212 protein-coding genes, 4 tRNA genes, 1 other RNA gene, 5 pseudogenes and 1 riboswitch (2 of these 223 only partly in view) are annotated in these 230686 nt (G+C 58.6%); of the genes and pseudogenes, 119 read left to right on the forward strand and 103 right to left on the reverse strand.

Annotation, left to right across the window (positions count from 1 at the left end; all coding sequences use genetic code 11):
* On the forward strand, positions 1-118 hold the end of the coding sequence (locus tag ROLI_RS03955) for a histidine phosphatase family protein (protein WP_316247451.1). It extends 461 nt beyond the left edge of the window; only the last 118 of its 579 coding nucleotides appear in the window; the start codon falls outside the window, past its left edge; the stop codon is at positions 116-118.
* 46 nt (positions 119-164) lie between these two features.
* Complete coding sequence (locus ROLI_RS03960) at positions 165-428, forward strand: hypothetical protein (RefSeq protein ID WP_187430259.1); 264 nt, start codon at positions 165-167, stop codon at positions 426-428.
* A gap of 362 nt (positions 429-790) precedes the next feature.
* Here ROLI_RS03960 and ROLI_RS03965 read toward each other — a convergent pair whose 3' ends face one another.
* Entirely contained in the window at positions 791-1792 is a 1002-nt protein-coding gene (locus tag ROLI_RS03965; RefSeq protein WP_187430258.1) for a GlxA family transcriptional regulator, read from the reverse strand.
* Between the two features lie 103 nt (positions 1793-1895).
* Between ROLI_RS03965 and ROLI_RS03970 the strand changes: the two genes are divergently transcribed.
* From ROLI_RS03970 to ROLI_RS03985, 4 genes are read left to right on the forward strand one after another with little or no spacing between them, the layout of a single operon-like run.
* Positions 1896-3149 (forward strand): sarcosine oxidase subunit beta family protein, encoded by a 1254-nt coding sequence (locus ROLI_RS03970; RefSeq protein ID WP_187430257.1) that lies wholly within the window; start codon positions 1896-1898, stop codon positions 3147-3149.
* Positions 3150-3160: 11 nt separating this feature from the next.
* Entirely contained in the window at positions 3161-3460 is a 300-nt protein-coding gene (locus tag ROLI_RS03975) for a sarcosine oxidase subunit delta (protein ID WP_187430256.1), read from the forward strand.
* Complete coding sequence (locus tag ROLI_RS03980) at positions 3457-6459, forward strand: sarcosine oxidase subunit alpha (protein WP_187430255.1); 3003 nt, start codon at positions 3457-3459, stop codon at positions 6457-6459. The genes ROLI_RS03975 and ROLI_RS03980 overlap by 4 nt, the downstream gene beginning before the upstream one ends.
* 10 nt (positions 6460-6469) lie before the next feature.
* On the forward strand, positions 6470-7000 hold the full coding sequence (locus tag ROLI_RS03985; protein WP_187430254.1) for a sarcosine oxidase subunit gamma: 531 nt from the start codon (positions 6470-6472) through the stop codon (positions 6998-7000).
* Positions 7001-7210: 210 nt separating this feature from the next.
* On the opposite strand, the gene ROLI_RS03990 is transcribed toward ROLI_RS03985, so the two are convergent.
* The 15 genes from ROLI_RS03990 to secG all read right to left on the reverse strand — a co-directional run bounded on the left by ROLI_RS03990 (position 7211) and on the right by secG (position 22520).
* Positions 7211-8434 carry a hypothetical protein gene (locus tag ROLI_RS03990; RefSeq protein WP_187430253.1) on the reverse strand — a complete coding sequence of 408 codons (1224 nt, stop codon included), beginning with the start codon at positions 8432-8434 and terminating at the stop codon, positions 7211-7213.
* Positions 8435-8643: 209 nt separating this feature from the next.
* A complete protein-coding gene (locus ROLI_RS03995) occupies positions 8644-9948 on the reverse strand; it encodes an FAD-binding oxidoreductase (protein WP_187430252.1) in 1305 nt (434 codons plus the stop codon).
* Positions 9949-10007: 59 nt separating this feature from the next.
* Positions 10008-11366 carry a glutamine synthetase family protein gene (locus tag ROLI_RS04000; RefSeq protein WP_187430251.1) on the reverse strand — a complete coding sequence of 453 codons (1359 nt, stop codon included), beginning with the start codon at positions 11364-11366 and terminating at the stop codon, positions 10008-10010.
* Positions 11366-12043, reverse strand: a complete 678-nt coding sequence (locus tag ROLI_RS04005) for a type 1 glutamine amidotransferase (RefSeq protein ID WP_187430250.1) — start codon at positions 12041-12043, stop codon at positions 11366-11368. The genes ROLI_RS04000 and ROLI_RS04005 overlap by 1 nt, the downstream gene beginning before the upstream one ends.
* A gap of 7 nt (positions 12044-12050) precedes the next feature.
* Positions 12051-13385, reverse strand: a complete 1335-nt coding sequence (locus ROLI_RS04010) for a glutamine synthetase family protein (RefSeq protein WP_187430249.1) — start codon at positions 13383-13385, stop codon at positions 12051-12053.
* 85 nt (positions 13386-13470) lie between these two features.
* Positions 13471-14277 (reverse strand): ABC transporter permease, encoded by an 807-nt coding sequence (locus ROLI_RS04015; protein WP_187430248.1) that lies wholly within the window; start codon positions 14275-14277, stop codon positions 13471-13473.
* Positions 14274-15158 carry an ABC transporter permease subunit gene (locus tag ROLI_RS04020; RefSeq protein WP_187430292.1) on the reverse strand — a complete coding sequence of 295 codons (885 nt, stop codon included), beginning with the start codon at positions 15156-15158 and terminating at the stop codon, positions 14274-14276. Before ROLI_RS04020 ends, ROLI_RS04015 begins: the two co-directional genes overlap by 4 nt.
* A 53-nt stretch (positions 15159-15211) precedes the next feature.
* Complete coding sequence (locus ROLI_RS04025) at positions 15212-15940, reverse strand: transporter substrate-binding domain-containing protein (RefSeq protein ID WP_187430247.1); 729 nt, start codon at positions 15938-15940, stop codon at positions 15212-15214.
* Positions 15941-15967: 27 nt separating this feature from the next.
* Positions 15968-16744 carry an ATP-binding cassette domain-containing protein gene (locus tag ROLI_RS04030; protein WP_316247450.1) on the reverse strand — a complete coding sequence of 259 codons (777 nt, stop codon included), beginning with the start codon at positions 16742-16744 and terminating at the stop codon, positions 15968-15970.
* A gap of 401 nt (positions 16745-17145) precedes the next feature.
* A complete protein-coding gene (locus tag ROLI_RS04035; RefSeq protein WP_187430245.1) occupies positions 17146-17586 on the reverse strand; it encodes a TerB family tellurite resistance protein in 441 nt (146 codons plus the stop codon).
* 38 nt (positions 17587-17624) lie between these two features.
* Positions 17625-18056, reverse strand: coding sequence for a TerB family tellurite resistance protein (locus tag ROLI_RS04040; RefSeq protein WP_187430244.1), 432 nt, complete (start codon positions 18054-18056; stop codon positions 17625-17627).
* A 202-nt stretch (positions 18057-18258) separates the two neighbouring features.
* Entirely contained in the window at positions 18259-19041 is a 783-nt protein-coding gene (gene rlmJ / locus ROLI_RS04045) for a 23S rRNA (adenine(2030)-N(6))-methyltransferase RlmJ (RefSeq protein ID WP_187430243.1), read from the reverse strand.
* Between the two features lie 485 nt (positions 19042-19526).
* The gene (locus ROLI_RS04050) at positions 19527-20204 is read right to left on the reverse strand and encodes a VPLPA-CTERM sorting domain-containing protein (RefSeq protein ID WP_187430242.1); all 678 of its coding nucleotides are present in this window, start codon (positions 20202-20204) and stop codon (positions 19527-19529) included.
* Positions 20205-20334: 130 nt separating this feature from the next.
* Positions 20335-21981, reverse strand: a complete 1647-nt coding sequence (locus ROLI_RS04055) for a CTP synthase (protein ID WP_187430241.1) — start codon at positions 21979-21981, stop codon at positions 20335-20337.
* A 173-nt stretch (positions 21982-22154) separates the two neighbouring features.
* Entirely contained in the window at positions 22155-22520 is a 366-nt protein-coding gene (gene secG, locus ROLI_RS04060; protein ID WP_187430240.1) for a preprotein translocase subunit SecG, read from the reverse strand.
* A 311-nt stretch (positions 22521-22831) separates the two neighbouring features.
* Here secG and nthA point away from each other — a divergent pair, with 311 nt between their 5' ends.
* Genes nthA through ROLI_RS04075 form a run of 3 tightly spaced genes read left to right on the forward strand, consistent with a single transcriptional unit; the run spans position 22832 to position 24437 of the window.
* On the forward strand, positions 22832-23455 hold the full coding sequence (gene nthA, locus ROLI_RS04065; RefSeq protein WP_187430239.1) for a nitrile hydratase subunit alpha: 624 nt from the start codon (positions 22832-22834) through the stop codon (positions 23453-23455).
* On the forward strand, positions 23452-24123 hold the full coding sequence (gene nthB / locus ROLI_RS04070) for a nitrile hydratase subunit beta (protein WP_187430238.1): 672 nt from the start codon (positions 23452-23454) through the stop codon (positions 24121-24123). Before nthA ends, nthB begins: the two co-directional genes overlap by 4 nt.
* Positions 24120-24437, forward strand: coding sequence for a nitrile hydratase accessory protein (locus ROLI_RS04075; RefSeq protein WP_187430237.1), 318 nt, complete (start codon positions 24120-24122; stop codon positions 24435-24437). Before nthB ends, ROLI_RS04075 begins: the two co-directional genes overlap by 4 nt.
* Positions 24438-24456: 19 nt before the next feature.
* On the opposite strand, the gene ROLI_RS04080 is transcribed toward ROLI_RS04075, so the two are convergent.
* Positions 24457-24852, reverse strand: coding sequence for a DUF6524 family protein (locus ROLI_RS04080; RefSeq protein WP_187430291.1), 396 nt, complete (start codon positions 24850-24852; stop codon positions 24457-24459).
* Between the two features lie 179 nt (positions 24853-25031).
* Here ROLI_RS04080 and ROLI_RS04085 point away from each other — a divergent pair, with 179 nt between their 5' ends.
* Positions 25032-26327 (forward strand): adenylosuccinate synthase, encoded by a 1296-nt coding sequence (locus ROLI_RS04085; protein ID WP_187430236.1) that lies wholly within the window; start codon positions 25032-25034, stop codon positions 26325-26327.
* A gap of 9 nt (positions 26328-26336) precedes the next feature.
* Positions 26337-26561: a DUF2842 domain-containing protein gene (locus tag ROLI_RS04090; protein ID WP_187430235.1), complete on the forward strand. Its 225-nt coding sequence runs from the start codon at positions 26337-26339 to the stop codon at positions 26559-26561.
* Between the two features lie 34 nt (positions 26562-26595).
* Here ROLI_RS04090 and ROLI_RS04095 read toward each other — a convergent pair whose 3' ends face one another.
* Entirely contained in the window at positions 26596-27852 is a 1257-nt protein-coding gene (locus ROLI_RS04095) for a hypothetical protein (RefSeq protein ID WP_187430234.1), read from the reverse strand.
* Positions 27853-28024: 172 nt separating this feature from the next.
* Here ROLI_RS04095 and ROLI_RS04100 point away from each other — a divergent pair, with 172 nt between their 5' ends.
* Entirely contained in the window at positions 28025-28711 is a 687-nt protein-coding gene (locus ROLI_RS04100; RefSeq protein ID WP_316247449.1) for a thiamine diphosphokinase, read from the forward strand.
* Here the strand turns inward: ROLI_RS04100 and ROLI_RS04105 are convergent.
* From ROLI_RS04105 to ROLI_RS04115, 3 genes are all read right to left on the reverse strand, one after another.
* Positions 28629-29546 (reverse strand): DMT family transporter, encoded by a 918-nt coding sequence (locus tag ROLI_RS04105; protein WP_187430232.1) that lies wholly within the window; start codon positions 29544-29546, stop codon positions 28629-28631. The genes ROLI_RS04100 and ROLI_RS04105 overlap by 83 nt on opposite strands.
* Before the next feature lie 61 nt (positions 29547-29607).
* Entirely contained in the window at positions 29608-30981 is a 1374-nt protein-coding gene (locus ROLI_RS04110; RefSeq protein ID WP_187430231.1) for an L-serine ammonia-lyase, read from the reverse strand.
* Positions 30981-31673: a glutathione S-transferase family protein gene (locus ROLI_RS04115; RefSeq protein ID WP_187430230.1), complete on the reverse strand. Its 693-nt coding sequence runs from the start codon at positions 31671-31673 to the stop codon at positions 30981-30983. The genes ROLI_RS04110 and ROLI_RS04115 overlap by 1 nt, the downstream gene beginning before the upstream one ends.
* Positions 31674-31863: 190 nt before the next feature.
* Between ROLI_RS04115 and rpiA the strand changes: the two genes are divergently transcribed.
* From rpiA to ROLI_RS04145, 6 genes are all read left to right on the forward strand, one after another.
* Positions 31864-32652 carry a ribose-5-phosphate isomerase RpiA gene (gene rpiA / locus ROLI_RS04120; RefSeq protein ID WP_187430229.1) on the forward strand — a complete coding sequence of 263 codons (789 nt, stop codon included), beginning with the start codon at positions 31864-31866 and terminating at the stop codon, positions 32650-32652.
* Positions 32653-32756: 104 nt separating this feature from the next.
* Positions 32757-34220, forward strand: a complete 1464-nt coding sequence (locus tag ROLI_RS04125; protein ID WP_187430228.1) for an FAD-dependent oxidoreductase — start codon at positions 32757-32759, stop codon at positions 34218-34220.
* Between the two features lie 75 nt (positions 34221-34295).
* A complete protein-coding gene (gene hflK, locus ROLI_RS04130; RefSeq protein ID WP_187430227.1) occupies positions 34296-35453 on the forward strand; it encodes an FtsH protease activity modulator HflK in 1158 nt (385 codons plus the stop codon).
* A complete protein-coding gene (gene hflC / locus ROLI_RS04135; RefSeq protein ID WP_187430226.1) occupies positions 35453-36352 on the forward strand; it encodes a protease modulator HflC in 900 nt (299 codons plus the stop codon). Before hflK ends, hflC begins: the two co-directional genes overlap by 1 nt.
* A complete protein-coding gene (locus ROLI_RS04140; protein ID WP_187430225.1) occupies positions 36349-36552 on the forward strand; it encodes a DUF2065 domain-containing protein in 204 nt (67 codons plus the stop codon). The genes hflC and ROLI_RS04140 overlap by 4 nt, the downstream gene beginning before the upstream one ends.
* Positions 36553-36739: 187 nt before the next feature.
* A complete protein-coding gene (locus tag ROLI_RS04145; RefSeq protein WP_187430224.1) occupies positions 36740-38215 on the forward strand; it encodes a Do family serine endopeptidase in 1476 nt (491 codons plus the stop codon).
* A 48-nt stretch (positions 38216-38263) separates the two neighbouring features.
* Here ROLI_RS04145 and ROLI_RS04150 read toward each other — a convergent pair whose 3' ends face one another.
* Positions 38264-38782: a peptidoglycan-binding domain-containing protein gene (locus ROLI_RS04150; RefSeq protein WP_187430223.1), complete on the reverse strand. Its 519-nt coding sequence runs from the start codon at positions 38780-38782 to the stop codon at positions 38264-38266.
* 523 nt (positions 38783-39305) lie between these two features.
* Here ROLI_RS04150 and ROLI_RS04155 point away from each other — a divergent pair.
* On the forward strand, positions 39306-39629 hold the full coding sequence (locus ROLI_RS04155) for a 2Fe-2S iron-sulfur cluster-binding protein (protein ID WP_187430222.1): 324 nt from the start codon (positions 39306-39308) through the stop codon (positions 39627-39629).
* Positions 39629-40372 (forward strand): VCBS repeat-containing protein, encoded by a 744-nt coding sequence (locus tag ROLI_RS04160; RefSeq protein WP_187430221.1) that lies wholly within the window; start codon positions 39629-39631, stop codon positions 40370-40372. Before ROLI_RS04155 ends, ROLI_RS04160 begins: the two co-directional genes overlap by 1 nt.
* Here the strand turns inward: ROLI_RS04160 and purD are convergent.
* Positions 40369-41640: a phosphoribosylamine--glycine ligase gene (gene purD / locus ROLI_RS04165; protein ID WP_187430220.1), complete on the reverse strand. Its 1272-nt coding sequence runs from the start codon at positions 41638-41640 to the stop codon at positions 40369-40371. The two genes, ROLI_RS04160 and purD, sit on opposite strands and share 4 nt — an antisense overlap.
* Before the next feature lie 80 nt (positions 41641-41720).
* Between purD and xseA the strand changes: the two genes are divergently transcribed.
* Positions 41721-43262, forward strand: a complete 1542-nt coding sequence (gene xseA / locus ROLI_RS04170; protein WP_187430219.1) for an exodeoxyribonuclease VII large subunit — start codon at positions 41721-41723, stop codon at positions 43260-43262.
* A gap of 6 nt (positions 43263-43268) precedes the next feature.
* On the opposite strand, the gene ROLI_RS04175 is transcribed toward xseA, so the two are convergent.
* Positions 43269-43676 (reverse strand): hypothetical protein, encoded by a 408-nt coding sequence (locus tag ROLI_RS04175; RefSeq protein WP_405049019.1) that lies wholly within the window; start codon positions 43674-43676, stop codon positions 43269-43271.
* Between the two features lie 446 nt (positions 43677-44122).
* Between ROLI_RS04175 and ROLI_RS04180 the strand changes: the two genes are divergently transcribed.
* The 4 genes from ROLI_RS04180 to ROLI_RS04195 all read left to right on the forward strand — a co-directional run bounded on the left by ROLI_RS04180 (position 44123) and on the right by ROLI_RS04195 (position 48941).
* Positions 44123-45823, forward strand: coding sequence for an NAD(P)H-dependent oxidoreductase subunit E (locus ROLI_RS04180; protein WP_187430218.1), 1701 nt, complete (start codon positions 44123-44125; stop codon positions 45821-45823).
* A 78-nt stretch (positions 45824-45901) separates the two neighbouring features.
* The gene (gene ftsY, locus ROLI_RS04185) at positions 45902-47359 is read left to right on the forward strand and encodes a signal recognition particle-docking protein FtsY (RefSeq protein ID WP_338469229.1); all 1458 of its coding nucleotides are present in this window, start codon (positions 45902-45904) and stop codon (positions 47357-47359) included.
* 55 nt (positions 47360-47414) lie between these two features.
* The gene (locus ROLI_RS04190; RefSeq protein WP_187431148.1) at positions 47415-48317 is read left to right on the forward strand and encodes an EamA family transporter; all 903 of its coding nucleotides are present in this window, start codon (positions 47415-47417) and stop codon (positions 48315-48317) included.
* 9 nt (positions 48318-48326) lie between these two features.
* Positions 48327-48941 carry an inner membrane-spanning protein YciB gene (locus ROLI_RS04195; RefSeq protein WP_187431149.1) on the forward strand — a complete coding sequence of 205 codons (615 nt, stop codon included), beginning with the start codon at positions 48327-48329 and terminating at the stop codon, positions 48939-48941.
* On the opposite strand, the gene ROLI_RS04200 is transcribed toward ROLI_RS04195, so the two are convergent.
* From ROLI_RS04200 to ROLI_RS04210, 3 genes are all read right to left on the reverse strand, one after another.
* Positions 48938-49663 (reverse strand): Crp/Fnr family transcriptional regulator, encoded by a 726-nt coding sequence (locus tag ROLI_RS04200; RefSeq protein WP_187431150.1) that lies wholly within the window; start codon positions 49661-49663, stop codon positions 48938-48940. The genes ROLI_RS04195 and ROLI_RS04200 overlap by 4 nt on opposite strands.
* A 113-nt stretch (positions 49664-49776) precedes the next feature.
* The gene (locus ROLI_RS04205; protein ID WP_187431151.1) at positions 49777-50481 is read right to left on the reverse strand and encodes a glutathione S-transferase N-terminal domain-containing protein; all 705 of its coding nucleotides are present in this window, start codon (positions 50479-50481) and stop codon (positions 49777-49779) included.
* Positions 50465-51451 carry an alpha/beta hydrolase gene (locus ROLI_RS04210; RefSeq protein WP_187431152.1) on the reverse strand — a complete coding sequence of 329 codons (987 nt, stop codon included), beginning with the start codon at positions 51449-51451 and terminating at the stop codon, positions 50465-50467. Before ROLI_RS04210 ends, ROLI_RS04205 begins: the two co-directional genes overlap by 17 nt.
* A gap of 116 nt (positions 51452-51567) precedes the next feature.
* Positions 51568-51644, forward strand: a riboswitch (SAM riboswitch).
* A gap of 60 nt (positions 51645-51704) precedes the next feature.
* Here ROLI_RS04210 and metZ point away from each other — a divergent pair.
* From metZ to ROLI_RS04235, 5 genes are all read left to right on the forward strand, one after another.
* Complete coding sequence (gene metZ, locus ROLI_RS04215; RefSeq protein WP_187431153.1) at positions 51705-52886, forward strand: O-succinylhomoserine sulfhydrylase; 1182 nt, start codon at positions 51705-51707, stop codon at positions 52884-52886.
* A 152-nt stretch (positions 52887-53038) separates the two neighbouring features.
* Positions 53039-54142, forward strand: coding sequence for a GTP cyclohydrolase FolE2 (gene folE2 / locus ROLI_RS04220; protein ID WP_187431154.1), 1104 nt, complete (start codon positions 53039-53041; stop codon positions 54140-54142).
* 160 nt (positions 54143-54302) lie between these two features.
* Entirely contained in the window at positions 54303-54542 is a 240-nt protein-coding gene (locus tag ROLI_RS04225; protein ID WP_187431155.1) for a hypothetical protein, read from the forward strand.
* Between the two features lie 17 nt (positions 54543-54559).
* Entirely contained in the window at positions 54560-56050 is a 1491-nt protein-coding gene (locus tag ROLI_RS04230) for a TrkH family potassium uptake protein (RefSeq protein ID WP_262386584.1), read from the forward strand.
* A gap of 1 nt (position 56051) precedes the next feature.
* On the forward strand, positions 56052-57635 hold the full coding sequence (locus ROLI_RS04235; RefSeq protein ID WP_187431156.1) for a thiamine pyrophosphate-binding protein: 1584 nt from the start codon (positions 56052-56054) through the stop codon (positions 57633-57635).
* Positions 57636-57871: 236 nt separating this feature from the next.
* On the opposite strand, the gene ROLI_RS04240 is transcribed toward ROLI_RS04235, so the two are convergent.
* Positions 57872-59662, reverse strand: coding sequence for a serine protease (locus ROLI_RS04240; protein WP_187431157.1), 1791 nt, complete (start codon positions 59660-59662; stop codon positions 57872-57874).
* A 159-nt stretch (positions 59663-59821) separates the two neighbouring features.
* Between ROLI_RS04240 and ROLI_RS04245 the strand changes: the two genes are divergently transcribed.
* From ROLI_RS04245 to glmM, 8 genes are all read left to right on the forward strand, one after another.
* The gene (locus ROLI_RS04245) at positions 59822-60763 is read left to right on the forward strand and encodes a glycine--tRNA ligase subunit alpha (RefSeq protein ID WP_187431158.1); all 942 of its coding nucleotides are present in this window, start codon (positions 59822-59824) and stop codon (positions 60761-60763) included.
* Positions 60760-61281: a DUF6446 family protein gene (locus ROLI_RS04250; protein ID WP_187431159.1), complete on the forward strand. Its 522-nt coding sequence runs from the start codon at positions 60760-60762 to the stop codon at positions 61279-61281. The genes ROLI_RS04245 and ROLI_RS04250 overlap by 4 nt, the downstream gene beginning before the upstream one ends.
* Complete coding sequence (gene glyS / locus ROLI_RS04255) at positions 61281-63572, forward strand: glycine--tRNA ligase subunit beta (RefSeq protein ID WP_187431160.1); 2292 nt, start codon at positions 61281-61283, stop codon at positions 63570-63572. Before ROLI_RS04250 ends, glyS begins: the two co-directional genes overlap by 1 nt.
* A 55-nt stretch (positions 63573-63627) precedes the next feature.
* Positions 63628-66192, forward strand: a complete 2565-nt coding sequence (locus ROLI_RS04260; RefSeq protein ID WP_187431161.1) for a putative PEP-binding protein — start codon at positions 63628-63630, stop codon at positions 66190-66192.
* A 68-nt stretch (positions 66193-66260) separates the two neighbouring features.
* Positions 66261-66971: a cell wall hydrolase gene (locus tag ROLI_RS04265; RefSeq protein WP_262386585.1), complete on the forward strand. Its 711-nt coding sequence runs from the start codon at positions 66261-66263 to the stop codon at positions 66969-66971.
* A 90-nt stretch (positions 66972-67061) separates the two neighbouring features.
* Entirely contained in the window at positions 67062-67985 is a 924-nt protein-coding gene (locus ROLI_RS04270; RefSeq protein WP_187431162.1) for a dihydroneopterin aldolase, read from the forward strand.
* Between the two features lie 3 nt (positions 67986-67988).
* A complete protein-coding gene (gene folP / locus ROLI_RS04275) occupies positions 67989-69002 on the forward strand; it encodes a dihydropteroate synthase (protein WP_187431163.1) in 1014 nt (337 codons plus the stop codon).
* A complete protein-coding gene (gene glmM, locus ROLI_RS04280) occupies positions 68995-70341 on the forward strand; it encodes a phosphoglucosamine mutase (protein WP_187431164.1) in 1347 nt (448 codons plus the stop codon). The genes folP and glmM overlap by 8 nt, the downstream gene beginning before the upstream one ends.
* On the opposite strand, the gene ROLI_RS04285 is transcribed toward glmM, so the two are convergent.
* Positions 70338-71258 (reverse strand): DMT family transporter, encoded by a 921-nt coding sequence (locus tag ROLI_RS04285; RefSeq protein WP_187431187.1) that lies wholly within the window; start codon positions 71256-71258, stop codon positions 70338-70340. The genes glmM and ROLI_RS04285 overlap by 4 nt on opposite strands.
* 79 nt (positions 71259-71337) lie before the next feature.
* Between ROLI_RS04285 and ROLI_RS04290 the strand changes: the two genes are divergently transcribed.
* Positions 71338-71508: a hypothetical protein gene (locus tag ROLI_RS04290; protein WP_187431165.1), complete on the forward strand. Its 171-nt coding sequence runs from the start codon at positions 71338-71340 to the stop codon at positions 71506-71508.
* Positions 71509-71640: 132 nt separating this feature from the next.
* Here ROLI_RS04290 and ilvC read toward each other — a convergent pair whose 3' ends face one another.
* Positions 71641-72663 (reverse strand): ketol-acid reductoisomerase, encoded by a 1023-nt coding sequence (gene ilvC, locus ROLI_RS04295; protein WP_187431166.1) that lies wholly within the window; start codon positions 72661-72663, stop codon positions 71641-71643.
* A gap of 134 nt (positions 72664-72797) precedes the next feature.
* On the opposite strand from ilvC, the gene ROLI_RS04300 reads away from it, so the two are divergent.
* The 3 genes from ROLI_RS04300 to ROLI_RS04310 all read left to right on the forward strand — a co-directional run bounded on the left by ROLI_RS04300 (position 72798) and on the right by ROLI_RS04310 (position 74962).
* Complete coding sequence (locus tag ROLI_RS04300; protein ID WP_187431167.1) at positions 72798-73253, forward strand: Lrp/AsnC family transcriptional regulator; 456 nt, start codon at positions 72798-72800, stop codon at positions 73251-73253.
* The gene (locus ROLI_RS04305; RefSeq protein ID WP_187431168.1) at positions 73250-73708 is read left to right on the forward strand and encodes an Lrp/AsnC family transcriptional regulator; all 459 of its coding nucleotides are present in this window, start codon (positions 73250-73252) and stop codon (positions 73706-73708) included. Before ROLI_RS04300 ends, ROLI_RS04305 begins: the two co-directional genes overlap by 4 nt.
* A gap of 126 nt (positions 73709-73834) precedes the next feature.
* Positions 73835-74962: an aminotransferase class V-fold PLP-dependent enzyme gene (locus ROLI_RS04310; RefSeq protein WP_187431169.1), complete on the forward strand. Its 1128-nt coding sequence runs from the start codon at positions 73835-73837 to the stop codon at positions 74960-74962.
* Positions 74963-74970: 8 nt separating this feature from the next.
* Here the strand turns inward: ROLI_RS04310 and ROLI_RS04315 are convergent, their stop codons facing one another.
* From ROLI_RS04315 to ROLI_RS04325, 3 genes are all read right to left on the reverse strand, one after another.
* Positions 74971-76170, reverse strand: coding sequence for a UbiH/UbiF family hydroxylase (locus ROLI_RS04315; protein WP_187431170.1), 1200 nt, complete (start codon positions 76168-76170; stop codon positions 74971-74973).
* Between the two features lie 61 nt (positions 76171-76231).
* Positions 76232-76480: a hypothetical protein gene (locus tag ROLI_RS04320; protein WP_187431171.1), complete on the reverse strand. Its 249-nt coding sequence runs from the start codon at positions 76478-76480 to the stop codon at positions 76232-76234.
* An 81-nt stretch (positions 76481-76561) separates the two neighbouring features.
* A complete protein-coding gene (locus ROLI_RS04325) occupies positions 76562-77206 on the reverse strand; it encodes a pyrimidine 5'-nucleotidase (protein WP_187431172.1) in 645 nt (214 codons plus the stop codon).
* A 96-nt stretch (positions 77207-77302) separates the two neighbouring features.
* Between ROLI_RS04325 and ROLI_RS04330 the strand changes: the two genes are divergently transcribed.
* Complete coding sequence (locus ROLI_RS04330) at positions 77303-77956, forward strand: GntR family transcriptional regulator (protein WP_187431173.1); 654 nt, start codon at positions 77303-77305, stop codon at positions 77954-77956.
* Here the strand turns inward: ROLI_RS04330 and ROLI_RS04335 are convergent.
* Positions 77953-79848 (reverse strand): glycosyltransferase, encoded by a 1896-nt coding sequence (locus ROLI_RS04335; protein WP_262386586.1) that lies wholly within the window; start codon positions 79846-79848, stop codon positions 77953-77955. The two genes, ROLI_RS04330 and ROLI_RS04335, sit on opposite strands and share 4 nt — an antisense overlap.
* Positions 79849-79946: 98 nt before the next feature.
* On the reverse strand, positions 79947-81107 hold the full coding sequence (gene carA / locus ROLI_RS04340) for a glutamine-hydrolyzing carbamoyl-phosphate synthase small subunit (protein ID WP_187431174.1): 1161 nt from the start codon (positions 81105-81107) through the stop codon (positions 79947-79949).
* A 215-nt stretch (positions 81108-81322) separates the two neighbouring features.
* Here carA and ROLI_RS04345 point away from each other — a divergent pair, with 215 nt between their 5' ends.
* Entirely contained in the window at positions 81323-81781 is a 459-nt protein-coding gene (locus ROLI_RS04345) for a GatB/YqeY domain-containing protein (protein WP_187431175.1), read from the forward strand.
* Positions 81782-82000: 219 nt separating this feature from the next.
* On the opposite strand, the gene ROLI_RS04350 is transcribed toward ROLI_RS04345, so the two are convergent.
* The 3 genes from ROLI_RS04350 to ctaD all read right to left on the reverse strand — a co-directional run bounded on the left by ROLI_RS04350 (position 82001) and on the right by ctaD (position 85370).
* Entirely contained in the window at positions 82001-82483 is a 483-nt protein-coding gene (locus tag ROLI_RS04350) for a DUF2244 domain-containing protein (RefSeq protein ID WP_187431176.1), read from the reverse strand.
* A 357-nt stretch (positions 82484-82840) separates the two neighbouring features.
* Entirely contained in the window at positions 82841-83548 is a 708-nt protein-coding gene (locus tag ROLI_RS04355; RefSeq protein ID WP_187431177.1) for a VPLPA-CTERM sorting domain-containing protein, read from the reverse strand.
* A 151-nt stretch (positions 83549-83699) separates the two neighbouring features.
* Positions 83700-85370: a cytochrome c oxidase subunit I gene (gene ctaD, locus ROLI_RS04360; protein WP_187431178.1), complete on the reverse strand. Its 1671-nt coding sequence runs from the start codon at positions 85368-85370 to the stop codon at positions 83700-83702.
* A 297-nt stretch (positions 85371-85667) separates the two neighbouring features.
* Here ctaD and ROLI_RS04365 point away from each other — a divergent pair, with 297 nt between their 5' ends.
* Both ROLI_RS04365 and ROLI_RS04370 read left to right on the forward strand, forming a co-directional pair.
* Positions 85668-86918 (forward strand): PAS domain-containing sensor histidine kinase, encoded by a 1251-nt coding sequence (locus tag ROLI_RS04365; RefSeq protein ID WP_262386587.1) that lies wholly within the window; start codon positions 85668-85670, stop codon positions 86916-86918.
* The gene (locus ROLI_RS04370; protein WP_338469230.1) at positions 86918-87340 is read left to right on the forward strand and encodes a response regulator; all 423 of its coding nucleotides are present in this window, start codon (positions 86918-86920) and stop codon (positions 87338-87340) included. Before ROLI_RS04365 ends, ROLI_RS04370 begins: the two co-directional genes overlap by 1 nt.
* Here ROLI_RS04370 and lipB read toward each other — a convergent pair.
* Positions 87309-88022, reverse strand: coding sequence for a lipoyl(octanoyl) transferase LipB (gene lipB / locus ROLI_RS04375; protein WP_187431181.1), 714 nt, complete (start codon positions 88020-88022; stop codon positions 87309-87311). The genes ROLI_RS04370 and lipB overlap by 32 nt on opposite strands.
* Before the next feature lie 169 nt (positions 88023-88191).
* Between lipB and ROLI_RS04380 the strand changes: the two genes are divergently transcribed.
* The 4 genes from ROLI_RS04380 (at position 88192) to ROLI_RS04395 (ending at position 92699) form a co-directional block, all read left to right on the forward strand.
* Positions 88192-89511, forward strand: a complete 1320-nt coding sequence (locus tag ROLI_RS04380; RefSeq protein WP_187431182.1) for a peptidoglycan-binding domain-containing protein — start codon at positions 88192-88194, stop codon at positions 89509-89511.
* A gap of 135 nt (positions 89512-89646) precedes the next feature.
* A tRNA-Leu gene (locus ROLI_RS04385) sits at positions 89647-89732 on the forward strand.
* Positions 89733-90159: 427 nt separating this feature from the next.
* Positions 90160-91605 carry a hemopexin repeat-containing protein gene (locus ROLI_RS04390; RefSeq protein ID WP_222869605.1) on the forward strand — a complete coding sequence of 482 codons (1446 nt, stop codon included), beginning with the start codon at positions 90160-90162 and terminating at the stop codon, positions 91603-91605.
* A gap of 272 nt (positions 91606-91877) precedes the next feature.
* Positions 91878-92699: a DUF3800 domain-containing protein gene (locus tag ROLI_RS04395; RefSeq protein WP_338469231.1), complete on the forward strand. Its 822-nt coding sequence runs from the start codon at positions 91878-91880 to the stop codon at positions 92697-92699.
* Between the two features lie 413 nt (positions 92700-93112).
* On the opposite strand, the gene ROLI_RS04400 is transcribed toward ROLI_RS04395, so the two are convergent.
* From ROLI_RS04400 to ROLI_RS04415, 4 genes are all read right to left on the reverse strand, one after another.
* Positions 93113-93526, reverse strand: coding sequence for a DUF2177 family protein (locus ROLI_RS04400; RefSeq protein WP_187432377.1), 414 nt, complete (start codon positions 93524-93526; stop codon positions 93113-93115).
* Between the two features lie 73 nt (positions 93527-93599).
* Complete coding sequence (locus tag ROLI_RS04405) at positions 93600-94103, reverse strand: hypothetical protein (RefSeq protein WP_187432378.1); 504 nt, start codon at positions 94101-94103, stop codon at positions 93600-93602.
* A 46-nt stretch (positions 94104-94149) separates the two neighbouring features.
* Positions 94150-94398 (reverse strand): hypothetical protein, encoded by a 249-nt coding sequence (locus tag ROLI_RS04410; RefSeq protein ID WP_187432379.1) that lies wholly within the window; start codon positions 94396-94398, stop codon positions 94150-94152.
* Between the two features lie 212 nt (positions 94399-94610).
* On the reverse strand, positions 94611-95960 hold the full coding sequence (locus tag ROLI_RS04415) for a type IV secretory system conjugative DNA transfer family protein (protein WP_187432380.1): 1350 nt from the start codon (positions 95958-95960) through the stop codon (positions 94611-94613).
* A gap of 121 nt (positions 95961-96081) precedes the next feature.
* Between ROLI_RS04415 and ROLI_RS04420 the strand changes: the two are divergent.
* A pseudogene (locus tag ROLI_RS04420) lies at positions 96082-96787 on the forward strand (transposase); the annotation flags it as partial.
* 360 nt (positions 96788-97147) lie between these two features.
* Here ROLI_RS04420 and ROLI_RS04425 read toward each other — a convergent pair.
* The 5 genes from ROLI_RS04425 to ROLI_RS04445 all read right to left on the reverse strand — a co-directional run bounded on the left by ROLI_RS04425 (position 97148) and on the right by ROLI_RS04445 (position 102437).
* Positions 97148-97573 carry a hypothetical protein gene (locus ROLI_RS04425; RefSeq protein WP_222869652.1) on the reverse strand — a complete coding sequence of 142 codons (426 nt, stop codon included), beginning with the start codon at positions 97571-97573 and terminating at the stop codon, positions 97148-97150.
* A gap of 36 nt (positions 97574-97609) precedes the next feature.
* Positions 97610-99502 carry an acyl-CoA synthetase gene (locus tag ROLI_RS04430; RefSeq protein ID WP_187431547.1) on the reverse strand — a complete coding sequence of 631 codons (1893 nt, stop codon included), beginning with the start codon at positions 99500-99502 and terminating at the stop codon, positions 97610-97612.
* A 154-nt stretch (positions 99503-99656) separates the two neighbouring features.
* Positions 99657-101468 carry an ABC transporter transmembrane domain-containing protein gene (locus ROLI_RS04435; protein ID WP_187431520.1) on the reverse strand — a complete coding sequence of 604 codons (1812 nt, stop codon included), beginning with the start codon at positions 101466-101468 and terminating at the stop codon, positions 99657-99659.
* A 320-nt stretch (positions 101469-101788) separates the two neighbouring features.
* Positions 101789-101862, reverse strand: a tRNA-Gly gene (locus tag ROLI_RS04440).
* Between the two features lie 293 nt (positions 101863-102155).
* Positions 102156-102437 (reverse strand): LysR family transcriptional regulator, encoded by a 282-nt coding sequence (locus tag ROLI_RS04445; RefSeq protein ID WP_262386633.1) that lies wholly within the window; start codon positions 102435-102437, stop codon positions 102156-102158.
* Positions 102438-102566: 129 nt separating this feature from the next.
* Here ROLI_RS04445 and ROLI_RS04450 point away from each other — a divergent pair, with 129 nt between their 5' ends.
* The 3 genes from ROLI_RS04450 to ROLI_RS04460 all read left to right on the forward strand — a co-directional run bounded on the left by ROLI_RS04450 (position 102567) and on the right by ROLI_RS04460 (position 106852).
* A complete protein-coding gene (locus tag ROLI_RS04450) occupies positions 102567-103577 on the forward strand; it encodes a TAXI family TRAP transporter solute-binding subunit (RefSeq protein ID WP_187431522.1) in 1011 nt (336 codons plus the stop codon).
* A gap of 77 nt (positions 103578-103654) precedes the next feature.
* Positions 103655-105871, forward strand: coding sequence for a TRAP transporter fused permease subunit (locus tag ROLI_RS04455; protein ID WP_187431523.1), 2217 nt, complete (start codon positions 103655-103657; stop codon positions 105869-105871).
* A gap of 495 nt (positions 105872-106366) precedes the next feature.
* Positions 106367-106852, forward strand: coding sequence for a thioredoxin family protein (locus ROLI_RS04460; RefSeq protein WP_187431524.1), 486 nt, complete (start codon positions 106367-106369; stop codon positions 106850-106852).
* A gap of 182 nt (positions 106853-107034) precedes the next feature.
* On the opposite strand, the gene ROLI_RS04465 is transcribed toward ROLI_RS04460, so the two are convergent.
* The 15 genes from ROLI_RS04465 to ROLI_RS04535 all read right to left on the reverse strand — a co-directional run bounded on the left by ROLI_RS04465 (position 107035) and on the right by ROLI_RS04535 (position 123550).
* Positions 107035-108672, reverse strand: coding sequence for an ABC transporter ATP-binding protein (locus tag ROLI_RS04465; protein WP_187431525.1), 1638 nt, complete (start codon positions 108670-108672; stop codon positions 107035-107037).
* 103 nt (positions 108673-108775) lie between these two features.
* Complete coding sequence (locus ROLI_RS04470) at positions 108776-109588, reverse strand: ABC transporter permease (RefSeq protein ID WP_187431526.1); 813 nt, start codon at positions 109586-109588, stop codon at positions 108776-108778.
* Positions 109585-110541, reverse strand: coding sequence for an ABC transporter permease (locus ROLI_RS04475; protein ID WP_187431527.1), 957 nt, complete (start codon positions 110539-110541; stop codon positions 109585-109587). Before ROLI_RS04475 ends, ROLI_RS04470 begins: the two co-directional genes overlap by 4 nt.
* A 15-nt stretch (positions 110542-110556) precedes the next feature.
* Complete coding sequence (locus ROLI_RS04480) at positions 110557-112146, reverse strand: ABC transporter substrate-binding protein (protein ID WP_187431528.1); 1590 nt, start codon at positions 112144-112146, stop codon at positions 110557-110559.
* A gap of 117 nt (positions 112147-112263) precedes the next feature.
* Positions 112264-114255 carry a CocE/NonD family hydrolase gene (locus ROLI_RS04485; RefSeq protein ID WP_187431529.1) on the reverse strand — a complete coding sequence of 664 codons (1992 nt, stop codon included), beginning with the start codon at positions 114253-114255 and terminating at the stop codon, positions 112264-112266.
* A 43-nt stretch (positions 114256-114298) separates the two neighbouring features.
* On the reverse strand, positions 114299-115408 hold the full coding sequence (locus ROLI_RS04490; protein ID WP_187431530.1) for a glycerate kinase: 1110 nt from the start codon (positions 115406-115408) through the stop codon (positions 114299-114301).
* An 11-nt stretch (positions 115409-115419) separates the two neighbouring features.
* Positions 115420-115866, reverse strand: coding sequence for a D-aminoacyl-tRNA deacylase (gene dtd, locus ROLI_RS04495; protein ID WP_187431531.1), 447 nt, complete (start codon positions 115864-115866; stop codon positions 115420-115422).
* A complete protein-coding gene (locus ROLI_RS04500; RefSeq protein WP_187431532.1) occupies positions 115863-116534 on the reverse strand; it encodes a nitroreductase in 672 nt (223 codons plus the stop codon). Before ROLI_RS04500 ends, dtd begins: the two co-directional genes overlap by 4 nt.
* Positions 116531-117637, reverse strand: coding sequence for a primosomal protein N' (replication factor Y) - superfamily II helicase (locus ROLI_RS04505; RefSeq protein ID WP_187431533.1), 1107 nt, complete (start codon positions 117635-117637; stop codon positions 116531-116533). The genes ROLI_RS04500 and ROLI_RS04505 overlap by 4 nt, the downstream gene beginning before the upstream one ends.
* Complete coding sequence (locus tag ROLI_RS04510; protein ID WP_187431534.1) at positions 117634-118059, reverse strand: hypothetical protein; 426 nt, start codon at positions 118057-118059, stop codon at positions 117634-117636. The genes ROLI_RS04505 and ROLI_RS04510 overlap by 4 nt, the downstream gene beginning before the upstream one ends.
* A gap of 156 nt (positions 118060-118215) precedes the next feature.
* Positions 118216-119316, reverse strand: coding sequence for an SPFH domain-containing protein (locus tag ROLI_RS04515; RefSeq protein WP_187431535.1), 1101 nt, complete (start codon positions 119314-119316; stop codon positions 118216-118218).
* A 25-nt stretch (positions 119317-119341) separates the two neighbouring features.
* Positions 119342-120253 carry a DUF2927 domain-containing protein gene (locus ROLI_RS04520; RefSeq protein WP_187431536.1) on the reverse strand — a complete coding sequence of 304 codons (912 nt, stop codon included), beginning with the start codon at positions 120251-120253 and terminating at the stop codon, positions 119342-119344.
* A gap of 42 nt (positions 120254-120295) precedes the next feature.
* The gene (locus ROLI_RS04525; protein ID WP_187431537.1) at positions 120296-121492 is read right to left on the reverse strand and encodes a toxic anion resistance protein; all 1197 of its coding nucleotides are present in this window, start codon (positions 121490-121492) and stop codon (positions 120296-120298) included.
* Between the two features lie 30 nt (positions 121493-121522).
* Positions 121523-122410, reverse strand: a complete 888-nt coding sequence (locus tag ROLI_RS04530) for a 5-bromo-4-chloroindolyl phosphate hydrolysis family protein (protein WP_187431538.1) — start codon at positions 122408-122410, stop codon at positions 121523-121525.
* Between the two features lie 279 nt (positions 122411-122689).
* Positions 122690-123550, reverse strand: coding sequence for a pseudouridine synthase (locus ROLI_RS04535; RefSeq protein WP_187431539.1), 861 nt, complete (start codon positions 123548-123550; stop codon positions 122690-122692).
* A 62-nt stretch (positions 123551-123612) separates the two neighbouring features.
* Between ROLI_RS04535 and ROLI_RS04540 the strand changes: the two genes are divergently transcribed.
* Positions 123613-124062: a nucleoside deaminase gene (locus ROLI_RS04540; protein WP_187431540.1), complete on the forward strand. Its 450-nt coding sequence runs from the start codon at positions 123613-123615 to the stop codon at positions 124060-124062.
* Between the two features lie 95 nt (positions 124063-124157).
* On the opposite strand, the gene ROLI_RS04545 is transcribed toward ROLI_RS04540, so the two are convergent.
* Positions 124158-124847, reverse strand: coding sequence for a metal-dependent hydrolase (locus ROLI_RS04545; protein ID WP_187431541.1), 690 nt, complete (start codon positions 124845-124847; stop codon positions 124158-124160).
* Positions 124848-125161: 314 nt separating this feature from the next.
* On the opposite strand from ROLI_RS04545, the gene gatC reads away from it, so the two are divergent.
* The 5 genes from gatC to rnpB all read left to right on the forward strand — a co-directional run bounded on the left by gatC (position 125162) and on the right by rnpB (position 128874).
* Positions 125162-125449, forward strand: coding sequence for an Asp-tRNA(Asn)/Glu-tRNA(Gln) amidotransferase subunit GatC (gene gatC, locus ROLI_RS04550; RefSeq protein ID WP_187431542.1), 288 nt, complete (start codon positions 125162-125164; stop codon positions 125447-125449).
* A complete protein-coding gene (gene gatA / locus ROLI_RS04555) occupies positions 125449-126936 on the forward strand; it encodes an Asp-tRNA(Asn)/Glu-tRNA(Gln) amidotransferase subunit GatA (RefSeq protein WP_187431543.1) in 1488 nt (495 codons plus the stop codon). The genes gatC and gatA overlap by 1 nt, the downstream gene beginning before the upstream one ends.
* A gap of 39 nt (positions 126937-126975) precedes the next feature.
* Positions 126976-127692, forward strand: a complete 717-nt coding sequence (locus ROLI_RS04560; protein WP_187431544.1) for a hypothetical protein — start codon at positions 126976-126978, stop codon at positions 127690-127692.
* Positions 127693-127698: 6 nt separating this feature from the next.
* Positions 127699-128358, forward strand: a complete 660-nt coding sequence (locus ROLI_RS04565; RefSeq protein WP_187431545.1) for an N-acetylmuramoyl-L-alanine amidase — start codon at positions 127699-127701, stop codon at positions 128356-128358.
* A 93-nt stretch (positions 128359-128451) separates the two neighbouring features.
* Positions 128452-128874, forward strand: an RNA gene (rnpB, locus tag ROLI_RS04570) — RNase P RNA component class A.
* Between the two features lie 84 nt (positions 128875-128958).
* Here the strand turns inward: rnpB and ROLI_RS04575 are convergent.
* A pseudogene (locus ROLI_RS04575) lies at positions 128959-129360 on the reverse strand (transposase); the annotation flags it as partial.
* A 171-nt stretch (positions 129361-129531) separates the two neighbouring features.
* On the opposite strand from ROLI_RS04575, the pseudogene ROLI_RS04580 reads away from it, so the two are divergent.
* A pseudogene (locus ROLI_RS04580) lies at positions 129532-130889 on the forward strand (integrase core domain-containing protein).
* Positions 130890-131788: 899 nt separating this feature from the next.
* Positions 131789-131956, forward strand: coding sequence for a 50S ribosomal protein L33 (rpmG, locus tag ROLI_RS04585; RefSeq protein ID WP_011454349.1), 168 nt, complete (start codon positions 131789-131791; stop codon positions 131954-131956).
* A gap of 70 nt (positions 131957-132026) precedes the next feature.
* Here the strand turns inward: rpmG and ROLI_RS04590 are convergent, their stop codons facing one another.
* The 3 genes from ROLI_RS04590 to ROLI_RS04600 all read right to left on the reverse strand — a co-directional run bounded on the left by ROLI_RS04590 (position 132027) and on the right by ROLI_RS04600 (position 133724).
* On the reverse strand, positions 132027-132251 hold the full coding sequence (locus ROLI_RS04590; protein ID WP_187430876.1) for a hypothetical protein: 225 nt from the start codon (positions 132249-132251) through the stop codon (positions 132027-132029).
* Positions 132252-132550: 299 nt separating this feature from the next.
* Positions 132551-133330: a Bax inhibitor-1/YccA family protein gene (locus ROLI_RS04595; protein ID WP_187430877.1), complete on the reverse strand. Its 780-nt coding sequence runs from the start codon at positions 133328-133330 to the stop codon at positions 132551-132553.
* Positions 133331-133508: 178 nt separating this feature from the next.
* Positions 133509-133724 carry a hypothetical protein gene (locus ROLI_RS04600; RefSeq protein WP_187430878.1) on the reverse strand — a complete coding sequence of 72 codons (216 nt, stop codon included), beginning with the start codon at positions 133722-133724 and terminating at the stop codon, positions 133509-133511.
* A gap of 117 nt (positions 133725-133841) precedes the next feature.
* On the opposite strand from ROLI_RS04600, the gene ROLI_RS04605 reads away from it, so the two are divergent.
* From ROLI_RS04605 to ROLI_RS04620, 4 genes are all read left to right on the forward strand, one after another.
* Positions 133842-134717, forward strand: coding sequence for a LysR family transcriptional regulator (locus ROLI_RS04605; RefSeq protein ID WP_187430879.1), 876 nt, complete (start codon positions 133842-133844; stop codon positions 134715-134717).
* Positions 134718-135202: 485 nt separating this feature from the next.
* Positions 135203-135574: a helix-turn-helix domain-containing protein gene (locus tag ROLI_RS04610; protein ID WP_187430880.1), complete on the forward strand. Its 372-nt coding sequence runs from the start codon at positions 135203-135205 to the stop codon at positions 135572-135574.
* A gap of 98 nt (positions 135575-135672) precedes the next feature.
* Positions 135673-136491 carry a histidinol-phosphatase gene (gene hisN, locus ROLI_RS04615; RefSeq protein WP_187430881.1) on the forward strand — a complete coding sequence of 273 codons (819 nt, stop codon included), beginning with the start codon at positions 135673-135675 and terminating at the stop codon, positions 136489-136491.
* Entirely contained in the window at positions 136488-137828 is a 1341-nt protein-coding gene (locus ROLI_RS04620; protein ID WP_187430882.1) for an 8-oxoguanine deaminase, read from the forward strand. The genes hisN and ROLI_RS04620 overlap by 4 nt, the downstream gene beginning before the upstream one ends.
* 43 nt (positions 137829-137871) lie before the next feature.
* Here ROLI_RS04620 and guaD read toward each other — a convergent pair whose 3' ends face one another.
* Positions 137872-139167 (reverse strand): guanine deaminase, encoded by a 1296-nt coding sequence (gene guaD / locus ROLI_RS04625; protein ID WP_187430883.1) that lies wholly within the window; start codon positions 139165-139167, stop codon positions 137872-137874.
* A gap of 118 nt (positions 139168-139285) precedes the next feature.
* On the opposite strand from guaD, the gene mgtE reads away from it, so the two are divergent.
* From mgtE to ROLI_RS04685, 12 genes are all read left to right on the forward strand, one after another.
* Positions 139286-140677 (forward strand): magnesium transporter, encoded by a 1392-nt coding sequence (mgtE, locus tag ROLI_RS04630; RefSeq protein WP_187430884.1) that lies wholly within the window; start codon positions 139286-139288, stop codon positions 140675-140677.
* Positions 140674-141246, forward strand: coding sequence for a 5-formyltetrahydrofolate cyclo-ligase (locus ROLI_RS04635; RefSeq protein WP_338469232.1), 573 nt, complete (start codon positions 140674-140676; stop codon positions 141244-141246). The genes mgtE and ROLI_RS04635 overlap by 4 nt, the downstream gene beginning before the upstream one ends.
* A 169-nt stretch (positions 141247-141415) precedes the next feature.
* The gene (locus ROLI_RS04640) at positions 141416-142228 is read left to right on the forward strand and encodes a TIGR00282 family metallophosphoesterase (protein ID WP_187430886.1); all 813 of its coding nucleotides are present in this window, start codon (positions 141416-141418) and stop codon (positions 142226-142228) included.
* On the forward strand, positions 142225-143190 hold the full coding sequence (locus ROLI_RS04645) for a DMT family transporter (RefSeq protein ID WP_262386565.1): 966 nt from the start codon (positions 142225-142227) through the stop codon (positions 143188-143190). The genes ROLI_RS04640 and ROLI_RS04645 overlap by 4 nt, the downstream gene beginning before the upstream one ends.
* Before the next feature lie 55 nt (positions 143191-143245).
* Positions 143246-145024 carry an SLC13 family permease gene (locus ROLI_RS04650; RefSeq protein WP_187430919.1) on the forward strand — a complete coding sequence of 593 codons (1779 nt, stop codon included), beginning with the start codon at positions 143246-143248 and terminating at the stop codon, positions 145022-145024.
* Between the two features lie 188 nt (positions 145025-145212).
* Complete coding sequence (locus ROLI_RS04655) at positions 145213-146376, forward strand: acyl-CoA dehydrogenase family protein (RefSeq protein ID WP_187430887.1); 1164 nt, start codon at positions 145213-145215, stop codon at positions 146374-146376.
* A complete protein-coding gene (locus ROLI_RS04660; protein ID WP_187430888.1) occupies positions 146376-147983 on the forward strand; it encodes a carboxyl transferase domain-containing protein in 1608 nt (535 codons plus the stop codon). The genes ROLI_RS04655 and ROLI_RS04660 overlap by 1 nt, the downstream gene beginning before the upstream one ends.
* A gap of 11 nt (positions 147984-147994) precedes the next feature.
* Complete coding sequence (locus tag ROLI_RS04665; protein ID WP_338469233.1) at positions 147995-149998, forward strand: acetyl/propionyl/methylcrotonyl-CoA carboxylase subunit alpha; 2004 nt, start codon at positions 147995-147997, stop codon at positions 149996-149998.
* Positions 149999-150259: 261 nt separating this feature from the next.
* Positions 150260-151042: a crotonase/enoyl-CoA hydratase family protein gene (locus ROLI_RS04670; protein ID WP_187430890.1), complete on the forward strand. Its 783-nt coding sequence runs from the start codon at positions 150260-150262 to the stop codon at positions 151040-151042.
* A 757-nt stretch (positions 151043-151799) separates the two neighbouring features.
* Complete coding sequence (locus ROLI_RS04675; RefSeq protein ID WP_187430891.1) at positions 151800-152750, forward strand: MBL fold metallo-hydrolase; 951 nt, start codon at positions 151800-151802, stop codon at positions 152748-152750.
* 22 nt (positions 152751-152772) lie between these two features.
* Complete coding sequence (locus ROLI_RS04680) at positions 152773-154398, forward strand: FAD-dependent oxidoreductase (protein ID WP_187430892.1); 1626 nt, start codon at positions 152773-152775, stop codon at positions 154396-154398.
* A 3-nt stretch (positions 154399-154401) separates the two neighbouring features.
* The gene (locus ROLI_RS04685; protein ID WP_187430893.1) at positions 154402-154590 is read left to right on the forward strand and encodes a DUF2783 domain-containing protein; all 189 of its coding nucleotides are present in this window, start codon (positions 154402-154404) and stop codon (positions 154588-154590) included.
* A gap of 28 nt (positions 154591-154618) precedes the next feature.
* Here the strand turns inward: ROLI_RS04685 and ROLI_RS04690 are convergent, their stop codons facing one another.
* Positions 154619-156391 carry an SLC13 family permease gene (locus ROLI_RS04690; RefSeq protein WP_187430894.1) on the reverse strand — a complete coding sequence of 591 codons (1773 nt, stop codon included), beginning with the start codon at positions 156389-156391 and terminating at the stop codon, positions 154619-154621.
* A 54-nt stretch (positions 156392-156445) separates the two neighbouring features.
* Here ROLI_RS04690 and ROLI_RS04695 point away from each other — a divergent pair, with 54 nt between their 5' ends.
* The 6 genes from ROLI_RS04695 (at position 156446) to ROLI_RS04720 (ending at position 162730) form a co-directional block, all read left to right on the forward strand.
* The gene (locus tag ROLI_RS04695; RefSeq protein WP_187430895.1) at positions 156446-156937 is read left to right on the forward strand and encodes a hypothetical protein; all 492 of its coding nucleotides are present in this window, start codon (positions 156446-156448) and stop codon (positions 156935-156937) included.
* A gap of 96 nt (positions 156938-157033) precedes the next feature.
* The gene (locus tag ROLI_RS04700; protein ID WP_187430896.1) at positions 157034-157438 is read left to right on the forward strand and encodes a helix-turn-helix transcriptional regulator; all 405 of its coding nucleotides are present in this window, start codon (positions 157034-157036) and stop codon (positions 157436-157438) included.
* Complete coding sequence (locus ROLI_RS04705) at positions 157435-157704, forward strand: hypothetical protein (protein WP_187430897.1); 270 nt, start codon at positions 157435-157437, stop codon at positions 157702-157704. The genes ROLI_RS04700 and ROLI_RS04705 overlap by 4 nt, the downstream gene beginning before the upstream one ends.
* A 67-nt stretch (positions 157705-157771) precedes the next feature.
* The gene (locus ROLI_RS04710) at positions 157772-158512 is read left to right on the forward strand and encodes a YebC/PmpR family DNA-binding transcriptional regulator (RefSeq protein ID WP_187430898.1); all 741 of its coding nucleotides are present in this window, start codon (positions 157772-157774) and stop codon (positions 158510-158512) included.
* A gap of 446 nt (positions 158513-158958) precedes the next feature.
* On the forward strand, positions 158959-160782 hold the full coding sequence (locus tag ROLI_RS04715) for a sigma-54-dependent Fis family transcriptional regulator (protein ID WP_187430899.1): 1824 nt from the start codon (positions 158959-158961) through the stop codon (positions 160780-160782).
* 145 nt (positions 160783-160927) lie between these two features.
* Positions 160928-162730, forward strand: a complete 1803-nt coding sequence (locus tag ROLI_RS04720) for an NAD(P)/FAD-dependent oxidoreductase (RefSeq protein WP_187430900.1) — start codon at positions 160928-160930, stop codon at positions 162728-162730.
* A 52-nt stretch (positions 162731-162782) separates the two neighbouring features.
* Here the strand turns inward: ROLI_RS04720 and ROLI_RS04725 are convergent, their stop codons facing one another.
* Positions 162783-163664, reverse strand: a complete 882-nt coding sequence (locus tag ROLI_RS04725; RefSeq protein WP_187430901.1) for an AEC family transporter — start codon at positions 163662-163664, stop codon at positions 162783-162785.
* Between the two features lie 259 nt (positions 163665-163923).
* Here ROLI_RS04725 and ROLI_RS04730 point away from each other — a divergent pair, with 259 nt between their 5' ends.
* Positions 163924-164658: a lysophospholipid acyltransferase family protein gene (locus ROLI_RS04730; protein ID WP_222869590.1), complete on the forward strand. Its 735-nt coding sequence runs from the start codon at positions 163924-163926 to the stop codon at positions 164656-164658.
* A 295-nt stretch (positions 164659-164953) separates the two neighbouring features.
* Here ROLI_RS04730 and ROLI_RS04735 read toward each other — a convergent pair whose 3' ends face one another.
* Positions 164954-165976 carry a LacI family DNA-binding transcriptional regulator gene (locus ROLI_RS04735; RefSeq protein WP_187430903.1) on the reverse strand — a complete coding sequence of 341 codons (1023 nt, stop codon included), beginning with the start codon at positions 165974-165976 and terminating at the stop codon, positions 164954-164956.
* A 119-nt stretch (positions 165977-166095) separates the two neighbouring features.
* Between ROLI_RS04735 and ROLI_RS04740 the strand changes: the two genes are divergently transcribed.
* From ROLI_RS04740 to ROLI_RS04765, 6 genes are read left to right on the forward strand one after another with little or no spacing between them, the layout of a single operon-like run.
* Positions 166096-167607 carry a tripartite tricarboxylate transporter permease gene (locus tag ROLI_RS04740; protein WP_187430904.1) on the forward strand — a complete coding sequence of 504 codons (1512 nt, stop codon included), beginning with the start codon at positions 166096-166098 and terminating at the stop codon, positions 167605-167607.
* Positions 167604-168074, forward strand: coding sequence for a tripartite tricarboxylate transporter TctB family protein (locus ROLI_RS04745; RefSeq protein WP_187430905.1), 471 nt, complete (start codon positions 167604-167606; stop codon positions 168072-168074). The genes ROLI_RS04740 and ROLI_RS04745 overlap by 4 nt, the downstream gene beginning before the upstream one ends.
* A gap of 42 nt (positions 168075-168116) precedes the next feature.
* Positions 168117-169085 (forward strand): tripartite tricarboxylate transporter substrate binding protein, encoded by a 969-nt coding sequence (locus ROLI_RS04750; protein ID WP_187430906.1) that lies wholly within the window; start codon positions 168117-168119, stop codon positions 169083-169085.
* 59 nt (positions 169086-169144) lie between these two features.
* A complete protein-coding gene (gene sauS / locus ROLI_RS04755; RefSeq protein ID WP_187430907.1) occupies positions 169145-170548 on the forward strand; it encodes an acylating sulfoacetaldehyde dehydrogenase in 1404 nt (467 codons plus the stop codon).
* Positions 170545-172032, forward strand: a complete 1488-nt coding sequence (locus tag ROLI_RS04760; protein ID WP_187430908.1) for an AMP-binding protein — start codon at positions 170545-170547, stop codon at positions 172030-172032. The genes sauS and ROLI_RS04760 overlap by 4 nt, the downstream gene beginning before the upstream one ends.
* A gap of 48 nt (positions 172033-172080) precedes the next feature.
* On the forward strand, positions 172081-172698 hold the full coding sequence (locus tag ROLI_RS04765) for a glutathione S-transferase (RefSeq protein WP_187430909.1): 618 nt from the start codon (positions 172081-172083) through the stop codon (positions 172696-172698).
* A 6-nt stretch (positions 172699-172704) separates the two neighbouring features.
* On the opposite strand, the gene ROLI_RS04770 is transcribed toward ROLI_RS04765, so the two are convergent.
* The 5 genes from ROLI_RS04770 to ROLI_RS04790 form a co-directional block, all read right to left on the reverse strand.
* Entirely contained in the window at positions 172705-173430 is a 726-nt protein-coding gene (locus ROLI_RS04770; protein WP_187430910.1) for an alpha/beta fold hydrolase, read from the reverse strand.
* The gene (locus tag ROLI_RS04775; protein WP_187430911.1) at positions 173427-174968 is read right to left on the reverse strand and encodes a proline/glycine betaine ABC transporter permease; all 1542 of its coding nucleotides are present in this window, start codon (positions 174966-174968) and stop codon (positions 173427-173429) included. Before ROLI_RS04775 ends, ROLI_RS04770 begins: the two co-directional genes overlap by 4 nt.
* Positions 174965-176020 (reverse strand): glycine betaine/L-proline ABC transporter ATP-binding protein, encoded by a 1056-nt coding sequence (locus ROLI_RS04780; protein WP_187430912.1) that lies wholly within the window; start codon positions 176018-176020, stop codon positions 174965-174967. Before ROLI_RS04780 ends, ROLI_RS04775 begins: the two co-directional genes overlap by 4 nt.
* A 75-nt stretch (positions 176021-176095) precedes the next feature.
* Entirely contained in the window at positions 176096-177061 is a 966-nt protein-coding gene (locus tag ROLI_RS04785) for a glycine betaine ABC transporter substrate-binding protein (protein WP_187430913.1), read from the reverse strand.
* A gap of 31 nt (positions 177062-177092) precedes the next feature.
* The gene (locus tag ROLI_RS04790; RefSeq protein WP_187430914.1) at positions 177093-177404 is read right to left on the reverse strand and encodes a hypothetical protein; all 312 of its coding nucleotides are present in this window, start codon (positions 177402-177404) and stop codon (positions 177093-177095) included.
* Positions 177405-177517: 113 nt separating this feature from the next.
* Between ROLI_RS04790 and ROLI_RS04795 the strand changes: the two genes are divergently transcribed.
* The gene (locus tag ROLI_RS04795; protein WP_187430915.1) at positions 177518-178411 is read left to right on the forward strand and encodes a LysR family transcriptional regulator; all 894 of its coding nucleotides are present in this window, start codon (positions 177518-177520) and stop codon (positions 178409-178411) included.
* A gap of 107 nt (positions 178412-178518) precedes the next feature.
* Here ROLI_RS04795 and ROLI_RS04800 read toward each other — a convergent pair whose 3' ends face one another.
* The 3 genes and pseudogenes from ROLI_RS04800 to ROLI_RS04810 form a co-directional block, all read right to left on the reverse strand.
* Entirely contained in the window at positions 178519-179187 is a 669-nt protein-coding gene (locus ROLI_RS04800; RefSeq protein ID WP_187430916.1) for a hypothetical protein, read from the reverse strand.
* A complete protein-coding gene (locus ROLI_RS04805) occupies positions 179188-180588 on the reverse strand; it encodes a selenium-binding protein SBP56-related protein (protein ID WP_187430917.1) in 1401 nt (466 codons plus the stop codon).
* Positions 180589-181192: 604 nt separating this feature from the next.
* A pseudogene (locus ROLI_RS04810) lies at positions 181193-181973 on the reverse strand (IS3 family transposase); the annotation flags it as partial.
* Positions 181974-182161: 188 nt separating this feature from the next.
* Here ROLI_RS04810 and ROLI_RS04815 point away from each other — a divergent pair.
* The 4 genes from ROLI_RS04815 to ROLI_RS04830 all read left to right on the forward strand — a co-directional run bounded on the left by ROLI_RS04815 (position 182162) and on the right by ROLI_RS04830 (position 184707).
* Positions 182162-182608 carry a hypothetical protein gene (locus ROLI_RS04815; RefSeq protein WP_187432024.1) on the forward strand — a complete coding sequence of 149 codons (447 nt, stop codon included), beginning with the start codon at positions 182162-182164 and terminating at the stop codon, positions 182606-182608.
* A 421-nt stretch (positions 182609-183029) separates the two neighbouring features.
* Positions 183030-183989: a hypothetical protein gene (locus ROLI_RS04820; protein WP_187432023.1), complete on the forward strand. Its 960-nt coding sequence runs from the start codon at positions 183030-183032 to the stop codon at positions 183987-183989.
* Positions 183990-184000: 11 nt separating this feature from the next.
* Positions 184001-184414: a HEPN domain-containing protein gene (locus ROLI_RS04825; RefSeq protein WP_187432022.1), complete on the forward strand. Its 414-nt coding sequence runs from the start codon at positions 184001-184003 to the stop codon at positions 184412-184414.
* Complete coding sequence (locus tag ROLI_RS04830; protein WP_187432021.1) at positions 184411-184707, forward strand: hypothetical protein; 297 nt, start codon at positions 184411-184413, stop codon at positions 184705-184707. Before ROLI_RS04825 ends, ROLI_RS04830 begins: the two co-directional genes overlap by 4 nt.
* Positions 184708-184907: 200 nt before the next feature.
* Here ROLI_RS04830 and cueR read toward each other — a convergent pair whose 3' ends face one another.
* The gene (gene cueR / locus ROLI_RS04835; protein ID WP_187432020.1) at positions 184908-185291 is read right to left on the reverse strand and encodes a Cu(I)-responsive transcriptional regulator; all 384 of its coding nucleotides are present in this window, start codon (positions 185289-185291) and stop codon (positions 184908-184910) included.
* A 108-nt stretch (positions 185292-185399) separates the two neighbouring features.
* Between cueR and ROLI_RS04840 the strand changes: the two genes are divergently transcribed.
* The gene (locus ROLI_RS04840; protein ID WP_187432019.1) at positions 185400-186149 is read left to right on the forward strand and encodes a glutaredoxin; all 750 of its coding nucleotides are present in this window, start codon (positions 185400-185402) and stop codon (positions 186147-186149) included.
* 353 nt (positions 186150-186502) lie between these two features.
* Here the strand turns inward: ROLI_RS04840 and ROLI_RS04845 are convergent.
* Positions 186503-186586: transfer RNA gene (locus tag ROLI_RS04845), tRNA-Tyr, on the reverse strand.
* A gap of 110 nt (positions 186587-186696) precedes the next feature.
* Between ROLI_RS04845 and rlmB the strand changes: the two genes are divergently transcribed.
* The 3 genes from rlmB (at position 186697) to ROLI_RS04860 (ending at position 188503) form a co-directional block, all read left to right on the forward strand.
* A complete protein-coding gene (gene rlmB / locus ROLI_RS04850; protein ID WP_187432017.1) occupies positions 186697-187488 on the forward strand; it encodes a 23S rRNA (guanosine(2251)-2'-O)-methyltransferase RlmB in 792 nt (263 codons plus the stop codon).
* 10 nt (positions 187489-187498) lie between these two features.
* Positions 187499-187813: a hypothetical protein gene (locus ROLI_RS04855; RefSeq protein ID WP_187432016.1), complete on the forward strand. Its 315-nt coding sequence runs from the start codon at positions 187499-187501 to the stop codon at positions 187811-187813.
* Between the two features lie 222 nt (positions 187814-188035).
* Entirely contained in the window at positions 188036-188503 is a 468-nt protein-coding gene (locus ROLI_RS04860; protein ID WP_187432015.1) for a CoA-binding protein, read from the forward strand.
* On the opposite strand, the gene ROLI_RS04865 is transcribed toward ROLI_RS04860, so the two are convergent.
* Genes ROLI_RS04865 through hisA form a run of 4 tightly spaced genes read right to left on the reverse strand, consistent with a single transcriptional unit; the run spans position 188500 to position 190790 of the window.
* Positions 188500-188808, reverse strand: coding sequence for a phosphoribosyl-ATP diphosphatase (locus ROLI_RS04865; RefSeq protein ID WP_187432014.1), 309 nt, complete (start codon positions 188806-188808; stop codon positions 188500-188502). The genes ROLI_RS04860 and ROLI_RS04865 overlap by 4 nt on opposite strands.
* On the reverse strand, positions 188805-189566 hold the full coding sequence (gene hisF / locus ROLI_RS04870) for an imidazole glycerol phosphate synthase subunit HisF (protein WP_187432013.1): 762 nt from the start codon (positions 189564-189566) through the stop codon (positions 188805-188807). The genes ROLI_RS04865 and hisF overlap by 4 nt, the downstream gene beginning before the upstream one ends.
* Before the next feature lie 7 nt (positions 189567-189573).
* Positions 189574-190062 carry a DUF2867 domain-containing protein gene (locus ROLI_RS04875; RefSeq protein WP_187432027.1) on the reverse strand — a complete coding sequence of 163 codons (489 nt, stop codon included), beginning with the start codon at positions 190060-190062 and terminating at the stop codon, positions 189574-189576.
* A gap of 5 nt (positions 190063-190067) precedes the next feature.
* A complete protein-coding gene (hisA, locus tag ROLI_RS04880) occupies positions 190068-190790 on the reverse strand; it encodes a 1-(5-phosphoribosyl)-5-[(5-phosphoribosylamino)methylideneamino]imidazole-4-carboxamide isomerase (protein WP_187432026.1) in 723 nt (240 codons plus the stop codon).
* A gap of 418 nt (positions 190791-191208) precedes the next feature.
* Here hisA and ROLI_RS04885 point away from each other — a divergent pair, with 418 nt between their 5' ends.
* Positions 191209-191712, forward strand: coding sequence for a hypothetical protein (locus ROLI_RS04885; RefSeq protein ID WP_187432012.1), 504 nt, complete (start codon positions 191209-191211; stop codon positions 191710-191712).
* Positions 191713-191773: 61 nt separating this feature from the next.
* On the opposite strand, the gene hisH is transcribed toward ROLI_RS04885, so the two are convergent.
* Both hisH and hisB read right to left on the reverse strand, forming a co-directional pair.
* On the reverse strand, positions 191774-192412 hold the full coding sequence (hisH, locus tag ROLI_RS04890) for an imidazole glycerol phosphate synthase subunit HisH (RefSeq protein WP_187432011.1): 639 nt from the start codon (positions 192410-192412) through the stop codon (positions 191774-191776).
* A 1-nt stretch (position 192413) separates the two neighbouring features.
* Positions 192414-193001 carry an imidazoleglycerol-phosphate dehydratase HisB gene (gene hisB, locus ROLI_RS04895; protein WP_187432010.1) on the reverse strand — a complete coding sequence of 196 codons (588 nt, stop codon included), beginning with the start codon at positions 192999-193001 and terminating at the stop codon, positions 192414-192416.
* Between the two features lie 139 nt (positions 193002-193140).
* Between hisB and ROLI_RS04900 the strand changes: the two genes are divergently transcribed.
* Positions 193141-193380, forward strand: coding sequence for an Lrp/AsnC ligand binding domain-containing protein (locus ROLI_RS04900; protein ID WP_187432009.1), 240 nt, complete (start codon positions 193141-193143; stop codon positions 193378-193380).
* Between the two features lie 53 nt (positions 193381-193433).
* Positions 193434-193721, forward strand: a complete 288-nt coding sequence (locus ROLI_RS04905) for a hypothetical protein (RefSeq protein WP_262386685.1) — start codon at positions 193434-193436, stop codon at positions 193719-193721.
* Here ROLI_RS04905 and gph read toward each other — a convergent pair.
* The 7 genes and pseudogenes from gph to ROLI_RS04940 form a co-directional block, all read right to left on the reverse strand.
* Complete coding sequence (gene gph, locus ROLI_RS04910) at positions 193714-194415, reverse strand: phosphoglycolate phosphatase (protein ID WP_187432007.1); 702 nt, start codon at positions 194413-194415, stop codon at positions 193714-193716. The genes ROLI_RS04905 and gph overlap by 8 nt on opposite strands.
* A 95-nt stretch (positions 194416-194510) precedes the next feature.
* On the reverse strand, positions 194511-194927 hold the full coding sequence (locus ROLI_RS04915; RefSeq protein WP_316247501.1) for a LysR family substrate-binding domain-containing protein: 417 nt from the start codon (positions 194925-194927) through the stop codon (positions 194511-194513).
* A 551-nt stretch (positions 194928-195478) separates the two neighbouring features.
* Positions 195479-195553: transfer RNA gene (locus ROLI_RS04920), tRNA-Gly, on the reverse strand.
* Positions 195554-195914: 361 nt separating this feature from the next.
* Positions 195915-196513 (reverse strand): annotated as a pseudogene (locus ROLI_RS04925) (IS3 family transposase); the annotation flags it as partial.
* 489 nt (positions 196514-197002) lie between these two features.
* On the reverse strand, positions 197003-200443 hold the full coding sequence (locus ROLI_RS04930; RefSeq protein ID WP_187432005.1) for a pyruvate carboxylase: 3441 nt from the start codon (positions 200441-200443) through the stop codon (positions 197003-197005).
* A gap of 133 nt (positions 200444-200576) precedes the next feature.
* Positions 200577-201746: an alpha-hydroxy acid oxidase gene (locus tag ROLI_RS04935; RefSeq protein WP_187432004.1), complete on the reverse strand. Its 1170-nt coding sequence runs from the start codon at positions 201744-201746 to the stop codon at positions 200577-200579.
* A 1088-nt stretch (positions 201747-202834) separates the two neighbouring features.
* Entirely contained in the window at positions 202835-204739 is a 1905-nt protein-coding gene (locus tag ROLI_RS04940) for a SulP family inorganic anion transporter (RefSeq protein WP_187429755.1), read from the reverse strand.
* A gap of 264 nt (positions 204740-205003) precedes the next feature.
* Between ROLI_RS04940 and ROLI_RS04945 the strand changes: the two genes are divergently transcribed.
* On the forward strand, positions 205004-205234 hold the full coding sequence (locus ROLI_RS04945; protein ID WP_187429754.1) for a hypothetical protein: 231 nt from the start codon (positions 205004-205006) through the stop codon (positions 205232-205234).
* 40 nt (positions 205235-205274) lie between these two features.
* On the forward strand, positions 205275-205607 hold the full coding sequence (locus ROLI_RS04950) for a hypothetical protein (protein ID WP_222869480.1): 333 nt from the start codon (positions 205275-205277) through the stop codon (positions 205605-205607).
* A gap of 608 nt (positions 205608-206215) precedes the next feature.
* Here ROLI_RS04950 and ROLI_RS04955 read toward each other — a convergent pair.
* The 3 genes from ROLI_RS04955 to ROLI_RS04965 all read right to left on the reverse strand — a co-directional run bounded on the left by ROLI_RS04955 (position 206216) and on the right by ROLI_RS04965 (position 209474).
* Positions 206216-208333, reverse strand: a complete 2118-nt coding sequence (locus ROLI_RS04955) for a bifunctional diguanylate cyclase/phosphodiesterase (RefSeq protein ID WP_187429752.1) — start codon at positions 208331-208333, stop codon at positions 206216-206218.
* Positions 208334-208359: 26 nt separating this feature from the next.
* A complete protein-coding gene (locus ROLI_RS04960; protein ID WP_187429751.1) occupies positions 208360-208992 on the reverse strand; it encodes a glutathione S-transferase family protein in 633 nt (210 codons plus the stop codon).
* Between the two features lie 164 nt (positions 208993-209156).
* On the reverse strand, positions 209157-209474 hold the full coding sequence (locus ROLI_RS04965; protein WP_187429750.1) for a polymer-forming cytoskeletal protein: 318 nt from the start codon (positions 209472-209474) through the stop codon (positions 209157-209159).
* A 475-nt stretch (positions 209475-209949) separates the two neighbouring features.
* On the opposite strand from ROLI_RS04965, the gene ROLI_RS04970 reads away from it, so the two are divergent.
* The 4 genes from ROLI_RS04970 (at position 209950) to ROLI_RS04985 (ending at position 213983) form a co-directional block, all read left to right on the forward strand.
* Positions 209950-210804: a universal stress protein gene (locus ROLI_RS04970; protein WP_187429749.1), complete on the forward strand. Its 855-nt coding sequence runs from the start codon at positions 209950-209952 to the stop codon at positions 210802-210804.
* 130 nt (positions 210805-210934) lie between these two features.
* Complete coding sequence (locus ROLI_RS04975; protein WP_187429748.1) at positions 210935-211906, forward strand: tripartite tricarboxylate transporter substrate binding protein; 972 nt, start codon at positions 210935-210937, stop codon at positions 211904-211906.
* 31 nt (positions 211907-211937) lie between these two features.
* Complete coding sequence (locus ROLI_RS04980) at positions 211938-212441, forward strand: tripartite tricarboxylate transporter TctB family protein (protein WP_187429747.1); 504 nt, start codon at positions 211938-211940, stop codon at positions 212439-212441.
* Between the two features lie 36 nt (positions 212442-212477).
* Complete coding sequence (locus tag ROLI_RS04985) at positions 212478-213983, forward strand: tripartite tricarboxylate transporter permease (RefSeq protein WP_187429746.1); 1506 nt, start codon at positions 212478-212480, stop codon at positions 213981-213983.
* A gap of 13 nt (positions 213984-213996) precedes the next feature.
* On the opposite strand, the gene nagA is transcribed toward ROLI_RS04985, so the two are convergent.
* The 4 genes from nagA to ROLI_RS05005 are packed head-to-tail and all read right to left on the reverse strand — an operon-like array spanning position 213997 to position 217832.
* A complete protein-coding gene (gene nagA, locus ROLI_RS04990) occupies positions 213997-215142 on the reverse strand; it encodes an N-acetylglucosamine-6-phosphate deacetylase (protein WP_187429745.1) in 1146 nt (381 codons plus the stop codon).
* Positions 215139-216170 (reverse strand): SIS domain-containing protein, encoded by a 1032-nt coding sequence (locus ROLI_RS04995; RefSeq protein ID WP_187429744.1) that lies wholly within the window; start codon positions 216168-216170, stop codon positions 215139-215141. Before ROLI_RS04995 ends, nagA begins: the two co-directional genes overlap by 4 nt.
* Before the next feature lie 10 nt (positions 216171-216180).
* Positions 216181-216939 carry a GntR family transcriptional regulator gene (locus tag ROLI_RS05000; protein WP_187429743.1) on the reverse strand — a complete coding sequence of 253 codons (759 nt, stop codon included), beginning with the start codon at positions 216937-216939 and terminating at the stop codon, positions 216181-216183.
* Positions 216936-217832 carry a BadF/BadG/BcrA/BcrD ATPase family protein gene (locus tag ROLI_RS05005; protein WP_187429742.1) on the reverse strand — a complete coding sequence of 299 codons (897 nt, stop codon included), beginning with the start codon at positions 217830-217832 and terminating at the stop codon, positions 216936-216938. The genes ROLI_RS05000 and ROLI_RS05005 overlap by 4 nt, the downstream gene beginning before the upstream one ends.
* Before the next feature lie 153 nt (positions 217833-217985).
* Here ROLI_RS05005 and ROLI_RS05010 point away from each other — a divergent pair, with 153 nt between their 5' ends.
* The 7 genes from ROLI_RS05010 (at position 217986) to ROLI_RS05040 (ending at position 224317) form a co-directional block, all read left to right on the forward strand.
* Positions 217986-218879 carry an N-acetylmuramic acid 6-phosphate etherase gene (locus ROLI_RS05010; protein WP_187429741.1) on the forward strand — a complete coding sequence of 298 codons (894 nt, stop codon included), beginning with the start codon at positions 217986-217988 and terminating at the stop codon, positions 218877-218879.
* A gap of 23 nt (positions 218880-218902) precedes the next feature.
* The gene (locus tag ROLI_RS05015; RefSeq protein WP_187429740.1) at positions 218903-220159 is read left to right on the forward strand and encodes an ABC transporter substrate-binding protein; all 1257 of its coding nucleotides are present in this window, start codon (positions 218903-218905) and stop codon (positions 220157-220159) included.
* A 101-nt stretch (positions 220160-220260) separates the two neighbouring features.
* Positions 220261-221187 carry a carbohydrate ABC transporter permease gene (locus tag ROLI_RS05020; protein WP_187429739.1) on the forward strand — a complete coding sequence of 309 codons (927 nt, stop codon included), beginning with the start codon at positions 220261-220263 and terminating at the stop codon, positions 221185-221187.
* A gap of 10 nt (positions 221188-221197) precedes the next feature.
* Positions 221198-222037: a carbohydrate ABC transporter permease gene (locus tag ROLI_RS05025; protein WP_187429738.1), complete on the forward strand. Its 840-nt coding sequence runs from the start codon at positions 221198-221200 to the stop codon at positions 222035-222037.
* Positions 222034-222306, forward strand: a complete 273-nt coding sequence (locus ROLI_RS05030; RefSeq protein ID WP_187429737.1) for a hypothetical protein — start codon at positions 222034-222036, stop codon at positions 222304-222306. The genes ROLI_RS05025 and ROLI_RS05030 overlap by 4 nt, the downstream gene beginning before the upstream one ends.
* Complete coding sequence (locus ROLI_RS05035) at positions 222285-223319, forward strand: Gfo/Idh/MocA family protein (protein WP_187429736.1); 1035 nt, start codon at positions 222285-222287, stop codon at positions 223317-223319. Before ROLI_RS05030 ends, ROLI_RS05035 begins: the two co-directional genes overlap by 22 nt.
* Entirely contained in the window at positions 223316-224317 is a 1002-nt protein-coding gene (locus ROLI_RS05040) for an ABC transporter ATP-binding protein (protein WP_187429735.1), read from the forward strand. Before ROLI_RS05035 ends, ROLI_RS05040 begins: the two co-directional genes overlap by 4 nt.
* A 167-nt stretch (positions 224318-224484) precedes the next feature.
* On the opposite strand, the gene ROLI_RS05045 is transcribed toward ROLI_RS05040, so the two are convergent.
* Complete coding sequence (locus ROLI_RS05045) at positions 224485-225222, reverse strand: SDR family NAD(P)-dependent oxidoreductase (RefSeq protein WP_187429734.1); 738 nt, start codon at positions 225220-225222, stop codon at positions 224485-224487.
* Positions 225223-225712: 490 nt separating this feature from the next.
* Here ROLI_RS05045 and ROLI_RS05050 point away from each other — a divergent pair, with 490 nt between their 5' ends.
* The 3 genes from ROLI_RS05050 to ROLI_RS05060 all read left to right on the forward strand — a co-directional run.
* Positions 225713-227425: a BCCT family transporter gene (locus ROLI_RS05050; RefSeq protein ID WP_187429733.1), complete on the forward strand. Its 1713-nt coding sequence runs from the start codon at positions 225713-225715 to the stop codon at positions 227423-227425.
* 201 nt (positions 227426-227626) lie between these two features.
* Entirely contained in the window at positions 227627-228424 is a 798-nt protein-coding gene (locus ROLI_RS05055; protein ID WP_187429761.1) for a phytanoyl-CoA dioxygenase family protein, read from the forward strand.
* A 212-nt stretch (positions 228425-228636) separates the two neighbouring features.
* Positions 228637-230686, forward strand: partial view of a reductive dehalogenase gene (locus ROLI_RS05060; RefSeq protein ID WP_187429732.1) — the 5' portion only. It continues 1172 nt past the right edge of the window; only the first 2050 of its 3222 coding nucleotides appear in the window; its start codon is at positions 228637-228639; its stop codon lies beyond the right edge, outside the window.

Below are 230686 nucleotides of genomic sequence, written 5' to 3' on the forward strand. Positions count from 1 at the left end.
GGCGGGGCATCCGATTTCGCGACGTTGGGACCAGACCGGCGGCGGGCATTGGTTCCGGTTTGCGGCGGATATGTCCTCGGTTGAGCAGGGCTGGGCCGCGATGGAAACCTTGAGCTGATAGGGGTCGGCAAGCTGCGTGGTTGCCGTTACGATCATGCCATGAAGTGTTTTTTCATGATCCTTGCGGCATCTATGGCCGGCGCTTCTACGGCATTGGCCTGCTGCGCCATGGGTTCGGGATGACGGTTGCGCGATACCTAAAGGAACGGTTTGCCGGGGCCGCCCGCTTGATCAGCGTCTATGGCCGGAAAGAGAACTCCGGCACGTCGCAGGAGGGGCCATGCGCCAAAGACGCGCGCGCAGAGAAAAGCGCATTGGGCTCAAGCCGGATTGGGGGTCTGCGGATACTCTGGCATGACGCGCGCTGAGGCGGCCATTACGCTTCTTTATCCCCATTTTTCACCGCTCGGCAGGCGATTGCCAAGCATTTTGGCGAGAGGAACAAGGACAGGACGTTCTCACGATCCGACGTCACATGCGATGCTCAGAACGACCGCGAGATCTGTCCGGGTGGCCCAGAAATGCGACATAGTTGGCGGATTTCTTGCGATCCCTCGCCGAAACCCGTGAAGACCAAGCCTCCCTTGCAGCGCTAATGGCCTCGCCGGTGCCGCCATAGATCGCCCGACAAAATATGGGCCGTCCCTAACTTCAAAGCGCAAAACCGAATGGCTTTTTCAGCGGAAACAGCATTCCCCGATCAGTCCTGAGTCCAAACAACCTGTTGCGACTAGAACGTTGGTGCACGGCTGATGCGCCAGTTTTCCGGCGTGGTGTTATAGGCGGCTTTGAAAATTCGAATGAAGTGCGACACATCGGAGAATCCGGTATCTTGCGCAATTTGGGTCACGGAGCGTTTCGTGCGGTGTAAAAGGCGTTCCGCATGAGCCAAACGTATTCTCTTGCCCGCCTCAAACGGGGTCACTTTGAGCGCGCTATCAAAGCGCCGTTCCAGCGTCCTGGGGCTTACTTTCAATCGCGCGGCCAGGGCCGAAACTGTGGGTGGTGCGTCCAATCCTTGTTGCAACAAGAGTAAGGCACGGCGGACAATGGGATCGTTTGTTGTCAGATCCAGGGGGAGCCCCGGTTGCGGGCGGTCTGCCTCCATGGCTTCGTCAATCATCATGATCGACAGGCTCTTGCGTGCTGCGGCTTTACTGATATGGCGGTCCACCAAAAACGCCGCCAAATGGGCAGAACTGGTCCCCCCCGAACAGGTCAGCCGATCCCGGTCGACGACAAAAATCTGATCGGACACCGGCTCCAACCCGTCAAATTGTTCCAGAAAGTCGTTGTGATGGAACCAGCTTACACAACACCGATACCCCTCTAGAAGCCCCGCCCTATGAAGTACAAATGATCCGGTGCAAACCCCAATCAAAGGGACGCGTGCTTGTGATGCGCGGTGCAGAAAGGCCGTGTATTCGGGTTCGAGCTGCTCCAACTCGCTCATCAGACCGCCGATCACCACGATGTAATCAAAGCGTTTGGGATCGCCAAGACGCTCGTCGGGGTGCACTGCGATGCCGCTTGATGAGGTCACGGGGTTCAAGTCTGATGACAGGACGCGCCAGTTGCACAGGATCGCACGCGACCGGTCGCCTTCATCAGAGGCCAGACGCAACACGTCCACAAAATTGGCGAAAGCACAGATCGTGAAGCGCTGCGTCAGGATAAACCCTATTCTCAGGCGCGCGCGACCAGGGTAAGGGTCTGCTTTTGATTGCTTCATGGCGTTATTATAACGCGGATATGACGTGATTATACAGCCCTTGCTGCTGGAAAAATGCAACAGTAGCTCCGCGTCAATGTTATCTGCTCAGGAAGGCTGCTCCATGACCCATTTTTCCGGGATCTCGCTCCTCAGGAATGCTCTGTCCGGGCATAAGCAATGGCCCGAGCAATGGCCCGCTTCGCAGCCTAAAAAAGAATACGATGTGATCATTGTCGGCGCGGGGGGGCATGGTCTGGGTGCTGCTTATTACCTTGCCAAAGAGCATGGCATCACCAATGTTGCGGTGATCGAAAAAGGATGGCTGGGCGGCGGGAATACCGGGCGCAACACCACGATTATCCGATCGAATTATCTCTATGACGAAAGTGCGCGACTGTTCGATCATGCCCTTGATTTATGGGATAATTTGAGCACTGAATTGAATTACAACGTCATGTATTCCAAACGCGGCGTCATGATGCTGGCTCATAATGTCCATGACGTTCAGAGCTTTCAGCGTCATATTCATGCCAACCGTCTGAACGGCGTGGACAATCGGTGGCTTTCGGCAAAAGAAGCCAAGGCGTTTTGCCCGCCTCTCAACATTTCGCCAGATGCGCGGTATCCGGTGATGGGAGCGGCGCTGCAACAACGTGCGGGCACCGCGCGCCACGATGCGGTCGCCTGGGGTTATGCCCGCGCGGCGGCCAAGCGCGGCGTTGATATCATCCAGAACTGCCCGGTCATTTCGATCCGGCGCGGTGCGGACGGCGCGGTCGAAGGGGTCGAAACCGCGCGCGGGTTCATCAAAGCCAAAAAGATCGCCGTGTCCGCCGCCGGTCACACCTCTGTCGTGATGGATAGCGCTGGCGTGCGCATGCCGCTGGAAAGCTATCCGTTGCAAGCGCTTGTGTCCGAACCGATCAAGCCCGTGTTCCCCTGCGTCGTGATGTCCAATACCGTGCACGCCTATATCAGCCAGTCCGACAAGGGCGAATTGGTCATCGGCTCGGGCACCGATCAATATACCAGCTATTCACAGCGCGGGGGGCTGCCGTTGATCGAGCACACGGTTGCGGCGATTTGCGAGGTCTTCCCGATCTTCAACCGCATGCGCATGCTGCGCAAATGGGGCGGGATCGTTGATGTGACACCTGACCGTTCGGCCATCCTCGGCAAGACGCCTGTCAAGGGGCTCTATGTCAATTGCGGCTGGGGCACGGGCGGTTTCAAGGCAACACCGGGGGCCGCGCATACGCTGGCCTGGACGGTTGCCAAGGATGAACCGCACCCCATTAACGCGCCTTTTACGCTGGAGCGTTTCACCACCGGCCGTCTGATTGACGAAGCCGCCGCCGCCGCCGTTGCGCATTGAGGAGATACAAAATGCTATTGATACATTGCCCCTATTGCGACGAAGCCCTGCCCGAACTGGAATTCGCCTATGCCGGTGAGGCCCATATCGCGCGCCCGCAAGACCCCTCCAAACTGAGCGACGAGGCATGGCGCGATTTTCTGTTCATCCGCACCAACGTCAAGGGGGTGCACGCGGAACGCTGGCGTCACATCAACGGGTGCGGGCGGTTTTTCAACGCGCTGCGCGACACAGTCAGTGACCGTTTCGTGACCACCTATAAGGCCGGAGAGGCCCGCCCTGACGCGTCCGCCCTGGAGGCCATGAAATGAGTGATTTTCGCGTAAAAGACCGGGGTCGCCTCAACAGAGACAAGCCGGTAAACTTCACATTTGACGGCGAGAGTTTCAAAGGGTTTGAGGGCGATACCGTCGCATCTGCTTTGCTGGCCAATGGCGTTCACCTGATGGGGCGCAGCTTCAAATATCATCGTCCCCGCGGCGTGGTCACCGCAGGCTCCGAAGAGCCCAATGCGCTGATCGGCACAACGCGCGGCAAGGGTCGGTTCGAGCCGAACACCCGCGCCACGATTCAGGAAATCTACCAAGGTCTGGAGACCGAAAGCCAAAACAAATGGCCAACGCTCAAATTCGACCTTGGCGCGATTAATGACCGCCTTTATATGCTGTTTTCGGCTGGGTTCTATTACAAGACCTTCATGTGGCCGCGCAGCTTCTGGGACTCCGTCTATGAGCCGCTGATCCGCAGGGCTGCAGGTTTGGGAAAAGCCCCGACAGAGCCAGACCCCGACAATTATGCCAGCCGTTACCTGCATTGTGACGTCTTGATTGTTGGTGCCGGGCCTTCCGGGATTGCTGCCGCGCTGACCGCTGGGCGTGCAGGGTCCAAGGTGGTTTTGGTCGATGAAAACCCTGAAATGGGCGGCACGCTGCTGTCGGAACCTTCTGTATCTATCGACGATCAAGCCGCCTGGGATTGGCTTGCTGGCGCGGTGGCAGAGCTTGACCGGATGCCCAACGTAGCGCGCATGACGCGCACCACGGCGATTGGGTATTACCACCAGAATATGATCGGTCTGGTCCAGAAATTGACAGACCACATGGCCGATGTGCCCGAAGGTGCCCCGCGCGAACGGATGTGGCGCTTGCGCGCAAAAGAGGTAGTGCTGGCCCAGGGTGCGATCGAACGACCCATGGTGTTTGACGGCAATGATTGCCCCGGTGTGATGATGGCCGGGGCGGCGCAGACGTTCCTGAACCGTTTTGGCGTTTTGGTCGGCAAGCGGCCCGCGGTGATCACAAGCCATGATAGCGCTTGGTACAGCGCCTTTGACATGGCCGATGCCGGTGCAACAGTCGTGGCAATTGTCGATACACGCTCCGAGATTGCACCGACGCTTTTGCAACAGGCGATGAAACGCGGGATCGAAACACTGGTGGGCTATACCGCCACTGCCACAAAGGGTCGCCTGCGGGTCAAAGGGTTGCGCGTCAATCCGGTCAAAAGTGGCCGTGTTGGTTTTGCGCGGATGCTGTCCTGTGATGCCGTTCTGGTCTGCGGGGGCTGGACACCGTCGCTGCATCTTTTCTCCCACACCAAAGGCTCGCTGGATTGGGACGCTGAGGCGAAGGCCTATTTGCCAGGCCATAAAACCGAAGACGTGCATATTGCAGGTGCGGGTCGTGGCCTTTGGGGGATCGCCCGCGCGCTTGAGGATGGCGCCAAGGCGGGCACCGACGCGGTTCGGGCTCTGGGTCAAACTACGGCTGCGATATCCTATAACGTGGCGGACGACCGGACCGGGACCGGCATCACTCAAAAAGAACTGCCAAGTGATCGCAGTGCGGGCAAAGCCAAAGCATTTGTCGATTTCCAGAATGACGTGACCGCCAAGGACATCCGCCTTGCCGTGCGCGAGGGCATGAAATCCATCGAACATGTCAAACGCTACACCACCAACGGCATGGCGACGGATCAGGGCAAATTATCAAACATGAACGGGCTGACGATTGCCGCCGACGCCTTGGGCAAGGAGGCCCCGCAAGTGGGTCTGACGACCTTCCGCCCGCCCTATACGCCAACGACATTCGGCGCATTCGCGGGCTATCACAAGGGTGCGCATTTCGAGGTGACCCGCAAGACGCCCATCGACGGTTGGGCCGAAGAAAACGGCGCAGAATTCGAGCCGGTCGCGTTGTGGCGGCGCGCGTGGTATTTCCCGCAAGCGGGCGAGGATATGCACAAAGCGGTGGCGCGCGAATGCAAGCAGACGCGTGAAAGCCTGGGCATGTTTGACGCTTCCACATTGGGCAAGATCGAGGTCTCCGGCCCGGATGTCGTGGAATTCATGAACCGCATGTACACAAATCCCTGGACCAAGCTCGGGGTCGGGCGCTGCCGCTATGGGCTGCTTTTGGGCGAGGACGGCTTTATCCGCGATGACGGTGTCATCGGGCGGATGCGCGATGATCTGTTTCATGTGACCACCACCACGGGTGGCGCCGCGCGGGTGCTGAACATGATGGAGGATTACCTTCAGACCGAATGGCCCGAGCTCAAGGTCTGGTTGACCTCCACCACTGAGGAATGGGCCACGATTGCCCTGAACGGGCCGAACGCGCGCAAACTGCTACAGCCGTTTGTCGAGGGAGCGGATATTTCTGCGGATGCGATGCCCCATATGGCGCTGGTGGAATGCACCGTCGCCGGCTTCCCGTCGCGACTGTTCCGTGTGAGCTTTACCGGCGAGTTGGGTTTTGAGATCAACGTCCCCGCCCGCCATGGTCGCGCGCTTTGGGAAACGCTGTATGAAGCGGGTCAGCAGTACGATATTTGCACCTATGGTACGGAAACCATGCATGTTCTTCGCGCCGAAAAGGGCTTCATCATCGTCGGACAGGACACTGACGGCACGGTCACCCCGCAGGATGCGGGCATCGGTTGGGCCATTGGTAAGATGAAGCCGGATTTCGTCGGTAAACGTTCGCTGGATCGGCCTGATATTATCGCCCCAGGGCGCAAACAGCTGGTGGGCCTTTTGACCGATGATCCCAAAACCGTTCTGGTTGAGGGTGCGCAGATCGTGGCGGACCCCAAACAGGCCAAACCGATGAAGATGATTGGCCATGTGACGTCATCCTACTGGTCGCAAACGCTGGGCCGTTCCATTGCAATGGCCTTGGTAGAGGGTGGTTTTGATCGCATGGATGACACGCTTCATATCCCGACAGAAAACGGCGAAGCGGTTGCTGCCAAAGTGTCCGGAACCATGTTTTATGATCCCGCAGGCGATCGCCTGAAGATCGAATGAGGAGGATGAGATGAACGCTCCCGTAAAGTCTGTTGACGCTGTGTCAGTTACTGTTTTGCCACCCGTTGCACGTTTCAATCTGCGTATTGCACCAGCCGATTTGGACGCGGCTTCCAAAGCCTTCGGGCTTAAATTGCCTGGCAAAATTGGGCAGGGCGCGCGCAAAGAGGGGCGAGCGGCCTATTGCGTCGGGCCAGATGAATGGCTCCTTCACGCAGCCGAGACCGATCAGGCGGCCCTTGTCGCGGTTTTTGATACTGTGCGCGCAAAAACGCCACACAGTCTGACGGTGATATCAGATCGTGAGGTCACAATTGCGATCACCGGACCCGCAGCGATGGAGCTGCTGTCGCTGGCTTGCCCGCTCGATTTATCCGGTATGGCTGTGGGTGGCGTCAAGCGCACCGTCTTTGATTACGCGCAGGTGGTGCTGATCCGGGACGCAGATGACGCATTCCGTTTAGAGGTTTGGCGGTCCTTTTTCCCGCATGTCTCCGGGCTGCTTGATGTCGGCGTCAAAGAGCTTTCCATCGGTCTGTAAGAGCCTCTCGATCCGAAATGGTTGGCGCGTCTCAAACCGTGGCGCGCCCAATCTTTCTGGCTGAAAAGGTGCTCTAAAGGTGAGGGTTTCAACGATATTTGTTACGGGCCGTTACCCAGCCCGACGTCCCGACGTTTTTTCCATTCCAATCTAAGCTATACGGCCAAATTTTGACGATTAACCTGGCTCTGCACATGTCTGCTGCTAAACTCACGAAGCCTTCAAGAGGCCTCCAGAGTAAGCATCCAGTGATTTGTTGTTCTTGGCATTGACCTCAAGAGCACATTTGATCTCGTGTTGAACAAGGCTTGCACCGTCGACCATAAGGGTCAGGCGGTCTCCTTCAGTTTGCAAGAATTTTTCCAGTTCTTCGACAATCGCCGACAAACTGGCCGTTTGGAGGTTTTGAATCTGACTGATTTCGATATCGGCTGTGACCCGCATCACGGATATGCCCGAATGCAGTGTTTTGATGGATGCGAAAATGCTGTTGAAACCGTCAAGTTGGCTGGCGCTGACCTTCAGGCCTTCTGTAGATTTGGCGTTATAGCGCTGGTTTTGTGCCTGCATGATCGACACTTCCGTGTCTTTGTCGACGCCATCCATCTGGTGGACTTCGTGCCGAAACACATCGACGACTTCGGTTTGAAGTTGTGTGACACAAGTCAGAAAAAGACCTTCAAGCAGTGCAGATTCTAACGCTGTTCCGCTTTTTAACAAGCTGGATATCAAACCTTTGATCTGGCCAGTCAATGTGGTGAAATTTCCAGCGATGACGCCAAAGGCGTTTCCTGCATCCGACAGGTGGGTCGCCTGAATGCGCATATTTACAGGCAATCTTTCAAATTTCGCGAATGCTTCGATTGTCTTGTGTATCTCGACTGAAACCTTTTCCCATGCTTCCATCGCCTTAGCCATATGGGCGATCATGACATTTGTTGGATTGCCCAATTCTTGATCACGCATCCCTATTTGTTCTGTGACCGCTTTGGTCATAAAGGCTTTGTAATCACGAAACCCCAAATCCTTGATATGCTCGACGAGCATAGCTGCACTCTCCTCGGGCGTGACTTCTTTGGACTGCTCCGCGGCCAAGAGCTTTTCGTAGGATTTTACGATCGTCTCAAAGAGTGGACCCTGCGGCTTCAGTCGAACCGACATATAGCCATCATCAAGAGGCGTCGCGATTGCAAAAACCCAGTAATGCTCGCCATTTTCAGACTTGTTCTTAACAAATGCGCCAATGGGGTCGCCCTGCTGCAACATCGTCCAAAACAACCAGAAAACCCCTTTAGGCATATCTTGGTGCCGGATGACCTTATGTGGCGCATGGCGCAGTTTCTCCCAGGGGTGACCGCTCACGCTCTGAAATAATGCGTTTGCGGTCTGTATGACCCCGCGCTTATCTGTTCGGGAAACCAGAATATCTGCCATCTCAAACTTCGTAGACGCAGATACGCATTTATCAGTGTTTGACATTCTTTTTCCCCAGCACGTAAACCCTCTTTGCTTTAAACACAAAGACATAACCGGAACGTTAAATTCCGAAAAAACCAGCATCCGTTAACAGATAAACTTGCAAGTGCTTGGGCCGCATCGCGCGATCTATAAGAATGCCAATGCCCGTGTTGGTGCGTTTCGGATTACAGACCCAGCCGATCCCGAAGGGCATACCATGTCATCGCAAGAATAAGCAGAGGCGTCCGCATCGCGCTGCCACCGGGGAAGGAGGGTGTGGCAATGGCTCCCATCGTATCGAACCCATCGCTTTGCCCCTGAATGGCCTGCGCCATGATTCTACCCGCATGGGTTGCAGTGCCGACGCCGTGGCCCGAGTATCCCGAAGCGGACAGGACGTTGGGCGCAACCCGCGTAAGGTAGGGAAACCGCTTCATCGTGATCCCGAGGGTGCCGCCCCAAGCATAGTCGATTTTCACGTCTTTTAGGTGCGGAAAGACGATCTGCAACGGCTTTCGCACGGTAGCCGCGATATCCTTTGGGAAGCGATAGCCGTAACTTTCCCCTCCGCCAAAAAGCAACCGCCCGTCATGGCTCAGTCGGAAATAATTCACCACAAAGCGGCTGTCAGCCACCGCAATGTCCCGGTTTAAAACCGCGCTCACGCGCTCCCCCAAAGGTTCGGTTGCGACGATAAAATTGTTGATTGGCATCACACGGGCGGACACGGATGGGGCCAGGCCGGATAAATATCCGTTGCAGGCCAGAATGACATGATCCGCAATGACCTGCCCTGTTTGCGTGCGCACCGTTGCGGGCGTTGCATACTCCAGACTCTGTACATGGGATCGCTCGAAAATCTGCACCCCGGCCTCTTTTGCGGCACGCGCCAGACCCAGCGCAAAAGCCAGCGGATGCAGATGCGCCGCCCCCATATCGAGAACCCCGCCCTTGTAGTCCGGCGAGGGGCAGATCGCATGGCATTGCGCCGCGTCAAGCGTTTCGATATCGCCATAACCATAGCGCGTGTTGAGCCCTTCGGCATAGTCATGCAGATGGGCCACATCGGATCGCGAGGAGGCCGTCCAGGCGACGCCCGGTTTCAGGTGACAGTCGATTTTATGGTCGTGAATCAAGGATTTCACGAGGTTTTTCGCATCCTCCCCCATGTCCCAGAGCGCTTTCGCGCTGACCTTGCCGACCATCTTTTCCAAAGCGTCCTGATCCACACGCTGGCCGCTGCCCAATTGTCCGCCATTGCGTCCAGAGGCCCCAAACCCGACACGATGCGCCTCCAGAACCACGACGCGCCGTCCGGCTTTGGCCAGATGCAGCGCCGCTGACAGCCCCGTATAACCGGCACCAATCACGCAGACATCCGCTTTGACCTCGCCCTTGAGGCTGTCAAAGGGCGCGAGGGCTGGGGTGCTGTCGGCGTACCAACTGGGCGGGTATTGGCCGGGCGCATCATTTGCGTATAGCAGGTTCACGGATGGGCTCCTATTGCCACCGACCGGTTGATCCGGGTTCTTTCCGCATCAATGGAAAATCAGACGTTCAATAGAAGATGTTCGCGTTCCCAGGGCGAGATCACCTGTAGGAACTCGTCATATTCCGCGCGTTTCACGATGGAATAGACGCGCGCGAACTCGGGGCCAAGCACGCCGTGCAGGGCCGTCGCCTGTTCAAAGAGGTCCAGCGCAGACCCGAGCACCTGCGGTATATCGCCCTCGCCCTCATAGGCATCGCCCTTGAACTCATCCTTGGGCAAGCGCGCCTCAGTCAGCCCGAGATAACCGCAAGCAAGGCTCGCGGCGATCGCCAGGTAAGGGTTGCAATCCATCCCCGCCAGCCGGTTTTCGATGCGCCGCCCGCTCGGGTTTGCCAGAGGCACGCGGATACCGGTGGTCCGGTTGTCACGCCCCCACTCAAGGTTGATTGGCGCCGCCGTGTCCTTCACATAGCGCCGATAGCTGTTCACATAGGGGGCCATCACCGCCAGCGCATCCGCCATGTGGTGTTGCAGCCCCGCGATAAAATGAAAAAACGCATCCGTTTCGGAGGTGTCACCCGCCGAGAAGATGTTTTGCCCTGTCTTCACATCCAACAAGGAGTGGTGGATGTGCATGGAGGAGCCCGGTTCATCGGCAATCGGCTTGGCCATGAAGGTCGCGTAGCAATCATGGCGCAGCGCGGCTTCGCGGATCAGGCGCTTGAAATAAAACACCTCATCGGCAAGCTTCACCGGATCGCCATGACGCAGGTTGATCTCCAACTGGCCCGCGCCGCCTTCCTGCGTAATCCCGTCGATCTCGAACCCCTGCGCTTCGGCGAAGTCATAAATATCATCGATCACCGGGCCGAACTCATCCACGGCCGTCATCGAATACGCCTGGCGCGCTGCGGCAGGGCGCCCCGAGCGGCCCATCATCGGTTTGATATCATGCGCCGGATCGAGGTTGCGCGCGACCAAAAAGAACTCCATCTCCGGAGCAACCACTGGTTTCCAGCCCTTGTCGTGATAAAGCTGGCACACCCGTTTGAGGACGTTGCGCGGGCTGAAGGGGACAATGGTGCCGTTGCGGTCATAGGCATCATGGATCACCTGAAGCGTCCAGTCGCCGGTCCAGGGTGCCGCCGTCGCCGTGCTCATATCGGGCTTAAGGATCATGTCCCTTTCGATGAAACCATCCTCACCCGCAGCTTCGCCCCAATCGCCTGTAATGGTTTGATAAAAGATACTGTCGGGCAGGTGAAAATACTCCTGACGGGCGAATTTGGACGCAGGCACGGCCTTGCCGCGTGCAATGCCGGGCAGGTCGGAAATGATGCATTCCACCTCATCCAGGCGGCGCCCATCAAGATAGGCCTTGGCGGCGGGTGGCAGGTTCTGTGTCCAGTCGGCCATCAGGCCCTCTCTTTCTTGAAAAACGCGGCCATGGCCTTGGCCACGGCAAGTCGATCCGTCGGGCGCTCCAACTGAGCACGGGCCTGTTCGAGCAGCGCGTCAGGGACCACGCCTTTGCCGCGCGTATCGATCAGCCCCTGAATGAAATCCGACCCGTATTCGGGATGCGGTTGCAGCGTCCACATCACATCGCCGTACAGCAGTCCTGCATGCGCGCAAAAAGCGTTGCTTGCACTCACCACGGCCATGTCCGGTTTTTCAACCACCTGATCCTGATGCCAGGCGTTTATGGCGCAGGTGGTCCCATCCATGTCATATTCGGTGCGTCCGATCGCCCAACCATCGCCGAATTTCTCGACCCGCCCGCCCATGGCCTGGGCGATGATCTGATGTCCAAAGCATATGCCGATCATCGGGCGTTTGGCGTCAAAGGCCGCGCGGATGAAATCCTCCAGCGGCGGTATCCACGCGTGATCTTCATATGCACCGTGTTTGGAGCCGGTGATCAGCCATCCATCCGCCTCCTGCACGCTGTCGGGAAAAACACCGTCCACGACGGCCCAGCCCTTAAAGGTGAACCCATAGCCCTCGAGCAACCGCGCAAAATACTGGTCATAAAGCCCGCCGTCCATCATTGTATCGGGCGGGTGGCCGGTCATCAGAATACCGATCTTCATGGGTGCCTCACACTGTATCGAGATAGATTGTAACCTGTTCGGACGGGGTCAGTTCCTGCATATAATGGAACTCCTGTCGCTTGGTTAACACAAGGTTGCGGATCAGTTCCGGCGCAAAGATGCGGGCGACGTCCGGGTCTTTTTCAAAGGCGTTGATCGCAGACATCCAATCGCTCGGGATTTGCGGCAGATCAGCGGCATAGGCATTGCCGGTAATCGGTTCGGGCGGCTCAGCACCGTCCTCGATCCCGTTGATGGCCGCGCCCAGCACGGCCGCGATCAACAGATAGGGGTTCACATCACCCCCTGCGACGCGATGCTCAATGCGCCGCGCACCCGGATTGCCCGAAGGAATGCGGATGGCGGAGGTGCGGTTCTCATAGGCCCAACTGACCCCGGTGGGGGCGTGTGAGCCCGGCACCATCCGATCAAAACTATTGGCGTGGGGAGCAAAGATTAACGCCGATCCGGGCATCGCATTCAGGCACCCGGCAACCGCATGGCGCAGGATATCCGTGCCCTCTTCACCGCCGTTGTCAAAGACATTATTGCCCTCGCTGTCCAGCACCGAAAAATGCATATGCAGCCCTGATCCCGCATAATCCTCATAGGGTTTGGCCATGAAGCTGGCGGCAAACCCGTGGCGGCGGGCCAGACCCTTCACCAGCATCTTGAACAACCACGCGTCATCCGCGGCGCGCAGCGCATCATCACAATGCATCAGGTTAATCTCGAACTGCCCCAGGCCCGCCTCGGAAATCGCCGTATCCGCAGGAATGTCCATCTCTTCGCAGGCATCATAGAGGTCGGTGAAAAACGTATCAAACTGGTCCAGCGCGCGCAGGGACAGGATCTCCCCCGCGACGCGGCGTTTGCCGGTGCGCGGGGAGGGCGGGACCTGGAGATTGCGGCCGGAATCGTCGATCAAAAAGAACTCCAGCTCGACCGCGCAAACCGGCGTCAGCCCGCGCGCCTTGTAGCGATCCAGAACCGCGCGTAACGCGTGACGCGGATCGCCACCATAAGGGCGCCCGTCCTCGTGAAACATCCAGATGGGCAAAAGGGCCGTGGGCGCATCAAGCCAGGGCATCGGCATGAAGCCACGCTCGGTCGGTTTCAACACGCCGTCCTTGTCGCCGCTCTCAAAGACCAGCGGGCTGTTGTCGATATCCTCGCCCCAGATGTCGAGGCTGAGAACGGACATGGGAAACCGCGTGCCATCCTCCACGGCCTTGTCGGCGTATCGCGATGGAATCCGCTTGCCGCGTGCCTGACCATTCAGATCGGAGGCGGCGACGCGGATGGTGCGGACTTGGGGATTTTTTCGGAGCCAGTTCTTCATATTTCACCATAGCGGTGGGCTGGCAAAAGGGGTCAAAACCCGATCCAAAGCCAGCGCCACGGATAATTTGATCAAATTATGGATACTACCGGATGAGGTTCGGGCGCAACCTGATTTTACGGCGTTTGTCTTGGGGCAGGTGACGGTTCAATCGCGCGTTGACCAACCCGAAAACACCGACCACGGCGAGGGTCAGCAAAATGAAATAGAGCGCCAGGATCGGGTAGGGCACGAAGGGATTGAAGGTCTTATCCGCGAAATAGTTGGCATAATAGAGCGCATCCCCGCGTTGCTGCCAGGCCGGGAAGCCGGAGAAAAACACCAGCGCCGTGGCGTGAAACAGGAAGATCGCCTCATTGGTGTAAGCGGGCCAGGCCAGGCGCAGCATGGTGGGCCAGATCACCCGCTTGAACCGCCCCCATCCGGACATGCCGTAGGCGTCTGCGGCCTCGATGTCGCCTTTTGGAATAGACAGAAGCGCTCCGTAGAAAATTTCGGCGGAATAGGCGGCGGTGTTGCAGAACAACACGACCAAGGCACCCAGCCAGGCTGCGGTGAAAGGGTCGAAAAACGGCGATACGGATTTGAGGTTCAGGAATAGAAAATACCCAAAAAAGAACTGGATAAAAAGCGGCGAGCCGCGAAACAGGAAGATAAACCATTCCGCCGGTATGCGCAAAAGCGCGCGGGGCGAGGCCTTGCCAAGCGCCAGTGCGGTCGCAAGGAAAAAGCCCATGCACAGCGCAAAGAGGCCGAAATAAATGTTCCAGATCATCCCGGATCCGATCAGGGTGAACTGCTCGCAGAGGGTGAAATTGTCGCGCGGCAACAGACGCTCGCCAATGCCCACAGCGCGCAACCCATAGTCCTGAATTGTTTGCAGGCAGCTCATGCGGTGGCCTTGCGTTGGGCTTCACCGCCAGCGGTTGCCTGTCCCCGCGTGAGCCGGGCCATGACGCGCGCCAAAACCACCTCAGACACCCGCGTGAAAGCCAGGTAGAAGACCAGAAGCGCCAGAAAATACCACATGCGCCAATCCCCATGCGGGTAATCGGTAAAACGCGGCGTTTTGGTGCCGCCCAATTCGCGGGCCCAATAGACGATATCTTCGACACCCAGCAGGAACAAAAGCGGCGTGGATTTGATCAGGACCATCCACAGGTTGCTAAGGCCGGGCAGCGCATAAACCCACATCTGCGGCACCAATACCCGCCAGAAGGTCTGGCGGCGGGACATGCCGTAAGCCTCGGCGGTCTCCAGTTGCGCACGCGGTACGGCGCGCATGGCACCGAACAGGACATTTCCGGCAAAAGCGCCGAAAACGATGGAGAACGTCAGCACCGCAACGGCAAAACCATAGCTTTCATGCACCCATTGCGGGGCATTTCCAAGGGGCATTTTGGCGGCCTGACAGACCACGAAATCATTGCCTTGCCGGATCGGTTCAGACCAGTCTGGACAGAGCAGTTTGTGGCGCAGATATTCGATCCCCTGATCCAGCGCGATCACGAAGAAGAGGAAAATCGCGATGTCGGGCACGCCGCGCACAAGCGCGATATAGGATTTGCCAAACCAGCGCAGCGGCGCGATGTCCGAGCGTGCCGCGGACGCGCCGCCAAATCCAAACGCCAGCGCCGTGGGGGCGGTAATGGCGAGCAGCAACAGCACGGTAAACACGGAATAATAGATCGACATATGCTTGCCCGTTGTCAGGTAGCATGCCATCCACTGCCAATCGGGCAGGGTGCTCGGATCCGTGCAAAAACTAAAGATAATCGCCTCTCAAAAATATCGGGGGCCGCAGAATGCAGCCCCCGGTGATCAGATCAGAACTGCTCCAGATCGGGCAACCATTTCCCGATCAGCACGTTCAAGGAGCCATCGTCCTTCATGGAGCGGATGGCCACGTTGAACTTCTCTTTCAACTCGGTATCGCTCTCGCGGATGCCCAGACCGATGCCACCACCGATCAAAACATCCTGCTCCAGCATCTGCAAATCGGCATCTGCATTGGCGAGTTCGGACAGGAAGGCCTTGTCGGCCAGCACCGCATCCGCTTCGCCGTTTTTCACCGCCGCGACGGTTTCCTCAGGCGTTGCAAACTCCACCAGCGTGGCCTCTGTGGAGGCGATGTAGCTCGCCTGGATCGTGTTGGCCTGGGCTGCGATCACACCGCCCTCAATGTCGGCATCCGCCGAGGCCGCGAGATAGCCCGAAGGGTCCGGCAGCGTATAGGCTTCGGAAAAATCGATGACCTCGTCGCGCTCATCCGTGACGGACATGCCCGCGATGATGACGTCATAATTGCCTGATACGAGGTTGGGGATGATGCTGTCCCACTCGTTTGTGACCCACTCGCAGGTCAGTTTCGCGCGCGCGCATAGCTCATCACCCAATTCGCGCTCAAAGCCGTCCACTTCGCCTGCGTCATTGATGAAATTATAGGGGGGGTAGGCCCCCTCAGTGCCCATACGCACGGTTTTTCCGTGGCCATCGGCCAATGCCATGCCCGCTGTCATCGCCAGCGCCGCAGAGGCAAGGATAAGTGTTTTCATGGTAGTACTCCCGTTTTTTATTTTAGGTTACGCCGCGTGGGTCGCGGAAAGAAACCCACGCAATCGTTCGGATTTGGGCGCGCCGAAAAGCGTGTCTGGCGCCCCCTGTTCTTCGATCAGCCCCTGATGAAGAAAGACCACATGCTCGGAGACATCCGCGGCCAGTTTCATGTCATGGGTCACGATCATCATTGTGCGCCCCTCAGAGGCGAGGTCCTTGATCACCCGGACCACTTCTTGTTCCAATTCAGGGTCAAGGGCGGAGGTCGGTTCATCAAACAAAAGAGCTTCGGGCTCCATGCAAAGCCCGCGGGCGATGGCCGCGCGTTGCTGCTGGCCGCCCGAAAGCTGTGCCGGATAGACATCGCATTTATCGCCGATACCGACCTTGTCGAGATAGCTGCGCGCGGCCTGTTCGACCTCGTCGCGTTCGCGTTTCAGCACGGTCAGCGGGGCCTCCATGACGTTTTGCAGGATCGTCATATGCGCCCAGAGGTTGAACTGCTGAAACACCATCGACAGATTGGTGCGGATGCGCAGGACCTGCTCTGGATCGGCAGGGCGACGGTTGTGGCCTGTGCCTTTCCAACGCAACGGCTCGCCCTTGAATTTGATCTCGCCCTGTTGACTGTGTTCGAGCAGGTTACAACAGCGCAACAAGGTCGATTTGCCGGATCCAGACGAGCCGATCAGGGAAATCACATGGCCTCGCGGTGCGGAAATACTGACACCTTTCAAGACCTCAAGCGCCCCATAGGCCTTGTGCAAATTGCTGATTTCGATAACCGGTGGTTGAATTGGCAAGGGCTGCGGTCTCTTCATGGTTTCAGGGCTTTATAAAGTGTTAAAATACGGGCTTTTGCAACGCTGAATGCACTTCATTGCTGTTTCCACAGGGGAACATGGCTGTTTTTGCGGTGTTCTGCGCAGCTTTCGCGCAGGTGGCAGCGGTTCCGCGTGATAGCCGGCTGGCAGAATCGCAACAAGGCCCTTGAGGGGTACGCGGTCTTATCCTGCGCACTCAAGCGCTGGAGGGGATGGCTTAAGGCTTCAAACAGACGGTGCGGATCTGCGCCTTGCGATGCGATCAAGGCAATCCCCGGCGTGGGCCGTGTCGAGATCAAGGCACTCAGACCATTGTCGTTGGTGTGTTTCGCTTCAACGGGGTTCAGAGCCGATCAAATATGCCCCGCGTCGTTGCGGTATCATGCGCTGGTGTCAACGGCCTGTCGTGCAAGGGCGGAGTCGCGATCACTGATGCCAAGGAAGTTCGTCACCATGCGTACAAGCGCGTCCTCTTCATCCGCGCGTGCGCCATCCGCCAGCACCACCTGCCAAAGCGCCTGGACGACGGCGCGGCGTTCCTCATAAGGGATCGCATCCTTGATGGCCCGCGTGAAACGCACGGTGTCGGGGGCCTCAGCCTCAAGGTTTTCGGCCTCTTGACGCAGCGCAGAGGTAGCACCAGGCCCAAGCCCGTAGCGTCGCGCCGTGATCTGGTCGATGCGATCTTTTTCTTGTGGGCTATAGTCGTTATCCGAGCGCGCGATGCGGACCAGCAAGGCAGTGAGAGCAAGACGCGCATCGCCGTCGGGCAGCATCTCTGGATCCGGTTGGGTCAACCGCTTTATGAAATCAGCAAACATGAACAGGGATATAATCGGGTTTCAGCCGGGTGCCAATATTATTTACCGCCAAGCGCGTTTTCGCGGGCTACGGCAATATCCTCATCGGTCAAACCAAGTGCGGTTTCGATGGCAAGTAATTGTATTTCCTCATCCTCATCCTGATGCCCATCTGCCAAAGCCACGGACCACATGGCGCCCGCAAGGGCTTTTCGATCAGCATAGTCCACCTCCTGCCTGAGGATCTGCGCGAATTCCGGCGTGCCGGGGGCCTGTCGTTCAAGGGCCTCGCAGGTGGCGCGCAATTTGGCAGCTTCTACCGGTTTGAGGTTGAACGTGGCCGCAAGAATCCTGTCGATCTGTCCGATTTCAGAGGCCAGATAGCTGCGATCGGCAAAAGCGATCCGGACCAGTAAGGCTCCGAGGGCCAGCTGCGCATCAGGTTGCGGCAGCGGTTTTGGCGATCTGCGGGGGAAAAGTTTTTCAAACATGGTATGTTGGCTAAAACCCTTGCGTTGGTTGGTCTCAAGATGTGCTTTGCCGGGGCGTCTCGCGGTGCAGATGGTGCCGCGAGACGCCCCGCCCGGTCGTCGTGTTTCAAAGACAATATGTTAATCTTACGCGCAGATACAGCACTTGCAGCGTCCTATCCGCCAATGTGGCCTTCAAGGGCGCGGCCCAATGCCCTGCACCTCAAACTGCCAGCGTTTTGAAACGGGTCGCCAGGCTCTGCGCCTGCGCGGCCAGCCCATAAGGCGGATTGATCACGAAAAATCCCGATCCGATCATGCCATGCCCCGCGCGCGCAGGCGGAAAGGAAACCTCATGGGCGAGCGCCGCAGGGTGCTGGGCGCGCAGAGTGCGGATCATGCCATCATGCGCGCGCGAGGTTAAGATCGGATACCACAAACAGATCACACCGACGTTCCAGGCACGTGAAATACGCGCAATATGCCGGGGGATATCATTGTAATCGCTTTTGATTTCATAGCTCGGATCGATCAGCATCACACCCCTGCGCGGGGTCGGGGGGCAGAGCGAATGGGCCAGTTCAAACCCGTCGCGCTGGTAGCATTTCGCGCCATATGCCGACATCGCGAAATCAAGTGCTGCGTGTTCCTGCGGGTGCAATTCGGCGAGATGAAGGTTGTCGGCAGGGCGCAGCAATTGCGCGGCAATGCTGGGCGAGCCGGGGTAGCTGCACGCGCCATGTGCCGCGCATGTCGCTGCCAGAACCCGCGCGTAGGGATGATCGGCGGTGAACCACTGCGCCACCCGCTCGATGCCCTGTGCGGCCTCGCCAGTCTTGAGCGCGCTGGGGTCCGCGAGATCATAAAGCGCGCGCCCCGCATGGGTCTCGATATAACTCAGCGGCTTGTCCTTGCGCGTCAGGTATTCCAGCACCCAGGCCAGAAGCCCATGCTTGTGTACATCCGCGAGGTTCCCGGCGTGATAGATATGTTGATAGCTGAGCATCGCCTTTCCTAATCCCGAATGGGGCGCGCGCGCAACGGTTAACAGCGGCGTTTTCCACGATGGTGCGAAAGCCGGGGTTAACGCCCTTCTTTTGTGGCAAAACGAGGGAGCACAGCCCGTACACATCCTCCTGTGCACAGGCGGTGCACCTAGTGTACGTGGCTTTGCTGGTTAACAGTGCGGTCGGTGGGGTTTGTTAAGAATGTGTTAAAAGGAGGATGTCGCATGGCCCACCCCATTATGCGACTTGGCGCGCGGCTCGGAGCCAAACGAACCGGTACATCTCAAGGGCGCTGGTCCTTTGAATGTGCCGATCCAATGCAAATAAATTCGGAAATCTACGCTAAAAAGCGGATGGTTTTCACCTCGAAATGATGGCTTTCAAAGCGGGGCGTGTGGCAACGTTCCTTCGCGCAGGAAAAAGGTGTAAACCTGCCAGCCTATCGGGATTTTACGACAACTGGCAGGCAAATGCGTGGAAGGGGTCAGCTTTGCGCAGATTTACGGCGTGCAAGACCAAGCCCCGCCAACGCACCGATCAGCAGCAGGGATGAGGCTGGCAATGGCACAGCAGAAACCGATGTATCAACGACATCAAAAGTGACGTTCCAATCTCCGCTGATGCTTCCCGCGGATGCTAATATCGAGTTCGGCGCAATCCCCAACCCAAAAACCCAGGTTTGCTCGTCTCCTAAGCTATTAATTGCGTTCGAGAAATCCGTGGTTGAATTGCCTGTACCTGCGTTTATGGAAAACCCAAACTGCGGCGGGGCTGTCGGGGTTGCGCCTGGAAAATACACCGTCAGCGCCGTACTGGTCGACACATCCGTGGGCGCAAGAGCCGTACCACTAAATTGACCCCCTAGGTTTGAAAAGCTGATGATGATGTTTTCAAGGATCCGATCCGGCCCCAGTACGGCGGAAAATGTATCGGTTTGATCAAGCTGCGCGAGGCTGCCAGAGATCGAGTATGACGCTGGTGTTGAAAAATCATCATTCGACGTGATGAAAAGCGGCCCTGCGTATAGGTCTTGGTTCGTGAAGTCGGTGGTTTCGGAAATGATGGTCGCGGCCTGCGCGGTACCTGCGAATGCGGCAAACGCTATTGCTGTAAAAAGTGTTTTCATTGAGTATCCCTTCCCTTTTTCAATGGCGAAAAACATGCCGTATTCATTAACGCAAGGCAAGCAGAATGACTGATCCCTAGGGCATGCACGTGCGAGGTTTTATAGGGCGTTATCCAAGGCGTTTTGTACCGCCCATTTCCTATGCATCACGTGCCTTGAACAGCGCTTAGACAAGTCGCGAGATTTCCTTGGCGGCGCGCACGAAATCCTTGAACAGGGGGTGCGGATCGAAGGGTTTGGATTTGAGTTCGGGGTGGAATTGTACGCCGATGAACCACGGGTGATCCGACCATTCCACGATTTCGGGGAGTTTGCCGTCAGGCGACATGCCTGAGAAACAAAGCCCTGCCTTTTCAAGCTGCTCGCGGTATTTGATGTCGACCTCATAGCGGTGGCGGTGGCGTTCATCAATCGCGGTGGTGCCATAAACATCGGCCACACGCGAACCCGGCGTAAGCACCGCGTCATAGGAACCCAGACGCATAGTGCCGCCTTTGTCATCGCCAACCTTGCGCGAGACTTTGGCGTTGCCCTGCACCCATTCCTTGAGATGGTAAACGACGGGTTCAAAACGCTTTTTACCGGCCTCATGGTCAAATTCTTCAGACCCTGCCGATGTGATATTGGCCACATTGCGCGCGGCCTCGATGACCGCCATCTGCATGCCCAGACAGATGCCGAGATAAGGCACCTTGCGGGTGCGCGCGAACTCGGCGGCCTTGATCTTGCCTTCGGTGCCACGCTCCCCAAAACCGCCGGGCACCAGAATGGCGTGGTACCCCTCCAGATGCGGTGCCACATCTTCGGCTTGATCGAAGACCTCTGCATCGACCCATTCCACGCGCACCTTCACCCGGTTGGCCATGCCGCCATGGGTCAGCGCCTCGGCGATGGACTTATAGGCGTCTTCAAGCTGGGTATATTTGCCGACGATGGCGATCTTGACCTCACCCTCGGGGTTGTGCACCCGGTCAGACACATCGCGCCAGACGGTCAGGTCGGGGCGCGGGGCTGGGGAAATGTCAAAGGCATCCAGAACCGCCTGATCCAGCCCCTGTTCGTGATAAGCCAGCGGCGCGTCATAGATGGTTTTGAGGTCATAGGCGGCAACCACCGCCTCCTTGCGCACATTGCAAAACAGCGCGATTTTCTCGCGTTCCTTTTCGGGGATATGGTGCTCAGAACGGCAGACCAGGATGTCGGGCGCGATGCCGATGGATTGCAGTTCCTTGACCGAGTGTTGCGTCGGTTTGGTTTTCAATTCACCCGACGCGGCCAGATAAGGCAGCAAGGTCAGATGCATGAAAATACATTGCCCGCGCGGTTTATCATGGCTGAATTGGCGGATGGCCTCAAAGAACGGCAAGCCTTCGATATCGCCCACGGTGCCGCCGATCTCGCAGAGCATGAAATCCACCTCATCGCTGCCCACATCGAGGAAGGCTTTGATTTCATTGGTCACATGCGGGATCACCTGGATCGTTTTACCCAGATAATCGCCGCGCCGCTCTTTTTCGAGCACGGTGGAATAGACCCGGCCCGAGGAGACGGAATCAGTATTGCGCGCGGCCACGCCGGTGAAACGTTCGTAATGCCCGAGATCCAGATCGGTTTCCGCACCATCATCGGTCACGAAAACCTCCCCGTGCTCGAAGGGCGACATCGTGCCGGGATCGACGTTGAGATAGGGATCAAGCTTGCGCAGCCGCACCGAAAAACCGCGCGCTTGCAGCAATGCGCCGAGGGCGGCGGAGGCCAGACCCTTGCCCAGAGAGGAGACCACGCCGCCGGTGATGAAGATGTAACGTGCCATGGTTTGATATGCTCCCGTGCAGATTGGCGGTATGTGAAAGGCCGCTCAAATGGGGTGCGAATTTCGCAACTCCACGGGACTTAAGCCTAACAGGATTCGGGTGTAAGGCGCAAGGAGCGGCGCAATATGCTGTTGCATTTCATCGCGACCCCGCAAGGTGTTGTTGTCAGGGCTTATTCCGCTAGCGGCACCAGAGGTGCGTCACCGTCCAGACCGGGCGGCAGCAATACACCACCATCCGTCGCATCAGAGCTCGCAGGCTGATTCAGCGCGGGCGGGGTGACGCCCAGGCGGTCCACCACGGAAGAGCCGGACGCGTTTTCCGCCGCAAAGATCGTCAGCGTGATCGAGGTGCAGATGAAGCAGATCGCCAGCAGCCAGGTCAGTTTCCCCAGAGCCGTTGCCGCCGAACGACCCGACATGGCACCGCCGCCACCACCACCCATGCCAAGGCCGCCACCCTCCGAGCGCTGTAGCAGGACGACAGCGATCAGGCTCAGCGCCAGAATAAGGTGGACGATCAGGACGACGTTTTCCATTAAGGACCTGCGGGTTTTGTATGCGTTGGGGGTATCTAGGCAAGTTTGCCCCGGCTCGCAAGGGAGGAAAGCGGCTAATTGAGCGGGGTGCGTTCACAGCGAGACCGCCACCAGCGGTTTGATCCGGGCGGCGGTCTGTCAAAGCTGATCTGTCAGGCGCGCAGGTTAAGAGGAATATCCTGGAATTGAGGCGCTGCGGACTCGGCTTGTGCGATTACCCTACCACAATTTACGCGGGAAATCCTCTGTAAAATGCAGGCTGTGGATAAGTCTGGCTGGACAATGGCACCTAGCGTCGCAAAGATGTGCCCATGCCCCATGATGACCCCGATCACCCGCATAGCCTGTTGCCACCTGATCCAGCACTGCGCGTCAAGGCGCTGGAGACGATCTTGACCCGCAAGGGATTGATTGATCCGGCTGCGCTGGACGCGATCATCGACACCTATGAAAACAAGATTGGTCCGCGCAACGGCGCGCATGTGGTGGCGCGCGCCTGGAGCGATCCGGCCTTCAAGGTGCGGCTTTTGGAAGACGCCACCGCCGTGGTGTCCGAACTGGGGTATTACGGGCGCCAAGGCGAGCATATGGTGGCCGTGGAGAACACCGATGTGACACATAATATGGTCGTTTGCACCCTGTGCAGCTGTTATCCGTGGCCACTTCTGGGCATCCCGCCGACCTGGTATAAATCCGATGCCTACCGCGCGCGCACGGTGCGTGAAGCGCGCGCGGTTCTGGCTGATTTTGGGGTGAATTTGCCGCAGGAGACGGCGGTGCGGGTCTGGGATTCGACGGCTGAGGTGCGCTATCTGGTGATCCCGCAGCGCCCGGCTGGCAGCGAGGGACTGGAGGAGGCGGCATTGATGAACCTTGTGACCCGCGACAGCATGATTGGGACCGGATTGGCTTTGGCCCCGAAGGATGCGTCGTGAGCCGACCGCATGATATGGGCGGGCGATACGGCGACGGTCCGGTGATCCCGGAAGCCGAAGGCAAGGTGTTTCACGCGGATTGGCATGCGCGCGCGCTGGCCGTGACGCTCGCGGCAGGCGCGCATGGCAAATGGAACATTGATGTGTCGCGCCACGCGCGTGAATGCCTGGCCCCGATGGATTACGCGCGGTTTTCCTATTACGAAAAATGGATTGCCGCGCTTGCGGATTTGCTGGTGGCCATCGATTTGGTAAGCGCGCGGGAGCTGTCGCGCGGGGACGCCGATGCCACTCCCCGCGCGCGCGCAACGTTGCAGGCGCGTGACGTTTCGGCGGTCCTGGCCAAAGGCGGACCGGCGGATCGGCCAAGTGACATTGCCGCAACGTTCAAAACGGGCGATGCGGTGCGCACGCGCCGGATTGCGGCCAATACGCTGGTGGATGGCGGGCATACGCGCTTGCCGCGATATGCCGCGGGCGCGGTGGGGCGCGTGGTGCGGTTTCATGGCACGCATGTTCTGCCGGACAGGTCTGCGCATGGTCTGGGGGAGGGCGCAGAGCCGCTTTACGGCGTGGCTTTTGCGGCGTCCGAGCTTTGGGCGCATCCGGAACACCCGCGCGATGAGGTGGTGCTAGACCTGTGGCAGAGCTATCTGGCACCGGCATGAGCGACGCACCGGAGCCTGTTTTTTCGCAACCTTGGCACGCGGAGGTCTTTGCCTTGACGGTCGTGCTGAATGAGGCGGGTCATTTTGATTGGCCCGATTGGACCACGCGCTTTGGCGCGACGCTGAAACGCCACGGGCTGGAGCGAGAATTAGATGGGGGCGATGATTATTTCGCCGCCTGGCTAGAAACGCTGGAGCATTTTCTGGCCAGTATGGGGCTGGCACAGGCCGAGGATGTTTTGAGGCTCAAAGAGGCTTGGGAAGAGGCTTATCTGAGCACGCCGCATGGTGCGCCGGTGGCGTTGCAAGAGTAGTATGCCGGGCGCGAACGGCTTATTCGTCCACGTCATCCATGTCCGACTGGCCCGAAAGGGCGCGCCGCACATGGCTCCAGCTGAGCCCGATGCCCAGAACGAAGGACAGCGCCCCGAGCCCCAACCAAATCTTGAAGCTTGCGCTGTTCAGTTTCAGCACGCCCAGATCATGCAAAACCCAAATTAATGCGGCAAGGATCGCCAAGACCAACACCATACCCCCGGCGCCGATCGAGCGCAGCGTGGCGCGCAGATAAATGATGTAGCCGACGCTCAAAACCAGGCCGAGCAGCACCGCGATTGAGAGGTTCATGTCGCCGTAAGCGCGCACCCATGTGACGTAATTATAGGGTGTCGGGTTAAAGGTCGCCGCGACAAGTGCGAAGGCGAAAAACCACCGTGTCAGAAATCCCATGATGGTCTGCTCCAAACTTGTAACCCATGTGGGATCGCTCCATACGCGCGCCGCGGCGGGTTTGTCCATGGGGCGGGGCGGTGGAATTTAGCCTTTGAAGTTGGTTGTTTTCACCTTTCGCCCCCCGCCACGCGCGGCTATACCGGGATGGGTTTGAAACACATCAAAAAGGACCAGCCATGGCAAATGTGGTCGTCGTCGGCGCTCAATGGGGCGATGAGGGAAAAGGCAAGATTGTCGATTGGCTGTCCGAGCGCGCCGATGTGATTGCGCGGTTTCAAGGTGGGCATAACGCCGGGCACACGCTGGTGATCGACGGCGAGGTGTTCAAGTTGAACGCGCTGCCCTCGGGGGTCGTGCGGGGCGGTAAATTGTCAGTGATCGGCAATGGCGTTGTGCTGGATCCTTGGCATCTGTTGAAAGAGATCGAGACGATCCGCAAGCAAGGTGTTGAAATCACACCTGAAACCCTGATGATCGCGGAGAATACGCCGCTGATCCTGCCAATCCACGGCGAGTTGGATCGCGCGCGCGAAGAGGCCGCGAGCAAGGGCACAAAGATCGGCACGACCGGGCGCGGCATTGGTCCGGCCTATGAGGATAAGGTCGGGCGGCGCTCTGTGCGGGTAGCGGATTTGGCCGATCTTGCGACGTTGGAGTCGCGTGTGGATCGGGCGTTGCAACACCATGACCCGTTGCGTCGCGGTCTGGGCATCGAGCCCATAGACCGCGACGCGCTGCTGGCGCAGCTGCGCGCCGTGGCACCGGCGGTTCTGCAATATGCCGCACCCGTCTGGAAGGTGCTGAATGAAAAGCGAAAAGCGGGCAAACGGATCTTGTTTGAGGGGGCGCAGGGCGCACTTTTGGACATTGATTTTGGTACATATCCGTTTGTGACATCCTCCAATGTGATTGCCGGGCAGGCCGCGACCGGTGTGGGCGTCGGGCCGGGGGCAATCGATTATGTGCTTGGCATCGTCAAGGCCTATACCACGCGTGTGGGCGAAGGGCCGTTTCCGACGGAATTGGATGACGGTGATGGTCAGCGGTTGGGCGAGCGGGGTCGTGAGTTCGGCACGGTCACGGGGCGCAAGCGGCGGTGTGGGTGGTTTGATGCCGTGTTGGTGCGCCAGACCTGTGCGACATCGGGCGTGACCGGCATTGCGTTGACCAAATTGGACGTGCTGGACGGGTTTGACACGCTGAAGATTTGCGTCGGCTATGAGCTGGACGGGGTGCGGATGGATTACCTGCCCACGGCGGCGGATCATCAGGCGCGGTGCACGCCGATCTATGAGGAAATGCCGGGCTGGCACGATTCGACGGAGGGTGCGCGCAGCTGGGCCGATCTGCCCGCCAATGCGATCAAATATGTGCGCCGTGTGGAAGAGTTGATCCAATGCCCGGTCGCGCTACTCTCTACCTCGCCGGAGCGGGAAGACACCATTCTTGTGACGGACCCCTTTGCCGATTGAGAAAGCGCCATGTCCCTGAGTTACAAAGCCCGCCGCCGATTGTCCTTGTTGATCCTGCTGGTCGGGTTGCCGGCCTATATCATTGCGGCGGTGACAATTGTGAACTTGATAGAGCGCCCGTCAATATGGGTGGAGCTTTTAATTTACGTCGGCCTTGGTATCGTTTGGATGTTGCCGTTCAAGTTTATTTTCAAAGGTATCGGGCAGGCGGATCCGGATAAACCGGACGACTAAACCCGCACGCAGATCAGGTGTGGTTCCCGGCCCATCAGGGCATGGTGTGCGCGTGGCTGACGTATCGCGCGGGGTGAAAATCGGTTGTGTCGACGGCGGTGAACTGCCCCGCGCTGAGCTTGTCGATTTTTCGCGTCCGCAAGAGTGTACCGAAAGCCCGTAGCCCTTCTTCACGGCTGAAATCGCGGACACGGGCTTGTTCGACCTGGGTCATCAGCTGTGAGCGCGAAAAATGTGCGTGCCCTTCGACAAACGACAGATATGCGGCGGCAGCTTCAATGAAATCGGGCAATTCGCAGCACCCCAGATGCTTTGCGAAATCTGCAAAACTGGGTGCTGGGGTCCCGTCGAAATAATCAACGCGCGCAGTGGGCGCGGCGTCCGGTGGCATATCCACGCGCTGCTCTGCGTTTAGTTTCAACACAGGGGCGCGGGCCTGCGCGGTCGATTTGCACGTGCGCGCGGCACGATGCAGAGGCGGGATGGCTTCGGCGAGGTCGCCGCGATAGGGCTTGGTCGTTTCACCCTCATCGCGCGTCTCCCCGATGGTATGATCGGCAGAGCGCGCGGCGGCCGCAGCGCGCAGATGAGAAAAGGCGTTGCGCCGGATGGCCGCTTCGGGCTCGCGCAAATGCTGGTCGACCTGTGCCATTATGCGCGAAAAATCCTCCTGCGACGGACCGGCGATACCAGATGCCTTGCCATGCGTGGCGGCGGTATTTTGGTCTTTGGCTGCGCGCGCAGAAACATCCGGTACTGATGAAGGCCGCGCGTCTACCGCAGGCTCCGGTATCGTTGCCGCGTCATCCATTTCGCCCCCTTTCAGCGCAGCCTCCTGCGCGATCTTCAATTCAGCGCGATCCGCTTTGGTTACGCGGTCCATCACAGCGGTTGTGCTTCCCTGCTGCACTGGCCTTGTCGCGCTTTTGTTGGGATCAACGTCTTTTGGTCGCGACCTAAGGTCGGCGAATGCCCCGCGGAAAATATTTTCGGGCCGGGCGGGCGCATCTGTCTCAAACCTTGCTGAAGGCGGCGCGGCTTTTTTGGCGGGTGTCAGATCAGGACTGGCACCCATCTGCGCCGCGATCGTCTGCGCGGCTGGGTCCTGGTGGTGCGGACGCGGGGTGTCTGTATCCGGGCGCTGCGTCCCATGTCCAAAACGGGACCCGCGCATTTGAGCCGTCAAATATGCGGCAACCGCCTTGACCGCATCAACGGGATTGTCGAACACTTCGAATTCACGGGGGTGATCCTGTGGTAAGGGCCTTCGAACCTTGTTGTGATCCGTCATCGCCTGCGCATCCTCTCCCGTGTCCCAGCCAACAGTTTGACCCTACGGCGCCGTATCAAAGCGGCGCGATCCCACTGCGTTCTTTACACGAATTTATGGCAATATTGCGTTCTGTTTGTAAAAACGACATTAACCAAGGGTGATTAATAAAATTATAAACGAAACCGGGCCAGTGACGCTCATTGGTGGGGGTGCCGTGGGCGCGCAGGACCTGTATGACGCCCTCGCGCTTGCGCCGATCTGTGTTGCAGCCGACAGCGGCGCGGATGTCGCCGTGCAGGCGGGGATTGATCTGGCGGCCGTCATCGGAGACATGGATTCCATCGCACCCGCGACCCGTGCGCAAATTCCTGATTCCAAGTTTCACAAAATCCCTGAACAGATGAGCACGGATTTCGACAAGGCGCTGCGCAATATCGCGGCCCCCTGCATCATTGGTGTGGGGTTTTCAGGTAAGCGTGTTGATCATCAACTGGGCGTGCTGCACACGCTGGTGATGCGCCCGGAGGCGGCCTGTATCATTCTGGGGGCCGATGACATCATTTTTCTGTGCCCGCGGATGTTTACGCTGCCGCTGGAGCCGGGAACCCGCGTGTCGTTGTTTCCGCTGGGCGCGGTCATGGGGCGCTCGCAGGGGTTGGAGTGGCCGATAGAGGGGCTCGAATTCGCACCCTGGGGCGCGTCCGGGACCTCCAATCGCGCCACGGGCGATCTGCACCTTGAGATGGATGACCCCTTTATGCTGTGTATTCTGCCGCGCCGGTTTCTGGGAGCGGTTACGGAACGGCTTGCTGGGATGCCAGCGCCTGCGCGCTGGCCCGCTCGCGCAGAACAATATAAAGACCCGCCGCAATCGTGATCAGGATACCGGCCGAGGCCATCGGATTGGGCCAGTCGCCAAAGACAGCAAAGCCGATGAGCGTTGCAAAGGGAATTTCGAGATATTGCATGGGGGCGAGCGTGGCCGAGGGCGCATAGCGCAGCGACCAGGTCATCAGCAGATGCGCCGCAGTGCCCACCAGGCCGATGCCCAGCAGCAGCAGCCAATCGATGCGGGTGACGGCGATGACCTGCAATTGCGTGAAATCTGAGCCCTGAAACAGCCACAGCACCGGCAGCATAACGACCACCGCCATCACCCCGCTGACGGCCTGAAGGCCGATGGGGTCGGTTTCCTTGGCGATCTGGCGCGTGACCAGCATGAAGAGCGAAAAATTCACCGCCACGGCGAGGGGCAGCAGGGCGGGCCAGCCAACTTGTGAAAAGCTGGGCTGCACCACCAGCAGCGTTCCCAGAAACCCGACCAGACAGGCGATCAGACGGCGCGGCCCGACCTCCTCCTTGAGCGCGTAACGCCCCAGCAGCAGCATGATGAAGGGCATCACGAAAGCGATGGCGATGGCATCCGCCAGCGGCAGGTATTTCAGCGCCGTGACCATCGCACCGATCCCGATGATATGCAGCAGCGTGCGCAGGAAGGTCAGCCGCAGAAGTCGGCCCCGCATCTTCCAGATGCGCCCGCTCGCCCAGACAATCGGGATCAGCACCAGCGCCTGCACGGCGAAACGCACCAGCACCAGTTGCCCCACAGGGACGGTCTGCCCCAGAATCTTGGCGATGGCGTCACCAATCGGTGCCAGGACACAAAATCCAAGCATGAGCATGATTCCAAGAAGGGGGCGATCCACGGTCATTTGCGGAGCCTAGAGGGGCCACCGGATCAAGGCAAGAATACCTGAGTGATTAACGCAAGTTTCAGCAGTTCGGCACATTCACGGCCAGACCGCCCAGCGAGGTTTCCTTGTATTTCTCGGACATGTCCAAGCCGGTCTGGCGCATGGTCTCGATGCAGGCATCCAGCGGCACAAGATGTGTGCCATCCCCGCGCAGCGACAGGGACGCGGCGGAAACGGCCTTGATCGCGCCGAGGCCGTTGCGCTCGATGCAGGGCACCTGCACCAGCCCCTTGACGGGATCGCAGGTCATGCCGAGATGATGTTCCAGCGCGATTTCGGCGGCGTTTTCCACCTGTTGCGGGGTGCCGCCCATGACGGCGCACAGGCCCGCTGCGGCCATGGCGGCAGCGGATCCGACCTCCGCCTGACAGCCCGCTTCAGCGCCGGATATCGAGGCGTTATATTTGACCAGACCGCCGATGGCCGCCGCCGTCAGCAGGAAATCCTCGATATGGGATTCTGAGGCACCGGGCACGTGATCAAGGTAGTAGCGCAGCGTTGCCGGGAGCACGCCCGCCGCACCATTTGTGGGGGCGGTGACGACCTGCCCGCCGGCGGCGTTTTCCTCATTGACCGCCATTGCATAGACGCTCATCCAGTCGTTGATCGTATGAGGCGGCGTGAGATTCATGCCGCGTTCGGCCAGCAGTTTCTGGTGGATGCCATGGGCGCGCCGCTTGACCGAGAGGCCACCGGGCAGGATCCCTTCGGCCTCCAGCCCGCGATTGATACAGTCATTCATTACCTGCCAGAGCCGTTTCGTGCCGGATTTAAGGTGATCCTCACCGCCGCGTGCGTATTCGTTGGAACGTTTCATTTCTGCAATTGATCGGCCTGAAATCTCCGACATCTCGAGCATTTGTGTTGCAGATTTGAAAGGGAACGGAACGGGCGGGCCGTCATCGGTGTCCTTCCCTTGCGCCAATTCGGCCTCGGTCAGCACGAACCCCCCGCCCACAGAGTAGTAGGTTTCGCGCAGTGTCACATCGCCCTGGCCGTCCGTGGCCATCAGGATCATGCCATTGGCGTGGCCGCTCAAAAGCGTGTCGAAATCAAACAGCAAATCCTGGCCGGGATCAAATTTCAGCGCGGGCAGATCGCTTGGGTGGATCAGCCCGGTTGCCTTGATGTCGGCCAGCGTCTTTTCGGCCTTATCCGCGTCATAAGTATCCGGCGTGAACCCGGCCAGCCCCAGAATGGTGGCGCGGTCGGTGGCATGGCCGACACCGGTGAAGGCCAGCGAGCCGTGCAGCGAGGCGCGCAGCCCGTGAAAGGCGAAGGGCGAGGCGCGCATCAGCTCCAGAAACCGGGACGCGGCCACCATGGGCCCCATCGTATGGGAGGAGGAGGGGCCGATGCCGACCTTGAACATATCGAAGACGGAGAGAAACATCAGGTTGGGCTTCCTTCGGGAGGGCAGGGTGCGCGGGGCGCGGTGAACGGGTGCGGGCCGAGGCCTTCGGCGGCTTGTGTGGCGATCACGCTGGGACGCGTTTCCAGAGCTTGTGCCATGCTGTGTAGGGCAGGGAAAGCGGTGAGGTCAAACCATCCCGCGTCCTGATCTGCGGGGTAAAGACGCAACCAGCGCAGCATCGGCGCGAGGTATATATCGCTGATACAAGGGTGTTCGCTCTGACGCCAGTTTGCGTCGAGAAGGCGGAGGTGGCAGAGGATGGCGTCGCGTACCTGCGCGCGCAGCCGCTCCTGATCCGCCGCGCGGGCTCCGGCATAGGAACCGGGATAGAATAACATCCGCAAGGCGGGATGCAGCGTGTTGGACAGGAAAAACAGCCATTTCAGCATATCGCCGCGTCCAGGGGCCGTGGGGGCAGGGCCGAGCCCCCCATGGCGATCCGCAAGCCACAACAGAATTGCGCCGGTTTCAAACAGCGCGCCATCTCTGGTTTCAAGCACGGGTATTTTGCCCGCCGGGTTCAGCGCCAGATAGTCAGGCGCGTTCTGCCCCCCGCGGTGTCGATCCACGAGGCGCGTAACATAGGGCGCGCGGATCTCCTCCAGCGCGATGCGGATGATCATGGAGGCGTTATCGGGTGCGTAATGCAGGATATAGGGTGTGTCGTTCATGCCCTCTGCTCTAATCCGATTCCGTGTTGGTAAGCGCGCAAAAAGCGACCTTTAGTCTGATTTTGGCGCAGGATGGCATGTCGCGGCGGTGGTGCGGCATCCGTTTTGACCCGGAGCGGATGAAATCACCCCTCGCACCCCGTGCGCATGTTTTCTATAAGACGCGCAGAACCGCCAAAGGAAGCTGCTGATGATCCCCGACCTCTCCCCAAGCGACAAGGCAAAGCTGGCTGCCGCGAAACAAGCGTCTTTGGCCATTGAAACGGGTATGCGGGTCGGGCTCGGCACGGGGTCCACAGCGGCCTGGCTGGTGAAATGCCTTGCCGCGCGGGTGCGCGAAGAGGGGTTGGCGATCAAATGCGTCCCGACCTCGACACAGACGGCGGAACTTGCGCGCGGCCTTGGCCTGGATGTGATCACGCTGGATCAAGCGGGGACGCTTGATGTGACCATCGACGGGGCGGATGAGTTTGATGCGCATCTGAATCTGATCAAGGGCGGTGGCGCAGCACTATTGCAGGAAAAGATCGTCGCAACCGCCTCCGCGCAGATGATCGTGATTGCCGATAGCGACAAGGAAGTGGCAACGCTTGGGGCTTTTGCGCTGCCCATCGAGGTGATTCCCTTTGGGCTTGAGAGCACCCGAAAGCAGGTGGAGGAAATGCTGCTTGCCATGGAGGTCGAGGGCCGTGAGACAAGCCTGCGGATGAAGGAGACAGCCCCCTTGGTGACCGATGAGGGCAACCATATCCTTGATCTGCACCTCAAACGGATCGGCAATGCGCCGCAGCTTGCAATGACGCTGAATCAAATTCCGGGCGTGGTTGAAAACGGGCTGTTCATCGACATCTGCGACCGGGTGATCATTGGATCCGGTGACGGCAAGGTCGAGACTCGCGACATCAACGCCGGCACAATCGAAACCGATCAGGTGGATTTTGCAAATGCGGAAAATCTATTTGGTGACCCGGCACCCTGATCCCTGAGGATGCAGAGGGTCAAATGCGCCGCTTTGCTGTGGTAATACCCCGGTGCAGGCATATATAGACCCTACGAAACGTTATGATCCTGAAAGGCCCGCACATGAGCGATTTTGACTATGACCTCTTTGTGATTGGTGGCGGTTCGGGTGGGGTGCGCGCGGCGCGCGTCGCCGCCGGGGAGGCTGGTGCAAAGGTCGCCCTGGCCGAAGAGGACCGATATGGCGGGACCTGCGTGATCCGGGGCTGTGTGCCCAAAAAGCTGATGGTTTTTGCCAGCGAATACGCGGGCGTGGTCGAGGATGCGCAATCTTATGGCTGGGACCTCAAACAGGGACCGTTTGACTGGTCCTCCTTTCGGGGACGTTTGAACGCGGAGCTGGACCGGCTGGAACAGGTCTACCGCAATCTGCTCAAGGGATCGAACGTAGATACGTTTGATGCGCGGGCGTCAGTGTCGGGTGCCCATGAAGTGACCCTGTCCAGCGGCGAGGTCAAAACGGCCAAGCATATTCTGGTCGCAACGGGGGGTCATCCTGTGCGCCCGGACATACCGAACGCGCATCTGGGCATCGTGTCGGATGATATCTTCCATCTGGAAGCCCTGCCCAAATCGTTGCTGATCATCGGGGGCGGTTATATCGCCTGTGAATTCGCAGGGATCATGAACGGGCTGGGCGTGCAGGTGACGCAATATTATCGCGGCGCGCAAATCCTGCGGGGCTTTGATGATGAGGCGCGCGGGCTGGTCGCCGAACAGATGCGAGAGCGCGGCGTGAACCTTCATGTCGGCACCAATATCGTGGAAATGGCCCCGGCGGGAGCGGATCATTCCATGAGCGGTGCCGGCACCGGGTCGGATGCGGCGATGGGGGCACCGGTACAGGAACGCCTCGTAGCGCAGACTGCTGGCAGCACAGAACAAGGCCCGATCTGGGTCAAATCCACCAACGGTTCCGAGCAGGTGTTCGACACGGTGCTCTTTGCCACCGGGCGTGATCCGAATTCGCGTGATATGGGCCTTGAGCAGGTCGGTGTAAAACTGGGGCGGCGCGGCCAGATTGAAGTGGATCAATACAGCCAGACGGGCGTGCCGTCGATTTATGCCATCGGTGATGTGACCGACCGGGTGAACCTGACGCCAGTGGCGATCCGCGAGGGTATGGCCTTTGTGGAGACGGTGTTTCATGGTAACCCGACACCGGTCGATCATGCGTTGATCCCATCGGCGATCTTTACACAGCCTGAAATGGGCACCATTGGCCTGAGCGAAGAAGAGGCGCGTGACCGCGAGCCGGTTGAGATTTATTGCACGTCGTTCCGCCCGATGCAGACGGCCTTTGCGGGGCACCCCGATCGCGTCTTGATGAAACTGATCGTTTCCAAGGCATCGCGCAAGGTTCTGGGCTGTCACATCGTCGCACCGGGCGCGGGTGAAATGATCCAGCTGGCGGGGGTTGCGATCAAGATGGGCGCAACAAAAGAGGATTTTGACCGGACCGTGGCGGTGCACCCCACCATGTCCGAAGAAATGGTGACCATGCGCGCGCCCGTGCGCACGGCTTGAAATCCGCGCAAGCGCGCGTACCTATGACTTGAAATTGACCGCGGATATGCGTGGTCCAAGAGGGAAAGAGACTTAATGGCTGGTAACAATGGCGGCCCCTGGGGGGGCGGCGGTGGAAATTCCGACGATGATAAGCCCAATGGCGGTAACCGGGGCAATAACGGCGGGGGCCCACGGGGTCCGCGCGGACCTGGTGGCGATGGGCCGCAGATCCCTGAAATCGACGAGCTGGTCAAAAAAGGGCAGGAGCGTCTGCGCGTCCTGATGGGCGGCAAGGGCGGCGGTTCTGGTACAGGGGGCGGTGGCGGCGGTGGCGGTCCGGCCTTTACACGCGGCACGCTGGGCCTTGTCGGTCTGGGGGCTGTGATCCTTTGGGGTATGGCGAGTTTCTATACGGTCGCACCCGAAGAGCAGTCGGTCGAATTGTTCCTGGGCGAATATTACGCCACGGGTGAATCCGGTCTGAACTTTGCGCCCTGGCCTTTGGTCACCGCAGAAGTCTTGCCGGTCACGCGGGAGCAAACCGAAGATATCGGCGCGCGCACCGATACTGGCTTGATGCTGACCACGGATGAGAACATCATCGACATCGATTTCCAGGTGGTTTGGAACATCAATGATCCGGCGAAGTTCCTGTTTAATCTGGCAGAGCCTCAGGAAACCATCCGCGCCGTGTCCGAATCGGCCATGCGCGAAGTGATCGCGCGCAACCAGCTTGCGCCAATCCTGAACCGGGACCGTCAGGTGATTGCAGATGAGGCGCGTGAGCTGATCCAGGCAACGCTTAATCAATACGACAGTGGTATGAATATCATCCGTCTTAACCTCGACAAAGCCGACCCACCCGGTGAAGTCATTGACAGCTTCCGTGAAGTGCAGGCGGCAGAGCAGGAGCGCGACAGGCTGGAACGTCAGGCCGATGCCTATGCAAACCGCGTCACAGCGGGTGCCCGTGGTGAGGCCGCAAGCTCGCTTGAGCGCGCCGAAGCCTACCGCGCCCAGCAAGTGAACGAAGCGCAGGGTGAGGCGGCACGTTTTACATCCGTTCTTGAAGAATACGTCAAGGCACCGGGAGTGACGCGCAAACGCCTCTATCTGGAGACAATGGAAAAAGTCTTTGGCGATGTAGACAAGATCATCCTGGAAAGCGGTCTCGGCGGTGAAGGCGGACAAGGCGTCGTGCCGTATCTGCCCTTGAATGAATTGCGCCGGTCCGGCGGAGGAACAAACTGATGAAAGCTGCTAAATTTCTCATTCCCATCGTTGCGGTTGCTGTTGTGGGCATCATGAGTTCGGTCTTTATTGTGGATGAGCGCGAAAAAGCACTGGTTCTGCAATTTGGGCAGATCAAATCGGTCAAGGAAGAACCGGGATTGGCGTTCAAAATCCCGCTTATTCAAGAAGTTGTTCGGTATGATGACCGCACGCTTTCGCTGGATACCGATGTGGTCGAAGTGACGCCCTCGGATGATCGTCGTTTGGTCGTGGATGCTTTTGCGCGCTACCGTATTTCTGACGTAACGCAGTTCCGACAAGCTGTGGGTGTGGGCGGCATGCGTCTGGCCGAAGATCGGCTGCAAGACATCCTTAACCCTGTGATCCGAACTGTTTTGGGTTCCGACGGTGTGACATCGAACACTATCCTCTCTGCTGATCGGGCGGGGCTGATGCAGCGGATCACGGATCAGGCGCGTCTGCGGGCTTTGCCTCTGGGTCTCGAAGTGGTTGATGTGCGGCTGAAGCAAACCAACCTGCCCGAGCAGAACCTGGATGCGACATTCGCAAGGATGCGCGCGGAGCGGGAACGTGAAGCGGCGGATGAAATCGCGCGCGGTGAAGAAGCCGCCCAGCGGGTGCGCGCCTTGGCGGATCGTACCGTGGTGGAGCTGACCTCGGATGCGACGCGGGAAGCCGATATCATCCGTGGTGAGGCAGACGCCGAGCGGAACGCGATCTTTGCTGCGGCCTTTGGGGCGGACCCGGAGTTCTTTGAATTCTACCGCTCGCTGACGGCCTATGAACGCTCGCTGCGCGGGGAGAATTCGACGATGGTGATGTCACCGGATTCGGAATTCTTCAACTATCTGCGCTCGGATCAGGGCTCGCGCTCTGCCGAGGGTGAATCAAGATGACATGGATTTTACTGGCCCTTGGGTTGGTAATGATCGTGGAGGGGCTGGCCTATGCGCTGGCCCCTTCGCTTATTGAACGGATGCTTGAAGCCCTGCGCGCCCTGCCGGAGGCCGCCATCCGACAGCTGGGATTGCTCATTGTTGTCAGCGGGTTGATCCTGGTCTGGCTGGCCTGGCAACTGGGCGGCAGTTTCGGATAAAGCTGCAACGGCGGAAAAAATGCGTCCGCTGCGTTCACAGTTTGGTAACGGACTGTTGAAACTGTAAAAGTTCACTACATCTTTGAAGTTGCATGAGGGTGGTCCTAGATGCACTTTAAGATCGAGCGCCGATCACCCATTCAAGATGCCGTAAGGCCAACAAACAAGTATTTTCAGGAGACGACACATGCACCCCAAAGCGGTATCCGTGTCCATTACCAGATATATGACAGGTCCGATGCACCTGCTGGCGATGGCGATTTTAGCACTGGCGGTTCTGCTGGTTCATCCGATGAGCGCGCTGGCGCAGCAAGCGAGCCTTGCACCTCTGGCCGAAAAAATCAGCCCCTCGGTGGTCAATATCACAACCTCCACGGTGGTCGCGGGACGTACCGGGCCGCAGGGGATCGTTCCGGATGGCTCGCCGTTCGAGGATTTCTTCCGTGAATTTCAGGACCGCAACAATGGGGATGGTGAACGGCCGCGCCGCTCTTCCGCACTTGGGTCGGGGTTCGTGATTTCCGAGGATGGATTTGTTGTCACTAACAATCACGTGATTGAAGGGGCTGATGAGATCCTCATCGAATTTTTCAATGGCGATGAACTCAAAGCCGAAGTGATTGGCACCGACCCCAACACGGATATTGCGCTGCTGAAGGTGGAAGCCGAAGGGCCGCTACCGTTTGTGTCCTTTGCCGATAGTGATCTGGCGCGTGTGGGCGATTGGGTCGTGGCGATGGGCAACCCGTTGGGACAGGGTTTCTCGGTCAGCGCCGGGATCGTATCGGCGCGCAACCGCGCTCTCAGCGGGACATATGATGATTACATCCAGACCGATGCGGCGATCAACCGGGGCAACTCGGGCGGTCCGTTGTTCAATATGGACGGCGATGTGATCGGTGTGAATACGGCGATCCTGTCGCCCAACGGCGGTTCCATCGGGATCGGCTTTTCCATGGCGTCCAACGTTGTGACGCGCGTTGTGGATCAGTTGCAGGAGTTTGGCGAAACCCGGCGCGGCTGGCTCGGCGTGCGCATTCAGGACGTGACCGAGGATGTGGCCGAAGCCATGGGCCTTGCCGCGGCGAGCGGTGCGCTGGTCACGGATGTGCCCGAAGGTCCGGCGATGGAGGCCGGCATGGAAGCGGGCGATGTCATCATGAGCTTTGCGGGTAACGACGTGGCGGACACGCGTGGGTTGGTGCGCAGCGTGGGCAACAGCCCTGTGGGCGAAACGGTGCGTGTTGTGGTCATGCGCGACGGCAAATCCGTGACGCTGAAGGTGACGCTGGGGCGTCGCGAGGAAGCGGAGGGTGCCGTGCCAGCCGTTGCGGCGGGGCCTGATCTGGAAGAAGCGCCGGTGACCAAGGACTTCATGGGCTTGACCATCACGTCGTTGACGCCTGAGTTGCGCGAGGAACTGGGGGCGGATGCGGATATGCAGGGCTTGGCAGTGACGGCTGTGGATGAGACGTCGGAGGCCTTTGAAAAAGGTCTGCGTGCGGGTGATATCATCACCGAAGCCGGTCAGCAGAAGGTCACGACCGTCGCCGAGTTGGACAAGCGCGTTGAGGCAGCCGAAGACGCCGGGCGCAAATCCATTTTGTTACTGGTGCGCCGTGCTGGTGATCCGCGCTTTGTTGCGCTGTCGCTTTCCGAATAAAAAAACTTGCAACGATCGGAATGGGGCGTCCTTCGGGGTGCCCCTTTTTTATGTTCTGGCGATGGGCACAAGTCCGAGTTGCTGTGCCGCCGCCACCGTCAGAACAGCGCCGGTCAAGCCCTGTGTGGTCTGAAAATCCGCAAGGGCGGCTCGGGTTGCGCGATCCAGTTTGCCGGTGGCGGGGCCTGCGTAGAACCCCCGCGCTCTCGGGGCGCGTTGCAGGTTCGCGACAAGGGTTTGCGTCATGTCGGCGCTGCACATGATCTGATACCAGTTTTCCTGACGGGGCTGAATGATTTGGGGGCGCGCCTCGATTTGGTATTGCGCGGGGACCTGGATTTTACCATCCGTGCTGATCTGAGCGGGAGAGATCAGAACCCTTTCGCGCCGTGTTTCAATGACAGCCGGTGTTTCCGTCTTGTCCCAGCAGGTGCCAGGCTCAGCGCCCAAGGGGCCCGTTGCCGCGAGCCCTTTCGGATCTGATGGCGGGGCGCAGGCGATGATCAATGTAAAAACACATGCCGCTGTGATCGGTCGAATGAGTTTGCGCGCGCGCGTCCGGGTCATGGTCATGCTTCTTACTTTGGGTGACCCCGTGGTAGCGGCTTCGCCAATCTGTGACCAGAGGCTTTGCAAAAGCGCCCTGTTGGCACCATGGATGTCAACTACGGCAAGATGCACGCGTTGTTTTTGCCCCGCCTGGGCATGACGTTATCCGTGTTTTCAAACGGTCCGGCCCCGACGAGCACCACCCGGTAAGAAGCGCGTATCGGCATTGATGGCAGAATCTCCGGACGCGTTTCAGCCTGTGATTTACGCGGCATGGCGGGGTCGGTTTCGCGCGGCTGTCGTGGCCGCGATAATAAGACCCCTGGAGGCGCAACAAAGCGCCGGCCCTTTCGAGATCAGTGACACGCGTTGTTAAGGACGCCTGCGACCTCAATCAACGGGGTGGTGGTAGGAACAAGAATAAATAGGGAATATTGTCGCAATCTCCCACCCTCGGGTTTTAAGGGTCGCAAAAGAGGCTGGCGCGTCCTATATCGCCCCGATAGACAGGCGGAAACAGATTACGAAGGGAACGACAGACGTGGCCAAAATTACCTATATCGAACACGGCGGCACCGAGCATGTGGTGGATGTTGCCAACGGCCTTACCGTAATGGAAGGCGCGCGCGACAATAATATCCCCGGGATTGAAGCGGATTGCGGCGGTGCCTGTGCCTGTTCCACCTGTCACGTCTATGTCGATCCGGCCTGGGTCGCGAAATTGCCGGCCAAGGAAGATATGGAAGAAGACATGCTTGATTTTGCCTATGAACCGGATCCCGCGCGCTCGCGTCTGACCTGCCAGTTGAAGGTCACGGACGCGCTCGATGGTCTGATCGTGAAGATGCCCGAAAAACAGATATAATGCACAAGTGGGCGCGGCGTCCGCTGTGGCGGTGCCTGCAAGGTGTCGTCCGCCGCGCGCTGCTGATGTTGTGCCTGTTGCCCGGGACGCTTGCGGCCAGTGATGCGATCATATCGGCCCGCTATGAGGGGCCGACAACGCGGTATGCGCATGATGTGCTCGGGGATGCTATTGAGCATGTCACGCTGCGTGTGGGTCTGGCGAGTGGGGTGACGCGCCGTTTTACCCTGCCGGACGATCTGGTCTTTGAGGATACAGAGCCGCGCATTGTCGATTTGGATTTTGACGGATCGGCGGAGGTGATTGTCGTGGAGAGCAGCCAGTCGCGGGGGGCGCGGTTGGCCATTTACGGTCAGCAGGGGCGGATTGCAGCGACCGATTTCATCGGCACACGGTTCCGGTGGCTAGCCCCTATTGGCGCGGCGGATCTGGATGGCGACGGGCATATGGAAATCGCCTATATCGACCGGCCGCATTTGGCCAAGACCCTGCGCCTTTTGCGCTATCGCGATCAGAACCTGACGTTGATTGCGCAGCTTTCCGGGTTGACCAACCACCGTATTGGTGAGCGCGATATTGCCGGTGGGGTGCGCGTTTGTGCGGGGCGTCCCGAGCTATTGGTGGCTTCGCCAGATTGGTCGCAGATGCTCAGCGTCACATTTGACGGGGCGTTGGCGGGGCGCGTGATTGGTGAGGACACAAGCCGCGCTGCTTTTGCGCGGGCTTTGGCCTGTGCCTCCTAGGTCTCGGGTAATGCGCGCCAGCCGATGTCGCGGCGGCAAAACCCTTCGGGCCAATCAATGCCATCCACCATTGCATAAGCTTTGCCCTGTGCTTCCACCAGCGATCCGGCGCGTGCGGTTACGGCCAGAACGCGGCCTCCCTGCGCGGTGAACTGGCCCGCCTGGCGGCCTGTGCCGGCGTGAAAGATCATGTGGCTGCTGTCCTCGGGCACCTTGTCCACCCCCCCGATGATGGACCCTTTTTGATAAGCACCGGGGTAGCCATTGGCCGCCAGAACAACGCTCAACGCATGATCCGCGGCCCAATTGACCTGCGCTTGTGCCAGCCGTCCTTCAGCGCAGGCTTGCAGCAGATCCAGCACCTGCGCGCCCAGCCGCATCATCAGCACCTGACACTCTGGATCCCCGAAGCGCACGTTATATTCCACCAGACGGGGCGCGCCATCTTCGATCATCAGACCGACAAATAACACCCCTTGGTAAGGTGTGCCTTGCCGTACCATTTCGGCCATCGTCGGTTTCACGATCTTCTCCAGCGTAGCCGCGATGACGTCATCGCTCATCACCGGCGCCGGAGAATAGGCCCCCATGCCGCCGGTATTGGGGCCGGTATCGCCCTCGCCGACGCGCTTGTGATCCTGCGCGGTGCCGATGGGCAGCACGTTTTCACCGTCACAAAGCACGAAAAACGATGCCTCTTCACCGGACATGAATTCTTCGATCACAACTTCCGCGCCGGCATCCCCGAAAGCGCCGGAAAACATGTCATCGACCGCACTCAGGGCCTCATTGATCGTTTGTGCGATGATCACGCCTTTGCCCGCGGCCAGCCCGTCGGCCTTGATCACGATCGGCGCGCCTTGCGCTTGCACATAGGCCCTCGCGGCGGCGGAATCGGTGAAATGGCCATAGGCGGCGGTGGGGGCCCCGGCGGCATCGCAAATCTGTTTGGTGAAGGCCTTGGAGGCCTCTAGCCGGGACGCCGCCCCGCTGGGGCCGAACACCAGAAACCCCGCCGCGCGCAATCGGTCGGAGACGCCCGCCGCGAGCGGCGCTTCGGGGCCGATGATCACGAAATCAATGGCGTTTTCTTCGGCAAATGTGGCGACGGCCCCGCCATCCTCGATATCCAGCGCAGCGCAATCGGCGATTTCGGCAATTCCCGCATTGCCGGGGGCCACGATCAGACGATCACATTTGGGGTTTTGCATCACCGCCCAGGCGAGGCTGTGTTCGCGCCCGCCGCTGCCAAGGATGAGAATGTTCATGGGCGTGCTCCTGATCTGCTTGGCCTTAGGTCCCGCGCGTTCTAAGCTGCGCGCATCCTTGATACAACACCAGAGGCACCATGGACCTGATTGACGATCCCGCACCGGGCCAGAACACGCCCGAATTCACTGTCAGCGAGATTTCCGGCGCGGTGAAACGCACGCTGGAGGGCGAATTTGGCCGTGTGCGGGTGCGCGGCGAGGTCAGCCGTGTGATCAAGGCGCGCTCAGGCCATATGTATTACGACATCAAGGATGATCGGAACCAGCTGTCCTGCACCACCTGGAAAGGGCAGGTCGCCAAGCTCAGCGTGATCCCCGAAGAGGGGTTGGAGGTCATCGTCACCGGGCGCATCACGGCTTATGGGGCGCAATCCAAATACAACATGAACGTGGATGATGTTGCGGTGGCAGGCAAGGGCGCGCTGATGGCGCTTTTGGAAAAGCGCAAGAAGATGCTCGAGGCGGAAGGGCTGTTTGAGCCTGCACGCAAACGGCCCTTGCCCTATCTGCCCGAGGTGATCGGGGTTGTGACCTCACCCACCGGCGCGGTGATCCGCGATATTTTGCACCGCTTGCGGGACAGGTTTCCGCGCAAGGTTCTGATCTGGCCGGTGGCGGTGCAGGGTACCAATTGCGCCCCCGAAGTCACCCGCGCGATTGAGGGTTTCAACAAATTAAGTGTCGGGGGGGCCTTGCCACGCCCGGACCTGTTGATCGTGGCGCGTGGTGGGGGGTCGGTTGAGGACCTCTGGGGCTTCAATGAGGAGAGCGTGGCGCGCGCTGTGGCGGCCTCAAACATCCCGCTGATTTCGGCGGTGGGGCATGAGACCGATACCACGCTGATTGATTACGTATCCGACAGACGCGCCCCGACCCCGACGGCGGCGGCGGAATTGGCCGTGCCGGTGCGCCATGAATTGATGGCCTGGCTGGAGGGGCAGGATGCGCGCATGAAACAGGCGCTGAGCCAGGGGTTGACGCGGCGCGGGCAACGGCTGCGGGATGTTGCACGTGCTCTGCCACGCGCGGAAACGCTGCTCGATACCCCCCGCCAGCGGCTCGATACGGTGAGCGCGCGGCTGGGACCGGCGCTGATCGCCTCTGTGCAGCGGCGCAAAATCCGGCTTGCGGATATGAGCGGGAGCCTGCGGCCTGCGACCTTGGATCGTGCGATTTCAGTTGAAAAGCGACGCTTGCGCGAGACATCGGCGCGTTTGTCCCCGTCGCTGTTACGCGCGGTTGCGTCGCGGCGCGAGCAGTTGGAAGCGCGCGCGCAGCGGTTCCGCCCCGATGCCCTGCGCCAGGAGCATGCGCGCAAGTCCCGCGAGTTTCGCGCGATTTCCCGCCGTCTGTCCGATGCCGGTCAGCGCAATATCACCCGCTGGCGCAGCGGGATCGAGACGCTGGAAAGGCTGCGCCGGACGCTGGGCTATGAGGCGACGCTGGAGCGGGGCTTCGCCGTTGTGCGCAGCGAAGGGGTGCTGGTGACCGACAGCAAAGCGGCGCAACAAGCCACCGCGCTGGAGATCCAATTCGCCGATGGCCGCGTGACAGTCGGCGCAAAACCCGCACCGCGCAAGGTGGCCCGCAAGCCGCCCGAGCAGGGAAACCTGTTTTGAGGCCGTTCAGACGCCGATTTCCGGACCCAGACAGATCATCTCTTGGCCCATATCACCCGCTTCATAGAGCTCGGTCGTACCGGGCAGGTTCTGAAAGCGTGCGATAAGCCCGGAGCCCTTTTCGCTGAAGGTCCAGCACTGCGGGTCATCGGGGTTGTCTTCATAGATGAAGCAGATTTGCCCGCCTTCCTCATACCACTCGCCTTCCTTGCATTGCCCGTCGAGAAACGACCATTGCACGCGGCGGTTGCTCATGTAGCGTTCGGCCCCATAGGACGCGCCACCTTGCCCGTAAAACAGGGTTTTGCCGCGCGTGTAGTCGTCAAATTCCTGAGCCGACATGGGTTCGCCAGCCAGTACGGGGCCTGCGAGAAGGCAGAGGCTCAAAAGACCGGACATACCGTATTTGGACATGGAAAACATAAATAACCCTTACATAGCTGGGGGTGTGAAACGACCAATGCGATGCGTTTGCACTGTGACGATGCGGTGATCTGCATGGGCTTTAGGCCCGCCTGGCGCAGGAGCGGGTGATTTAGGCGCGCGGGTCCTATTGCAGGCGTTTTGCGCCCCGGAAGATGCGGGGACCACCGCGGCGGTATGCCGATTGCCACCCGGTATAAGGATCAAAGAGGATCTGCTTTTGCTCATATTAGGGATTTGTTTACTATTTTCGCACGCCGCCTCCAAGGCCTGGATGATGTCTCAGTTAATGACGGAAGTTTCTGATCAGACACAGAGTGTCGTTTCTGGTGCGGTTCTGCGTCCGTTTTGGTCATATCCTGCGTGAAAACGGGCTGCTATGGTCACGTTCAGAGATTTGAAACCCCGGGCGGCGCGCGCGGGCACGGGAGACGGAAATGGCCTTGGACACAGCAGATAAAACCCCGCGTAAAGGGGTGTGGAAATCCGGCAAGGGTAAAGGACGTCGCCATACCAAAGGCCGCCAGTTGCACGATGAGGCCTGGGATGAGGTGCGCACGCTTCTGGGGAATGCACCACGCCGCGCGGATCTATTGATCGAACATCTGCACAAAATTCAGGACCGTTTCGGGCATCTTTCGGCGGCCCATCTGCGGGCGCTGGCCGAAGAGATGCGCATGTCCATGGCCGAGGTCTATGAGGTCGCGACGTTTTATGCGCATTTCGATGTGGTCAAGGAAGGCGAGACACCGCCGCCCGCGCTGACCATCCGGGTGTGCGATTCGCTGTCGTGTGAATTGGCGGGCGCGCAGGCGCTGAAATCGGCGCTGGAGGAAGGGCTCGATCCGATGGAGGTGCGCGTGTTGCGCGCGCCCTGCATGGGGCGATGCGACACCGCACCGGTGCTGGAGTTGGGGCATGCGCATATCGATCACGCGACGCCGGAAAAGGTGAACGCGGCGATTGAGGCGGGACACACCCACGCCCATATCCCCGCCTATCAGGATTTTGACGCCTATTGCGCGGAGGGCGGATATGCCGTTCTCAGAGATATGCGCGCCAGCGCGGATTGGGAATCGGTGCAGGATAAGGTTCTGGCTTCGGGCCTGCGTGGTTTGGGCGGGGCGGGCTTCCCGTCGGGCAAGAAATGGGGTTTCGTGCGCGCCAATCCGGGTCCGCGCTATCTGGCCGTGAACGGCGATGAGGGCGAGCCTGGCACATTCAAGGATCGCTATTATCTGGAGCGGGTGCCGCATCTGTTCCTGGAGGGCATGTTGATCGCGGCCTGGGCCGTTGAAGCTGAAACCGCCTTTATCTACATGCGTGACGAATACCCCGCCGTTTTGGAAATTCTGGCCCGTGAAATCAAGGCGCTGGAGAAGGCCGGGATCGTGGAGCCGGGCTATATCGACCTGCGCCGGGGCGCCGGGGCCTATATCTGCGGTGAGGAATCCGCGATGATCGAGAGCATTGAGGGCAAGCGCGGCATGCCGCGTCACCGTCCCCCCTTTGTGGCGCAGGTCGGGATTTTTGGCCAACCCACGCTGGTGCATAATGTCGAGACGCTTCATTGGGTCACGCGCATTTGCCGCGAAGGGCCGGAGGTGTTGTCCGCCACCGAAAAGAACGGTCGCAAGGGTTTGCGCAGCTATTCCGTGTCGGGTCGCGTGGCCGCACCTGGCGTCTATCTGCTGCCCGCCGGGTCCACTATCACCGATATCATCGAGGCGGCGGGCGGTATGGCTGAGGGGCATATTTTCAAGGCCTATCAACCCGGCGGGCCGTCCTCGGGGTTGTTGCCCGCCGCGATCCATGATGTGCCGCTTGATTTTGACACGCTGCAACCTTTGGGCTCGTTTATCGGGTCGGCGGCGGTCGTGGTCTTGTCGGACCAGGATTCGGCACGCGCCGCGGCGCTCAATATGCTGCGGTTTTTTGAGGATGAAAGCTGCGGGCAATGCACGCCCTGCCGTGTGGGGTGTGAAAAGGCCGTCAAGCTGATGCAGCAGGACACCTGGGACCAGCCCTTGCTGGAAGAGTTGAGCACGGCGATGGTGGATACCTCGATCTGTGGTCTGGGGCAGGCCGCCCCCAACCCGATCCGCATGGTCATCAAGCACTTCCCCGACGAGATATGAACTGGACCCGTCCGGGTCTTCCCCTTGCCGTGAATTCCCCTTAGAGGGGGGAGAACGGTCAAGGGGGCGCGGGCGTAGATGGCATTTTTCAAGAAACTCAAGGATCGCCTGTTCAAGTCCTCCTCCAAGCTGGATGAGGGTTTGGAGGCGATCGTCGAGGAGGGTGGCGTTGCAGAGAGCGCCGCACCCGCCGTTGATGACGTCATGGCGCAACCGGCGCAAGCATCCGAGGTTGTTGATGATGCGGATGTCGCAGATGCGGCACCTGTTGACACACCTGACGTGTTGCCTGATCCCCTTCCAGAGCCAGAGCCAGAGCCAGAGCCAGAGCCAGAGCCAGAGCCAGAGCCAGAGCCAGAGCCAGAGCCAGAGCCAGAGCCAGAGCCAGAGCCAGAGCCAGAGCCAGAGCCAGAGCCAGAGCCAGAGCCAGAGCCAGAGCCAGAGCCAGAGCCAGAGCCAGAGCCAGAGCCAGAGCCCCGAAGTGCCGACCCTGCTAAATTGGATGCGGGTGCGACACAGGCAACAGCGTCACAGCCTCCGTTACTCCCGGACGATGATCCCGTTGTCACGCCTGTTTCACCCTTGCGCAGGCCTGAACCGATATCCTCAGACTTGATCGCACAGGATACGATGCCAGCACCGTCCAAACCGGGCATCCTGGGCCGCCTGATGGGCCGCTCAAGCGCACAACCGGTGGTGCGCCGTACCCTTGATGATGCGATGCTCGAACAGCTCGAAGAACTGCTGATCACCGCCGATATGGGCGTGGATACCGCCCTCAGGGTCGTGGCGAACATGGCCGAAGGGCGGATGGGGCGCAAACTCTCTGTGCCCGAAATCAAGGACCTGATGGCCGGTGAAATCGCGCGCATTATGGAGCCGGTGGCCAAACCGCTGCCGCTTTATCCGCGCACCCCGCAGGTGGTCTTGGTCGTGGGCGTGAATGGATCGGGCAAGACAACAACCATCGGCAAACTGGCCAGCCAGTTCCGCGCGGCGGGCAAGAGGGTCGTGATCGCCGCCGGGGATACGTTCCGCGCCGCTGCGGTCGAACAATTACAGGTCTGGGGGGATCGCGCGGGCGTGCCGGTCCTGACCGCACCCGAAGGCTCGGACCCTGCCAGCCTCGCCTATGACGCAATGACCAAGGCGCAGGCCAATGGGGCGGACCTGCTGCTGATCGACACCGCAGGGCGTCTGCAAAACCGCACCGATCTGATGGAGGAACTCGCCAAGATCGTGCGCGTGATCCGCAAAAAGGACGAAACCGCGCCGCACAACACGCTCCTGGTGCTGGACGCCACGACCGGTCAGAACGCACTCAACCAGGTCAAGGTCTTCAGCGAAATATCTGATGTCTCGGGCCTCGTGATGACCAAACTCGACGGCACCGCCAAGGGCGGCGTGCTGGTGGCGCTGGCGGATAAATTTGGCCTGCCGATCCACGCCATCGGTGTGGGCGAACAGATCGACGATCTGGATGCCTTCGATCCGCAGGAATTCGCGGATGCCTTGATGGGCCTTGAGCGCGCATGACATGCCCAAACGCCTGCGCCCGTAAGGTGGGCCTTGGGCCACCTTCCTTGCCTGCGTGACCGACTGGCTGATCTCTATTGAGGGCACGGAAACCGGTCACCGTATGGCCCTCGTTCTGGCCTTGATGGCGGCTTTGCTACATGCGGTCTTCGGGGCGCTGCAAAAGGGCCGCCATGATCCCTGGCTCACCCGCGGAGCCATTGATTTCTGTTATATGGTCATGGCCATCCCCTTCGTGCTCTTTGTGGTGCCCTGGCCCGAATCTCATATGTGGCCGATATTTGCCGCCGTCTGGTTGATCCATGTGATCTACAAATTGCTGCAAGCCTGGGCCTATACCAAAGGCGCCTATACGGTGGTCTATCCGGTGGTGCGGGGCACGGGGCCGCTGTTCACGGTGATCGGTGCCTATGTGATCTTCGAGGAAACCTTCACCGGCACCCAATGGCTCGGCATTGCGGTATTGCTTGCGGGGATCTTTGGTCTGGCAATCTATAACATGATCTTTCTGATCTCCGAACGCGACACGCTCAACGCTGCCCTTGGTCTGGCCGTCCTCACCGGCCTCTTTGTCGCGCTTTACACGACCTATGACGCCTACGGCATCCGCGCCACGGCGAACCCCTTCACCTTCCTGGCATGGTTCTTCATGATCGACGGGTTTTTCATGCCCTTGGTCGCGGCTGCGCGGTGGCTGCGCCTGCAGGATCGCCCGACATTGGCCCCCTTGATGATGCGCGGTCTGGTCGGCGGTCTGGTCGCCCCCTTCAGTTTCGGCGCGGTGATGATGGCCACGCGTCTGGACAAGGTCGGCGAGGCGGCCGTCTTGCGTGAAACCTCGACGGTGTTCGCAGCTCTGATCGGCTGGTTGTTCCTCAAGGAGACCGTCGGGCCGCGCCGCATCGCCCTTATGGCATTGATTGCGCTGGGGGCTGTGATAGTGGAGATGGGCGGATAAGGAAGAACAATGTCAGAGATAAAACCGATCAACCCGATTTTGAAACAGGTCCTCGAACTGGGCCCTACCATCCTGTTTTTCCTGATCTATCTGAAGATCAAGGAAGACGTATTTGTGATCGGAGGCACGGAATATTCCGGCTTCATCGTGGCCGCTCTGGTGTTCGTACCGATCCTGCTGGTGGCCATGGCGATCCTGTGGCGCTTGACGGGGCAACTCAGCCGGATGCAGGTCTTCACCGCTTTCATGGTGATCTTCTTTGGTGGCCTGACCGCCTGGTTCAACGATGAGCGGTTTTTCAAGATGAAAACCAGCATCGTTTATGGGCTGTTCTCGGTGCTTTTGGGCATCGGTCTTTTGCGCGGCCAATCCTACCTCGCCTATGTTATGAACGAGATGATGCCGATGCGCGAAGAAGGCTGGATGATCCTGACGCGCCGGCTGTGTGCGATGTTCGCGCTGCTGGCCGTGGCCAATGAGGTGGTCTGGCGCAGCATGTCCACAGATGCCTGGGTCAAGATCGAAACATTTGGTTTTCCGGTTGTTCTGATGGCATTTTTGATGTGGCAATTCACCACCCTGCAAGACCATCTGATTACCGAAGAGCCCGACGAGGAAGCCTAACCCTTTTGGACCGAACTCAAGGCGTCCACCATCGGCTTTGGAATATCCGCAATGCGCCTTGCATCCTTGCCGGTGGAATGGGCGACCTTGCGCGCCAGGTCCACCGAAATGGCGGCTTCAAGCGCCAGTTTGAACCGCACGTTCTTGGCGCATTTTCGGCGTAAATCGTCAAAGCGCCATTCCAGCACTTCGGCCCCCTCTTCCAGCCAGGCCGAGGCCGAACTTGGCGTGCCAATCAGAAAGGCGATCTCGCCCAGAAACAGCTTTGGGGAGAGAACAAAGGCCTGATCCCCTTTGCGCACCAGCGTGGCCCCCTTGATCACAAAATAAAGCTTGCTGCCCGGCTCACCTTCAACGGTGATCTGGCGATCTTCCTCCACAGTATAACGGTGCGCCAGTTTCATCAGCGCGCGAAAATCCCCCGGCGGCAATCGCGGGAAATCGAAATAAATATCTGCATGGGCGGCCGGAATCGCCAGCCGCGAATTGCGCGCAATCAGCGCCGTGAGCCCGCCCAGGTTGGCAAGACCGATCAACAGGCTGACGTAAATGGCCTCCCAAAGGGGGTTTTCCGCGATGGTCGAATAGTAGACGAGATAAATCGCGGTTCCGGCCAGAATGAAAAGGCGCAGAACGATCTGATTTGTGATCGCGAGACCCGCGACATAAAACGCACCTGCGAGATAGACCAGGTTCTGTGGAATGATCACAGATTCGAGCATACGGGCTGACTACCTTTTAACACCACCTTCGGGGTTGTGGCGGCAAATCATTCGCTTTGCAAAGAAAATCGGGACGTAAAGTCTCGCAAAATGCGTCCTTCATATCCGGCGGATCAGCTTTTCTTGAACAGCTTGGCCTGTGCGTCCTTGTCCTTGCGAAAATCAGCGCGCTTTTCTGCATGCAGCGCACGCCCCGCCTGAACCCCCGGTCGCGCGGCCATCATATCCAGCCAACGCGCCATATTTGGTTTATCCTCAAGGCTCTGTTGTTGCCCCTCCCAGAGCGAGGCCCAGCCCCAGATTGCCATATCCGCGATGGAATAAAAATCGCCCGCGACATATTCGTGTCGCGCCAATTCCCGGTCTAACACCCCATAAAGACGTGCTGTTTCCGCGCGGTACCGGTCCTTGGCATAGGGGATATCGTTGGGCGGCTCCATGAAGGGGGCGTATTTCAGGAAGTGATGCGCTTGTCCGGCCATCGGTCCAAGCCCGCCCATCTGCCACATTAACCACTCCGTTACGGCGATTTTTTCGCGCTCGGTGGTGCCGCCAAATTGCCCGGTCTTGCGCGCCAGATATTGCAGGATCGCACCGGATTCAAAGACCGATATTGATGCGCCATCGGGTCCATCCGGATCGATAATCGCGGGGATGCGGTTGTTAGGCGCAACTTTAAGGAAATCCGGCGCGAATTGATCGCCCGCACCGATGTTGATCAGGTGGGTCTCATAGGGCAGCGCCATTTCTTCCAGCGCGATAGAGATTTTCCAGCCGTTGGGTGTCGGCCAGAAATAGAGATCAATAGGCGTGCTCATTATTTTTTCCCTGCGCTGATGTTGCCGCCATGATGCGGTTTTTCATCCTCAGAGCAAGGGGCACCAACGCCGGACCCGTGGGGCCACCCCGCGCAAACCGCACAGGTTTGAAGCGGGACCAGCGCGGCGCGCAAGCTTCAGGCAACAGATGCGCAAGACGTGATTGTGTCAGCGCACCATCGCCCCGCAGGATTGCAGCATAAAGCGCCATGACGCCAGGGCGTTGATAGACGGACCAATGGCTGACGCGGCGCTGCGCGCGCGCAACCGGTAAGCCCAGAAGCGCCAGCGCATTAAGCGTTGTGTCGCAATCCAGTTGCAGATTTAGGGCATTGGGGGCCTGTACCCCCTGGCCGATGGCGCGGTCATTGAGATCGCGGGCGGCGACCAGATGCTCGAAGGCGAGGTCAAACAGGTCGTTTTCGCGGCTCGTTATATTGAACACTTCGGTTGTCATCCCGGCGGGGGTTGCCAGCATGTCCTGGGCCTTGCCGATGAAGCTTGCGCCCGTCAGCAGCAGCATCCGATCAATGCTGGCACCGGGCAGATGGACCAGCGCCGACAGCGCGATTTCCGCGCCCAGCGAATGGGCGATCAGATGCAGGGGGCGGTGAGGTGCCAGCGCGCGTAACGATGCGATCAGGCCCGCCAGAACCGCGCCGAGTTTTGCAGCGCGACGATGCGCCCGCCACAGGGGACCACGCGCGGACCAGGCAAAGGCGATGCACAGGCCTTCATCAACCTGATCGCTCAAAAATCCGAGCGCGCGGGGCCAGCCGTTGGCGGCAGCATTGAAGAGCTTGCGATGCGGGCAATGTGCGGCGTCTTCGGGGGTATATTTATACCCATGCAGCATGATGACGATGGGGCCGGTCTGTGTCGCCTGTGCCGCCAGAACGCGCGCCAGGGGGATGGTGCTGGCATGGTGCTGCAGGCCGTCTTCGGTGGCATTGATCCTGAGCACTGGCATGCGCTGCCCCTTCTACAAGATATTGTGGTCGATATGTGCCATATGCCTAAGACAGTGCGGTGAAATTAATGTTACACCACCGTGACGGTGTTGACGCGCAACAGCCTTTGTCCTAACGATACCGCAGTGGCGATTTGTTACCGGATTGCGGGCCACTTTAAACATTCCGCTAAAAGGTCACCGATGAGGGAACCCCGTCGCGTTGACCGCGTCTGGGGTTTTTTTGTGCCCGATGGGGCTGGAGAGTGAGAAGATGACACGGGATTTGAAGCCACGCACCAAAGCCGTCCACGCAGGCACACGCCGGAGCCAATATGGCGAGGTATCTGAGGCGATATTCCTGACGCAGGGCTTTGTCTATGACACGGCTGAGGATGCCGAGGCGCGCTTTATTGAGGCCGGTCCGGATGAGTTCATCTATGCGCGTTATGGCAACCCCACTGTGGCGATGTTCGAAGACCGCATCGCGGCCCTTGAGGGGGCGGAGGATGCCTTTGCCACCGCCTCTGGCATGGCGGCGGTTTCGGGCGCTTTGACCTCCATGCTCAAAGCCGGGGACCATGTGGTTTCTGCCCGCGCACTGTTTGGGTCATGCCTTTATGTACTCGAGGAAATCCTGACGCGTTTCGGGGTCCGGGTGACGTTTGTGGATGGCGCGGAACTTGCCGCCTGGGCGGCGGCGATAACCGATGACACCACGCTTGTGTTCTTTGAATCCCTGTCCAATCCGACATTGCAAGCCGTTGATATCGAAGGCGTCTCAGCCCTCGCGCATGCTAAGGGGGCCAAAGTCGTCGTGGACAACGTCTTTGCCACGCCGGTCTGGTCCAAGGCCATATCGCAGGGGGCGGATGTGGTGATCTATTCCGCAACCAAACATATCGACGGACAGGGGCGCGCGCTGGGCGGGGTGATCCTGGGCACCCGTGATTACATCCGCAAAACCGTTGAACCTTATATGAAACACACCGGCGGCTCGATGAGCCCGTTCACCGCCTGGGTCATGCTCAAGGGGTTGGAGACGATGGATTTGCGCGTGCGGGCGCAAACGTCCAATGCCACCGCCATCGCGCAGGCGCTTCAGGGGCATGTCAACGTGTCAAAGGTGATCTATCCCGGCCACGCCAGCCACCCCCAACACGCGCTGGTGCAGCGCCAGATGGGGCAGGGGGGAACCGTTCTGTCCATCGAACTGAAAGGGGGAAAGCAGGCCGCCTTTCGCTTCCTGAACGCGATCGAAATTGGCGTGATTTCCAACAACCTCGGGGATGCAAAAACGATCATGACTCATCCGGCGACCACGACGCATCAACGCCTGCCGCAGGATCAAAAAGATGCCTTGGGCATCACGGATGGTCTTGTGCGGATCAGCGTGGGCATTGAAGATGCGACCGATCTGATTGAAGATATTTTGCGTGCGCTGAAGTCGGTTTGATGCTTGTGATGGGGTGTGTGGAATTTTTCTCTACCAGATTTTCGAGGTTTTATGATCCTGTTGGCATCATCTGACGTATCTGTGAGGAGAGTTGGTAAACGGGCGCTGAAGGTCTACCTTCTGTCACAGACACCATCATGAGGGACATAGCGATGAACATCCACACACCCATCCTTGATGCGGCACCCGAGCGCGAAGAGGCCGAAGCGGCCCTGACCCTTTTGCGCAAATGGGCAAAAGGCGCGACGGCAACGGAAATTTTGGAATTGGACCCTTCCGTGGCGCGTCTGGTGCCGGGCGGGGATATGGCCGACTACCCGGCGTTTTCGCGCGAATATCCCGAAGGATTCGAGACCGACGAGGGGTATAAATCAACGCTCCCCGATTTGCAGAACGGGCCGTCCAGCCTGATCCGGGGCGCGCGCCAGCAGATCCAGCATGTTGGCATTTCCAACTTCCGCCTGCCCATCCGGTTTCGCACGCGTGACAATGGTGAGCTGATGCTGGAGACCTCCGTGACGGGCTCCGTTAGCCTTGAGGCCGATAAAAAAGGCATCAACATGTCGCGGATCATGCGCTCGTTTTACAAGCATGCCGAGGCGACCTTTAGTTTTGAGGTGATCGAGGCGGCGCTGGATGATTACATCAGCGATCTGGAAAGCTTCGATGCCCGCATCCAGATGCGGTTCAGCTTCCCAATGAAGGTCGATAGCCTGCGTTCGGGCCTGTCGGGGTATCAGTATTACGATATTGCGTTGGAACTGGTCGAAACCGGCGGTGTGCGCAAAAAGATCATGCATCTTGATTATGTTTACTCCTCAACCTGCCCGTGCTCACTGGAACTCTCTGAACATGCGCGCGCGACCCGTGGACAATTGGCCACACCGCATTCGCAACGCTCAGTTGCGCGGGTGTCGGTGGAAATTGACGATGATGCGGGCTGTTTGTGGTTTGAGGACCTGATTGAGGCCTGCCGGCGCGCGGTCCCGACCGAGACGCAGGTCATGGTCAAACGCGAAGACGAACAGGCTTTTGCCGAATTGAACGCGGCCAACCCGATTTTTGTCGAAGACGCAGCGCGCCTGTTTTGTGAGCAATTACAAGCGGATGTACGTGTTGGTGATTTCCGTGTGATTGCCAGCCATCAAGAAAGCCTGCACAGCCATGATGCCGTCAGCGTCTTGGTGGAAGGCGAAACCTTCGCGGCCGAGAGCCTTGATCCGAAATTGTTCAACACGTTGTTTCACGTCGGATAACCAACGGTGACATCTCGGATCAAACGCGTCCCGGCGGGGTGCGTTTTTTCGTATCAAGCCAAAGCGATAGCGGCTATGCACAATGCGCAATTCTCATACCGCCGCTTTCCAACTATATCGATCCGGGGGAGGGGAACCCGAACAAAAGTGAGAATTTTCGATGGCTTACCAACTGATTGAACGTGAAAATGGCGTTGCGCGCGTATTTTATGCTCTGACCTCCGCCTTGGGCGGTTTTTTCGTTTCCCTGACCCGAGCGCTGATGGCGTCAAGTGCGCAGGCAAAACGCGCGCAGCAATTCAAGGCGTTGCATGATAAATCCGATGCGCAACTGGCGGCGCTGAACATCAAGCGCGATGATATCGTGCACCATGTTTTTCAGGATCTCTATTACTCCTGATCCAATCCACCCCCTGCATGCGCTTGACACCGGCACGGCGCAACGCCAAGCCTGCACCCATGTTGGACCTGCGCCCCGTTGGATATGTGATCGGATTGCTGGTGGCCGTTCTGGGAGCGGCCATGTTGCTGCCGATGTTGGTGGATATCGCAGAGGGGCGCGGTCATTGGCCGGTCTTCATCCAATCCGCGGTCATCACGGTGCTGGCGGGGGGGTTGATTTCGCTGGCCTGTGCAAACGGTGTCAAAGAAGGCCTGACGATCCAGCAAACCTTCCTGCTGACCACCGGCGTCTGGCTTGCCCTGCCGCTGTTCGGGGCCTTGCCGTTTATGTTCGGCGAAACCGAAGCGCGGTTTGTCGATGCGTTTTTCGAGGCGATGTCCGGGCTGACGACCACGGGCTCCACGGTGTTTTCGGGGCTTCAGGACCTGCCCAAAGGGTTACTCTTGTGGCGGGGCATCCTGCAATGGCTGGGCGGCATCGGTATCATTGTTGTTGCCATGGTGTTTTTGCCGGAACTCAAGGTCGGCGGGATGCAGATATTCCGCTCCGAGGGTTTTGATACCATGGGCAAAATCCTGCCGCGCGCCGGGCAGATCGCCAGCCAGATTTCCAGCATCTATCTCGGGCTCACCATGGTCTGCGCGCTGAGTTACCTGGCCTTGGGCATGGATGCCTTTGATGCGACCGTGCATGCTTTGACCACGGTTTCGACGGGTGGTTTTGCCAATTATGACGATTCCTTCGGGGTCTTCAAAGGCAACATAGAAATCGCCGCGACGCTTTTCATGATCCTTTCTGCGCTGCCGTTCGTGCGATATGTCCAATTGCTCAACGGGCAACATAAACCGCTCTGGCAGGACAGCCAGGTCAGGGTTTTTATCATCACTTTGCTGGTCATCACGCTGGTGGTATCGCTGGCTTTGACCCAGCTTTTCCCGCTGGACCGGGCGCAGTCCATCCGCGAGGCTCTGTTCAATGTCACCTCGATCATGACAGGCACGGGCTATGCCTCAACGGATTACATGTTGTGGGGTCCCTTTTTGATTTCCATGTTCTTTTTCATGGGGTTGATTGGCGGCTGTGCGGGCTCGACCACCTGCTCAATCAAAATTTTCCGGTATCAGCTGCTTTTTGCCTCGATCAAGATGCAATTGCGCCGGATCCGCTCACCCAATGGCGTCTTCGTGGTGCGCTATGACAAACGTCCCGTGGGCGAGGATGTCCTGTCCTCGGTGATCTCCTTCTTCATGTTCTTCATCGTGACGCTTGGCCTTCTGGCCGTGGCGCTGAGCCTGACGGGCCTCGACTTCATCACCTCGTTGTCGGGGGCGGCGACGGCGCTGTCCAATGTGGGTCCGGGACTGGGACCGGAAATCGGACCGGCGGGTAATTTTTCCGGCCTCAATGATACTGCGAAATGGCTGCTGTCGGCGGGGATGTTACTGGGACGGCTCGAACTTCTGGCGGTTTACGCCATCCTGACCGTCCAATTCTGGAGAAACTGATATGCAACGCCCCTTGGGTGCACAGATATCTCACATGCTGAAAGATCGCGGTGTCGATGTGATCTTTGGCATTCCAGGCGTGCATAATCAGGAAATGTACCGCGGCATCGAAGAGGCGGGCATCACCCATGTGCTGGCGCGTCACGAACAGGGTGCGGGGTTCATGGCCGATGGCTATGCGCGCGCGACGGGCAAACCCGGCGTGGCCTATGTGATCACCGGGCCGGGGCTGTGCAATATCATGACGCCGATGGGGCAGGCCTATTCGGATTCCGTCCCCTTGCTGGTGATATCCTCTTGTCTGGATGAAACCGCCGCCCAGAAAGGCCAATTGCATCAGATGAAAGATCAGCGTGCAGCGGCTGACACGGTTTGCGACTGGTCCTTGGAAGCGAGAACAGCGCAGGCCGCCTATGCGCTGGTCGACCGGGCCTTCACGGAATTTCAAACGCAAAGCCCACTGCCCAAACATATTCAGGTGCCGATTGCCTGTCTTGAGGCTTTGGCCGAGCCTGCGCCCTTGATGTCGGCCCCACCACGTGGCGTTGGCGTGCGGGCTGAGGATGTGGCCGAGGCGGTGGCCAGGTTGAAAACCTCCAAACGGGCGCTGTTTGTCCTGGGCGGTGGGGCGGTGAGGGCCTCGGAGCAGGCCCGCGCATTGCTGGAGCGGTTGCGCGCGGCCTCCTATGTGACCTACGCCGGAAGTGGGATCGCCGCGCTGGATGATCCCTTATGTTATGGCGCGATGCTGGGCACCGACGCGGCAGTCGCGGAGTTGCGCAAGGCCGATCTGGTGATCTGTGTCGGGACCGATCTGGCGGAGGTGGATCACTATCGCGCTGAATTGGGTCACGATGCCCCGGCCATCCACGTCAATTTGGACCCTGCCGTCCTGAGCCGTGCAAAGGCGGGGGATCACAAACACCTCGCCGATGCCGCCGCCTGGCTGGCGGCTGTGAATGCCGCATTGGTGGGGCATGCCCCGGTGAGCGCGTGGCAAACACAGGAGGTCGCACAGGCACGCGCACGTGGGCGCGCGGAAATCGACGCGGCCTATCCGGGGATCGGGGCGGTTTGTGATGCGCTGCGCGCGGCTGTACCGCGCGGTACGATGATCTATTCTGACATGACACAGATCGCCTATACTGCCAAAATTATCTGGGACATGGACCGTCCCGGCCATTGGCACCACCCTTGCGGCTTTGGGACCTTGGGGTATGCGACGCCGGCGGCCATTGGCGGGGCGATGGCGCGGCGGGGCAAACCAACGATGGCGATCATCGGGGATTACGGGTTCCACTATACCATGCAGGAATTAGGCGTGGCGGTCGAGTTGGGTCTGAGCCTGCCGATCATCCTTTGGGACAATGGCAAGCTCAAGGAGATCGAGGACAGCATGGTGCGCGCCCAGATTGCCCCAAATGCGGTCATCGCGCGCAACCCGGATTTTTGCAAACTGGCCGAGGCCTTTGGCGCGTTGACGCAATCCCCAAAGACGCTGGAAGCGCTGCAAGCGAGTGTCCAACAAGCGTTTCATGCGGATGGACCGACGTTGATTTATGTCACGCCGGATATCACGGGGTGATGGGTGATGTGTTGAGCGGGCTTGTGATGGTCCGTGCGGGCACCCCCCCCTTTGGCCTTGTGAACAGCCAAGCCCCAAGCCCATTGCCAAGGATCTGGAGCCTGTGCAGGGATCAAAAAAACCCTTAGGTTTTAACCCATCCGGTCCACGGTTTTCGGCAAAGTGCGGCGAGAGGCGCGGCTCTGCATAAGGCCGGGGGCCGCCTCGCGGGCTTCCAAGACAAGCGCGCGGGACAGTTATTCCCAGCAACTGACCAATACTGTCATGGCCCGCGCCTGCCGCGTGATGTCTTCGGGGGGCATGGCCTCGGTGCGCTGCGTGCGCGCACCTGCCAGCCCGGCACGTTGCATGGTGGCAAGTATCGCCTCGCCCGCCAAGGCAAACGTCACCTCCTGTGGCAGCTTGCGCTCGGCACCACCGCGCGGCAACAGCATGCCAAATACATTGCCCGCATCGTCAAACACCGGCCCGCCGGCATCGCCGGGCAGAGAATCCAGCGCCAACCGGTTCAGGTTGTTTTCCCCCTGCAATCCACGCAGATCCGACAAGGTGCCAAACGTCATGGTCGGGGCCTCAAGAATCCCCTCATATGAATAACCCGCAACGGCCACGTCGGAAGCAAGGCGCGGCGAAATATCCGCAAAACGTGCAATCTGAGGCGGGGAGAGCTTTGCCGATGGCGTCAGGATCGCGATCCCCAGCCCGGCGTCGAGCGTGCTGATATCCGCCTCGAACTCTTCATCCAGCGTGATGCGCGTGCACGCCTGAACCGCTTCAGCGGTCGTGGCGACAGACCCGTTCTGATCCACAAAGAAGCCAGAGCGCGAAATGCGGGGCTTGCGGACCTGCAATCCGGCAATCAGGTCCACCTGCTGTTGCGCCTCAACACCCGCCGCTGGGTCAAGCACGCCCGGCAGGCGCGTGAAACTCGCCTGCATTTCGGCCAGGAGCCTGGTGCGGCGCTCTTCCTCCCCTGCGGGCCAGACCAGCGTGAAACCCTTGATCTGCCCGTTGCTCAGGGACACCCGCGTTTCGCTGGTGATTTCCGCGTTGCGCCCGGTGATGGAAAACCCGGTTGGTGTCAGGCTGCGCGGACCGTCAAGCGGCACAATTGCCAGCGTCTGCATGATCTCATAGAGGCTATTGAGCGTGTCCCGATTGCCTTCCTGGCTGATCAGCAAGGCTTGTGCTTTGCTTTCATCACCGGCGGTGAAGAGGGCAAAGGGGGCCTGATACCGCTGAAACGCCAGCCTGCCCGTCGGGATCAAAATCTCGATCCCTGTCGCATTATCCGTGACCCGGCGCAGCTCCAGACCTTCCAATACGGCGTTATACTTCTGCAACAGAATGGCGCGCTGGGATGTGGTCAAAATGCCCGTCGCCTCAAAGCCCTTGGCCTGCTGCCAGGCGGTCATGGAATTGCGCGTGCCACGTCCGAATGCGCCGTCGATGGTCGCGCTATAATACCCGGCCCATTGCAGCGCAGTCTGGATTTGGCGCCGTTCGGCTGGCGTCAGATTGCGCTCGTTGTTTCGGGCCTCTGCGGGTGTTTCATCCGGCCCTGCGGTGTTTCCTTGCGCAGGTTGGGAAAGGCCGCCAAGGGTGATGTCGCGCGCGCTGTCGGAAATCACCGGTGCCAGGGGTTCCGGGCTGTCCACAGTGGCCAGGGGTTGTACGTCACGCGGCAAGGTTTCGGTGTCTGGGGGAAAAAATCGGCCCGAAAACGCGGTGCTTTGGGCAATGAAGCTGTCGCGCGGGATGCGCCCATCGCTGCGGTAAAGACGCAAAACCTGCTCAGCGTCCGCCGCCGTATAGGGTCCCAGAACGATCCCAAACCAGTCCCCGCCAAGCGCAAAACCGTTCACATCGGCCAAGGTGCGGGCATAGGCGCGGGCGCGTTCCAACCCGTCTTGCAGGTTTGGCTGAGCTTCGATTTGTATCCAAACCGTCTGATCTGATGACTGCGCGCGCGCAACCTGCACAACGCTCATAAAAACCGCAACAAAAACCACAAATAACCGTATCATGCCAAGATTGACTCCGAACCAAATTTTCTTCGACACTATTAATCAGGAAATGAGCGTGGTGACCATAAGGCATTGGCCGGAATTATCGCGCGCTGCGCAATTGACGCCTCCCACACACCCACGTAGGAAAGGCGCGCAAGAGCAGCCGAGGCGGCCCCAATGTCGGATATTATATCTCCCCCGAAATCCTTTCAGGACATCATCCTGAGGCTCCAGTCTTACTGGGCCAATCAGGGCTGCGCTGTGCTGCAGCCCTATGACATGGAGGTCGGCGCCGGGACGTTTCACCCTGCAACCACCCTGCGCTCGCTGGGACCGCAACCCTGGGCTGCGGCCTATGTGCAACCCTCGCGCCGCCCGACCGATGGGCGCTACGGCGAAAACCCCAACCGCTTGCAGCATTATTACCAGTTTCAGGTGCTGATCAAACCCAGCCCGCCCGATCTTCAGGATCTCTATCTTGGATCCCTGCGCGCCATCGGCGTGGATATGGCCCTGCATGACATCCGCTTTGTCGAGGATGACTGGGAAAGCCCGACGCTCGGTGCCTGGGGGCTGGGCTGGGAAGTCTGGTGTGACGGTATGGAAGTCAGCCAGTTTACCTATTTCCAACAGGTTGGCGGGCATGATTGCCACCCGGTTTCGGGCGAATTGACCTATGGTCTGGAACGGCTGGCGATGTATATCCTCGGCGTCGATCACGTGATGGACATGCCGTTCAATGATCCGCAAACGCCGATCGCCCTGAGTTACGGCGATATTTTCAAACAGACCGAAGAGGAATACGCGCGATGGAATTTCGACACGGCTGATACGGACGTGCTGCTGCGCCATTTCGTGGAGGCCGAAACCCATTGCCGCGAAATTCTCGATGCCCCGCACGATGACCCCAAAACCGGCAAGCGGATCGTCATGGCGCATCCGGCCTATGATCAATGCATCAAGGCAAGCCACATTTTCAACCTGCTGGATGCGCGCGGCGTGATCTCCGTGACCGAACGGCAGGCCTACATCGGGCGGGTGCGCGGCCTGGCGAAACTCTGCGCGGATGCGTTTGTGCAAACCCGTGCTGGGGGCTGGACCCCGGATGCTGCGACATGAACGGCAAAATCGTCGGCATTGTGATCCTGTCCTGCGCGCTCTTTGCGGGTGCTGCGCTCTATTATCTGCAGGTCTACGGCTTCTACCGCGAAGCCACATCGGCGCTGCCTGAAGTCCAGTTGGTGTCGCTGACATCCGACCAATCCGAGACGATTGAAACTCGGGCTATTCAGGCGATTGACGCCGACAGTTCGCCCATCCGCTTCCGCGCCTGTTTCGAGACCCCCCTGAGCCTTGCCGTGCTGAGCGCCGCTTACGTCAGCCTTGAACGCGCCACCCCGCGCAACGCCCCAAACTGGTTTGACTGCTTTGACGCAGAGGCCATCGCGCAAGATCTCGCTTCCGGACAGGCCGCGGCGTTCCTGGGCCAGAAAAACGTGGATTTCGGCGTCGACCGCATCGTGGCGATCACCCAGGATGGGCGCGGCTACATCTGGCACGAACTCAACGATTGCGGTGAAAAAGCCTATGACGGAACGATTGTGGGCGAGGAATGCCCGAGACTGGATGAAAACTGATGCCTGATCTGCTGATCGAACTCTTTTCCGAAGAAATCCCCGCGCGCATGCAACGCCGCGCCGCGCAGGATCTGAAAAAGCGGATCACGGATGGTCTGGTCGAGGCCGGTCTGACCTATGCCTCGGCGGCGGAATTTTCGACCCCGCGCCGTTTGACCCTCACGCTGGACGGGGTGCTGGCCGCCAGCCCTACCACCGTTGAGGAGCGCAAAGGCCCGCGCGCCGATGCGCCGAACAAGGCCATCGACGGGTTTCTGCGCGGTGCTGGCCTCACCCGTGATCAATTGGAAGAACGCGACACGCCCAAAGGCGCGGTGCTTTTTGCGCGGATCGAAAAGCCTGGTCGCCCAGCCTCCGAGATCATCGCCGAGGTTCTGGAGGCTACGATCCGCAATTTCCCCTGGCCGAAATCCATGCGTTGGGGCGCGGGGACCCTGCGCTGGGTGCGCCCCTTGCACTCGATCCTGTGCATTCTGAGCGATGAGGCTGGGCATGACATCGTGCCGCTTAATGTCGATGGTATCTTGACCTCGGACACGACTGCGGGCCACCGCTTCCTTGCGCCCAAACGCTTCGCCGTGGCCTCTTTTGAGGATTACGCCGCCAAGCTCAAACGCGCCTCTGTGGTGCTCGATCCGGCGGAGCGGGAGCAATCGATCTGGCATGACGCCACCAACACGGCCTTTGCCAATGGGTTGGAGGTGGTCGAGGACGCGGGCCTGCTGGCCGAAGTCGCGGGGCTTGTCGAATGGCCGGTGGTCTTGATGGGCAAGATCGGCGAGGATTTCCTCGGCCTGCCGTCCGAAGTTTTGCAAACCTCGATGAAAGAGCACCAGAAGTTCTTTTCCGTGCGCAACCCCAAGACGGGCCGCATTGAGGGTTTCATCACGGTCGCCAATACCGAAACTGCGGATCATGGGGCGACGATTCTGGCGGGCAATGAAAAGGTCCTGTCCGCACGGCTGGCGGATGCGAAGTTCTTCTGGGACAATGACCTGCGGATTGCGCAGAGCGACATGAGCGTCTGGCTTAAAGCTCTTGAAAACGTGACCTTTCACAACAAACTCGGTAGTCAGGCCGATTTGATCGAACGTGTTGCTGTCCTGTCCCGCGAGCTTGCCCCGCTTGTCGGTGCTGACCCCGACGAGGCCGAAGAGGCCGCGCGCCTGGCCAAGGCGGATTTATCCTCCGAAATGGTCTATGAATTCCCAGAACTTCAAGGGCTTATGGGGCGGTATTACATTAAAGCTTCAGGTCGTTCCGATGCTATTGCGGCAGCGGCGCAGGAACACTACGCGCCGCTTGGTCCGTCAGATGATGTGCCCACCGCACCGGTCTCCGTGGCCGTCGCACTGGCCGAGAAAATCGACAAGCTGACGGGCTTCTGGACGATTGATGAAAAGCCCACCGGAAGCAAGGACCCTTACGCGCTCCGGCGGGCGGCTTTGGGGGTTATTCGGATAATCTTAGACAATGATCTGTACATTTTTCTGCAAGAAAAATTTTATCTACTTGTTGTCAGTCAATATGATGTAATGGCTCAGAAAAATCATGTTTTGAAACTACAAGAAGAAATCTATTCGCCAGATGGGTCTCCCAAAAAACTAGTGTGGATTGCCGATAAGTATGAAAGTGGCACTGAAGTTGGACAATATTTATTCTGGGCCAACTCGGATAGTGAGCGCGATACTAGGCAAGATGCTGAGAAAATTAATGATCCGGATAGATCCAGTTTATGTATTGGCTTGGTTCCCTGCATGGCCGCTGATGGTCTTGTCTCCTTCCTCCACGACCGCCTCAAAGTCTACCTGCGCGATCAAGGTATCAGGCATGACATCATCGACGCCTGCATCGCCATGCCGGGCAATGATGATCTAGCCCTGCTGGTCAAACGCGCGCGCGCCTTGTCGGAAACGCTCAAGACGGATGACGGTGAAAACCTGCTGCAAGCTTTCAAACGCGCCAATAACATTCTGACGCAGGCCGAAGAGGCGGATGGCGTCGAATACTCCTACGGTGCGGATGTGAAATTCGCCGAGACGGAAGAAGAGCGCGCTCTCTTTGCTGCCCTTGAGGGCGCCGAGGCCGCAATCAAACCCGCGATGGAAGCCCTCGATTTCACCACGGCCATGTCCGCGCTGGCCGCCCTGCGCACACCGCTGGATGCATTTTTCGAAACGGTTCAGGTCAATTCGGACAATGGCGCGGTGCGGCGCAACCGGTTGAATTTGCTGAGCCAGATCACCAAACTCTGCACCTCGGTGGCTGACCTGCGCCGCATCGAGGGGTAATGCCGGTGCATGCCGGTATCATGTCTAGGCACTTGTCAGCGTAGGTTTACACCCTATGCTGCACCCACACAATTTAGGTGCCGCAGTGCAGAATAACCCAGATACGACCCTTGTAACGGCCCAAGCGCCGATCACCGCCGAAACCCACGGTGGTCGCGCAAAATGCCTGCAACGTCTGGTGCGTCTGGAATTGCCGGTGCCGCGCACGGTCGCGCTGTCCTTCGACGCGGTCAAGCGGATCGCGCGCGGCGAATTGCCCGATATCCGCGCGATCGTGTCACAGTTTCCCGATGGTGCATTGCTTTGTGTGCGCCCCTCTTCGGAGGATCCCGATTGGGGCGGACCGGGTGCGATTTTGAACATCGGGATGAATGAGGTCCGGTTTGCCGCGCTTAAGGAACGGCTCGGAGAAACGGCGGCGCGGGCGATTTATACGCGGTTTGTGCAATCCTATGCGGTGGATGTGGCGCGCCTTGATCCGGATGTTTTCGAGGATGTGCATGGGGAGGGATGCGAAGGGTTGCGCGAAGCTCTGCGTGCCTATGAGAACGAGTTGGAAGAACCCTTTCCCGCAGACCCTTCCGCGCAACTCGCCGCTGTGTTGAAATCCATGGCGCGGGCCTGGGACGGGACCTCGGCGCGGCTTTTACGTCAGGCCAAGGGCGCGCCGGCGGATGCCGGGCTGGGGCTTGTGGTGCAGGAAATGGCGCTGGGTCTGGGACAGGGGGAATGCGGTTCGGGTGTGTTGCAACTGGTGGACGGGGATACCGGTCTGCCCCAGATCACCGGGCGCTATCTGAGCCAGAGCCAGGGGCGCGACGCGCTTGAAGGGGATGCTGCGGCGCTTTATCTGCGGCGCGATCCACGCGGCGCATCGCTTGAAGACCTTGCACCGGAGGCTTTCCAAGACCTCCAGGCTCATGCCGCGCTGATGCGTGCGAAACTGCGCGAAGAAATGCAGGTCGAATTTGCCATCGAAAACGGGGCGCTGCATATTCTGGACGGCGTGCGTGTTGCGCGTTCGAGCCAAGCGGCCGTGCGTATTGCCGTGCAGCTTGCAGATGATCAGATCATTTCACGTGCCGAAGCCTTGATGCGCATCCAGCCGCGTACCCTGTCGGAACTGTTGCACCGCCAGATCAGCCCGAACGCAAAGCGGGACATAATCGGTCGCGGCATCGCGGCGAGCCCCGGTGCGGCCACCGGTCAGATTGTTTTCACCGCCGCCGAAGCGCAAGCCAGTGCGGCGCGGGGCGATCCGTGCATCCTCGTGCGGCGCGAAACATCCCCTGAGGACATTCGCGGCATGCATGCGGCCCATGCGGTGTTGACCGAACGGGGCGGCATCACCAGCCACGCCGCCGTGATTGGGCGGGGGATCGGGTTGCCCTGCGTCGTGGGTGCCTCGAATATGCGGTTCATCCTGAGCAAGAACCAGCTGGTCACCAAGGACGGCCGTGTCTTTACGACCGGCGAGGTCATTACCGTGGACGGCACCAGCGGTGAAGTTCTGGCGGGGGCACCCAAGATGCGCGAAGCAGCGCTTGACGAAAGTTTCCGGAAGCTGATGGATTGGGCCACGGAATTTTGTGACATCGGGATCAGGGCCAATGCGGATACACCCGCGGATGCCCAGACGGCGCGTAATTTCAACGCGCAGGGCATCGGATTGTGCCGGACCGAGCATATGTTCTTTGAAGCCGGACGTTTAACGGTCATGCGCGAGATGATATTTGCCGAAACCTCCGAGGACAGACGTGCCGTTCTGGAGCGGTTGTTGCCGATGCAGCGCGAGGATTTCACGCAGCTTTTCCGGATCATGGAAGGGCAACCCGTGTGCATTCGCCTGTTTGATCCGCCGCTGCATGAATTCCTGCCAAGCGACCGGGTGGGGCAACGTGAATTGGCCGAAGCGCTTGACTTGCCCCTGTCTGATGTCACCCGGCGGATTGATGCCATGTCCGAATATAACCCGATGCTGGGTCTTCGCGGCGTGCGGTTGGGTGTCACGGTGCCTGAGATCTATGAAATGCAGGCCCGTGCGATCTTTGAGGCCACCATCGAGGTAAACAGCACGGGCACGGCGGTTGTGCCCGAGATTATGATCCCGCTGGTGTCGGCGCGCCGCGAGGTTGAATTGGTCAAGACATCCATTGATGCCGTGGCCGCTGCCGTGCGCACGGAAAGGGATCAGGCATTCGATTACCGTCTCGGCGTCATGGTTGAAACGCCGCGTGCGGCCCTCAGGGCGGCAGAAATTGCGCCGCATTGCGCCTTCCTCAGCTTTGGGACCAATGATCTGACGCAAATGACCTATGGGTTGTCGCGTGATGATGCGGGGCGGTTCATGTCGGATTACGTGCAACAGGGTGTCTTTCCCGAAGACCCGTTTCATGTGCTTGATACCGATGGCGTTGGCGAGCTGTTGAAGGTCGGCGCAGAGCGCGGGCGCGCGGCGCAACCTGGCGTCACATTGTCGATATGTGGCGAACACGGGGGCAACCCCGAATCGATTGCCTTCTGCCGGGACGCCGGATTCGACTATGTGTCCTGCTCGCCCTTCCGTGTACCGGTGGCGCGACTTGCTGCCGCACAACTGGCTATAGGGGCGGTTATGTAGTGTTTTTATACTAGAAGCCCACTATATGTTGCGCAATCCCGTTCAGCGTGTTGAGCGGTTGCCTGCCGATGTTAACCATCCATAAACCAGTAAACTTTACGAAAAGTTTTTTGTTCGGTAGAGCACGGTCAAGATTTTTTCATCTGGGGGCCGCAATCGTGCGTGTTTTAAGCAAGACGATTTTATCGTTATCAATTGGGTTGGCATTAAGTTTTTTTGTCGCTGACGCCAGTCTGGCACGACAAGCTGATCGTGAAAACAGCAAGGTTGCGGGGGATATTTCATCTGCGGCCGAGCAAAAGGGCAAGGCGTCAGCGGCAGAGCTGGAGTTTTCCAAATCCTGGGTGGATCGCCAACCGTTGCCACAGGGTGGCGACGAGTGGCGTTGCCTGGCGGAGGCGCTGTATTTCGAAGCGCGGGGCGAAACCGTAAAAGGACAATTCGCTGTCGCCGAAGTGATCCTGAACCGCGTCGAGTCAGAACGTTTTCCAAGTTCAGCCTGTGGTGTGATCCATCAGGGCACTGGCAAAAAATACCAATGCCAATTCACTTACACATGTGACGGCCACAAGGAAGTTATCGCGGAACCCAGAGCGTTTGAGCGTGTGTCGAAAGTTGCGCGCGCGGCTTTGGATGGGGCTGCGCCGGAGCTGACCGAGGGTGCCACGCATTACCACACGACCGCCGTCAAGCCACGCTGGAGCAAGGTTTACACAAAGACCGCGGCGATCGGGGTGCATGTATTTTACCGCCACACCTGGCGTACGGCGAGCAACTGACGGTTTCGGTGCCTCGCGCGCCGTATCGGGGGCTGTTTAAGGCGAAGGGCATCGCTATGCTGCTGGCAACAGGTTAAAAGGCCCTAGACCATGAATTCCGAAATAAAACTGGCATTCTCGCATCCAAGCGAACGTTCTCAGGCGACGGGTGGTGATGATCCGCTTGATCGGATTTCGCTGCGAGATCACATAGTTGAAGTCGAGATCGGCGCGTTTCAAGCAGAGCGCGGTGTCACGCAGCGGATCTGTTTCAATGTGGTGGTCGAGGTCCAGCCCTGGACAGGTGTCATTGATGACGACGTGGACAGGATCCTAAGCTATGACAAGGTGACGGAAGCTATTGCGGCGGAGCTTTCGGATGAACGGCTGAACCTGTTGGAAACCCTTGCAGAGCGCGTGGCCGAGCGGATCCTCTTGCAGCCCCAAGCCATGCGCGCTTTCGTACGGATCGAAAAACTTGATCGCGGTCCGGGTGCATTGGGCGTGGAAATCGTGCGGGCACGAGGCCACAGCGTTTCTGCTGAGCCGGACGATAGTGTCGCTCTCAGACCGGAGCTGATTTATTTGAGCAACGCGGCGATTAAATCCCCGTTTCTGAAAAGCTGGATCGACCAGCTCGAAGAGACCGGGAAACCGATCATTTTCTGTGTGGGGGCGTCGGATACGCCAGCCCCGCAAACGCAGCATAAAATGGCGCAGCGTCGTATTGATCTTTTGGCGATTGAACAAAATGCATGGGTTCTGGCCTCCAGGGACGACCGCTGCGTGGTGGTCAGTACGCGGACAGAACTCGACTGGGCGATGAAAAACGAGCAGTCCTGTGTCTGGGCACCGTCGAAAATTGTTCTGGATGCGGTGGATGGCCCTTCGGCGCAGCCGCGTGATGCGGTTGCTCTGGCGGCCTGGTTTGCCGAGACCTGTGACGCCCGCGAGTTGCGCGTTATTGGCGCGGAGGGTCCGCTGGATGTTTCCCTCCCCCTGCGCGTCTTGTCGGTTCACGACGAAAAGCTCTGAACAATGGCTGCGTACTATCGCCCGATGGTGCAGGTGGATGTTGCGCGCCCTGATCATGCGCTGCGCCTTGCGGGGGGATGGGGCTGGTTTAGCGACGTTGAGGTTTTGTCGCGCGGCGCGCCCCCCCGGATCATGCCCGTCACCGATCTGGACCCACAGGTCCTCGCACCCTTGATTGCGCCGCGCGCGCGCATCGCCAATGTGTCGATGGACAAGCCGCGTATCATGGGAATTCTGAACGTTACCCCGGATAGTTTTTCGGACGGGGGCGCGTATTTTTCGCTTGATGCCGCGCTTGCGGGAGCGGCAGCTATGGGCGCGGCTGATTTTCTGGATGTGGGGGGCGAATCCACCCGCCCCGGCGCTTCTGTTGTTCCCGAAGATCAGGAAATCGCCCGGACCGCGCCCGTTATCACGGCCCTGCGCGAGGCGGGCATACCCCAATCGATCTCGATTGATACGCGCAAGGCCGGGGTCGCCAAGGCCGCGCTGGATGCCGGCGCCCATTTGGTGAATGACGTTTCCGGTTTTACCTATGATGCCGCTTTGGCACCGCTGTGCGCGGCACGGGCCACGCCGATCTGCGTGATGCACGCGCAGGGCGATCCGGCCACCATGCAGCAAAATCCGCAGTATGATGACGTCGTTCTGGATGTCTTTGACTTTCTGAAGGCGCAGATCGAAACGCTCGTGGCGCAGGGCGTATCGCGGGATCGCATCATTGCGGATCCCGGCATCGGGTTTGGCAAAACACTGGATCACAACCTGCGCCTCTTGGCCCGCCTGTCTGTTTTCCACGGGCTGGGCGTGCCGATCCTCTTGGGGGCCTCGCGCAAGAAATTCATCGGCACCCTGGCCAAGACCCAGGCGGTACAGGACCGCATGCCCGGCTCCGTCGCGGTTGCGCTCGCGGCATTGAAACATGGGACACAAATCGTGCGCGTGCATGATGTGGCAGAGACCGCGCAGGCCATTGCGCTTTGGCAAGCAGCCATGGCAGGTTGCGCGGATGGATAAACTCTTTGGAACCGATGGCGTGCGCGGCACCGCCAATATTCACCCAATGACGGCCGAAATGGCGCTGCGCATCGGGGCCGCCGTGGGGCGTTATTTCAGCCGTGACCGCTCCAGCGTGCACCGCGTTGTGATCGGCAAGGATACAAGGCTTTCGGGCTATATGTTTGAAAATGCGCTTACGGCGGGGCTGACGTCGACGGGCATGAATGTGCTGTTGCTTGGCCCCGTTCCGACACCCGCCGTCGGGCTGCTGACGCGCTCTATGCGTGCGGATCTTGGCGTGATGATTTCGGCGAGCCATAACCCGGCTGCCGACAATGGGATCAAGTTCTTTGGCCCGGATGGGTTTAAATTATCCGACCAGATGGAGGCTGATATTGAGGCGCTGATCGCGGAGGGCGTCCCCGCCGCAGAGGCTGAAAACATCGGACGTGCCAAGCGGATTGATGACGGTCGTTTCCGCTATATCGAGCGTGTCAAATCCTCCTTTCCGCGCCAGATGCGTCTGGATGGTCTGAAGGTGGTCGTGGATTGTGCCAATGGGGCGGCGCATCGTGTGGCCCCTGAGGCGTTGTGGGAATTGGGGGCTACGGTGATCCCGGTGGGGGTCGATCCCAATGGGCACAATATCAACAAAGGCTGCGGATCAACGCATCCTGAAATGGCCGCGGAAACGGTTGTGAGCCATGGTGCGGATGTGGCGATTTGTCTGGACGGGGACGCTGACCGAGTGATCTTGCTGGATGAAAACGGCAAGGTGGGCGACGGCGATCAGTTCATGGCGCTGATGGCCGCGCGGTGGGCCGCCGAGGGGCGATTGGCCAATGACGCGCTGGTGGCGACGGTGATGTCGAACCTGGGGCTGGAACATTTCCTGGCCGATAAGGGTCTGCGGCTCGAACGCACGGCGGTGGGGGATCGCTATGTCGTGGAGCGCATGCGCGCGGGCGGCTTTAATCTTGGCGGGGAGCAATCGGGGCATATCGTCATGTCGGATTATGCCACGACCGGCGACGGGCTTATGGCGGGCTTGCAATTCCTGGCCGAAATGGTGAGATCAGAAAAACCGGCAAGCACGCTGTTACATAATTTCGAGCCGGTCCCGCAGTTGCTCAAGAACGTCCGTTTTGCAGCCGGGCAGACGCCGCTTGAGGCACCCAATGTGAAACAAGCGATTGCACAGGCCGAAGCCGATCTGGCCGGGGCGGGGCGCTTGTTGATCCGAAAATCAGGCACGGAACCTCTGGTGCGGGTCATGGCGGAGCATGAAAACGCGGATATGATGGAGCGCGCGGTCGATCGTGTCGTGGAGGCCGTGGCCGATGCCGTCAGCCTCTAGCCGCGCGTAAACAAGCGACGCAGTGCGCCGTATTGGCTCAGACCCACGCCCGATAAAATCAAAACGATGGCCCAGAGCAGTGAGGCGGGCAAGGGTTCCCCCAGTAGGGTTGCGCCCAGGACAACCGACCAGACCGGCACCTGGTAATTGGTCAAAGACATGAACACCGGTCCCGCCGAGCGCACCACCAGAACCCGCAACAGATTGGCGGCGGCAGTGGGGATCAAGCCCAAGACTGCGACCACGACAAGCGTTTGAGTGTCAGGAACCGGGGGCGGGCCTTCGACCCAAAGCGCCAGCGGGATGACCAGCACCGCGCCGATCAAGAGCAGCACCGTTGACAGGCCAATCGTATCCACGCGCGGCAACCGGCGCATGAGGATTGAGGACATCGCATAGCAGGTCGCAGCACCAAGACAGGCCAGACGCCCGGCGGGCTCCATAGAAGCCCCCGTGGTTTCTAGCGCCTGCCCACCGATCAGCACGCAGACACCTGCAAAACCGATGATAAAGCCAACACCCTTACGCGGGCTCAGACGTTCGCCCGGCACCAGGAAATGCGCCAGTGGCAGGACGATCAAGGCCACCGCCGCCATCGAAACGCCTGCAAAACCGGAGGTGACGAATTGTTGCCCCCAGGCCAGGAGCATGAAGGGAATCGCCGAGCTGAGTCCGCCGATGAGAATGGTTTCACCCCATGCGCGCCTGCCGGGCGGGGCCTCAAAGAGGCGAAACCCCGAGATTGACCAGATGATCCCCATCAGACAGGCGGCAAAACCGATGCGCCCGGCGGCCAGCCAGAAAGGCGTAAGGCCCTCCAAAGCGATCTCCGTCACCAGAAACGTTCCGCCCCAGGTGAACCCCAAAATGGCGATCATGAGCCAGCTCTTGGGGGTGATGTCGGGGGCGTCACGCATGAAGGGCAATCTATTGAGGGAACGATATGCGCTGTTGCGCAGTTTCATTTAGTGAACTGGAAACAGAGGAGAGTACACCATGGACTTTACATATCTGATTGTCATCCTGGCGCTGATCACCATGTTGGCGGCGATTGTTTTTGCGCTGGTGAGCAAGGCCAGGCTGGAAGCTCGCATGGATGATCCAAATAGTACCAAATCCACACTGGCTGCGGATAAATCATCCAAAGGCAAACCCGCCGACGTGTGAGGATCATGTGACGAAAGGCCCGGTATTAACCCGGGCCTTTGTGTTTTGAACGGTGACATCTGGCCGGACTGTGGCGCCCGGTTCAGCTTGGTTGCTTAGCAGGCCAATGTCGATGTTGACGCTGATGTCGCCCTAGTTTTTGGCCTTATCGACCATTTTACCGGCTGAAATCCACGGCATCATACCGCGCAGGGTCTCACCGGTGGCTTCGATCTGATGCTCATCATTGATGCGGCGCGTTCCCTTGAAGAAGGGCTGGCCCACCTGATTTTCGGCCATGAAGTCACGCACGAATTTACCCGTCTGGATGTCGGTCAGAACGGCTTTCATTCGGGCTTTGGTTTCGTCATAGGGCAGGATGCGGGGACCGGAAACATATTCGCCGTATTCCGCCGTGTTGGAGATCGAGTAGTTCATGTTGGCGATGCCGCCTTCATAGATCAGATCGACGATCAATTTCACCTCATGCAGGCACTCGAAATAGGCCATTTCAGGCGCATACCCGGCTTCGACCAATGTCTCAAAGCCCATGCGGATCAGCTCAACCAGCCCACCACATAGAACCGCTTGTTCCCCAAAGAGGTCGGTTTCGCACTCTTCGCGGAAGTTGGTCTCAATAATGCCCGAACGTCCGCCACCAATGGCCGAACAATAGGACAGGCCGATTTCCAGCGCCTTGCCGGACGCGTCCTTATCGACCGCAACAAGGCAGGGCACGCCGCCGCCTTTGGTGTATTCACCGCGTACCGTGTGGCCGGGGCCTTTCGGGGCCATCATCACCACGTCGATACCGGCTTTGGGCTCGATCAGGCCGAAATGAACGTTCAGGCCATGGGCAAATGCGATGGCGGCACCCTCACGGATATTGTCATGCACGTATTTCTTGTAGGTTTCGGCCTGCAATTCATCGGGCATGGTGAACATGATCAGATCGGCCCAGGCGGCGGCTTCGGCGATACCCATCACCGTCAGGCCTTCGCCTTCGGCTTTTGCCGCGGAGGGAGAGCCGTCACGCAGCGCCACGACGAGGTTTTTCGCACCGGAATCGCGCAGGTTCAGCGCATGGGCGTGACCCTGGCTGCCATATCCCAGAATGGCGACTTTCATGTCCTTGATCAGGTTAACATCGCAATCGCGATCATAATATACGCGCATGTCAGCGGTCCTTTTATCGGTTAAAACTGGCGTCAAATTATGCGATAAAGCGCCAATTGCCATCACCGATCAGACCGAATATCACTATGTTAATGAAAAAGTCATGCGCCTAATGTAAGCATAGGAAAAAAATCATGCTTGACGATCTGGATCGTAGAATTCTGCGGCATTGGCAGGCAGACCCCAGCCTGTCGCCGGCGGAACTGGCCGGTCCGTGTGGGGTGACGCCGGGCAAGGCTGCGCGCCGGATCACGCGCATGCAGGAAACCGGGGTGATTGAAGGCGTGGGTGCGCTCATTGACTGGGCCGCCCTCGGGTATTCTGTCGCCGTATCGCTGCGGATAACATTAGATAAAACCCAATCCTCTGCATTCGATGATTTTATCAAAGCCGCGCGCAGGGTCCCGGAGGTCACGGAAATCCAGACCTTTCTGGGACGCGTGGACGTGCGGCTCAACATCATCGCCAAGGATATGGCGCATTATCAGGAGATTTACCGGATGCGCATCCTGACCCTGCCACATATTTCGGACATTGAAGCCTTGATGCAGATTGCGCAGATCAAGGCCGAAGAGGCCCTGCCGCTATGATCGATCTGGATGATATGGACCGTGCTTTGCTGCGCGCCTTGGCACGGGACGCGACGCAAAGTGCGGGCGCTTTGGGGCGCAACCTTGGCCTGTCGCAACCTGCGACATGGCGGCGCATCCGCAAGCTGGAAAGCGCGGGAATCCTCAAAGGGCGTCATCTGCGTCTGAACGCGCAGGCGCTGGGGTTTGGCGTGACGGTTTTTCTGGGCATCAAGCTGGCCACCAAGGGGCGTGTCAGCCTGGAGGATTTCGAGCGCGCGGTCAGCGCAATCCCCGAGGTGCAGCGCGTGGAGCATGTGTTGGGGCTCTATGATTATCGCCTTCGGGTCGTGGCGCGCGATCTGCCGGATTTCGAACGGGTCCTGCGTCGTCGGATCATGACGCTGCCCGGTGTCGGAGAGGTGGAGGCGAATGTTCTGCTGAGCGAAGAGCGCAGTGCCGGGCCGCTTGGCTAAGGAGGGCGGCATTTGTTTGCCATCGGTGCCAAAGCGCGGGTCGCGCGGTCGATTGTATACGGAAGTAGCCTTTGCCAAGCCCGCCATCAGCCGTTAGGTCATGAGGAAACTCAAGGAGAAATTACCATGGCAGCATTGCTCGACACCATTGATCCGACAGGATTGGAAGAATTTTCGGTTGTCTTCACGGACCGGTCCCTGAATTCGATGAGCGTGGCGTTTCAGGAGGTGATGAATGACCTGTCCGCTATGCTCAAGGATGTTTACGCCGCAGACGCCGTGGCGATCATTCCGGGCGGGGGGACCTTCGGCATGGAGGCGGTTGCGCGCCAATTCGCGCGCGGCGCGGATGTTCTGGTGGTGCGCAATGGCTGGTTTTCTTATCGCTGGAGCCAGATTTTTGAAACGGGCGGTCTGACCGCCAATACCACAGTGCTGAAAGCGCGCCAGACGGGCAACGCGACGCCTTCGCCTTTCACACCCGCCCCGATTGACGAGGTCGTCGCGGCGATTGCCGAGCAAAAGCCCGATGTGGTGTTTGCCCCGCATGTGGAAACAAGTGCCGGCGTCATCCTGCCGGATGATTACATCAAGGCCATGGCCAAGGCGGCGCATGAAGTTGGCGCGCTTGTGGTGCTGGATTGCATCGCCTCAGGCTGTGCCTGGGTAAACATGCGCGCGCTGGGTGTGGATGTGCTGATTTCGGCTCCGCAAAAAGGGTGGTCTGCCTCCCCTTCGGCAGGGCTGGTGATGATGTCCGCACGTGCCGAGGCGCGCCTGGCGGAGACGCAATCGGATAGTTTTGCCATTGATCTGGGCAAGTGGCACAGCATCATGAAGGCCTATGAAAATGGCGGTCACGCCTATCACGCGACCATGCCGACGGATGCGTTACGCGCGTTTCGCGATACGATGATTGAAACGCGGGACTACGGGTTTCAACGCCTGAAAGAGGCGCAGTGGCAGCTGGGCGACGCCGTGCGGGCCATGTTGACGGCCAAGAGTGTGGTTTCTGTTGCCGCTGATGGGTATGGCGCGCCGGGTGTGGTGGTCAGCTATACCGGCGATCCTGACATCCAGAACGGCAAGAAATTCATGGCCGAGGGCATGCAGATCGCTGCCGGCGTGCCGCTGCAATGCGACGAGCCTGCGGATTTCCGGACCTTTCGTTTGGGTCTGTTCGGGCTGGATAAACTCTATGACGTTGAGGGGACTTTGGGACGGTTGCAGCGGGTCATCGACACGGTGCTGTAACGCATCGGTTACTTCACGCCCAAACCCATCTGCATCAATGTCTTGCGCACCGGGCCGAGCGCGTAAAGCGCGTTCAACCCGGTCGCGCGCGCATCGCGCAGCAGCGGTGCGCTCATCTGGCTGGCGCGATTAAGCAGGTCAATGCCTTGAATACGAACGGAAATATCAGGATATCGCGCTTTGTGATAGGCATCCAGCATCTGGCGATCCCCCAAACCTTCGGGGCGTTCCTGTGCCAGTGACAAGAGCGTTGCGGTATCCGCAAGGCTCATGTTCAGCCCCTGCGCGCCGATCGGGGGCACGACATGCGCGGCCTCGGCGATCAGGGCAAGGCGTTCACCGGTCAAACGCGTAGCTTTCTGGCTGATAATGGGCCAGATCGTGCGCGCGGACGCCAGTGTCAGCGGACCAAAAAGATGACAGCTGCGCCCCGACATGTCAGCTTCAAAGGCTGGCACATCCATCTCCATGCGCGCCTGTGATGCAGGGCCATCATCCATCCAGACAATCGCACTGGAGGGCAGCCCGTCGCGGTCGGGCAAGGGCACCAGCGTAAACGGCCCGCCGGTGCGGTGAATTTCGGTCGAGACGTTTTCATGCGGAATGGCGTGTGTGACGGCAAAAGCCAGCGCTTTTTGCCCGTAACGCGTTGTTTTAACGTCGATACCCGCCGCGCGCCGCATGGGGGAGGCGCGCCCATCGGCCGCAATCACCAAACGTGCGCGCAGGCTCGATCCATCGCTGAGGCCGATCCGCGCTTGCCGTTCTCGGGTGAACAGAGAAGTGGTGCCGGTGCCGGGCATAAAGGTCACGTTGGGCAATTCAGCCAGGCGCGCGACCATCTCGCGGCGCAACAGCCAATTTGGGAAGTTCCAGCCAAAGGGCAAGTCGGACACATCAGAGGCGTTGAAGTCTCGGGTCAAGCGCGGCGTGGCCTCATCGCCGCCCGCATCCACGATCCGCATCACCTGAAGGGGGGATGCATGCTGTGACAATCGCTCCCAAAGACCCGCGGCCTCCAAGACACCGCGCGCAGGTTGCAACATCGCCGTCGAGCGCATGTCCGATCCGGCGCAATCGCGCTGCGTGATGGGCGGGGCGGGGTCCACGCATACCACGTCAAACCCTGCGGTTCCGAAAGCCGCCGCAGCCGTCAGCCCGGCGATGCCGCCGCCTGACACCAAGACGTCACATGTGTTGCTGGACATTGGCCCTCCGCCTTACGATCAGGAGATTATGGGGTAGCGACAGAAATTGCCAGAGCGCCCTTTAGCCCTTCGTGATCAACAACAACACCACGAACATCACCGGCACAAGCGCCAGCGCCGGCAAATAAAGCCCCGGCAATCCGAAGACCAGAGCCGAACTCATCCACAGGCTGACAAAACCGATCAGGGCGAACCAGACATTGTTTTTATCACCCAGCAATAAATCTCGTGCGACCCATCCCAGGACGGGGATTTTGAAAAACAGACGTTGCCAGATTGGCAGGTTGGGTGGGTTTGCGGCGAGTGTCATTGATGTGCTCCTAATTCTGACCGTAACTGTCAGATAGGTGCACAATCGGATATTCAAAGAGGCCTGATTGTCGCAGGTCGTTCAAATTAGACTTGCCAAAAACCGGCTCAAATCATCCGTATGGAAATGAATATGCACACCTGCACCGCGGATTTCAGCAACATGAACCGTGCGCATCCCCATGTCATGCGGTGCCCTGAGATTTCGTGGATCATCCTCAAACATCGCCGCCGTTTCCGGGCTCAATCCGTCCTTGCGAAACACCGTTTCAAAAGCAGCGTGATCGGGTTTGGGCAAAAATTCCGCATGTTCCACACCATAGATGGCGTCAAAGGCATGGCTCAGCCCGCGCGCGGCCAGAACGCGTTCGGCGTAGGGCGCGCAGCCATTGGTGTAAACGATGCGCCGTCCCGGCAGCGCTGTGATCTGAGCGGCCAGGATGGGATCGAGGCTCAGGCTGTCCATCGGGATGTCATGCACATCCGTGAGGTAGGGGGCGGGGTCCACGTCATGTTCGCGCATCAACCCCGCCAGTGTCGTGCCATGCGTGGCCCAGTAGTGTTTGCGCAACCTGTCGGCTTCGGCGTGATCCACCCCCAAGGCGTCCATCACATAGGCGGTCATGCGCACCTCGATCAGATCGAACAGCCGCGCAGAGGGCGGATAGAGCGTGTGATCGAGATCGAAGACCCAAGTGGTGACATGATCAAAGGCGTCTTTTGGCATAGGGTATTTCCATTGCGGTGGGGTCGGGCATAGGGTTGCGCGTTGACGCAGGGCGTCGTTAAGGTATCCCACCGATAAGAACAAAAGGCCAGAACCATGGGGTTGCAGAAATCACAACAGACGGACGCTTATTCGCTGATCCTGGATGCCATTGATCTTGGTGTCTATCGTCCCGGCGACCGGCTGGTGGAAAGCGAGTTGGCCGAGCGCTTCGGAGTGTCGCGCACGCCGATCCGGGAAGCCCTGCAACGTCTTGAAACGCAATCCCTTTTGGCGCGGGACGGGCGCAGCCTGATCGTGGCCTCGCTGGATCACAACCAGATGGCGGAGCTTTATGTGGTGCGCCGCGAACTTGAAGGGCTCGCCGCACGCCTGGCCGCACAGCACGCCACGCCGGAGGAGGTGCGGATCCTGCGCGAGATGGTGGAGGCGGATAATGCGCTGATCAATGACCCGGTGGCGCTGGCGCGGGCGAACCGGCGGTTTCACAAGCAGATACATCTGGCCTCGCATAACCGTTATCTGGTGCAGCAGCTCGATCTCGTGCATCGCACCATGGCGTTGATGGCGACGACGTCGCTGGCCGCACAGGGGCGGGGTGAAATTGCCCAGGCCGAGCATGACACCATCGTGCGCACGATTGAAAACAAGGACGCGGAGGGCGCGGGTGCGGCCCTGCGAGAGCATATTTCGGTGGCTTTCATGACACGCCTCAAACAGGATGCGGCGCGGCGGGAGGAGGAAACCTAGTCGGTTTCTGCCGGATGGGACACGCCGTGCTGGGTTTTATCCCAGTAAAACGGCGCGCTGACCATCTCCCAGAGGGCTTTGTAACTCGCCAGCGCGCCCAGCGTGAAATAGATCATCATGCTGGGGACGAAGGGGATGAGATGGCGATGCACCCGGCCCGAGACGGCATAGATACCCATGGCCAGGCTGAGCGCTTCGGAAAAAATGAACAGACCCATCAAGCCCCAGATCACGGGGGTGCCCAGCGTGGTTTCGACCGGATGCGGGACCCCGGTCAGCGTTAACCAGAATGACCAGAGCAAGGGGGCGGCGGCGAATTGCGAAAAAGAGGCCAGGAAGATCGTCTGCAGGCCCATAAACCGTTTAAAACCCACGTCTTGAATTAATCTGACCGGGTGTCGCATGTGAACGAAATAGGTGATCATGAACCCCTTGAGCCAGCGCGAGCGTTGCCGCACCCAAGGCCAGGCCCGGCTGGTGGCTTCTTCGCGCGTCACGGTTGGCAAGAGTTCGGTCACAAACCCATGACGCGCCAGGCGTACGCCTAAATCGGCATCCTCTGTGACGTTATGCGCATCCCAGCCGCCCAATTTTTCCAGCGCATCACGGCGGAAAAACAGCGTGGTGCCGCCCAGCGGAATGATCAGACCCAGCTTGGCAATGCCGGGCAGAATCACACGCCACCAGGTCGCATATTCGATGGTAAAACAGCGCGAGAGCCAATTGGTGCGGGAATTATAGTAATCCAGAATACCTTGCAGACAGACGACATTCTCAGGGGCCTCATTGAAACGGCTGACGACGCGCTCGATCTGATCCGCTTCGGGCCAGTCTTCGGCATCCCACACGCCGATGATGCTGCCCCGGCAGAAATCGAGCGCATAGTTCAAGGCGCGCGGTTTCGTGGTCAGATCGCCCGCACCTGGCACTTCGATCACGCTCATCCAGTCGGGCAATTGTGTGCGCGCGATGGTTTCGTGGGTGGTTTTGTCACCCTCTTCGAGAACCAGAACGACGTTCAGAAGCGATTTGGGATAGGTCAATCGGCTCAACCGACGGATCAATTGACCGGCGATTTCCTTTTCCTTGAGCAGCGGCACCAATACGGAAACACGCGGCAGCCGGAACTTGGCCGATGCCAGGGTGCAATAATCCTTGCGCGCCGGTTTCCTGTGCAAAAGCTGCGCCGCAAAGGCGAAGGCCTTCATCGTTGTGGTCATGACAAGCGTTAAAACCGCCCAGAGAACGGCGATTGTGAAAGTCCACAGCGGGGACCACAGCGTCAAAGCCATGATCATGAGGCCGACCGCCAAGGCGCAGAAAAGGCGGTGCTTGCCCCGCGTGGCCCAATTGCGGCAACTCTCCACTTCGGGCACGCGCACGGCAGCTTTTTCGGCGAGTTCGCGACCGTAAAGGCGGCTGATATGGGATTGAATTTGCAACTCATCCACGATGACCGGGAACAGGGACAGCCCGCGCCGCCGCATGGTTTGGCATAGTGCCGCGAAATCCGCAGGGCTGCTGGTGGCCACGAGGATGCGCAAGCCGTCGCGTTTCCACGGGACAACCCCGTGGCGCAGGCAAACCTCGGCCGGCAGGCAAGACGCCATCTTGGGCAAGGGGGGCTCGAGATCCAGATCGGCGTCCGGCGCATGACATTGGGCGGCCAGCGCGCCCAGCAAATCGCGTTTGAGCAGCAGCCCTTCGGACACCATGATTTCGCCCAGCGGCGCATCAATATGCCCTTGGATTTTGAGCGCATGTTCCAGATCGGTCGCCGCGATCTTGCCACGATCCAACAGCATACGGCCAATCGGTTCATAGGTGATCGCGGGCGCCATCAGATCCGAGACCGGTTCGGGTTCTGGCAGGACCAACCGCAGGGTATTCATCGTTACATGCCTTGCATAGACTCAAGGCAAGACAGATGTCAGAACACGGTTAAGTTTCTGTTAAATTAACCTTTTTCAACCTTTGCGCGTGGACGGGCTCAGGCCACACGCTCCGCCATCGCCTGAGCAAAGCGCTCGAACAGATAATAGCTGTCCTGCGGGCCGGGGCTGGCCTCGGGGTGATGCTGCACCGACCATATGGGGCGTCCATCCACGCGAATGCCGCAGTTTGAGCCATCAAACAGCGAGGTATGCGTTTCCACCACACCCGCGGGCAGGGTCTGCGCGTCCACTGCAAACCCATGGTTCATCGAGGTGATTTCAACCTTGCCGGTATCGTGATCCTTGACCGGATGGTTCGCACCGTGATGGCCGTGGTTCATCTTGATCGTCTGCGCCCCAAGGGCAAGGGCGAGCATCTGGTGCCCCAGGCAAATCCCGAACAACGGCAGCTGTGTGTCGGATAAAACCTGCTGGATCATTGGCACGGCATAGGCCCCCGTCGCGGCCGGATCACCCGGACCGTTGGAGAGGAACACGCCATCCGGATCATGCGCCATAATGTCCTCGAAACTGGCTGTCGCAGGCAGCACGGTCACATCGCACCCCGCGCTGGCCAGACAGCGCAGGATGTTGCGTTTTGCGCCATAATCCACCGCGACCACCTTGTGTTTCGCATCGGTCTGAGGGGCATATCCCTCTGGCCAGGCCCACCGCATTTCATTCCAGCGATAAGATTGCGCACAGGTGACTTTACGCGCCAGATCAAGACCTTCCAGACCGCCGAAGGCGCGCGCTGCGGCCACCATGGCCTCGACGTCAAAATTGCCTTGTGGGTCATGGCACAGGGCCACGTGTGGTGCGCCCGATTGACGGATCGCGCGCGTCAGGCGGCGGGTGTCCACCCCCCCAAGCGCTATGCGACCCCGCGCGGAAAGCCACGCATCCAGCCCCTGCACCGCGCGCCAGTTTGAGGGATCCGTCGGCATCCATTTGACGATCATGCCCTCAGCCACCGGATCGCCGGTTTCGTCATCTTCGGGGTTCACGCCGGTATTGCCGATGTGGGGAAAGGTGAAGGTCACGATCTGCCCCGCATAGGAGGGGTCGGTCATGATCTCCTGATACCCCGTCATGGCGGTGTTAAAGCACAGTTCCGCGACCGTCTGGCCGGTGGCACCAAACCCGATCCCATAGAACAAGGTGCCATCAGCAAGCGCCAGACAAGCGGTCGGGCGGTCGGACGCAGAGGGCTGCATGGGCGATCCTTTCGGGCAGGGGCGAGCAGTGAAATCCTTGTGTTCCTAGACGCGCGACCGGCGCGGGTCAAGGTGCCATCGACGCAATATGAGGGGCTTGAGTGACGTGGCGGATTATGTTGCGGCCCCTTGCGGCATTGGATAAGGTCCAAGGCTCGAACATGATGTGCGCCGTCCCTGATGGTGTGCGGTGAAACCTTGAAGGAAACAATCCAATGGAATTGCGCGAAAAGGTCTCAGTGGCCCTCAAACAGGCCATGCGGGACAAAGCGGCGGACCGGCTTTCGACGCTGCGCCTGATCAATGCCGCGATCAAGGACAAGGACATAGCCGCGCGGGCGGAGAGTAATGATGAGGGTGTCGGCAACGGCGAGGTTCTGGCCATCCTGGGCAAGATGTCCAAGCAACGGCTGGAAAGCGCGCGCGCTTATGAGGAGGGCGGCCGGCTTGATCTGGCCGAGCGCGAGAAGGCGGAGATCGAGGTGATCGAGGAGTTCCTGCCGCGCCAGCTATCTGATGTGGAAACGGAAAAAGCAGTATCGGAGGCGGTTGACGAAGTCGGTGCCGATAGTATCCGCGATATGGGTAAGGTCATGGGGCTACTGAAAGCGAAATACACCGGCCAGATGGATTTCGGCACTGTTGGCCCGATGGTCAAGGCGCGGCTCAGCTGATGAGCGGTATGATCGGGCGCTCTTCCGCTTCAAGGCATCCCTGTCGGGGATAGGATCGTGATTGCGTCGCTGACCTTCTGCGCATCACTGCTCCGGCACATTTACGTTTAGGCGGGTTGGCGCGGTTGGCGACCCAATGAGGTGGGGATAAAGGGCAGAGCTGTGCAGCAACCCCCTTTGAGTACGGCGCAATATAGAGCGGCAGGCCGTGACCGTGGATCACCGCCGCCAGGCAATCTGCAACTCTTCATAAAGCGAAATGCGTTCCTCTTCGCTCAAAAAAGCCCCGATTTCGACCTCACGACCCTTGCCCTTGAGCGTGACGTAATGCGGAATCGGTCCGTCGTCTTCATATTTGGTGATGGTGGTCCAATAGCGGTTGCATTCCCACTCCTGCACTTTGCCCGATGGCTCCTCGCGGATCAGATGCGCGTCATCGCGGTCCAGGGTCAGTACTTCGGTGATCTGGCGCGCGCGGTGGTTGCGTTGCAGCGCATAGAAAATGCCCCAGACCGCCGCCAGCAGGAAGGGCAGGAGCCCCCATAAAATCGGCGAGCCCAGCAGGGGCAGGGTCGGGATGCAGATCAGCGTAAAGGTGGTCAGCACAAAGGCCGCCATGCCACGCGCGGGCAGCGAATTATGCGGCCAGAGTTTGAGCCTCTGAGGTGAGGCACCGGGCGTGGATGTCCATTGGTAAGGCATGGGCTTTTCGATGTGATGGTTAACGATGACGCTACCCTAGCGCGGCGTTCGTGCTGCGTTCAAGGTGACATTCTGACCCCGGCGCGCAACGCGCGGTGGGGCGAAGTGCGCGAGGGGCCGAATCATAGATTAACGCTCGTGAAACAGGGCAAATGCGCGATGCATCATGCGTACACAAGCTTGTACACTACCCGTGCATCGATTGTGCGCTGAGAGCCCGGATTAAGAACTGGTGCGACGGAGTTTGTGAATGAGGGGTCGATAATTAGCGATGCGACCGTGCCATGGTGTTTTAGCGCTGTGATCCAAATGAAAAGGACCGCCGAAGCGGTCCTTTGTTACATGTTTTGTTTGGGGTTACGCCGGTTTGCGACGTACCCAGTAGAGACCGGCGATGGCAGTCAGGAACAGCGGCAGACCTGCGGGCAGGGGGACGGCTGCCACGTTCACGTTGATTGCAGCGAAGTCGGTGTCGGTTCCGATGCGGAAGCTATATTCGCCCGGTGCGAAAGGGCTGAAGGCTCCGGCAAATGGGACGGGTGCCGTGACGCCGGGCGCACCGCTGGCCAGATAGCCAAAACCGAGGTTCTGGCTGCCGTCAAAGACAGATCCGGTATTAAAGAACCCAACATCGATCACGCCCAGCGTCGAGAGGTCATTGCCGACCGTCGGGTCAAGATCGTAATAGAGTTTGATGCCTGCATTCGCCAGATCGCCGGAGCTTTCCGCAAAAAAGCTGAAGTTCCAAAGCGAAAGACCGGACGCGCTTTCACCGGTCTGAGCCGTGTAGGTGCCAGCTCCGTCGTTCGTGGGTGTCGGGCTGGAAAACCGCGGTGTTGCGATAATGCCGACGCGAATATTATCGCTTCCGACTATGAAGTCGGAGACCGCGGCGGGGCTGGTGGGTATTCCGCTGCCGCCGAAGGTCACCTGGCCGCCGCTTTGCGTCGTCAGATTGCCGAATGTGTCGAAATTTGGTGTCACCGATGCGGCGGAGGCCATGTTCGCCAATGCTAGCATTGCAATGCTTAGGCCGCTCGCAAGTATCTTTGTCTTGAAATTCATTATGTATCCCCTTTCAAAAAGTGTCGGTAGTAGACCGCGCATGACCGGGGCCGTCAATACGATATCTGGGCATCTTGATCCTCTTGGTGCCGCCACAAAAAAAAGGCCCCGGAGGTATCCGGGGCTTTTGTCGTTAGGTTGATTGCGCGCCTTAATGGGAGTGCTGTTTGTCCCAGTCTTCCCGCTTGGGGAGCTGCTCGAACGTATGTTCGGGCGGCGGGGAGGGCAGAGTCCATTCCAGCGTATCCGCATATTCGTTCCACGGGTTGTTTTCCGTCACGCGGCGGCCCTTGAGCAGGGTCCAGGCGATGATGCCGAAGAAGAAAATGAAGGACGCAAAGGAGAGGAATGCGCCGATGCTCGACCATTGGTTCCAGTAGGCAAAAGCGTCCGGATAGTCGATGTAGCGGCGTGGCATGCCCTGACGGCCCAGGAAGTGTTGGGGGAAGAAGGTCAGGTTTGCCCCGATGAACATAGCCCAGAAGTGCAGTTTACCCGCCCATTCAGGGTACATGCGGCCCGACATTTTCGGCAGGTAGAAGTAGACCCCGGCGAAGATGGCGAAGACCGCCCCGAGCGACATCACATAGTGGAAGTGCGCCACCACATAGTAGGTGTCGTGGTAATAGCGGTCCACCGCGGCCTGTGACAGCACGATGCCGGTGACGCCGCCCACGGTGAAGAGGAAGAGGAAGCCAAAGGCCCAGAGCATGGGCGTTTTGAATTCCACCGATCCGCCCCACATGGTGGCGATCCAGCTAAAGACCTTCACGCCCGTGGGCACCGCGATGACCATCGTGGCCAACATAAAATAGGCTTGCTGGTTGAGGGACATGCCCACCGTATACATGTGGTGCGCCCAGACAACAAAGCCCAGAGCGCCGATGGCGATGATCGCCCAGACCATCGGCAGGTAGCCGAAGATTGGTTTGCGCGCGAAGGTCGCGATCACATGCGAGATGATGCCAAAGCCGGGCAGAATGATGATGTAGACTTCGGGGTGTCCGAAGAACCACAGGATGTGCTGATAGAGCACGGGATCACCGCCGCCTGACGGATCAAAGAAGGTGAAGCCGAAGTTCCGATCCATCAGAAGCATGGTGATTGCGCCCGCCAGAACCGGCAGGGACAAAAGGATCAGCCAGCTTGTCACGAAGATCGACCAGGAAAACAGCGGCACCTTGAAGAGCGTCATGCCCGGTGCGCGCATGTTCAGAAAGGTGGTGATCATGTTGATCGCGCCCAGGATTGAGGAGGCCCCGGAGACGTGGACCGCGAAGATCGCGAGATCCATGGAGAAGCCGCCCTCATTGGTGGAGAGCGGTGGATAGAGCACCCAGCCGACACCCGAGCCGAGCTGGTCATTACCCCCCGGTGCCAGCACCGAGCAGATCGCCAGCGTGGTCCCGGCGACATAGAGCCAGAACGACAGGTTGTTCATGCGCGGAAAGGCCATATCGGGCGCGCCGATCTGGAGCGGCATGAAATAGTTGCCAAATCCGCCAAAAAGGGCGGGGATGACGACGAAGAACATCATCAGGATGCCGTGACCGGTGATCAGGACGTTCCATAGATGACCATTTGGGGTGCAGACTTCGCCCGAAGCGATGAAGCGCGCGCCCTCCATGCACATGTACTGAACGCCCGGATTCATCAGTTCGAGGCGCATGTAGATGGTAAATGCCACCGACACGAAGCCCACGAGGGCGGAGACGATCAGATAGAGGATCCCGATGTCTTTGTGGTTTGTGGACATGAACCAACGTGTGAAGAACCCGCGTTCATCATGATGTTCCTGGCCGTGGATGGCTGCGTCTGCCATGCTCTTGCCTCCTGAGTAAGGTGTTAATCGACGCGCAGCGGTTCCCGAGCCGCGCACCGGAGTCTTGCCGGTTTTAGAGAGAAGCCGCGACCGGGGCAATGATCGACTTCGTCGCAGTCGGAATTTTTTCGATCATGTTGTAATCGAGCGGGTGAAACACGTGCAGGTTGTGGCAATATAGTTCCAATCCTATCGGTCCAGCTGATCGTTCACGCGCGGTTAACATTCATGAGCCATTTTAGCGCCAGTGTGTGCAAAGTCCTTTCCGGCGCGGAGAGGCAGATTAATAGGTGGCAAATGCAGGTGGTTCAGGCTCAATACATCCAGCAGACGCCTGCTTTAGTTGATGAAAGCAGCCTTGCATTCTGGAGTCGCATGAGCGAGCTGGTGCCTGGAATCATCTATATCTTCAACCATGAAACGATGTGCAACGAGTATAGCAATTGCACGATCGCGGAATTTCTGGGCTACACGCCGGAGGAAGTGCTGGCGATGGGGGACGCGGTCCTGCCGACGCTTGTGCATCATGATGACCATGAACGGCTGTTCAACTATCTCGGCTCGCTGCGCAGCTTGCCGATCGGCGCGGAAAGCGCGTTTGAATATCGCATGAACTCGAAACTGGGCAATGAAGTATGGATGCGCAGCGTGGATACGGTCTTTGAAACCGCGCCAGATGGCTCTGTGCTGCGACATATCGGCGTTGCGGTAGACATCACATCTCAAAAACGAAACGAAAACAGATTATTGGAGGCGAATGAAACTCTTGAGGCACAGGTCCGGGCGCGGACGGCTGAACTTCAGGCCCTAAACGAGGAGTTGGAAACGCGTGTTGCGCAACGTACCGCCGAATTGGTCGAAACCAACCGTGACCTCAAACAACTTACCTTTGTGGCGACGCATGACCTGCGTGTTCCGGTCAATAACATGACCAGCCTGACGCATATGCTCTTAGAGGCCGAGGAGGCCTTGCCGCCCGAACATGCCGAAACCCTGACGTGGATGCACGACGTTTGTCGGCAAGCCAACGACAAATTGGACGCGCTAATTTGTGTGGCGCAGGCCCATTCCGCCGAGCTATCGGAGTTTGAGGCAATCGATATTGCAAATGTCGCGGACCGTGTGCTGGTCAACCTGCATTTTCAGGTCGCGCAAAGCAAATCGGTGATCCGCTTTGATCTGGAAGTCAAAACCGTTTGGTTCGTGCCGCGCGAACTGGAGAATATCCTGCAATCCATGATTGGCAACGCGATCAAATACCGTGCCGCCGAGCGCAGGCCCCGCATCATTTTGCGCTCGCGTGTATACGACAATGAGGTGGAGGTGTCGATTATCGACAACGGGACCGGGTTGGACCTGGCGCGGGATGAGGCCAAGGTTTTCGGGTTGTTTAAACGCGCGCACGCCACACCTGAGGGGGCCGGTGTGTCGCTCTATGCGATTCGACGCATTTTGGAACGTATAGGCGGATCGATTGCCGTCGCGAGTGAGCCGGGCAAGGGCAGTTGCTTTTCTTTCCGGTTGCCCATCGGGGCGGGTGGCACGTGATGGCGCGAAGGCTGAGATCTGTTTTGCTCGTGGATGACGACAAGGTGACAAACCTGATGCATATGCGGCTGATCCGCCGCTCCGGGTTAATCGATCATGTTGATGTTGTTACCGACGGCCTTGCTGCCCTTGAATATCTGAAGGAGAAGCGGATCAATGGCCTGCCCACGCCCGAAATGATTTTGCTGGATATCAATATGCCGCGCATGGACGGGTTCGAATTTCTTGAGGATTACGCCAGCTTGTCGGTGAAATTCCGCCCGGTGAAGCCGATGATCATCATGCTGTCCACCTCCGTTTTGCGCGCGGATCAGGACCGCGCAGAGGCGGATCCAAATGTGTATCGCTTCATCAGCAAACCCATCGGTGCAGACGACATCGCCGGGTTTGTCAATCAGTATCAGAGATTTGCGGCGCATTAATTGGTAGAATTCGCGCGGGTTCCGCCACCGGTTCATCCCCGAACACAGCTTTAAAACTCTGGCGCAGGGCAACATCGACATCTGTCATAGCGACGGGATACCCCAGATCGACCAAGCTGGTAACGCCATGGTCACTGATCCCGCAAGGAACGATGCCGGAAAAATGCTCCAAATCCGGTTCGACATTGATGGAAATACCGTGAAAACTGATCCATTTGCGTAGTCGGATCCCGATCGCGGCAATCTTATCCTCGCGAATCCCGCCTGTTTCATCCGGCGGGCGATCCGGTCTTTGGACCCAGACACCCACCCGACCGGGCCGGATGTGTCCCTTGATGTTGAATTGTGCCAGCGTGTCGATGACCCAATGTTCCAGGTCCTGCACGAATTTGCGCACATCGCGCCCGCGCGCGCCGACGTCGAGCATGACGTAGGCGACCCGCTGGCCGGGCCCATGATAGGTGAACTGCCCACCGCGCCGTGTCATGTGAACTGGAAAGCGATCGGGCGCGATAAGATCGGCCATCTTGGCGCTGGTTCCGGCGGAATAAAGCGGCGGATGCTCCACGAGCCAGATGCACTCGCACGCCTGTCCTTGTGCGATCGCCTCTGCGCGCGCCTCCATCCAGCTTTCCGCGGCGCGATAGTCTGTTAGGTCGCTTGTTGTGATCCACTCCACCATGGCGCTGCTGTATCGCAGTGAGCGGGCATGGCAAAGCCCTTTCGCGGACCTTCATGACGTCTTGCGCCCCGGAAAAACGCCCCGGAAAAAGCCGCCTGTCTGGGGGTTCGGTCGAATCACTTCCTGTGTTAGGCTTTCCGCGAGATTTATTTTATTGCGGAGATTATACATGTTTTCCAAACGTTTGACTGCAGCCGCTCTGGCCGCATCTGTGGCGGCTTTCCCGGCCGCGCGCGTGTCTGCGGACGCAGGCGATTTCATCGCTGGTGCCCTTATCGGTGGGATCGTGGGCCATGCTGCCACGAAAAACGCTCAGAAAAAGAAAACCAGAACCTATCGCTCGGGTATTCCTTCGACGCAACAGGGACGTCAGGTTCAGGCGTCGCTGAATTATTTTGGATTTAACGCCGGGCGCGTCGACGGCCAACTGGGACGACAATCACGCACGGCGATCGCTAATTATCAGGCCTATCTGGGCTATCCGGCCACCGGCCAGTTGTCGCCGTTCGAGCAGGATTTCCTCGTCGCATCCTATAATCGTGCACAGGCTGGCGGGTATCAGACGACGCAGCTCGTCGCCCAGAGCCCTGAAGGTCCGCGCGGGTTATTGCGCACCTATCGCAATGAGTTGGCCGGTCAGGTCGCACCACAGGCCCCGGCTCCGGTTGTCGCCGTGGCACCCGTGCCGCAGGTTGTCGCGCCGGTTGTACAGGCCCCCGCGACCGTCGCGGTGCGCGCGCCCGCTGTCACGCCGCAGCCCGCCCCGGTGCTCAACGCGACCGCACAATCGGGCACTGCTTTGCCGAATTTCTTTGAGAGCGGCGCACCCGAAGCCTCCTTGGCCTCGCATTGCAATACCGTATCGCTCCTCACCAGCACCAACGGGTACACCACGGCGGCCTCTATGAGTGATCCGACAGCAGCGTTGAATGAACAATTCTGCCTGGCGCGGACCTATGCAATCGCACGCAGCGAAGAGTTGATCAGCCAGGTCAATGGCTTCACGCCGCAGCAGGTCGCGCAACAATGTGATGGATTTGGCCCGGTTGTGCAGCCCTATGTGGATGAATTGCCGGGTGAACCCCGTGACGTCGTTGCAAAAGATGTATCGGGTTTTGTGGCCTCAACCGGCACTTCCGCACAGCAAATGTCTGCCACTGCGCAGATATGTCTGGGCGTGGGGTACCGTACGGATAACATGAATGTGGCGTTGGGCTCGGCGCTGATCCTCTATTCGCTGGGCGAAACCGTTTACGGTGAGTTAATGGGCCATCACCTGGCGCTTGGCTTTGGCACGCAGAAAAATGTGAATGCAGCGGGCCCATGGTATGAAGCGGCCCTTGCGGCCACCGATGCGGGTGCCGATGCGGTATTCGTGCCTGGCCAACCGGAGCGGACGGATATTCTGCGTAAAGCGTCCTTGCAACTCAGCGGCAAGGCGATGCCGGCGCAAGCGGGCGTTCTGCCGGTGTTTTCCGTCGCGGAATAGGTCCAAATGCAAAGAGGGCGGCAGAAGCGGCTCGACCTATGCCCCGGCGGTCTGGCACCGTCGGGGTATTTTGCTTAAAATTGCTCTTCACAAGACAGTCGGAGCAGGCTAAAGACGCCAGACATTCTAAAGCGTGCGGATGTGGCGGAATGGTAGACGCGCAGCGTTGAGGTCGCTGTGGGGTAACACCCGTGGAAGTTCGAGTCTTCTCATCCGCACCATTTTTATAAAAATAACTCTTATAAATCAAATAGATGTGAGATTTTCGAAGTTACTAGACCATCTTTTTGTCCACCCAGTTGCTTTGTTCTTATGCTAATTCGGTCCGGCGGCATATGGGGCACAAAGAACTTGTTTTGGCGTTATTTGCGCCGCTGCGGACCATTCCAGCCAAACAATGACCAGTTGGGCGGAGAAAGCTTACCATTGCTTACCCTGACACCCCGCCTAACAGTATGATAAAACCCTGATGGCTTCTTTTTAGGGCATGACAAAATTCGAAATGAATTGCTAATCCTTCAATCCATCCTTCCTTCGGTAGCGCGGGGTTGTTTTTATGTTTTTAGGCCAGATGCCTTTCGTCAGAGGCTGCAGGACTTGAACACTGCCCAGACATATTGCTAACCTATTGTAAAGGATGGGTGCTTTATGACGATGGATTGTGCTGTGCGCTTGGCTTCGGGCGAATTGATGTTCTGCAGTGGCCCTTGGGTCAGTTTTATTAATCCTCCGAACAAGACCGCCCTGCGTCCACCCATGGATGCCGCCGACATCTTCGGCCCCACTTTCCCCGCATTCCCCGAAGCTCTGTTGATCGGTAGAGGCAACCGCGCGCATAAGATTTACGTCTTTTCGCGCGGGCAATATTGGCGGTACGATGCACCTACGCCAAGCTCGAGAAACATCCCGCTGGATCCGGGACATCCCAAGAAAATTAGCGACGTCTGGTTCGAAATGGGCACCTTCCATCGCGCTCGGGAACACGGGATTGATGGCGCTGTGACTTTGCCTGGCGGGCGTATTTTCTTCTTTGCGGGCGCTGAGTGCATTGAGCACATCTGGGGACAAAAGACGACGACGGGCCCAAACCCCATAGCGCAGATATTCCCCCAGATGTCGCTTAATGCTGATTATTACTTCATGGGGGGGCGTCCAAATATGCTTGATTACCTCTATGTGGTGCGTGGTGATACGGCGTCGATTTACGATCCGAACCGAGGGCGACCGATGACCGCCACGACGATCAAGATATCGGACACCTGGGCGGGCCTTGAGCCATCGATCCCGCGCACGCGGCTCGCCCCTCTGCGCCAGCGTGCGCGCGCGCGGCTTCCGGCGAACTGGGCCAATGTCGATGTGGCGGAGACGCTTGGGCAGACGGCACTCACTCTTGCGACGCCGATGCGCGTGAATCAGGGGAGCTATCCCACCTGTGGGCAGGCTGCGGTGATCTTTTGTCTCGCGCAGTATTTTCCTGACCTATACGTCGATTACTTTCTGGGTGCCCTTGGAAGGGGCGGGTTACCGGGAACCGGGACCATCAAGGCCCACTCACGGACATTCAAAGCACGCGACAAAACCTATGACGAGCCGTGGCTGCCCAACATGGGCATCACGTCCAACGACTGGGTTCTGACGGCGTTGTTACGTGATGATGCAAGCCAGTTCATGCGAGTGAAAAATGATGGCGCGGATGTGCGAAATGGGATTACCACCCCGAACGAAATGCGGTTCCAGTTAAACCATTTGCTACCCAAATCCGGAACGGCGCGGGTCAATCGGGCCTTCCATCCGCGCATGCGAGAGGCCGCGTTGAAGTGGGCCCATGAAGCACGTCATAGAGGCGGCGTCGCCATTCACCTTGTCTGCGCCGAGATAGTCCCGGGCGGGCCAGTGTCATCTTTTGCGAACCATTGGGTGACGCATTTGGGCGGTCTGAACATTTCCCATGGCAATCGTTCGCTCAGATCCAACGACGACCGCTATCGGATGCGCGTTCAAAGCTGGGGCGCGGCGCACAATATCTCCTGGTCAGGCGACCAGCTGAAATCGATAAAGAAGGGGTATTACGGCTCGGTCCGCTGGGTGCCTTGAAGGGCCAGCGCGGAGACTATGCGCTGGCAGCCAGCATGGGTGAGGCGTTGGAAATGGCAGGCGATCCGAACGCGGTTGCTATCCCTCAGACCCATAAGATGTGGCCCGGGCGTCCAGGGGAGATATTTTTCTGGAACTGATCTACTATCAGGAAACAGATCCTGAGTGACTTGCGGTTAAGCTAGAAGGTTTGGCTTTGAAATGGTTGACTCTCTTTAGCGTCACTTGTCCCATTAGACATGCTACCAGTTTCAAAGCCTTACGAATATATATTGTACATTGATGAAGCTGGCGATGATGGCTTGTCCAGGATAAAGCCAGTTGATTCAAACGGAGCGAGCGAATGGCTATGTATTGGCGGCTTCCTAACGCGGGCAAATTACGAAGCGAAGACAGTCCAATGGGTGAAAGAGATGCGACGGCATATCAGCGCCCTCCAAGGACCGGCATTGCATTACCGAAAGCTGAGCCCCTCGAAGAAGGATGCAGCCTGTAGCTTTCTAGCAGATTTGCCAGTTAAGGCATTTGTCGTTTGCTCTCATAAAGTGAATATGAGGGGGCATCAAAGCAGTAGTGCTGCTATTCGGGGCGGCAAGCAGTGGTTCTATAATTATTGCGTTCGATTGTTGATGGAAAGAGCCACCGAAATGTGTCTCAAAGACTCTCTTAAGCACTATAAAGAACCGCGGCCTCTCAAGGTAGTTTTTAGTGCGCGCGGAGGTCACAGTTATGGCCAAACCAAAGCTTATTGGGAGATATTGAAACGACAGGCCGCAGGTGGGACTACGGTACTTAATAAGCGCGAAATCAGACATCAGGTTTTACGCTTCAATCTCATTGACTACCTTCCTCACCAGCAGAATGCAGGTCTGCAGATTGCAGATATTATAGCCAGTGCATTTTATCAGTCAGTTGAAACAAGTACTCTGAAATGGGAGCCGCGACATGCTAAAATGCTGCAGCCAATCATGGCTAAGGAACGAAATGTAGTTGCAGACTTCGGGCTGGCCCTACAGCCAACAAACCCTCGTGACATCAATCTAACCGAAGATCAAAAAGCTATATTTCGATACTACGGCTATACAGCGCTATGAGGCGCGTGGGCCCCGGCCTCTGATTGGCCAAAAACGATAGGCTGCAATCCATTGTGCAACCGTTTGATGGCCCGCGGCTGCTCAAACTTGGCAACCGCAAGAGGTTAGTCCGACGTATCCCACGCATCGAATCGTCGCATATCTAGTAGAATCTGTCATCCTAAATCGCCAAACGTCCATATTTAGTTTTCGATGTCGTTCGTTTCCAACAGTCAGGATAAATTGTCTAAGTTATCATGACCACGATCAAGTGAGGCTTTTACGAATGCGCCACTACCAATGGCGGGTCTGATTGGAAGGACCTGACATCAAACCACTTGAACCACGTGCCATCGGGGTTCCGATGATCCCCCATTACAACATCGTGACCCCACTGTGCGCCAGTCACCACGAACAGCACGCGTTCTTTGCACCTACGTCACCGCTTTGCCAGCCCAACGGGCCACAAAAACGCCAGCGGTTGCTGACGTGCCTGTCAGCACCGTCCCCCAAGTCAAATCCGTCGCCACCATGCGCCGGGTCCAATCCTTAAGTGTTGCAAGGTTGGTAAATTCATATGTGCCGTACGCCATCGCGCCGATGAGTGCTGCTGACCCAAACACCCACAACAGCGACCGGTCGTCCTGCAGCGCGGGCCAGCTCACGAACCACAGGAGGCAGCCAACGTAGAACGCATAGAACGCGAAGGCGGGGCCGATCCGGGGGCTATCCAGTAGTAGTGGCGCAATGTCTTTCTCAAAGGTTGGCTTCACGATGTAGCTGAGACCGATATAATCGATTGTAAGAAAAACTGCGAATGTGACGACGTACAAGATGGCAAGGGTCATTATTGGCTCCTATCTGGCTCCAACGCAAACTGCTGGCGGGCCAATTGGTTCATGTGGTGTGACCTTTTGTCTGTCAGGATGCCGTTCGGGATTGTGCAACCACCAACGGTGGATCTGATGGGAAGGACCGCATGTCAAACCAAGCGAAGTGTGTCCCATCCGGATTTGCCTGTTCGCCAGACACAAGGTTGTAACCGCGACCGCCGCTCCTAATCAGCGCTGCCCTGAACGCTTTGAGGTCAATCAGCCACCATGTCTCCACCCGCGTCTGCGCGGCGTCAGAATGGCCGTAAAACATCCAATCGCCTTTGCCTTCCACAATCTTGCTGAGCTCTGTCTGTGCCCCAGAGGCGACCCGTGAGCGTATCGTGAACTGATGGGGGAAGCGTTGCGCAAAGCCTGGACGACGCACACGTGCAGCCACCCGCATATCGCGGGCATCCAGCATCATCAGGTCTGTGGCTTGGAAGTGATCAAAGGGATCAGGGGCGGTTTCCAGAAGGTGGCCGCCCACCAATCGCTTTATTTCGGGAAGGAACCGGTCTGACCAATTTCTATTGGTGGAATACGCATTCATAAAAACTCCTTAAAAATGTTACTCGTTAACGCGACCAACTGGAAAATTAGCTGGCCTTTACTGCCTGCCTGGGCCTCCATGTACGTGGGTGATAGTGGGCCTCAAGCATGGAACCGGCATCGTCCAATGCGCGCCCGATTGCGATGTGAAGTGCATCGGCTGCAGCCACAGGAATGGCAACTTCGTCTGCGCGGCGTTCCAGTTCATGAAGGGCCAGCGAAAGGCCTTTTACTTGTTTGATTGCATCTTGGACCTGACGATAACAGGTCATCTCGGCTTCATGGTCAGGCTGCATATCTCAACCCCTCGCAGTTTTCCGTCAGAATCATGATTTCGACACCCATTGCCGCAATCATCTCCATATGTTTTTCGCTGTGTCTGCGCTTGGTGCCGAAACTCTGTTCCCTGTCTAAAACCAATCTGTCGCCCTTGCGGAGCACACTGCGCAACGCTTTATAGCTAGGGCGGTTTTTGACATTGCCGATGGCTTGATCCGTAAAAACGACTTCACAGCCGACAAAGTAGAGACCGGGGACAGTAGCGCCAATGGAAGCACAGCGACGGTCTGCAAATGTCGCATATGCGGCTGCCGATTACACCGCCGGACAGACCATCAGCAAAGAGGAAGAGTTCATCCTCGGGACCAAACCGCACCTCATCAGGCGTCCGGATCGCGCGTTTCACCTTGAGCTTGTGGCGCAGTTCATAGGCTGTTCCTGCCAGCTTGATAGCAATCTTCACCGGATCACCGCCGCTAAAGATGGATTTGAGCAAATGACTGCGCTCTGTCTGCGCGCGGGATTGCACCAGTGGATCGTCATAGAGCAGCGTCTCGTACCCCAGCAGATTGCTGACCCGCCCGGCGGTGACATCATCCCGCACGCCGAAGAAGATATGCACAGCCGCGCTTGAGGCGATCAACTGTGCTCCGTCAGCCATCAAATTTTTGGCCTGCAAAAAGCCTTGGAAAATAACGAACGGATGAATGCCGAGGCCAGCGCCATCCGTGAATAAGCGGACGATCTGCTCGTAGCCGAACAGCCGTCCCGCCTCATCTATGAACCATGTTTGACGAGGGGCTGCGGGATTGCGGCTCTTGAGCGTCTTGGCACTGGCGAGGATCGCTTTGACCATCGGGGCCCACGCTTTGACCATGCTTTCCGGGCACATCAAGTACACCTGATAGGCCTGATCTTCGCGGCAAAAATCTTCCATGGAAAAATCAAATGGCCCGGAGAGCGATTCGCACAGCCTGTCGTCTGACAGGCAACTCAGCGCGCCTTGAAGCTCGCCAATAATTTCGTTGAAGCTGCGGCTTTCCGATTTCTTGGCGTCATGGATCTCTGCTTCGACGCTGATGCATTCCTCAATGCCGGACGTGTGCATCTCCCATGCAAAATTGAGCCAGCGCTGCCCGCCCGCCTTGAGCAGAAGAACAGCCCTGTAAAGATCAGGCATCGTCAAAACGCCGTTGGTTTTGGTGAGGATGACGCAGAGCGCCTCGGCAATGCGGGCGGCGTTGAGTTCAAAGAACTTGGCCTGCGGAGCGCCCGATTGCGGCAAAAGGCCTTCCAGCATGACCTTAATGTCGGAGATCAGTGTTGGGCTCGACCAGCGGATCTGGGAGACCGGATTGATCTTGTCCTGCGGCATGCCGTGCAATCCGTGCGGATTCCAGTAGATACAGTGTTTTTTATCGGGAGTTTGATTTTGCGAGACCACTGCCAGCTCGCCCTTGATGTCAAAAATTAACAGCGTCTCGTTGGGCAAAACGCCAGAGCAGATATTGAACATCAGGATGTCGCGCAACTTTCCCGAGCGCGCGCCCGCCGTTAGGATGTAGCCCAGAGCGGACACGACCCGCGCCTGTGTTCGGCCTTCAGTGCTTCAACAGTTCGGCCGATTCTGTTGAAAAACTCTTGCTTGATCGGGTGGCTATTCGCTGATTCAATTTTCCTTAGCAACGGGGGTGATTTCGATGCTGGGACCAAAGCAAGAAGCACAAGGCGCGCTGTTTTACGAGTTCTCGATTGACGATCATGTGCCCCAAGATCACCTGCTGCGGTCAATTGATAGGTTCGTTGATCTAAGCGACATCCGCCAATACCTAGCGGACTTTTATAGCCACACTGGCCGCCCGTCCATCGACCCAGAACTGCTGATCTATTACCCGGCAGTGCATGTTTACATGCATGAGAGGGCGCATGCTGCTCGTGGGCTATTGTTCTGGCATCCGCTCGGAGCGCCGTCTTTGTGAAGAGGTGCATTTGAAACTGGCGTATCGTTGGTTTTGCCGCCTCGATCTATCTGATCCGGTGCCGAACCACTCGACGTTCTCCAAGAACCGGCATGGGCGTTTCCGGGAGAGTGCATTGTTGCGACACCTGTTCGAGAAGACCGTAGCTCGGTGCATCGCGGATGGCTTGGTGAGTGGCCAGCGCCTTGCGGCAGACGCCAGTTTGATCGAGGCAGATGCGAACAAACAAAACGCGACGCCGAAGGAAGATTGGGACCATAATGCCATCGATCCAAACGATGCGCCGCGTGCCGTGAAGGAGTATCTTGATGTCTTGGATAACGCAGCTTTTGGCGCAGCATCTGAGGTTGAACCCAAGTTCACGTCCCATTCTGATCCTGCAAGCCAATGGACGGCAGCCCGTAAAGGCCCTGCGTTCTTCAGTTACCCGCTCGGTGGACAAGAAACTGCCTTTGCCTGATGCAGTGGTGGCTGCTGTGGGAGAGCGTCTGAGCCGAGGGAAGACTAAGGAATTGCCGCTGATCTGGAGACTTTTAGCAGGAACCGGAATGAGGCTGGGCGAAGCTGCTGGTCTGACTCATGATGATCTGGTTCTTCATGGCGAGGTGCCTCATGTCCTCGTCCGTCCCAACTCAATCCGTCACCTCAAGACAGCCTCAAGCAACCGTTCAGTTCCTCTTACAGGAGATGCCCTGACAGCCGCTAAGAAGGCCCTTGAGGGTAGAGGCCCGCACATTCCCGCTGGCCCTACGACATCATAAGGGTCGTCGAGGGAAGCAAACCCGCCCTAGCGGCCCATACTACAGACGACAAAGCGTTTATGGCCCTGATCAAGGACACCTTGCGCAATCTTGTCCAAACGATAGCCGCTGTTTCCAAGTTGATCATTCGATGGATCTCTTGTGCTGGATTGGAAGGCGAGACCGAGTGGGATTTCAAGAAAAAACACGACTAATACACCTACATTGAAAAGGTGGACCTTCGCACCCTTCAGGGCGAACAGATCAAAAGCTTCGAAGAATTGATGATCGCCAACTGGTTGTTCGAAAAAACCACCCTGCCTTTCGCAATCCACCTGGGGCATGCCGAAGAGGGCGATCCCTGCGGCGGGATGTGGACGATGGTGCCCGCTTATTTCGGTTCCGCGAGAGAGCCGCAAGAGGATGGCATCATCGTTCTGCTGAAACCAGCGTCGTTCGGTGCTCCCATTCAAGATGGGATGAGAGCACCAATTGTCCAGCGGTGATCCTCAGGCGGTGACGGCGCTGTTGGCCAGTTCCCAAGGCCTCACAAAAGCGCTCAGCGCATCCGAGATTGTATCCTCACCGGCACCATTGGGGTCAATCTGCGCCACCAGACCGCGTTTTTTATCATCCGTGACGGCAATGACACGCGCCGCGACCCCGCTGCTTTCAAGCGCGGCATTATAGATGCGCGTGATCGCCATTTTGCGCAGGTCTGGCTTGAAAATCTTGCCAACTGCGGTCTTGGGCAATTCCGGCATGATCGTCATATGTTTCGGCTGGGCAGCGCGCTCATGCACGCGTTCCTTGCAGAAAGCCAGCAATTCCTCCTCCGTGGCGCTGCCCCCGTCAACCAGTTCGACAAAGGCGCAAGGCACCTCGCCTGAATGCGCATCCGGCTGGCCGATGGCACCGGCGAATGCGACGGCTTCGTGGTGCAACAGGGCCTCTTCGATTTCTGCGGGATCGATGTTATGCCCACCGCGAATGATCAGATCCTTGGCGCGCCCGGTAATCCACAAATACCCGTCCGGATCCACACGGCCCAGATCGCCGGTCCGAAGGTAGTTGCCGTAATAGAGGTCGTTGTTTTTATTTTCTTCGGTGTAGGTATGGCCGACATAGACACCCGGATTTGACACGCAAATCTCGCCGATCTCATCCGTATCAGCCTCGATCGGACCGCCCGGTGTGCTCTTGAAAATCTTGACAGTGGTATAGGGGAATGGCACGCCGATGCTGCCGACTTTCTTGGGGCCATCCACAGGATTGCAGGAGACCAGACAGGTGGCCTCGGTCAGCCCGTACCCTTCGACCAGCGTTACGCCGGTTGCTTTTTCAAAGCGGCGGAACAATTCCAACGGCAAGGGTGCGGAGCCGGAGAATGCGGTTTTGACCGAGCTGACATCGGCATCAATCGGACGCTGCATCTTGGCCGAAATCGCTGTTGGGACCGTGATGATAAAGGTGATCTTCCAGCGTTCTACAAGTTTCCAGAAATTATCCATCACACCTTCGCCGCGATAGCCCTGCGGCGTGGGGAACACCACATGCGCGCCAGATGTCAACGCCGCCATCAGGATTACATGACAGGCAAAGACATGAAACAGCGGCAGTGGGCAGATGATGTTATCCTCTTCGGAAAAAAGCAGTTCTGTCCCGATCCAGCCATTGTAGATCAGCCCGGAATAGCGGTGCTGTGCAACCTTGGGCATGCCCGTCGTGCCACCAGTGTGGAAGTAACAGGCGACGCGGTCTTCTTGCGTGTCTTCGAAACTCAGAACTTTGGGCTGTTTGGCGACTTCGGCGCGGAAATCGAGGTATTTTGCTTGGTTCTGAACGCTGCGCTTAGGCCGGATCAGCGGCACGATCCAGGATTTCGGGGGTGTGAGGTAGCGCAGCAGATCCACCTCCAGCACCGTGGTCACATTGGGAGCCATCGCCACGGCTGCCGCCGTCTTATCCGCCACATCCGTTTTCGGGAAAGGGCGCAAAGTCACAACGACCTTGGCATTGGTTTCGCGCAGGATCGAGCCGATTTGTTCGGCGTCCAAGAGCGGGTTGATCGGGTTCACGATCCCCGCAATCGCCCCGCCCAAAAGCGCGAGGACGGTTTCATTGGCGTTTGGCAGGATGTAGGCCACGACGTCTTTTTCCCCGATCCCCAGCGCGCGAAACATATTCGCGCTCTGCGTTGCCTGCGTTTTGAGATCTGCCCAAGTGATGGTTTCCGCCTTGTCCGTGGGGCCGGAGAAAATCTGGTAACTCACCGCGTTGTGGTTGGGGAATTTGCCAGCGGTTTCGCTGAGCAACCCATAAAGCGTTTTTGGTAGCGGACGATCCGCCCACGGCATTTCAGCCTCGATCGCATCGCGATCTTCGATCCCGGCAAAAGCCATTTGAAGTCCTCCCAGACCGCCCGACACGGGGCTTTTTATCATTATGAGGAAAGATGGTGTCTAAAACGTCTCAGTGCAAGCTTTGCAATCACCGAGGATTATCCCTGGACGCTGCGTCACGGGATGCCCACGCCTGGCCTGGAACACCGAAGGTCTACTCTGCGGCCATGCCATCGGTAAATTGCAGCCGCGCCAGCCGTGCATATAAACCGTCCTGTGCCACCAGCGCGTCATGCGGCCCATTGGCCACCACGCGCCCCTCATCCATGACCACGATGCGGTCGGCTTTTTTGACCGTCGCCAATCGATGCGCCACGATCAGAGTGGTGCGTCCCTGGCTCAATACATCCACCGCCAATTGCACCGCACGCTCGCTCTCGGCATCCAGCGCGCTCGTGGCTTCATCCAATAACAACACCGGCGCATCGCGCAGAATGGCACGGGCAATAGCGATGCGCTGTTTCTGACCACCCGACAACATCACGCCACGCTCACCAAGATAGGCGTCATAGCCCTCTGGCAGCGCCGATATGAAATCATGCGCGGCGGCGGCGCGGGCAGCGGTTTCGATCTCTGCGTCCGTCGCATCCGGGCGGCCAAAACGGATGTTTTCGCGCGCCGAGGCCGCAAAGATGACCGGGTCCTGTGGCACCAGCGCGACGGCCTGGCGAAAATCATCCCGCCGCACGTCGCTCAGGTTCAACCCATCCAGCGTAATTCTGCCCGATGTGGGATCATAAAATCGCAGCAGCATTTGAATGATCGTGGTTTTGCCAGCCCCGGACGGGCCAACAAAGGCGACGGTTTCGCCCGGTTCAATCTGAAGACTGACCTCATCGAGCGCCTTGACCTTGGGCCGCGACGGATAGGCAAAGGTGACATTTTCAAATGTGATACGCCCGGTCACCGGGGTCGGCAAATTCAATCCTTCGTCCGGGTCCAGCACGCTGTCTTCTGTCTGCAACAGCTCCACCAACCGTTCGGTGGCCCCGGCGGCGCGTTGCAATTCGCCCCAGATCTCAGAGAGCGCCGCAACGCCCCCCGCCACCATGACCGCGTAGATCACGAATTGCACCAACGCGCCTTGCGTCATATCCCCGGCGCGTACATCCCGCGCCCCGACCCAAAGCACGCCAACGATGCCCGCAAAGACCAGAAAGATCACAATCACAGTCATCATGGCACGGGTTGTTACGCGGCGCCGTGCGGCGTCATAGGACAATTCGGTCACGTCGGAGAATTGTTCCCGGCTGACGGCTTCATGGGTGAAGGCCTGCACGGTCTGCACCGCGCTCAGAGCTTCAGACGCATTGGCCGAGGACGCGGCAATCCAGTCCTGATTTTCACGGCTGAGCACCCGCAGACGCCGTCCCAGCACCAGAATGGGCACGATAACGGCGGGAACGATCAGCAAGACCAGACCGGTCAGCTTGGCCGATGTCAGCATCATCAGGATCAGACCGCCCACGAAGATCAGCAGGTTCCGCAGCGCAATCGACACCGAGGACCCGATCACCGACAGGATCAGGGTGGTATCGGTCGTGATCCGGCTCAGCACTTCGCCGGTCATGACTTTTTCATAAAACGCGGGACTCATATCGATCACACGGGCAAACACCGCCTTGCGGATATCGGCCACGACACGTTCGCCCAACCGCGTCACCAAGGCGTAGCGCAACCCGGTGCCAACGGCCAAAAGCGCGGCAATCCCCAGCGCGGCCGCGAAATATTGATCCAGAATATGCGCATTCGCGGTGTCAAAATTATCCACAACCCGGCGCACGGCCAGAGGCAGTGTCAAGGAGATCATGGCCGTCATAACCAGGGCCGCAATGGCCCAAAACATCAAGGCACGATAGGGCAACACAAATGGCGTCAAGGCGGAAAGCGCGCCGATCTTACGGGATTTGGCGCGCTCTTCTGTCTGGCCCGGCGCTGCGGGCACGGGGGTCGTGGATCGTGCCATGGTGCTTCCTTTAACTCGAAACCATTTCATGGCCTTGTGCCGCCAAAGGGTCAAGTCTCACCAGTCGTTAACTATTAGGATAGGGCCGAAATGCCGCGGTATCATCCGGCTCAACAAGTCTTTTGGCAGCGCATCGATGGTTTTCGCGAAGACTCGGAGGGACGGCGGGAATGAAAGTCGCGCCAAACGCATCTGGGCGCATTTGAGATTCAACGGTGGCTTTTGTCAGGGGGACTAAGCTTTTGGATCAACCGCCCAAAGCACCGCGCAGATATAAGCTGCCGCTTGTATCCGCGAAACCTGCATCTTGTATGATTTTCTGGAGCGGGCGGCGGGAATCGAACCCGCATCATCAGCTTGGAAGGCTGAGGTCTTACCATTACACAACGCCCGCTAGACCGATTTAGGTACTATTTCATACCCCTCGGGGCGTCAAGTAGAACCCGTTAGGCCGTGTGAGACATGGGCAGTATCCGCTGAAATCTGCGTCACATTGCTTTGCTGCGTGCGGCTGAAATCCTCGTCATAATAGCCATAGCCTAAATCAACCCCGTGGTTGCTGACGCGTTCACGCAATTGGGCGGGATGTCGGATGCGCAACGATCATCCGATATCAGGGCGCAACGTCATGAAAATGATGAGAAACTCCGTAATTAGGACCGTGGCGACACCCGTCATCAACGCCAGCTACACTTCACCGTCATCACCGATTTGCATGCGCCCCATTGTGCGGTGCAACTGTGACGCTTGGGTCAATACGCTCTCGGCTTTGGCGAGAAGGAAATAGGCCTCAGGCACCGGTTTGAGAGCACGGATATCGCGATCAAACGACGTCATCTCCAAAGTTTCCTGAAGTACCTTGAGAGCGAGGCTGACGGCAGGCTGCGTGCGCCCCAGGTTTTGCGCAGCCTCCAATATGGAGCCGGGTTTCATCACGTCTCGAAAAACGCAAAGCTGGCGCAAATTCATACGGCATATCAGAATTTATTGTGCGTAAGAAACAACTTCAAATTTGCATTTATATGATTCTGCCCTCTAACATGGACGAACGGGAACGTAACAAATGGTCAAAATGACCTTCCAGGGAGAACTAACTATATGACAATGCTGAAATCACTGTCCGGGGCCGTTGTCGCCGCGACATTGCTGGCGGGTCCGCTGGCTGCGCAAGATCCCACCTTTTTCCGTATCGGGACGGGGGGGGCTGGTGGTACATATTTCCCCATCGGCGGCACAATCGCCAACGGTATTTCCTCGCCTCCAGGCAGCCGGGCCTGTGAAGACGGCGGGCAATGCGGCGTGCCCGGCCTGATTGCGATCGCGCAATCCACCACAGCCTCCGTGTTCAACAATGCCGCCGTGCAGAACGGCGAATTGGAAGCAGGCCTGGCCGCTGCGGATGTCACGCGCTCAATGTACTTCGGAGAGGGCAAATTTGAGGGCAAGCCGCATCCAAATTTGCGCGTTGTGGCCAATCTTTACCCAGAAGACCTGCATCTGGTCATGCCTGCGGGTGCCAGCATAAACAGCCTCGCCGATCTGGCGGGCAAGCGTGTGGGCATTGCACAGGCCGGGTCGGGCACGCAGGTTGGCGTACTGGAAATGCTCGCGGAATGGGGCGTGACGCGCGACAATATGGATGAGGCGGAGCTGAACAACAGCCAATCCGCTGAACGCCTCGCTGATGGTCAGATTGACGCCTATTTCTATGCGGCAGGCTGGCCGGTTGCGGCGATGGTGCAATTGTCCTCGACCAAGGGCATGGCGCTGCATTCCTTCAGCGACGAAGATCTGGCGAAAATCAACGAGCTCATCCCCGCCTATATCCCATCGGAGATTCCCGGTGGCGTCTATGAAGGCATTGATGAAGCAGTCAAAACCCCTGCGGTCTCCGCGCTGTTGAATGTCTCCTCGGAACTGAGCGAAGAACTTGTCTATGGCATCACCAAGGCGCTTTGGAACGAAAACACCCGCCGCCTGCTCGACAATGGCCATGCCAAGGGCAAGCAGATCACACCCGAAACGGCACTGGATGGTGTTCTGGCGCTTGGCGTGCCGCTGCACCCGGGTGCGGAAAAGTTCTACCGCGAAGCCGGTTTGCTGAAGTAACTCCCTGAACTGGGGCGGCGCAGGTCGCGGCCGCCCCTTTTTTCACCGAAATCCCGATAGAGCGAGGTGCTGCCGCCATGAGCGAGCCAGCCAAAGATGTTGCACATGAGTTGAGCGCCGAAGAACTCGCGGCCATCGAGGAGAAATACGACGAAGGCTCCGCGACACGTAAAGTCGCCCCCTCTGCGGGCATTCTATTACGCGCTGTCGCCATCGTCTTTGCGATCTATCACTACATCACCGCCGGTTTCGGGCTGCCTGCGGATCACTGGCATATGGGCTGGCACCTGTCGGGCCTGTTCATCCTGACATACGCCTTCTTTCCCCTGTTCAAAACCAAATCAAGCCTTGCGCTGAAAACCGACGGTCTGCGCCTGGGCGGCATACCCTTTTTGGACATTATCCTGATGATCCTGGGCGTTGCCTCGGCGCTTTATATTGGTCTCGCCTGGCGCGGTGTTCCAATGCTCGGGATCGAAGAGCAGACCTTCCGAATGGGCAATCCCAACAACTTCGACATGTTTTTTGGTGTGGTTATCATCGTGTTGGTGCTGGACATCGCGAGGCGGACCCTGGGCTGGGTTCTCCCGGCGATCATTTCATTGTTCATCATATATGCTCTTTTCGGCCCCTACTTCTCGGGGCTCATGCAACACCCCGGCGTCAAATTCCGCACTTTCGTGTCCTCAATGTATTTCCCGCAAGAGGGTATTTTCGGGGTCACGCTCTGGGTCGTCTCCACAATCGTGTTCCATTTCGTGCTGTTCGGCGTGATCGCCCAACGCACCGGTCTGGGGCAACTCTTCATCGACAACGCGACTATTCTCGCAGGGCGCTACACCGGCGGTCCGGCCAAGGTCTCGGTGGTCTCTTCGGCGTTTTTTGGCACGATTTCGGGCTCTTCCGTGGCCAATACGGTTTCCACGGGGGCGCTGACGATCCCCAATATGAAACGCCTGGGCTATCCGGGGCATTTTGCCGGCGGGGTCGAGGCCGCCTCCTCTGCGGGGGGGCAGATCACACCGCCGATCATGGGGGCCGCGGCCTTCATCATGGCCGAATTTTTGCAACTTCCTTATACGACCATCGTGATCGCCGCGATTTTTCCGGCGGTTCTGCATTACGTTGGGGTGTTCACGGTTGTACACCTGATGGCGCGCAAGCTGGACCTCAAGGGGCTGACCAAGGAACAACTGCCCCTTCTCGGCAACGTCTGGCGCGAAGGCTGGGCCAATATCATCCCGCTGATCGGTCTTTTGTGGGTCCTGTTCAGCGGCTATACCCCCTTCATGTCCGCCTTTTGCGGCATATCGCTGGCGGTTGTTGCGGGCATGTCGCGTTTGCGCGAACCCCCGACCCTGATCTATGCCGTGGCCTTCGGTGCCTTCGTCATCTGGAAATTCACTGGGGGGAGCTTTGAACCGCTCACCGCGTTTATCCTGCTCGCTGGAACCGCCGTTGCCACGCTCAACCCGCAAAAGCGCGTGTTGTTGCCCGAGATGTCTCAATCCATCGAAACGGGCGTCAAATACGCGCTGGCCGTGGGGGCCGCATCGGCGGCGGTGGGCATCGTTGTCGGTGTGATCAACACCACGGGCATCGGGTTTCGCATTGGCTTCATGGTCACACAAGGGGCCGGGAACCTCGCCTCGGATTTTTATGCGCTGCTGAGCTTTGGGGAATACGCGCTCTTTGCGGTTGAGGATCTGCAACTCTTCCTGTCGCTGGTGTTCATCGCCATCGCCTGCATCCTGATGGGGGCCGGGATCCCGACTACGGCGCTCTACATCATGCTGGTCTCTGTGGCTCAACCCGCGCTTGCGCAACTCGGCGTGCCGCCCATCGCCAGCCACCTCTTCGTGCTCTATTATGGCGTTGTCGCTGAAATCACCCCGCCGGTCTGCACATCCGCCTATGCGGCCGCGGCCATCGCCAATTCGCCCCCCTTCAAGACCGGCATTTCCGCCTTCACGCTGGGACTGGGCAAGATCGTGGCCCCGATGGCGTTCGTCTATGCGCCGGTGTTGCTGTTTGTTTCCTCTACGGGCTTCGATCTATGGACCTTCACCTATTCGGCGACCAGTTGCATTATGGGCGTCGTGTCGTTGTCGGCGGCGGTGGTGGGCTTCTGGCTGGCACCAATGGGCGTTTTCAGCCGGATCCTCTGCGCCTTCGCGGGGCTGGTGTTCATCGCGCCGTCGCTGTCGGCGGATTTTCTGGCTCTGGCGATCGTAAGCCCGGTGATCGCTCTGCAACTGCGCGCAAGAACCCGCGCTGCAATCGCAAACGCCTGAGATGTCACCACAAGTCTAGCACATCTGCACCGCGCTGGCTCTGTTGGAACAGAAGCGAAAGGTCACGCTGATCGACAAGGATGCGCCCCGGACAGGCCATCTCCTACGGACATGCGGGCGTGATTTCGCCCAGGTCGATTGTTTCACAGGCAATGCCCGGCATCTGAAAGGAGATTCCGTGAAGGCTCTTACGCCGCAACCGCCCGGCGGGCGTTTCCCTGCGCCATGGTCCGGGGCATCTGCCCTCGCTCGCACGGTTTCCGGAAGAAAGCAGTCCCAAGCGCGCAGGCCAACTCGGAAGCGATGCTTTTCCCGTATCGGGACGCTGTGGGTCTTTCTCAACAGATGTTGCGCGCGGTCGGTTATGGCGATCTGCTTGCTGATGCCGCCACTGCGCAGTGCCGCGAATGTGAAGTGGTAATCGGTTCAATGCCTTTGCCTGGGTGATGTGGGGTAGCCTAGGATGCAGTGACCCCAGAGAAATGGACAGTGATTATGAGTAAATCCCGCAACACCCGCACAGGCAAATCGAAGGGTCTGGCTCGCCTGGAGCCAACGCGTCGTGATGTCATCAAATTGCTACGCAACGGGATGATTGCTACGGTTGCGGTGGCGGGGGGAGGCTATTTCGCAATGGGGTCGTTTCGCGTCTATGCGGCGGAACACGATCTGAGCCGGGTCGGGCAGGGCAAACCGGTGGTGGTGCAGGTACATGATCCGCAGTGCCCCACCTGCACAGCTTTGCAGAAACAGGCACGCAAGGCACTCTACGGGTTCGGTGAATGTGATCTGGTTTATCTGATTGCCGATATCACCACCGTTGAGGGGCGCGCTTTTGCGGTGCGCCACGGCGTCGGTAATGTGACGCTTTTGCTTTTTGACGGGCGGGGTGGATTGCAGCAGGCCGTTGAGGGCCTGCACAGTCGTGATGAGTTGGATGTGATTTTCAAGGCGCATCATGGCAGATTTGCCACGTCTTGAGACCGCTTTGGCGTTTCGTTAGTGTTTTGGCCAGGATGTTAGGGCGTGGCGTCCGAGTTGTAACGCTCCGCCCTTACGCTAAAGCACAAGCACTTTGTCTAGGGTACTTCTCGACCACCAACGGTGCCATCAGTGCGTGCAGGATCACATCGCCGACCCTACCGGCATCGGCCAGTGGGGGGCTAGTTGCCAGCGCTTTCCATTCTGCGATTCTCGATCACGCTTTCGAGCCACCCGAGTTTCATTTCCGGCACGGAACTTAACAACAGGTCGGTATAATCATCGAAAGGGGGCGAAAGGACCTCACTTTTGGGGCCATAGCGCACGACCTCACCGCGCAGCATAACCGCGATGCTGTCGGCAATCGCGCGTACTGTGGCCAGATCATGGGTGATGAACAGATAAGAGACATCATCCGCTTTTTGTAGCCGCAAGAGCAGCTTGAGAATGCCATCAGCCACCAGCGGATCCAGGGCGGAAGTGACCTCATCGCAGATGATCAGCTTGGGCTTGGCGGCAAGGGCGCGGGCGATGCAGACACGTTGTTTTTGACCGCCCGAGAGTTCTGCCGGGTAGCGATCCTGAAAGCCGTCGCCCAGCTCGATTTCATCGAGCAGTTCCTGAATACGCTTTTGTTTTTCCGCGCCTTTGAGACCGAAGTAGAATTCCAGCGGACGCCCGATGATGGTGCCGACGGTCTGGCGCGGGTTCATCGCGGTATCGGCCATCTGGTAGATCATTTGCAATTCGCGCAGATCCTCGAGCGGTCGCGTCGGCAGATCCGGCGTGAGGATGCGTCCGTCAAAGGTGATCTGACCTGCCGAGGGTGGGAGCAATCCGGTGATAACGCGGGCCAGCGTCGATTTGCCGGAGCCGGATTCACCGACAACGGCCAGCGTCTGACCGGGGTGCAGTTCCACGTTGATGTTCTTGAGAACGTCAAAATCCGTACCGCGATAGCGCGCTGTTATGCCTTCGACCTTCAGGATCGGGTTTTGGGTCGGTTGTTTTTCGGCGTGATTAATGGAGCGCACCGAGACGAGGGCCTGGGTGTAGGCTTCCTTTGGGTGGTTAATGATCTGGTCGGTGGTGCCATATTCGACGGTCGCGCCCTGTTGCAGGACCATGATATGGTCGCTGACCTGCGCAACCACCGCAAGGTCATGTGTGATGTAAAGGGCTGCCACGCCGGTGTCTCGGATGGCTTCCTTGATGGCGGCGAGGACGTCGATCTGGGTGGTCACATCCAGTGCCGTTGTGGGTTCGTCAAAGACAACAAGATCCGGTTCGGGGCAGAGTGCCAGGGCTGTCATGCAGCGTTGGAGTTGCCCGCCCGAGACCTGATGGGGAAACCGGGTGCCGATATTTTCCGGATCGGGCAGGCCGAGTTTGGCGAAGAGTGCGATGGCGCGGGCCTCAGATTCCTGTTTGGAGAATTTATTCTGGAAGATCGCGGCTTCAGTCACCTGCTCCATGATCTGTTTGGCCGGATTGAAAGAGGCGGCGGCGGATTGAGAGACATAGGTGACTTCGGCGCCGCGCAGTTTGCGCACATCGCGCAGGCCGGACGAGAGGATATCGCGTCCGTTGATTTCCACAGTACCGCCGGTGATTTCCACGCCACCACGACCATATGCCATAGAGGCGAGACCAATCGTGGATTTGCCGGCACCGGATTCCCCGATCAGACCGAGGACCTTGCCCGGAGCGAGATCGAAATCCACGCCGTGCACGATTTCGATCTCGCGGGATTTTTCACCAGGCGGGTAGATCGTCGCGCCGATTTTGAGGCCGCGGACTTTGAGAAGGGGTTCCGTCATATTATACGCGCCTTTTTGGCGAGGGTGGCGGTTGGTCTGTTTGGCTGCGCCAAAGGCGCCCACCCGCCAACCCGGTTTGTTCCGTTTGATTTTGAAAGGCGCGTCAACCTCTGCCGCCTTTCAGGGATGTCGTCCGGTTGAGAACCCAGTCGGCCACCAGGTTGATCGATATGCACAGAACTGCAATTGCATAGGCGGGGTAGAGGGCTGCGGAGATGCCGTAGTTGATGCCCTCTTTGTTCTCTTTCACGATGCCACCCCAATCCGCCTGTGGCGGTTGCACGCCCAGGCCGAGGAAGGAAAGCGTGGAGACGAAGAGCACCGCAAAGATGAAGCGCAGGCCCATTTCTGCGACCAGCGGCGAGAGGGCGTTGGGCAGGGTTTCGCGGAAGATGATCCAGCCGATTTTTTCACCGCGCAGGCGCGCAGCCTCGACGTAATCCATGACGGTGATGTCCACCGCGACGGCACGGGCGAGCCGGTAGACGCGGGTGCTGTCCAGAAGGCCCATCAGGATGATCAGGATCGGGATCGTTGTGGGCATGACCGAGAGCACCACAAGGGCAAAGATCAGCGAAGGGATCGACATGATCAGGTCGACAAAGCGGCTGATGGCTTGATCCACCCACCCCCCCGAGACGGCGGCGAAGAATCCCAGGACCGAGCCGGTTACGAAGCTGAGCACGGTGGCGGCGGTGGCGATAAAGATCGTGGTTTGGCCGCCGTAGATCATACGGCTGAGCAGGTCGCGCCCGATGCTGTCGGTGCCGAGCAGGAATTGATCGGAGGGGGCTTCCCAGACGTCGCCGACGATTTCTGCCATGCCGTAGGGGGCGAGGAAGGAAGCGAAAACGGCCATGAAAAAGAACAGACCGGTGAAAAACAACCCGATGAGGGCAGAAATTGGGATCCTCATTTGGGGTGCCTCAGTCTTGGGTTGGCCAGGATCGATACAATGTCGGCAATCAGGTTCAACCCGATGTAAACGGCGGCGAAGATCAGCCCGCAGGCCTGCACCACCGGCACGTCGCGTTTGGCCACGTGATCCACCAGATATTGCCCCATACCGGGATAGGCGAACACGACCTCGACCACCACGACGCCCACCACCAGATAGGCCAGGTTGATCATCACCACGTTCACGATGGGCGCAACGGCGTTGGGGAAGGCGTGTTTGCGGATAATTTTCAGCATGCCGAGCCCTTTGAGTTCGGCGGTTTCGATATAGGCGGATTGCATGACGTTCAGGATGGCCGCGCGGGTCATGCGCATCATATGCGCCAGAACGACCAGCGTCAGGACCATGACGGGAATGGCGATGGCGTTGAGTTTTTCACCCAGCGACATGCTGTCGTTGATGATCGCCACGGAGGAGAACAGGCCCCATTTGATCGAGACCCAATAGATCAGGATGTAGCCGATCATGAATTCGGGGATCGAAATGGTTGTCAGGGTCACGCCGGAAATGAGTTTGTCGGGCCAGCGGTCTTTGTAGCGCACGGCAAGCAGGCCGAGAAATATCGCGAGCGGTACGGAGATCACAGCGGCCCAGAAGGCGAGGAACAGCGTATTGCCAAGCCTGCTGCCGAGGCTTTCGGCGATGTCGCGACCATTTGTAAGCGCTGTGCCCAGATCGCCTTGCATCACGCCACCGAGCCAGGAAAAATAGCGCGACAGCGCGGGTTCGTTGAGGCCAAGTTCTGCGCGCAGGTTAGCCAGGTTTTCCGGTGTTGCGGCCTGTCCGAGAATTTGCTGCGCGACGTCTCCGGGGAGTATCGTCGTTCCTGCGAATATGAGAACCGAGGCTGCGAAAAGCAGCATGGTGCTCAGCGCAAGGCGCTGAGCTACAAGTTTCAAGATGGGGTGCATGCTACGCGCTCACTCTCACGCGGTCAGCCAGCACTTCACGCCTGCCATCGCATTCATGATGTTCAGGTTCGGATCTTCGATCCAGCCGCCGACATTGGTTGAGATGCCTTCGATGCTGTCATTGAACATCGGGCAGATCAGCCCGCCTTCATCGCGCAGGATCATTGCCATATCGCGGTATATTTCTTTGCGTTTGGCGTTATCCAGCTCGGCCTTCGCCGAGTTCAGCAGCGCGTCGAATGCGTCGTTGAAAAAGCGGGTATCGTTCCAATCCGCAGTCGAGAGATAGGCCGTGGTGTACATCTGATCTTGCACCGGGCGACCGGACCAATAGGAGGCACAGAAGGGCTGCACATTCCAGATTTCGGACCAATAGCCGTCATTTGGCTCCCGCTTGATTTCCAGCGGAATGCCCGCAGCCTGTGCGGATTGCTGAAAGAGTGCTGCGGCATCAACCGCGCCCGGGAATGCGCCATCAGCAACCTGCATGACGATGGGTGATCCATCGTGACCGGATTTCTTGTAGAGTTCAGCCGCCATTTCAGGATCATAGCTGCGCTGCGGGATGGTCTCATCAAACAGCGGATAGGCCTTGTTGATCGGGAAGTCATTGCCAAGCGAGCCGTAGCCGCGCAGGATCTTATCGACCATATCCTCGCGGTTGATCGCGAGTTTCAACGCCATACGCAGGTCAACATTGTCAAACGGGGCCGTGTCACAGTGCATGATAAAGACGTAATGGCCCGGCCCGGAGACGTTCTTGACCTCTACATTCGGAGCGCGCGCCAGCAGCTGGGCAATCTTTGGCTCAACCCGGTCAATAATATGGACCTGACCCGATTGCAGCGCCGCAGTCCGTGCCGTGGAGTCGTTCAGAGCAAGCACTTCTATTTCATCGGCGTGGCCAATGGAATCGTCCCAGTAATTCGGGTTTTTCTTGAACAGATGACGCACGCCGGGCTCATCGACTTCGATCATGTAAGCCCCGCTGCCGATGCCTGACGCGGGATTGTCAAAGCCACCGTCCGGTTGAATCTGCAAGTGGTAGTCAGCCAGCAGATACGGCAAGTCCGCGTTGGGCGTGGTCAGCGAAACCGAAAAGATGTCGCCATCAACCTTCATGGACTCAATGCCCTGCATGATGCCGAGCGCACCGGAGGTTGCATCCTCATTGGAGTGGCGCTCCATGGTGCGCATTACGTCATCCGGGGTCAGGCTCTTGCCGTTGTGAAATTCGACGCCCTTGCGGATTTTGAAATTCCACGTTTTTGCATCTGCGGAGGCTTCGACGCTTTCAGCAATCCGGTTTTCGATGCTGCCATCGGGTGCCACATTGACGAGGCAGTCGCCGAAATTGCGCAAGTTCACCGTTGGCACCATGGAGGCGGCCAGGGCGGGGTCGAGGCTGTTGGTGCTTTCGCCGCCCTGGATCCCCATGCGGATGGTGCCGCCTTTGACGGGGCCTGCGGCTTTGGCGGCGGTTGCGAGCATCGAGTTGGCAACGGCGGCGGTCACACCAAGGGCGGCGGCGCGACCGACAAATTCGCGGCGCGTCATCAAGCCCTTACTTACACGCTCGGACAGGTGTTTTAATTGATCGTTCATTGGTTTCTCCCGGGTTGGATCATGCATCTTTTGTGCATGCTTTTTAGTTGTTACCGCAAGCATGCCTATTTTGGGGCCTGTCGCAAGGGCTTTTCAGGATAATCACTAAGGCCAGTTTCAAAGGTGATCCCGTGCAATCTGGTCCGAATGATCGCGCTCAAAGATCAGCACGTCATTCTCATAGGCCTCCATGCGCGCGCTCAGATGGAAATGTGTTGCATCCGACCACATGGCACATCGCGCCTCGGTGCGCAGGCGCACCCCCTCGCGTTCCAACTCATCGCTCCAATGGCAGGTGCCGCGCGCAGATAGGGGGTCGTCGGGATGGATCGACCATTCCTCGCGCGCAATCGACCCGGAAATCAACCCGTGTTCGGCATCTTTGAGCTTGCCGAAATCATCTTCGATGATCAGCCGTGATATGCCAGTGACCATGTCAACCTCGCGGGACCGCTTTGAGTTGGCCTCGCGCAGGGTTTCGTTCTGCCAGGGCGGCGCGGCTGTTGGCGGTGGAAAACTATGCTCCTCGCGCTTGCTGGTGCGGCGCACCGGCACGAGGATTTCCCCCCGATCCAGAGTGATCTTATGCCGCTCGGGGGAGGGCCACATCAAAGGCCAATAGCTATTGGAGACCGCGACCCTTAACCGGTGCCCCTCGGGAATGCGATAGGCGGCGTGATCGAGGCGGACCTCGACATCCACAGGTTCGTTAAGCGGCACAGGGGTCGGATCGGCATGGCCGTTGCGATGCGCCAGATTGAGCACGCCGTAAGTGATCCGCGTCGACGCCCCATCGGGCGCCACATCACACAGCCGCACCGCAATCTGACCGTTGGGCGTATCACAGCGCAGGGTAATTTTGGCACGGGTTGCGCCGACGATATCGGTATCCACGTCCAGCGGGGCGGTATCAAAACAGGCCGACGTGGCATCATCATGACGTTGATCACCGGGCATTTCGGGACCCAGCCAGATGGCACAATATTCACCGCTCTCCGCACCGCAATCCAGCGGTGATGCGATGATCGCCGACAGCCAGCCCGACGTGTTTGACAACCCGCGATCGGTCAGGTGCAAACGGCGGGGCCGCATATGCGAGGTCGCGCCGTATTCTTCGGCAATCCATTGACCGGGACGTTCGGTATACCAGCGCGCCGGCGGGACGCCATGCATCAGATAAGCACGGTAATCGGGGTCTTCGGTGACGCCGTTATCAGCGTCCTTCAGCCAATGATCCCACCAGCGCAAAGCCTCCTGCAAGAAGCCGATACGGGGTTCGGGCACAGCGAAATGGGGGTATTTATGCACCCACGGGCCGATGATGCCCTTGGCCCCCTCCAGCGCCTCGATGAGCTGTGGCACTGCGTTTTTATAGGCATCCCCCCAGCCGCCAATGGCCAGTACCCTGGCCTTGATCGCGCCGTAGTTTTCGATCACCGAGCCATGTTGCCAATAGGCATCGCGGCGTTGATGGCGCAGCCAGACCGAGGGAAGGAAGGGTTCGTTTTCCAGCCGCTCCAGCCACATGTCGCGCCAGTTTTCGCGCAGCGCAGGATCAGGCGCGCGGCTTGAATAGGACCACATCGTGGCCCCCCAACCGAGGTTTTCATTCAGCAGGCAACCGCCCTTGTAATGGATGTCATCGGCGAAGCGGTCCACGGTCGAACACAGCGAAATAACCGCCTTCAAAGCGGGCGGGGCCAAAGCGGCGACCTGCAAGCCATTGAAGCCGCCCCAGCTGATACCCATCATGCCGACGCGGCCATTGCACCAGGGTTGGGCTGCCAGCTGGGTGATGACCTCGACCGCATCGCTGAGTTCCTGCGGGGTGTATTCATCCGCCATAAGCCCTTCGCTGTCGCCATTCCCGCGCATGTCCACACGCACACAGGCATAGCCGCGCTGCGCAAACCACGGATGCGTCAGCGCATCGCGCGCGCAGGTGCCGTCGCGTTTGCGGTAGGGCAGGTATTCCAGAATGACCGGGACCGGATCATTGCCCGCATCCTTGGGTTTCCACAGGCGCGCCGAAAGCCTGCACCCATCGCTGAGGGTGATCCCGAAATCCGGTAACTCCTCAATTTCGCGCAAGATATTCTGTTCTGTCATACGCCTCAGGTTTGCCATGCCCAGTGGTGATGTCAAGCAGGTCTCAGGATTTGAGCGCAATAACAAGGTCCATCACATTGGTGCCCGTAGGTCCGGTCTTGAGCAGGGCAGCCCGCGCATCAAGCCAGATGCCTGCATCCGCCCGCTCCAGCGCGAAATGGCCCGAATCCTCCCACAGCGCACCATCCACAATCGCCCCGGCGGCGTCCGTTGGCCCATCGGTGCCATCGGTCCCGGCCACGAGAATCCGAACATCCGCAGTGCCTGCCATGTCGCGCGCAAGCAACAGAGCCAGCGCCTGATTGCGCCCGCCCTGGCCGGGATTTGGTGGCAAAATGACTGTCGGTTCCCCGCCAAAAACATAAAGTCCGGGCGCACCGTTTTTCAGGGTTTCGGCGATCTGGGGCGCGATTGCGTTGATGTCGTCATAGAGCGTTTCTGCGTTCACCTGCAAGGTAAGGCCTTGATCCATGGCCGTTTTGACGACGGCCGCACGCGCAATGGCGTTGCTTGCGACGATGCGGGGGTCAAAATCGAAACCGGGGGTTTTGGGGGCCGCCCCGATGCCGGAGCCGATGACGTCGAGGCTGTCGCCTTCCACGTCCGATATCGCCAGCGTGGTCACAGATGCGCCGCCAAACCCGGCCAGCAATTTGCCACCCTTGATCGCGCTCATCTCCTTGCGCGCAGCATTCATCGCGTGGATATCAGCGCCGGAGGCCAAAAGCGCCTGCGCCTTGGATGTCATATCCGCCAGGGTCAGTCCGGCCATGGGGTTTTCGGCCAGCGCCGAGGCCCCGCCCGAGACCAGCATCAACAGATGGCTGTCCGCATGCATGTCGCGCACGACCGCGCTGATCCGGGCCCCGCCCGCCAGGCTGTTGTCATCCAGAACCGGATGGGCCGCCTCAATGATTTCCGCCGCTTCGGGCGCGCCGCCGCTATGGCCGTATTTGGTGACGATCAGGATGGGCGCATCGGGGAAAAGCGCATGGGCCGCGCGCGCCATCGCCGTTGCGGCTTTGCCCACGGCAATGATGTGATCCGGCGTCGGACAGGGCTTGGCGGTCAGCGCGTTTGTGACAGCATCCTCTCCGCTGACGGCTTTCACACCAGCGTCAAACAGGGTCACGAGCAGGTCTCTTGGGGTCATAATCACTTCCTTCAGGGCGCTTGGGTATCAAGCCAGATTGTGACCGGCCCGTCATTGATCAGAGCGACCTTCATATCCGCCCCAAAGCGACCGGTTTCAACCGGGATATCCAGATCGCGCAGGGCCTGGGCAAAACGCAGGTACAGCGCGTTCGCCGCATCGGGTGGCGCAGCACCCGAAAACCCTGGTCGGTTGCCGCGCGATGTATCAGCGGCCAGCGTGAACTGGCTGACGACAAGGGCGCTGCCGCCGGTCTGTTGCAGGCTGAGGTTCATCTTGCCCGCCGCGTCATGGAAAATACGCAGCTTTGAAACCTTGAGGGCCAGGGTCTTGGCCAGGGCGTCATCATCACCGGGCATGGCGCAGACCAGGATCAAAAGTCCGGGGCCGATTTGCCCGACGATCCGGGCATCAACGGTGACACTGGCCTCGGCCACGCGCTGGATGAGGGCCCTCATGTGCGCAGGTCCAGAATATCGTCAACACCGGCGCGTCCGGTGCGAAAACCATTCGCGGGGTGATCCGGATCGGCGTAGCCAAAGGAGATCGCACAAAGGATCATCCGGTCCGCGTCGATGTCGAAATATCCCCGCACGAAATCCGCATAAGACGCGATGGCGGCCTGGGCAATCGTATCCACACCAAGCGCGCGCGCGGCGAGGGTAAAAGCGCTCACAAAACCGCCGGTGTCCATGGCCCCGTATCCCCCAAGGGCGCGCGGGCTGGATATAATCGCAACATGCGGCGCATCAAACAGCACGAAATTGCGCATCATCTGCGCGCCGGACGCGGCCCGGTCGCCTTTTTGAACGCCCACAGCGTCATAGAGTTGCCAGCCGCAGCTGCGTCGCCGCTGCCCGTATATGCCGGGGTATCCTTCGGGAGCCGCCAAATCGAACTGAGGCGTGCCGCTGGCGACTTCCGCTTGCAGGGCGGCGCGGAACCTTTCGGTGGCATCGGGCTGGGTCACCGTGATCTGCCAGGGCTGGGCATTGCACCAGGACGGCACGTGGCGCGCGGCATCGATGATCTGGCGCATGATATCCTCGCGCACCGGGTCAGCTTTGAAAGCACGGCAGGAATAGCGCGCTGTCAGAACGCGCGTCAGGGCCTCGATATCACTCATTGGCTCACCGCCATGCCATAACCGATTGCTGCCGCCATGAGCCCCCCAATGAGCACGGCAAAACCGATCTTCATCACGGAGTAGGGGCGTTCGCCCTGCACCTTGCCTGTACTGCCATTCACCACAAAGCGATAGGTTTGCCCGCGATACCTATAGGCCGCAAGCCAAACCGGCAGTAAGATATGCTTGAAAGTAACGTCGCGCAATTGAGTGTCCACGTTGTGGATGCGCTGGCGGTCGCCACCGATGTCAAAGCGGATATCGCGCGCGATGATGTGATCCATCTTTTGGCGGGCCTCGGTGAACCCTTCCCTGATCTCCACGGCGTAACCTTCGGCGCGCAGCCCGGCGAGGTATTCGGGCGCGTAGGGTTCCAAATTCGCCAAATCCCAAGGCTCCAGCGCATCGGTGAATTTCTTTGGCAGGGAGCGCGAGGCCAGCACCAGCACATCATCAAAGAAGCGCGTAACCCGGCCCCGCGCCGCGCGCCAGCGGATTTTCGGCACGCGGATTTGTTGGCGTTTTCCGTCGCGCATGACGGTTTGCGTCACATAGTAAACGGTGCCGCGTTCACCGGTGTAGCTGGATTTCGTATCGGCATCGAAGGTCCAGTACGGCACGTAAATCCCTTGCATTTTGCGCCCCTTGCGCGCGTATTCCTGTAACCCATTTGGGGCAAACCACAACCGACCCAGCCAGTCCGTCATGGCAGCGCGCGCGACTGCCTCATCCAGCGCAAAGGGCAAAACCGCGCGCGGTTTGATATGGCGGTGGTGGCCCGTGTCCGTGACCACCGGTGTGGCGCAGAACGGGCATTCGGTGGCGTGGATGTCAGGGTCGAACTCGACCTCTGCCGCGCAATTGGGGCATTTGGAAACGCGGGTCTCTTCCATTTCCATCGCCGGAAGGGCGGCGTTGATGGCCGCTTGGAAATCGAGTTCCTTGATCTGGGGTGTGCCCCAGGGCCCACCGCCCAGCGTCTGGCTGTTACCGCAATGATCGCACACCAACTGCCGCTGTGATGGATCAAACCGCAAATCCGCGCCACAGGCATCACAGGGGAAATGATGCTCAACGGTGCTTGAGGGCGCTGTTTGGCTCATAGCATGCCGTGAATGGATTTGGGTGTGATGCGACGCAGCGCCCCGTCGCCGAGCGTTGTGTGACGCCACAGATGGAAAATGCCATGCAGCGCGGCGGCGGCAAAGAGCGTGATCATTAGGGTGCGCGGTTCTGGGCCGGGCAGGGGGCGGCCAAATGCCAGCGCCAGCATGCTGATCGAAGTCCAGCCCAGCAGGGCATACATCAACCGGCTGAGCCATGGATGTGCGCGGCGCAAAGCGCCCTCAAGTTTGGGGCCGGGTCCGTTCATCAGCCCAAAAACAAGCGCAAGCGCCACCAATGCGATCCCCGTGCATCCGAACAAACCAGCCAAAACGGGATTTTCCAACCCCGAGGCCAGCGACAGCAACAGCAGAACCTGTGCGGACCAGTGCAACAAGATGGTGGCGCGCCGCCTGCTCATGTGCGGGTCAATCGTGAATAATCCGTGGAAAAGGCTGAGGTGCAAAACGCCCGGCCGAAGACGGTCTGGGCGATCAGCGTTCGCCTTGACGAGAGCAGGCCGTTGGCCCAGCTGCCCGCCAATATCGTGTATATGCGTCGTGTAACCAACATCGCGTCACGCCGGCGGTGGTGGTGGCGGCAAAACGGTGAAAAGCTGTGCCAGTTCGGCCACGTCTTCGGCCCGCATCCAGCCGTCCTGTCCGGGTGTCCAGACCATGCTTTCGCGGTTCAACGCCCCATCGCTTGCCATGCGGCCCAATGCGGCCTTGGAAAACGGCCCTTTGGTCTGGCCGTTTTCGGCGATGTGCCAGACGTGCTCGACCGGCGGCGGGGGCGGTACCATGGCGGGGGCGGCGCGCACACCCCAAGGGCCCTGCCCGGCGGCGGCCTGCCCGATTTGCATCCCGAGACCAGCGCCCATACCGGCCTGAATGGCAGCCGCCCCAGCGCCGTCACGCCCCAGAGCCTCGGCGGCCTGAAACTGCATATATTCGTTGAGATTACCGATCACGCCCATCGACGAGCGTTTATCCATCACCTCCTCAACCGCAGGCGGCAGAGAGATATTTTCAATATAGAGCTCGGGCATGCTCAGCCCGTATTCCGCCAGTTGCGCGGTGATTTCCTTGCCGACAAGCTGGCCCAATTCGCGGGTGTTTGCCGCCATATCCATGACCGGAATACCGGCGCGCGCGAGGGTGCGGGAAAATTCCTGCACCAGAATATTGCGGATCTGGAAACTGATCTCATCCATGGTGAACTCACCGTCCGTCCCGACGATTTCGACCAGAAATTTCGCCGGATCACTGACCTTGATGCTATAGGTGCCAAAGGCGCGCAATCGCACGGGGCCAAACTCTGGATCACGACAGATGATCGGGTTTTTTGTCCCCCATTTGAGGTCGTTGAAGCGGGTTGTATTGACGAAATAGATCTCGGATTTGAACGGGCTTTTGAAGCCATGGTTCCAATGCTGCAACGTGGTCATGATTGGCATATTGTTGGTTTCAAGCATGTAAAGACCGGGCGTGAAAACATCCGCCAACTGGCCTTCATGTACAAAAACCGCCGCCTGACCTTCACGCACGGTCAGTTTCGCGCCGTATTTGATCTCATGCCCCTGACGTTCAAACCGCCACACCATCGTGTCGCGTGTATCATCCACCCAATGGATGACATCGATGAATTCACCCGAAAGGAAATCAAAAATGCCCATGATAAACAGTCCTTTACGTCGCGCCCTAAAGGGGGCCGTTGATAAGTTCGCGCGCCAGAATACGCGTCAAGGGAGCGGCCTGCGCCGCCGTCATGCCCGGTTTGAGCCGGTCATCATAGAGCATCTTAAGTAGCAATTCATCGTGTTTGGTCAGCAGCGCAAATTCATCGTCATCATTGAAAATCGAAGGGCGCGCCGCGCGGCTGTCATTGGCCAGACCGAGACCCTGGGCCATTTCCTCGTGAATACAGCTCAACCGCAAGAGGCTTGGGTTTTCGGCGCGGATGATGGCCACGGCGGCCATATAGGTATTGGTATTGGAGGCCGAGGCGAAAGCCGCCACCGCACAATAGGTATCGCGTGGCAGGTTTCGCAAGGCGTTCAGGCCTGCGCGCGAGATGCCGGGAATACGCGCGGCTGCGGCATCAAGCGCGTCGCTTCGATCATCTTCGCTGGCGACGATCACGATGAAATTGGGGTTTGCGGAATTCACCACCGGATGATCGGCAACCCGGCCCAATCTGCGCGCATAATCGCGAATGGCGTCCTTGTCGCCCGCCCGCTGAGACGGCGGCACACTTTGCCCAAAAATCGCAGCGACGCGCACTGGTTTTGTCCAACGTCGCAGCGGGCTTTCACCACCACGGCCCTGCAGAGCCGTGTCATATTCATTATAGAAAACAATGCGCTCAAAGTTGCGCGCCACCATATCTGCGGTGAAGGGCGTGTCCGGCCCACCGCCGTCCTCGCGCAGCAGCCCCTGGCTCAATTGCGCGGCCTGCACCTGGACCAGATAGCTGCGCAATTCCGCGCTGGCTTGTGAGGTCGGGCGCAGCTGCGTTTCCACCGCGTCGATCGGGCGCGTGCGGGGGTTCTGAGAGGGCGTAGTGGGTTGCGCAAGATCACAGGCAACGAGCGCCGCCCCCGTAACCGTCATGGCGCAAATGCGCAAAAATCCCCGCCAACGCCCCATGCCAGATCAACGCGGTACGGACACGGCGGCGGTATCGCCCACACCATCGCCCCGTGATTTCGCACTGGCCAGCGTATCGCGCAGATCGCTTTCCATCTTCTGCAATTCGGTCTCCGCGGCCGCGCGGCGCGCTTTGCCCTCATCCGCGATTTGCAGGCTTTCCTGAATGGTGCCGATCAGATCGGCATTGGCCTGTTTGACGGCCTCGATGTCGAACACGCCACGCTCCATTTCCTCACGGATCACCTTGTTGCTTTCGCGCAGATTCTTGGCGTTCGCGGTCAGCAATTCATTGGTCAGATCATTGGCCTGCCGCACGGCCTTGGCGGCCTCAGCAGAACGCTGAATGGTGACGGCCTGGGCCAATTGCGTTTCCCAAAGGGGCACGGTGTTGACCAGCGTCGAGTTGATCTTGGTCACAAGTGATTTGTCGTTTTCCTGCACCAGCCGGATGGAGGGCAGCGATTGCATCGTGACCTGACGCGTCAGTTTCAGATCATGCACCCGGCGTTCCAGATCATCGCGTGCGGCGCGCAGATCGCGCAATTCCTGGGCGACCATGACCTGATCATTTTCGGCGGCCTTATCGACCTCTGCGGCCTTGGCCGGGATCGTGGTGGCGTCCAGATCGCGCAATTTCTCTTCACCGGCGGCGATATATAGCGCGAGTTCATCGTAAAACTGCAACGTCTTTTCATAGAGCATATCGAGCGATTTGATATCCTTGAGCAATGTGTGCTCATGCGCCAGCAGATCGTCGGTAATACGGTCGATCTGGCCTTGCACCTCTTCATATTGGGCGGTGAATTTGGCGAAAGGCGCGGCCTTGCCCAGCAGTTTTTCCCACCAGCTGCGATCACGACGCACATCCAGTTCGGAGATTGAAAATCCGCGAATCGTGGTGACGATATTGCGCAGGCTGTCCCCCGCGGGGCCCACGTCCTTGTTGCGCACCCCGCCCAGCATGGCCTGGCTGATTTCCTGCAACTCGACCTGCGCGCGCGATCCGAAAGAGACAATCGAGTTCGTGTCGGACATGTCGATCTCGGCCAAGCGTTTGGAGATTTCCGCGCTGACGGGGGCGTCGGCGTCGGCCAGCGGCACAATCGCGTTGGCATCCGCCGGGTCGGGCAGTATCAGAGCGGTCACTTCTTCGACCATCTTCAGGTTTTCGGCGGCTTTGGCGCGTGTGGTCTCGGTCATGCTTCTTTGTGTCCTTATGTTATGGTCGCGTCATTTCAGACGTACACCTTCGCGTTGCAGACGGTCCCGCAGGACTTCGATTTCTACCGTCAGATCGCTGTGATCGTCCAGTAGCAGCTTTTTCGTGCGCTCGCTAAAATTTTGTTCAAGATCATCCAGCAGCGACAGATAATCTGCCCGCGCCTGTGCATCCTGCGTGCGGGCATGGATATCGGCGAATTTGACGCTCGCATCGCGCGCGCCCAGCAAATAAACGCCCAGATATTTGCGCGCCGCCGTCAGATCGCGCGGGTCTTCCTCGACGGTGCGGATCAGATCGCGCACCACATCCTGGAACTGCTCCATCCGCGCCGAAATCTGGCGATCACCGGCGCGTTTGAGCGCATCACGCATGGCGGACAGATGCGTTTCGGCCTCATCCACAACGCGCGCCACGCGGTCCTGTTGGAAGCTGTCGATACCTTCCATCCCTTTGTTTTTGAACGGATCAATGCCAAAGGCTGCAATGTGCAAGCCACCAGCAGCCGCGCCAAACAGCACGGCGGCCAGGGTTCCGCCATCGTGGCTTAGCGCGCCAAGCCCGGTGCCGATGCCCGCACAACCGGCCGCAAAGCACTTGCGCGGCAGAGCGGGGCGTCGGGCGACCTTGCGCGCCTCAAAGGCGGCCTGTGCGATCAGCCCGCCACGTAACAGCCAGGCCCCCAGCGCCAGCGCGCCCGCGCCGATCAGCCCAACCGCCAGCCCCAAGGCCCCCTGCATCAGCGCGGCAAACAGCAGGATGATGGCGGGCAGGAACATCAGATTGGCCCGTGCACCCACGGGATCGACCTGCGCGGTGGCGGAAGGTGCGCGCGGCTCGGAAGTGTCGCCCGATGTGCTGCCGGATGGGCTGTATTTGCCGCCAAAACGCTTTGCCATGACGTCAGAGCCCGCCCATGATGCCGGATGCCACGCCGATCATCAGCAACAAGAGCGCCACATAGGCGGTTTTCTGAAAAGGTGTTGGCATTGATCGATCTCTCCGAGGCGGTGTTTCACACAATATATGTGTCCGCGGGGTTGCTGACCAGTTCTACCGGCGTTTCATCGCGGCGTAACTTTCAATATTACGCGCGCGCCTCGAACTTGTTCCTTAAGATGATCACACAGCGGCATGACGTTGAGGGGGAATTTTCGCGGAAATTTGTCAAAACGCCCTCACCGGAGCTTTTTTTGTGGGCGCGCGGGGTGGGGTTTCTGTGCACCGTGGGGCGGTCCCGGTTTGCGTTGCCGTGTGACCTTGCCCGGTTTTTTGAGGGCCGTGCCGCTTGGATCTTCAAGCTCGATGCCCAATTGGTCACGCACGGTCTTGCGGCGGACCTCCTCGACCTCTCCGGGTTTCAATTCCCCCAGCTGGAACGGGCCATAGCTGATGCGGATCAGCCGGTTCACCGAAAGATCGACCTCCCCGAGCGCACGGCGGATCTCGCGGTTGCGCCCTTCGCGCAGACCGATGGTCAACCAGGCGTTGGCACCCTGCTGACGGTCCAGCGTCACGATCATGGGTTGGAAATTCTCCCCCTCAACGCTCACGCCCTTGCGCAGTGGTTCCAATGTGTCATCGCTCGGGCGGCCATTGACGCGCACGCGGTAACGGCGCAGCCAGCCCGTTGAGGGCAGTTCCAGCTTGCGCTTGACCCCGCCGTCATTGGTCAGCAGCAATAAGCCCTCAGAATTGATGTCCAGCCGCCCGATGCTCATCACGCGCGGCATGTCTTCGGGCAGGGCGGAATAGATCGTATCGCGCCCTTTTTCGTCATTGTCTGTGCTGACCAGACCGATGGGCTTATGAAACAGCCACATGCGGGGCGGTTCGGGTGGGGCGATGGGTTTACCGTCCACGATGATGGCATCCTGCAGCGTCACGTTGAGCGCGGGCGAGCTGATTTGAGTACCATTGACGCGCACACGCCCGGCTTCGATCATGCGTTCGGCTTCGCGGCGGCTGGCGATACCGGCGCGGCTGAGGACTTTGGCGATGCGGTCGCCTTGCGGCGTTTTGGGAGCGGGATCAGACATGAACACGCCTTAGCCTGTTTGAAAGCCTTGCGAAAGGGCAGGGTTTACGGGCAACTAGAGCGATGGAATTTAACTCTCATATGCAGCAGGCCCTGTCGGAGGCGCGCGCGGCGGCCAAGCGCGGCGAGGTACCCGTCGGCGCGGTCATCGTGGATGAGGGGGGGCGCGTTGTTGCGGCTGAGGGGAACCGCACGCGTGAATTGAGCGATCCGACGGCGCATGCGGAGATATTGGCGCTGCGCGCAGCCTGCGCGGCGGCGGGGTCAGAGCGGTTGGTCGATCACGCGCTTTATGTGACGCTGGAGCCCTGCGCGATGTGTGCGGCGGCAATTGCAGCGGCGCGTATTGGGCGGCTCTATTACGGGGCCAGTGATCCGAAATCAGGCGGTGTGGCCCAGGGTGCGCGGGTGTTTTCCCATGCGCAATGCCACCATGTGCCTGAGATATTCGAGGGGATTGCAGCGGCGGAGTCGGAAGCCTATCTGCACGCGTTTTTTAGGGCGCGCAGGTAGCGGTGGCCTGAAAGCCCACCTTACGGCACTTGGCTGCTGCGTATCATGCCGCATCGGCCGGGGGGTGGTAAGGCGCGCGTTGGCGGTGTGCGCCTCTAGAGTGTGATCGCCTGCATGACTTCGGGTTCGATCACGTCGACACCGGGCAGGCCCGCCTTTAGCGCGTCGGCGGATTGTTCCAGCCGATCGAACGTCCGGTAGTGGCAGGGAATCACCGTCTTGAAGTTGAAATATCGTTTCGCGGCATAGGCGGCCCCGGCCATATCCATCGTGAAATGGCCCCCCGCGCTCAGAATCCCAATGTCGGGTTGGTAATAATCCCCGATCCAATCCATATCGGCCATGATGCTGGTGTCCCCCGACAGATAGATCGTGTAGCCTTCGGCCTTGAGGATAAACCCCGCCTCGCGTCCGGGCGAGAGGGTTGGATCGCTGGAAAGCGAGTTGGAATGCAGCGCAGGCACCATAGAGACGGCGACCTGTCCCAGGTGCACCGTGCCGCCCATGTTGTAGCCGATCGTCGTGAGGTTTTCGGTCGCCTCAAAATGGCTCATAAGGTCGTATATGCCCACAACCGGCACCGCGAGTTTTTTGGCCAGATCGACCACATCAGCGGCATGATCAAAATGCCCGTGGGTGATCAGGATATGTGTCGTCCCTTGGGTGGCGGCGGCGTGCTGGTCTTCGCCCAGCATCGGATTGCCGGTCAACCAAGGGTCGACCAGCAGAACCTGATCCGCGATTTCCAGACGAAAACTGCCGTGACCTAACCAGATGATTTGCATTGCTCCGCTCCCCTGCCTGTGCAGTCTGAAGTATATCCTGTTTTCGGGAAAAAGGGGAAGCTATGAACCTGACACACTTGAACGGTTTGTATGATGGGCAGCTGTTTGAGGGGGCCTGAGCGCCCCAAAGCGATCAGTGCCATTATGAGGGGCCCCGGAGGTATTGCATTTATCGCGCTTGTGCGATTTGGGTGCCGCATAATATTCGAGTTTGGGGCGAGCAAGGGTGCCAGGATCACGGTTTCGCTGCGCCACGTCTTGGCAACGCCCGCGCGGGGCGTTAAACGCCAAAGCCAAGCAGATGAGGAAACGCGATGTCTATTGACGAGACCACAGCCGCCCGCGTGGCCAAGCTGGCCCGGATCAGGGTGGAACCCGACGCGCTGCCCGCGCTGGCGGGGGAATTCAACACCATCCTGGGCTTTATCGAGCAGCTCAACGAGGTGGATATCGAGGGTGTTGAGCCGATGACATCCGTCACGCCGCAGCTGCTTAAGCGGCGCGCGGACGCCGTGAATGACGGGGATCAGCAGGCCAAGGTTCTGTCCAATGCGCCCGATGCGCGTGAAGGGTTTTTTGCCGTACCGAAGGTGGTTGAATAATGGCTGATCTGAATGAACTGACGCTGGCAGCGGCGCGTGATGCCTTGCGGGCGGGTGAAACCACATCCAAGGAATTGACCGAGGCCTGTTTGGGCGCGATTGACGCGGCCGGTGCCTTGAACGCCTTTGTGCACAAGACGCCGGAACTGGCTATGGAACGCGCTGCGGCAGCGGATGCGCGGATCGCCAGAGGTGACGCGCCAGCGATGTGTGGCCTACCGATCGGCATCAAGGATTTGTTTTGCACCAAAGGTGTGGCGAGCCAGGCCGGGTCGCGGATATTGCAAGGCTTCCTGCCCGAATATGAATCCACCGTCAGCCAGAAACTGGCTGATGCGGGCGCGGTCATGCTGGGCAAGCTGAACATGGATGAATTCGCCATGGGCTCCTCTAATGAGACCTCCGTCTATGGCGATGCGGTGAACCCCTGGCGGCGCGGTAATGAGACCACACCCCTCACACCGGGCGGCTCCTCGGGGGGCTCAGCGGCGGCGGTGGCAGGCGATCTTTGCCTTGCGGCGACGGGCACGGATACGGGCGGCTCCATCCGCCAGCCTGCGGCTTTTACCGGCACCGTTGGTATCAAACCGACCTATGGGCGTTGCTCGCGCTGGGGCATCGTGGCCTTTGCCTCCTCGCTTGATCAGGCGGGACCAATGACCAAGACCGTGCGCGACGCGGCGATCATGCTGGGCGCGATGGCCGGGCATGACCCCAAGGACAGCACCTCGGCTGATCTGGCCGTGCCAGACTTCGAGGCGGCGCTGAGCGGGGACATCAAGGGCAAGAAGATCGGCATCCCCAAGGAATACCGCATGGAGGGTATGCCTCAGGAGATCGAAACGCTCTGGAGCGACGGTATCGCCATGATGAAGGACGCCGGTGCCGAAATCGTCGATATTTCGCTGCCCCACACCAAATATGCGCTGCCCGCCTATTACGTGATCGCCCCGGCGGAGGCGTCTTCAAACCTCGCGCGCTATGATGGGGTACGCTATGGCCACCGCGCCAAGCTGGAACAGGGCGATGGCATCACCGAGATGTATGAAAAGACCCGCGCTGAAGGGTTCGGCCCCGAGGTCCAGCGCCGTGTGATGATCGGCACCTATGTGCTGTCAGCAGGTTTTTATGACGCTTATTATAACCGCGCGCGCCGGGTGCGCACCCTGATTAAGCGCGATTTCGAAACCGTGTTCGACCAGGGCATCGATGCGATCCTGACGCCCGCCACGCCCTCTGCCGCCTTCGGTCTGGGCGAGATGACGGATGCCGATCCGGTGGCGATGTATCTTAACGATGTTTTCACCGTGACGGTGAACCTGGCCGGGCTGCCGGGCATTGCCGTGCCCACGGGGCTGGACAAACAGGGCCTGCCGCTGGGGCTGCAATTGATCGGGCGGCCTTGGGGCGAGGCGGATCTGCTCTGTGCGGCCCATGCGCTGGAATCCGCCGCCGGATTTGTGGCAAAGCCCGCGAAATGGTGGTAATTTAACACCGCTCGACCCCAACCACAGGCAGTTTATCCAATGACACCACGCGCCATCCTCGCAGCTCTTGCACTAACGGCTCTGACCGCTTGCACGGTCCCTATTCCGGATAGCGGCAGCGCGGTCGGTTTTGACAACTCGCTCGAGGAACAGCGCCAGCGTGAAGCGGCACTTGCGCGCAACCCCTTCGCTTTGCCTGACGTCGACACGCAGCCTCTGGGGGCACCGCTGGACGGCTCGCCCGAATCCACGGCGGCAGAAACAACGCGGATATTGAACGAAACGCGCCCCGGTGCAGCGGATACAGCGCCGCTTTCAGGAAGCGCCCGCCCCGTTGAGGCCGCCCCGATCGTGGTTGAAAATCCGGGTATTTCGGACGAAAACGATTTTGACGCGGTTGCCGAGCGCCAGACCATCGAAAGCGACGCGGCACGGATCGCCAATAACAAGGCGCAGTATGAGGTTGTCCAGCCAGAGGCGCTGCCCACGCGCTCCGGTGACAGCCAACCCAATATTGTGTCCTTCGCCCTGGAAACGAAACACCCCAAGGGTCAAAGCGTTTACGCGCGCGCCGGTTTTGGCGGTGAGAGCCGGGCCGAACGCAATTGCGCGGATTATACGTCGTCGGATCAGGCGCAGATTGACTTTCTGGAACGCGGTGGCCCCGTGCGCGACCGTCGCGGGCTTGATCCGGATGGGGATGGATATGCCTGTGGCTGGGACCCAGCGCCGTTTCGCAGGGCCTCGGGGGGTTAGGGCAGGGTGCGCCAGCATCCATCGCCAAACTTCGGACCACGCCGGGACGGCCTGACCCCCTCCATAGTTGTGCTGCATTACACGGCGATGGCCAGCAGCGCGGCGGCGATTGCGCGGCTTTGTGACCCGAAGGCGCAGGTTTCGTCGCATTATGTTATCTGCAGGCGGGGCGAAGCCGTCCAACTGGTGTCTGAGGCGCAACGCGCCTGGCACGCGGGGGCAGGTGAGTGGCGCGGACAAGGCGACATCAACTCCCGCTCCATCGGAATCGAATTGGATAACGCTGGCGATCATCCTTTCCCGGAGCCGCAAATGGCTGCGCTGGAGACGCTGTTGGCGGATATTTTGTCGCGCTGGTCGATCCCGCCGCAAAATGTGATCGGCCATTCGGACATGGCACCGGGGCGCAAAATAGACCCAGGGTCCCGCTTTGACTGGGCACGGCTCGCGCGCCGGAAGTTGGCGGCTCAGGCGGGTGGTGGCAATAGGCACCAACACCCGACAGCGGCGCAGCTTCGGTCCCTCGCTGTGCGTACTGGCTATACCGCCGATGTGGATCACACGACACTGCTCGCCGCAATCCGCTTGCGATTTCGTCCCTTTGCCACGGGACCTCTGGAACCCGAAGACATCGCTGTCCTGGGTCATAATGCTCCTCGGACGTAAGAGCTTTTTCATTGTTCTGAAAATATGCCCTTTTGAGACAGGGCACCTCTCTTCCATTGACCTGCACGGGAATAACGCGCATCAGGTGTCTGCGCGGAAGGCTGGATGGCCGCGGCACCCTTCAACCGGTGTCGAGGAAAGTCCGGACTCCAAAAAGTGACGGTGCCGGGTAACGCCCGGGCAGGGAGCGGCGGGGAAACTCACCGGGAATCTGACGGATAGCGCCACAGAAATGAAACCGCCAAGGGGCAGGTCGGGCAACCGAAACCGCGCCGTGGCAAGGGTGAAACGGTGGGGTAAGAGCCCACCGCGGGGCTGGCAACAGCGCCGGCATGGCAAGCCCCACCGGGAGCAATGCCAAATAGGGATCGCGCGTCGCAAGACAGGGCCACTTTTGCCCCAGCAGGTCCGGGTTGGCAGCTAGAGCTGTCCGGGCAACCGGGTGGCGAGAGGAATGGTCATCGAACCGAAGGTTACTTCGGGGAACAGAATCCGGCTTATAGGCCTTCCGCGTTTATATTCAGGGGCTTGCCGGGTGTGCGTACCCGGCGATGAAGGTGACGGCGGCTGGCTGGCTGGCAGATATTCGGGCGTGATCGGGTAGCCACCAAAATACGCACCGTCCACTTCACCGTTGCCGGACAGAGCGCCAGCGTTCCGCGCGGCCTCTATACTTTCGCGAATCTTGTGCAGCAGAACGAAGGCTGTTTTGTAATAAACACTCAGACCGCGGGACAACTGCAATGCGCTATAGCCCTTTGCGCCATTTATAAAGATTGCGATTGCCGCCGGAATATCACGAACCTGCAACTTGCGGCTGGCAAAAATTGTACCGGACGTGATGCTGAACTGCTTTGCGCAGCTCCTGCACTTGTAAACCTGACGGGCTTTGAGGTCGTAGTGGTCAACGCAGCAACACGCAGGGCAAATCGGCTCCCCTTCGGTTTCGGTCCAGCGGATTTGGCGAAACGCTGTGCGGGCTTTGTCCTCAGACATACGCATGCCGGGCCTCTGGCGTTGCTGGTCTTGCAGTTACTCATACTTATCCCGTTGGCCCGACGCATGGGGATGGAAGAAATCGCAGGAATCCTAAACGGTATCGACCTGCCCTGCCCCCCCGAAACTTCCCTCAGTTTGATGTAGGGTTTGCTCAGCCTTTGAAGGAGCAGACAAATGCGACAGAGTTGTTTTACCGAGGCCCGGATTATCGGGATGATCAAAGAACAGGAAGCTGGGATGCCGACGGCAGAGGTGTGTCGCAGACATGGTCTGAGCCAATGCATCGTTCTGCAAATTCAAAGCAAAATACGGCGGCATGCGTTGCACGGCAGGGTATCGCGCAGCGATGTCCCGAGGGTGAACGTTTCTGACACCCACCGCCTCAAATCGCTGGAGGACAAGAGCGCCAAGCTGAAGCGTCTTCTGGCGGACACGATGCTCAACAACGTCATGTTGAAAGATTTGCTGGGAAAGAACTGACGGTGAGCCATTGATGCGCCATTGGTTCGAGCACGATGGCGAACGCATGTGCGACGGGCTGCGGCACGCAAGGCGATGGGAGATCATGATATCTCGCAACGTCGGGCGTGCAGGCTTGTCCCTCTCACACATGCAAGCATGTGTTGCCCGCCAACGGGTGTCGGCCCCAAGACCATCCGGCGCGACAAACCGCCCACTGCCCGGCAGTCGATACGCAGTATCGATGAGAGGGGCCGGATCGGCGTGCTGTTGGAACGCAAAGGCATGATTATGATACTGTCACCCGGCAGTGCATGTTTACATGCATGAGAGGGCACAAGAAGCTGTATCGTCTCTACACCGAGGAAAAGCTGGGCGTCAGGCGGCGCCGAGGCCGCAAACGAGCGCGAGGATCAGGAATACCGATGCCTGTTGCGTTACGTCCTGGTGAACGCTGATCGCTGGACTTTGTGTCTGACACGTTTGGTGCGTCCATTGCCCGGCAATGCATGTTTACATGCATGAGAGGGGCGCAAGTTCCGTATGTTAGCCATGAACAACGACTGCTGCCGCGAGAACCTGTGCCTCCTCCCGGCAGGTTTGGCTTTGCCAAATCGCCTGCCGGGCAACGGATGGCTGATACCAGTATCACTGGTGCGAGGGTGGCACGCGAGCTTGATGCGCTTGTGCGCGTCTATGGAAAGCCCGCCTGTATCGTCAGTGATAACGGCACGGAATTTACCAGTCGTGCGATCCTGAAACGGGCCGGTGATAACGACGTGGATTGGCATTACATCGACCCGGGCAAGCCGACGCAGAATGCCTTCATCGAAAGCTTCAATGGGAGCCTGCGAGACGAACTGCTGAATGAGGAGATCTTCGACACCTTGGATGATGCCCGTCGAAAGCTGGCCCTCTGGCGATACGATTATAATAACGTCAGACCGCATTCATCGCTGGAGAACCAAACGCCGGCAGAAGCGCGCCGGGCGCTTGAGCAATTTGAGGGCTCCGCGCACGACGCGCTTGCCCAAACCGACGACGACGAGTACGACCGCAAACTCTCGTTATGAATGAGGGAGCCTCGGGGGGGCAGATCATTTCATTACCCTGCTTGCAGGCAAAGCAGGCAGCTAATTGGACAATAACCTTATTTGGTAATTTTGTTCCATAATGCCGGAGTTTTTCGCCGTATCAGTCACCATCGCCTACCGCGCCCTGCAACGCCCGCCAAGCCCAGATGCGGGTAATGTCACTGGGAGGACGACCCCGGCACAGGAGCCGCGCGGCCCTGTGCGATACCATGTTTTATGTGACGAGGTGTGGTCGTTTTTTATCGGTCAACTGATGCGCGCTTCCCGGCGATTGATCAGGATGCCCTGTCAGACCTCGCCTCGGGTGCCAGCAAGATAAAATACTCGATCTGCGCCATCACGTCATCGAACGAGGCACCAAAGGCGAGCGCCTCGGCAAGCTCCGCCATCTGATCAACGGTTCGTGCAACGGGACGGTGACGTCCCTCTCGCCCTTACCCCAGAGCTAGTGCAGCGCGCCCCCAGCCAGATTTCGCGCCTTGACCCTGCGCAGGTGACGCAGCGCCGCAAGCTTGCTCAGAAAGACCAATGCAATAAATTGAGGCAAAGGGCGCGACGTCGGGGCTGCGCAAAACCAAAGCCTGCGGAAGAAACCGCGCCAAAGGTCGGTGCAGATTATGGCTGGCATCCAGATGCTGTCGGTTTCAAGGGGACCCCGAGACCTGCGCGCCACAGCCGCGTGGTTCACACCCTGGATCGCATGGCAAAATGGCCCGGCCAACAAGGGATGCGCTGTTGTCACATCAAAGGGTTGAGGCGCTCTTATCGCGTTCAAATCCTGCCTTTTACGGTTGACTCACCCGTGCATCCGGTTAAAAGCCAAGGTTCAGAAATTATGCGGCCCCTCACCGGAGGAAATCCGCAGCAGGAGAGTTACCATGGCCAAGCCAACCACGATCAAGATTCGTCTGAACTCCTCGGCGGGGACAGGCCATTTCTATGTAACAAAGAAAAACGCCCGCACCATGACCGAAAAAATGGTTGTGCGTAAATATGATCCCGTCGCGCGCAAGCACGTTGAATATAAAGAAGGCAAGATCAAGTAAGATCGCTCTTCTTCACGCTTGGAAAGCCGCGCATCACGTGCGGCTTTTTGCGTTTGGGCGGCACGGTATGTCAGCCCTGAATGCCTATCGCCATGAAAATCACCCTGTCGCGGAATTGCGTCGGAAAACCTGGCGGCGCGTCAACGGATGTGACCCCGGCCTTGCGATAAATGTGATGCGGCACCAATCGCGACATGGTGCCCAACGTTATTCTGCGATGCCCTTGATCCCGCGCGCTCTCGATTAGGGCGGCAACCAGCCGTTCCGCGCGTTTCTGGCCGCGCGGGACATACATGCGCTTGAGCTCGACGCTCCCCTCGCCAATCCGGTGATCTGCGCATCAAGATTGTGAAAGGTCGGCGCATTTTCCGAGCCGGGTTCCCGTGTCAACACCCATACGGTGAAGTCTTTTACCAGCATACCCGCATCGGGAATCTCCGCCGGTGTTTTGATCCGGTGAATATCCGCTCTGGGATCGCCAGCTTTCCAAGATATGTTTCAAAATGAGGACATGGGGAAAATGGTCGCTTAAAGAGGCATAAAAAAAGGCCGGTCCCTTTCGGAGCCGACCTCTTTTGAAATTTGTCGTTCAGACTATTCCTGCTGACCCATGAACATCAGAAGGAACTGGAACATGTTCAGGAAGCTGATGTAGAGGCTCAAAGCGCCGTCATATGCGGCCTTGTCCAACCAGTCCTGATCGCCATGCGAGGCATGCGCCACATATGTGCTCTTGATCTCCTGCGTGTGGAAGGCCGTAAGACCGGCAAAGACCAGAACGCCGATGGCAGAGATTGCAAACATCATCGCTGGCGATTGCAGGAAAATGTTGATGACCATCGCCACCAGAAGGCCGATCACGCCCATCATCAGGAAAGTGCCCATGCCGCTCAGGTCCCGCTTGGTCGTGTAGCCGTAAAGGCTCAGGCTGGCGAAGGCGATTGCCGTCACGACAAAGGTCTGCACGATGGAAAGCGAGGTGAACATGAGAAAGATCGAGCTCATGGACAGGCCGATCAGCGCGGCGAAGCCGAAGAACGCAACCTGCACGGTCCCTGCATTTGCCCGACGCAACAGCGCGCCCCAGCCCAAAAAGATGAACGCAAGCGGTGCGAGCATAATCACCCAGCGCAGCGGCGACGTGTAGATCGCAGCGCCCAGACCGGTCAGCATCGTGCCATTTCCCATTTGCGCGGCAGCCAGCGCGGGATCGGTTGTTGTTGCCAGGCCGGAAATGGCCCAGGCGGCCAGTGCAGTGATCAACATACCCACGGACATTGTGCCGTAGACCTTGTTCATATGGGCGCGCAACCCAACATCAATCTGGGTGGCGCGGGCTCCGGTCGTTGACCGGATTGTATTCACGTCAGCCATTAAGACCTCCAATAAAAACGTTTTTTGATCGCGCCACAGACCTTCTGAGCGCTCTGGTTAGAATATCGGTCTCCAGCGCGGGTATTTCAAGGTTTTTCACTCGGGAATTTGACAGTTTAGAGGATTTTTGAGGTCGAAGACGAAGGACGCTGTCAAACCGATCCGTTTTTTGGCGGTATTACTGGTCGCGCCAGCTCTGTGGGACATCCCAAAACGCGCGCTTGGCTTCGACATCCGCGGCGATATCGGTTACGGCGATGTCCTCCAGCGCCCGCGCATCAAGCCGTGCCAATGCCCGGCGCGAACGCCATAGGCTGAGGAAGGTTGTCAGGCGCAAAGGGCGCGTGGCGGATGTCCGTCGCGAGGATTGAAAAAACTGTTCGATCAGGGCCATTGTCTTTTCCTTTCGTGAAGTGTTGGGTGGTATGCATCAATTTCCTTGATGGGTATGCCAAAGTAGGATTAATACGTAAAACGAATGTTTGTGACGCCAGCCATCAGGAATAATGATATGAGAAATCTCGATATCACGACGTTGCGCTCCTTTGTTGCTGTTGCGGATTCGGGCGGTGTGACACGGGCCGCCGGTTTTCTGCATCTGACGCAATCAGCCGTTTCGATGCAGCTGAAGCGTCTAGAGGAGTTGCTGGGTCTGGCATTGCTGGATCGATCCGGTCGTACCATCGCCTTGACCGCCTCGGGCGAACAACTTCTGGTTTACGCGCGACGTATGGTTGCGCTCAACGATGAGGTTATTGGCCGTCTCACGGATCAGGCCTATGAGGGGGAGATCGTTCTCGGGGTGCCTCACGACATTGTGTACCCTGCAATTCCGCAGGTTCTAAAGCAGTTTCACGCCGCATTTCCGCGCGTCAAAGTACAGTTGGTGTCATCTTATACACGCGCCTTGAAGGAGAAATTCGGACGGGGCGAGTGTGACCTGATCCTGACCACGGAAACGAGCGTTGATCCCGGTGCACAAACGCTGTGCCATAAGCCTCTGCGCTGGATTGGTGCGCCGGGTGGGGCGGCGTGGCGTCAGAAACCGCTCAAACTTGCCTTTGGTCGTCTGTGTACTTTCCGACCGCGCGTGATTGAGGCGCTTGATGCGGCCAATATTGCCTGGGATGTCATTGTCGAAACCGAAAGCGACCGGACCATCGAGGCGACCGTCAGTGCAGATCTTGCGGTTCATACGATGATTGAGGGCACTGAACCGCCGCATCTGGAAAGGATCGAGCACGCTGGCGCGCTTCCAGATCTGGCAATGCAAATGATCAACCTCTATGGCGCACAAACGAAAAAGGGGGTCGTGCATGATACCCTGGCCGATTTTCTGCGCAGGTCTTTTTCAAGCATGGAAACAGCTCGATTGCGGGCAGGATAAAGCGCTTGAAACTGTCATGATGAGTCGGGGTATTTTGCGTCATTTTCGGGTGCGAGTGGCAAGTATCCGCCAATATTCTGCAAATAGGGTCAAAATCCGCCGATGGCTGAATTTGGGCTCTCGCGGTGTGTATTTCTCGAATTTTGGCGGTGTCTTGTAACCGGTGCCAGCTGCTGCATAAGCTCAAAATCAACCTAAAGTGGTATATTTTTCTCAAATTTTTAGCAATTAGTAAAATTTTAGACGGTAAGAATTCATAGGCTGTCATCTTGGTAAAGGCGCTGAAATCCTTGAATAAGCTGCCATCGTTTTGCCGCTTTGAACATAACTCTTATAGGATGGGCACGCGTTTGTTATTGATCGAAACCCGAATTTCACTATTGTTTGGCATCATAAGATTAATTTGTGATCGCGGCTAGGTTGTGGCACTCATTGGGCCTTTCGATAGGTCATTTTTTGACAAGGTAAGCGTAAGGAATATTAGGATGGTACATGTCGTGGATGTTCATGTGGGCAAGCGTATTCGGCAGCGCCGCTGGTTAGTTGGTATGACGCAACAAAAGCTGGCGGAATGTGTCGGCATAAAGTTTCAGCAAATACAGAAGTATGAAACAGGCGCCAACCGCGTAAGTGCCTCCAGGCTTTGGGACATTGCCGATGCGCTTGAGGTTGACGTTGCCTTTTTCTTCGAAGGGCTCAAGACCGACGAGGCGTGTAACACCACCGCCGATTCCATCCCGGCCGATATGATGGGCGACAAGGAAGCCATGGATTTGGTGCGCTCCTATTACGCCATCCCCGAAAACCAACGTCGCCGCCTTTTCGAACTGGCACGGGTTCTGAGCGACGTCGCCTGAGTGCTTTCATCTCGCCGCCACCCGTAACAAGGCTCGAGCCTTGTGGGTTTCGGGGCATAAGACTTGCCAATTTCCTGTACTGCTGGCACGAGTGGCGGATGAACGATTTGAACCGTGAAACCGCCGGCGTGATCGCTGATATTGATGCCACGGCGCAGCGTATGGCGGATGCGGCGCGCCAGGCTATTCTGCCTTATTTCCGGGTTATGAACCTGCATCAGGACAACAAACTGGAGCATGGCTATGATCCGGTAACGCAGGCCGACCGCGCGGCGGAGCAGGCCATGCGCGACATCCTAGCGGCCGAACGCTCAGCGGATGCTATTCTGGGCGAAGAGTTCGGCACCAAATCCGGGACCAGTGGATTGACCTGGGTGCTGGATCCGATTGACGGCACAAGAGGGTTTGTCAGCGGCACGCCGACTTGGGGCGTTTTGATCGCGGTTTCTGATCGCCAGGGTCCATTTTACGGCTTGATTGATCAGCCCTATATCACAGAACGGTTTATCGGTGCTGCGGGACGGGCCGCGATGACTAGCGCCGCAGGCACGCATCCAATAAACACGCGAAGCACGCCCGCGCTGAGCGAGGCCGTCATTTTCACAACCTTCCCGGAAGTCGGCACGCCCCAGGAAGGGGCGGCGTTTCGCGCGGTCGCACAACAATGCAAACTGACGCGATATGGAATGGATTGTTATGCCTACGCCCTCTTGGCCGCCGGTCAGATCGACCTTGTGGTTGAGGCCGGTCTGCAAGCCTATGACATTCAGGCCCCGATCGCGCTTGTTCAGGCAGCGGGCGGTATTGTGACCGACTGGGACGGCGGTCCGGCCCATGAGGGCGGGCGGGCGCTGGCGGCGGCCAACGTCGATATTCATGCTCAGGCGCTCGATCTGTTGCGGGGTACACCAAAATGACATCGCTTTTGTTACGTGGCGCGGCGCAGGTCCTGACAATGGACGATGAGCGGCGCGAATTGAGCGGGGCGGATATCCGGATCGAAAACGGTATCATCGCCGAGGTCGGCATGGGCCTTGAGCACGATGGGCGCGTGATCGACGTGCGCGGCTGCATTGTCACCCCGGGCCTCGTGAACACGCATCATCACCTTTATCAATCGCTGACGCGCGCGGTGCCGGGCGGGCAGGACGCCTTGCTTTTTGGCTGGCTGCAAACGCTTTATCCGATCTGGGCGCGCTTCACGCCGGATCATATGTTTACCTCGGCGCAGGTCGGTCTGGCGGAACTGGCGCTCTCGGGCTGCACCTTGAGCAGTGATCACCTCTATCTTTATCCCAATGGCGCACGTCTCGAAGACACGATCCACGCCGCTGCCGAGATCGGCATCCGGTTTCAACCCACACGCGGTGCCATGAGCATCGGCGTTTCCAAGGGCGGCCTGCCACCGGACGCATTGGTGGAGTCAGAAGCAGCGATTCTGCAAGATTGCATCCGTGTCATCGACGCCTTTCATGATGCCAGTCCCGGCTCGATGTGCCGCGTCGGTGTCGCGCCCTGCTCGCCTTTTTCGGTCAGCCGGGATCTGATGCGCGAGGCCGCTCTGCTGGCGCGCGACAAGGGCGTGATGATGCACACCCATCTGGCGGAGAATGACGAAGACATCGCCTATTCGCTGGAAAAATTCGGCTGCCGCCCGGGGCAATATGCGGAAGGTTTGGGCTGGGTCGGGCCGGATGTCTGGCACGCGCATTGCGTGAAACTCGACGCCGCCGAGATCGCGTTATTTGCGCAGACCGGCACCGGCGTTGCCCATTGCCCCTGCTCCAATTGCCGTCTGGGCAGTGGCATCGCCCCGATCAAGGCGATGCGTGCGGCGGGTGTCTCCGTTGGGCTGGGTGTGGATGGATCGGCCAGCAATGACGCGGGCAACCTCGTGGCCGAAGCGCGCCAGGCGATGTTGTTGCAACGTGTGGCGCAGGGGGCAGACGCGATGAGCGCGCGCATGGCACTCGAGATTGCCACGCGGGGCGGCGCGGATGTGCTGGGACGGCCCGAATGTGGCCGCATTGCGGTCGGGGCGCGGGCTGACATCGCGGTTTGGGACGTGTCGGGGATCGAAGCTGCGGGGAGTTGGGATCCGGCGGCGTTGCTGCTTGCCGGGCCGAGCACCGTGCGCGATCTGATCGTGGAGGGGCGCGAGATTGTGCGGGACGGGCAGATTGTGACGCTTGATATGGGCGCGCTGATTGCGCGCCAGAACCGGATGGCGCACGATCTGCGCGATGGGATGTAGGGGTTTGGGGCGGTTCTGGCCGCGCCCCTGTTGTAAACCCACCCTATGACCGGCGTCTGTTGCCCGCGATCCAGACATCTGCGATGGCGCGATCATCGCCCATCATAATCGTGGGAAAAACGGCTTCCCAGATCGTTTCGGCCTCGTGGCTGCGCTGTGCAATAGCGGGGGTTGAGGCGAGATCGAGGATGGTCAGATCGGCATCATACCCCGCCGCCAATGTTCCAAGATGGTCGTGAAGGTGCAGGCTGCGCGCCGAACCCGCCGTTGCCAGCCAAATGAGTTGCGCCGGGTGCAGGGCCGTGCCGCGCAACTGGGCGATCTCATAGGCGGCAGCCATGGTGCGCAGCATCGAAAACGACGACCCGCCGCCGGTATCCGTGGCCAGCCCCAGGGGGATATGCCGCGCCGCCAACCCGGCCACATCCATCAATCCCGATCCAATGAAACTGTTGGAGGTCGGACAATGCACCAAAGCCGTACCGGTTTCCGCGATCCGGTCAATTTCGCGCGGTTCGAGATGGATGGCGTGACCGAACACCGCGCGCTCCCCGATCAGCCCATGGGCCTCATAGGTGTCCAGATAATCACGCGCCTGCGGGTAAAGCCTGCGCACCCAGTCGATTTCGGTCAATTGTTCGCTCAGATGCGTTTGCATCAGGCATTCGGGATGCTCCGCCCAGAGTGCTCCAAGGGCGACGAGCTGCTCGGGCGTGGAGGTTGGCGAAAACCGGGGTGTGATCGCGTAATGCGCGCGTCCCTTGCCGTGCCAGCGTTCCAGCAGGGATTTACTGTCGTCATAGGCCGATTGCGCGGTATCACAAAGGTCTGCGGGCGCGTTGCGATCCATGCAGGTCTTGCCCGCCACAACCCGCATACCCCGCGCGGCGGCCTGCTCGAAAAACGCCTCGACACTGATGGGATGGATCGTGGCATAGGAACACATCGTCGTGGTGCCATGATCCAGCGCCAGATCCAGATATCGCGCCGCGATTGCGCGGGCATAGGCGGGATCCTCAAAGCGCATTTCCTCGGGAAAGGTATAGCTGTTCAGCCAGTCGATCAGCTGCTTGCCCCAACTGGCGATCATCGCGGTTTGCGGGTAGTGCACATGCGCATCAACAAAGCCGGGACAGATCAGATGCGTGCCGTAATCGACCACCCGCGCGGCTGGATGTTCCTCGCGCAGTGCCGCCGCCGACCCGACGCGCAGAATTTTGCGGTCGTCGATCAAAACGGCACCGGTGGCATTGACCGACACCGCGTCTCCCCAAGGCAGGGTCATCGGGTTTGCATGAGCCTCAAAAGTTTGGCCCAGAAGAAGAGTTTGGTTGTTCATGCCACTTCTTTAGGCGCTTTGCGAGGGGGCGGCAACGGGGGGTAACCAGCGCTCGCGCTGCCATTGTATCCCGTAAGGCGCCCCCTTATGGTCCGGCCTCAAGCAGGGAGGCGCGCAGATGTCTGATCAGACAGCAGAGCTTGAGATGGAGACGGACGAGGATGCCTATCTCCTCGGCCCAAAGGCGATTTCGGCCATTCTCTATGCGGTCGATATTGATGATGCGGCCAAGCTCACGGAGCTGATGGAACCGCTGCATGCGGCGGATATCGCGGATCTTCTGGAGCAGATCAACGCCTATGACCGGTCCCGTCTGATCCGGCTCTATGGGCGTGAATTTGACGGTGAAATCCTGTCAGAACTTGACGAATCCGTGCGCGAGGAAGTGATTGCGGTGCTGACGCCGCAGGTGCTGAGCCAGGCCGTGCGCGATATGGACAGCGATGATGTTGTCGATTTGGTCGAGGACCTGGAGGATCATCAGCAAAGCGCCATTCTGGACGCATTGGAAGATGCCGACCGGCATGCGGTGCAACGCGCATTGGGGTATCCGGAATATTCCGCTGGCCGTCTGATGCAGCGCGAGGTCGTCATGGCCCCCGAACATTGGAGCGTCGGCGAGGCGATTGATCATCTGCGCGCCACGCCCGAAGATGAATTGCCCGATCAGTTCTACCACATCGTGATCGTGGATCCGCGCCTGCATCCGGTGGGCAACGTGACGCTGGGCAAGCTGATGCGCTCCAAGCGCGTCACGAAACTCTGTGATATTACGGAGGAAACCTTTCGCGTCATCCCGGCGGTGCAGGCCGAATCCGATGTGGCCTATGCGTTCAATCAATATCACCTGATTTCCGCCCCCGTGGTGGATGAGGAAGGGCGTCTGATCGGGATCATCACCATTGATGATGCGATGGCGGTGATGGATGAGGAGCACGAAGAGGACATCCTGCGTCTGGCCGGTGTGGGCGAGGGGTCCCTGTCGGACCGGGTGATCGAAACCACCAAGCAACGCCTGCCCTGGCTCGCGGTCAATCTGGTCACGGCCATCGCCGCGAGCCTTGTCATTGCGCAATTCGAAGTGGCGCTTGCCCAGATCGTCGCACTCGCTGTCTTGATGCCGATTGTCGCGTCCATGGGCGGGAATGCGGGCACGCAATCGCTGACCGTGGCGGTGCGCGCGATTGCCACCAAGGACCTGACCGGCGCAAACGTCTGGCGGGTCATCCGGCGCGAGGTCCTGGTGGGGTTGGTAAACGGCGTGATATTCGCCGCGATCATGGGGATTGTCGGCGTCATCTGGTTTGGCTCGCCGGCGCTGGGCTATGTCATCGCGGCGGCTATGGTCATCAACCTTGTCGTTGCCGGGTTGGCTGGAACGGCGATTCCCGTCATTCTGGAACGGGTCGGGGTGGACCCGGCCCTGGCCTCCGGGGCCTTTGTGACGACCGTGACGGATGTGGTTGGTTTTTTCGCCTTTCTGGGTCTTGCGGCTCTGGTGCTGCTATGAGCGATCTGGCGAAGATCAAGGCCGCAGCGCGCAAGGCAGGTTTCGCACGCCGCGCGCTGGCCCATGCCAATGACCCGGGCACCGGTGCGGGGCTTTTATCGGGGCTTTTGGCGGGCCATCGCGGGGTGGCGCTGTCGGGGTATATGCCCATCCGCACCGAAATCGACCCGGTCCCGGCGATGGCCGAGGCTGCCGCCTATGGGCCGGTTGGCATTCCGGTGATCATGGGCGCGGGCAAGCCGCTTAAATTCGCACATTGGGAGCCCGACATGCCGCTGGTGGCCGGGCCATTCGGCGCGCGTATTCCCGAAAATCCGACGTTTTTCGAGCCGGAAATCCTGATTGTACCGCTGGTCGCCTTTGATGCGCAGGGCGGGCGTCTGGGCTATAGCGGCGGGTTCTATGACCGCACGCTGGAGCGTTTGCGCGCCGCGCGCGCCACATTGGCGGTTGGCTTTGCTTACGCTGGGCAAGAAGCCGATCGCCTGCCGCTTGAAGTGACGGACCAGACACTGGATTTTCTGGTGACCGAAAATGAAGTGATGGACCTGCGCGGTGGCAGCACATGAGGGCGAATGCCTCAATCCAAAAAGACCGCATCAGCCGCTGCGCCAAAAGCGGCGTTTTTCTGCGCGCACAGCCCTTAGGGCAAAAATACGCCCCGCATCATGCCCAGATACAACAATTATATGTGACACGCCTCTTGCTCTGAGCGCCGCTGCGCCCTAGGCATCTGGCATGAAAATCTTGTTTCTTGGCGATGTCATGGGGCGGGCCGGACGGCGCGCGATTACGGAAAACCTGCCCCGGTTGCGGGCCGAGTGGAAGCTGGATTTCATCGTCGTGAACGGTGAAAATGCGACCTCCGGCATCGGTCTTTCCGCAGCACATGCCAAAACGCTGCTGGATGTGGGTGTGGATTGTCTGACGCTGGGCGATCATGCCTTTGATCAAAAGGACATGCTGCGTTTCATCGAGCAGGAACCGCGCATCATCCGCCCGCTGAACTTCTCAAAAACCGCACCGGGCAAGGGCGCGCGCCTGTTCACCGCCAAAAACGGGCGCAAGGTTCTGGTGGTTCAGGTCCTGGGGCAAGTCTTCATGAAACGCCCCTTTGACGATCCGTTTTCCGCCATCGAACCGGTGCTGAAAACCCATCCACTTGGCGGCATGGCGCAGGCCGTGATTGTGGATATGCATTGCGAAGCGACCTCCGAAAAAATGGCCATGGGGCATTTTTGTGATGGCCGCGCGAGCCTTGTTGTCGGCACACATACCCATGTGCCCACGGCGGATGCGATGGTTCTGCCCGGCGGGACGGGGTATCTGACGGATGCGGGCATGTGTGGCGATTACAATTCGGTCATCGGCATGGATAAGGGCGAACCTTTACGCCGCTTCATCACCGGCATGCCGCGCGACCGCTTTACGCCCGCCAATGGCACGGCCACGCTCTCCGGCGTCTACGTTGAAACCGATGATCGCACGGGCCGTGCAACCCGCATTGCGATGGTGCGTGACGGGGGGCTGTTGCAGGGCGCGACCCCTTGAGCGCGCCGGACGGGCGCGACACCTTGAGCCCACCGGACCCGCGCAAAGCCTCAAGCGCGCTGACCCGGCGCGATGCCATGATCTGTAGCGCTGTGCTGATCGTCATGGGGGCGGGCTGGGGCATGACGCAACCTTTGGGTAAAATCGCGGTCTCCTCCGGCTACAAGCATTTCGGCCTGATCTTCTGGCAGTTGTTCATCGGGGCGGCGTTGATGGCGCTGATTTGTGCTTTGCGCGGGACGCGCTTACCTCGGGAGCGCAAACAACGTGCCATATGTCTGATGGTGGCCATCATCGGGACAATCATCCCCAACACCACCTCCTATCAGTCGATTGTGCATCTCCCTGCGGGCATCGCGTCCATCCTGCTCTCGATGGTGCCGATGTGGGCTTTTGCGATTGCGCTGGCGATGGGCTTGGATCGGTTTTCAGGACGCAGGGCTTTGGGTCTTTTGCTGGGTCTCTGCGGTGTGTTCCTGATCGCGGTGCCGGGCGCGTCCCTGCTCGATATCGCGGTATTCTGGGTGCTGATCAGCCTCATCAGCGGGCTGTGTTACGGGCTTGAGGGCAATCTGGTGGCCCGGTTCGGGACCGCCGGTATGGACCCGTTTCAGGTGCTTTATGGCGCGTCGCTCATCGGGACAGTGATTATGGCACCGGTGGCGGTCGCCTCCGGGCAATGGATCCCGATTGAGGCCGCCGCGACCCTTGAAGGGCAGGCGCTTATTCTGGCCTCCTTGATCCACGTGATGGTTTACGCGGGCTATGTCTGGATGGTGGGGCGTGCGGGGGCGGTCTTTGCGGTGCAGGTCAGCTATCTGGTCACGGGGTTCGGTGTGCTCTGGGCTAAACTGATCCTGGATGAAGCCTATTCGGGCGGTATTTGGATGGCGCTGCTGTTGATGTTTGCTGGCATGTATCTGGTGCAGCCGCGCCCTAAGGCTGTGCTTGCCCCCGGTTGAGCAATCAGCGACACTGCCTTTCGATCAGACATCAAGCACAGGGTGCACCCCATTGATCTCTCTCATTGACCTGTCACCTACGCTCACCGCCCTCCTGACTTTGAGTGTGGTGGCCATTATGTTCATCCTCTTTGTGCGCGAATCCTATCCGACCGAAGTAGTGGCCATTATGGGGGCCGCCCTGATGTTGTTGCTCGGCGTTTTGCCCTATGATGACGCGCTGGCTGTGCTGTCCAATCCCGCGCCCTGGACCATTGCGGCCATGTTCATGGTGATGGGCGCGCTGGTGCGCACTGGCGCGCTCGAAGTCTTGACGCAGATCGCGGAACGCTATGCAAAAACCCATCCGAAATCGGCGGTCGCAGGCGTCATTCTTTGTGTCATGGGGGCCTCGGCCATCATGAACAACACACCCGTGGTGGTGGTGATGATCCCGGTGGTGGTGCAATTGAGCCAGACCCTGGGCGCAAAGGCCTCCAAATTCCTGATCCCGCTGAGTTATGCGGCGATCATGGGCGGCTCGCTGACGCTGATCGGGACCTCGACAAACCTGCTGGTGGATGGGGTTGCGCGCGGACAGGGGCTGGAACCTTTCACCATCTTCGAGATCATGCCCATCGGTCTGGTGGTCTGCGTCTGGGGCCTTTTGTATATGTCCATCTTTGCGCCGCGCCTGCTGCCGGATCGCGACAGCATGGCCAATATGCTCTCGAACCGCTCCAAGATGAAGTTCTTTACCGAGGCGGTGATCCCCCCCGAAAGCAACCTGGTCGGTCGCGACGTTCTTTCTGTGCAGCTGTTCAAACGCGAAGGCGTGCGGCTCATTGACGTGATCCGGGGCGATGCCTCGCTGCGGCGCAATCTCAAGGACGTGGCCCTTCAGGTCGGGGATCGCGTGGTGCTGCGCACGCAGATGACGGAACTGCTAAGCCTTCAGGCCACCAAAGAGCTCAAACGTGTGGATCAGGTTTCCGCCGTGGAAACCTCGACCGTGGAGGTGCTGATCACACCGGGTTGCCGCATGGTCGGGCGCTTATTGGGCGCGATGCGGTTGCGCCGCCGCTATGGCGTCTATCCGCTGGCCGTGCACCGGCGGAACCAGAACATCGGGCGGCAATTGGATGAGCTGGTGGTAAAAGTCGGCGATACCCTGCTGCTGGAAGGCGCACCGGAGGATATTCAACGGTTGGCGGCGGATATGGATATGGTCGATGTTTCCCAACCCTCCGCGCGCGCGTTTCGCCGCAGCCACGCGCCCATCGCGATCCTGGCGCTTGCAGGCATTGTCATTCTGGCCGCGTTCAACGTCGCCCCCATTTTGCTGCTGGCAGTTCTGGCGGTGGCGTTGGTGCTGGTCACGGGCTGCATTGACGCGGATGAGGCGTTTTCCTTTGTGGACGGACGCCTCCTGGCGCTGATCTTCGCGATGCTGGCGGTGGGGGCCGCCCTGCAACATTCCGGCGCGGTTGCGTTGATCGTGGATGCGGTATCGCCCAGTTTGATGAACATGCCACCCACGGTTGTCGTGCTGGTCGTCTTCGTGATGACCTCGACCTTTACGGAGGTGGTCTCCAACAACGCCGTGGCCGTCATCATGACACCGCTGGCCATCGGCCTTGGTACAGCACTTGGGCTTGATCCGCGCCCGCTCGTGGTGGCCGTGATGATCGCAGCCTCCTGCGCCTTTGCCACGCCCATCGGCTATCAGACCAACACGCTGGTTTATGGTCCGGGCGGATATCGGTTCACCGATTTCATGCGCATCGGCATCCCGCTCAACATCAGCATGGCATTGATTGTATCGCTAATCATCCCGCTGATCTGGCCGCTTTGAAGGGGGATGATAGAGCCCCTCAAGCCGCCGAAAAGGGGTCGGACACGGGCCAGGCAACTCCCGAACCGATGGGCACCGCGCCCCTTTCATTTGCAAATCCCACTTGGTGGCATGACAATCCTCAAAAGGATTACCTATAGTGAAAAACGCGATACTCATTTCGTTCCCATCTCCAAGGAAGGTTTAACATGTTTACAGGATCGATGAATTTTGACCTTGGCGAGGATGTGAATGCGCTGCGCGATATGGTGCACCGCTGGGCGCAGGACCGGGTCAAACCACTGGCATCAGATGTTGATCAGAAGAACGCGTTTCCCCATGAATTATGGGAGGAAATGGGTGAATTGGGGCTTTTGGGCATCACGGTTCCGGAGGCGGATGGGGGTGCCGGGATGGGGTATCTGGCCCATGTTGTGGCGATTGAGGAGATCGCGCGCGCCAGTGCCAGTGTTTCGTTGTCCTACGGCGCGCATTCCAATCTCTGCGTCAACCAGATCAAGATCAATGGCAATGCCGCGCAGAAGGCGAAATACCTGCCTGATTTGCTGTCGGGAAAAAGCGTTGGCGCTCTGGCGATGTCGGAATCGGGTGCGGGCTCGGATGTCGTAGGCATGCAGCTGCGGGCTGAAAAGCGGAATGATCGCTTCGTGCTGAATGGCAGTAAATACTGGATCACAAATGGCGGTGAGGCCACCACGGCGGTTGTTTATGCCAAGACCGACCCGGAGGCGGGCTCAAAGGGCATCACCGCGTTTGTGATCGAAAAATCCATGCCGGGGTTCAGCCAGTCGCCGCATTTTGACAAGCTGGGGATGCGGGGTTCCAACACGGTCGAGCTGGTCTTTGAGGACGTTGAAGTGCCTTATGAGAACATCCTGGGTGATGAGGGCAAGGGGGTGGCTGTGTTGATGTCCGGCCTCGATTATGAACGCGTCGTGTTATCCGGGATCGGGCTTGGCATCATGGCCTCCTGCCTTGATGAAATCATGCCCTATATGGTCGAACGCAAGCAGTTCGGGAAATCGATCGGGACTTTCCAGCTGATGCAGGGCAAGATCGCGGATATGTATACCAAAATGAATTCCGCGCGCGCCTATGTCTATGAGGTCGCAAAGGCTTGTGATCGGGGCGAGGTCACGCGTCAGGATGCGGCGGCTTGCGTGTTATATGCCTCCGAGGAGGCGATGGTCGTTGCGCATCAGGCGGTGCAGGCCATGGGCGGTGCGGGCTTCATGAATGACACCCCCGTTAGCCGCATTTTCCGGGATGCCAAGCTGATGGAAATCGGTGCGGGCACCTCCGAAATCCGTCGGATGCTGATTGGCCGCGAGTTGATGGGGGCGATGGTCTGATGGCGGTTCTGACCTCCGCGATCTCGCCGAACTCCGAGAGCTTTCGTTTCAATCAAGCCGCTCATCGTGCGGCGATGGCTCCGATCCGGGCCGCGGCGGAGCGATCCCTTGAGGGGGGCGGAGAGAAGGCGCGCGAACGCCATCTGAGCCGCGGCAAGATCCTGCCCCGCGAACGCGTTGCGCGATTGCTCGATCCGGGCGCACCGTTTCTGGAAGTCGGTATGTTTGCGGCTCACGGGATGTATGAAAACGCCAGCCCCTCGGCGGGTGTCGTTGCCGGTATCGGCCGGGTGGAGGGCCGCGAGGTGATGGTCATCTGCAATGATGCGACGGTCAAGGGCGGTACTTATTTTCCGATGACGGTCAAGAAACACCTGCGCGCACAGGAGATCGCCGAGCAGAACCATTTGCCCTGCATTTATCTGGTGGATTCGGGTGGGGCCAACCTGCCCAATCAGGATGAGGTCTTTCCCGACCGCGATCATTTCGGGCGTATCTTTTTCAATCAGGCGAATATGTCGGCCAAGGGCATCGCCCAGATCGCGGTGGTCATGGGTTCCTGCACCGCCGGGGGGGCTTACGTGCCGGCGATGTCGGATGTGACCATCATCGTGCGCGATCAGGGCACGATCTTTCTGGCCGGCCCGCCGCTGGTCAAGGCGGCGACGGGCGAGATCGTGAGCGCCGAAGATTTGGGCGGGGGGGATGTTCACACGCGGTTGTCGGGTGTGGCGGATTATCTGGCCAATGATGATCAACATGCGCTGGCTCTGGCGCGACAGGCGGTTGCGAACCTGAATCTGCAAAAACCAAGCCCGCTTGAGATGCGTTCCGTTGAGGCACCGCTTTATGATCCCGACGAAATCCTCGGCGTGGTACCGGCGGATTTGAAAACCCCTTATGATGCCCGCGAGGTCATTGCGCGCATAGTGGATGGCTCGCGGTTTGATGAATTCAAGGCGCGCTATGGCACGACGCTGATTTGTGGTTTTGCCCACATCATGGGGATGCCCGTCGGGATCATCGCCAATAACGGTGTGATCTTTTCCGAGGCGGCGGTGAAGGGCGCGCATTTTGTGGAGCTTTGTTCGCAACGCCAAATCCCGCTCGTGTTCTTGCAGAACATCACCGGCTTCATGGTCGGGCGGGCCTATGAAAACCGTGGGATCGCCAAGGACGGGGCCAAACTGGTGACGGCCGTGGCCACCACCAAGGTGCCCAAGGTTACCATGCTGATCGGGGGGTCTTTTGGGGCGGGAAATTACGGTATGTGCGGGCGCGCCTACAGCCCCCGGTTGCTGTGGACCTGGCCCAACAGCCGCATTTCGGTGATGGGTGGCGCGCAGGCGGCGGGCGTTCTGGCCAGCGTGCGGCGCGACGCGATTGAGCGCAGGGGCGAGACATGGTCCGCCGCCGAGGAGGCCGCGTTCAAGCAACCCACCATCGATCAGTTCGAAGAGCAGGCCCATCCGCTTTATGCCTCCGCGCGGCTTTGGGATGACGGCGTCATTGATCCGCGCAAAACCCGCGAGGTGCTCGCGCTCAGCCTCTCTGCGGCCCTGAATGCGCCAATTGAAGAGACACGTTTCGGCGTGTTCCGGATGTAGGGGAGAGCGCGGTGTTTCATAAAATCCTGATTGCCAATCGCGGTGAGATCGCCTGCCGTGTCATCAGCACGGCGCGCCGGTTGGGCATAAAGACGGTCGCGGTTTATTCGGATGCGGACGCGCATGCAAAACATGTGGCGATGGCGGATGAGGCGGTCCAGATCGGTCCCGCGCCGGTGGCTGAGAGTTACCTCAAGGGAGCGCGGATCATCAAGGCGGCCTTGCAAACGGGCGCGCAGGCGATCCATCCCGGATATGGGTTTCTGTCGGAAAATCCCGATTTCGTACGGGCGGTGGAAGCGGCGGGTCTCATCTTCATCGGCCCATCCGCCAGTGCGATCAAGGCGATGGGGCTGAAGGATGCGGCGAAATCCTTGATGCTTGAGGCCGGGGTTCCGGTTGTGCCGGGCTATCACGGCGAAAACCAGGACCCGGATTTTCTGGCGGATGAAGCCGATAAGATCGGCTACCCCGTCCTGATCAAGGCCCGCGCGGGGGGCGGTGGCAAGGGCATGCGTCTGGTCGAAAAGCCCGCCGCGTTCAAATCGGCGCTGCAGGGCGCGCAGCGCGAGGGGCAGGCCAGTTTCGGCGATCCCGTCTGCCTGATTGAGAAATTCGTGAGCCACCCCCGCCACATCGAAATCCAGGTCTTTGGCGATGCGCATGGCAACGCCATTTCCCTGTTCGAACGGGACTGTTCGCTTCAGCGGCGCCACCAGAAGGTCATCGAGGAGGCCCCGGCCCCGGACATGCCGCAAAAAATCCGCGACGCCATGGGCAAGGCCGCCGTGGAAGCCGCCAAGACCATTGGATATTCGGGCGCAGGCACGGTCGAATTCATCGTGGATGGCTCGGGTCCTTTGCGAGAAGACGGATTTTGGTTCATGGAAATGAACACCCGGTTGCAGGTCGAACACCCGGTTTCCGAAGCCATTACGGGGCTTGATTTCGTTGAGCTGCAATTGCGTGTGGCCTCTGGTGAGCCATTGCCCGTCACGCAGGATGATTTGTCAATTGACGGTTGGGCCTTTGAAGCAAGGGTCTACGCGGAGGATGTGCCCAAGGGGTTCCTGCCCGCCACGGGGAGGCTGGATCATTTGTCCTTCCCGGAGGCTGCTGAATTTTCGCGCGGGGCCATCCGCATCGATAGCGGGGTCCGGCAGGGTGATGACATCTGCCCCTGGTATGATCCGATGATCGCCAAGGTGATTGTGCACGGGCCGACGCGCGGCGCGGCCCTCAATATGCTCAGTGCGGCGCTGGCGCAGTGCCATGTCGCGGGGTCCGTCACCAACCTTGAATTTCTGGGCGCGCTGTCCCGGCACGCGGGTTTCGCCAGGGGAGAGGTCGACACTGGCCTGATCGGGCGTGATCTCGATGCGCTGAGCGCGCAGGCCGCGGCGGAGCCTTACGTGCTGGCGCTGGCGGCATTGGGCGGCTTGGGTTTGCTCGGACCTGCGAAAACCGAGGGCCCTTGGGACCAGCTTATGGGCTGGCGACACTGGGACGATGCGCAGCATTTCAGTGCTCTGGGCGCAGATGAGGATCGCCTGGAGCAGCGCGTGACGATGCGCGATCAGGGGCATTTCCAAGTCGATGGAAACGGGCACTCCGTCACCCTGGAGGTGTCCGCACTGGGCGCAACATCCTACCGTGTTCTCTGCGATGGTGCGGTGTTTTCCGCCGATGTGGTAGTTTTACCCGAAAGGGTCTGGGTCTTTGTGGAGGGGCGCAGTTTCAATTTCAGCCTGCCGGACGCCTTAGCGGATGCGCAAAGTGATCAGACGGGCGGAGATTGCATTATCGCACCGATGCCCGGTCTGGTGAAGGTTGTGTCGGCAACAATCGGGATGACGGTTGCACAGGGTGATCCGCTCTTGATTCTGGAAGCGATGAAGATGGAGCATACGCTCACCGCGCCCCGCGATGGCGTGATCGCTGAAGTGCTGTCGTCAGTCGGCGAGCAGGTCACGGATGGCACTGTCTTGCTGACCCTGGAACCTCAAGATGACTGAGGCCGTATCGATCTCTGATATGAAGCCAAGCGACGGGCTTGATGATGGCAGCAAAGTGACAAGGACGCTGGATAGGGTCTGCTTGAGAGAGACGCTTTGGCGGTATGGGTTTTCTCGGATCGAGATCACGGATTTTATCCGCTCACGGGGTGCTCCCCAGATAAGTGACGCAGCGGAGGTCATCGGTCGGTCCGCAAAGGGTTTCAGGGCCGTGATATTTTGCGATAAATCTCGTTGGATGCCAAGTCACAGGAGCGCCGCATGAGCTATGAAACACTCGATATCAAACTGGATGACCGGGGGGTGGCTTATGCAACGCTGAACGTGCCCGATAAGCGCAATGCATTATCGTCCCAGATGATCGCCGAGCTGACGGATATGGCCCTGAGCCTTGGCGCACAGACTGCAACGCGCGCCATCGTCCTGTGCGGGGCGGGTAAGGTTTTCTGTGCCGGTGGCGATCTGAACTGGATGAAGGCGCAAATTGACGCTGACCGTGAAACCCGAATGCGCGAAGCCCGCAAGCTGGCCGAAATGCTCAACGCGCTCAATGTCATGCCAACGCCGTTGATCGGGCGTATTCACGGCGGCGCATTTGGGGGTGGGGTGGGCATGGCTTGCGTGTGCGACGTCGCAATTGCCGATCAGGCCACCAAGTTCGGGTTGACCGAAACGCGGCTGGGGTTGATCCCGGCAACAATCGGTCCCTATGTTTTGGCCAGAATGGGGGAGGGCAACGCAAGGCGGGTGTTCATGTCCGCCCGCATTTTTGAGGCCGATGAAGCGGCGGAACTTGGCATCATTGCGCGCGCTGTGCCGGGCGACATTCTGGATGAGCAGATCGAAGCCGAAGTCGCGCCCTATCTGAGGGTTGCCCCGCAGGCAGTGGGGGCTGCAAAGGCATTGGCCCGCGCGCTGGGACCGCGCATTGACGCGGAGATCATCAATGAAACGATCCGGCGTCTTGCAGACACATGGGAGGGTGAGGAAGCCGCGCATGGGATCGAAACGTTTCTGAAAAAAAGTTCTGCTCGCTGGACTTAGATCAAAAGGCTGAATTTTGGGAACTTGCGCAAAACGGGGACAGGATGTCCGACACGATTGACAGGCGCTTTGCGCAGAAACCGCGCGATCGCACAGGCAACGCCCCCCATAGCCGGATGACCAATCGGACCGTTGCGAAGATATCGAAACGAAATCGACGGCGCCCCCGAACAAAAATTATCACTCCTATTGTCCGAGCGGGACCTCTTACCGGGTCAGTGCTGCGCTGAACCACAAAGGCGCGCTCTTAGGCCAGGTGCTGGCCAATCTGGCGGTAGGCCTGCGACATGGCCAAGCCCACCTGTGGCGCATTTGGTGTCGGATAACGCGACAGACCTGATGGTGCCAAGGGCGATGCCTGATCGCCGGTTTGCGATGGTGGCCGCCAATGGGGCCGCGCGGACGTGCATTTGATGCGGAATTCTCGCCTGATTGAGGTGTTGAAATCGCGGATTGGAGGTTAAGAGGGCAAATGCCGGATTGATATGTCCTCGCTGGCCGGGAAAGGAAAACTGTGGGTTGGTTTTGGAACCAAGCAAGGGTGGCGAGAAACCCTTTGGGCCTGAGAGTGCAAAGATCTGCAGCTTTATTATAACGCGTGAGACGCGGATCCTGACCGGGGCCAGCCCGCAGGTTCGAGACCGGGTCGGGTTTGGCGATTGCGCGGGAAGGTTGCTGGTTGCGTTGAGGACCCCTTTCGCATGAGAATGATTTAACATCGCCCGACCGAATGGGACGACATCCAGGAGACTAAACAATGGCAAAAGCATTCGCATCCCAGGGCGATTTATCCGAGAAGACAATAACCTTTGACGAGATTGGTAAGGACCTCTGGGCTTTCACTGCTGAGGGGGATCCGAACTCTGGTGTGATCATCGGCGATGAGAGCGTGATGATTATCGAGGCGCAGGCCACCCCGCGCCTGGCTCATAAGGTCATCGAAAAACTCCGCACCGTCACCGACAAGCCAATCAGCCATCTTGTACTGACCCATTATCACGCGGTGCGCGTGCTGGGGGCATCGGCTTACGGTGCGGATCAGATCATCATGTCGGATGCAGCCCGCGCGATGGTACTGGAGCGCGGTCAGGAGGATTGGGACAGCGAATTCCAACGCTTCCCGCGCCTGTTTGAGGGCCACGAGAGCATTCCCGGCCTCACATATCCCACCACCACCTTCAGCGACGCCATGACGGTTTATCTCGGCACCCGCCGCGTGGATATCAAACACATCGGCCGCGCCCATACCTCCGGTGACGCGATCATCCACGTGCCTGATGAGAACGTGATGTTCACCGGCGATATCGTTGAGGATCACTCCGCCTGCTATTGCGGGGATGGGTATTTCGCCGATTGGGGGACAACGCTGGACCGGATCGCCGCCTATGATGTGGACGCCATTGCACCCGGACGGGGCGGCGCTTTGATCGGCACGGATGCGGTTGCGCGGGCCATCGCATCAACGCGCGACTTTGTGCACAGCACCTATGCGCCCGCCGCACGGGTGGCGGCAAAGGGCGGCTCGCTCAAGCAAGCATGGGATGCGGTGCGCGAGGCGTGTGATCCGAAATTCAAGGATTACGCCATCTATGAGCATTGCCTGCCCTTCAACGTCTCGCGCGCCTATGACGAGGCCCGCGGGATTGCGTATCCGCGCATCTGGACAGATCAGCGCGATCTTGAAATGTGGGCGGCCCTGCAAGGGTGAGCCGTCTGGGGAGGCGTTCAAAATGGTTGATGTAAGGTATGATATCGCGTTCCGGCTCTACCCTTATGAAAAGGTGGCAGCCCAATCACGACCGGCGCAGCGCCATCCGGTTGTGATCGTCGGCGGTGGTCCGATTGGCATGGCAACGGCGCTTGATCTGGGCCTGAAGGGCACGCCGGTGCTTGTGCTGGATGATCATGAAGGCGTCGGGCAGGGCAGTCGCGCAATTTGCTTTGCAAAACGCACGCTTGAGATTGCCGACCGGTTGGGGGCGGGCGATGCGATGGTCGCCAAGGGCGTTACCTGGAACCTGGGTAAAGTTTTTCATGGTCATGAAAAAGTCTTTGAGTTCGATATGCAACCTGAGGAGGGCCACAAGCGGCCTGCCTTCATCAACCTGCAACAGCCCCATTTTGAGAAATGCCTGGTCGACGCCATCCGCGCCGCACAGGCGGCAGGAGCCCCCATCGAAATCCGTGGCCGCAATGCCGTGACGGGGATGCACCAGAAGCACGGCCATGTATTGTTGGACATTGATACGCCCGACGGTCCTTATCAGATCGAAGCCGATTGGCTCATCGCCTGTGATGGGGCGGGCTCGCCGATCCGTGCCATGATGGATCTGAGCTTTGAGGGGCGGGTGTTTGAGGATAATTTCCTGATCGCGGATGTGAAGATGACGGCGGATTTTCCAGCGGAGCGCTGGTTCTGGTTTCAACCGCCCTTCAAGAACTGCGGTGCCTCTGCCTTGCTGCACAAACAGCCCGATGACATCTGGCGCATCGATTTCCAATTGGGCTGGGATATCGACCGGGAAAAGGAGTTGAAACCCGAAAGCATCCGCGCGCGTGTTGATGCCATGCTGGGTCCGGATGTGGCATATGAACTGGAGTGGACGTCCATCTACACTTTCCAGTGTCGCCGGATGAAAGATTTCCGCCACGGCCGCGTCATTTTTGCTGGTGACAGCGCCCATCAGGTCTCGCCGTTTGGTGCGCGCGGGGCCAATTCCGGGGTTCAGGATGCGGATAACCTTGCCTGGAAACTCGACCTGGTGGTCAAGGGGCTGGCACCGGAAGCCCTGCTGGATAGCTATTCACAGGAACGCGGGTACGGGGCCGACGAAAATATTCGCAATTCGACCCGTTCCACGGATTTCCTGACGCCCAAGAGCGAGATCAGCAAGGTTTTTCGAGATGCGGTACTGGAACTTGCCCGGACCCATGCTTTCGCCCGCCCGCTCGTCAATTCGGGGCGTCTGTCCGTGCCTTGCGTCTATGACGGCTTGTCGCTGAACGGTCCTGATGATCCGGCCCTGCCTGAGCTGACGCGCCCCGGTGCCGCTTGCGTTGATGCGCCGCTTGGCGATGGGTTTTTACTAAATAAACTGGCCGGGGTTTTCACCGTGCTTGCGATCAACACCGCCGCCCCTGCGATCGCAGAGGTCGATGGCATACCCCTCCAGAAGTTGGAAATATCCACTCAAAATGATGATCCAAAAGGGGCGGTTTCGGCCCGTTATCTGGGGGGTGCCACACAGGCCGTCTATTTGATCCGGCCGGATCAGCATGTCTCGGGCCGCTGGCAGTCTGTCGCGGAGCATCAAATAAGATCGGCGTTGCGTCGATCTGTCGGAAGGGACCTTTAGATCATGACCCTCAATCTTGAACCCAACATCACGGATCCCGATGCATTCTATGATGAATTGCTCCAGGCGCATGAGGGTTTGGACAAACCGCAAAGTGATGCGCTGAACGCGCGCCTGATCCTTGTGCTGGCCAATCACATCGGGGATCGCGGCGTGCTGCGCGATGCCTTGCAGGCAGCCAAGGCGGTATGAAGGCGCGCAGCGGTGCGATCCCACCTGCCTAGAGAGGCCATACAAGCAGGATCATGGGGATGCTCACAGCAACGATGAGCACTTCCAGAGGCAAGCCCATCCGCCAATAGTCTCCAAAAGAATACCCGCCCGCAGACAGGATCAACGTGTTGTTCTTGTGGCCAATCGGGGTCAGGAAGGCGCTGGAGGCGGCGACGGCGACGGCCATGAGAAAGGGATCGGGCGAGACGCCGAGCGATTGGGCCATCTGGATGCCGACGGGGGCGGCGACAATCGTGGTGGCGGTGTTGTTAAGCACATCCGACAGGGTCATCGTGACGATCATCAGAACGGTGAGCACCGCCCAGGCCGGCAGCCCGCCCGTCCATGACACGAGCGCGCCCGCGATCAATTCAGTGCCCCCGGAGCTTTCCAGCGCGGCCCCCAGCGGGATCATGGAGCCGAGCAAAACAACCACGGGCCAGTTGATATGATCATAGAGCTCGCCCAGTGGCACAATGCGTGTCAGCACATAGGCCACAACCACCAGACCAAGCGCGATGGGCAGATAAAGCAACCCGATACTGGCGGCCATCACAGCCCCGGCAAACAACCCGATGGCCAGCCACACCTTGCTGTTTTCGGTGACGGCAAGGCCGCGATCTGCGAGCGGCAGGCACCCCAGCCAATCGGCCACATCCGGGCCGGTATCGCGCGGCACCAGCAGCAGCAGGATATCCCCCGTCTTCACCACGGTTTTGCGCAAATGCTTCGTGATCCGCGTGCCTTGGCGTGAAATGCCGAGCAACACGCTGCGTTGACGCCAGGCGAGGCCAATGGCCTGCGCGGTCTTGCCATTGATACGTGCGGTTTCGGTGACGACAACTTCGATGATTTCCACGCCCTCGCCATCCGCACGCAGGGCTTCCTCGCGTTTGGTATCGGTCACGGCCAGATCGAGGGTGGTACGGAATTCATCCAGCGCCTCGGGGGTGGCTTCCAGAACAAGCGCGTCACCCGCTTGCAGGGCGGTGTTGCGGGCCTGCCCATAGCGCCGCTTGCCGTCCCGGATCAGACCCAGAATGGCCACATCCGCCTTATCCGCAGCCTCGCTCAGTTCCAGAACCCGCTTGCCGATCTGTTTGCTTTTTTCAGGGACGGTCAATTCGGCGATATATTGCGAAATATCCTGCGGGTTGGTGTCCTTGTCGTCGCCTTGTGGGATCAGACGCCAACCAATCAGCGCCACGAAAATCAGCCCGGCCAGGGCTGCCGCCCCGCCGACGGGCGCGAAATCAAACATCGCAAAGGGTGCGCCCAGTGCTTCTTCGCGGATCGAGGCGATGATGATGTTGGGCGGTGTCCCGATCAGGGTCGCCATACCCCCAAGGATGGTCGCGAAACTCAAGGGCATCAGGCTGAGCCCCGGTGCGCGACCCGCTTTGCGCGCGGTCTGCATGTCCACCGGCATCAGCAGGGCGACCGCGGCCACATTGTTCATGAAGGCCGACAGCACCGCACCGATGGCCCCCATCAGAGCGATATGCGCACCCAGGCTGCGCGAGGCATCCACCAATGTGCGCGTGATCAGAAACACTGCCCCCGAGCGCACCAAGCCTGCTGAGACGACCAAAACAAGCGCCACTACGAGGGTTGCGGGATGGCCAAAGCCCGAAAACGCCTCCTGTGTTGGGACAACGCCCAATACGACGGCGATCATCAGGGCGCAGAAGGCCACGATATCATATCGAAAACGACCCCACAGCAGCAGCCCGAAAACCGCACCAAACAGGGAAAACAGAATGATTTGTTCAGAAGTCACCGCTCGTTGCTCCAGACGCTTGATTTCACGATTTGTTTTGCCTCAACTGCGTTTATGTCTGATTTGAACTTTATTATCACCAACGGATTTTCCACCGCCCTGGAGGAGGCCTCGAAATTGGGCCCGCGGGCCGCTTCCAGGGCGAAACTGCGGATTTTTGGTCTGATCCGCTATCTGCGCGGGGTTGAACACAGCTGGCGGCGCGCGGATCATCTGCGCTGGAACCATGTCGAACAGGTGCGCCATATCAAGAAAGACTACCCGCCCGCCGAATTCGGTGCCTTTCTGAGCGATATAGAAAACCCCTTTTTATTTCAGTCTGTTGAGGGACTTTCCGATCCCGACCCAGAGGGGTATTTCGCCCGGTTCCGGTCGCGCCGGTTCCAGCTTGCCTGCGTCGTGCTTTACACTGAACGCCCCGACAGGCGTCTGGCGTTCCTGTCGGTGGGTACCTTGACCGATTGCAATCGACGGCTTGGGGGTCTGCATGACGCAAAGCAAGCAAAACAGGTGATTTCACAGGTACGCGCCTTCCCAAAGCCCTAAGGCAGCGGGCGTGCAAACCTTGACAGCAACCGGTATATCGCCTAGATGTTGTCTTGCAAGGCAACAATGTCACGTCCCAAACAGAGTTGGTGATCCATGGCCGATATAAACGTCAATGCAGGCACGACATCCAAATCCGGCAAACGTGCGGCGACGCGCAAACCGGTGCGGACCTCGAAATCTGCTGCAAAACCCTTAGCAGTTCTGGATGAGGCAAGACATGAAGCGGCCTTTGAGGCCCTCAGCCCGGTCGAGAAAAACGCGGTGTTTCGCGATGTGGGAGAGGAATTGGCGCGCACATTGGGCGCACAGGTGGTGGCGCAGATGCTCAATGGTACGCCCATGAGCGGGCGTGAAATTGGCGCGCAACTGGGGTTTGATCACAGCGCCCTGTCGCGCATCGCGCGCGGGGAGTCCAAAACGGGACCGACGCTGTGGAAGGTGTTTGCTCTGGCCGAGGCGCTTGGCTACCGGATTGAGCTCAACGCTGTCAAAAAGTGATTTCTGCTGGGTTGTTATCGGATGCGCTGATCCTTGGACCGGCCATATGGGCGTGCTCTTATCTGCTGCGCTCGCGGTGGTATGAACGCCAGGCGGATCAACTGGCGGCGCAGGGTAGGGATGCGCAAACCCTCCAGTTGAAGCGCGAAGAGGCGCGTTATTTTCAGGATTTTGCTCGGGTGATGCCCAATTGGATGCTGGCGGCGTTGACCATCGGATTAGGCTTGCGGCTGGCCCTGACCGTGGCCGCAATCTGGGGCGCATAGTCAGAGGGGTTGAGCGTGGCGCGACCTGGCGGTAAACAGCGGCAAACTCAACGAATGGGAAGTTCCAATGGCCGGCCACTCAAAATGGGCAAACATCCAGCATCGCAAAGGGCGCCAGGATGCTGTGCGCTCAAAGCTGTTTTCGAAATTCAGCAAGGAAATCACCGTGGCCGCCAAGATGGGTGACCCGGATCCCGACAAGAACCCGCGCCTGCGCCTGGCCATCAAAGAGGCCAAATCTCAATCCATGCCCAAGGATAATATCGACCGCGCGATCAAGAAATCGCAGGCCGGTGACGGGGATGACTACGAGGAAATCCGCTATGAGGGTTATGGCCCTAACGGTGTGGCTGTGATCGTCGAGGCGATGACCGACAACCGCAACCGGACGGCCTCCACCGTGCGCTCCACCTTCACCAAAAATGGCGGCAACCTGGGCGAGACCGGCAGCGTGGGGTTCATGTTTGATCGCAAGGGCGAGGTCACATACAGCGCTGATGTCGGGGATGCGGATACGGTTATGATGGCCGCCATCGAGGCGGGTGCCGAGGACGTGGAGAGCACGGAAGACAGCCATGTGATCTGGTGCGCGGATACCGACCTTAACGAGGTTGCAACGGCGCTGGAGGCGGGATTGGGCGAGTCTGAGAGCACCAAGCTGGTGTGGAAGCCAACGATCACGACCGAGATGGACCTTGAGAGCATGCAAAAGCTGATGAAGCTGATTGACGCGCTGGAAGATGACGACGACGTGCAGCGGGTCACGACGAATTTTGACGCCTCTGATGAGGTCATGGCCGAGTTGTAACGCGGTTGACCCTGGCGGTAAAATGATGCCGTTTACCATCGTCAGCGGGGTGTTTTCGCAAATGAAATGAACATCCGCTGACAGGGCATTGAATTACGCGGCGTTGGTGCGGGCGTCGTTTTGGCCTGCAAATTGAGCCAACCGGCCTGGCGCGACGACGGCGGTAAAAAACGCTGACTGTCTGGGTTTTGGACCTTTGCGCGTTTACCCGGAAATCAAACAGAACGATGGCTTCAACGGGGCGATCCTTTAATTGGATTTGCTCCGCTGCAAAAGGCGCAAGACCGGCGTTTCATTGTCCGGTCGGCGGGGCATCCCGTTTGAGGGATCACGGTGAAGCTTTACGTATTGCGCAGAACGGACGTATAAAGTTCCAATGGCCGTCCCGCCCAGCCGACAGGGTTGTTGGGAAGCCAGATACGGGCAGTCACGTTTTGGAGGAGACGATGTCGGCAACGGATCATATCAGGGAGATCGAAGCGGCGCTGTCTTGTGCACCGGTCGCGCGCGATGCGTTTGTGGTGGAATCCTGGCGGCGTTGTGTGGAGCAGCACGGGCTGGACCCGGCGCGCCCGTCCCCGGCCTATATCGTGCCCGAGACGCAATTGCGCGCGCATCAGGAAAGGGCGCAGCGGCTCACGTCCATCGCGCGCTCGGGCGTGGCGGAACTGTTTCGCCAGGTCGCTGGGCAGAATTATGTGCTGATGCTGACCGATGCTCAGGGCGTCACCGTCGATTTCTTTGGGGATGCGAATTTCGAGGAAGATCTGCGCGCTTCGGGTCTGTTTCTGGGCGCGGATTGGTCGGAGGCACAATCAGGAACAAGCGGGGTTGGCACCTGTTTGGCCACCGGCACCGCCGTGACCGTGCATCAGCAGGACCATTTTGATCCCCATCATATCCCGCTCAGTTGCAGCGCGGCCCCGATCCACGATCTGGACGGAAGCCTTGCGGCGGTTCTGGATGTGTCGCTGCTGCGCTCGCCGCAACCCAAGAGCACACAGGCACTGGCCTTGCATATGGTAACGTCCGCCGCGCGCCGGATCGAGCTCGCCAATCTGATGGCGGGGATGCGCAACAACTGGGTGCTGCGCTTTTCGGCGCGCCCGGAGTTTCTGGAGGTGGACCCGGAGGCGGCCTTGGGGATCGACGATTCGGGCCGTATCATTGCCGGCACGCACCATGCTTTGGCGCTGTTGGCGGGCGCTGAGGGCGCGCCTGTGTTGGGGTGCCCTGTCGGTGATTTCTTTTCCCTGGAGGTCGAGGACCTGCCCGCCTATTCCCGCGCTAGCCCGAGCGAGGAACGGCGTCTGTTCCTGGCCTCGGGTCGTTGCGTTTATGCCCATGCGATTGCGCCCCAGCCCGCCACACGGCCCCGCCCAGTGCCCATGCCGCCGCTGCCCGCGCCCCTTGCGGCCCTGCATGCGGGCGACAGTGCGGTGGCGAAAACCCTGCGCGTTGCGGCCAATCTGGCGCAGACCGATCTGCCGATCTGGATCACCGGCGCGAGTGGCACCGGCAAGGAACGGCTGGCGCGCGCGATCCATAAAGTCCGCGACGAGACCGCCCCCTTTGTCGTGCTGCAATGCGCCGACTTTCCTGAACGTGAATTGGATGACATCCTGTTTGGGGACGGGCGCGGGCAGGGCGGGCTGATCCGGGCGGCGCAATATGGCGTGCTGTTTCTCGATCAGATCGATGAATTACCGCGCAATATCCAGTCCCGGCTGGCGCGGGCCATCGGGGATGATGGCATCCGCCCGGCGCATGGCGGCGCGCCGATTGCCGTGCGGGCCAAGATCATCTCCGCCAGCGTGGTCCCGATTGCGCAGAGCGGGTTGCGCCCGGATTTGCTTTACCGGTTGTCCGGCGCGGCTCTGGCGCTGCCGGCGTTGGGGGAGCGGTCGGATTTTGACGGGCTGGTGGACCGGCTGATCCGGCGCATCACGCTTGCGATGCCCCTGAGCTATCGTTTGAGCGAGGCGGCGCGGGAGGCCCTGCGCGCGCGCATTTGGTCGGGCAATATCCGCGAACTCAAAAACACGCTTCAGGTCGCGGTGGCCATGGCGCAGGAGGGGATCATCGACCTGGACCACCTGCCAGCACCAGTGGTTGCGCCCGCGCGGACGTGTTTGCCGACAGCCCAGGGTGATCTGGAGCAGATGCTGATCCGCTCCGGCTGGAACGTCTCGCGGGTCGCACGCGCGCGCGGTGTGGATCGATCCACGCTGCACCGACAGATGAAACGGGCCGGGCTCAGGCGACCCTGAGCGCGTGCAACACTCTGTTGCACTGCCACAGTTTGCAACAGCTCAAATAGGGTTTTCGACGCGGCAGCGCAGCAAATCTGTGCCCGCCCGATATGCAAAGGCGCTCTCGCGGGCGACGTTTTGATCAAATAGGGAGGAGAGAAAAATGCTTGATGCAACACATGACGCAGAGGTGCAGGGGGTTCTGGACAGTCTCGGGGAGGCGCTGAGCCGCGGTGACGTCGATACCGCCGTCGCATTGTTTCAGAGCGATTCCTATTGGCGCGACCTGGTGTCTTTCACCTGGAACCTGCGCACGATGGAAGGCCCCGACGCCGTGCGGGACATGCTCAACACACAAATGGCGGCGGTCAAACCCGCCAACTGGCAGATCGCGCCGGGCGAGGTGGCCACCCATGATGGCGGTATCACCACCGCCTGGATCACCTTTGAAACCGATGTGTCGCGGGGCTATGGGCTGATCCGCATCAAGGACGGGCTGATCTGGACCTTGTTGACGTCGATGACCGAACTCAAAGGCCATGAGGAGCCACTCGGCTATGAACGCCCGCTGGGAGCCAAGCACGGATCGGGCAAAGGCCGATTGAGCTGGCGCGAGGAGCGCGACAAGGAGATCGCGGAACTTGGCCACACGACGCAGCCCTATACGGTGATCATCGGCGGCGGTCAGGGCGGCATCGCGCTGGGGGCGCGGTTGCGGCAATTGGGCGTGCCCACGATCATCATCGAAAAGAACGAGAAGGCGGGGGACAGCTGGCGCAATCGCTATAAATCGCTCTGCCTGCATGATCCGGTCTGGTATGATCACTTGCCTTACATGCCGTTTCCGCCCAATTGGCCGGTGTTTGCGCCCAAGGATAAGATCGGTGACTGGCTGGAAATGTATACCAAGGTCATGGACCTCAATTACTGGACCCGCACCACCTGTAAATCCGCCAAATTCGACGAGACCACCAAGGAATGGAGCGTTGTGGTGGAGCGCGAGGGTAAGGAAATCACCCTGCGCCCCAAGCAATTGGTCATGGCCACCGGCATGTCGGGCAAGGCCAATGTGCCGAATTTTCCGGGCATGGAGAACTTCAAGGGCGATCAGCATCATTCCTCAAAACACCCCGGACCTGACGCTTACGCTGGCAAAAAGGCCGTGGTGATCGGGTCGAATAATTCCGCCCATGACATCTGTGCCGCCCTCTGGGAAGCGGGGGTGGATGTGACGATGGTGCAGCGCTCGACCACCCATATCGTGCGCTCGGAGCCCTTGATGGAATATGGCCTGGGCGATCTTTATTCCGAACGCGCGGTCGAGGCGGGCATGACCACGCAGAAGGCGGATATGATCTTTGCCTCGCTGCCTTATAAGATCCTGCATGAATTCCAGATTCCGGTCTATGAGAAGATCAAAGAGGTAGATGCGGAGTTCTATGCCGGGCTTGAAAAGGCAGGGTTTCAGCTGGATTGGGGCGCGGATGGCTCCGGTCTGTTCATGAAATACCTGCGCCGTGGGTCGGGCTATTACATCGATGTGGGCGCCAGCCAATTGGTGATTGATGGGTCCATCAAACTCAAGGCGGGACAGGTCGCGGAAATCGTCGAGGACGGTGTGATGTTTGAGGATGGCAGCAAGCTGGAGGCGGATCTGATCGTCTATGCGACCGGATATGGGTCGATGAACGGCTGGATTGCCGATCTGATTGATCAGGACACGGCGGATAAGGTCGGTAAATGTTGGGGCCTCGGCTCGGACACACCCAAGGATCCCGGTCCCTGGGAAGGCGAGCAGCGCAATATGTGGAAGCCGACCCAGCAGGAGGCGCTGTGGATGCACGGCGGCAATCTGCACCAGTCGCGCCATTATTCGCAGTACCTGTCCTTGCAGATCAAGGCCCGGATGGAGGGAATCGCGACGCCGGTTTATGAGCTTCAGGAATCACATCACCTCGGTCGGTGATGTTACGCCCCGGCGGTTCAGGCCGCCGGGGTTTTGCGCGCGGGGAAGGGGCCTAGAGCACCAACCCCAGCAGAACTGGCAGCGATAAAACAGCGAGCAGCGTGGAGACCACCACCAGCCCGGCCACCGCCTGCGCATCCGCCCCGTATTTTTCAGCGATCATATAGCTGGTGACCGCGGCAGGGGCGGCCAATTGCAGCACCAGGATGCCAAAGGCGACATCGGGCAGCGCGAACCAAGTCGCGATGCCCCAAGCCAGACCTGCACAGAGGGCCAGTTTCACCAGCGCGATCCAGAGCGAGCGCCCGAGGTTGTCAGGTGTCAGACGCGCGACCGCCACGCCCAGCGTGATCAGCATCAGCGGGATCGCCATTTGCCCCAGCAGCGACAGCGTATTGGTCACCACAAGTGGCGTTTGCCAGCTTTGCCAGAGGAACAGCGCGCCCAATAGTGTCGCCCCGACCATCGGTTCCTTGAACATCGCCAGCGGTGAATTGGAGCGCGACACCAGCCAGACGCCGACCGTGAAGGCATAGATCGCGGAAACCGCAAAGACCACGACCGCATAGCCCAAGCCCTCGTCCCCATAGGCGAAAAACGCCAGCGGCAGGCCGATATTGCCGGTGTTGCCCATGACGATCGGGGTCAGATAGGTGCGCAAGTCCAACCGCGTGATCACCACCAGCGCCCAAGCCAAAAGCGAGGCGAGCGTATAACCGGCGATCGCGGCGAGGCTGATGCGGGAGAGATCCTCGGCGGGGATTTCGGTCTCCATCAGGGCCACGAAAATCAACGCCGGAACGGCCAGCGTCATAGATAGGCGCGTCACGAATTGAACGCGGTATTCAAAGCCCAGCTTGACCCAGACAAATCCGATGGCGGCGAGCAGGAACACCGGCGCGGTGATTTCGATGACTTTGAGCGTGAGGTCCAAGAGGGTGTGCCTTTTTCGGGGTCACGGGTGTATCGTTGTCCTGCCTAAAGCGAAGGTGAAACCGATCCAACAGGATTATGCGCGTTTCCTGCGTGACCCCTTCAGAACAGCCCTAAATCTGTGTCGTATCGCTGAGTGCTGATGCGTTAAAAGAGGCAGGCCGCTTGCGAGCACGGCGGTTTTATACTCTACGTTACCTCGGGGAATGGATCTGCGTTACATCTCCTTTTGGTGCAGGGTCTTCGGGGGAGTGATGATGATGGCGATCCAATGGGCCCGGCTGGGCCTGCTTGTGCTGCTTGGGCCGATCTATTTCATTTATATCGCTTTTCTGGCCCCGATGTGTCGGGCGCGGGCTGGGTTTCGCGGCTGGTTCTGGCGGAGAGTGAAACGCGCCTGTTCGCGGATGTTGTGGTTGCTCAGCATCCGCTGTGACACAAGCGCCGCGGCGCGTGCGGCTCTGGCGGGCGATGAAAACAGCATAATTGTGGTCAATCATCGCAGCCATCTGGACGGGTTCGCGCTGATGGATGTGATCCCGGATCAGAAATGGTTCACCTTCGGTGGCAAGAAGGAATTGTTCGACTCCTTTCTGCTCAGGCGGGGCTTTGCCGGAGCCGGTCTGGTAGAGATCGACCGAAAGAGTGGTAAACTGGCCTTGGAAACGATGACACGGGCGGTGCAGGAGATGCCCGTACGCCGCTCGCTTTTGCTCTTTCCCGAAGGCACCCGCGCTGGGGGCCGAGAAATGGGCGATTTCAAACCTGGTGCAGTGCTGATCGCGCGAGCAACAGGACGCAGCATCCGGCCTATCGTCATCATGGATGCGGATGATCTTTTGCCGCGCGACAGGGTGCTGCCCAAGGCGGGCGTGATCCGGATCGAAGTGCTTGAGGCGTTCCACTGCGACAGGGCAGACAGCGTGCAAGAGGATGTCAACCGGTTGCACGCAGCCATGCGCTCTGTGTTCGAGGGTACGGTGCCTGGTCTTTAGGGGGTGTTGGCGCGCAACCTGGTCCGGCAAAGCGCGCGGCATCAGCGGGGGCATCGCGCCGGAAAACCGTGATCCCTGCAACGTGTTCCTTTTTGCCCGTGACCCGGTGTCCGCAACCCCGCCGCTCAGAGCAACGGCCCGCCGCGCGGTCATGCTCTCGATGGATGCGCGTGACTGGGGGCTTATCGAGATCAGCTCATGCATGCCCGCGACGGCATTCGCAAAGACCTGTGCCGCACAAAATGCCATGGGAAGCCGCCGTTATGTGCCGCCCGTTGGGATGCAGGAGCCCGGATCAGATGGCGGCGCAGCTGTTGCGCAGTTTGAGGCTGATCGGGCAGTTCACGCGCGTTGTCCTTGTGTGTCCTTCAATCACCGACACCGCCAGAATATCCCCCGCCAGATGCCCTATTTTCTTAGCGGGCAGGCGCACTGTGCTCAGTGCGGGATGCATGTCTTCTGATCCCTTGAAATCCCCAATGCCCATGACCGAAACATCGCGCGGCACATTGAGCCCGATGCTTTGCGCGGCGTAGATCGTTCCCACGGCCAGCACGTCATTGCCACATAGGATCGCCGAAGGCCGATCCGGCCTGCGTAACATGTCGATCGCATGTCGCTTGGCCTCTGACAGGCTATAGGGGCTTTCCACGACCCACTCCGGGCGTAGAGAAATTCCAGCCCTTTCAAGGGTTTGCCTTACACCTGCATGACGACCCGCGCCGCGGTCATTGCCTGCGAGCGGCGGAAACATCAGCCCGATGTCGCGATGCCCGTGGTCCAGCAGGCATTGCGCCGCCAAACGCCCCGCCGCCACGTTATCCGCCCCGACGCAGGACAGGCGCGACGCGGCGTCATAGTTCCAGATCGAAATCGCAGGGGTTCGGTTGCTTTCCAACAGATGATAGGTTTCCTCAGAATGCTCCTGCCCGATCAGCGCGATGCCATCGACCCGGTGTTCCAGGAATTTGCGCGCGCTGGCGTATTCCTTCTCCAGATCATAGCCATGCGGGGCGACCAACATCGAAAACCCATGATCCTCCACCGAGCGGGCAAAAGCCTGCATCAGCTCCGAAAAGATCGCATGATCGATCGTCGGGACGATCAACCCGATGGTGCCCGAGCGGATGCCATGCATCGTTTGCGCCGCCCGGTTGCGGATATAGCCGAGTTTGCGCACAGCCCGGTCGATCCGTTTGCGAGTCGCGGGTTTGACTTTTTGCGGATGGTTGAAGCTGCGCGAGACGGTTGAGATGGAGGTTTTGGCAGCTTTTGCAACAGCGAATATATCGACTTTTTGGTTATTTATATCAGGCATTTATCCAGCCTTTGTGGGTAAAAAATGAAAACATTTGCAAAACTATTTTCATTGATTACCCTAAAACGTCAATCAAATTCGGATGCGACCTGACAAGGGTCAACTCAAGGGAGAGGCACTTGGAGTTCATCTTTTATTTTGGCGATGTTTTCACCCCGGTGAACTTTGCGCTTTTGCTGGTGGGCACCATCGGTGGGTTGATCCTGGGTGCCACGCCGGGCTTGTCGCCGACGATGGCGGTGGCGCTGCTCATTCCCTTTACCTTTCAACTGGAGGCGACACAGGGGCTGATCCTGCTGGGTGCCGCCTATACCTCGACCGTGGCCGGGGGGGCGGTTTCGGCCATTCTGCTCAAGATCCCGGGCGCACCGGCCAATATCGCCACGACGCTGGACGGCCATGCCATGGCGCAAAAGGGGCAGGGGGCCAAGGCCTTGCAACTCTCTTTCCTCTCCTCCGCTGTGGGCGGTGTTTTTGGGGTCCTGCTGCTCATCTTCCTCACACCGGTGCTGGCGCAATGGGCGCTGGCCTTTGGGCCGAGCCATCTCTTTTGGCTGGCGATCTTGGGCGTCACGGTCATCGGGACGCTGGATTCCGCCTCCGTGGTCAAGGGGTTGTTGTCGGGCTGCATTGGGCTGTGGCTGGCCACCATCGGGTTTGACGACATCATGGGCGCGCAACGGTTCATCTTTCACCCCTCCCTGGGCGGTGGCATCAACATCATCGCCGCACTGATCGGCCTGTTTGCCATCCCGCAGGTGATCACGATGTTTGCTAAGGGCCGCCTTCGCGAGGATGCAGAGGTCATCAAGGTCGAAAAACACCCCATCGGCGGGGCCGTGCGGGAATTGATGCGCAGCAAGCGCGCCATGGGCATCGGCACGCTCACCGGGTCGATCATCGGTCTGATCCCCGGTGTGGGCGGCCAGATTGCCGGGCTTGTCGCCTATGACCAGTCCAAGAAATTCAGCCCCGAGCGGGAGAAATTCGGCACCGGCCATCCCGAAGGGCTGATCGCGGCGGAATCGGCCAATAACGCCATGGTCGGCCCCTCGCTGGTGCCCTTGCTGACCCTGTCGATCCCCGGCTCCCCCACGGCGGCGGTGCTGCTGGGCGGCTTGCTGATCCATGGCATCTTCCCCGGCTCGGATCTGTTTGACAACCACCCCGATGTGGCCTGGACCTTCATCAATTCGATGCTGATCGGGCAGGTTCTGATGTGCATCTTCGGCCTCTATGTGGCCGGTCTGGCGGCGCGCATCGCAACCGTACCCCAAAGCGTCATGGCTGCTATCGTGCTGGGGTTGGCCGTTTTCGGCAGCTATTCGGTGCAATCGAGCATGGGGGACGTTTATGTCATGGCGAGCCTTGGTGTGATGATGTATTTTCTCGAACGCTTCGGCTTTTCCGCCGCCCCTTTGGTGCTGGGGCTAATCCTTGGACCCATCGCAGAATCCAATTTCATTCAGGGCAGCATGATCGCCACGGCGACTGACGGGTTGGCCCCTTATTTCTTGGGCGGCGCGCTGAACCTTTTCCTGATCGCGGTGGTCATCGCATCGATCCTCTATTCCATCTACATGGAACTGCGCGCGCGGCGGTATACCTCCAAAGAGGAGATCATGGCATGAGTGATCTCAACCTGCCCCGCGTTCAACATATCATCGGTTCTGGGCTTGTCGCGGCGGTCGGGGTCTGGGTCACCTACGTCAGCTATACCCAGCAACCCTCCGAGGCCTTCCTGTTCCCACGGCTGATCGCCACGGTCTTTGTGATCCTGGCGTTGTGGACCTTTTTCAAGGCTTGCATGGGCTGGACCAAGGTGGGCAATGGAATCACCGTCACGCAGTTCAGGAACCTCGCGCCCGGTCTGATCGTGGCACTGGTCTATATCTTCTGGATGGCCAAGGGGTTGGGGTTTTACACCGCCACCGCAATCGCCTTTTTCATTTTATTGAGCCTTTATGATCCCGCACCTCATACGGCGCTGAAATCATGGCTCAAACGCATCATCATCACGGCTGGTTTCATCGCTGTGATGTACGGTCTTTTCGCGCTGTTATTGAAGGTTTTCACACCGCGCGAAATTCTGTTCTGAACCGCGCCAACGCGGCAGGGACATCATAAGGGAGGAAGAACCATGAAGAGATTACTTGCAGGTGCCGCAGTGGCGCTGATGGGGCTGGGCACGTCCGTTTTGGCGGATGGCCATGCCAATTACCCCGAACGCCCGATCATGATGATGGTCAGCTATGGCGCGGGTGGGGCCACGGATTTTCAGGCGCGCATCGTGACGATGACCGCCGGAAATGAGGACGCGCTCGGGATGCCGGTGGCGATCCTGAATAAGCCGGGCGCGGGGGGGCGTGTCGGTTGGAACTGGCTTGCCTCACAGGCAGAGGCGGATGGCTATACGCTGGGGGCCTATAACGTGCCGCATTTCATTGCCCAATCAATCAAGGGCGGCGTTCAATACAGCACGGAATCTTTTGAGCCAATTGCCAATTGGGGTGCTGATCCAGCGGTTTTGGTTGTTGGTACAGACAGTGAATTCAATACCTTGCAGGACGTTGTTGAATTCGCCAAGGCCAATCCCGGCAAGCTGACCACATCCGGTGCAGGGCTGTTCGTGGGTCACCACATCGCCGCACTTCAGATGGAAAAAGCCGGTGACATGAAAATCGCCTATATCCCCACCAAGGGCGGCGGTGCGGCGGCGATGAAAGCCGTGATTGCGGGCGATGTACTGGCGGGCATCAACAACCTGTCGGATGCTTTTCGCGCGCGCGAGGCAGGCAATGTGAAAATCCTCGCCGTGGCGGATCTGGAGCGCAACGAATTCCTGCCCGATGTGCCCACGATGATGGAAAGTGGCCTCGAAGTGGACAATGCGTCGGTTAATTTTCGCGGTATCATGGTGCCCAAAGGCACACCGCAGGGCATTATCGACAAACTGGCCGAAACCGTGCCCGCGATGTTTGAGAATGGGCGCGTGAGTGGCAAGATGAAAGCGGGCGGCTCGCCGATGCGTGTGATGAACCGCGCGGAGGTCCTTGAGATGTGGGCCGCACGTGAAGTGACACTTAAAGAACTGCTCGCAGGTCTTTGAAAACAAACCCTGCGTTCCGTTTTGAGCGCAGGGTTTTATCCACCAGAAGGATATTGAAAATGAACGTTCAGGACGATCTGTCACAGGTTGATCTCATCATGGCGCGGGCGCGAAAAGCGCAGCTGGCCTATGAGAAAAACGGATCGCAATTGCGCTATGACCGCGCAGCACAAGCCGCTGCCTGGGCGCTCATGGAGCCTGCGCGCAACCGTCATCTGGCGGAACTGGCGGTGCAGACCACCGGCCTTGGCAATGTGGCCGATAAGATCACCAAGAACCACCGCAAGACGCTGGGTCTGATGCGCGACATTTCGCAGGCGAAAACCTTCGGTGTCATCCGCGATGACGCGCAGAGCGGGATTATCGAAATCGCCCGCCCCATGGGTGTGATCGGAGCCGTGGTGCCCTCCACCAACCCGGCAGCTACGCCAGCCAATAACATCATCAATGCGCTCAAATGCGGCAATGCGATTGTGCTTTCGCCCTCGCCCAAGGGCGTGCCGGCCTGTGAAACGCTGATCGCATATATCCACGACGAATTTGACAAGATCGGCGAGGACCACGATCTGGTGCAGATGGTGCCCGGTGCGGGCAGTAAAGAAAAGACCCAACGCTTGCTGGAGATCAGCGATCTGATCGTCGTGACCGGCTCGCAAAATAACGTCAAACGCGCCTATACCTCCGGCACCCCGGCGCTGGCCGTGGGGGCGGGTAATGTCACCGTGATTGTGGATGAGACCTGCGATCTTGCGGCGGCGGCGCAGAAGATCACCGCCTCCAAGACCTTTGATAATGCCACCTCCTGCTCGTCAGAAAATGCGCTGGTTGTGGTGGATGCGATCTATGACGCTTTCGTTTTGGCGCTGGAAAAGGTGGGCGGGGCTTTGATCAAGGATGAGGCCGCCATTGTCGCCAAATTATGGCCTGATGGGCATCTCAACCGCTCCGTCATCGCGCAGGACGCCGATAAGATGATCGCGGCCCTTGGCCTTGAAGGACAAGTCCCGCCGGACACTGAATTCATTGCCGTTGAGACCAGCGGCATCGGTCCCGATCATCCGCTGTCGGGTGAAAAGCTATCGCGTGTCGCGGCGCTCTACCGGGCGCGGGATTTTGATCATGCGGTGCAGATCACCGATCAGATTCTGGCGCATCAGGGGGCGGGTCATTCCGTAGGCTTGCACTCGGCGCATGCGGACCGCGCGTTGCACCTTGGCACCGCCCTGCCGACCTGCCGCGTGATCGTCAACCAGGCGCATTGCTTTGCGACCGGCGGTGCGTTTAACAACGGCATGCCGTTTTCGCTTTCTATGGGCTGCGGGACATGGGGCGGCAATTCCATCGATGATAACGTCCACTGGAAACACTTCCTGCAAACCACCAAGATCATTCGTGAAATCCCGCCTCGCGAGCCAAAGCCCGAGGATATTTTCGCAGACTACTGGAAGGTCGCCGGGCAATGAAATTACGGCGTGATGCGTCCCCCGCCGGAACGGTGCGGGACTGGATTGATGCGCGCGCGGCGCAACGCGGTACGGCCTATGTTTTTGCCGATGGTGCCGCGCCGCTGGATTGGGCGCAGCTACAGCACGAGGCCCGCAGCGTCGCGATGGCGCTGACCGCGCAGGGGGCGCAGAAGGGCGAAAGCGTCGCGATTCTGCATCCCAATGGGCGGGCGGGCGTGCTTGCCGTGTTCGGAGCGCTTTACGGGGGCTTTCGCGCGACGCTGATCAATCTGGCAGCGGGTAAATCCGCGATTTCATATGCGCTGGAGCATTCGGAGGCGAAACTGGCGCTGGTCCATGACAGCGTGGCCGACCTGTTCGAGGCGACGCGCCCGCACACCCTGCGCCGGTTCGATCCCGCAGCGCAGCCCGCCCAAAACGATCTGCATGATCTGGGTGCGGATGACGCGGCGCTGCTCATGTATACCTCCGGTACCACCGGGCGGCCCAAGGGCGTCGTGCATACCCACGCCAGCCTGCTCGCGGGGGGCTGGACCACGGCCATCGCGCATGAATTGACGCCGCAGGATCGCGCGCTTTGTGTCTTGCCGATGTGCCACATCAATGGGCTTTGTGTGACGATGATGGCCCCGCTGGTTTCGGGCGGATCGGTGGCGATGTGCGCCCGGTTTTCGGCTGGACAATTCTGGGACCAGGCGCGCGATTTCAAGGTCACCTGGTTTTCGGTCGTGCCCACGATCATATCGCATCTGTTGCATGGGGATGGTACGCCGGACCCCGACACGCAGGGGCGCTTGCGCTTTGGTCGCTCGGCCTCCGCGCCGCTTGCCCCGGATGTGCAACGCGCCTTTGAAAAGCGATTTGGCGTAGCGATTGTGGAAACCATGGGCTTGACGGAAACGGCGGCGCAGATCCTCTCCAACCCCTTGCCGCCGGGGGTGCGCAAGATCGGTTCGCCGGGCGTGGCATTTGGCAATGAGGTGGAAATCCTCAGCCGGGGGGGGCAGGTTTGCCCAGTGGGCACCGAGGGCGAAATCGCTGTGCGCGGTCCCAATGTCATGGCGGGATACCTCAAGAACCCGGAGGCGACGCGCGAGAGTTTCGCTGGCGCGTGGCTCCTGACCGGTGATTTGGGGCGCAAGGACGTAGATGGGTATCTGTTTGTGACGGGGCGGCTCAAGGAGTTGATCATCAAGGGGGGTGAAAACATCGCCCCGCGTGAGATCGACGAGGCGCTTTATTCGCATGGTGACGTCGTTGAGGCGGCAGCTTTTGCGCGCCCCTGCAAGACCTACGGCGAGCGCATCGAGGCGGCGGTGCGCGTCAAGGAAGGGTCGGGGGTGACGGGGCAGATGCTCGTGGAAATCTGTATCGAGCGTCTGGGCGCGTTCAAATCACCCGAGCAGGTACATTTTCTTGCCGAATTGCCCAAAGGCGCCTCGGGCAAGATCCAACGCATGAAGCTGCCTGATCTGGTGTGACGCAGGTCGCGATTGTGTGCCAGCGTGGGCCGTGGCAGATATGCGGGCATGACACCGATCCTCTATTCCTTTCGTCGCTGTCCCTACGCGATGCGGGCGCGGCTTGCTTTGGCGGCGAGCGACACGGAAGTGGAATTGCGCGAAATCCTGTTACGTGACAAACCTGCCGCTTTCTTGGAGGTGTCGCAAAGCGCTACGGTGCCCTGTCTGGTCACGCAGGATGGCGTGATTGACGAAAGCCTCGACATCATGATCTGGGCCTTGCGCCGGCATGATCCCGATGGGTGGTTGACAATGCCAGAGGCGGGCTTCGATCTGATCCGCGAGGCGGATGGGCCGTTTAAACAGGCGCTGGACCGGAGCAAATATGCCACGAGGTTTCCGCAGGATGATCCGTTGGCCGCGCGTGGGCGCGCCAGTGATTTTATGAAGACGTTGGACGCGCAGATTGGGGAGTGGCTTTTTGAGGGGCCATCACTGGCGGACTATGCGATCCTGCCGTTCGTGCGCCAATTCGCCTTCATTGACAAAGCCTGGTTTGATGCGCAGGACTGGCCCGCTTTGCAACGATGGCTGGACCGGTTTCTCGACTCTGAGCGCTTTGCCGCGATCATGGTGAAATATCCAACATGGGAGGCGGGCGCGTCCGGCGTCCGTTTTCCGTGATTTTCCTTAACGCCTGGTCAGATAATCCAGCACGATCTGATTAAAAAGAAACGGTTTTTCTAGATGCACCGCATGGGCGCAATTGGGCAGAACGGCAAGCTGCGCGTCCGGGATACTAGCCCAGAGCCGTTCGATTTGTGACCAGGGGTAGGTGCGATCACCGTCCCCCCACAGAACGAGGGTTTGCGCCTGTATCGCGGCGAGGTGATCCGCGCCGGACCAGCTTTGCATGGCGTCAAGCCCTCCGGTGAAGGCTTCTGGTGCAGTCTGCTGCGCGATGGTGGCGCAGGCCTCGTATTCCGTCGCCGCTGACCCGTTCAAAAACCACGTGGCGGCAATGCGGCGCGCGGTCTTTGGGATCCCGTCGTCAAGCCCGCGCTGCTTGCTTTCTTCGATGGTCTCGAACCGCCCCGGCAAGACGCCGATTGCGCCGGTGCTATAAAGGATCAGGCGGTCTATGCGGTCTGGCACATGATGGGCCATTTGCTGCACGATCATGCCGCCCATGGAATGTCCTATCAGGTCGAATTGACCGACGCCCTGTGCGTCCAGATGGGCGATGACCCAATCGGCCATATCGGGAATGCTGCTCAGCGCAGGGGCATCGTTATTGCGCCCAAACCCCGGCAGATCGACGGCAATGACGTTGCTGTGCTGCTCGAAGGCTTTGCGTTGCAACTCCCACTGCGCACTCCCACCCATGAAGCCATGGACCAGAACGAGCGGGTTCATTTGCGCTGACCCTGTACGATGCGATCCAGGATCATCGCGCAGAAGAGGATCGCGAAACCGGCCAGGATGCCCTGACCGACGTTGGCGTATTGCAACGCCTCAAGCACGTCTTCGCCCAGACCCTTGGCCCCGATCAGCGAGGCGACAACCACCATGGCGAGTGAGAGCATGATCGTCTGGTTGATCCCGGCGCGGATTGAGGGGCTGGCCAGCGGCAGATCAACCCGCGTGAGCAGATACCATTTGCTGGCCCCGAAGGAGACCGCCGCCTCGCGCACGCTTTCGGGCACGCCGCGCAGGCCAAGCACCGTGAGGCGCACCACAGGCGTGCCGCCAAAGATCATCGTGGTGACAACAGCGGCGGGTTTGCCGGTACCGAAAAACGCAATCACCGGGATCATGAACACAAAGGCGGGCATGGTCTGCATGAAATCCATGATCGGCTGGATGAAGGAATAAAACCGCGGACGGCGCGCGCAGAACATGCCCAGCGGGATGCCGATCAGGATCGACAGGCAGGCCGCCGTGCCAAGCAATGCCAGCGTCGTCATGGCCTTTTCCCAAAAGCCCAGAAGCCCCATGTAGGACAGGAATGCCCCCGACCAGATGGCCATGCGGATGCCCGCCGTTAGCCATGTCAGCAGGATGATCAGGCTGGCAATCACGATCCACGGGGTGCTGACGAAAACCAGTTCCAGCGCGTCGAGGATCATGCGGATCCCATAGGTGATGAGGTCAAAGAGCGCATCGCCATTGGCCACCGCATAAGCAAAGAAGGATTCCACCCAAGCGATGCTGTTGAGGCGGTATTCGGGGTTGGTCGGGAAGTCGGTCAGCAGCGCAAACCGCCCCGGCAGCGCGTAGTGCAGCGTTGCGGCCAGCACGATCAGCACCATAAAGATCGCGCTAAAGACGATCTGTGGCACCGGCAGGCCAGAGCGGATGGTGCGATCCGAAAGCCAGTCGGAGAACCGCGCCTCCAGCGCCCAATTGGCAACCGTCGCCTGCACCGCTTTGACGGCGATCAGAATGGCCAGCCCGGTCAGCGCGATCGAGACGCCCTGTCCGGCCAGAATGTCGGCCTCTGCGCGGATGCCCCCGATGGCGGCCTCCAGCGAGTCCACAGTGCGTTGGTAAACGTCGATTTTATCCGACCCGGTTTCGATGGCGGCGGCAAGCTGTTGTTGTCTCAGCTCCAACGTCCCCTCGATGGAGGCGATGCGGTCGCGCGCATCTGCGGCCAGATCGCCGAACAACCCGCGCGATATCTGCACAAAGGCAAGCGCTTCGATGATCAAAAACGGCAAGGCCCAGGACCACAGGCCGCGCGCACCAAACCAGATCGGCCCAAACAGCCCGGCCATGGCGTTGAAGGTCGCGGTGAAGCGCGCACTGGCCCCGATCTTGTCAAACTGCGCGATATAGTAGTCGGGGTGCGTGCGCACGAAGGTTTCGATGTTCTTCTTGCGCTCGGCGGCATAGGCGCGCGCGCTCTCGCTATCGGTGGCTTCCAGCGGGTTTTGCGTGGCGTCATTCATGACATTTCCGTCCCTTCGACAACTGTGCGCAGGATGTCGGCGCGTGAAATCACGCCGATGTCTTTGCCCTGATCCTCGACCAGGATCGGGCTTTCGTTATCAATCGCGAGGTTGATCAATGTGCTCAGTGTTTCGCCTTCATTCACCCGCGGGGCATCCGCCGCAATGGGTCCACGCTTTTTGATGAACTCCTGAATGTCCTGCATGACCGCATGGGCGCGCACCACCTTGAGGCGCGAAATCCCGGCCACGAATTCGGCCACGTAATCATCAGCGGGGTGCATCACGATTTGCTCGGCGGTGCCGGTCTGGACCAGCTTGCCGTCGCGCATGATGGCGATGCGATCCCCAATGCGCACGGCCTCATCCAGATCGTGGGTGATGAAAATCGTGGTCTTTTTCAGGATCTTGGACAGGCGGATAAACTCATCCTGTAACTGGCGGCGGATCAGCGGATCGAGCGCACTAAACGGTTCATCCATCAGCAACACATCCGGGTTGGCCGCCAGGGCGCGCGCGAGCCCCACACGTTGTTGCATACCGCCTGAGAGTTCATGGGCGAATTTCGCGCCCCAGGCCCCGAGCTCGACGATATCCAGGATCGCAGCGGCCTGGCGCATCCGTTCGTTCTTGCTGATCTGACGGATTTCCAGCGGCATCGCGACGTTGTCGAGCACCGAGCGGTGCGGCATCAGCGCAAAGTTCTGAAACACCATGCCGATCTTGCGGTTGCGAAAGGTCTGCAACTCCTTCGGGCTAAGGCCCATCACATCGACGCCCTCGATCTCGATCTTGCCTGCAGTGGGTTCCAGTAACCGGTTGAAATGGCGCACCAGCGTGGATTTGCCACTGCCTGACAGCCCCATGATGCAGAAGATTTCACCGCGATTGACCGACAGGCTCACATCGGCCACGCCGACGACAGCGTTGTGCTGGGCAAGCACCTCTGCCTTGCTCAGCCCCTCTTCGTGAATGGCGCGCAGGGCGGCTTCGGGATCGGCCCCAAAAATCTTCCAGACGTTTGAAATTTCGATAACGGTGTCATCGCTCATGACGGTCCATCCCTTGGCATATCGCTTGTGGGGAACGGCCGGGCGTTGTTGCGCCCGGCCGTTAAATGAGTTCGATCAGAGACCCAACCAACCGTCAACGCGCTCAGGGTTCGCTTCGACCCATTCGCGAGCAACCTCGGCCGGGTCACGACCATTGCCGCTGATCTCAAAGGCAAAGTTGCTGACGTCATCGGCTGTCAGGGAAAAGCGCTCAAAGAACTCGGCAATGGCCGGTGAGCGGTCTGCCAAAGAGTTGGACCATGCAATTTGTACTTCTTTCAAAGCGTCCTTGGTGGCGACATTGGATTTTTCGTACCAATCCGGGTCATCGGAGGGTTGGACCATGACATATTTTGCTTCATCAAACGTGGGTTCGCTCAGCATTTCAACGTCGAACTGATACCAGATCGCATGCGGTTTATAGCAATAGAACGCATAGCCTTCGCCCTTGGCGATGGAATCCTTGACCCGCGCCGTTTTCACGCTTTCTTCAGCGCGCACCGGCTCGACGAAATCGAGCAAACCATAATCGCGCACCTTGACCTCATTGACGTTGGCCGAGGCCCAACCGGGTGCGCCGATCCACATCTCGCCTTTGCCATTGCCATCGCTGTCCATCAAAGCCGCTACGTCCGGGCGCCCCAGATCGGCGATGTCGGTAATGCTGTTGGCTTTGGCGAAATCCTGGCTGACGCAGAAGCCCTGATTGCCTTGATAGGGGTTGGAGGAGAGCGTCACAGTGCCCGCACCGTCCACGTATTTCTGGGTAAAGCTCTGCTGGTTCGGTAACCAGACATCGGGGTGCACATCAATGTCGCCCTTGCCCTGATCCATCGCCTGAAAGATCGTGGCGTTATTGCCGGGCACCATCTCCGCGGTGCCGCCGATGCGCATCTCAACCACCGCCGCAAGCAGATGCGCGATGGCCTGTGCGCCCGTCCAGGACGGCACGCCGATTTTGACCTCCTCAGAGGCGAAGGCGGGCGCGCTCAGCAGGGCAAGCGCGGTGGTTGCGGATAGAAGGGTCTTTTTCAATGACATGTTGTGTCTCCTTGTTGGTGATTTTTTATTTTTATGTTGTTTGATCGTGCAGATCGCCTTTCTCGCGATCGTCGAAAAGCGCCACGCACCCGCCGGGCTTTCGAGATAGGGCGGTTTTCATACCGGCGAAATCTCTCTGTCGGGTGATGTCCAACATGCTGCCAAGTGCCCTGCCAGAAGGGGCGCAATCAAACGAAATGCCCCTGCTGCGTACACGTGATTTCACGGGCTGTTTCGTAACGTTGCCCGCCAGGCGGTTGACTGACCTGGTAGAATTTCTTTTGGTCGGCAACTGTTTGATCCGGATATCGCCAGAGGGCGTTTCCGATTTGGTCTCGATCACGGGCGTGGTCCTCCAGAAGCACGAGCCATAGCCTGCCATAGGGTCGTAAAGATAAATAGTGCTTTTTGGTTCGGCCAGTCATACATAAAGTATGCCTAAGCAGGAGAATTTGGATGGACTTGAAATGGCTGGATGATGTGTTGGTCTTGCTGGAGGAGGGTAATATGAGCCGCGCGGCAATGCGTCGCCACATCACTCAACCTGCCTTTTCGCGCCGCATCCGTAGCTTTGAGGGGTGGCTGGGCACGGATGTGTTGCAGCGGGGCGCAAATTCAGTGGAGATCAGCCCGGCATTGCACGCGAATGAACCAGAATTGCGCGCTCTGATCGCCCGCATCCGGGATTTGCGCAGCAAGATTGCGCATTTCGATCCGGCCAGTTCAACGGTGTCCCTGGCCGCGCAACATGCGCCGGTGTTTTCGGTCTTTCCCGATATGGCCCTGCACGCACAACAAAAGTTCCCCGCGTTGAAATTCCGTCTGCGACCGGGAAACCTGCGCGATTGTGTGACGATGTTTCTGCGCGGGGATGCCAATATGTTGCTGTGTTACGAATCCGAAACTGTGGGTCCGATGCCCTTTGGCCCCCGCATCCGTCGCGCGATTTGGGGTGATGATTTTCTCGTCCCGGTGATCGGGGGCGCTTTGCGGTCTTCGCTGTGTGATGATGGGACCCTGCCGCGCAACACGCCCGCAATCATCTACCCGGAAAACAGCTATTTTGGGGAGGTGCTTAATGCCTCCGGACGCCCCTTTGCCACACGCGCCTTTTCGGAAAACCCTTTTTGTGAAACTGCTTTCTCAAGTGGCATAAAACAGTTGGTTCTGGCTGGGATGGGTGTGGGATGGCTGCCTCATTCGATGAGTTTCAGCGAAATCGAAAGTGGTGAATTGATTTCGCTGGCCCACCATCTGGGCGAAGAACAGTTGAAAATTGCGCTCTATGCGGATGTGCGTGACGCGGTCGCAATGTCGCTGCTGGAAGTATGGAGCGCGCGGGCGGTCTAAAGAAACCGGATTTGACCAAATAAGGTGTTTGCCACCAGAAATCCGGGGCCTTCCAAGTAAAAACCGATGTAGGATGCCTGAGGTCAAATTCGAACCGCTATAAGGGGTCAATGACCATAGAGTGCCGCATATATGCCGAAAGCGCCCACCGCGATCAGGCTCAGCGCCCAGAGCAGATCGAGGTTGAACCAGGTCTTGGACAGAAACCGCAGCCCCAGCCAGAAATAGATGACCGCCCCGATGATGCCGCCGGCGACGGTCATGGCGAAGCTATGCACAAAGGCAACGGTGAAGGCGGTCAGGATATTGCCCTGCATCAAATCCGCCGCAGCTTTGTGACCGGTATCCGCGTCAATCCCGCACAAGCCTAGAAACAAGGGCACCAGCATCAGGCCCGCCCCATGCGCATTTGCCGCCAGAAAGGACCAGAGCGCCAGACGGGCGGGGTGGATGCGCGCGAGGATTCTTGGATGGCGGCGGTTGATCGTCAGATAGAGCCCCATAGCGATGACAAGCAGCCCCGCGCCGACGCGGATTTCCACCTCCCATTCGACCAGGACAAACATAAGCGAGAAAGGCAACAGGATCGCCAGCATCGCCAGAAAGTGACCAAGCGCGAGCAAACCTAAAGCCTTTGGCAGCGCGCGGTGGCTGCGTTCCATCAAGGCGGCGGAAACGGCCAGTGGCCAGCCCATGCCGGGGTTGAGACCATGATAGAGGCCAGAAAAAATGACGGCCCACCAAAGGGCCGCCACCGAGGTTAATTCACTAACCATTCAGACCGACGGGTAACAAAAACTGTCGGTGGAACAATCGCCCCCTTCAAGCCGGATCTGATGCGCCCGAAGCCCTTTGGGGAAATCGATGTAGAAATCCTTGTCGAGCTCAAACCCACCCTGTGCACCGACGTTCGCCATGACCATCTGGCCACCTTCATCGTTGGGATAGAATTGATCGTCCCACGTGGAATAAAGCGAATTGGTCCAGTAAACCCGTTTCCCATCGCGGCTGATCTCGACCATCTGCGGTCCAAAGGCGAAATCCTTGCCATTGGGGTGTTTATGGTTGGCAACGATCCCGCCTAATTCGACCTTACCCGCCAGAACCGGGTTCATCGGGTCCGTGACATCATATTGGTGCATCTCGCCAAGCCCCCAACAGGCGACATAGAGATATTTGTCATCCAGGCTGAGGTCGATATCCGTGACCAGCGGCGGCACGGCCCCAAACCCTTTCAACAGGTCTGGCAGGTCGTCGGCATCTGCGGGAACGGGATCAATTGTGATGGTCTTTTTAGACTGCCACACGCCATCGTCATCACGCCACCACGTGAAGATCGCGCCTTGCAGGTTGGTGGTGTCCACGACCACGCCGCAGAACCCATAGGATTTGGTCGGATCATGTGCCGGGCGAATTTCCAGCGCCATCTGGTAGTTCTCACCAAAGTCCATGGTCTGGATGTTCTTGCGCGCGCGCAGGTCCCAGAAATGGATTGAGTGGCCGTATTTATTGGACAGAAGGTCTTCGGGCACCACGCCGTTTTCGAACTGCGGCGGCAGGCCCCATTCAGAGCTGACCATATAATTTTGCGGCAGATTCCACCAGAAATCATAGTGTTTGTCCTGCTTGCCGCGATCCATTTCATAGCGCCCGATGACCTCGAAGGTCTCGCAATCCATGATGAAGATGCCGGGGGGGCCATCCGTGCCATCCTCGCCACCGCCGCCAAGGGTGGAGACATAAATGCCTTCCGGGCCGCAGTGGATTGTGTGGGGGCGTGAATAACCGGTTTTGGCGAAAATCTCTTCGGGCTCGATGGTCTTGTGGATCTTGGCTTTCAGCGGATCCTTCACGTCGATAATGTAAATCCGCGAGGACCGGATGCCCGGCACGATCAGATAACGGCGCTCCAGGAACGCGTGACCGGTGAGCGGTGAGAGCGAGGAGGAGCAGGCATTCCAGCCGAAGTGGTGAAATTCATCGCCCTTGTTGGGGACGATCACCTGATGCACGATCTGCCCGTAAGTGTCTGATTTAGGGTTCACATCTACCACGGCGATGCCGTCTGATTGGGTGCCATCCGGGCTGAGCATGACGGTGAATGCATAGTTTTCCACCGGTGCCTGCATGGCGAGTTTGGGTGACGCGTGAAACGTCGGATCTGGCCGTAAGTTCATGGTTTCCTCCCGTTATAAGTCTGTTGGCTCAAGGGTGCGCGGTACTCAGCACCGCCCCCGAGGCATTTTGGCGAGATGCCTCGTGCATCTCTGTTGTGTTGCAGCACTTGAAGGCACCGCCGGGGTGACGCATCAGAATGTCACCGAGTTTGAGTGTGTAGAGATTGCGTTGCTTTTGGCCCAGCGGGGATGATCCCGGCGCAGCTCATGCGTTGATGCGGTGCCATCGATTATGTCGTGTGAGGGCGCGCGCAGCATGAGCCGTATACAATCAGCGGTATCGATCTGCTTATCCTCGTATCGCTCTTGCGCCCTGTCCCGCGTCACGGGGCTGCTTGTGACAGCCGCGATCTTCAACCGCGCAATCAAAGGATCAATCTGCACCAAACACCTCTCTCATGTGACACAGCCTGTTGAGACCCTGCGACCGGTCCGGTCTTAAAGCAAGTTTATTTTGTCGATCTGCCGCGCTACGGCAGGCGTCGCTGCGCGGCAGGGTTGTGCTGGTCGTGCCCTGATCCCCAAGTCTCATCCGGCTTTGCGCGGAATCCTTTGGGTTAGATCTTTGGCGTTAGGCGGCCATTTTGTCCATCGCCTTTCTGTGCGAGAATTCCATCGGGGTCAGGTTTCCCGAGCCTGAATGTGGTCTTTGCCAGTTGTAATCCTCCTGCCATTCTTCGAGCGTTTTGCGAGCATCGCCTAAAGCACCAAACAGCGTTTCGTTGAGGCATTCATCCACTGCCCGGCAGTGCATGTTTACATGCACGAGAGGGGCGCAGCTTGCCGTTGAAGCTTTCAATGAAACCGTTCTGCCGGGGCCTTCCGGGCGCGATGTAGTGCCAGTCAATGCCGGTATCCTGAACCCATTTGAGAGGATCGCCATGCTGGTGAACTCGGTACCGTTGTCCGATACAATCGTCGTTGGCATGCCGCGTTCAGTAATGATCTGATCCAGTTCACGCGCGACCGTTGACCAGACAGCGACGTGTCGGCCACCAGCACCAAGTTCTCGCGGCTGAAGCCATCGACAACTGCCAAAATGCGAAACCGACGTCCATCTGTCAGCGCGTCAGACACGAAATCCAACGACCAATGCTGGTTCGGTCCGTTGGGCAATGCCATTGGCTTCCTCGTTCCCAACGCGCGCTTCCTGCCACCCCTGCGACACACCTGAAGCTTCTCTCTTCACGATAGATGCGCCGCACTTTCTTGTGGTTCACCTCAAAGCCCTCCCGCGCAATCATCACGTGGATGCGGCGGCACCCAAACCGACGTCGTTCACGAGAAACGCGTTTGATTGCATCTCTTAGCTCAGCATCATCGCCTCGGCGCGACAGATGCGCGATTGAAGTCGTTGGTGCGGATATTATTCTACGCTCTTTCATCGGACTATAGGGTTAGTCCCATATATCGCGCGCACCAAATACTTGAAGAGATTCATAGTGCTCGATCGCACTTCACGGACTTAGAAAATGCCGCATTTCAAGACTATTTAATATTTGAAATTTGCGAACTTTTGTCTTCCCGATATGAAAAGACGTCGAATGGTGATATTGACCTAGAAACTTCAAACTTGCTGCTTTCTGCCGCCTTGCTACAGAGCGATCTTCTTTCACACCAACCGGTTGTTCAGGAAATTCTGCGAGATTTGGAAGCTAGGTCTGACATCGGTTATTTTTTCTTCATTACTATTATGTTCATCTACGGAAATGACCCTAATCCTAGTGGCCAGAAAATTGGCGAACTCGCCGATCTAGTCACATGGACACTTGAGAATTCAAAGGCGTCATTTTTTGATGACTGCTCTGCGTATCTGTTACTATGCGATTTCATCAGCTGCCCGTTTGTCGATGCAAAGCTTCGTTGCGATCTTTTCAAGCGGCTCTTCCCTGGTAAATTACTTACTGAAAACGAATTGGGAATTTTGGGCAAGAATATCGGATTTGTTGACTGGAGGGGTGCCCGGACCAGCCACTACTTAAGGCGTAAACGCTTGCAACCTGTGTATCACGCCGTCTAGCATGGTTATGGAAGTGGGATTCTTGCCGAAGATATGTCTGATGAGCACCCTCTTACGACGCTCATCAGACTTTACGTTTAAAGGTGACGAGCCAATATGACGGACCACACACTACTTGAGCGTATCCTGCTTCCACTTGCACCCCCTGCAATAGGAATATGCAAGAAGTTGGCACGATCATCCAAGCAAAATTGAAACTAGTTGTTACCTGTGCGTTCGGTGCCAATGATAAAATAAAGTGTGGCCTAGTCTCTGGATCAGTCGGTAGCTATCCCAAATGCTGCGCGACCCACAAACGGCAGCTTTGGGCCGATTGTGAAGTTTCTTATTTTGAAGTGCTTTCACCAATTGATGAACAACCAAATTAACCTCTACATTCGTATTTTCTGGGTAAGTGGCGTGAGCAATGGCAAGGTCGATTATGAGCATTGGTTCTTTTGAAGAAAAGATATGGGAAGTTCGTCTTGAACTTGTTCTGAACGCTCTTGCTGATACCCAAGAGCCCTTTCTTGAGGCATACTGGCAAGCCAACGGCCGCCCGACACAAATCACGTTTAATGGTCAGAATGAGACCCCATATCCAAGTGAAGACGTTGGCCGCCTGTACGAAGCTGCTGAGTTTGCGAAGCACGATGGTGATCAGGAATACTTTTTACCGCTTCGAACAGCTTTGGATCATGTAAGAGATGTAATGCGTTTACATCCGAGTTTGACCTGCGTTTCGAGCACTGTGTTTGGAGATGATGGTTTGCAGATCGGCATCCTCAATGCACGCTCGTTCACAAGTTTGAGCCGTCTGATAGTGGGACAAATGGCCCGCCGTGATGCGTCTCCTGACAAGCGATTTCGTACTTCTATCATTGAGTTGAATTCACTTTTGCAGCTATCTGGGGGCAGGCAAAGCCACCCACTCTCTAACCGTTTGGATATTGGCTATGACATCGCACTGTTTCACGGTGCTCGTATTTTAGACACGGTCGAGCTTGATGAGGGATATTCATTGGTGCCCTATTCGCGCCTACGCGAGCACGTTGATGACGAATGGTTAGAGGATGTCGCACCTGATCAGCTCCGGCACCGCAACTGGGATTCCATTTGCGCAGTTGTGCATCATTTCCGTTGGAAGCCCGAAATTCGCCCCCCCAACTCCCATAATAATTCATTGGTCAGGAGAATGCCTCCGTCATTCGATGGGAGAGTTTCGGCTTTTGCAAACTTACTCGCCGTATCCACCGGAATGCCACATCGATGGATGATGACGATTGAGGGATGTGTGCCGCGTGCCTCAAGTGACTTGCTTGGGTTGATTCACAATAGCGGCTCTACGCGCAAAGGTCGTTCAACTGGCATTTGTTTGGTCCTTTTCGAGAGCCGCCGATAGTTGACCCCGGGTTGGTCAAGAACGCGCGCCAACACATATTTGAGACAGATGTTGGAGCCTACGCCGAGCTTGCACCTGTAATTCAACGGTTGGCTGAGGCGCTTGGCAGAGATGGGCGATATGCACGCGAAGACAAGGTTCTTGACGTTGCCGTGTCGCTGGAGCGGCTTTTCAAGCCAACTGGCAGGCGCATCAGTTTGGATTTACAAAATGCTGTCGCAGACACTCTTGGCACCAGCGATGAATCAAAATCCCAGTTCAGAGATCAGGTGAAACATTTCTATGATGTACGGTCGGCAATCATTCATGGCCCGGTAGACGCAAAGAAAAAGCAGCTCCTGACAGAAACAGGTGAGGCCTTTCAAAATGGATTTGAATTGGCTCGCGCGTCACTCATGAAAAAACTGAAGACGGAGCTTCTTTGATAGCATTTACTGCAACAAAAGAGACTGAATGGTCGCCCGGTTTCCACAATGCCGTCATTGGGGCAGCCGCAGCGAAAGCTCGCTTTCTCGGCATCACGTCGATGAAGCAAAAATGCTGCACGATGCTCGAACATCAGCTTTCGGGAAGCTGCGCTGCAGTGTCGATGGTCCCGGCAAATGTCCGGTATGGGCCGTTCGTGTCGCTAGCCACAGCCAAGATCGGGCGGATGCTGCGCTGCATCCGATGTCGGCTTGGAGCCGATTGTGTTGAAAAACTCAGTGTTTCGCCGTGAGTGGTCAATTTGCAAGAGTATCGTCCCGCGAATTGGTCATATCGTAAACGATGTTTGTAAAACGGTCGCATACGAGAACGAAGTTCCAAATTTTCAATACGATTTTCCAATCGAAGAGTTTTTCAACACAATCAGCCCAGACCTACATCTTTCTGTTGCGCAGCGAATGGCGGGTTCTGGGAAATGGTAGATTGTAAACTTCACCCAAGGTAATCGATAATGGGACAGTCAGGCATGTGGTCGCCACGGCATGATGTCACCAGATGAGCCAACTCATCATGCAGGGACTGAAGCTCTCGCGGCTTCTCTTCGATCTCTTCCAATCGCTTAGATGCGATCCGTTTCACTTCCGAACTAGTGCGGTCCTGATCTTGATAGAGGCTAAGCAGTTCGCGGCATCCTTCGATGCTGAACCCGAACGCCCGTGATCGTCTGACGAACACCAGTTTACGCACGGTCGCATCATCATAGGTGCGGTATCCTGCACTCGATCGGGACGGCGCTTCGACCAACTTGATGTCGGCGTAATAACGCACAGTTTTGACGGGGAGACCCGCCGCCTTTGATGCAGCAGAGATATTCATAAAACTCACCCTTGACCTTCCAGTTACTGGAGAGATTAGGTTGATGATGAATGAGTTTCAAGTGTGCCATTTGTCATGGATGCCTGCACCCACATAAGGATTTGATACATGCCCAAGGATATCGCCGCCAAAACTGCCACCCTCTATCGGATGGTAATGACCGACCACATGTGTCCCTACGGATTGAAGTCGAAAGACTTGCTGGAACGTCAGGGTTATCAAGTGGATGACCGCCACCTCACCAGCCGTGACAAGGTTGATGCGTTCAAAGCCAAGCATGATGTGAAGACGACGCCACAGGTGTTCATTGATGAAACCCGCATCGGTGGGTTCGATGACCTGAGCACACATCTAGGAAAGGTCCCCAAGTCCAAAGATGCCACGACCTATAAGCCTGTCATTGCTTTATTCACGGTCGCATTGTTGATGGCCATCGCTGTGACTTGGGTGGCGTTGGGTACCGTATTCACGGGGCGGACAGTGGAATGGTTCATCTCGATATCAATGGTGTTGCTGGGTCTGCAAAAGCTGCAAGACGTTGAGCGGTTCGCTACGATGTTCTTGAACTATGATTTGTTGGCACAGCGGTGGGTTCGCTATGGATACGTCTATCCGTTCGTTGAGACAGGGGCGGGTCTGCTCATGATGGCGGGTGTTCTCACATGGTTGTCTGCACCAGCGGCGTTGTTCGTGGCAAGCATCGGTGCTCTCAGTGTGTTCAAGGCGGTCTACGTCGATAAACGCGAGCTTAAATGCGCTTGCGTCGGTGGGGATAGCAAAGTGCCGTTGGGGTTTGTGTCGCTGACCGAAAACCTGATGATGGTTGGCATGGCGGTCTGGATGCTTTCGAAGCTGTGATAACAAATCGTTTGACCCTCCACCTACAGGAAGGCTTAGCGATATCCAAAAGGCGTAAGGGTCAGTGCTTTCAATGAAATCGATTATCGCAATTCAGGTCGGGTCAGACGAAGAATTGAACCAGATACTGGGTTTGGGTTTCTTTGGATTGATGACAATTGGCGCGCATCACCAACAGCATCATGTCATGATCGCGGCGGGGAGATCACCGCATTAACGTTGGATCGGTAGGTTTCAACTGTGATTTAACCATCTGCCAAACTACTGTTAACGAAGCGGACCTTCGTTTAGCTATGGAACGCTTCGATACATTGAGGATTTATTTTATATAATTAAATCAAATACTTAGATTATGGTGGGCGACCCTGGAATCGAACCAGGCGTGCGTCTCCGCGAGGGAGTTACAGTCCCCTGCCACACCTTGCGGCCTGTCGCCCACAACGCTCTTGCATTGCATGAGCGGTGAAGGCGTGATTACAAGCGGTGCCAAGAAGCGTCAAGGTGAAATCAGAACCTTTTTCGCGTGAAAACCGAATGGACCCGAAACATGAAAAAGCCCAAGTGGGTTGTACAAAAAGAGCAGGACAGGAAAGCCGAAGGTCGCGAGACGGTTTGGTTGTTTGGCCTGCATGCGGTGCGCGATGCGCTGATGAACCCGAACCGCGAAAAGCTACGCCTGATTGTAACGTTAAATGCCCAGAACAAACTGGCCGATGCGATCGAGCACGCTGCTATCACGCCCGAAATCGTTGATCCGCGCAAATTTTCCGCACCGCTTGATCCCGGATCCGTGCATCAGGGGGTCGCGCTGGAGGTCAAACCGCTCAATTGGGGGCGGCTTGAGGACGTATGCATCGGGCCTGCCTCGCCGCGCGTTGTGTTGCTGGACCGGGTGACGGATCCGCATAATGTGGGGGCTATTCTGCGATCAGCGGAAGTTTTGGGAGCCTCTGCGGTGATCGGCACGCGGCACCATTCTGCGCCCGAAACCGGGGCCTTGGCCAAAAGCGCGAGCGGTGCGCTGGAACGTCAGCCTTACGTGCGGGTGCGCAACCTGGCGGATGCGATCCGCGCGCTTCAGGACATGGGGTATATCGTTCTGGGGCTGGACGGGGAGGCCTCCCAGACCATCGAGGCGGCTGTTGAGGGTCGGCGGGAACGCCCTCTCGCCCTTGTGCTCGGGGCCGAAGGGCCGGGGTTGCGTGAAAAGACAAAGGAAACCGTGGATGCATTGGTGCGCATTGACGCGGCGGGGCAATTTGGCTCGCTGAACGTCTCGAATGCCGCCGCGCTCGCCTTATATGCCAGTAAAGCGCCGGGTGAGAGCGCGGCGCGCTGAGGGGAGCGAGATGGCCTATTCGACGAAAATCGCGACATGCTGTTATTGTGGCACCCGCGCGGCCCTTGTGCTGGGGAGATCCCGGCACGAATTGGCCTGTTCAAGCTGTGGGGCACCCTTGCATGATCTCAAACGGCTACCGCGCGAGCATCCGGGCAAAACCGAATTGGTACGCCCCTCCGCGGTGCGCAGATTTCCCCAAGCGCAAAGCCCATATGCTCCCCACCGGAATGCGCCTGTCAAACGGCGCAAGAAGAAGCGCAAGGGCTTCATGAAGCATCTTCTCGAAGAGGCTTTCGACGTCATCGAGGATATTTTCGATTGACCCCCGGAAATGCCGTCTTTCGGTCAGTTTTTAACTTTTCGTTCACAGAATTGCGAGACAGTCTGGATAAGCACTTCTTCGTGCTTATGTACTTGTCATGTCAGCGGGCCCGGAACGCCTGTTGAACTCATGACTGTCCCTCGTTCCGTACCTTTCAGCGCCCATGCTAATACAGCATCGGGCGCTCTTTTTTTCTGCCGTTCAGGCCTATAGACAGGTCATATGAATTATTCCGACGCTCTGCTCAAAGACATCCTGACGCGCACGCGGCGCATTGCGGTGGTTGGCGTGTCCCTCAACCCGGTCCGCCCGAGTTATTATGTCGCGCGCTATTTGACGCTCAAGGGATTTAATGTCGTGCCTGTGAACCCGGTGCATGAAGGCAAACAGCTGTTTGGCCAGACCGTGCGGGGCGCACTCAGCGATATCGACGGCCCCGTGGATATGGTGGATATTTTCCGCCGTTCCGAGGCCGTGCCGCCCATCGTCGATGAGGCCTTGGCGCAGTTTCCACAGCTGCAAACCCTCTGGATGCAAATCGGGGTTGAACATCCGGAGGCCGCCAGCAAGGCCGAAGCGCGCGGCGTCACCGTCATCCAGAACAGATGCCCCAAGATCGAGTATCAGCGCCTGTTCGGCGAATTGCGCATGGGTGGCTTTGCGACGGGTGTTATTTCGTCGAAACTCTAGGAACGCGCGGCTTTTTCCGCGATGCCGGATTGGGCCTGCCGGCTTTCAAGCTCCGCCAGAACATCCGCGAGCGTCACATCCCGCGCGGCCAGCATGACCATGAGGTGGTAGAGCACATCTGCCGCTTCCGACGTCAGCCCTGCCTTGTCACCCTTCACCGCTTCGATGATGGCCTCAATGGCTTCCTCACCGAATTTTTCGGCGCATTTTTCGGGACCCTTCGCCAAGAGCTGCGCGGTCCAGCTGCTTTTTGGATCCGCGACCTTGCGCGCCTGAATGGTGTCGAAAAGATCGTTCAGTGTCATATCAGCCTCATCGGTATACCGGCGGCGGCCATGTGGTCCTTGGCCTGGCGGATGGTGAAGTCGCCAAAATGAAAAATCGACGCGGCCAGAACCGCCGAGGCACCGCCCTCTGTCACGCCCTCGACCAGATGATCGAGCGTGCCGACCCCGCCAGAGGCGATCACCGGCACATGCACCGCGTCGGAAATGGCGCGTGTGAGCGGCAGGTTGAAACCCGCGCGGGTGCCGTCGCGGTCCATGGAGGTCAGCAGGATTTCACCCGCACCTTTTGCAACGACGGTCCGCGCGAATTCGACCGCGTCAATGCCGGTGGGTTTGCGCCCGCCGTGCGTGAAGATTTCCCATTTGCCGGGGCTGACCGTCTTGGCGTCGATGGCGACCACGATGCATTGGCTGCCGAATTGATCCGCCGCTTGCGCGACAACATCCGGGTTGGCGACGGCTGCCGAGTTGAATGAGACCTTATCCGCGCCCGCCAGCAGCAAAGCGCGCACATCCGCAGGCGTGCGCACGCCACCCCCGACCGTCAGCGGGATGTAGCAATGTTCCGCCGTGCGGGTGACGACATCGAACATGGTCGCGCGGTTTTCATGCGTCGCGGTGATGTCGAGGAAACATAATTCATCCGCACCCGCGGCGTCATAGGCGATGGCGGCATCGACCGGGTCGCCCGCATCGCGCAGATCGACGAAATTCACGCCCTTGACCACGCGGCCATCGGCGACGTCAAGGCAGGGGATGATGCGGGTTTTCAGCATGCCGGACTCATTCCAGGAGAGGGAATTTCTGCCCCGGTTGCGCGCCACGTGCAACACGCCCCAACGCATTTCGCGCGATCAGGATGTGAAACGGCAGAATGACCCTGAGATAGGCGCGCCCGCCGATGTTATGGGGGCGCACCCAAGTGGCCAGATGGATGTAGTTTTGCTCTGCCAGAACGCTCACGCGGAAATCGAGGTGGCGGTCGTTGAAACCGGCAATCACCTCGGTGTCACAGGACGATTCGACCGGAAAGAGGCCCAATTTCTGTTTGGACTCGGGTCCATCCGTCCTCAGGCCAAAGGGCGCGGTGAGCAGATTGCGCAAAGCCACAAGATTTTTCGCCCAGCCCGGAAAATCCACGATGATTTCTGCGGCCTCTGGCGCGTTCAGATCACTGGCAACCTTGTAGCAGTCCAGAAAATCCTGCGCCTTGCGCCGCGCGTGCAGCGGGCTGCTCGATGGCAATGCGCTCTTTGTGACCCGCGCGGGCATATCCATCACTCCTTCAGGGCTGAAAGCGCCGCTTTCAGATCAATCGCCCCATCATAGAGCGCGCGTCCCGAAATTGCGCCATTCAAATCTGCGCCACAATCGCGCAGGGCGATGAGGTCTTGCAGGGAGGAAACCCCCCCCGATGCGATCACCGGGATCGACACCGCGCGGGCAAGCACCGCCGTGGCCTCGATGTTGGGACCGCCCATCGCCCCATCACGCAGGATGTCAGTGTAAATGATTGCGGCTACGCCCGCGTCTTCAAAGGATTTCGCCAGATCGGTGACCTGCACATCGGTTTCAGTTGCCCAGCCTTTGGTGGCAACCAACCCGTTGCGCGCATCAATACCCACCGCGACATGGCCGGGAAAGCGGCGCGCGGCCTGGCGCACCAGATCGGGGTTCTCAACGGCAACCGTACCCAGGATAACGCGGGTGATGCCTTTTTCGAGCCAGGCCTCAATGGTCGCCATATCCCGGATGCCTCCGCCCAATTGCGTCGGCACAAGGCAGGTTTTCAGAATCGCCTCGACCGAAGCCGCATTGACCGGCGCGCCCTCGAATGCCCCGTTCAGATCAACCAGATGCAGCCACGCGCACCCCGCATCCACAAAGGCCTGCGCCTGGGCGGCGGGGTCGTCATTGAACACGGTGGATCGGTCCATATCCCCGTGCACAAGGCGCACAGCCTTGCCGTCTTTGAGGTCAATGGCAGGGTAGAGGATCATCATGGGCTCCTATCTTGGCGAACATTTGACGCTACGCGCGTCATGCACGTTTCATCCATGCTTTGCAACGCGACGCGGGGTCATGATTGTATGGGGGCAAAGGCCGGAGGGGGTCGTGCATAAAGGGGAAGGTGAATAGAGGGGCCAGGTATGGTGCCCGTCCAATGACGCGGTATATCCTGGAAAGATCGCATGAAGGTGTCGGGTGGGTTGATGTATTCCAAACAGGACAGGTAGTGGATAGCGCAATAGCGGTGCCAGACTTGGGGTGCACGGTAAAAAATATCCGCGGGGTTGGTGATCGGCGTTCCGGTTCAACGCTTCATTAACAGGTCTTGTCGTACAAAAGCACTTTCGCCCCTGACCCTCTTGATAGGTGTATCAGGTCTCGTTCATTTGTTATCGCCCTGGTGCACATATGTCTCATCGTCGCAAACCAGCCTCAGAAATAACACCGGAATATGAAGATAGTGGTCTGTTCAAAAGCAAGGTGGGACAGCTCGCCGTCGAGCTGGTGCCGCAAATGTCCAGAAATTCGCGCAACGATCTGGTGGTGCGGGGTTTTGCAAATCGAACCACGGAAATCGAGGTTGCCTTTGCCGGGCGGCGCGTAAAAGAGGCAGGCCCATTGGAGGCGCGCCTCAATGCGCTCATGAATAAACGGATACGCGAGGCGAAGGCTTTGGGTGAAAAGGCACCTGATATTGATCATGTGCGCCTGCCCGTTTTGATTGAAGGGGCCTGGCGACCCAGGTTCAGGCGCGATCAGACCGGATGGGAGACCCGCAGTTACTATTTGTTTGCAGCACGCTGGTCGATCCTGGATAACGAAGGAAATTCAGTCTCATTCGGCTCTCCCCCCCTTGTCGTGATGTCCGGCCAGCCGAAGTCAGACGCGCCAAAGCAGAGCGGGATGCAATGACTATTTTATAGCACCCTGTTTGGCGCAACGCAGATCGCCCCCGGTGCCGTTTCGCTTGGGCCTAGGGGCACCACCGCAGGAAATTGGCGATCATGTGAAGCCCGGCGGATTGGCTTTTTTCGGGATGGAATTGCAAGCCAATCATCGTGCCGGTGCCGATAATGGCCGTGACGTCACCGCCATAATCCACATGCGCCAGACGGTGCGCCGGGTTGGTGACGGCCATCTGATAGCTATGAACGAAATAGGCGTGATCGCCGCTGGCAATGCCATCAAACACCGGGTGCGCCGCGTCCAATATCAGATCGTTCCACCCCATATGCGGGACCTTGAGCCGGGGATCGTCTGGGGAAATCCGCGTTACCTCTCCCTGCACCCAGTCCAAGCCTTGCGTGTCTTCATACTCGCGGCCCCAACTGGCCATCAGTTGCATACCAACGCAGATGCCCATGAAAGGCCGTCCCTTGGTTTCAACCGCCTCGATCATCGCGGCATAAAGGCCGGAATGCCCCTTCAACGCCGCCATACAGGCCGGAAAAGCGCCATCGCCGGGCAGCACAATACGGTCGGCGCGCGCTACGACATCGGCGTCCCCCGTCACGATGATGTCACCGCCGCCCGTCTCGCGTGCCATGCGCTCGAACGCCTTATGTGCCGAATGCAGGTTGCCGCTCTCATAATCGATGATGGCTGTGAGCACGTCAGAGCGCGCCTTTGGTCGAGGGGATCGCATCCGCCTTGCGCGGGTCCACCTCAACGGCATCCCGCAGCGCGCGCGCGACCGATTTAAAGGTGGCTTCGGCGATATGATGGCTGTTGAGCCCGTGGAGCAGATCGACATGCAGGGTGATCCCGCCATGCGTGCTGAGCGCCTGAAAGAATTCGCGCACCAGTTCGGTGTCGAAATTGCCGATTTTAGCGCTCGGCACATCAACGTTCCAGATCAGGAACGGGCGGGCGGATAAATCAAGTGCTGTGCGCACCAGCGCGTCATCCATCGGCAGCAGGCACGCGCCATACCGACGGATCCCGCGTTTATCGCCAAGAGCTGCGGCCAGCGCCTGACCCAGCGCGATGCCTGTATCCTCAACCGTGTGGTGGTCATCAATGTGCAGATCCCCCTTGGCCCGCACGCTCATGTCAATCAGCGAATGGCGCGCCAACTGGTCCAGCATATGATCAAAGAAACCAACGCCGGTCTGGTTGTCGTAACTGCCGGTACCTTCGAGATTGACACGCACGGTGATCTCGGTTTCCGCCGTGGATCGCGTCAGGGAATGGCTGCGCATGGGGGACTCCTGCCCAATAGAATTGCGCGCCTTTATAACAGCCACGGCGCGCAGGCCAAGATGCCACATTCGGGATTGCGGCTTGCGTGCTCTATATGTCAGCTTGGGGCAGGGCGGTTTGCCCGGTCAAGGAGACTTCATGAGCACCTGCGTCTTTATCCAGATCCGCTGCACACCCGGCTCAACTTACCGCGTAGCAGAAGAAATTGCGCTGCGCGAAATCCACTCGGAACTCTATTCCACCAGCGGCGATTTCGACCTTCTGATGAAGGTCTATATTCCCAAGGACGCCGATGTGGGCAAATATATCAATGACCGTCTGCTTGACATCAACGGGATTGAACGGTCGCTCACAACGATGACGTTCAAAGTCTTTTGAGGGTCCTATTGTGCGCCTGGATGATAGCGGCCTATGCGCTGGCAGCGCCCGTAATGGCACAAGAAAAGATTTATGAAGGCGAGGAGGCGGCTGCGCTGCGCTGTGCCAATGCGATTGCGCTCACGGCCGTTGCGCTGGAATCGACGGGCCGTATCGGGTCGACGGAAAAGCAGGTCATGCTTGATATCACCCTGCGCATTCTGGTCGAACACGTCAGTGGGACATGGGCGCAGAAGAAGGCCGCCTTGGGCGTGGTGCGAGACCGCCGTGACCTGGAGCAGACCTTTGAGGATTTCGAACGCTACGCCAATCAATGCCTGCGCCAGTTCCCGATCAATTGACCGGCGAGTGTCCTGGTTTGTGGGTCGGCTCTTGCGTGCAAAACGCAAACAAGCGCGGATCATCCCAGTCAGAGAATTTCAGATCAGGATCCGGGACGGGCAACGGTGTATTCAGGTATCCTTCTGTGAATAAACCGAATTTTATTCCCGCCCGTGCCGCCGTTAAATGATCCACAGCACTGTCACCGATGTAAACGGCACCACTGGCCTCAACGCCCAGCATGTCACAGCACGCCTGCAACGGGGCCGGGTCAGGCTTTTTCGCCCGATCAGGTTCGGCCCCCAGGATCACATCGAAATAACCCGCAAGATCCAGTGCTGCACAGATGTCACGCGCCGGCGCAGTGGGTTTGTTGGTGCACAGCCCCATGATGATACCACGCTGTTTCAGCCCCTCCAGAAAGGCCACGACACCGGGGTAGGGGCGCGTCAAATCCACGCTATGGGTTTCGTAATACGCCAGAAAATGCACCAGCGTTTCCTGCTGTAATTCCGGGGGTGCCGAACCCGTCGCCACCAGCGCGCGCGCTACCAGTTTTTCCACACCATTGCCGATAAAGGAGACAACAGTGCCCAGATCGAGCGGTGGTCTGCCGACAAGGCCCAGGGCGTGGTTGGTCGCCGCTTGCAGGTCAGGTGCGCTGTGGATCAGCGTGCCGTCGAGGTCGAAAATGATGGTGTTTGTTCGGGTCATACCGGTGATTAAACCGCGCTTTGAAAAATGACCATTGCCGCTTGCGAAAAAGATCAGCCGGGGCGCGCCTTGAACACCACTGGCAATGCGTCATTTCAGGGCGTCGCAAAAGCCGCGTGAAGATAGGCGCGCATGAGCAAGCTGGCCTTGTCCTGCATGTCCCTGCGCCAAACCGCATGGGTGATCACGGGGTCATGCGCCTCCATGATGGGCCGCGTGACGATGCGCAGGTCCGCACGCACCTGCGCGTTATCGGCCTGGATTGTGACGCCCATACCGCAGGCGACAAGCCCGATGATGCTGAGCGTGTCGGGGCCGGTTTGGACGACATTGGGCTCAAAACCTGCCTGGCGGCATAACCTGTTAAGATGGCGATGAAAGACCACCCAGCGATCCACCGACCCGGTCACAAAAGGCGTATCCTTGAGGGCCGAAACTGGAATCACCGCGCGCATACTCAGCGGATGGGCACGCGGCAAGAGCACCACAAGCGGGTCGCTCTGAACGGGTATCTTCCCGCGTTCAGGATGTTGCTATCGTGATTCGATGTGCCACCAACACGATTTGCTGACATCACCCCTGAAGAGGCGTCGTTCCATTCAGATGGGCGGTCTGCGCGGGGGAGCAACATCGGCCCCGCAAAGTAACTGCGATGATCGAAAGAAAAGGTATTTTTCAGCGACAAACACGTCCGAAAGAGGTGACAAAATTCCATCAGAGGGGCTGCAGTATAACATCAGTGTTTGAATGCAAATAGTTAAATATGAATGATTTGATCGCGCAACAATTCGCATTCGTTTTAGCGAAAAGTCCCCAGAAATTCCTGATACATGGAGATGCCGATCTGATGTCATATGACATCGGATTAGGTCGCTTCCCTGCTGCCTGCGCCGGCAGGTTAACCTGCACGCGACGACATGTATCTGAAAACGAATTGGGGCGGAAGTTCATTTTCCGTCAAAATTTCAATCTTGCACCAAGCATTTCATACTGCCCACACCATAAAAGCAGAAGAACCGCCCGAAGGCGGTTCTATCTAATAAATTGGGTATTTTGGCGAATTTGGAGCGGGCGAGGCGATTCGAACGCCCGACCCTAACCTTGGCAAGGTTATGCTCTACCCCTGAGCTACGCCCGCTTCCTTGGGTGAGCCGTGAAATAGCGGTGCTGCCGGTTCCCTGCAAGGGAAAAAACCAAAAACTGCCAAAAATCTTTGCATGAGTATCTGCGCGCGCAAAGCACCGCCGCCGCCCCCGATACAGGCCTTCTCAACCAGATCCCGTATCCTACCATGGAGATCCCACGTGGGACCGGATCCATGGCGCGTGGCGGGCACCAACGACCTTTCAGATGGCACTTTACCCAATGTTCTTGGAAGAGCCTGATCTGGTTTTGGACCTGTCGCGGTTTCGTGCCGCCCCCGGTGCTCGTTTAAGCCACCTTCCGTTCGAATGCGTACCGCTGCCCGGCAGGCGATTGCAAAGTAATCTGCCGAGAGGGGGGCTTTTCCAGCCCAGTGCTGAGTGGCGGCGACGCGGATTGTAGAAGCCATTGATGTATTCAAAGATGGCCATCTCCGGCCTTCCTCCGCGTCTCCCAAGTTTCCCGCCAGATCAGTTCCGCCTTGATGGTTTTGAAGAACGTCTCAACCGCCGCATTATCGTAACAATTGCCCTTTCCGCTCATGCACTGCCCGGCAGCACATGTTTACATGTGTGAGAGGGGACGCCTTGAAGCCATGCTGGCGCAGGATCTTCCGATAATCATGCGAACAATATTGGCTTGCGCGTTCCGTGTGGTGCCCTCTCGGCAGATTACTTTGTAATCGCCTGCCGGGTAATAAATGCAGTCTTTCGGCGGTAAAACGGAATGCGACGGCCATGTTTAACGCTCGGATTGCCAGATCGCGCTTCATGCGGTTACTCACTGCCCAGCCGATCACGCGCCTTGAGTGGAGGTCGAGGATGACAGCCAGATACAGCCAGTCCTCACGCGTCCAAACATAGCCGATGTCGCCAACCCATCTCTGGTTGGGCTGTTCAGCCGCGAAGTCCCGGTCCAGCCGGTTCGGCGCGATGTTGAACTTGTGGTCACTATCACCCTCTCGGCAGATTGCCTTGCAATCGCCTGCCGGGCAGTGAACACCCAAATCGTCAGCCACCTGCTTATGCGTCAGCCCACTGGTCAGCACAATCCGCACCGCATCCTGGCGGAATTCGTCTGTCCGTTTCAGTCCCATAGTCCGTCTCCTTTGGTGCAGTAAATGCTATCAAAGGAGCAGCAGCAAACCGCAACAGGTCCACTTCGACCCGTTACAATTCTGAAAATTAGGCACCCCAGCACAAGAGGCGACAACGGATATCAGCATATTGCAAAACAAAGAATCCACTGACGTCGCTAATGTCGCGCTCCAGGCAAGGCATTTCATTGTTCCATATCAATGCATCAACCTCGGGGAGATGCATCCGGCAATCCCAGCGTGCCAAAGCGGTGATCGCCCCGCCAGAGCGCGTGCCAAAACGCCACCCCGGTTCGGATAACAACCAGCCCGTTCGCGCCTGTCAAAGCGGTTCTGGAGCCCCTGTCGCTATTCCAGCTCGACAAGCAGGTCCTTTGCATCGATCTGACCACCGGGCGTGACGTGAACCGCCTTGATCGTGGCTGCGCGCTCCGCATGGATACCGGTTTCCATCTTCATCGCTTCGATGGTCAACAACAGATCACCCGCCTTGACCTTACTCCCGACCGTTGCCACGACCGAGGCCACCACGCCGGGCATTGGTGCGCCGATGTGATTGGCATTTCCGGTCTCTGCCTTGGGGCGTTGGGCCGTGGTGGCCTTGACCAAGCGGTTGGGCACGCGGATCACACGCGGCTGGCCGTTCAGCTCGAAAAACACTTTGACCTCGCCGTCCTCATTGGTGTCGCCAACGGCCTGAAGGCGGATTTCCAGCGTCTTGCCAGGGTCGATTTCGGCTGAAATCTCTTCGCCGGGCTCCATGCCGTAAAAGAAGGTGCGCGTGGGGAGCGCGCGCACCGGCCCATAGGTGCGATGGCGGCCCATATAATCGAGGAAGACCTTGGGATACATCAAATATCCCGATAGATCCTCGTCATCCACCACACGCCCGTTCATCGCCTCTGATGCCTCACGGCGCAGCGCTTCGAGGTCTGCCGCGGGCAGGTGTTTACCGGGGCGATCCATGTTGGGTTTTTCACCCTTGAGGACCTTTTTTACGATTCCTTCCGGAAACCCGCCCGGCGGTTGACCCAGATTGCCGCGCATCATATCCACAACGCTGTCGGGAAAGGACACATCCGTGGCGGGATTTTCCACATCATCGCGGGTTAGACCCTGCGCCACCATCATCAGCGCCATGTCCCCCACAACCTTCGACGAGGGCGTTACCTTGACGATATCCCCAAACATCTGGTTCACATCCGCATAGGTGCGCGCCACGTCAGGCCAGCGATCCTCCAGCCCGAGCGATGCGGCCTGAGCTTTGAGGTTGGTAAATTGCCCGCCTGGCATTTCGTGCAGATATACCTCGGAGGAGGGGGCCTGCATGCCGGTTTCAAAGGCGGCGTAATGGCTGCGCACCTCTTCCCAGTAATCGGAAATCTCGCGCACGGCCCGCATGCTGAGACCGGTATCGCGATCAGTGTGGCGCAGCGCCTCGACGACCGATCCCAGCGTGGCCTGAGATGTGTTGCCCGACAGCGCATCCATGGCGCAATCCACCGCATCCACACCCGCCTCAGCAGCGGCCAGAATAGTGGCACAAGCCACCCCCGCCGTATCATGTGTATGAAAATGGATCGGCAGGCCGACCTCGGATTTCAGCGCCTTGACCAATTGGCGCGCGGCGGCGGGTTTCAACAGCCCCGCCATATCCTTGAGGCCCAAAACATGTGCGCCCGCGTCGCGCAATTCCTTGCCCATATCGACGTAATATTTGAGGTTATATTTCGCGCGATCCGGATCATTGATGTCCCCGGTGTAGCAAATCGAGCCTTCGCAAACCTTGTCATTCTCGATCACCGCGTCCATCGCGACGCGCATGTTTTCCACCCAATTGAGACTGTCAAAGACGCGGAATACATCGACCCCGGTCCCTGCGGCGACGCGTACGAATTCCTGCACCACATTGTCGGGGTAATTGGTGTAACCAACCCCGTTGGAGGCGCGCAACAACATCTGTGTCATAACGTTCGGCATGGCCGCGCGCAGATCGCGCAGGCGCTGCCAGGGGCACTCCTGCAAGAAGCGATAGGCCACATCAAAGGTCGCCCCGCCCCAGCATTCCATGGAAAACAGCTGCGGCAGATTGGCGGCATAAGCGGGCGCCACCTTGATCATGTCATGGCTGCGCATCCGCGTGGCCAGCAAGGATTGATGCCCATCGCGCATGGTGGTGTCCGTGATTAGCAATTGGCGTTGCTGCATCATCCAATCGGCAACCCCCTGCGGACCCTTTTGCTCCAACAGATTGCGCGTCCCCATCATCGGCTCGCCGCGTTGCGCGGGCGGTTTGGGGTCTTTCATATGCGCGGGCGGGCGGGGGTGGTTTTTGGTTTCGGGATGCCCGTTCACCGTGATGTCGGCGATATATGTCAGCACCTTTGTACCCCGGTCGCGCCGCTTGGAGAATTGGAACAACTCCGGCGTCTGGTCGATGAATTTCGTATGATACGTGTTGTCGAGAAACGTCGGATGCTTCAGCAGGTTCTCGACAAAGGCAATATTGGTGCTGACGCCGCGAATACGGAACTCGCGCAACGCGCGGTCCATCCGGGCAATCGCGGCCTCCGGGGTCTGCGCCTTGGCGGTCACCTTGACCAACAGGCTGTCGTAATAGCGCGTAATCACGCCGCCGGAATAGGCCGTACCCCCATCTAGGCGAATGCCCATGCCGGTGGCCTCGCGAAAGGCGGTAATGCGGCCATAATCGGGGATGAAATTGTTTTGCGGATCTTCCGTAGTGATCCGAGTTTGCAAAGCGTGGCCGTTCAAATGCACGTCTTCCTGTGTCGCTTTGCCGGTGGCTTCGGCGATGGTTTTGCCCTCGGCGATCAGGATCTGCGCCTGCACGATGTCGATGCCCGTGACCTCTTCGGTGACGGTATGTTCGACCTGAACGCGGGGGTTGACCTCAATGAAATAGAACTTACCGTCCTCCATATCCATCAGGAATTCGACGGTGCCGGCGCATTCATAATTCACATGTTTGCAAATCTCATAGCCCAGTTTGCAAACTTCTGCGCGCTGTTCCTCGCTCAGATAAGGAGCAGGTGCGCGCTCCACGACCTTCTGGTTGCGGCGCTGCACCGAGCAGTCACGCTCAAACAGGTGATACATATTGCCATGTTTGTCGCCCAGGATCTGCACCTCAACGTGGCGCGCCCTGAGGATCATCTTTTCGAGATAGCCCTCGCCATTGCCAAAAGCGGCCTCCGCCTCGCGACGCCCTTCAAGCACCTTTTCTTCCAATTCGGATTCGGCGGCAATCGGGCGCATCCCACGCCCGCCACCGCCCCATGACGCCTTGAGCATCAGCGGATAGCCGACCTCCTTGGCTTCCGCCTTGATGGCCTTCATGTCATCGCCCAGAACTTCCGTTGCAGGAATAACCGGCACATTCGCCGCCATGGCAACGCGGCGCGCGGAAGCCTTGTCGCCAAGCGCGCGCATCGTTTCGGCGCGTGGCCCGATAAATGTGATCCCGTTCTGATCACAGGCATCGACGAAATCGGGGTTCTCAGACAACAAACCATACCCAGGATGGATGGCATCTGCGCCGGAGGCCTTGGCCACCCTGATGATTTCATCGATCGACAAATATGCAGCTACCGGCCCCAACCCCTCGCCGATGCGGTAAGCCTCATCCGCCTTGAACCGGTGCAGGCCCAATTTATCCTCTTCGGCATAAACGGCGACTGTCTTTTTGCCCATCTCATTGACCGCGCGCATGATGCGGATGGCGATTTCACCCCGGTTGGCGATCAGGATTTTGCGGAATTCGGTCATGTGTTGGCCTCTTTGATACTCGGCGAATACGCTTGTTTAGAAAGATTTCCACCTCTCGTAAACGCGTACTATCGGGTCGGGTTGCTCTTTGGTGCCGCACCGCAGCATTTTCCGGTGCAAATGTAAAGTGTCCTTAGGTCAACGCAAAAGGGGGATCCCCGCCGTCCAGCCGAAACGGGGTCGGAAGGTCGCGCAGCGTTCTGGCACCGAGTTGCCCCATGTTTGCGATCAGGTCCTTGCTCAGCATGTCAACGAGATGATCGATGCCTTTGGGTCCAAGGGCCGCCAGTGCATAATGAAACGCGCGTCCCAGCATGACGAAATTAGCCCCCGACGCAAGCGCGCGCAGAATGTCCAATCCGCCCTCAATGCCGGAATCGAATATCAGCGGCAGATCGGTTGCCGCGCGCACCTTCGGCAAGGCATCAATGGACGCGGGTGCGCCGTCAAATTGTCGTCCCGCATGGTTGGAAACCCAAAGCGCATCGACCCCGGCACTCTGGGCTTTTTGCGCGTCCTGCGGGCGCAATACCCCTTTGAGAATAAACGACCCCTCCCAGGCATCGCGCAACCAATGCACATATTCCCAATCCGGCGCGGTGCGCAGCAGATAGCCGACATGCGCGGTCGAGGAGAGCGCCGTGGCCGTCTCAGGCGCGTATTTTTCTAAGGTGCGCATGCGCGGCATACCCCGTTTTGCCATGGCCAGCGCCCAGGCGGGGCGCGTCATAACCTGCGCCATGAGCCGCGGCGTCAGGCGCGGGGGCAGGGTCAGGCCCGAGCGCGTCTGGCGTTCGCGCCGCGAAGCCACCGGCACATCGACGGTCAGAATAAGCGTAGAAAATCCGGCGGATTTCGCCCGTGCGAGCATATCGATTCGGATCGCCTCATCACGCGGCGGATACATCTGAAACCATGCGTCGGATCCAAGGTGGGGGGCGAGGTCTTCGGGCGATTGCGTGGCCACGGTCGAGAGCGCATAGGGGATGCCCGCCCGCGCCGCCGCGCGCGCAAGGTGGCCTTCGCTGTCCGCCCACATCAGGCCGGACATGCCCAGAGGCGCGATCCCAAAGGGCAGGGGGTATACACGCCCCAAGAAAGACGTTGCTAGATCGGGGTCGAATTCACCGTGCAACACGGAAGGCATCAACCCGACCCGGTCGAGACCCGTGCGATTGCGATGTTTGGTCGCCTCGATGCCGGTCGCGGAGTCGAGGTATTCCCAAACGAAGTGGGGCATTCTTTTGCGCGCGCGCTTACGTAAATCGCTGATCGCGGGGTATTTGGCGTGTAAGTCGGTCATTTGCGCATTTTATGCCTAAGTTTTGCCAAAGAGGCCACGCCTTTACTTGCTGCACGGATCAGGCCAGCGCGGAAGGCCTTGGAAACTGGGCATTGTGTTGATTTAATTTGGCTCTGGCAAGGCCGCGGTGGATCGGTCCGACGCGGTTTTCTCCGGTATATCCCGGTGCTGTCTTGCGGCTAGACATCGCAGCGCTCCTGGATCGGGGTGAAAGAATGAGCCTTAAAGCGGTTTGCGTTTAATCTGAATTGATTTGTGTTTCCCAAAGGAGTCTTTGTCTGTTTCATTTTCAGTGTGGAGGTGGATGATGGGCAAACCTCTTTCTTTAGATTTTCGGCACCGGATTTGCGGGTATGTTGCTGCTGGGAACTCTTGTCGTGCAGCAGGGCGCATTTTTGGTGTCAGTGCGGCAACGGCGGTGCGTTATGCTGCGGACAAACGAGAGCGGCGCGACGTCACGCCCAGACCACAGGGCGGGCCGGTGGGCCGGATTTGGCCAGCTGGCACCGTATAAGGATTTCTTAATCGGGATTATCCGTGCCGAACCAGACATAACATTGCATGCACTATCGGGCGCGTTGGAAGACACGTCTGGCGTATCCGTTCACCTCTCATAAATTCACCGCGCCTTGGTACGCGCCGGGTTCTCATATGGAAAAAGGACTTATCGCACAGGAACGTAATCGGCCTGCCCTGCGCAAGTCAAGGCGGGGGTGGATCAACCACCGCCAGCCGCGCATGCGCCAGGAGCCAGGAGCCAGGAGCCACACAGACTGGTCTTTATTGCTTCTGGGGACATTGCTGCGCAATACCCTGACGGCCAGTGGATGAGATGGCTTTCTCAAAGCCCATCTGAGACGGATCGGACCAAAAACGTTTGATACAAACTTCCAGGCCCTCGGCGACATTTATGATCCGTTTGATCCAAGCGAATGCTGGAACCTCCTCAAGGCTGCCGGATATGCCTCAGATTAAATGCGAAATGTTTTAGCGTTCGCGTAACACGCCCAAATCAACGCCCGTTTCAGGGTAATCCCGGTATTTTTTAGCCGAACCCAGAGCGCGCTGGCCAGTCGTCAAACACGACCTTACGTCGCCGAAGGTAACGTTCCCTCGGAGGTGTCATTCTGTGGCGGCTCTGCGTTGAGCGCGTTGTTCGGTCTGTCTTTGCACTCCAGAAACACGCGCAGTTTACAGCCCGCACATATGTCGGGATCAAGCGTCGGCACCATGGCCGCCAGCATTTCACGTTTACGACGGAACATATGGTCTTTCCCGATCATCCGCGTGACGTGGAATTGATCCATCTGCCGGCGCAGCGGCGGGTAACGGCCAATGACATAGAGGCTGCCACCAAGCTCCTTGCGGTTGCGGCTTTCTTCAACCAACCATTCGGCCCCCGCCAGGTCAATGCCGACGGATCCATCCACCAGCAATCCCAGGTGCTTTTGACCGGGGCGTTGTCGTTCCAGCTTGCGGAACTCTTTTTCAAGATACTCGACGGCCCCGAAATACATCGGCCCCTGCACGCGGATGAACATCGCCTGCGGACATTCGGGCAAGCGCCAATGGATGGGGCTCATGAAGGGGCGCCCCTCCACGTCAGCATTCGGGACATTCACGGGCAGGCCGGGGCGCATGGTTTTGCGCAAGAACAGCGACAGAGACACGATCACGCCCGCATAAATGGCAAATTCCAGATCCACCAAAAGCACCACGATGAACGTAATCAGGAAGATCATCGTTTCAGAGCCGCTTGTCGTCAGGATGTGCCGGATTTCTTTGACATCGATCAGTTTCCACGCCACCAGCATGATCAACCCCGACATGGCCGCAATTGGAATATAGGCGATCAGCGGGCTGATCATAACGAGGATGATCAACAGGAAAAGCGCCGCCAGGATCGCGGCCAGTGGCGTTTTAGCCCCCGATTCCAGATTAAGCGAGCTGCGGGTGAAGGACCCCGAGCCCATATAAGCCGAGAAGAAAGACCCGCCGATGTTGGACAGGCCCTGTCCGATGATCTCCTGATTGGAGTTCAGGGATTGATGCGATTGCAGCGACATGGCCCGCGCGATAGAGACCGCTTCGAGCAGCCCGATCAGAGCCAGCGCAAAAGCGCCTTGGGACAGGTCGCGCACCACCTCGAACGACATCTCGGGAACGGCAATCGGGGGTATGCCGGAATCGATCGCCTGCACAAAAGCGAGGCCGGTGTCACCCCACCCCAATAAAGATGATGCGGTATCAAGCAGATACGCCAGCGCGCTCCCCATGATCAAAGCGATGAGATAATTCGGCCAATTTGGTTTTACTTTCTTGAGGAGGATCGCAACAAGCAAAGTTGTTACCGAGACCGCCAGGACATAGGGGCTCAGATGGGGCAGGGCGTGCCAGAGTTCGCGCGCAAAGGCGAATAACTCATCCGGTCTGGGTAGGGATTTACCAATAAAGCCCGGTAATTGGCTCAGAAAGATCAAAATCGCGGCACCCGCAGTAAAACCGACCATCACCGAGTGCGATACCAGGCTGACCAATTGTCCGAGGTTAACGAGACCGAGACAAAGCTGGAACAGCCCGGCGAGCAAGGTGATGCTGAACACGGCGCTGATGAATTCAGGCGAGCCGGGCACGAAATTTTCAGACAACGTGGCAAAAATCACAACGGAAATTGCTGTCGTGGGGCCCGAGACGAGGTGCCACGAGCTGCCGAACAGAGCGGCGATGACCGGCGTCACCATCGCCGTATAAAGCCCGTATTGCGGCGGCAGCCCAGCGATGGCGGCAAAGGCGATGCCTTGGGGCAGAACAATGGCGGCGTTGGTCAGGCCTGCGAAGAGATCGGCCCGAAAGGTCGCAGGTGTGACCATCGGCAGCCAATCCAGAAACGGCATCATCATTCTCAGCCGCGCTCTGGCACCCATCTTCTGCGGCGTGGCGGATGGCGCAATATGGGGAGCCTCATCTGCGGGTTGTCCAAAACGCCATGTCATACCGTAACTCTCTCTCGTCTCTTACAGGGTCAATCTAAAGCAAACCGAGTTTGTTTGATAGGCTTCTATCCGCTTTGGCGCAGGCCTGTGTGACATCGGATGACATGCGAAAAATCCGGGTGGCATAGATTTTGTCGATGTTTTTTATGTGGTTATCTCGTCCTTTGGCCGGGGATATGCTGTTGGATCTGCAACTGGACCTAGGGTTTCACGCAAAGTGGCAATCATGGTTCTTGCGCCTCGCCCCGCGAAGGCCCGGTTTTCGTGAAGGCTGAAAAAACCCAATTCCGCGATGGAACGGCAATCGACCCACTTTGTACCCTGACCGATCCAACTTGCGCGCAGGGCATCATACACGCCGATCTTTGCCTGTGCACAGAGCGCAACCTGTCTGACCAAGCCTGCCAGAAATCCGGCGTGTCGGCGCAGGATGATCGCAACCCTGGCACCCCGTTTGCAATGCATAAGCTGCCAGATGAAGGGCGGCGGCTCTAAAACAAACCAACGCGTGCGCTTCACCGTTTAGGACCGTCGGTTGAATGGCATTTGCGATCTTGGTCCGGGTGTGATCACGGTATCGTTGGGAGCTGATCATGCGCGCACCATGCCCAAAGCCGAAATAAGGCACCAGCAACGTTTCGATCACAGCAGGTTCGCGTGGAATGTGCAAAGCTACATCGCCGCGCCGGATGTCAAGAAAGCGAGCGCATCGTTGAAGAACCTGCCGGCGACCGCCGCTGCGAAACTGAGCGAGCACAATGCCATCAACGCTGTTTGCCAGCTCATCCAGCGCGCGCGGTTGCGGCGGCAGGGCCGCGCGTCGCGAGCCCATTGCGCACCAGGAGAAGCCGTAGAACCCACCCGCTGAATCAAGAACACCCCAGCGTTATCGGCCGCATGCGGAAATACGCGGGCGTTCTGTCGAGTGTCAAATCGATCTGAAAGGCCGCCAAAACGATGGGTTTCCATGACTTCTCAGTCAGGTTCTTTATTTATCAATGTAACATCATCGCAGGAAAATCTAACTGAAGGGTAAGGATGGTGGCGGTATTACGATAGATGGTACAGGCATGCAGTATCGCCGGGCGGCGTTAGGCGAATGCGAAACCAACCAAATTTAAATTCTCTGTTTGATGCCACAACTCCCACGAATTGACCGCCTGGAATAAGCCCGTGATGTAGATCGATTTATTCTTCATGGCGCATATCATGGCACTTCGGCCGTGTTTTTTTGATTGTTTTATGTGTTACTTTTGGCAATCTTGCGTTGATTAATAATCTATACTTCGATGGTTCCTGGAAGCTGTGGTTGTCTGATCGCGCTGCGCAGATAAGCGAAAGATACGTTCGGTGTGTGGCGAAGCCATGTCGCATCGCAGGTTTGTGTTTTGGATCTTACATTTGGCTGGCTTTTTCAACGCACCCACCTGGGTGTGCGGAGGCTTGTCGGTTTGAAACGCATTAATCCGCAGTCGTTTATTCGGCGGGGTTGCCGTGAGACGTATCTGAAAGGATGAATTTTTCATGGGCGTCGCGGATCACGCCGGTTGAAAGGTTCAGGAGTTGAATCATTGCGGGCAGATTTTTGGCCTGGACCGGTGGCGACAGAAAATACCCCTGAACCTCGTCACAGTCATGATCCCGCAGCCAGGCGAGTTGCTCACAGGATTCCACGCCTTCGGCAACAATTGTTGCCCCTATTTGCCTACCCAGGGTGAGGATCAAGCTGATGATCGGACCGGATTTGGGTAATTGTGAAATGAAGGACTGGTCAATTTTCAGACAGTGCAGCGGAAACCGGGAGATATAGGAGAGATTTGAGTAGCCGGTTCCAAAATCGTCAATCGCGATACGATACCCCAATTTTGAAATCGTTGAGAGTTTTTCGGCAATCAGATCATGATCCCCAATCAGCACATTTTCAGTGATTTCCAATTCAATTTTGTTTTCTGGAAAATCTGGATGGCGCGCGAAACGTTCCAAAGATTGCAATAGTCTCTGGTTTTCGAATTGGCGCGGCGAAATATTCAAAGAAAGATCGATATCAAGACCGGTTTGATGCCACGTAATGGCCTGTCGACACCCCAATTCCAGCACAAGTTGGCCCAGGTCCTCAATCAACCCGGTCTCTTCGCAAATTGCAATGAATTCACTTGGCATGATCAGGCCACGCTGCGGATGATTCCACCTTACGAGGGCCTCGGCCGAGACCACCTTTCCGGTCCGCATACTGACCCGAGGCTGAAAGTGCAGGGTGAACTCCTTGTTTTCGACCGCGTGTTTCAGCTGCAATTCAACAAGATCTCGGGCTTTTGCCTCAACGCCCATTTCATCGCTGAAAAAGGTTGCACGGTTGCGACCGGCCTGTTTGGAGGCGTAGAGCGCGATATCAGCCTCGCGCATGGTGACTGCAAAATTGACCGAAGCAGGCAGGAACGTGGAAATCCCGATGCTAACGGATGTGCTGACGCGGGTCATCTCGTTGAAAATCGGCTGAGAAACCGATTCCAGAATATCATCAACCTTCTGGATCAGCTCGGTTTCACACGCGGCATCTTGAAGGACCACGACGAATTCATCCCCGCCCAGACGGACGAGGATATTGTCACTTCCGATCACCTCTGCCGTGCGTTTCGCAATTTCCTTGAGGACGATGTCGCCCATTTCATGACCAAGCCGGTCATTGATTTGTTTGAAACGGTCCACATCAAAGCACAAAAGAGCAGCGCGGCGTGTTTCGTGCCGCCCGATTGTCGCGATATGTTGTTGCAAATAGGAGCGATTGTAACAGCCTGTCAGCTGGTCTCTTTCGGCCAGATAACGGGCCTTATCTCTTGCAATCTTGAGTTCGCTGACATCGATGGCGGTGATCAGGATGGCTGGATTCCCGGTGGCGGCATCCTTGCATGGTTTCGCCGTCAGATCATGCCAGCGCGGACCTTCGCTGGTACTGACGCGGCAAACCATCCTGTGTTCCGACGCCTTCTCAATAGATGCAATGAGTGCCTGATAATCTGCAAAGTCTATGAATTTTTCCATGATGGTTTGACCCGCATGGGTTGCCGCGTTGCGCGCGGCCGGGTTCATATAGCTGGGCGGACCATCGACGTCATGCAATGCGATCATGACGTCTGTGTGCAACAGCGCTTCGGCGCTGCGCAGGTTCTCGGGTTCGGCATCAGCACGGTCGATCACTTCACATTGCATGGCCATTCGCCCATCGGGCAGGCGGTAGCCCCTGAAAACGATCCTCAGGCTTGTTGGTACGCCGTTTGGATAAAGCGTCCATAATTCGCTGAAGGTTGTATCCTGTTCTATGAAATCGATTTGATATTGTTTGAGGCGCTTGGCGACGGTCGGCGACATGTCTTTGGTGAAGTCGCGCAATCGCAAACTGTTTTCATCTTCGGCCTGCCAGAGCTTACAGGCGGAAGGATTGGCGAAAATAATGCGCGAGGCGTCCACGTCATATACCCAGAAAGCCGTCTTCAACCGGTTTGCGGTGACGTTCCAGGCATCGGTTATGGCCGCAGGATCGCTTGCCTGCGCCTCATCCGGCACAGGTTTTTCGATCTTGGTATTTTCGTTGCGCATGGGGATACCTCTCCGGCAACGCGACGCTAGGCGGCTTTGATTTTGGCGGGGCTCAACTCTGCGAGAGGTCGGAACCCTTTCGTTGCTTCGACCGCTGTGATCCAACGCGATATGGCGGGATAATCCAAGAGGGACAAACCGGCTTCTGCGATCACATGCACATACCCAAAGATCGCGATATCAGCCAGCGAATAGCCAGAGTCCAACATGAATTCGCGGCTCTCCAGATGTGCATCAAGCCTGAACAGGTTTGGCTCGGCCAGCGCCTGCCAGATTTCAATATCGCTCGCTCGCAGGTCACGCTCTTCCGGTTTGAGGGTGGTAAAAAACCGTGCGGGTGAAATGAAAGGCTCAAGTTTTGTTTGCTCGAAAAACATCCATTGCAGCGCTTGTGCGCGTTCCTCGGCGCGGGTGGGCATCAGGGGGCTATCTTCTGCGAGATACCACAGCATTGCGTTGCTCTCGCCGATGGACGCACCGGTCGATGTCACAAGAAAGGGGACCACGCCAAGAGGGTTGATCGCTAAAAAGTCAGGCGATTTTTGCTGGCCATTCAGAACATCGACCAAACACAGCTTGAAGGGTTTGCCAAGCTGTTGCAGGGCCAACCAGGGTTTAAAACTATTCCCCGATCCTAAACACGCGAATAATTCAATCACAAGACACTCCTCCAGCTGGCAGATCGTATCCCTGACTAAAGAGGCGGCGTTAATTCGGTATAAATCCTTTCTTCAGATCACCTTAAAATAAGACATAATTTTTACGGTTGTGACGCGCGGCAGAGCGGCGAACAAGCACTGCTGCATGTCAGGGCCGGCGAAGGTCAGGCCTTGGCGCAGATGTGCATGGCACCGTCAATTTCCGCACCGCTTTGAGCCGTTACCGTTTGGGCGGAAATATTTGCCTCAACGTTTGCGGTCGCAGACAGGGTAAGGTCATCGCATTGCAAGGTGCCCTGATGGCGCCCCTCAAGAACTACTGTTTTCCCGGAAAGAGCCCCTTGGACGTGCCCGCCCGCGCGCACGACGGTTGAGAGCGCGGTGATATCGCCGCTGACGGAGCCCTTGATCTCAACGCTTCCTTCCGCCGATTTGATGTTGCCTTCTATGAAGAGATCTTCGGCGATGACTGAGTTCGGCATGAAAAAATCCTTTTTCGACATTTCGGGGCCATAACGAGACCTGCAAGGGCGCAGATGAAATGCCCCTGCCTGTGATTATGCGCGATTATGGTAAACAAGTTCCTACCAAGGATTAGGATTTCCTTTTTGCGGCATCTGGAAGCCACGCGCAGCCCTCAACAAAGTGCGCAGGGCGCAGCGACCGACAGGCAAGGATATCCTGGCCAAAGTCAGGGTGTACGGGCGTCCTATAGGCCAGCCTTGTGAGGCTCGAACTCGAAGGAGGGCTTGAACTCATCACCCCGGAGTTGTCGGATAAACGGTGTCGCAGGAAGAATATCACATGGAAACTTGCAACCAAAGCATCGGGTGCGCAATTTTCTCCAATCGCGCTACACTCACCCTCGTGTTATGCAATACAAAGCACCGGATGCACTGTATGTGCCTGGCGGCTGATAGGCGTGAGTTGCAACCTGAAACAAAGGAGCTTGACCCCATGCTCAGAAAAATACTCGTCCCCGTAAGAGGCGATGGTCTGGTCGAAACAGTTCTGGGTCACGCGGCAACGCTGGCGCGGCGTCACAAGGCGCATATCGTTGTTGCCCATTGCCGCCCCCAGGCGGAGGATCTGATGCCCTATGGGATGCCCTTGCCCGCTTTTGCCCGCAAAACCATGCTCAAGCAGGCGCAGGAACTGGCCAATCAACAGGAAAATGACCTCAGGGCAGAGCTGCACCAGCTCGCTGAAAAGCTGGAGCTGCACGAAGCGCAAGCCGCACCGGGCTCTGATACCACGGTCGAGTTCGTTGAGGAAAGCGGTCGTATGGCCGATGTGATCAAACACAATGGGCGGCTTGCGGATATCATCGTGGTTGCCAAACCGAACCGGGACAGCAACCTGGGGACAAATTCGCTGAAATCCGCGCTGTTTCAAACCGGCCGCCCGGTTTTGATGTGCCCGCCGCGTGACACGGCACCACAGACTTTTTGTGAGCGGATCACGGTCGCCTGGAATGGATCGCTCGAAGCCTCCCGCATGGTCGCGCTGACGCTTGATCTGGCCGCTGGCGCGCAGAAAGTCTCTATTCTGACCGGTGGCAAGGGGGAGCCTCATGGGGCGACCGCCGAGGAACTGGTCGAATACTATAATCTGCGCGGTGTGGCTGCCGATATTCACCGCTTTGAGGCGCGCAATCCGGGTATTACGCTGCTGAAAAAAACCGAGGAGATTGGGGCCGGTATGCTGATCATGGGGGCCTATGGGATCAGCCATGAGCGCGAAACACTGTTTGGAGGCAATACGCAAGCTGTTGTCGATTCAGCCCAAATTCCTGTCGTTCTGGCACATTAACGATTTCGAGGGTAATAAAATAATTCTTGAAAAGGGTTTCGCGTAATATAGTTACTGTTGGACCGAATTGGATGTATCGGTGCTTTTTGGTGTATCGATACAAAAGACATAAAGTTGGAGGAGGAAGGTTATGAAATTTACCAAACGCACGGTTTTGGGTGGCATGCTCGCAGGCATCGTGGCGGCAGTCCCGTCAATTTCGCTCGCAGACGGGTGGACACCGCGCAAGCCGATTGATTTTACCATCATGGCTGGTCCGGGCGGGGGCGCTGATCAGATCGCGCGCTTTATCCAATCTGTCGCTGAAAAGAAGGATCTGACGAACCGTCCGCTGGTACCCAACAACAAGGGGGGCGGCTCGGGCGCAGAGGCGCTTATTCACGTCAGCACTGCCAATGATGCCGATCACACGATCCTTGTGACGTTGAATTCGTTTTTCACAACACCGCTGCGTCAGGCTAATCTGGGCATCGACATTCAAACCTTCACACCGATTGCCATGATGGGGGTCGATCCCTTTGTGCTCTGGGTGCATAAAGACTCCGGCATCACGACATTTGAGGATTACATCGAGAACGTAAAATCCATGAACGGCGAATATGTCATGGGCGGCACCGGGCAGGGGCAGGAAGATTCCATCGTGATCGCCTATATGTCGGATGCTTTTGGCCTCGACATCAAATACATCCCCTACAGCGGTGGGGGTGCGGTGGCCAAAGACCTCGCGGGCAAGCAGATCATGGCGACGGTGAACAACCCCGCAGAGGCCAAGGGTTTCTATGAGGCGGGCGATTTCATACCGCTTCTGGCGTTCTCAGACGAGCGGATGCCGGCCTATCCGGATGTGCCCACCCTGAAGGAAAAGGGACATGACTTTTCCTACTATAACCAGCGCGCCGTCGTGGGCGCACCGGGCATGTCTGCCGAAGCAGCGGCCTATTATCAGGACGTTTTCACCCAGATTTTCGAGAGCGAAGAGTGGCAGGGGTATCTGACCTCTGAGAGCCTCTCGCCGCTATGGATGGACGCGGCCGCGCAACAGGACTACTGGGGCTTGCAGGTTGAAAACCACAAGAAACTGCTTGCCGCTCTGGGCGAATAAGCGCAGCGTTTGAAAAAGGAACGAGGGCCGGATGCGTAAAGGTGAAATTATCACGGCGGGGATTCTGGCCCTCCTCTCGATCTATCTGATGTGGAAAAGTACCGAACTTCCCGTTGGATATATTACCGGGCAGGGGCCGGGCGGTGGTGCTTGGCCGTTCTGGCTCTCGGCGATGATGCTGATTTGCTGCGGGATGATCGCGCTGAACTGGTGGCGCGGCACCAGCCCCCCTTCACAATCGGACGAACCGGTGCTGGATGCCTATGGCTGGCGCATGTTGGTGATGGTGGGCGGGGGCATCGTCGGTTTCGTGGCGCTGGTGAACATCATATCGATGTACGGCGCGATCGCGGTTTTCCTGCTGTATTACGTCAAATACCTCGGACGCCACGGATGGGGTCTGAGCCTGGCGCTGGCGCTGATCACACCGGTCGCTTTCTTCTTTTTCTTCGAGGGGGCCATGCGTATCACCATGCCGACGGGCATGGCCTTCACCGATCCCGTGTTCAATGTTCTCTATGAGATCATTTACTGAATGCTTCTGGCACCGTTCTAAGGACCCCGGCTCAAAATGGAAATCTTCGCTCTTCTGATTGACGGAATGTTGGTTGCCCTCCAGCCGCTCAATCTCACTATGATCGTGATCGGGGTCAGCGTCGGCTTGCTTATCGGCGCGATGCCGGGGCTTGGATCCGTCAATGGGGTTGCGATCCTCTTGCCGGTGACCTTCCTTGTGCCACCGGGATCGGCGATCATCTTTCTGGCCGCGATTTATTACGGAGCAATGTATGGTGGTGCCATTTCGTCAATCACATTGGGCATTCCGGGGGCCTCCACGGCGGTGGCCACCACATTTGACGGACGGCCCTTGGCCAAGCAAGGGCGCGCGAGCCTGGCATTGGTCACGGCGGCGCTGGCCTCCTTTGTGGGCGGGACGGTGGCAAATGTGCTGTTCACGCTTTTCGCGCCCGCGCTGGCCTCTGTGGCGCTGTCGTTTGGCCCGCCGGAGGTTTTTGCGCTGATGTTGCTGGCCTTTGCAACCTTCGTGGGTTTGGGCGGGGATGACATCCCCAAAACCATCTTCTCCATCTGTTTCGGACTGGTGCTGGGCTCGGTCGGGTTCGACCAGATATCGGGTGCGCCGCGTCTGGTGCTTTTCGAGATGAACGGATTCCTGCAAGGTATCGGATTTCTGGTGCTGGCCATTGGCGTCTACGGCATCGGCGAGATGCTCTGGACCATCGAACAATCACGCGGCGAGGTCACCAAGACAACGCCCAAGATGACCGTCAAAGGCATGGCCTCGGACGCCAAGGAAGCCACCAAGCGCGGATGGAAAGGGACGATCATCGGCTCGTTCCTGGGCTTTTTTGTGGGCGTTCTGCCAGCGGCCGGTGCCACGCCGGGATCGCTCATGTCCTACGGCGTGGCCAAGATGGTGTCGCGCAAACCCGAGAGCTTCGGGCAGGGCAATCCCGACGGTGTCGCCGCCCCCGAGGCCGCCAATAATTCTGCCTCGACGGGCTCAATGTTGCCCATGCTGACGCTGGGCATCCCCGGCTCGCCCACGACCGCAATCCTGTTGGGCGGTATGGTGATCTGGGGCCTGGTGCCGGGGCCGCGCCTGTTTGTGGATGAAACCGAATTTGTCTGGGGCCTGATCGGCTCGTTCTACGTGTCGAATATGGCGGCGGTGCTGATCAACCTGGCGTTCATTCCGCTCTTTATCTGGATGCTGCGGATGCCCTTCACGGTGCTGGCCCCGATGATTTTCGTGCTGTCAATTGTGGGGGGCTATGCGGCGACGCGGGACATGTTCGACATCTGGCTGATGGTGGTTTTTGGGATTGGAGCATTTTTCCTGCGCAAGTTCGACTACCCGCTGGCCCCGGCGGTGCTGGCCATCGTGCTTGGTCCGATTGCCGAGCCGACCTTGCGCCAATCGCTGCTCCTCTCCTCGGGCGATCCGTCGATCTTTTTTACCCGCCCCGTGGCCGGACCCATCACCGTCATCGCGCTGATCCTGATCTTCCTGCCCGCGCTTAAACTGCTGCGCCGCAAGCGTAAGGTGGCGTGACCGTGGCCAAACATCACGGATCCGCGTTTAACCTCTGAGGCGATGAGAATCCGTCCTTGAAATAGAGCGGGGATTGCAGATCCCCGGTGATATGCGCCAGCCTGTCGCTTTGACGGAGCAAAGCTGCGGGGGCGGAGGTTGCGCGCGCCACGGCGGTGGAAATGTCCTGACCCACATCATCCACCAGAACGCTTAAGGCGCGTGGCATCTCCAGATCAGCCCCCGCCAGCGTCCCATCGGCCAGCGTCAGGCGGGCGTCCTTGCGAAACACCTCGCGCCCGTTGAGCATAAAGCGATCAATCTGCGATCCGGCGGTGGCCATCGCATCGGTCACCAGAAAAATCTGCCCCGGACCTGGTTTGGCCGCCAGAGCGACGCGCATCGTTGCGGGATGCACATGAATGCCATCCGCGATTAACCCCGCGTGAACATCTTCGCGCATCAGTGTGGCACCAACCAGACCGGGTGCGCGGTTGCCCATCTGGCTCATCGCATTGAACAAATGCGTGACGCAGCGCGCGCCCGCGTCAAAAGCGGACAGGCAAGTGTCGATATCCGCATCCGTGTGGCCCAGCGAGACAATGATGCCCGCCTCCGCCATGATGGTAATCTGCGCATTGGTGACGTTTTCCGGGGCCACGGTGACCATCACATCCGGCAGGTTTGCGGCGGCTTGCAGCATCAAATCCAGGTCTTCATCCGTCATAACGCGGATCCGCGCCGGATCATGCGCGCCTTTTCGTGCAACCGACAGATGCGGCCCCTCAAGATGGATGCCGATGATGCCGGGTACGCTCTGCTCAATCGCCTGCGCAATGGCGTCAATCGCGGCGCGCGTGCGTGCGGGTGTGTCGGTGATCAAGGTGGGCAAAAGCGCACAGGTGCCGCTGGCAGCATGGGCGCGCGCGATGGTGCGCAGGCCCGCGACGGATTGATCGTCGTTGAACATCACGCCGCCGCCGCCATTGACCTGCAAATCCACAAAACCCGGCGTGATCAGCCCGCCGTCCAGCATCTGCACACCACAGCCGGTCGGCAGGTCGCGGATGTGTTTGATCGCCACGTGGCCTTCTGGCGCGATGATCAGGGCGTGATCCTCATGCAGCTGCTGGCCGTCATGGATCTGAGCGCCGACGTAGGCTGTGACGTTGCGGCTCATATCGTTTCGGTCACTTTCTTGAGGTGGCGCGGGGCGTCGGGGTTGATGCCGCGAGAGGCCGCTGTCCGTTCAACCATGGCATAGAAACTCGCGATCAGGGTGATCGGGTCCGTCAGCGCATGGCCGGTCCGGATCGCAGGGAGTGGTGTCGCATGACGCACCGTTGGGCTGGTGGCAAACACGGTTGCGCCTTTTGCGGCCAATTCATCGGCGACGCCGGCCAGGGCGGTTTCGGCCTCATCCTGCGCAGCCAGAGCGATGACGGGAAAGCCTCCGTCTACGATGGACACAGGACCGTGCAACACTTCTGCCGAGGAATAGGATTCCGCGTGGATCTGGCAGGTTTCCTTGAATTTCAGCGCCGCCTCATTTGAGATGGCAGAGGCAGGTCCGCGCCCCAGACAGAAGATCGAATTGCGCCCCTCAAGGGCTGCCCGTGCTTCTGGCCAATCGGTGTGAACCGCGCTTTCCAGTTTTTGGGGTAGCTCATGGATGGCAGCGCGCAGCGCGTCATCTTCGGCCCATTCCGCCAACAGCCAGATGCCTGCTACGGCTGAATTCACAAATGTCTTTGTTGCCGCCACGCTGATTTCGGGCCCCGCGTGAAGGTTCAATGTATGATCGGCGACCTGTGCCAAAGGGCTGTCAGAGTGGTTCGTCATGGCGATGGACAAAGCGCCACCCGAGCGTGCCATACGCGCCATCTCGACGATATCGGGGCTTTTGCCCGACTGGGACACGGACAGACAGACGCTACCTTCAAGGTTCAGTTTGCGTTTATAGATCGAGGCAATGGAGGGTCCGATGGAGGCAATCGGTGTTCCTGTCAGCAATTCGGACACATATTTGAGGTATGTCGCGACGTGATCGGATGACCCGCGGGCCACGCTAACCATATAGGCAGGGGAGCGGGCGCGGATCGCATCTGCGGCGCGGCCTATTTCGTCTGCGCCGTGGTGCAACAACCGGTCTACCGCGACCGGTATCTCAAGCACTTCACGGCGCATCTGTGTGCGTTCTATCGTCATTTGATCAGCCCTATTCCTTGGCAAGGCGCAGCTCTGCTACAAAGTTGTAGGCGTCTGCGCGGTAAATGGATTGTGTGAATTCGACGATGCGCCCGTCTGTCAGATAGGAGGTGCGTTCGATCCGCAGGCCTGCCTTGCCGGGCGCAACCTCGAGAAGGTTCGCGTTTTTTTCATCGAGGTTGAGGGCGGAAATGCGTTGCAGCGCGCGCACCGGGCGCAAGCCCGTCGCCTCAAGTGCATCATAGAGAGACGTATCGACCCCCATCGGGTCGGGCAGCATTTGCGTGGAGAGTGACGCGCGCTCGATCGCCATAGGCCTGCCATCGGCTGTTCGCAGCCGCGCCAGACGCGCAACCGAGGCGTCCTGTGAGAGCGCCAGCGCAAGCACCTCATCCGGGGAGGGCATGAAGACGCCACGTTCGAGCCAGATGCTGCTGGAGGTCATGCCACGGCGCGCCATATCCTCGCTGAACGAGGTCAGGCGCGACAGGGATTGGTCGATCTGCGGTGTGGGATGCGCAACGAATGATCCCGAGCCTTGCCGCTGTATGATGATACCATCCTCAGCGAGGGCCTGAATGGCCTTGCGCACCGTGACGCGGGACAATTGCGTGATGGTTGCGATCTCGCGCTCGGGCGGCAGGGAGTGGCCGGTTTTTAACACGCCTTGCGCCACACCTTCGCTCAGTCTCTGATGCAATTGCACATACCTTGGGCCGCCACCCTGCTGTAGCCATTGCTCCGGATTCAAGAACGCCGTGATGTTCATCGGGTTTTTTCTGCCCTGTGGGCCGCGCTGATTCCGGCAAGCCGGAAAGCACCGTCCAAAGCGCTGCCGCGAGGCTCAACGCGGTTTGTCAGAAATACCGGCGGCAAGTAATCGGCGTAATGCGGACCCACGCCGCCCTTCAGGCAAAGCCTGTCGCCCGCCCGAAACCCCAATCTCGTTAAACATGCCTCAAGGTGGTCCGCGCCCTCTTGCAGGATCGTGCGGGCCGCCGGATCACCGCCCTTGCCAGCCGCGATGACATCGGGCGCGAATTTCGCAAAATCGCCCGGTCTGGCAGCACTTGCGAAGCTTGAGATCGCCCGCGGGTCATGGTCGAATTTTGCGAAGACATCGGCGCAAAGCCCGCCGGATTGCGCCAAGCCGTCATGGCAAAGTAAAACATGTTCGAGCGCCGCACGCCCCAGCCAGGCCCCGGACCCCTGATCGGCGACCTGAAAACCCCATCCGCCGACATAGTCAAACGCTCCGCCCCGACTGCATGCGGCTATGGTCCCGGTGCCGATGGCGAGAACATAGCCGTCCGCGCCGTCCAAAGCCCCGGTTACGGTGGTGCCGCGATCATCACTCACTGTGACCCGGTGATAGGGCAGGGCTGCGGCGATGCGCGCGCTGTCCTGTGTGCTCATAACGCCCGCCAACCCCAGATAGACTTCGGCATGTTCAAGCCAGGCCGTGTCGATATCGCCGCTATTGGCGGCGGCGGCTATAGCGGCGCGGATATTCTTGATCGCTAAACTAAAGTCGGAGGTGGCATTGGCAGGGCCACCTTCGGATTTTGTTAGAACGCCATGCGCGCCTGTGCCGATGGCAGCGCGGCACCCCGTGCCGCCGCCATCCACCCCGATCAGCCATGTGTGCGTGGAATCAGACATGCAATACCTTTATAATACCTATTTCTGAAATGATAGGTATATATCAAAAAATTTGGCAATTGCCGCGTGAAATATGAATTTTTATTTGGTTTTGTAAAAAGTATTGGACAATAGGTATCTAAAAGGTATTAGATTGAGGTGAGGGGGATTCGAATGTCAACGCCAGCCACGGAACATAGATCGCAAGGTATCTCTATTGATGCGATGTCTTTGCCGGATGCCGTGTCCGCTTTTACCACGGGGCAATGTGCGGCGATCGCCGCCGTTGATCTGGCGGCTTCTGATGTTATCAGCGGCGCAGAGGCGATGGCGCGGGCGCAGCGCTGCGGCGGTTCACTGGTCTATGTGGCTGCGGGCAGTTCGGGGTTGATGGCTCTGGCGGATGCCAGCGAATTGCCCGGCACCTTTGGCGTCCCGCAAGCCTCGGTCAAAATTCACATGGCGGGTGGCGTCCCTGTCACGGGCCATATGCCCGGTGATACGGAAGATGATCACACCGCCGCGCCCGAGATCACGCGCAATCTTGGCCCCAAGGATGTGGTGATTGTTTTAAGCGCAAGCGGGTCAACACCCTATGCCGTCGCGGTGGCGCAAATGGCAAGGGCGAAGGGGTGCTGCGTCGTTGCCATCGCGAACAACCGCGATACGGTGCTCTTGGCCGCCGCAGATGTCGCGATCTGTCTGGCAACGCCGGCAGAGATCATTGCCGGTTCCACACGTCTGGGGGCGGGCACGGCGCAGAAGGTTGCACTTAACCTGATGTCAACGCTGATGGGCGTCATGCTGGGCCATGTTTATGACGGCATGATGGTCAATGTGGTTGCGGACAACAAAAAACTGAGGGCGCGCGCCGTTGGTATGGTATGTCACATTGTTGATGTATCCACGGCCCAAGCCGAGAGCGCTTTGGAGCGCGCAGATGGGCGCGTTAAGCTGGCGGTGCTTTTGGCCGCGGGGTGCGCGCTGGCGGAGGCCGAGCGATTATTGCGCGACCACGATGGGCATCTTGGCCCTTGCCTTCAACTTCTTCGACCTAAAACGAAATAAAAAATTCAACACGGGAGACGATCATGACAACTCAGACAAAACTCATTGCGGCCTTGATGGCAGGCACCCTTATGGCGGGCACCGCATCCGCGCAGGATGTGACCTTGACAATTGAAAGCTGGCGCAATGATGACCTGGCCATTTGGCAGGACAAAATCATCCCCGCTTTCGAGGCGGCGCATCCGGGCATCAAGCTGAACTTCACCCCCTCTGCTCCGGCAGAATATAACGCGGTGCTGAACTCCAAACTGGACGCGGGTTCTGCCGGGGATATCATCACCTGCCGTCCCTTTGATGCCTCACAGGCACTGTTCGAGGCGGGGCATCTGGCAGATATCAGCGATCTGGACGGCATGGCGAACTTCTCGCCCGTTGCCAAGTCAGGCTGGAGCACGGATGACGCCGCCACGCAGTATTGCGTCCCCATGGCCTCGGTGATTCACGGTTTCATCTATAACAAAGACGCCTTTGAAGAGGTCGGTATCGAGGAACCCACAACCGAAGCGGAATTCTTCGCCGCCCTTGAGGCGATCAAGCAAGACGGCAATTACATCCCGATGGCGATGGGCACAAACGACCAGTGGGAAGCCGCCACGATGGGGTATAACAACATCGGTCCGAACTACTGGAAGGGCGAGGAGGGGCGTCTTGCCCTGCTCGCAGGCGATCAGAAACTGACCGATGAGGCCTGGGTTGCCCCCTACCGCCAGCTTGCCAAATGGGCCCCCTATCTGGGGGATGGCTATGAGGCGCAGACCTATCCCGACAGCCAGAACATTTTTACGCTGGGACGTGCTGCGATCTATCCGGCGGGCTCCTGGGAAATTTCCGGTTTCAACGGTCTGGCCGATTTCGAAATGGGCGCGTTTTATCCACCTGTGCAGGCGGCGGGCGATACCTGCTATATCTCGGATCACACCGACATCGGCATTGGCATGAATGCAGCCACACCGAACCCGGAAGCGGCGCAAACCTTTCTGAACTGGGTTGGATCCTCGGAATTCGCGACAATCTTTGCCAACGCGCTGCCGGGGTTCTTCCCGTTGTCATCGGGTCCGGTGACGCTTGAGGATCCGCTGGCGCAGGAGTTCATTTCCTGGCGCGGCGAGTGCGAAAGCTCGATCCGTTCAACCTATCAGATCCTGTCGCGCGGCACTCCCAATCTTGAAAACGAGACATGGAACGCCTCCGTCGCCGTAATCAAGGGGGAGGAAACCCCCGAGGACGCGGGGGCACGCCTTCAGAACGGTCTGTCCAGCTGGTACGCACCCCACCAATAGGGTCCAACATGCCCCGGGGCTCGACCCCGGGGCCTCCTTTCCTCGCAGCGGGTACGCGTTAAATACGCATTTCCACGCCCTCCGAACCCCAGGATCACCCCATGTCCAAGAGCGCATCAAAACCGAAATTCCGATGGCACATCGTGGTCTTTTTGGCCCCTGCGGTGCTGGTCTACACGGCTGTCATGATCTATCCTTTGTTCAACACGCTGCGCCTGTCGCTCTTTACCGAGATCGATCAGGAACGCGTCTATGTGGGCTTGCAGAACTTCCGCACCCTGTTTGGGCAAAGCGTCTGGTCCGATCAATTCTGGAACGCGCTTGGGAATAATTTCTGGTTCTTCGTGATCCACATGCTGGTACAAAACCCCATCGGTATTGCGCTGGCCGCGGTCCTGAGCCACCCGAAACTGCGCTTTGCCAGCTTTTACCGCTCCGCCATCTTCATTCCCACGATCTTGTCGTTCGTCATTGTCGGTTTCGCCTGGAAATTGATCCTCTCGCCGATCTGGGGCATCGCGCCGGGCATGCTGGATGCGGTCGGGCTCAAATCGCTCTATGCGCCCTGGCTGGGCAAACAGGAATATGCGCTCACCACGCTGGCGCTGGTATCGGTCTGGCAGTTTGTGGGCATACCGATGATGCTGATCTATGCCGCGCTCCTGTCAATTCCCGATGAAATCCTGGAGGCCGCAGAGGTTGAAGGCATCACCGGCTGGTCCGCCTTCTGGAAAATCAAATTACCGCTCATTCTGCCCTCCATCGGGATCATCTCGATCCTGACCTTTGTGGCGAACTTCAATGCTTTTGACCTCATTTATGCCGCACAGGGTGCGCTGGCGGGGCCGGATTTCTCTACCGATATTCTGGGTACCTTCATGTATCGCACCTTCTTTGGTTTCCAGTTGCAACTGGGCGATCCGCATATGGGCTCGGCCATCGCCTCGGCTATGTTCGCCATCATCCTTATCGGCGTGTGCCTGTATCTCTTCGGGATCCAGTCGCGCATGCGCCGCTACCAGTTCTGAGGAGGACACCATGAACGCTGCCCGCCAGAACCGCCTCAACACCATTGCCGCCCATGGCGCGCTGATCCTTTATGTCTTGATCGCGCTCTTCCCGGTTTTCGTGATCGTCATCAACAGCTTCAAGACGCGCAAAGCCATCTTTCGCGAACCGCTGGCGATGCCGAATGCCGACAGCTTTTCGTTGATCGGCTATGAAACTGTCCTGAAACAGGGGGATTTCTTCCTCTACTTCCAAAACTCGATGATCGTCACCGTGGGTTCGCTATTTTTCATCCTGCTATTTGGGGCGATGGCGGCCTTCGCGCTGGCCGAATATCGCTTCAAGGGTAATACCATCATGGGCCTCTACCTCGCGCTTGGCATTATGATCCCGATCCGCATCGGCACCGTCGCGATTCTGGAGATGATGGTGCAAACGGGGCTGGTCAACACGCTCTGGGCGCTGATCCTGGTCTATACCGCCCAAGGCCTGCCGCTGGCGGTGTTTATCCTGTCCGAGTTCATGCGCCAGGTCAGTGATGATCTCAAAAACGCCGGCCGCATTGATGGGCTGTCCGAATATCGTATCTTCTTCAGTCTCGTGCTGCCGCTGGTGCGCCCGGCCATGGCGACGGTAGCCGTGTTCAACATGATCCCGATCTGGAACGATCTGTGGTTCCCGCTGATCCTGGCTCCGGCCGAAGAGGTCAAAACCCTGACACTGGGCAGTCAGGTGTTTATCGGGCAATTTGTCACCGACTGGAACGCGGTCCTGTCAGCCCTGTCCCTGGCGATCCTGCCCGCCCTGGCGCTTTACGTCATATTTTCGCGCCAACTCATTCGCGGCATCACATCGGGAGCGGTTAAATGAACACCCATGTCGTGCTTTTGCTTAACAGTGATCAATTTGCCGAAGATGTTCTTGCCAAAAGACAGGTTCTTTCGAGGTCTGGCTATGAACTGGCAGGCATTGTCGATCCATCACAAAAAGACCCTGTTGTCTCAAAAAGTGGTATCCCGGTGACCAATTCCATTCCAATGGCTGCGGAAATTTGCCGGACCGCCATCTTCTTGTATGGCGATACGATCCTTCACACCAACGCGATGGAGGTACCTAGATGGCAAACCTCCGAACATTGATTGTGGGCCTTGGCACCATGGGGCGCAGCCATGCGCTGGCCTATCACGCCCATCCCGGTGCCGAAATCATCGGGCTGACCAACCGCTCGGACGTTGAGTTGCCAGCCGAACTGGCGCCTTATCCGCGGTTCACCCGTTTTGAGGAAGGCTTGGCGCTCAAGCCCGATCTGGTCTGCATCGCCACCTATTCTGACAGCCATGCGGATTATGCCATTGCCGCGATGGAAGCCGGGGCGGATGTTTTCATCGAAAAACCGCTCGCCACCAGCGTGGCGGATGCCGAGCGCGTGGTGGAAACGGCGCAGCGGCTGAACCGCAAGCTCGTTGTAGGCTACATCCTGCGTCATCATCCAAGTTGGCAGCGCCTGATCACCGAGGCCCGCGCTCTGGGGGGGCCTTATGTGTTTCGCATGAACCTCAATCAACAATCCAGTGGCCCCGCCTGGGAGACGCATAAAGCACTGATGCAAACCACCTCCCCGCTGGTGGATTGCGGTGTGCATTATGTTGATGTGATGTGCCAGATCACCGATGCAAAGCCGATCCGCGTCAGTGGCATGGGCCTGCGCCTCAGCGATGAGATCGCGCCCGACATGTATAATTACGGCCAGTTGCAGGTGTGGTTCGAGGATGGATCCGTCGGTTGGTATGAGGCCGGATGGGGCCCGATGATGTCTGAGACCGCGTTTTTCGTCAAAGACGTCGTTTCCCCCAACGGTGCCGTGTCGATTATCGAGAACAACAAGGGCGCATCGGATGATGTGGATGGCCATACCCGCGTCGGCGCGATCCGGCTGCACCGCCCCTGTGGGGACAAGCTGATCGACTTGCCGGATGAACCGGGCCATCAGGAATTATGTGATACCGAGCAAGCCTTTATGATCGACGCCGTGAAAAGCGGTGCCGATCTGACCCGCCATATGAGCGATGCGGTGCAGTCCTTGCGGATATGTCTGGCCGCAGATGAGAGCATCCGCAAGGGCCGCCCCGTAGATCTAGGAGAGACCACATGACCGCTTTGATACTCAACGATGTTTGTAAATCCTTCGGCGCGGTCGAGGTCCTGCGTGACATCAACCTCACCGTTGAGGAGGGCGAGTTCGTCGTCTTCGTCGGCCCGTCGGGGTGCGGCAAATCCACTCTGCTGCGCGTGATCGCGGGGCTGGAGGATGCCACCAGCGGCACGGTGAACATCGGCGGTGATGTCGTCAACGCCATCCCCCCCGCCAAACGCGGCATTGCGATGGTGTTCCAATCCTATGCGCTTTATCCGCACCTCTCTGTACGCGACAATATGGCTCTGGGGCTCAAGCAGGAAAAACAACCCAAGTCCGAGATCGACGCCCGCGTCGACAAAGCGACCAAAATGCTGGATCTGGGAAAATACATTGATCGCCGCCCCGCTGATCTGTCAGGCGGTCAACGCCAGCGTGTGGCTATCGGACGTGCGATTGTACGCGAGCCGAAGCTGTTTCTTTTTGACGAACCGCTCTCCAATCTTGATGCCGCATTGCGTATGAACACGCGTATCGAAATCGCCGAGCTGCACCGGACGCTGAGCGCCTCGATGATCTATGTGACACATGACCAGACCGAAGCGATGACGCTGGCGGATAAAATCGTCGTGCTGCGCGATGGTCGTGTGGAACAGGTCGGCTCCCCCATGGAGCTTTATAATAACCCGGCCAATCAATTCGTCGCCGGGTTTCTCGGCTCGCCTGCGATGAATTTCCTGCAAAGGGCACCGCTTGCCATTCCGCCCGGCGGTGCCTTGGGCGTGCGCCCCGAACATCTGCGCCTGGTGCCAGGGGGCCGCATCAAGGGCCGCGTGAGCCATGTGGAACGTCTGGGCGGGGATACCAATTTATTGGTGCATACACAGCAGGAGGAAGCCCTGACGGTGCGCATTTTCGGGCAGGATGACACCCCAGTGGGCGCCGATATCGAGTTGGATTTTGAGGACGCTCACGCCTTTGCCTTCGATGACCAACATCAAAGGGTCAGATCCTAACCGCCCCCCACGGCGCGCGCACTAAAGGTTTCTGGACGCACCCCTTGAGATCAGCAATTCCTTCTGTGCCCGCGCGCTCACGCTATACCGCTGACCGGGACCCTCAAGGCGCTTAAACGCGCGTTTCCATACGGGTACGTATTCAAATTGATGCCGTACCGCGCCGCTCAATAGGTGGCGCGTCCGCCGGACAGATCGAAGGCGGCCCCGGTGGTGAAGCTGTTCTCCCGGCTGACCAGCCAGCAGATCATCGCCGCCGCCTCGCCCAATTCCAGAAAACGCCCCCGTGGGATTTTGGAGAGCATGAAATCAATGTGCTCTTGGGACATCTGATCAAAAATCCGCGTGCGCGCTGCGGCGGGGGTGACGCAGTTCACCGCAATATCCTTATCCGCCAATTCCTTGCCCAGCGATTTGGTCAACCCGATCACCGCCGCCTTGGAGGCAGAATAGGCGCTGGCATTGGGGTTGCCTTCCTTGCCCGCAACCGAGGCGATGTTGAGAATGCGCCCGTAGTTTTGCGCCTCCATCACGGGCACCACGGCTCTGTTGACGTGGAATGTCCCCAAAAGGTTGATCTCTGTGATCCGGCGGAACTCCTCGACCGGATATGTCAACAAAGGCGCATTCGATCCGGCGATCCCGGCGGAGTTCACACAGATATCCACGCGCCCGGCGGTCTCGAGCGTGCGCTGCATTGCGCTCTCAACGCTGTCCCAATTGGCGACATCCACGGCACAAGCAAAGGCAACCCCTCCGATGTCGCCTGCGGTTTGGACGGCGAGGTCACCTTCAAGATCCCAGATGGCAAGGCGTGCCCCCCGCTCGGCCAGACGTTGGGCGACGGCACCGCCAATCCCCTGCGCGCCTCCCGTTACGATTGCGACTTGGTCTGAAAATTCCATTACTTGCGCTCTTTCATGCTCTCTTCATCAAGGTCCCGCCGTGCGCACGCTGTGTTCTGTTGGATCGCTTATTTGTACCCCTGAACGCGGCACCCGCGGGACAAAGCGCAGTGTGGGGCGTTCTGCTTCCGGGCACAATGTCGGTGCCTGTGTTTTCTGCTCCGCGAAAGATTGCAGTGGGGCGATTGAACCGATGCAGTCAGCCGCATTCAGGCGCGCGCTTTGCGGTTATTTCAAATTGCGGCGCTTGAAATCATCGGCTAAACTCTGCCGCCATGCGGTTCTGGTATCCACATCGCAGGCTCAAGTCCTGCGCAGGCAATCATGATGTGCCGGGGACGGGCTTTGAGGGTTGCGCAGAAGGATTGCGGCGCGCCAAGATCAGTCAACCAGAACGCAATGTTGCGCAAGATGGATCATTATGTAAGGTTCTCGCCTGCAACGATGAAAAATTGGGCGCTGTAAGCGTCAAAAAGCAGGGAAATTCGCTATGTCTTTGAAACCTCCACTATCGGATCTACCGATAAAAACCGCTGATAGCGGTTTTTATCGTGGATTCAGCATCAACGTCACCGTGATCAGCAAGATCATCATCAGCCTGTTGGTGGTCTGGTGTATCGTTTGGCCGATTCAGGCTGGTGCGCTGCTGGGCGACTGGAACAGCGTCATTCTGGCCAATTTTGCGGCTTGGTATATCTGGGTTGTTGCGGCCTTCGTGATCGTCTGTCTTGGCCTCGCGCTTTGGCCTGCGGCGGGCCGGCTCAATCTGGGCACCCCCGACGAAAAGCCGGAGTTCTCGAATTTTTCGTGGTTCTCCATGATGTTCGGTGCCGGGATTGGCGTCGGCATGCTGACGTTTGCGGTGGCTGAACCGGTTGCGCACTTCGGGTCCAACCCGGAAACGATCCAAGGCATCACCACCGGTGGGGAGGCGGACAATGTGCGCATGGCCTACAAATGGTCTTTCCTGCATTGGGGGCTGGGTGCCTGGGCATGTTATGCAATCGCCGGTCTGTCCTTGGCGTTCTTTAGCTACCGCCGTGGGTTGCCCCTCACGATCCGGTCGGGTCTGACACCCTTGTTTGGCAAGGCGCTGTCGGGTCCTTTGGGTCACGTGATCGACATCGTTGCCGTTGTTGCCACGATCTTGGGTGTGGCGCAGACATTGGGCTTTGGTGTTGAGCAATTCGTTGCAGGTCTGACCCGGATCGGTATCGGCGGTCTGGCCTATGCGCCTGATGCGGTGAACGCCGCGGGCGAGAGCCTGAACGGCAGCGCCACCACCTTTGGTATCATTGTCGCGCTGATCGTGATCATGGGGGCATCGACGCTTTCGGCACTGTCGGGTGTGGGCAAGGGTATCAAGTGGTTGTCAAACATCAACATGGTGCTCTCGATCCTGCTGTTGGGCTTTTTCATCCTCTTTGGCGCGACATTCTTTGGCGCCTCAGCGTTCTTTCTCGGCATCTGGGACTACGTGACCGCGTTGCCATCGATGAGCTTCAATGTCTTCAAATCAGACGGTGTGGCCGATTCAGAAGCCTTCAAGCTGGCACAATGGCAGGGCTGGTGGCCCGTGTTCTATTGGGCCTGGTGGATTGCATTCGCCCCCTTCGTGGGTCTGTTCCTTGCGCGTATTTCGCGAGGTCGTTCGATCCGTGAATTCGTGTTGGGCGCGATGATCGTTCCGTCGCTGATGTGCTTTGTCTGGTTTTCCTGGGCGGGCGGCACGGCCATTGATCTGGAATTGAATGGTGGCGCTGATGGCGCGATCTTCGGTGTGGCCAACAGCGACAAGATCTTCGCAGTGACGAGCTTCATGTTGGAGCCCATCAGCCAGTGGCTCTCCTGGGGCATGGCTGTGATGATCGTTGTTCTGTTGATGACGTTCCTGGTCACATCCGCTGACTCCGCGGTGCTGATCGTGAACACCATCAACGCGGCTGGTGATGAGGGTCCAAAAGCGCGTCCCCATATCCTGTTCTGGGGCGCGGCACTCGCGTTTGTCGTCGGCGGTTTGCTGATCTCCGGCGGGACGGGTGCCATTCAGACCGCGATGGTGATCGGTGCCCTGCCGTTCTCGATCGTCATGGCATTGATGTGCATTTCGCTGATCAAGGCGATCTGGAATGATGGACGCCGCGAGGCAGCAGGTGTTGCCACGACCATCGACCCGGATACAGCGACCATGCCTGCTGAGTAATCCGGCAGAGGGAAACGATAACGGCCCCGGATTTTTCTCGGGGCCGTTTGCATTTGAGACAGCGTTCGAAAATATCCGTTGCCCGTCACGGGACAAAAAGCGACCTCTTTCTTGGCATCCCTTCAATGGCACCGCCCCGGACATCCCTCCATGAAGGGGGTGCAACGCGCCCCCCAGCAGAGCGTCAAAGAGGAAAACGACATGACCCATCCGCTTCTGAGCCAAGAGCATATTGACACGTATCAGCGTGACGGGGTGGTTTTGATCAAGGGGCTTTTCAGCGATCATATCGCAGCGATCCGCGACGGCATTGACCGTAATATGGCGATACCAGGACCTTATGCTGCCGAAAACCTCAAGGCGGGCGAGGGCGGACGGTTCTTTGACGATTACTGCAACTGGACCCGGATTCCGGAATTTGAGCAGGTCATCCGTACCTCTCCTGCCAGCGAAGTTGCCGCAGATCTGATGCAGTCCCGGCGGGTGCAGCTGTTTCACGATCACGTCCTGGTCAAGGAGCCCGGCACCTCCAAACCCACGCCCTGGCATCAGGACGGACCTTATTACTTTGTGCAAGGCGCGCAGAACGTCAGCTTCTGGTCCCCGATGGACAAGGTGACACAGGCGAGCCTGCGCTGCGTCGCCGGAAGTCACCTTTGGCAAAAGCCGGTGGTGCCGACGCGCTGGATGTCACAGACCAATTTCTTTCCCGAGGATGACGCCTATATGCCGGTGCCTGATCCGGATGCTGAGGGCATGGACATCCGCGAGTGGGATATGGAGCCGGGCGACGCGGTGGCCTTCAGTTTTGGCATTTTGCACGGCGCGCGGGGAAATCAAACCACCCGCCGCAGGCGTGCGTTTTCGCTGCGTCTTGTCGGGGATGATGCGCGCTATGTCACACGTCCGGGGCCGACCTCGCCGCCTTTTCCAGGGCACGGGATGCAGGCCGGGGATCGGTTGCGCGATGATTGGTTCCCGTTCGTTTTCGAAAGGTAACGTCGCGCAATGCCCGCCTGGGATGAAGGATCCGGTGGCATGGGGTGGGAGGCCCTTTGTCGCGCGTTGCCGGGTGACGCTTGGGCGTTCCTTCAGGGGCGATTGGAATGGGCGCATACCCCCGATAGATGCATAAAACTTTGACATCTCCTGCATTGCCGGGCATTCGAGGGAAATGACACCGCACCGATCCGGTGCCAAAGGAAGCTGATGTGACTGCTCGGTTATTCTCCACGCGCAATCGCCCGTTTCATCTGGGTCCGTTCCCGCTCGAACGGTTGGCGCGTGATCAGGGGGACGTCGACCTGTCGCGGGTCCCTGAAAAACCACCTCTGCATTGGGATCACGCGGACACACCGCGCACGCTGATCAGTGCGATGGGAGAATATCAGGCCATGCTGGATGCCATTCGGGACGGGCTGATCAACAGCGAAAAGTCCAAATGCCCGGATGATCTGGATGAGCGTGCGCGCCATATCAAATCCTTTGGTTATTTTCAGGATGCGCCCATGGTGGGCATCGGGCGGTTCGGTGCGGATCAGCTGCGCGCAACGCCGATCCGAAATCGCGCAATCGACCGTCTGGCCGAGGATCTGAAAACCAAGCAGACCAAGACGCTCGCCGCCGGCATCGACACCATCATGGCGGATCTCAGGGACAGCATGAGCGCCCCGCCGCACACGTTGGAGGGTCATACACATACGGTTGTTTTTCTTTATAACTACAATCGCGACCCAATGCCCGATGAACCGGGATATGGGTGGATGGCGGGCGCAAACCCTTACCGCGCGAGCCTGCTGGCGGCGGAAACCGCGATCATTATCGCCGGCTATCTGCGCGTTTTGGGCTATGATGCCAAGGCGCATACGGCGAGCGCCTGCGAGGTTGATCTGAACAAACTGACTGTTGGGGCGGGGCTTGCGACGCTGGAAGAGGGCCGCCTGGTCAACCCCTTTGTCGGGGACCGGTTTCAGGTCGCCGCCATCACCACGAATTTCGCGATGACGCCGGATGCGCCGCTGGTGCCCCTGTGCGCGCAATCCAATTCCGTCACCAGAGGCTGGGCTTGGAATTTGGGCATGGGATCACAGAAAAACGCCCTGACACTGGACCCCTATGCGACTCGCAACTACGCGCAGGGGGCCTATCCTTTCGAGACCCTAAAACGGGTCGAAAAACCCACGACCTTTATCGACGAAGCACGCGTTGCACGTGTGCCCAAACGCACCGACATGTTCGCCCGCGCGCAGTTTGGCGACATGGGCAAGGCCAATCAGGAAGCCACCACGGGGGGTTATTTCGCACAGAAAACCCCGATCAGCCATGCGATCCGACGCCCGTCCGGGGCGTTCCTGTTGCTGCAACAGGGGCCGGTTGCCGAACGGGTTTCTGATGATGCGCTTGACGCCGCACGCAACGCCGAAGGGATCAAGGCGGCGGCCTATTTTCTGGGCGCGGATGCGGTGGGAATTTCGCGCTGCCCCGAATGGGCGTGGTATTCGCATGACGCTCTGGGCGCGCCGATCGTGCCGACGCATCAAAGCGCGATCAGCATGATCATCGATCAGGGGTTCGAGACGACCGAAGGCTCCTCTGGGGATGATTGGATCGCGGTCACACAGTCCATGCGCGCCTATCTGCGGTTTTCCCTGCTGGGCGGCATCATCGGCAAACACATCCGCAACCTTGGCTATGAGGCGCGCGTGCATACCAATCTGGACGGCGAAGTCTTGCAGCCACCCCTGTTGTTGCTGGCCGGTCTGGGTGAGGTCAGCCGCATTGGCGAGGTCATCGTGAACCCGTTTCTGGGCCCGCGCCTGAAATCGGGCTGCATCACGACGAACATGCCGCTGGCCCATGACAAACCGATTGATTTTGGCATGCAGGCGTTTTGCGAATCCTGCAACAAATGCGCGCGCGAATGCCCGTCGGGCGCGATCACGGCGGGCCCCAAGCTGATGTTCAACGGCTATGAAATCTGGAAATCGGACAGCCAGAAATGCACCACATATCGCCTGACGCAGATGGGCGGGGCAATGTGCGGGCGCTGCATGAAGACCTGTCCCTGGAACGTTGAAGGGCTGCAACATGAAAAGCCGCTGCGCTGGATCGCGATGAATGTGCCCGCCATGGCAGGGGTTTTGGCGAAGGCCGATGATCTGGTCGGCAATGGGCGGATCAATCCACAGAAGCGCTGGTGGTGGGATCTGAAGGTCAATGCGCGCGGTGGCTTTGATCCCGTCGAGGGCCCCTCGAACCAGC

The organism is Roseobacter fucihabitans (assembly GCF_014337925.2).
GTDB lineage: Bacteria > Pseudomonadota > Alphaproteobacteria > Rhodobacterales > Rhodobacteraceae > Roseobacter > Roseobacter fucihabitans.

Coding starts and splice junctions, on each gene's coding strand:
- ROLI_RS04075 (WP_187430237.1), top strand. CDS start 24,120: ATGAGCGACGCACCGGAGCCTGTTTTTTCGCAACCTTGGCACGCGGAG.
- ROLI_RS04015 (WP_187430248.1), bottom strand. CDS start 14,277: ATGAGCTGCCTGCAAACAATTCAGGACTATGGGTTGCGCGCTGTGGGC.
- ROLI_RS04345 (WP_187431175.1), top strand. CDS start 81,323: ATGGAATTGCGCGAAAAGGTCTCAGTGGCCCTCAAACAGGCCATGCGG.
- ROLI_RS04595 (WP_187430877.1), bottom strand. CDS start 133,330: ATGGCTGACGTGAATACAATCCGGTCAACGACCGGAGCCCGCGCCACC.
- rpiA (WP_187430229.1), top strand. CDS start 31,864: ATGATCCCCGACCTCTCCCCAAGCGACAAGGCAAAGCTGGCTGCCGCG.
- ROLI_RS04330 (WP_187431173.1), top strand. CDS start 77,303: ATGGGGTTGCAGAAATCACAACAGACGGACGCTTATTCGCTGATCCTG.
- ROLI_RS04885 (WP_187432012.1), top strand. CDS start 191,209: ATGTCTCATCGTCGCAAACCAGCCTCAGAAATAACACCGGAATATGAA.
- dtd (WP_187431531.1), bottom strand. CDS start 115,866: ATGAGGGCCCTCATCCAGCGCGTGGCCGAGGCCAGTGTCACCGTTGAT.
- ROLI_RS04765 (WP_187430909.1), top strand. CDS start 172,081: ATGACACCGATCCTCTATTCCTTTCGTCGCTGTCCCTACGCGATGCGG.
- ROLI_RS04515 (WP_187431535.1), bottom strand. CDS start 119,316: ATGGGCATTTTTGATTTCCTTTCGGGTGAATTCATCGATGTCATCCAT.
- folE2 (WP_187431154.1), top strand. CDS start 53,039: ATGAACATCCACACACCCATCCTTGATGCGGCACCCGAGCGCGAAGAG.
- ROLI_RS04355 (WP_187431177.1), bottom strand. CDS start 83,548: ATGAATTTCAAGACAAAGATACTTGCGAGCGGCCTAAGCATTGCAATG.
- ROLI_RS04860 (WP_187432015.1), top strand. CDS start 188,036: ATGAATTATTCCGACGCTCTGCTCAAAGACATCCTGACGCGCACGCGG.
- ROLI_RS04610 (WP_187430880.1), top strand. CDS start 135,203: ATGGTACATGTCGTGGATGTTCATGTGGGCAAGCGTATTCGGCAGCGC.
- ROLI_RS04900 (WP_187432009.1), top strand. CDS start 193,141: ATGAGCACCTGCGTCTTTATCCAGATCCGCTGCACACCCGGCTCAACT.
- hisF (WP_187432013.1), bottom strand. CDS start 189,566: ATGCTGAAAACCCGCATCATCCCCTGCCTTGACGTCGCCGATGGCCGC.
- mgtE (WP_187430884.1), top strand. CDS start 139,286: ATGTCTGATCAGACAGCAGAGCTTGAGATGGAGACGGACGAGGATGCC.
- nagA (WP_187429745.1), bottom strand. CDS start 215,142: ATGAGCCGCAACGTCACAGCCTACGTCGGCGCTCAGATCCATGACGGC.
- cueR (WP_187432020.1), bottom strand. CDS start 185,291: ATGAATATCTCTGCTGCATCAAAGGCGGCGGGTCTCCCCGTCAAAACT.
- ROLI_RS04965 (WP_187429750.1), bottom strand. CDS start 209,474: ATGCCGAACTCAGTCATCGCCGAAGATCTCTTCATAGAAGGCAACATC.
- ROLI_RS04475 (WP_187431527.1), bottom strand. CDS start 110,541: ATGCACCCCATCTTGAAACTTGTAGCTCAGCGCCTTGCGCTGAGCACC.
- folP (WP_187431163.1), top strand. CDS start 67,989: ATGGCTGCGTACTATCGCCCGATGGTGCAGGTGGATGTTGCGCGCCCT.
- ROLI_RS04855 (WP_187432016.1), top strand. CDS start 187,499: ATGGCCTATTCGACGAAAATCGCGACATGCTGTTATTGTGGCACCCGC.
- ROLI_RS04640 (WP_187430886.1), top strand. CDS start 141,416: ATGAAAATCTTGTTTCTTGGCGATGTCATGGGGCGGGCCGGACGGCGC.
- ROLI_RS04095 (WP_187430234.1), bottom strand. CDS start 27,852: ATGACGGATCACAACAAGGTTCGAAGGCCCTTACCACAGGATCACCCC.
- metZ (WP_187431153.1), top strand. CDS start 51,705: ATGACACGGGATTTGAAGCCACGCACCAAAGCCGTCCACGCAGGCACA.
- ROLI_RS04005 (WP_187430250.1), bottom strand. CDS start 12,043: ATGAAGATCGGTATTCTGATGACCGGCCACCCGCCCGATACAATGATG.
- ROLI_RS04935 (WP_187432004.1), bottom strand. CDS start 201,746: ATGACCGACTTACACGCCAAATACCCCGCGATCAGCGATTTACGTAAG.
- hisA (WP_187432026.1), bottom strand. CDS start 190,790: ATGATCCTCTACCCTGCCATTGACCTCAAAGACGGCAAGGCTGTGCGC.
- ROLI_RS04730 (WP_222869590.1), top strand. CDS start 163,924: ATGGCGATCCAATGGGCCCGGCTGGGCCTGCTTGTGCTGCTTGGGCCG.
- ROLI_RS04995 (WP_187429744.1), bottom strand. CDS start 216,170: ATGACGATAGAACGCACACAGATGCGCCGTGAAGTGCTTGAGATACCG.
- ROLI_RS04545 (WP_187431541.1), bottom strand. CDS start 124,847: ATGCAAATCATCTGGTTAGGTCACGGCAGTTTTCGTCTGGAAATCGCG.
- ROLI_RS03975 (WP_187430256.1), top strand. CDS start 3,161: ATGCTATTGATACATTGCCCCTATTGCGACGAAGCCCTGCCCGAACTG.
- ROLI_RS04225 (WP_187431155.1), top strand. CDS start 54,303: ATGGCTTACCAACTGATTGAACGTGAAAATGGCGTTGCGCGCGTATTT.
- ROLI_RS04195 (WP_187431149.1), top strand. CDS start 48,327: ATGTCAGAGATAAAACCGATCAACCCGATTTTGAAACAGGTCCTCGAA.
- purD (WP_187430220.1), bottom strand. CDS start 41,640: ATGAACATTCTCATCCTTGGCAGCGGCGGGCGCGAACACAGCCTCGCC.
- ROLI_RS04115 (WP_187430230.1), bottom strand. CDS start 31,673: ATGAACGACACACCCTATATCCTGCATTACGCACCCGATAACGCCTCC.
- ROLI_RS04680 (WP_187430892.1), top strand. CDS start 152,773: ATGGTTGATGTAAGGTATGATATCGCGTTCCGGCTCTACCCTTATGAA.
- ROLI_RS05015 (WP_187429740.1), top strand. CDS start 218,903: ATGACAACTCAGACAAAACTCATTGCGGCCTTGATGGCAGGCACCCTT.
- ROLI_RS04160 (WP_187430221.1), top strand. CDS start 39,629: ATGCACAAGTGGGCGCGGCGTCCGCTGTGGCGGTGCCTGCAAGGTGTC.
- ROLI_RS04470 (WP_187431526.1), bottom strand. CDS start 109,588: ATGAGGATCCCAATTTCTGCCCTCATCGGGTTGTTTTTCACCGGTCTG.
- ROLI_RS04320 (WP_187431171.1), bottom strand. CDS start 76,480: ATGACACTCGCCGCAAACCCACCCAACCTGCCAATCTGGCAACGTCTG.
- ROLI_RS04270 (WP_187431162.1), top strand. CDS start 67,062: ATGAATTCCGAAATAAAACTGGCATTCTCGCATCCAAGCGAACGTTCT.
- rlmJ (WP_187430243.1), bottom strand. CDS start 19,041: ATGCTCAGCTATCAACATATCTATCACGCCGGGAACCTCGCGGATGTA.
- ROLI_RS05005 (WP_187429742.1), bottom strand. CDS start 217,832: ATGTCTGATTCCACGCACACATGGCTGATCGGGGTGGATGGCGGCGGC.
- ROLI_RS04980 (WP_187429747.1), top strand. CDS start 211,938: ATGCGTAAAGGTGAAATTATCACGGCGGGGATTCTGGCCCTCCTCTCG.
- ROLI_RS04205 (WP_187431151.1), bottom strand. CDS start 50,481: ATGAGCACGCCTATTGATCTCTATTTCTGGCCGACACCCAACGGCTGG.
- ROLI_RS04985 (WP_187429746.1), top strand. CDS start 212,478: ATGGAAATCTTCGCTCTTCTGATTGACGGAATGTTGGTTGCCCTCCAG.
- ROLI_RS04975 (WP_187429748.1), top strand. CDS start 210,935: ATGAAATTTACCAAACGCACGGTTTTGGGTGGCATGCTCGCAGGCATC.
- ROLI_RS05035 (WP_187429736.1), top strand. CDS start 222,285: ATGGCAAACCTCCGAACATTGATTGTGGGCCTTGGCACCATGGGGCGC.
- rlmB (WP_187432017.1), top strand. CDS start 186,697: ATGAAAAAGCCCAAGTGGGTTGTACAAAAAGAGCAGGACAGGAAAGCC.
- ROLI_RS04865 (WP_187432014.1), bottom strand. CDS start 188,808: ATGACACTGAACGATCTTTTCGACACCATTCAGGCGCGCAAGGTCGCG.
- ROLI_RS04050 (WP_187430242.1), bottom strand. CDS start 20,204: ATGTTTTTCGCCATTGAAAAAGGGAAGGGATACTCAATGAAAACACTT.
- ROLI_RS04685 (WP_187430893.1), top strand. CDS start 154,402: ATGACCCTCAATCTTGAACCCAACATCACGGATCCCGATGCATTCTAT.
- ftsY (WP_338469229.1), top strand. CDS start 45,902: ATGGCATTTTTCAAGAAACTCAAGGATCGCCTGTTCAAGTCCTCCTCC.
- ROLI_RS04150 (WP_187430223.1), bottom strand. CDS start 38,782: ATGACCCGGACGCGCGCGCGCAAACTCATTCGACCGATCACAGCGGCA.
- ROLI_RS04480 (WP_187431528.1), bottom strand. CDS start 112,146: ATGAACGATCAATTAAAACACCTGTCCGAGCGTGTAAGTAAGGGCTTG.
- ROLI_RS04090 (WP_187430235.1), top strand. CDS start 26,337: ATGTCCCTGAGTTACAAAGCCCGCCGCCGATTGTCCTTGTTGATCCTG.
- ROLI_RS03980 (WP_187430255.1), top strand. CDS start 3,457: ATGAGTGATTTTCGCGTAAAAGACCGGGGTCGCCTCAACAGAGACAAG.
- guaD (WP_187430883.1), bottom strand. CDS start 139,167: ATGAACAACCAAACTCTTCTTCTGGGCCAAACTTTTGAGGCTCATGCA.
- ROLI_RS05000 (WP_187429743.1), bottom strand. CDS start 216,939: ATGAACATCACGGCGTTCTTGAATCCGGAGCAATGGCTACAGCAGGGT.
- ROLI_RS05055 (WP_187429761.1), top strand. CDS start 227,627: ATGACCCATCCGCTTCTGAGCCAAGAGCATATTGACACGTATCAGCGT.
- ROLI_RS04325 (WP_187431172.1), bottom strand. CDS start 77,206: ATGCCAAAAGACGCCTTTGATCATGTCACCACTTGGGTCTTCGATCTC.
- ROLI_RS04245 (WP_187431158.1), top strand. CDS start 59,822: ATGTCGGATATTATATCTCCCCCGAAATCCTTTCAGGACATCATCCTG.
- ROLI_RS04710 (WP_187430898.1), top strand. CDS start 157,772: ATGGCCGGCCACTCAAAATGGGCAAACATCCAGCATCGCAAAGGGCGC.
- ROLI_RS04770 (WP_187430910.1), bottom strand. CDS start 173,430: ATGAACCCGCTCGTTCTGGTCCATGGCTTCATGGGTGGGAGTGCGCAG.
- ROLI_RS04620 (WP_187430882.1), top strand. CDS start 136,488: ATGACATCGCTTTTGTTACGTGGCGCGGCGCAGGTCCTGACAATGGAC.
- ROLI_RS04145 (WP_187430224.1), top strand. CDS start 36,740: ATGCACCCCAAAGCGGTATCCGTGTCCATTACCAGATATATGACAGGT.
- ROLI_RS04780 (WP_187430912.1), bottom strand. CDS start 176,020: ATGAGCGATGACACCGTTATCGAAATTTCAAACGTCTGGAAGATTTTT.
- ROLI_RS04310 (WP_187431169.1), top strand. CDS start 73,835: ATGGCAGCATTGCTCGACACCATTGATCCGACAGGATTGGAAGAATTT.
- ROLI_RS04530 (WP_187431538.1), bottom strand. CDS start 122,410: ATGGCAAAGCGTTTTGGCGGCAAATACAGCCCATCCGGCAGCACATCG.
- ROLI_RS04380 (WP_187431182.1), top strand. CDS start 88,192: ATGTTTTCCAAACGTTTGACTGCAGCCGCTCTGGCCGCATCTGTGGCG.
- ROLI_RS04080 (WP_187430291.1), bottom strand. CDS start 24,852: ATGGGATTTCTGACACGGTGGTTTTTCGCCTTCGCACTTGTCGCGGCG.
- ROLI_RS04800 (WP_187430916.1), bottom strand. CDS start 179,187: ATGGTTAGTGAATTAACCTCGGTGGCGGCCCTTTGGTGGGCCGTCATT.
- ROLI_RS04125 (WP_187430228.1), top strand. CDS start 32,757: ATGAGCGATTTTGACTATGACCTCTTTGTGATTGGTGGCGGTTCGGGT.
- ROLI_RS04795 (WP_187430915.1), top strand. CDS start 177,518: ATGGACTTGAAATGGCTGGATGATGTGTTGGTCTTGCTGGAGGAGGGT.
- hflC (WP_187430226.1), top strand. CDS start 35,453: ATGAAAGCTGCTAAATTTCTCATTCCCATCGTTGCGGTTGCTGTTGTG.
- rpmG (WP_011454349.1), top strand. CDS start 131,789: ATGGCCAAGCCAACCACGATCAAGATTCGTCTGAACTCCTCGGCGGGG.
- ROLI_RS04970 (WP_187429749.1), top strand. CDS start 209,950: ATGCTCAGAAAAATACTCGTCCCCGTAAGAGGCGATGGTCTGGTCGAA.
- ROLI_RS04510 (WP_187431534.1), bottom strand. CDS start 118,059: ATGAGCAGGCGGCGCGCCACCATCTTGTTGCACTGGTCCGCACAGGTT.
- ROLI_RS03965 (WP_187430258.1), bottom strand. CDS start 1,792: ATGAAGCAATCAAAAGCAGACCCTTACCCTGGTCGCGCGCGCCTGAGA.
- ROLI_RS04365 (WP_262386587.1), top strand. CDS start 85,668: ATGCAGGTGGTTCAGGCTCAATACATCCAGCAGACGCCTGCTTTAGTT.
- ROLI_RS03990 (WP_187430253.1), bottom strand. CDS start 8,434: ATGGCAGATATTCTGGTTTCCCGAACAGATAAGCGCGGGGTCATACAG.
- ROLI_RS04055 (WP_187430241.1), bottom strand. CDS start 21,981: ATGGCACGTTACATCTTCATCACCGGCGGCGTGGTCTCCTCTCTGGGC.
- gph (WP_187432007.1), bottom strand. CDS start 194,415: ATGACCCGAACAAACACCATCATTTTCGACCTCGACGGCACGCTGATC.
- ROLI_RS04235 (WP_187431156.1), top strand. CDS start 56,052: ATGCAACGCCCCTTGGGTGCACAGATATCTCACATGCTGAAAGATCGC.
- ROLI_RS05050 (WP_187429733.1), top strand. CDS start 225,713: ATGTCTTTGAAACCTCCACTATCGGATCTACCGATAAAAACCGCTGAT.
- ROLI_RS04405 (WP_187432378.1), bottom strand. CDS start 94,103: ATGAATGCGTATTCCACCAATAGAAATTGGTCAGACCGGTTCCTTCCC.
- ROLI_RS04750 (WP_187430906.1), top strand. CDS start 168,117: ATGAAGAGATTACTTGCAGGTGCCGCAGTGGCGCTGATGGGGCTGGGC.
- ROLI_RS04905 (WP_262386685.1), top strand. CDS start 193,434: ATGGCACAAGAAAAGATTTATGAAGGCGAGGAGGCGGCTGCGCTGCGC.
- ROLI_RS04000 (WP_187430251.1), bottom strand. CDS start 11,366: ATGGCCGACTGGACACAGAACCTGCCACCCGCCGCCAAGGCCTATCTT.
- ROLI_RS05010 (WP_187429741.1), top strand. CDS start 217,986: ATGTCAACGCCAGCCACGGAACATAGATCGCAAGGTATCTCTATTGAT.
- ROLI_RS04500 (WP_187431532.1), bottom strand. CDS start 116,534: ATGAGTGATATCGAGGCCCTGACGCGCGTTCTGACAGCGCGCTATTCC.
- ROLI_RS04560 (WP_187431544.1), top strand. CDS start 126,976: ATGACACCACGCGCCATCCTCGCAGCTCTTGCACTAACGGCTCTGACC.
- ROLI_RS04285 (WP_187431187.1), bottom strand. CDS start 71,258: ATGCGTGACGCCCCCGACATCACCCCCAAGAGCTGGCTCATGATCGCC.
- ROLI_RS04955 (WP_187429752.1), bottom strand. CDS start 208,333: ATGCGCAACGAAAATACCAAGATCGAAAAACCTGTGCCGGATGAGGCG.
- ROLI_RS04350 (WP_187431176.1), bottom strand. CDS start 82,483: ATGCCTTACCAATGGACATCCACGCCCGGTGCCTCACCTCAGAGGCTC.
- ROLI_RS04520 (WP_187431536.1), bottom strand. CDS start 120,253: ATGACGGTTACGGGGGCGGCGCTCGTTGCCTGTGATCTTGCGCAACCC.
- ROLI_RS04535 (WP_187431539.1), bottom strand. CDS start 123,550: ATGTCTGATCCCGCTCCCAAAACGCCGCAAGGCGACCGCATCGCCAAA.
- ROLI_RS04785 (WP_187430913.1), bottom strand. CDS start 177,061: ATGTCATTGAAAAAGACCCTTCTATCCGCAACCACCGCGCTTGCCCTG.
- ROLI_RS04180 (WP_187430218.1), top strand. CDS start 44,123: ATGGCCTTGGACACAGCAGATAAAACCCCGCGTAAAGGGGTGTGGAAA.
- hisN (WP_187430881.1), top strand. CDS start 135,673: ATGAACGATTTGAACCGTGAAACCGCCGGCGTGATCGCTGATATTGAT.
- xseA (WP_187430219.1), top strand. CDS start 41,721: ATGGACCTGATTGACGATCCCGCACCGGGCCAGAACACGCCCGAATTC.
- ROLI_RS04265 (WP_262386585.1), top strand. CDS start 66,261: ATGTTAACCATCCATAAACCAGTAAACTTTACGAAAAGTTTTTTGTTC.
- ROLI_RS04505 (WP_187431533.1), bottom strand. CDS start 117,637: ATGAGCCAAACAGCGCCCTCAAGCACCGTTGAGCATCATTTCCCCTGT.
- ROLI_RS04315 (WP_187431170.1), bottom strand. CDS start 76,170: ATGTCCAGCAACACATGTGACGTCTTGGTGTCAGGCGGCGGCATCGCC.
- ROLI_RS04525 (WP_187431537.1), bottom strand. CDS start 121,492: ATGACCGAGACCACACGCGCCAAAGCCGCCGAAAACCTGAAGATGGTC.
- ROLI_RS04040 (WP_187430244.1), bottom strand. CDS start 18,056: ATGTTTGAAAAACTTTTCCCCCGCAGATCGCCAAAACCGCTGCCGCAA.
- lipB (WP_187431181.1), bottom strand. CDS start 88,022: ATGGTGGAGTGGATCACAACAAGCGACCTAACAGACTATCGCGCCGCG.
- ROLI_RS04230 (WP_262386584.1), top strand. CDS start 54,560: ATGCGCTTGACACCGGCACGGCGCAACGCCAAGCCTGCACCCATGTTG.
- ROLI_RS04775 (WP_187430911.1), bottom strand. CDS start 174,968: ATGAATGACGCCACGCAAAACCCGCTGGAAGCCACCGATAGCGAGAGC.
- ROLI_RS04240 (WP_187431157.1), bottom strand. CDS start 59,662: ATGATACGGTTATTTGTGGTTTTTGTTGCGGTTTTTATGAGCGTTGTG.
- ROLI_RS04655 (WP_187430887.1), top strand. CDS start 145,213: ATGTTTACAGGATCGATGAATTTTGACCTTGGCGAGGATGTGAATGCG.
- ROLI_RS04430 (WP_187431547.1), bottom strand. CDS start 99,502: ATGGCTTTTGCCGGGATCGAAGATCGCGATGCGATCGAGGCTGAAATG.
- ROLI_RS04105 (WP_187430232.1), bottom strand. CDS start 29,546: ATGACCGTGGATCGCCCCCTTCTTGGAATCATGCTCATGCTTGGATTT.
- ROLI_RS04025 (WP_187430247.1), bottom strand. CDS start 15,940: ATGAAAACACTTATCCTTGCCTCTGCGGCGCTGGCGATGACAGCGGGC.
- ROLI_RS03985 (WP_187430254.1), top strand. CDS start 6,470: ATGAACGCTCCCGTAAAGTCTGTTGACGCTGTGTCAGTTACTGTTTTG.
- ROLI_RS04035 (WP_187430245.1), bottom strand. CDS start 17,586: ATGTTTGCTGATTTCATAAAGCGGTTGACCCAACCGGATCCAGAGATG.
- ROLI_RS04605 (WP_187430879.1), top strand. CDS start 133,842: ATGAGAAATCTCGATATCACGACGTTGCGCTCCTTTGTTGCTGTTGCG.
- sauS (WP_187430907.1), top strand. CDS start 169,145: ATGAACGTTCAGGACGATCTGTCACAGGTTGATCTCATCATGGCGCGG.
- ROLI_RS04715 (WP_187430899.1), top strand. CDS start 158,959: ATGTCGGCAACGGATCATATCAGGGAGATCGAAGCGGCGCTGTCTTGT.
- ROLI_RS04600 (WP_187430878.1), bottom strand. CDS start 133,724: ATGGCCCTGATCGAACAGTTTTTTCAATCCTCGCGACGGACATCCGCC.
- ROLI_RS04840 (WP_187432019.1), top strand. CDS start 185,400: ATGCCCAAGGATATCGCCGCCAAAACTGCCACCCTCTATCGGATGGTA.
- ROLI_RS04540 (WP_187431540.1), top strand. CDS start 123,613: ATGGAATTTAACTCTCATATGCAGCAGGCCCTGTCGGAGGCGCGCGCG.
- ROLI_RS04370 (WP_338469230.1), top strand. CDS start 86,918: ATGGCGCGAAGGCTGAGATCTGTTTTGCTCGTGGATGACGACAAGGTG.
- ROLI_RS04175 (WP_405049019.1), bottom strand. CDS start 43,676: ATGTCCAAATACGGTATGTCCGGTCTTTTGAGCCTCTGCCTTCTCGCA.
- ROLI_RS04450 (WP_187431522.1), top strand. CDS start 102,567: ATGACAATGCTGAAATCACTGTCCGGGGCCGTTGTCGCCGCGACATTG.
- ROLI_RS04735 (WP_187430903.1), bottom strand. CDS start 165,976: ATGCCTGATATAAATAACCAAAAAGTCGATATATTCGCTGTTGCAAAA.
- gatC (WP_187431542.1), top strand. CDS start 125,162: ATGTCTATTGACGAGACCACAGCCGCCCGCGTGGCCAAGCTGGCCCGG.
- ROLI_RS04760 (WP_187430908.1), top strand. CDS start 170,545: ATGAAATTACGGCGTGATGCGTCCCCCGCCGGAACGGTGCGGGACTGG.
- ROLI_RS04720 (WP_187430900.1), top strand. CDS start 160,928: ATGCTTGATGCAACACATGACGCAGAGGTGCAGGGGGTTCTGGACAGT.
- ROLI_RS04875 (WP_187432027.1), bottom strand. CDS start 190,062: ATGCCCGCGCGGGTCACAAAGAGCGCATTGCCATCGAGCAGCCCGCTG.
- ctaD (WP_187431178.1), bottom strand. CDS start 85,370: ATGGCAGACGCAGCCATCCACGGCCAGGAACATCATGATGAACGCGGG.
- ilvC (WP_187431166.1), bottom strand. CDS start 72,663: ATGCGCGTATATTATGATCGCGATTGCGATGTTAACCTGATCAAGGAC.
- ROLI_RS04455 (WP_187431523.1), top strand. CDS start 103,655: ATGAGCGAGCCAGCCAAAGATGTTGCACATGAGTTGAGCGCCGAAGAA.
- ROLI_RS05030 (WP_187429737.1), top strand. CDS start 222,034: ATGAACACCCATGTCGTGCTTTTGCTTAACAGTGATCAATTTGCCGAA.
- ROLI_RS04400 (WP_187432377.1), bottom strand. CDS start 93,526: ATGACCCTTGCCATCTTGTACGTCGTCACATTCGCAGTTTTTCTTACA.
- ROLI_RS04410 (WP_187432379.1), bottom strand. CDS start 94,398: ATGCAGCCTGACCATGAAGCCGAGATGACCTGTTATCGTCAGGTCCAA.
- ROLI_RS05040 (WP_187429735.1), top strand. CDS start 223,316: ATGACCGCTTTGATACTCAACGATGTTTGTAAATCCTTCGGCGCGGTC.
- ROLI_RS05020 (WP_187429739.1), top strand. CDS start 220,261: ATGTCCAAGAGCGCATCAAAACCGAAATTCCGATGGCACATCGTGGTC.
- ROLI_RS04210 (WP_187431152.1), bottom strand. CDS start 51,451: ATGCCAGTGCTCAGGATCAATGCCACCGAAGACGGCCTGCAGCACCAT.
- hflK (WP_187430227.1), top strand. CDS start 34,296: ATGGCTGGTAACAATGGCGGCCCCTGGGGGGGCGGCGGTGGAAATTCC.
- ROLI_RS04940 (WP_187429755.1), bottom strand. CDS start 204,739: ATGACATGGCGTTTTGGACAACCCGCAGATGAGGCTCCCCATATTGCG.
- ROLI_RS04110 (WP_187430231.1), bottom strand. CDS start 30,981: ATGTTTCTCTCCGTCTTCGATATGTTCAAGGTCGGCATCGGCCCCTCC.
- nthA (WP_187430239.1), top strand. CDS start 22,832: ATGCCCCATGATGACCCCGATCACCCGCATAGCCTGTTGCCACCTGAT.
- ROLI_RS04590 (WP_187430876.1), bottom strand. CDS start 132,251: ATGTATGTCCCGCGCGGCCAGAAACGCGCGGAACGGCTGGTTGCCGCC.
- hisB (WP_187432010.1), bottom strand. CDS start 193,001: ATGCGCAGCCATTCCCTGACGCGATCCACGGCGGAAACCGAGATCACC.
- ROLI_RS04675 (WP_187430891.1), top strand. CDS start 151,800: ATGGCAAAAGCATTCGCATCCCAGGGCGATTTATCCGAGAAGACAATA.
- ROLI_RS04820 (WP_187432023.1), top strand. CDS start 183,030: ATGAGCATTGGTTCTTTTGAAGAAAAGATATGGGAAGTTCGTCTTGAA.
- ROLI_RS04305 (WP_187431168.1), top strand. CDS start 73,250: ATGATCGATCTGGATGATATGGACCGTGCTTTGCTGCGCGCCTTGGCA.
- ROLI_RS04465 (WP_187431525.1), bottom strand. CDS start 108,672: ATGACGGAACCCCTTCTCAAAGTCCGCGGCCTCAAAATCGGCGCGACG.
- ROLI_RS04670 (WP_187430890.1), top strand. CDS start 150,260: ATGAGCTATGAAACACTCGATATCAAACTGGATGACCGGGGGGTGGCT.
- ROLI_RS04700 (WP_187430896.1), top strand. CDS start 157,034: ATGGCCGATATAAACGTCAATGCAGGCACGACATCCAAATCCGGCAAA.
- ROLI_RS04085 (WP_187430236.1), top strand. CDS start 25,032: ATGGCAAATGTGGTCGTCGTCGGCGCTCAATGGGGCGATGAGGGAAAA.
- ROLI_RS04445 (WP_262386633.1), bottom strand. CDS start 102,437: ATGAATTTGCGCCAGCTTTGCGTTTTTCGAGACGTGATGAAACCCGGC.
- ROLI_RS04300 (WP_187431167.1), top strand. CDS start 72,798: ATGCTTGACGATCTGGATCGTAGAATTCTGCGGCATTGGCAGGCAGAC.
- carA (WP_187431174.1), bottom strand. CDS start 81,107: ATGCAGCCCTCTGCGTCCGACCGCCCGACCGCTTGTCTGGCGCTTGCT.
- ROLI_RS04290 (WP_187431165.1), top strand. CDS start 71,338: ATGGACTTTACATATCTGATTGTCATCCTGGCGCTGATCACCATGTTG.
- ROLI_RS04390 (WP_222869605.1), top strand. CDS start 90,160: ATGACGATGGATTGTGCTGTGCGCTTGGCTTCGGGCGAATTGATGTTC.
- ROLI_RS04460 (WP_187431524.1), top strand. CDS start 106,367: ATGAGTAAATCCCGCAACACCCGCACAGGCAAATCGAAGGGTCTGGCT.
- ROLI_RS04260 (WP_187431161.1), top strand. CDS start 63,628: ATGCTGCACCCACACAATTTAGGTGCCGCAGTGCAGAATAACCCAGAT.
- ROLI_RS04930 (WP_187432005.1), bottom strand. CDS start 200,443: ATGACCGAATTCCGCAAAATCCTGATCGCCAACCGGGGTGAAATCGCC.
- ROLI_RS05025 (WP_187429738.1), top strand. CDS start 221,198: ATGAACGCTGCCCGCCAGAACCGCCTCAACACCATTGCCGCCCATGGC.
- ROLI_RS04435 (WP_187431520.1), bottom strand. CDS start 101,468: ATGGCACGATCCACGACCCCCGTGCCCGCAGCGCCGGGCCAGACAGAA.
- ROLI_RS04695 (WP_187430895.1), top strand. CDS start 156,446: ATGTCTGATTTGAACTTTATTATCACCAACGGATTTTCCACCGCCCTG.
- ROLI_RS04660 (WP_187430888.1), top strand. CDS start 146,376: ATGGCGGTTCTGACCTCCGCGATCTCGCCGAACTCCGAGAGCTTTCGT.
- glyS (WP_187431160.1), top strand. CDS start 61,281: ATGCCTGATCTGCTGATCGAACTCTTTTCCGAAGAAATCCCCGCGCGC.
- ROLI_RS03970 (WP_187430257.1), top strand. CDS start 1,896: ATGACCCATTTTTCCGGGATCTCGCTCCTCAGGAATGCTCTGTCCGGG.
- ROLI_RS04250 (WP_187431159.1), top strand. CDS start 60,760: ATGAACGGCAAAATCGTCGGCATTGTGATCCTGTCCTGCGCGCTCTTT.
- glmM (WP_187431164.1), top strand. CDS start 68,995: ATGGATAAACTCTTTGGAACCGATGGCGTGCGCGGCACCGCCAATATT.
- ROLI_RS04010 (WP_187430249.1), bottom strand. CDS start 13,385: ATGAAGAACTGGCTCCGAAAAAATCCCCAAGTCCGCACCATCCGCGTC.
- ROLI_RS05045 (WP_187429734.1), bottom strand. CDS start 225,222: ATGGAATTTTCAGACCAAGTCGCAATCGTAACGGGAGGCGCGCAGGGG.
- ROLI_RS04200 (WP_187431150.1), bottom strand. CDS start 49,663: ATGCTCGAATCTGTGATCATTCCACAGAACCTGGTCTATCTCGCAGGT.
- ROLI_RS04335 (WP_262386586.1), bottom strand. CDS start 79,848: ATGAATACCCTGCGGTTGGTCCTGCCAGAACCCGAACCGGTCTCGGAT.
- secG (WP_187430240.1), bottom strand. CDS start 22,520: ATGGAAAACGTCGTCCTGATCGTCCACCTTATTCTGGCGCTGAGCCTG.
- ROLI_RS04635 (WP_338469232.1), top strand. CDS start 140,674: ATGAGCGATCTGGCGAAGATCAAGGCCGCAGCGCGCAAGGCAGGTTTC.
- ROLI_RS04745 (WP_187430905.1), top strand. CDS start 167,604: ATGAGTGATCTCAACCTGCCCCGCGTTCAACATATCATCGGTTCTGGG.
- gatA (WP_187431543.1), top strand. CDS start 125,449: ATGGCTGATCTGAATGAACTGACGCTGGCAGCGGCGCGTGATGCCTTG.
- ROLI_RS04140 (WP_187430225.1), top strand. CDS start 36,349: ATGACATGGATTTTACTGGCCCTTGGGTTGGTAATGATCGTGGAGGGG.
- ROLI_RS04485 (WP_187431529.1), bottom strand. CDS start 114,255: ATGACAGAACAGAATATCTTGCGCGAAATTGAGGAGTTACCGGATTTC.
- ROLI_RS04805 (WP_187430917.1), bottom strand. CDS start 180,588: ATGAACTTACGGCCAGATCCGACGTTTCACGCGTCACCCAAACTCGCC.
- ROLI_RS04490 (WP_187431530.1), bottom strand. CDS start 115,408: ATGACCCCAAGAGACCTGCTCGTGACCCTGTTTGACGCTGGTGTGAAA.